The sequence below is a fragment of the Achromobacter sp. MFA1 R4 genome (assembly GCF_900156745.1).
Lineage (GTDB): Bacteria > Pseudomonadota > Gammaproteobacteria > Burkholderiales > Burkholderiaceae_B > Achromobacter.
In genome coordinates this window covers 226,575-451,832 of sequence record NZ_LT707065.1, presented here as the reverse complement: position 1 = coordinate 451,832, position 225,258 = coordinate 226,575, and the positions used below count along the sequence as shown (strand labels likewise).

At 63.7% G+C, this 225,258-nt stretch carries 210 protein-coding genes, 3 rRNA genes, 1 pseudogene and 1 other annotated feature (2 of these 215 running past the window's edge); of the genes and pseudogenes, 135 read left to right on the top strand and 79 right to left on the bottom strand.

The window, feature by feature from the left end; genetic code table 11:
• The 4 genes from BXA00_RS02025 to BXA00_RS02005 all read left to right on the top strand — a co-directional run.
• Positions 1-135 carry the final stretch of a hypothetical protein gene (locus tag BXA00_RS02025; RefSeq protein WP_076515780.1) on the top strand. Its footprint begins 270 nt before the window's first position, so 135 of the gene's 405 nt are visible here — the last part of the coding sequence; the start codon falls outside the window, past its left edge; it ends in the stop codon at positions 133-135.
• A gap of 10 nt (positions 136-145) precedes the next feature.
• Complete coding sequence (locus tag BXA00_RS02020) at positions 146-1,063, top strand: DNA cytosine methyltransferase (protein WP_076521750.1); 918 nt, start codon at positions 146-148, stop codon at positions 1,061-1,063.
• Positions 1,064-1,763: 700 nt separating this feature from the next.
• Positions 1,764-2,672, top strand: coding sequence for a recombination-associated protein RdgC (locus BXA00_RS02010; RefSeq protein ID WP_156902719.1), 909 nt, complete (start codon positions 1,764-1,766; stop codon positions 2,670-2,672).
• 59 nt (positions 2,673-2,731) lie between these two features.
• Entirely contained in the window at positions 2,732-2,980 is a 249-nt protein-coding gene (locus BXA00_RS02005) for a helix-turn-helix transcriptional regulator (protein WP_076515777.1), read from the top strand.
• 316 nt (positions 2,981-3,296) lie between these two features.
• Here the strand turns inward: BXA00_RS02005 and BXA00_RS02000 are convergent, their stop codons facing one another.
• Genes BXA00_RS02000 through BXA00_RS01990 form a run of 3 tightly spaced genes read right to left on the bottom strand, consistent with a single transcriptional unit; the run spans position 3,297 to position 9,246 of the window.
• Positions 3,297-6,461, bottom strand: coding sequence for an efflux RND transporter permease subunit (locus BXA00_RS02000; protein ID WP_076515775.1), 3,165 nt, complete (start codon positions 6,459-6,461; stop codon positions 3,297-3,299).
• A gap of 13 nt (positions 6,462-6,474) precedes the next feature.
• Positions 6,475-7,956 (bottom strand): efflux RND transporter periplasmic adaptor subunit, encoded by a 1,482-nt coding sequence (locus tag BXA00_RS01995; protein ID WP_083714143.1) that lies wholly within the window; start codon positions 7,954-7,956, stop codon positions 6,475-6,477.
• 18 nt (positions 7,957-7,974) lie between these two features.
• Complete coding sequence (locus tag BXA00_RS01990; protein WP_076515773.1) at positions 7,975-9,246, bottom strand: TolC family protein; 1,272 nt, start codon at positions 9,244-9,246, stop codon at positions 7,975-7,977.
• Between the two features lie 286 nt (positions 9,247-9,532).
• Here BXA00_RS01990 and BXA00_RS01985 point away from each other — a divergent pair, with 286 nt between their 5' ends.
• From BXA00_RS01985 to BXA00_RS01970, 4 genes are all read left to right on the top strand, one after another.
• Positions 9,533-9,874, top strand: coding sequence for a DUF4148 domain-containing protein (locus tag BXA00_RS01985; protein WP_076515772.1), 342 nt, complete (start codon positions 9,533-9,535; stop codon positions 9,872-9,874).
• 122 nt (positions 9,875-9,996) lie between these two features.
• Complete coding sequence (locus BXA00_RS01980; RefSeq protein ID WP_076515770.1) at positions 9,997-10,686, top strand: heavy metal response regulator transcription factor; 690 nt, start codon at positions 9,997-9,999, stop codon at positions 10,684-10,686.
• A 2-nt stretch (positions 10,687-10,688) separates the two neighbouring features.
• Positions 10,689-12,086 carry a heavy metal sensor histidine kinase gene (locus BXA00_RS01975; RefSeq protein WP_076515768.1) on the top strand — a complete coding sequence of 466 codons (1,398 nt, stop codon included), beginning with the start codon at positions 10,689-10,691 and terminating at the stop codon, positions 12,084-12,086.
• A gap of 264 nt (positions 12,087-12,350) precedes the next feature.
• On the top strand, positions 12,351-12,983 hold the full coding sequence (locus tag BXA00_RS01970) for a cation transporter (protein ID WP_076515766.1): 633 nt from the start codon (positions 12,351-12,353) through the stop codon (positions 12,981-12,983).
• Positions 12,984-13,232: 249 nt separating this feature from the next.
• Here the strand turns inward: BXA00_RS01970 and BXA00_RS29360 are convergent, their stop codons facing one another.
• The gene (locus BXA00_RS29360) at positions 13,233-13,367 is read right to left on the bottom strand and encodes a hypothetical protein (RefSeq protein ID WP_255376813.1); all 135 of its coding nucleotides are present in this window, start codon (positions 13,365-13,367) and stop codon (positions 13,233-13,235) included.
• Here BXA00_RS29360 and BXA00_RS01965 point away from each other — a divergent pair.
• The 3 genes from BXA00_RS01965 (at position 13,309) to BXA00_RS01955 (ending at position 15,426) form a co-directional block, all read left to right on the top strand.
• On the top strand, positions 13,309-13,653 hold the full coding sequence (locus BXA00_RS01965; protein WP_231952259.1) for a disulfide bond formation protein B: 345 nt from the start codon (positions 13,309-13,311) through the stop codon (positions 13,651-13,653). The genes BXA00_RS29360 and BXA00_RS01965 overlap by 59 nt on opposite strands.
• Positions 13,650-14,309 carry a thioredoxin domain-containing protein gene (locus BXA00_RS01960; protein WP_076515764.1) on the top strand — a complete coding sequence of 220 codons (660 nt, stop codon included), beginning with the start codon at positions 13,650-13,652 and terminating at the stop codon, positions 14,307-14,309. The genes BXA00_RS01965 and BXA00_RS01960 overlap by 4 nt, the downstream gene beginning before the upstream one ends.
• 139 nt (positions 14,310-14,448) lie before the next feature.
• Positions 14,449-15,426, top strand: coding sequence for an arsenic resistance protein (locus tag BXA00_RS01955; protein ID WP_076515762.1), 978 nt, complete (start codon positions 14,449-14,451; stop codon positions 15,424-15,426).
• 123 nt (positions 15,427-15,549) lie between these two features.
• Here the strand turns inward: BXA00_RS01955 and BXA00_RS01950 are convergent, their stop codons facing one another.
• A complete protein-coding gene (locus BXA00_RS01950) occupies positions 15,550-15,906 on the bottom strand; it encodes a hypothetical protein (protein WP_076515760.1) in 357 nt (118 codons plus the stop codon).
• 164 nt (positions 15,907-16,070) lie between these two features.
• On the opposite strand from BXA00_RS01950, the gene BXA00_RS01945 reads away from it, so the two are divergent.
• From BXA00_RS01945 to BXA00_RS29355, 3 genes are all read left to right on the top strand, one after another.
• Complete coding sequence (locus BXA00_RS01945) at positions 16,071-16,508, top strand: antirestriction protein (RefSeq protein ID WP_076515758.1); 438 nt, start codon at positions 16,071-16,073, stop codon at positions 16,506-16,508.
• A 151-nt stretch (positions 16,509-16,659) separates the two neighbouring features.
• Complete coding sequence (locus tag BXA00_RS01940) at positions 16,660-17,004, top strand: hypothetical protein (protein WP_054470961.1); 345 nt, start codon at positions 16,660-16,662, stop codon at positions 17,002-17,004.
• Between the two features lies 1 nt (position 17,005).
• Entirely contained in the window at positions 17,006-17,134 is a 129-nt protein-coding gene (locus tag BXA00_RS29355; protein ID WP_255376753.1) for a hypothetical protein, read from the top strand.
• A 138-nt stretch (positions 17,135-17,272) separates the two neighbouring features.
• Here BXA00_RS29355 and BXA00_RS01935 read toward each other — a convergent pair whose 3' ends face one another.
• Together BXA00_RS01935 and BXA00_RS01930 are read right to left on the bottom strand one after the other, a co-directional pair.
• On the bottom strand, positions 17,273-17,899 hold the full coding sequence (locus BXA00_RS01935) for a hypothetical protein (RefSeq protein ID WP_076515757.1): 627 nt from the start codon (positions 17,897-17,899) through the stop codon (positions 17,273-17,275).
• 72 nt (positions 17,900-17,971) lie between these two features.
• The gene (locus tag BXA00_RS01930) at positions 17,972-18,793 is read right to left on the bottom strand and encodes a SprT-like domain-containing protein (RefSeq protein WP_231952192.1); all 822 of its coding nucleotides are present in this window, start codon (positions 18,791-18,793) and stop codon (positions 17,972-17,974) included.
• Positions 18,794-19,165: 372 nt separating this feature from the next.
• Here BXA00_RS01930 and BXA00_RS01925 point away from each other — a divergent pair, with 372 nt between their 5' ends.
• Positions 19,166-20,188, top strand: a complete 1,023-nt coding sequence (locus tag BXA00_RS01925) for a hypothetical protein (protein ID WP_076515755.1) — start codon at positions 19,166-19,168, stop codon at positions 20,186-20,188.
• Between the two features lie 76 nt (positions 20,189-20,264).
• Here BXA00_RS01925 and BXA00_RS28660 read toward each other — a convergent pair whose 3' ends face one another.
• Positions 20,265-20,906 (bottom strand): hypothetical protein, encoded by a 642-nt coding sequence (locus BXA00_RS28660; protein ID WP_156902718.1) that lies wholly within the window; start codon positions 20,904-20,906, stop codon positions 20,265-20,267.
• Positions 20,907-21,100: 194 nt separating this feature from the next.
• On the opposite strand from BXA00_RS28660, the gene BXA00_RS01915 reads away from it, so the two are divergent.
• The 4 genes from BXA00_RS01915 (at position 21,101) to BXA00_RS01900 (ending at position 26,257) form a co-directional block, all read left to right on the top strand.
• Positions 21,101-21,988: a hypothetical protein gene (locus BXA00_RS01915; protein ID WP_076515751.1), complete on the top strand. Its 888-nt coding sequence runs from the start codon at positions 21,101-21,103 to the stop codon at positions 21,986-21,988.
• A 41-nt stretch (positions 21,989-22,029) separates the two neighbouring features.
• Positions 22,030-23,265 carry a DUF1513 domain-containing protein gene (locus BXA00_RS01910; protein ID WP_172805843.1) on the top strand — a complete coding sequence of 412 codons (1,236 nt, stop codon included), beginning with the start codon at positions 22,030-22,032 and terminating at the stop codon, positions 23,263-23,265.
• Positions 23,266-23,377: 112 nt separating this feature from the next.
• Complete coding sequence (gene ssb, locus BXA00_RS01905; RefSeq protein WP_063589053.1) at positions 23,378-23,848, top strand: single-stranded DNA-binding protein; 471 nt, start codon at positions 23,378-23,380, stop codon at positions 23,846-23,848.
• 237 nt (positions 23,849-24,085) lie between these two features.
• Positions 24,086-26,257 carry a P-loop NTPase fold protein gene (locus BXA00_RS01900; RefSeq protein ID WP_197685556.1) on the top strand — a complete coding sequence of 724 codons (2,172 nt, stop codon included), beginning with the start codon at positions 24,086-24,088 and terminating at the stop codon, positions 26,255-26,257.
• 789 nt (positions 26,258-27,046) lie between these two features.
• Here the strand turns inward: BXA00_RS01900 and BXA00_RS01890 are convergent.
• Positions 27,047-28,150, bottom strand: coding sequence for a hypothetical protein (locus BXA00_RS01890; protein ID WP_156902716.1), 1,104 nt, complete (start codon positions 28,148-28,150; stop codon positions 27,047-27,049).
• Between the two features lie 52 nt (positions 28,151-28,202).
• Here BXA00_RS01890 and BXA00_RS01885 point away from each other — a divergent pair, with 52 nt between their 5' ends.
• Genes BXA00_RS01885 through BXA00_RS01870 form a run of 4 tightly spaced genes read left to right on the top strand, consistent with a single transcriptional unit; the run spans position 28,203 to position 33,466 of the window.
• The gene (locus BXA00_RS01885; protein ID WP_076515741.1) at positions 28,203-29,096 is read left to right on the top strand and encodes a tetratricopeptide repeat protein; all 894 of its coding nucleotides are present in this window, start codon (positions 28,203-28,205) and stop codon (positions 29,094-29,096) included.
• A gap of 4 nt (positions 29,097-29,100) precedes the next feature.
• Positions 29,101-31,014: a hypothetical protein gene (locus tag BXA00_RS01880; RefSeq protein ID WP_076515739.1), complete on the top strand. Its 1,914-nt coding sequence runs from the start codon at positions 29,101-29,103 to the stop codon at positions 31,012-31,014.
• Positions 31,011-32,981, top strand: a complete 1,971-nt coding sequence (locus tag BXA00_RS01875) for a DEAD/DEAH box helicase (protein ID WP_076515737.1) — start codon at positions 31,011-31,013, stop codon at positions 32,979-32,981. Before BXA00_RS01880 ends, BXA00_RS01875 begins: the two co-directional genes overlap by 4 nt.
• Positions 32,978-33,466 (top strand): hypothetical protein, encoded by a 489-nt coding sequence (locus BXA00_RS01870; RefSeq protein ID WP_076515736.1) that lies wholly within the window; start codon positions 32,978-32,980, stop codon positions 33,464-33,466. Before BXA00_RS01875 ends, BXA00_RS01870 begins: the two co-directional genes overlap by 4 nt.
• Positions 33,467-34,064: 598 nt before the next feature.
• Here BXA00_RS01870 and BXA00_RS01865 read toward each other — a convergent pair.
• Entirely contained in the window at positions 34,065-35,198 is a 1,134-nt protein-coding gene (locus tag BXA00_RS01865; protein ID WP_076515734.1) for a toprim domain-containing protein, read from the bottom strand.
• Positions 35,199-35,359: 161 nt separating this feature from the next.
• Here BXA00_RS01865 and BXA00_RS01860 point away from each other — a divergent pair, with 161 nt between their 5' ends.
• From BXA00_RS01860 to BXA00_RS28520, 6 genes are all read left to right on the top strand, one after another.
• Positions 35,360-36,109, top strand: coding sequence for a DsbC family protein (locus BXA00_RS01860; protein WP_076515731.1), 750 nt, complete (start codon positions 35,360-35,362; stop codon positions 36,107-36,109).
• A 75-nt stretch (positions 36,110-36,184) separates the two neighbouring features.
• Complete coding sequence (locus BXA00_RS01855; protein ID WP_076515730.1) at positions 36,185-36,412, top strand: hypothetical protein; 228 nt, start codon at positions 36,185-36,187, stop codon at positions 36,410-36,412.
• A 1,162-nt stretch (positions 36,413-37,574) separates the two neighbouring features.
• Complete coding sequence (locus BXA00_RS28655) at positions 37,575-38,081, top strand: hypothetical protein (RefSeq protein WP_076515726.1); 507 nt, start codon at positions 37,575-37,577, stop codon at positions 38,079-38,081.
• Positions 38,045-38,332, top strand: a complete 288-nt coding sequence (locus BXA00_RS29470) for a DUF3717 domain-containing protein (RefSeq protein WP_083714140.1) — start codon at positions 38,045-38,047, stop codon at positions 38,330-38,332. The genes BXA00_RS28655 and BXA00_RS29470 overlap by 37 nt, the downstream gene beginning before the upstream one ends.
• Positions 38,325-38,858, top strand: a complete 534-nt coding sequence (locus BXA00_RS29465; protein WP_076515722.1) for an NERD domain-containing protein — start codon at positions 38,325-38,327, stop codon at positions 38,856-38,858. Before BXA00_RS29470 ends, BXA00_RS29465 begins: the two co-directional genes overlap by 8 nt.
• Entirely contained in the window at positions 38,840-39,337 is a 498-nt protein-coding gene (locus BXA00_RS28520; protein WP_172805842.1) for a phage antirepressor KilAC domain-containing protein, read from the top strand. The genes BXA00_RS29465 and BXA00_RS28520 overlap by 19 nt, the downstream gene beginning before the upstream one ends.
• 1,252 nt (positions 39,338-40,589) lie before the next feature.
• Here the strand turns inward: BXA00_RS28520 and BXA00_RS01820 are convergent.
• A complete protein-coding gene (locus BXA00_RS01820) occupies positions 40,590-41,111 on the bottom strand; it encodes a hypothetical protein (protein WP_076515716.1) in 522 nt (173 codons plus the stop codon).
• A gap of 212 nt (positions 41,112-41,323) precedes the next feature.
• Here BXA00_RS01820 and traW point away from each other — a divergent pair, with 212 nt between their 5' ends.
• The 6 genes from traW (at position 41,324) to BXA00_RS01785 (ending at position 47,951) form a co-directional block, all read left to right on the top strand.
• The gene (traW, locus tag BXA00_RS01815) at positions 41,324-42,025 is read left to right on the top strand and encodes a type-F conjugative transfer system protein TraW (protein ID WP_076515715.1); all 702 of its coding nucleotides are present in this window, start codon (positions 41,324-41,326) and stop codon (positions 42,023-42,025) included.
• On the top strand, positions 42,022-43,074 hold the full coding sequence (locus BXA00_RS01810; RefSeq protein ID WP_054470987.1) for a TraU family protein: 1,053 nt from the start codon (positions 42,022-42,024) through the stop codon (positions 43,072-43,074). Before traW ends, BXA00_RS01810 begins: the two co-directional genes overlap by 4 nt.
• A gap of 152 nt (positions 43,075-43,226) precedes the next feature.
• The gene (gene trbC / locus BXA00_RS01805) at positions 43,227-43,979 is read left to right on the top strand and encodes a type-F conjugative transfer system pilin assembly protein TrbC (protein WP_083714138.1); all 753 of its coding nucleotides are present in this window, start codon (positions 43,227-43,229) and stop codon (positions 43,977-43,979) included.
• A 418-nt stretch (positions 43,980-44,397) separates the two neighbouring features.
• Positions 44,398-45,531: a hypothetical protein gene (locus tag BXA00_RS01795; RefSeq protein ID WP_076515710.1), complete on the top strand. Its 1,134-nt coding sequence runs from the start codon at positions 44,398-44,400 to the stop codon at positions 45,529-45,531.
• Between the two features lie 7 nt (positions 45,532-45,538).
• Positions 45,539-47,281: a conjugal transfer protein TraN gene (gene traN, locus BXA00_RS01790; protein ID WP_083714137.1), complete on the top strand. Its 1,743-nt coding sequence runs from the start codon at positions 45,539-45,541 to the stop codon at positions 47,279-47,281.
• Positions 47,282-47,366: 85 nt separating this feature from the next.
• Entirely contained in the window at positions 47,367-47,951 is a 585-nt protein-coding gene (locus tag BXA00_RS01785; protein WP_076515706.1) for a hypothetical protein, read from the top strand.
• Between the two features lie 88 nt (positions 47,952-48,039).
• Here BXA00_RS01785 and BXA00_RS01780 read toward each other — a convergent pair whose 3' ends face one another.
• Positions 48,040-48,825: a DUF4942 domain-containing protein gene (locus tag BXA00_RS01780; protein ID WP_076515704.1), complete on the bottom strand. Its 786-nt coding sequence runs from the start codon at positions 48,823-48,825 to the stop codon at positions 48,040-48,042.
• 286 nt (positions 48,826-49,111) lie between these two features.
• On the opposite strand from BXA00_RS01780, the gene BXA00_RS01775 reads away from it, so the two are divergent.
• The 4 genes from BXA00_RS01775 (at position 49,112) to BXA00_RS01760 (ending at position 52,662) form a co-directional block, all read left to right on the top strand.
• A complete protein-coding gene (locus tag BXA00_RS01775; protein ID WP_076515702.1) occupies positions 49,112-50,128 on the top strand; it encodes a ParM/StbA family protein in 1,017 nt (338 codons plus the stop codon).
• Between the two features lie 2 nt (positions 50,129-50,130).
• The gene (locus BXA00_RS01770; RefSeq protein WP_076515701.1) at positions 50,131-50,733 is read left to right on the top strand and encodes a hypothetical protein; all 603 of its coding nucleotides are present in this window, start codon (positions 50,131-50,133) and stop codon (positions 50,731-50,733) included.
• 448 nt (positions 50,734-51,181) lie between these two features.
• Positions 51,182-51,472 carry a hypothetical protein gene (locus BXA00_RS01765; protein ID WP_054470996.1) on the top strand — a complete coding sequence of 97 codons (291 nt, stop codon included), beginning with the start codon at positions 51,182-51,184 and terminating at the stop codon, positions 51,470-51,472.
• Positions 51,469-52,662: a tyrosine-type recombinase/integrase gene (locus BXA00_RS01760; RefSeq protein WP_231952191.1), complete on the top strand. Its 1,194-nt coding sequence runs from the start codon at positions 51,469-51,471 to the stop codon at positions 52,660-52,662. The genes BXA00_RS01765 and BXA00_RS01760 overlap by 4 nt, the downstream gene beginning before the upstream one ends.
• A gap of 36 nt (positions 52,663-52,698) precedes the next feature.
• Here BXA00_RS01760 and BXA00_RS01755 read toward each other — a convergent pair whose 3' ends face one another.
• The 5 genes from BXA00_RS01755 to BXA00_RS28645 all read right to left on the bottom strand — a co-directional run bounded on the left by BXA00_RS01755 (position 52,699) and on the right by BXA00_RS28645 (position 56,735).
• Positions 52,699-53,418 carry a bifunctional 2-polyprenyl-6-hydroxyphenol methylase/3-demethylubiquinol 3-O-methyltransferase UbiG gene (locus tag BXA00_RS01755; RefSeq protein ID WP_231952190.1) on the bottom strand — a complete coding sequence of 240 codons (720 nt, stop codon included), beginning with the start codon at positions 53,416-53,418 and terminating at the stop codon, positions 52,699-52,701.
• Between the two features lie 109 nt (positions 53,419-53,527).
• A complete protein-coding gene (locus BXA00_RS28650) occupies positions 53,528-53,863 on the bottom strand; it encodes a hypothetical protein (RefSeq protein ID WP_156902715.1) in 336 nt (111 codons plus the stop codon).
• Between the two features lie 447 nt (positions 53,864-54,310).
• Positions 54,311-55,551, bottom strand: a protein-coding gene (locus BXA00_RS01745; protein WP_156902714.1) for an IS3 family transposase whose coding sequence is annotated in 2 segments (ribosomal slippage) — positions 54,311-55,266 and positions 55,266-55,551 — 1,242 coding nt in all. Because the reading frame shifts where the segments join, the coding sequence is not laid out codon by codon here.
• Positions 55,151-55,267 (bottom strand) — a sequence feature (AL1L pseudoknot). It overlaps the preceding gene by 117 nt.
• A 240-nt stretch (positions 55,552-55,791) precedes the next feature.
• Positions 55,792-56,181, bottom strand: coding sequence for a DUF4148 domain-containing protein (locus BXA00_RS01735; protein WP_076515694.1), 390 nt, complete (start codon positions 56,179-56,181; stop codon positions 55,792-55,794).
• A gap of 200 nt (positions 56,182-56,381) precedes the next feature.
• A complete protein-coding gene (locus BXA00_RS28645; protein ID WP_076515692.1) occupies positions 56,382-56,735 on the bottom strand; it encodes a DUF4148 domain-containing protein in 354 nt (117 codons plus the stop codon).
• A 120-nt stretch (positions 56,736-56,855) separates the two neighbouring features.
• Here BXA00_RS28645 and BXA00_RS01725 point away from each other — a divergent pair, with 120 nt between their 5' ends.
• From BXA00_RS01725 to dmeF, 12 genes are all read left to right on the top strand, one after another.
• Positions 56,856-57,530, top strand: a complete 675-nt coding sequence (locus tag BXA00_RS01725; RefSeq protein ID WP_076515690.1) for a heavy metal response regulator transcription factor — start codon at positions 56,856-56,858, stop codon at positions 57,528-57,530.
• Entirely contained in the window at positions 57,527-58,909 is a 1,383-nt protein-coding gene (locus BXA00_RS01720) for a heavy metal sensor histidine kinase (protein WP_076515688.1), read from the top strand. Before BXA00_RS01725 ends, BXA00_RS01720 begins: the two co-directional genes overlap by 4 nt.
• A gap of 79 nt (positions 58,910-58,988) precedes the next feature.
• The gene (locus tag BXA00_RS01715) at positions 58,989-59,480 is read left to right on the top strand and encodes a plastocyanin/azurin family copper-binding protein (protein ID WP_076515686.1); all 492 of its coding nucleotides are present in this window, start codon (positions 58,989-58,991) and stop codon (positions 59,478-59,480) included.
• Between the two features lie 42 nt (positions 59,481-59,522).
• Positions 59,523-61,385: a copper resistance system multicopper oxidase gene (locus BXA00_RS01710; RefSeq protein WP_076515684.1), complete on the top strand. Its 1,863-nt coding sequence runs from the start codon at positions 59,523-59,525 to the stop codon at positions 61,383-61,385.
• A gap of 760 nt (positions 61,386-62,145) precedes the next feature.
• Positions 62,146-62,967: a copper resistance protein B gene (locus BXA00_RS01705; RefSeq protein ID WP_231952258.1), complete on the top strand. Its 822-nt coding sequence runs from the start codon at positions 62,146-62,148 to the stop codon at positions 62,965-62,967.
• A 245-nt stretch (positions 62,968-63,212) separates the two neighbouring features.
• Positions 63,213-63,599 (top strand): copper homeostasis periplasmic binding protein CopC, encoded by a 387-nt coding sequence (gene copC, locus BXA00_RS01700; protein ID WP_076515683.1) that lies wholly within the window; start codon positions 63,213-63,215, stop codon positions 63,597-63,599.
• 7 nt (positions 63,600-63,606) lie between these two features.
• On the top strand, positions 63,607-64,527 hold the full coding sequence (gene copD / locus BXA00_RS01695; protein WP_076515681.1) for a copper homeostasis membrane protein CopD: 921 nt from the start codon (positions 63,607-63,609) through the stop codon (positions 64,525-64,527).
• Positions 64,528-64,578: 51 nt separating this feature from the next.
• A complete protein-coding gene (locus BXA00_RS01690) occupies positions 64,579-65,052 on the top strand; it encodes a DUF411 domain-containing protein (RefSeq protein WP_076515680.1) in 474 nt (157 codons plus the stop codon).
• A 196-nt stretch (positions 65,053-65,248) separates the two neighbouring features.
• Entirely contained in the window at positions 65,249-67,525 is a 2,277-nt protein-coding gene (locus tag BXA00_RS01685; protein ID WP_369825608.1) for a copper-translocating P-type ATPase, read from the top strand.
• A 282-nt stretch (positions 67,526-67,807) separates the two neighbouring features.
• Positions 67,808-68,134 carry a four-helix bundle copper-binding protein gene (locus BXA00_RS01680; RefSeq protein WP_076515677.1) on the top strand — a complete coding sequence of 109 codons (327 nt, stop codon included), beginning with the start codon at positions 67,808-67,810 and terminating at the stop codon, positions 68,132-68,134.
• 249 nt (positions 68,135-68,383) lie between these two features.
• Complete coding sequence (locus BXA00_RS01675; RefSeq protein ID WP_076515675.1) at positions 68,384-68,656, top strand: metal/formaldehyde-sensitive transcriptional repressor; 273 nt, start codon at positions 68,384-68,386, stop codon at positions 68,654-68,656.
• Positions 68,657-68,682: 26 nt separating this feature from the next.
• Positions 68,683-69,615 (top strand): CDF family Co(II)/Ni(II) efflux transporter DmeF, encoded by a 933-nt coding sequence (dmeF, locus tag BXA00_RS01670; protein WP_076515674.1) that lies wholly within the window; start codon positions 68,683-68,685, stop codon positions 69,613-69,615.
• Between the two features lie 636 nt (positions 69,616-70,251).
• Here the strand turns inward: dmeF and chrA are convergent.
• Both chrA and BXA00_RS01660 read right to left on the bottom strand, forming a co-directional pair.
• Positions 70,252-71,481, bottom strand: coding sequence for a chromate efflux transporter (chrA, locus tag BXA00_RS01665; RefSeq protein ID WP_076515673.1), 1,230 nt, complete (start codon positions 71,479-71,481; stop codon positions 70,252-70,254).
• A complete protein-coding gene (locus BXA00_RS01660) occupies positions 71,478-71,780 on the bottom strand; it encodes a PadR family transcriptional regulator (RefSeq protein ID WP_006224629.1) in 303 nt (100 codons plus the stop codon). Before BXA00_RS01660 ends, chrA begins: the two co-directional genes overlap by 4 nt.
• A 465-nt stretch (positions 71,781-72,245) precedes the next feature.
• Between BXA00_RS01660 and BXA00_RS28640 the strand changes: the two genes are divergently transcribed.
• Complete coding sequence (locus BXA00_RS28640) at positions 72,246-72,911, top strand: hypothetical protein (protein ID WP_125285056.1); 666 nt, start codon at positions 72,246-72,248, stop codon at positions 72,909-72,911.
• A 250-nt stretch (positions 72,912-73,161) separates the two neighbouring features.
• On the opposite strand, the gene BXA00_RS01650 is transcribed toward BXA00_RS28640, so the two are convergent.
• A complete protein-coding gene (locus tag BXA00_RS01650; RefSeq protein ID WP_076515670.1) occupies positions 73,162-73,986 on the bottom strand; it encodes a hypothetical protein in 825 nt (274 codons plus the stop codon).
• Positions 73,987-74,262: 276 nt separating this feature from the next.
• On the opposite strand from BXA00_RS01650, the gene BXA00_RS01645 reads away from it, so the two are divergent.
• Both BXA00_RS01645 and BXA00_RS01640 read left to right on the top strand, forming a co-directional pair.
• A complete protein-coding gene (locus tag BXA00_RS01645) occupies positions 74,263-75,285 on the top strand; it encodes a MerR family transcriptional regulator (RefSeq protein ID WP_076515668.1) in 1,023 nt (340 codons plus the stop codon).
• 383 nt (positions 75,286-75,668) lie between these two features.
• Positions 75,669-77,114 carry an IS1182 family transposase gene (locus tag BXA00_RS01640; RefSeq protein ID WP_076515666.1) on the top strand — a complete coding sequence of 482 codons (1,446 nt, stop codon included), beginning with the start codon at positions 75,669-75,671 and terminating at the stop codon, positions 77,112-77,114.
• A 282-nt stretch (positions 77,115-77,396) separates the two neighbouring features.
• Here BXA00_RS01640 and BXA00_RS01635 read toward each other — a convergent pair whose 3' ends face one another.
• Positions 77,397-78,371, bottom strand: coding sequence for a GlxA family transcriptional regulator (locus BXA00_RS01635; protein ID WP_076515664.1), 975 nt, complete (start codon positions 78,369-78,371; stop codon positions 77,397-77,399).
• Positions 78,372-78,490: 119 nt separating this feature from the next.
• Here BXA00_RS01635 and BXA00_RS01630 point away from each other — a divergent pair, with 119 nt between their 5' ends.
• Entirely contained in the window at positions 78,491-79,381 is an 891-nt protein-coding gene (locus BXA00_RS01630) for an MBL fold metallo-hydrolase (RefSeq protein ID WP_076515662.1), read from the top strand.
• 46 nt (positions 79,382-79,427) lie between these two features.
• On the opposite strand, the gene BXA00_RS01625 is transcribed toward BXA00_RS01630, so the two are convergent.
• The 3 genes and pseudogenes from BXA00_RS01625 to BXA00_RS01620 form a co-directional block, all read right to left on the bottom strand.
• On the bottom strand, positions 79,428-80,174 hold the full coding sequence (locus tag BXA00_RS01625) for a sulfite exporter TauE/SafE family protein (RefSeq protein ID WP_076515660.1): 747 nt from the start codon (positions 80,172-80,174) through the stop codon (positions 79,428-79,430).
• A 475-nt stretch (positions 80,175-80,649) separates the two neighbouring features.
• A pseudogene (locus BXA00_RS29460) lies at positions 80,650-80,868 on the bottom strand (ATP-dependent DNA ligase); the annotation flags it as partial.
• 33 nt (positions 80,869-80,901) lie between these two features.
• Positions 80,902-81,087 carry a DUF3606 domain-containing protein gene (locus BXA00_RS01620; protein ID WP_076515658.1) on the bottom strand — a complete coding sequence of 62 codons (186 nt, stop codon included), beginning with the start codon at positions 81,085-81,087 and terminating at the stop codon, positions 80,902-80,904.
• Between the two features lie 208 nt (positions 81,088-81,295).
• On the opposite strand from BXA00_RS01620, the gene BXA00_RS29350 reads away from it, so the two are divergent.
• On the top strand, positions 81,296-81,835 hold the full coding sequence (locus BXA00_RS29350; protein WP_054505142.1) for a JAB domain-containing protein: 540 nt from the start codon (positions 81,296-81,298) through the stop codon (positions 81,833-81,835).
• Between the two features lie 52 nt (positions 81,836-81,887).
• Here BXA00_RS29350 and BXA00_RS01610 read toward each other — a convergent pair whose 3' ends face one another.
• Both BXA00_RS01610 and BXA00_RS01605 read right to left on the bottom strand, forming a co-directional pair.
• Entirely contained in the window at positions 81,888-83,411 is a 1,524-nt protein-coding gene (locus tag BXA00_RS01610; RefSeq protein ID WP_083714135.1) for a site-specific integrase, read from the bottom strand.
• Positions 83,412-83,720: 309 nt separating this feature from the next.
• Positions 83,721-84,632, bottom strand: a complete 912-nt coding sequence (locus BXA00_RS01605; RefSeq protein WP_076515654.1) for a LysR substrate-binding domain-containing protein — start codon at positions 84,630-84,632, stop codon at positions 83,721-83,723.
• Positions 84,633-84,740: 108 nt separating this feature from the next.
• Between BXA00_RS01605 and metC the strand changes: the two genes are divergently transcribed.
• The 5 genes from metC (at position 84,741) to BXA00_RS01580 (ending at position 90,057) form a co-directional block, all read left to right on the top strand.
• Positions 84,741-85,892, top strand: coding sequence for a cystathionine beta-lyase (gene metC / locus BXA00_RS01600; RefSeq protein WP_076515652.1), 1,152 nt, complete (start codon positions 84,741-84,743; stop codon positions 85,890-85,892).
• 68 nt (positions 85,893-85,960) lie between these two features.
• Positions 85,961-87,040, top strand: a complete 1,080-nt coding sequence (locus BXA00_RS01595) for an amino acid ABC transporter substrate-binding protein (RefSeq protein WP_083714134.1) — start codon at positions 85,961-85,963, stop codon at positions 87,038-87,040.
• Positions 87,041-87,065: 25 nt separating this feature from the next.
• Positions 87,066-88,208 (top strand): amino acid ABC transporter permease, encoded by a 1,143-nt coding sequence (locus BXA00_RS01590; protein ID WP_076515650.1) that lies wholly within the window; start codon positions 87,066-87,068, stop codon positions 88,206-88,208.
• Positions 88,205-89,299 carry an amino acid ABC transporter permease gene (locus tag BXA00_RS01585; RefSeq protein WP_076515648.1) on the top strand — a complete coding sequence of 365 codons (1,095 nt, stop codon included), beginning with the start codon at positions 88,205-88,207 and terminating at the stop codon, positions 89,297-89,299. Before BXA00_RS01590 ends, BXA00_RS01585 begins: the two co-directional genes overlap by 4 nt.
• 29 nt (positions 89,300-89,328) lie before the next feature.
• A complete protein-coding gene (locus tag BXA00_RS01580) occupies positions 89,329-90,057 on the top strand; it encodes an amino acid ABC transporter ATP-binding protein (RefSeq protein WP_076521742.1) in 729 nt (242 codons plus the stop codon).
• A gap of 28 nt (positions 90,058-90,085) precedes the next feature.
• On the opposite strand, the gene BXA00_RS01575 is transcribed toward BXA00_RS01580, so the two are convergent.
• Both BXA00_RS01575 and BXA00_RS01570 read right to left on the bottom strand, forming a co-directional pair.
• Positions 90,086-90,856: a helix-turn-helix domain-containing protein gene (locus tag BXA00_RS01575; protein ID WP_083714133.1), complete on the bottom strand. Its 771-nt coding sequence runs from the start codon at positions 90,854-90,856 to the stop codon at positions 90,086-90,088.
• Between the two features lie 233 nt (positions 90,857-91,089).
• Positions 91,090-91,554, bottom strand: a complete 465-nt coding sequence (locus tag BXA00_RS01570) for a DUF2946 family protein (protein WP_231952189.1) — start codon at positions 91,552-91,554, stop codon at positions 91,090-91,092.
• Positions 91,555-91,947: 393 nt separating this feature from the next.
• On the opposite strand from BXA00_RS01570, the gene BXA00_RS01565 reads away from it, so the two are divergent.
• From BXA00_RS01565 to BXA00_RS01525, 9 genes are all read left to right on the top strand, one after another.
• On the top strand, positions 91,948-93,306 hold the full coding sequence (locus tag BXA00_RS01565) for an amino acid permease (protein WP_076515646.1): 1,359 nt from the start codon (positions 91,948-91,950) through the stop codon (positions 93,304-93,306).
• A gap of 5 nt (positions 93,307-93,311) precedes the next feature.
• Positions 93,312-93,719, top strand: a complete 408-nt coding sequence (locus BXA00_RS01560; RefSeq protein ID WP_156902713.1) for a hypothetical protein — start codon at positions 93,312-93,314, stop codon at positions 93,717-93,719.
• 53 nt (positions 93,720-93,772) lie between these two features.
• Positions 93,773-94,306: a fimbrial protein gene (locus BXA00_RS01555; RefSeq protein ID WP_076515642.1), complete on the top strand. Its 534-nt coding sequence runs from the start codon at positions 93,773-93,775 to the stop codon at positions 94,304-94,306.
• Positions 94,307-94,509: 203 nt separating this feature from the next.
• Positions 94,510-95,052 carry a fimbrial protein gene (locus tag BXA00_RS01550; RefSeq protein ID WP_076521740.1) on the top strand — a complete coding sequence of 181 codons (543 nt, stop codon included), beginning with the start codon at positions 94,510-94,512 and terminating at the stop codon, positions 95,050-95,052.
• 104 nt (positions 95,053-95,156) lie between these two features.
• Positions 95,157-95,894, top strand: coding sequence for a molecular chaperone (locus BXA00_RS01545; protein ID WP_076515640.1), 738 nt, complete (start codon positions 95,157-95,159; stop codon positions 95,892-95,894).
• Positions 95,777-98,389, top strand: a complete 2,613-nt coding sequence (locus BXA00_RS01540; RefSeq protein WP_231952188.1) for a fimbria/pilus outer membrane usher protein — start codon at positions 95,777-95,779, stop codon at positions 98,387-98,389. The genes BXA00_RS01545 and BXA00_RS01540 overlap by 118 nt, the downstream gene beginning before the upstream one ends.
• Positions 98,380-99,546 (top strand): fimbrial protein, encoded by a 1,167-nt coding sequence (locus BXA00_RS01535; protein WP_083714131.1) that lies wholly within the window; start codon positions 98,380-98,382, stop codon positions 99,544-99,546. Before BXA00_RS01540 ends, BXA00_RS01535 begins: the two co-directional genes overlap by 10 nt.
• Before the next feature lie 174 nt (positions 99,547-99,720).
• The gene (locus tag BXA00_RS01530; protein WP_231952187.1) at positions 99,721-100,065 is read left to right on the top strand and encodes an acyl carrier protein; all 345 of its coding nucleotides are present in this window, start codon (positions 99,721-99,723) and stop codon (positions 100,063-100,065) included.
• A 13-nt stretch (positions 100,066-100,078) separates the two neighbouring features.
• Complete coding sequence (locus tag BXA00_RS01525; protein WP_076515634.1) at positions 100,079-101,311, top strand: beta-ketoacyl synthase; 1,233 nt, start codon at positions 100,079-100,081, stop codon at positions 101,309-101,311.
• Positions 101,312-101,333: 22 nt separating this feature from the next.
• Here BXA00_RS01525 and BXA00_RS01520 read toward each other — a convergent pair whose 3' ends face one another.
• Positions 101,334-102,239 (bottom strand): DNA/RNA non-specific endonuclease, encoded by a 906-nt coding sequence (locus tag BXA00_RS01520; RefSeq protein ID WP_092579043.1) that lies wholly within the window; start codon positions 102,237-102,239, stop codon positions 101,334-101,336.
• A 179-nt stretch (positions 102,240-102,418) separates the two neighbouring features.
• Between BXA00_RS01520 and BXA00_RS01515 the strand changes: the two genes are divergently transcribed.
• Positions 102,419-102,745 carry a hypothetical protein gene (locus BXA00_RS01515; RefSeq protein WP_076515632.1) on the top strand — a complete coding sequence of 109 codons (327 nt, stop codon included), beginning with the start codon at positions 102,419-102,421 and terminating at the stop codon, positions 102,743-102,745.
• Here BXA00_RS01515 and BXA00_RS01510 read toward each other — a convergent pair.
• Entirely contained in the window at positions 102,742-103,689 is a 948-nt protein-coding gene (locus BXA00_RS01510; RefSeq protein WP_076521738.1) for a LysR family transcriptional regulator, read from the bottom strand. The two genes, BXA00_RS01515 and BXA00_RS01510, sit on opposite strands and share 4 nt — an antisense overlap.
• A gap of 114 nt (positions 103,690-103,803) precedes the next feature.
• Between BXA00_RS01510 and BXA00_RS01505 the strand changes: the two genes are divergently transcribed.
• The 3 genes from BXA00_RS01505 to BXA00_RS01495 all read left to right on the top strand — a co-directional run bounded on the left by BXA00_RS01505 (position 103,804) and on the right by BXA00_RS01495 (position 107,173).
• On the top strand, positions 103,804-104,760 hold the full coding sequence (locus BXA00_RS01505; protein ID WP_076515630.1) for a hydroxymethylglutaryl-CoA lyase: 957 nt from the start codon (positions 103,804-103,806) through the stop codon (positions 104,758-104,760).
• A gap of 35 nt (positions 104,761-104,795) precedes the next feature.
• Positions 104,796-106,028, top strand: a complete 1,233-nt coding sequence (locus tag BXA00_RS01500; RefSeq protein ID WP_076515628.1) for a CaiB/BaiF CoA-transferase family protein — start codon at positions 104,796-104,798, stop codon at positions 106,026-106,028.
• Between the two features lie 152 nt (positions 106,029-106,180).
• Positions 106,181-107,173, top strand: a complete 993-nt coding sequence (locus tag BXA00_RS01495) for a tripartite tricarboxylate transporter substrate binding protein (protein ID WP_076515626.1) — start codon at positions 106,181-106,183, stop codon at positions 107,171-107,173.
• A gap of 17 nt (positions 107,174-107,190) precedes the next feature.
• Here the strand turns inward: BXA00_RS01495 and BXA00_RS01490 are convergent, their stop codons facing one another.
• Positions 107,191-107,433, bottom strand: coding sequence for a YdcH family protein (locus BXA00_RS01490; protein WP_076515624.1), 243 nt, complete (start codon positions 107,431-107,433; stop codon positions 107,191-107,193).
• Between the two features lie 252 nt (positions 107,434-107,685).
• Between BXA00_RS01490 and BXA00_RS01485 the strand changes: the two genes are divergently transcribed.
• A complete protein-coding gene (locus BXA00_RS01485; RefSeq protein ID WP_076515622.1) occupies positions 107,686-108,837 on the top strand; it encodes a sterol desaturase family protein in 1,152 nt (383 codons plus the stop codon).
• Positions 108,838-108,913: 76 nt separating this feature from the next.
• Here the strand turns inward: BXA00_RS01485 and ycaC are convergent, their stop codons facing one another.
• The 3 genes from ycaC to BXA00_RS01470 all read right to left on the bottom strand — a co-directional run bounded on the left by ycaC (position 108,914) and on the right by BXA00_RS01470 (position 111,651).
• Positions 108,914-109,546, bottom strand: coding sequence for an isochorismate family cysteine hydrolase YcaC (gene ycaC / locus BXA00_RS01480; protein ID WP_076515620.1), 633 nt, complete (start codon positions 109,544-109,546; stop codon positions 108,914-108,916).
• 131 nt (positions 109,547-109,677) lie between these two features.
• On the bottom strand, positions 109,678-110,646 hold the full coding sequence (locus BXA00_RS01475; RefSeq protein WP_076515618.1) for a LysR substrate-binding domain-containing protein: 969 nt from the start codon (positions 110,644-110,646) through the stop codon (positions 109,678-109,680).
• A gap of 45 nt (positions 110,647-110,691) precedes the next feature.
• Positions 110,692-111,651 (bottom strand): AraC family transcriptional regulator, encoded by a 960-nt coding sequence (locus BXA00_RS01470; RefSeq protein WP_076515616.1) that lies wholly within the window; start codon positions 111,649-111,651, stop codon positions 110,692-110,694.
• A 316-nt stretch (positions 111,652-111,967) separates the two neighbouring features.
• Here BXA00_RS01470 and BXA00_RS01465 point away from each other — a divergent pair, with 316 nt between their 5' ends.
• From BXA00_RS01465 to BXA00_RS01450, 4 genes are all read left to right on the top strand, one after another.
• The gene (locus BXA00_RS01465) at positions 111,968-113,014 is read left to right on the top strand and encodes an aldo/keto reductase (protein ID WP_076515614.1); all 1,047 of its coding nucleotides are present in this window, start codon (positions 111,968-111,970) and stop codon (positions 113,012-113,014) included.
• A 153-nt stretch (positions 113,015-113,167) separates the two neighbouring features.
• Complete coding sequence (locus BXA00_RS01460) at positions 113,168-114,397, top strand: SMI1/KNR4 family protein (RefSeq protein WP_076515612.1); 1,230 nt, start codon at positions 113,168-113,170, stop codon at positions 114,395-114,397.
• Complete coding sequence (locus BXA00_RS01455; protein ID WP_083714129.1) at positions 114,394-115,116, top strand: lysozyme inhibitor LprI family protein; 723 nt, start codon at positions 114,394-114,396, stop codon at positions 115,114-115,116. Before BXA00_RS01460 ends, BXA00_RS01455 begins: the two co-directional genes overlap by 4 nt.
• Positions 115,117-115,200: 84 nt before the next feature.
• On the top strand, positions 115,201-115,959 hold the full coding sequence (locus tag BXA00_RS01450; RefSeq protein ID WP_076521736.1) for a YoaK family protein: 759 nt from the start codon (positions 115,201-115,203) through the stop codon (positions 115,957-115,959).
• A gap of 78 nt (positions 115,960-116,037) precedes the next feature.
• Here BXA00_RS01450 and BXA00_RS01445 read toward each other — a convergent pair whose 3' ends face one another.
• Complete coding sequence (locus BXA00_RS01445) at positions 116,038-116,814, bottom strand: hypothetical protein (protein WP_076515610.1); 777 nt, start codon at positions 116,812-116,814, stop codon at positions 116,038-116,040.
• Between the two features lie 187 nt (positions 116,815-117,001).
• Here BXA00_RS01445 and BXA00_RS01440 point away from each other — a divergent pair, with 187 nt between their 5' ends.
• Positions 117,002-117,661, top strand: a complete 660-nt coding sequence (locus BXA00_RS01440) for a thiopurine S-methyltransferase (RefSeq protein WP_076515608.1) — start codon at positions 117,002-117,004, stop codon at positions 117,659-117,661.
• 64 nt (positions 117,662-117,725) lie between these two features.
• On the opposite strand, the gene BXA00_RS01435 is transcribed toward BXA00_RS01440, so the two are convergent.
• From BXA00_RS01435 to BXA00_RS01410, 6 genes are all read right to left on the bottom strand, one after another.
• Positions 117,726-118,493 (bottom strand): SDR family NAD(P)-dependent oxidoreductase, encoded by a 768-nt coding sequence (locus tag BXA00_RS01435; RefSeq protein WP_076515606.1) that lies wholly within the window; start codon positions 118,491-118,493, stop codon positions 117,726-117,728.
• 8 nt (positions 118,494-118,501) lie between these two features.
• Positions 118,502-119,497 carry an NAD(P)H-quinone oxidoreductase gene (locus tag BXA00_RS01430; protein WP_076515604.1) on the bottom strand — a complete coding sequence of 332 codons (996 nt, stop codon included), beginning with the start codon at positions 119,495-119,497 and terminating at the stop codon, positions 118,502-118,504.
• Between the two features lie 19 nt (positions 119,498-119,516).
• A complete protein-coding gene (locus BXA00_RS01425; RefSeq protein WP_076515602.1) occupies positions 119,517-120,221 on the bottom strand; it encodes an ABC transporter ATP-binding protein in 705 nt (234 codons plus the stop codon).
• A complete protein-coding gene (locus BXA00_RS01420) occupies positions 120,214-121,995 on the bottom strand; it encodes an ATP-binding cassette domain-containing protein (RefSeq protein ID WP_076521735.1) in 1,782 nt (593 codons plus the stop codon). Before BXA00_RS01420 ends, BXA00_RS01425 begins: the two co-directional genes overlap by 8 nt.
• Positions 121,996-122,018: 23 nt before the next feature.
• Positions 122,019-122,885: a branched-chain amino acid ABC transporter permease gene (locus BXA00_RS01415; RefSeq protein ID WP_076515600.1), complete on the bottom strand. Its 867-nt coding sequence runs from the start codon at positions 122,883-122,885 to the stop codon at positions 122,019-122,021.
• 134 nt (positions 122,886-123,019) lie between these two features.
• The gene (locus tag BXA00_RS01410; RefSeq protein ID WP_076515598.1) at positions 123,020-124,219 is read right to left on the bottom strand and encodes an ABC transporter substrate-binding protein; all 1,200 of its coding nucleotides are present in this window, start codon (positions 124,217-124,219) and stop codon (positions 123,020-123,022) included.
• 329 nt (positions 124,220-124,548) lie between these two features.
• Here BXA00_RS01410 and BXA00_RS01405 point away from each other — a divergent pair, with 329 nt between their 5' ends.
• From BXA00_RS01405 to BXA00_RS01395, 3 genes are read left to right on the top strand one after another with little or no spacing between them, the layout of a single operon-like run.
• Positions 124,549-125,331: an SDR family oxidoreductase gene (locus tag BXA00_RS01405; RefSeq protein ID WP_076515596.1), complete on the top strand. Its 783-nt coding sequence runs from the start codon at positions 124,549-124,551 to the stop codon at positions 125,329-125,331.
• On the top strand, positions 125,331-126,287 hold the full coding sequence (locus tag BXA00_RS01400) for a 3-hydroxyacyl-CoA dehydrogenase (RefSeq protein ID WP_076515594.1): 957 nt from the start codon (positions 125,331-125,333) through the stop codon (positions 126,285-126,287). The genes BXA00_RS01405 and BXA00_RS01400 overlap by 1 nt, the downstream gene beginning before the upstream one ends.
• Positions 126,280-127,215, top strand: a complete 936-nt coding sequence (locus BXA00_RS01395) for a 3-keto-5-aminohexanoate cleavage protein (RefSeq protein WP_076515592.1) — start codon at positions 126,280-126,282, stop codon at positions 127,213-127,215. Before BXA00_RS01400 ends, BXA00_RS01395 begins: the two co-directional genes overlap by 8 nt.
• Before the next feature lie 59 nt (positions 127,216-127,274).
• On the opposite strand, the gene BXA00_RS01390 is transcribed toward BXA00_RS01395, so the two are convergent.
• Positions 127,275-128,345, bottom strand: a complete 1,071-nt coding sequence (locus BXA00_RS01390) for a glycerol dehydrogenase (protein WP_076515590.1) — start codon at positions 128,343-128,345, stop codon at positions 127,275-127,277.
• Positions 128,346-128,354: 9 nt separating this feature from the next.
• Complete coding sequence (locus tag BXA00_RS01385) at positions 128,355-129,059, bottom strand: GntR family transcriptional regulator (protein WP_076515588.1); 705 nt, start codon at positions 129,057-129,059, stop codon at positions 128,355-128,357.
• Positions 129,060-129,184: 125 nt separating this feature from the next.
• Between BXA00_RS01385 and BXA00_RS01380 the strand changes: the two genes are divergently transcribed.
• The 8 genes from BXA00_RS01380 to BXA00_RS01345 all read left to right on the top strand — a co-directional run bounded on the left by BXA00_RS01380 (position 129,185) and on the right by BXA00_RS01345 (position 136,729).
• On the top strand, positions 129,185-130,042 hold the full coding sequence (locus BXA00_RS01380; protein WP_076515586.1) for a transketolase: 858 nt from the start codon (positions 129,185-129,187) through the stop codon (positions 130,040-130,042).
• Positions 130,043-131,029, top strand: a complete 987-nt coding sequence (locus BXA00_RS01375; RefSeq protein WP_076515584.1) for a transketolase family protein — start codon at positions 130,043-130,045, stop codon at positions 131,027-131,029.
• A 13-nt stretch (positions 131,030-131,042) separates the two neighbouring features.
• Positions 131,043-131,846: a shikimate dehydrogenase gene (locus BXA00_RS01370; protein ID WP_076515582.1), complete on the top strand. Its 804-nt coding sequence runs from the start codon at positions 131,043-131,045 to the stop codon at positions 131,844-131,846.
• A 35-nt stretch (positions 131,847-131,881) separates the two neighbouring features.
• Positions 131,882-133,480 carry a GMC family oxidoreductase gene (locus tag BXA00_RS01365; RefSeq protein WP_076515580.1) on the top strand — a complete coding sequence of 533 codons (1,599 nt, stop codon included), beginning with the start codon at positions 131,882-131,884 and terminating at the stop codon, positions 133,478-133,480.
• An 84-nt stretch (positions 133,481-133,564) separates the two neighbouring features.
• On the top strand, positions 133,565-134,275 hold the full coding sequence (locus BXA00_RS01360; RefSeq protein ID WP_076515578.1) for a glutathione S-transferase: 711 nt from the start codon (positions 133,565-133,567) through the stop codon (positions 134,273-134,275).
• Positions 134,276-134,422: 147 nt separating this feature from the next.
• Positions 134,423-135,766: a methyl-accepting chemotaxis protein gene (locus BXA00_RS01355; protein ID WP_076515576.1), complete on the top strand. Its 1,344-nt coding sequence runs from the start codon at positions 134,423-134,425 to the stop codon at positions 135,764-135,766.
• A 122-nt stretch (positions 135,767-135,888) separates the two neighbouring features.
• A complete protein-coding gene (locus BXA00_RS01350; RefSeq protein WP_076515574.1) occupies positions 135,889-136,113 on the top strand; it encodes a DUF1653 domain-containing protein in 225 nt (74 codons plus the stop codon).
• Between the two features lie 4 nt (positions 136,114-136,117).
• Complete coding sequence (locus BXA00_RS01345; RefSeq protein ID WP_092579092.1) at positions 136,118-136,729, top strand: PolC-type DNA polymerase III; 612 nt, start codon at positions 136,118-136,120, stop codon at positions 136,727-136,729.
• Positions 136,730-136,805: 76 nt separating this feature from the next.
• Here the strand turns inward: BXA00_RS01345 and BXA00_RS01340 are convergent, their stop codons facing one another.
• The gene (locus BXA00_RS01340) at positions 136,806-137,096 is read right to left on the bottom strand and encodes an antibiotic biosynthesis monooxygenase (RefSeq protein ID WP_076515572.1); all 291 of its coding nucleotides are present in this window, start codon (positions 137,094-137,096) and stop codon (positions 136,806-136,808) included.
• Between the two features lie 98 nt (positions 137,097-137,194).
• Here BXA00_RS01340 and BXA00_RS01335 point away from each other — a divergent pair, with 98 nt between their 5' ends.
• The 3 genes from BXA00_RS01335 to BXA00_RS01325 all read left to right on the top strand — a co-directional run bounded on the left by BXA00_RS01335 (position 137,195) and on the right by BXA00_RS01325 (position 139,192).
• On the top strand, positions 137,195-137,587 hold the full coding sequence (locus BXA00_RS01335) for a hypothetical protein (protein ID WP_231952186.1): 393 nt from the start codon (positions 137,195-137,197) through the stop codon (positions 137,585-137,587).
• A 403-nt stretch (positions 137,588-137,990) separates the two neighbouring features.
• A complete protein-coding gene (locus tag BXA00_RS01330; protein WP_076515568.1) occupies positions 137,991-138,467 on the top strand; it encodes a hypothetical protein in 477 nt (158 codons plus the stop codon).
• 44 nt (positions 138,468-138,511) lie between these two features.
• Positions 138,512-139,192, top strand: a complete 681-nt coding sequence (locus BXA00_RS01325) for a hypothetical protein (protein WP_076515567.1) — start codon at positions 138,512-138,514, stop codon at positions 139,190-139,192.
• A gap of 32 nt (positions 139,193-139,224) precedes the next feature.
• Here the strand turns inward: BXA00_RS01325 and BXA00_RS01320 are convergent, their stop codons facing one another.
• Together BXA00_RS01320 and BXA00_RS01315 are read right to left on the bottom strand one after the other, a co-directional pair.
• Positions 139,225-141,639 (bottom strand): DUF3772 domain-containing protein, encoded by a 2,415-nt coding sequence (locus BXA00_RS01320; protein WP_076515565.1) that lies wholly within the window; start codon positions 141,637-141,639, stop codon positions 139,225-139,227.
• A 226-nt stretch (positions 141,640-141,865) separates the two neighbouring features.
• Positions 141,866-142,792 carry a LysR family transcriptional regulator gene (locus BXA00_RS01315; protein WP_076515564.1) on the bottom strand — a complete coding sequence of 309 codons (927 nt, stop codon included), beginning with the start codon at positions 142,790-142,792 and terminating at the stop codon, positions 141,866-141,868.
• A 246-nt stretch (positions 142,793-143,038) separates the two neighbouring features.
• On the opposite strand from BXA00_RS01315, the gene BXA00_RS01310 reads away from it, so the two are divergent.
• Positions 143,039-144,556: an acetyl-CoA hydrolase/transferase family protein gene (locus BXA00_RS01310; RefSeq protein ID WP_076515562.1), complete on the top strand. Its 1,518-nt coding sequence runs from the start codon at positions 143,039-143,041 to the stop codon at positions 144,554-144,556.
• An 87-nt stretch (positions 144,557-144,643) separates the two neighbouring features.
• Here BXA00_RS01310 and BXA00_RS01305 read toward each other — a convergent pair whose 3' ends face one another.
• A complete protein-coding gene (locus tag BXA00_RS01305) occupies positions 144,644-145,567 on the bottom strand; it encodes a LysR substrate-binding domain-containing protein (protein WP_076515561.1) in 924 nt (307 codons plus the stop codon).
• A 147-nt stretch (positions 145,568-145,714) separates the two neighbouring features.
• Between BXA00_RS01305 and BXA00_RS01300 the strand changes: the two genes are divergently transcribed.
• From BXA00_RS01300 to rrf, 4 genes are all read left to right on the top strand, one after another.
• Positions 145,715-146,011 carry a hypothetical protein gene (locus tag BXA00_RS01300; RefSeq protein ID WP_231952185.1) on the top strand — a complete coding sequence of 99 codons (297 nt, stop codon included), beginning with the start codon at positions 145,715-145,717 and terminating at the stop codon, positions 146,009-146,011.
• An 836-nt stretch (positions 146,012-146,847) separates the two neighbouring features.
• Positions 146,848-148,378 (top strand): 16S ribosomal RNA (locus BXA00_RS01295).
• Positions 148,379-148,720: 342 nt separating this feature from the next.
• Positions 148,721-151,605: ribosomal RNA gene (locus BXA00_RS01290) — 23S ribosomal RNA — on the top strand.
• 199 nt (positions 151,606-151,804) lie between these two features.
• Positions 151,805-151,917: ribosomal RNA gene (rrf, locus tag BXA00_RS01285) — 5S ribosomal RNA — on the top strand.
• The 16S, 23S and 5S rRNA genes sit together here, the layout of an rRNA operon.
• Before the next feature lie 173 nt (positions 151,918-152,090).
• Here rrf and BXA00_RS01280 read toward each other — a convergent pair.
• Both BXA00_RS01280 and BXA00_RS01275 read right to left on the bottom strand, forming a co-directional pair.
• Positions 152,091-152,837: an aldolase gene (locus tag BXA00_RS01280; RefSeq protein ID WP_076515560.1), complete on the bottom strand. Its 747-nt coding sequence runs from the start codon at positions 152,835-152,837 to the stop codon at positions 152,091-152,093.
• Positions 152,838-152,870: 33 nt separating this feature from the next.
• Positions 152,871-153,584, bottom strand: a complete 714-nt coding sequence (locus BXA00_RS01275; RefSeq protein ID WP_076515559.1) for a haloacid dehalogenase type II — start codon at positions 153,582-153,584, stop codon at positions 152,871-152,873.
• Between the two features lie 266 nt (positions 153,585-153,850).
• Here BXA00_RS01275 and BXA00_RS01270 point away from each other — a divergent pair, with 266 nt between their 5' ends.
• Entirely contained in the window at positions 153,851-154,711 is an 861-nt protein-coding gene (locus BXA00_RS01270; RefSeq protein ID WP_076515557.1) for a LysR substrate-binding domain-containing protein, read from the top strand.
• A 69-nt stretch (positions 154,712-154,780) separates the two neighbouring features.
• Here the strand turns inward: BXA00_RS01270 and BXA00_RS01265 are convergent, their stop codons facing one another.
• The 4 genes from BXA00_RS01265 to BXA00_RS01250 all read right to left on the bottom strand — a co-directional run bounded on the left by BXA00_RS01265 (position 154,781) and on the right by BXA00_RS01250 (position 157,983).
• Positions 154,781-155,185 (bottom strand): YchJ family protein, encoded by a 405-nt coding sequence (locus BXA00_RS01265; RefSeq protein WP_076515555.1) that lies wholly within the window; start codon positions 155,183-155,185, stop codon positions 154,781-154,783.
• An 18-nt stretch (positions 155,186-155,203) separates the two neighbouring features.
• Positions 155,204-155,476, bottom strand: coding sequence for a GNAT family N-acetyltransferase (locus BXA00_RS01260; protein WP_076515553.1), 273 nt, complete (start codon positions 155,474-155,476; stop codon positions 155,204-155,206).
• 80 nt (positions 155,477-155,556) lie between these two features.
• Entirely contained in the window at positions 155,557-156,516 is a 960-nt protein-coding gene (locus BXA00_RS01255) for a 3-hydroxyacyl-CoA dehydrogenase NAD-binding domain-containing protein (protein ID WP_076515551.1), read from the bottom strand.
• Positions 156,517-156,588: 72 nt separating this feature from the next.
• A complete protein-coding gene (locus BXA00_RS01250) occupies positions 156,589-157,983 on the bottom strand; it encodes an MFS transporter (protein ID WP_076515549.1) in 1,395 nt (464 codons plus the stop codon).
• A gap of 113 nt (positions 157,984-158,096) precedes the next feature.
• On the opposite strand from BXA00_RS01250, the gene BXA00_RS01245 reads away from it, so the two are divergent.
• The gene (locus BXA00_RS01245; RefSeq protein WP_076515547.1) at positions 158,097-158,966 is read left to right on the top strand and encodes a LysR family transcriptional regulator; all 870 of its coding nucleotides are present in this window, start codon (positions 158,097-158,099) and stop codon (positions 158,964-158,966) included.
• A gap of 84 nt (positions 158,967-159,050) precedes the next feature.
• Positions 159,051-160,466 (top strand): amidase family protein, encoded by a 1,416-nt coding sequence (locus BXA00_RS01240; protein ID WP_076515545.1) that lies wholly within the window; start codon positions 159,051-159,053, stop codon positions 160,464-160,466.
• 54 nt (positions 160,467-160,520) lie between these two features.
• Here the strand turns inward: BXA00_RS01240 and BXA00_RS01235 are convergent, their stop codons facing one another.
• From BXA00_RS01235 to BXA00_RS01195, 9 genes are all read right to left on the bottom strand, one after another.
• Positions 160,521-161,342, bottom strand: coding sequence for a 2-keto-4-pentenoate hydratase (locus BXA00_RS01235; RefSeq protein WP_076515543.1), 822 nt, complete (start codon positions 161,340-161,342; stop codon positions 160,521-160,523).
• Positions 161,343-161,346: 4 nt separating this feature from the next.
• Entirely contained in the window at positions 161,347-161,727 is a 381-nt protein-coding gene (locus BXA00_RS01230) for a hypothetical protein (protein ID WP_172805840.1), read from the bottom strand.
• Between the two features lie 159 nt (positions 161,728-161,886).
• Positions 161,887-163,167 (bottom strand): glutamate-5-semialdehyde dehydrogenase, encoded by a 1,281-nt coding sequence (locus BXA00_RS01225; protein ID WP_076515541.1) that lies wholly within the window; start codon positions 163,165-163,167, stop codon positions 161,887-161,889.
• Positions 163,168-163,289: 122 nt separating this feature from the next.
• Entirely contained in the window at positions 163,290-164,345 is a 1,056-nt protein-coding gene (gene holA / locus BXA00_RS01220; protein ID WP_076515539.1) for a DNA polymerase III subunit delta, read from the bottom strand.
• Positions 164,346-164,348: 3 nt separating this feature from the next.
• Complete coding sequence (gene lptE / locus BXA00_RS01215; RefSeq protein WP_076515537.1) at positions 164,349-165,011, bottom strand: LPS assembly lipoprotein LptE; 663 nt, start codon at positions 165,009-165,011, stop codon at positions 164,349-164,351.
• An 11-nt stretch (positions 165,012-165,022) separates the two neighbouring features.
• Positions 165,023-167,680 (bottom strand): leucine--tRNA ligase, encoded by a 2,658-nt coding sequence (leuS, locus tag BXA00_RS01210; protein WP_076521731.1) that lies wholly within the window; start codon positions 167,678-167,680, stop codon positions 165,023-165,025.
• A gap of 87 nt (positions 167,681-167,767) precedes the next feature.
• Positions 167,768-168,928, bottom strand: a complete 1,161-nt coding sequence (locus tag BXA00_RS01205) for an MFS transporter (RefSeq protein ID WP_076521730.1) — start codon at positions 168,926-168,928, stop codon at positions 167,768-167,770.
• Positions 168,929-169,028: 100 nt separating this feature from the next.
• The gene (locus tag BXA00_RS01200; RefSeq protein ID WP_076515535.1) at positions 169,029-169,541 is read right to left on the bottom strand and encodes a MarR family winged helix-turn-helix transcriptional regulator; all 513 of its coding nucleotides are present in this window, start codon (positions 169,539-169,541) and stop codon (positions 169,029-169,031) included.
• Positions 169,542-169,699: 158 nt separating this feature from the next.
• Positions 169,700-170,158 (bottom strand): HU family DNA-binding protein, encoded by a 459-nt coding sequence (locus tag BXA00_RS01195; protein WP_076515533.1) that lies wholly within the window; start codon positions 170,156-170,158, stop codon positions 169,700-169,702.
• A 364-nt stretch (positions 170,159-170,522) separates the two neighbouring features.
• On the opposite strand from BXA00_RS01195, the gene BXA00_RS01190 reads away from it, so the two are divergent.
• The 3 genes from BXA00_RS01190 to BXA00_RS01180 are packed head-to-tail and all read left to right on the top strand — an operon-like array spanning position 170,523 to position 174,126.
• The gene (locus tag BXA00_RS01190) at positions 170,523-171,683 is read left to right on the top strand and encodes a D-alanyl-D-alanine carboxypeptidase family protein (RefSeq protein ID WP_083714128.1); all 1,161 of its coding nucleotides are present in this window, start codon (positions 170,523-170,525) and stop codon (positions 171,681-171,683) included.
• A gap of 25 nt (positions 171,684-171,708) precedes the next feature.
• Positions 171,709-172,257: a hemerythrin domain-containing protein gene (locus tag BXA00_RS01185; protein WP_076515531.1), complete on the top strand. Its 549-nt coding sequence runs from the start codon at positions 171,709-171,711 to the stop codon at positions 172,255-172,257.
• Positions 172,258-172,317: 60 nt separating this feature from the next.
• Positions 172,318-174,126, top strand: coding sequence for a SulP family inorganic anion transporter (locus BXA00_RS01180; protein ID WP_172805839.1), 1,809 nt, complete (start codon positions 172,318-172,320; stop codon positions 174,124-174,126).
• 75 nt (positions 174,127-174,201) lie between these two features.
• Here the strand turns inward: BXA00_RS01180 and BXA00_RS01175 are convergent, their stop codons facing one another.
• From BXA00_RS01175 to BXA00_RS01150, 6 genes are all read right to left on the bottom strand, one after another.
• Complete coding sequence (locus BXA00_RS01175) at positions 174,202-174,969, bottom strand: ABC transporter ATP-binding protein (RefSeq protein ID WP_076515527.1); 768 nt, start codon at positions 174,967-174,969, stop codon at positions 174,202-174,204.
• Positions 174,966-176,843, bottom strand: coding sequence for an ABC transporter permease (locus BXA00_RS01170; protein ID WP_076515525.1), 1,878 nt, complete (start codon positions 176,841-176,843; stop codon positions 174,966-174,968). The genes BXA00_RS01175 and BXA00_RS01170 overlap by 4 nt, the downstream gene beginning before the upstream one ends.
• Complete coding sequence (locus tag BXA00_RS01165; RefSeq protein WP_076515523.1) at positions 176,843-178,072, bottom strand: ABC transporter substrate-binding protein; 1,230 nt, start codon at positions 178,070-178,072, stop codon at positions 176,843-176,845. The genes BXA00_RS01170 and BXA00_RS01165 overlap by 1 nt, the downstream gene beginning before the upstream one ends.
• A gap of 215 nt (positions 178,073-178,287) precedes the next feature.
• Complete coding sequence (gene rpmG / locus BXA00_RS01160; RefSeq protein ID WP_003810296.1) at positions 178,288-178,455, bottom strand: 50S ribosomal protein L33; 168 nt, start codon at positions 178,453-178,455, stop codon at positions 178,288-178,290.
• Positions 178,456-178,492: 37 nt separating this feature from the next.
• Positions 178,493-178,729 carry a 50S ribosomal protein L28 gene (rpmB, locus tag BXA00_RS01155; protein WP_076515521.1) on the bottom strand — a complete coding sequence of 79 codons (237 nt, stop codon included), beginning with the start codon at positions 178,727-178,729 and terminating at the stop codon, positions 178,493-178,495.
• A gap of 310 nt (positions 178,730-179,039) precedes the next feature.
• Positions 179,040-180,239 (bottom strand): Bcr/CflA family multidrug efflux MFS transporter, encoded by a 1,200-nt coding sequence (locus BXA00_RS01150; protein WP_076515519.1) that lies wholly within the window; start codon positions 180,237-180,239, stop codon positions 179,040-179,042.
• A 170-nt stretch (positions 180,240-180,409) separates the two neighbouring features.
• Here BXA00_RS01150 and BXA00_RS01145 point away from each other — a divergent pair, with 170 nt between their 5' ends.
• The 7 genes from BXA00_RS01145 (at position 180,410) to BXA00_RS01115 (ending at position 187,674) form a co-directional block, all read left to right on the top strand.
• A complete protein-coding gene (locus BXA00_RS01145; protein WP_156902711.1) occupies positions 180,410-181,678 on the top strand; it encodes a class I SAM-dependent methyltransferase in 1,269 nt (422 codons plus the stop codon).
• 498 nt (positions 181,679-182,176) lie between these two features.
• On the top strand, positions 182,177-183,178 hold the full coding sequence (locus tag BXA00_RS01140) for an ABC transporter substrate-binding protein (protein WP_076515515.1): 1,002 nt from the start codon (positions 182,177-182,179) through the stop codon (positions 183,176-183,178).
• 292 nt (positions 183,179-183,470) lie between these two features.
• Positions 183,471-184,328, top strand: a complete 858-nt coding sequence (locus BXA00_RS01135; RefSeq protein WP_076515513.1) for a proline/glycine betaine ABC transporter permease — start codon at positions 183,471-183,473, stop codon at positions 184,326-184,328.
• The gene (locus BXA00_RS01130) at positions 184,325-185,593 is read left to right on the top strand and encodes a glycine betaine/L-proline ABC transporter ATP-binding protein (protein WP_076515511.1); all 1,269 of its coding nucleotides are present in this window, start codon (positions 184,325-184,327) and stop codon (positions 185,591-185,593) included. The genes BXA00_RS01135 and BXA00_RS01130 overlap by 4 nt, the downstream gene beginning before the upstream one ends.
• Positions 185,594-185,770: 177 nt before the next feature.
• The gene (locus tag BXA00_RS01125; RefSeq protein WP_076515509.1) at positions 185,771-186,145 is read left to right on the top strand and encodes a tautomerase family protein; all 375 of its coding nucleotides are present in this window, start codon (positions 185,771-185,773) and stop codon (positions 186,143-186,145) included.
• A gap of 162 nt (positions 186,146-186,307) precedes the next feature.
• Positions 186,308-187,180 (top strand): hypothetical protein, encoded by an 873-nt coding sequence (locus BXA00_RS01120; protein WP_156902710.1) that lies wholly within the window; start codon positions 186,308-186,310, stop codon positions 187,178-187,180.
• 11 nt (positions 187,181-187,191) lie between these two features.
• Positions 187,192-187,674, top strand: a complete 483-nt coding sequence (locus BXA00_RS01115; RefSeq protein ID WP_076515505.1) for a hypothetical protein — start codon at positions 187,192-187,194, stop codon at positions 187,672-187,674.
• Here BXA00_RS01115 and BXA00_RS01110 read toward each other — a convergent pair whose 3' ends face one another.
• From BXA00_RS01110 to BXA00_RS01100, 3 genes are all read right to left on the bottom strand, one after another.
• Positions 187,675-188,640, bottom strand: coding sequence for a tripartite tricarboxylate transporter substrate binding protein (locus BXA00_RS01110; RefSeq protein WP_076515503.1), 966 nt, complete (start codon positions 188,638-188,640; stop codon positions 187,675-187,677).
• A gap of 88 nt (positions 188,641-188,728) precedes the next feature.
• Positions 188,729-189,208, bottom strand: a complete 480-nt coding sequence (locus tag BXA00_RS01105) for a MaoC family dehydratase (protein WP_076515501.1) — start codon at positions 189,206-189,208, stop codon at positions 188,729-188,731.
• Entirely contained in the window at positions 189,205-190,452 is a 1,248-nt protein-coding gene (locus BXA00_RS01100) for a CaiB/BaiF CoA-transferase family protein (RefSeq protein ID WP_076521728.1), read from the bottom strand. Before BXA00_RS01100 ends, BXA00_RS01105 begins: the two co-directional genes overlap by 4 nt.
• 71 nt (positions 190,453-190,523) lie before the next feature.
• On the opposite strand from BXA00_RS01100, the gene BXA00_RS01095 reads away from it, so the two are divergent.
• Entirely contained in the window at positions 190,524-191,423 is a 900-nt protein-coding gene (locus BXA00_RS01095; protein ID WP_231952184.1) for a LysR family transcriptional regulator, read from the top strand.
• A 46-nt stretch (positions 191,424-191,469) separates the two neighbouring features.
• Here BXA00_RS01095 and BXA00_RS01090 read toward each other — a convergent pair whose 3' ends face one another.
• The gene (locus tag BXA00_RS01090; RefSeq protein WP_076515499.1) at positions 191,470-192,465 is read right to left on the bottom strand and encodes a tripartite tricarboxylate transporter substrate binding protein; all 996 of its coding nucleotides are present in this window, start codon (positions 192,463-192,465) and stop codon (positions 191,470-191,472) included.
• A gap of 79 nt (positions 192,466-192,544) precedes the next feature.
• Positions 192,545-193,714, bottom strand: a complete 1,170-nt coding sequence (locus tag BXA00_RS01085; RefSeq protein ID WP_076515497.1) for a CaiB/BaiF CoA-transferase family protein — start codon at positions 193,712-193,714, stop codon at positions 192,545-192,547.
• Between the two features lie 190 nt (positions 193,715-193,904).
• On the opposite strand from BXA00_RS01085, the gene BXA00_RS01080 reads away from it, so the two are divergent.
• From BXA00_RS01080 to BXA00_RS01055, 6 genes are all read left to right on the top strand, one after another.
• Complete coding sequence (locus BXA00_RS01080; protein WP_076515495.1) at positions 193,905-194,936, top strand: AraC family transcriptional regulator; 1,032 nt, start codon at positions 193,905-193,907, stop codon at positions 194,934-194,936.
• 152 nt (positions 194,937-195,088) lie between these two features.
• Complete coding sequence (locus tag BXA00_RS01075; protein WP_076515493.1) at positions 195,089-196,621, top strand: AMP-binding protein; 1,533 nt, start codon at positions 195,089-195,091, stop codon at positions 196,619-196,621.
• The gene (locus BXA00_RS01070; RefSeq protein ID WP_076515491.1) at positions 196,618-197,802 is read left to right on the top strand and encodes a lipid-transfer protein; all 1,185 of its coding nucleotides are present in this window, start codon (positions 196,618-196,620) and stop codon (positions 197,800-197,802) included. Before BXA00_RS01075 ends, BXA00_RS01070 begins: the two co-directional genes overlap by 4 nt.
• Positions 197,803-197,841: 39 nt before the next feature.
• Positions 197,842-198,666, top strand: a complete 825-nt coding sequence (locus BXA00_RS01065) for an SDR family NAD(P)-dependent oxidoreductase (RefSeq protein ID WP_076515489.1) — start codon at positions 197,842-197,844, stop codon at positions 198,664-198,666.
• 41 nt (positions 198,667-198,707) lie between these two features.
• Complete coding sequence (locus BXA00_RS01060) at positions 198,708-199,862, top strand: acyl-CoA dehydrogenase family protein (RefSeq protein WP_076521726.1); 1,155 nt, start codon at positions 198,708-198,710, stop codon at positions 199,860-199,862.
• 37 nt (positions 199,863-199,899) lie between these two features.
• Positions 199,900-201,567 carry a long-chain-fatty-acid--CoA ligase gene (locus tag BXA00_RS01055; protein WP_076515487.1) on the top strand — a complete coding sequence of 556 codons (1,668 nt, stop codon included), beginning with the start codon at positions 199,900-199,902 and terminating at the stop codon, positions 201,565-201,567.
• Positions 201,568-201,620: 53 nt separating this feature from the next.
• Here the strand turns inward: BXA00_RS01055 and BXA00_RS01050 are convergent, their stop codons facing one another.
• A complete protein-coding gene (locus BXA00_RS01050) occupies positions 201,621-202,754 on the bottom strand; it encodes a metallophosphoesterase (RefSeq protein WP_076515485.1) in 1,134 nt (377 codons plus the stop codon).
• A gap of 212 nt (positions 202,755-202,966) precedes the next feature.
• Between BXA00_RS01050 and BXA00_RS01045 the strand changes: the two genes are divergently transcribed.
• On the top strand, positions 202,967-203,485 hold the full coding sequence (locus tag BXA00_RS01045) for a GNAT family N-acetyltransferase (RefSeq protein ID WP_076515483.1): 519 nt from the start codon (positions 202,967-202,969) through the stop codon (positions 203,483-203,485).
• Between the two features lie 19 nt (positions 203,486-203,504).
• Here BXA00_RS01045 and BXA00_RS01040 read toward each other — a convergent pair whose 3' ends face one another.
• Positions 203,505-204,524 carry a histone deacetylase family protein gene (locus tag BXA00_RS01040; RefSeq protein WP_076515481.1) on the bottom strand — a complete coding sequence of 340 codons (1,020 nt, stop codon included), beginning with the start codon at positions 204,522-204,524 and terminating at the stop codon, positions 203,505-203,507.
• A gap of 265 nt (positions 204,525-204,789) precedes the next feature.
• Between BXA00_RS01040 and BXA00_RS01035 the strand changes: the two genes are divergently transcribed.
• The 11 genes from BXA00_RS01035 to BXA00_RS00985 all read left to right on the top strand — a co-directional run bounded on the left by BXA00_RS01035 (position 204,790) and on the right by BXA00_RS00985 (position 214,186).
• A complete protein-coding gene (locus BXA00_RS01035; protein ID WP_076515479.1) occupies positions 204,790-205,335 on the top strand; it encodes an RNA polymerase sigma factor in 546 nt (181 codons plus the stop codon).
• On the top strand, positions 205,332-206,003 hold the full coding sequence (locus BXA00_RS01030; RefSeq protein ID WP_076515477.1) for an anti-sigma factor domain-containing protein: 672 nt from the start codon (positions 205,332-205,334) through the stop codon (positions 206,001-206,003). The genes BXA00_RS01035 and BXA00_RS01030 overlap by 4 nt, the downstream gene beginning before the upstream one ends.
• Positions 206,004-206,061: 58 nt before the next feature.
• A complete protein-coding gene (locus tag BXA00_RS01025) occupies positions 206,062-206,964 on the top strand; it encodes an alpha/beta hydrolase (protein ID WP_076515475.1) in 903 nt (300 codons plus the stop codon).
• A 77-nt stretch (positions 206,965-207,041) separates the two neighbouring features.
• Complete coding sequence (locus tag BXA00_RS01020; protein ID WP_076515473.1) at positions 207,042-207,974, top strand: acyl-CoA desaturase; 933 nt, start codon at positions 207,042-207,044, stop codon at positions 207,972-207,974.
• 2 nt (positions 207,975-207,976) lie between these two features.
• Positions 207,977-209,242 (top strand): NAD(P)/FAD-dependent oxidoreductase, encoded by a 1,266-nt coding sequence (locus BXA00_RS01015; RefSeq protein ID WP_076515472.1) that lies wholly within the window; start codon positions 207,977-207,979, stop codon positions 209,240-209,242.
• Positions 209,239-210,015, top strand: a complete 777-nt coding sequence (locus BXA00_RS01010; RefSeq protein ID WP_076515470.1) for a DUF1365 domain-containing protein — start codon at positions 209,239-209,241, stop codon at positions 210,013-210,015. Before BXA00_RS01015 ends, BXA00_RS01010 begins: the two co-directional genes overlap by 4 nt.
• On the top strand, positions 210,012-211,286 hold the full coding sequence (locus tag BXA00_RS01005; protein WP_076515468.1) for a cyclopropane-fatty-acyl-phospholipid synthase family protein: 1,275 nt from the start codon (positions 210,012-210,014) through the stop codon (positions 211,284-211,286). Before BXA00_RS01010 ends, BXA00_RS01005 begins: the two co-directional genes overlap by 4 nt.
• Positions 211,283-211,798: a DUF2878 domain-containing protein gene (locus tag BXA00_RS01000; RefSeq protein WP_231952182.1), complete on the top strand. Its 516-nt coding sequence runs from the start codon at positions 211,283-211,285 to the stop codon at positions 211,796-211,798. The genes BXA00_RS01005 and BXA00_RS01000 overlap by 4 nt, the downstream gene beginning before the upstream one ends.
• Positions 211,795-212,562 carry a DUF1295 domain-containing protein gene (locus BXA00_RS00995; RefSeq protein WP_076515466.1) on the top strand — a complete coding sequence of 256 codons (768 nt, stop codon included), beginning with the start codon at positions 211,795-211,797 and terminating at the stop codon, positions 212,560-212,562. Before BXA00_RS01000 ends, BXA00_RS00995 begins: the two co-directional genes overlap by 4 nt.
• 11 nt (positions 212,563-212,573) lie before the next feature.
• Positions 212,574-213,656 (top strand): cyclopropane-fatty-acyl-phospholipid synthase family protein, encoded by a 1,083-nt coding sequence (locus BXA00_RS00990; protein WP_076515464.1) that lies wholly within the window; start codon positions 212,574-212,576, stop codon positions 213,654-213,656.
• 11 nt (positions 213,657-213,667) lie between these two features.
• Entirely contained in the window at positions 213,668-214,186 is a 519-nt protein-coding gene (locus tag BXA00_RS00985) for a lipocalin family protein (RefSeq protein ID WP_076515462.1), read from the top strand.
• Between the two features lie 24 nt (positions 214,187-214,210).
• On the opposite strand, the gene BXA00_RS00980 is transcribed toward BXA00_RS00985, so the two are convergent.
• Genes BXA00_RS00980 through BXA00_RS00970 form a run of 3 tightly spaced genes read right to left on the bottom strand, consistent with a single transcriptional unit; the run spans position 214,211 to position 217,457 of the window.
• On the bottom strand, positions 214,211-215,233 hold the full coding sequence (locus BXA00_RS00980) for a tripartite tricarboxylate transporter substrate binding protein (RefSeq protein ID WP_076515460.1): 1,023 nt from the start codon (positions 215,231-215,233) through the stop codon (positions 214,211-214,213).
• A complete protein-coding gene (locus BXA00_RS00975; RefSeq protein WP_076515458.1) occupies positions 215,182-216,246 on the bottom strand; it encodes an NADPH:quinone oxidoreductase family protein in 1,065 nt (354 codons plus the stop codon). Before BXA00_RS00975 ends, BXA00_RS00980 begins: the two co-directional genes overlap by 52 nt.
• Complete coding sequence (locus BXA00_RS00970) at positions 216,246-217,457, bottom strand: CaiB/BaiF CoA-transferase family protein (protein ID WP_076515456.1); 1,212 nt, start codon at positions 217,455-217,457, stop codon at positions 216,246-216,248. The genes BXA00_RS00975 and BXA00_RS00970 overlap by 1 nt, the downstream gene beginning before the upstream one ends.
• A gap of 91 nt (positions 217,458-217,548) precedes the next feature.
• Here BXA00_RS00970 and BXA00_RS00965 point away from each other — a divergent pair, with 91 nt between their 5' ends.
• Positions 217,549-218,493, top strand: coding sequence for a LysR family transcriptional regulator (locus BXA00_RS00965; RefSeq protein ID WP_076515454.1), 945 nt, complete (start codon positions 217,549-217,551; stop codon positions 218,491-218,493).
• 9 nt (positions 218,494-218,502) lie between these two features.
• Here the strand turns inward: BXA00_RS00965 and BXA00_RS00960 are convergent, their stop codons facing one another.
• Positions 218,503-219,900, bottom strand: coding sequence for a 3-deoxy-D-arabino-heptulosonate 7-phosphate synthase (locus BXA00_RS00960; protein ID WP_076515451.1), 1,398 nt, complete (start codon positions 219,898-219,900; stop codon positions 218,503-218,505).
• Positions 219,901-220,211: 311 nt separating this feature from the next.
• Between BXA00_RS00960 and BXA00_RS00955 the strand changes: the two genes are divergently transcribed.
• The 3 genes in view from BXA00_RS00955 to BXA00_RS00945 are tightly spaced (at most 48 nt apart) and all read left to right on the top strand, a layout consistent with a single transcriptional unit that may run on beyond the window.
• The gene (locus BXA00_RS00955) at positions 220,212-221,216 is read left to right on the top strand and encodes a ligase-associated DNA damage response exonuclease (RefSeq protein ID WP_076515448.1); all 1,005 of its coding nucleotides are present in this window, start codon (positions 220,212-220,214) and stop codon (positions 221,214-221,216) included.
• Positions 221,217-221,264: 48 nt separating this feature from the next.
• Positions 221,265-222,869 carry an ATP-dependent DNA ligase gene (locus tag BXA00_RS00950; RefSeq protein WP_076515446.1) on the top strand — a complete coding sequence of 535 codons (1,605 nt, stop codon included), beginning with the start codon at positions 221,265-221,267 and terminating at the stop codon, positions 222,867-222,869.
• Positions 222,866-225,258, top strand: the 5' portion of a protein-coding gene (locus BXA00_RS00945) for a ligase-associated DNA damage response DEXH box helicase (protein WP_076515444.1). The gene runs 70 nt beyond the window's last position; only the first 2,393 of its 2,463 coding nucleotides appear in the window; the start codon lies at positions 222,866-222,868; its stop codon lies beyond the right edge, outside the window. The genes BXA00_RS00950 and BXA00_RS00945 overlap by 4 nt, the downstream gene beginning before the upstream one ends.

Below are 225,258 nucleotides of genomic sequence, written 5' to 3'. Positions count from 1 at the left end.
GTTTCCAAGGGACTCTTTCGGGTGGAGGTCGGTCATCGCATCTGGGTCGACGCGGCCGCTGAGGATGCTGAACGCGCCCGCGAAGTGGTCCAGGCTGCGGGCTATGCCGTGCGTTCCGTGCGTGTCGCTGTTTGAGGTGACGATCATGGAGACCGCGATCGATTGCTTCGCAGGAATGGGCGGAAACACGGAGGGGGCGCGGATGGCTGGCATCAAGGTCACGTGGTGCGCCAACCACTGGCGTTCCGCTGTGGATACTCATGCAGCCAATCACCCGGACGCAGCGCATATCTGCCAGGACGTTCACCAGGCCGACTGGACCAAGGCTCCGGCGCACGACCTTTTCATGGCCTCGCCCGCGTGCACGGGGCACACACCTGCACGGGGTAAGGACAAGCCACATCACGACGCGGCGCGAGCCACAGCATGGGCAGTAGTGTCGGCCGTCGAATGCCATCGGCCGCCTTTCGTTCTGGTGGAGAACGTGCCGGCCTTTGCACAATGGGCTCTGTATCCCGCATGGTGCGCCGCTATGGCCGCACTAGGCTATACGCTGTCACCGATGATTTGGGACGCCGCGGACTGCGGTGTGCCGCAGCATCGAAAGCGCCTTTTGATCGTGGGGACGCGCAGCCGACATCCCATCCAGCTGGACTCCCCGAAACGTGAGCATCGTGCGATCGGTGAAGTGATCGACTTCGCGGCGGGAAACTGGTCACTCGTGCAGCGTCCTGGCCGGTCAGAAAAGACTCTCGACCGAGTTCGTAACGCGAGACGCGCTTTTGGCGAACGATTCGTGATGCCCTACTACGGTTCCGGGTCGGGATTGACCGGGCGCGCGCTCGATCGCCCCTTGGGCACCGTTACCACCCGCGCACGTTGGGCGGTCGTGGACGGGGACAGGATGCGCATGCTCACGATTGCCGAGAACAGAGCGGCTATGGGCTTCAGGAAGGATTACATCCTTCCAGCGAATCAAGCGGTGGCCTTGCACATGCTGGGCAATGCGAACCCGCCGCCGATGGCGTTCGAAGCGATATCCGCGCTCCGGAGGGCTGCCTGAGCAAATACACGGGGGGCGCTGGTCGAAGGCTGGCCTCCCTGGTCTGAGCCGCTTCAGTGGCCGGAACAAACCTTTCTTTGCCGGGTCTCGCCTGTTTGAGGGGCCGCGTGCGCCATCCCCGGCGAAACCTGCTGTTTTGTGTGCGTGGAGGAAAAAGCGTGAAACTCACCAAAGCAAGTTGGACCTCCTTCGATTTCATTCATGCGGTGGAGTTGATTGGCGTAGGCCAATCGCAGGTTCTGACGTCGACAAAGCGCTTGTCCCGCATCGAGGGCTTCGCTCTGATGTGGAGTTTGCGGTTGATATTTGGCGATTGCGATGCGGCGTCGATCGGACGGCTGCGAGGGGCGCTTCACGTGTCGCTAGACCATTGCATGCGCGAGGTTGAAGCACGTCGTTTCCGCTTCGTTGCGCGATCGACATACGTCTATTTGTCGGGGCTGTTGGCGGCGTGGAGGCGCGCGGGAGTGGAGTCGATGTACGTGGCATACCGGGAGCACGACGGACGCGGGCGCATGCTTGAATTGATGGCGAGGTTGGCAGAGCTCCACGGCGTCGGGGTATGTGCGGCTGAATCGAGGCAGCGCACTCTAGCCACCAGGACCGCATGGCGGCGCGGGCATTGGCTCTTCTGGTACGTGCGCGCAGTTTGGAGCGAAGCGCGGTCGACTCAGCGAGTATCGCAACCTGGACGCGTTCGATGAACCATATCTTCTTCAAGAATGCCCATCTTTACAGAGCGCAGGAAGACATCGCCAGTTCCACCGAAGTACTGGAGGAGCAGCTCGGCCGGCAGGCCTTCGCGATGCCTGAAAGCGGGCGTGAAGGGCGAGGTTGGCTTCGCGCTGGCGCGGGCAAAAGTAGGGCCCGTGACGTGGGGGGCAACTGGCTTATACGTATGAGGACGGCTAAACGAATCCTACCTCCCGCTGTGGTGAAGCAGCGTGTTAAGGAGGTCTCAGCATTGATCGAGCATCGCCAAGGGTACAAGCCTGGGCGGAGACAGTTGAAGGACATCAAGGACCGTGTGCTGGAGGAGCTTCTTCCGAAGGCGTTTCTTCAAATGCGCGATACCGATGTATGGATCGATCGCCGTAATGGTTGGCTGGTTGTCGATACTGCTTCTTCGAAGCGCGCGGATGAGGTGTTGTCGCTTCTCAGCAAGACTGTCGACCCGTTTGCTGTCGAGCCGTTGCAAGTCCAGACCGCGCCAGGTCTGGCAATGACAGAGTGGGTTCTCGAAGGGGAGGCACCCCATGGGTTCTCGATTGATCAGGATGCAGAGCTGCGATCGCGGGGGCGCGGCCAGGGCGCAATTCGATGGGTGCGGCATTCAATCGAGACCGTCGACGCCAGAAGGCACATCGAGCAAGGCAAGCAATGCACGCAGCTGGCGATGACGTGGGCCGATAAAATCTCGTTCATGTTGACCGAGGATCTGACTTTGCGCCGCCTGCGGGCCCTGGATGTTCTTAAGAAGGATCTGCCCTCTGATGGGCGGGACGATGAAGAGATGTTCGACGCGAGCTTTGCTTTAATGGCGGGCGAGTTAGCAGGATTGCTCGCCGCATTGACGAATTGTTTGGACGGCTGCGACTTCGAAGACTGAAGCTGGCGCGGCCTACAAAAGTCTGGTCATCTCGGCCCCGGATATCGCGAGGAAAGTACATGAAGCAGGATAATGATGCAGTGCTGGTTTCCAGTCCCAACGTGGAGCGCCACAATCCAGATCCCAACTATCTGCGGCGGTTATTGGACGAGGCAGGTTTGAGCCAGCAAGAGGCCGCGCGACGTCTCGGGGTGTCGGTGCGGATGATGCGCTACTACTTGGCAGAGGACGAAGGGAAGCCGGCGCCTTATCTCGTCCAATTTGGACTTGAAGCGCTCGCGGCGACAGGACGTAAATCACATTCCTAAGCGTCGCCTTGGCTCCGGCAACGGTGCACCGCCGGGTAGGTGCGTATTCCGGTTGAACTGACCACCTGTGCCGATTGCGGCTGACCAAGCTGCTGGTCGTGACCGGCTGAGTTCGGCCACAAGCGGACGTTTCGCCAGACTCCGTTAAAGGACGGTGAGGGGCCTAAGTCGCTTGGCCGTTACGCGCAATGTCTATCCGCCGATACCGTGCCATGGACCTGCCCCCCGGGCAGGTCACGACAACGTCCTATGAGACCACGGAAGGGCCGTGGCTGAACGATCGCCAAAACAAATCTATTCTGCGTGGCGAAGCGCCTCACGCCCTCGAATTGGCGTCCGCCAATTCAAGCTCCTCAATATCGCGCCTGTGAACCAAGCGATAGAGCGCGGGAAGTACCAGCAGTGTCAGGATCGTCGACGATATGATGCCACCTATCACTACAGTAGCCAACGGCCGCTGCACCTCTGCGCCCGTGCCAGTTGCAATCGCCATGGGAACAAAGCCCAGCGATGCTACTAAGGCGGTCATCAATACCGGCCGCAATCGGCTAATAGCACCTTCGCGAACGGCGCGATCCAGCGATTTTCCGGCCTCGCGCATTGAGCTGATAAACGAAAGCAAGACCAAACCATTCAACACAGCCACGCCGCAAAGCGCGATAAAGCCAACGGCTGCGGTGATAGATAGCGGAATGTCCCTAAGCCATAACGCGATAATGCCACCGGTTAAAGCAAACGGGATACCCGTGAAGACGATGAGGCCATCTCGAACGTTTCCGAACATCGCAAACAATAGCCCGAAAACGAGGAGCAACGCCGCCGGCACGACGATTTGAAGCCGTTGCGCTGCGGACTGTAGCTGCTCGAAAGTTCCGCCCCATGAGGTCCAGTAGCCTGTAGGAACTTTCACGCGTTGCTGGATGTCCGTCGTGGCCTGAGCGACGAATGAGCCCAGGTCTCTCCCGCGCACATTCGCACTCACCACAACACGACGCTTACCGTCTTCTCGCGAGATCTGATTCGGCCCGGGCGAAAGATCAAAGCTGGCTACCTCACTTAACGGAATGTAGGAGGCCTGCGCCAGTCCCGCAGAAGTCGGCAACGCAATTGGCAGGTTCCGAAGTTCAGCTATATTTGCCCGCACAGTCTCGGGTAAGCGCACCACGATATCGAAGCGACGATCACCTTGAAAGAACGTACCTGCCTCTCGACCACCCACCGCTATCGCTAGCGTGTCCTGTATTGCGGTCAAGCTCAAACCGTAGCGCGCCGCTCGTTCGCGATCAATGTTGACCGTGAGCATGGGCAATCCCGTGGTCTGCTCGACCTTAACCTCGGATGCACCGGGCACCTGTTCCAACACTTCAGCGATCTCAGCGGCGGTTGCGTTCAGCACGTCGTTGTCATCGCCGAACACCTTTACTGCCACGTCGCTACGAACGCCAGAGATCAGCTCGTTGAATCGCAGCTGGATCGGTTGAGAGAATTCATAGTTGTTCCCTGGGATCTGTGCGGCTTCCTCACGAATAGCTGCCAACAACTCGGCATGCGACTTCCTGGGGGTCGGCCATTCGTCCAGCGGCTTCAACATCACGTAGCCGTCCGAGATATTTGGCGGCATGGCATCGGAAGCAATTTCCGCAGTTCCCGTACGCGCGAACACTCGTTCGATCTCGGGGAACTTCTCCTTCAGGCGAGCCTCGATCTGCTTCTGCATCTCGACAGACTGTGTGAGACTTGTACCTGGGATGCGAAGGGCCTGAATTGCTATGTCCCCCTCGTTCAGGTTCGGGATAAATTCACTGCCCAATCGTGACGCCAGCACTCCGCATAGCACCACCAAGACGGTTGCCGCACCGAGCACCCATGGCGTACGCCGCAGCGAACCTTCAAGAAGCGGCTGGTAACGGCGGGTAGCCCACACCATCAGACGGCTTTCCTTCTCCGACACTTTGTTTCCGATGAACAACGCAACCGCCGCAGGCACAAACGTCACGGACAAGATCATCGCTCCGAGGAGAGCCAGTACCACTGTCAAGGCCATGGGGTGGAACATGCGCCCTTCCACACCACTTAGCGCGAAGATCGGCAGATACACCACCATGATGATCAGTTGCCCAAATAGCAATGGGCGGCGTGCTTCACGCGCAGCTGCAAAAACTTCGTGGAAGCGCTCAGTCCGGGTCAACGGACGTTGATGATGAGCCTGCGCGTGGCTTAACCGCCGAACACAGTTTTCCACAATGACGACGGCGCCGTCGACGATGATTCCGAAATCCAAAGCACCTAGGCTCATGAGGTTCGCACTTACCTTATAGGCGACCATCCCCGTAAAGGTGAACAGCATTGAAAGCGGAATTATCATTGCAGTGACGAGCGCAGCGCGGATGTTTCCGAGGAATACAAACAACACTACGATTACGAGCGCAGCTCCCTCAAGGAGGTTCTTTTTGACCGTGGCGATAGCTTTATCAATCAAATTCGTGCGATCGTACACGGTGATCGCTTTCACCCCCGCAGGCAGAGATTTGTTGATGACTTCGAGCTTCTCCGACACCGCCTGTGACACAGCACGGCTATTCTCGCCAATCAGCATGAAGACCGTGCCCAGCACCACTTCCTGCCCGTTGTCTGTGGCCGCCCCTGTTCTCAGCTCACGGCCGATACCGACATCGGCAACATCCCGAATACGAATCGCCTGTCCGCCGACCGAGGTCAACACTACGTTGCCGATGTCTTCAATGGACTTGACCTGGCCCGGCGCTCGAATCAGATACTGCTCTCCCTTGCGCTCGATGTAGCCTGCACCCACGTTCGAGTTGTTGTTCTCTAGGGCGGCCATAATGTCGGCAAGGGTCAAGCCATATGATGCGAGCCGCTCGGTGCTTGGTGCGACTTGATACTCCTTAGCGAAGCCGCCTATCGAATTTACCTCGGTAACGCCGGGTATATTGCGGAGCTGCGGTTTGATAACCCAATCCTGCAATTCACGCAGATCCATCGGGGTGTAGGGCGTCCCATCCTCCTTTCTCGCATCGTGCTCAGCTTCGACCGTCCACAAAAAGATCTCCCCCAAGCCTGATGAAATTGGCCCAAGAGAAGGGGTTATTCCTGCCGGTAAGCTCTCGCGCGCCTCCTGCAATCGCTGGTTGACCAGTTGCCGCGCAAAGTAGATATCGGTGCCATCTTTAAAAATCACGGTGGTTTGGGACAGCCCGTAGCGTGATAAGGACCGCGTTTGCTCCAGGCCCGGCAGGCCGGCCATTACCGTCTCAATCGGGTAGGTAATACGTTGCTCCGTCTCAAGCGGAGAGTAGCCGGGTGCACCTACGTTGACTTGAACCTGCACGTTCGTGATGTCGGGAACCGCGTCGATTGCGAGGCGCGTGTAGTTATATATGCCAACGGCAGCCATTCCCAGGGTAAGGAATAGGACCAACCAGCGCTGTTCAATCGAAAACCGGATGAGGCGTTCAAACATGGTCTCTCCGCGATCAGTGTGCGTGGTCAGCGCTGGCCTTGCCGAGCTCCGACTTCAGTACAAATGCATTCTCGACCGCGTACCGTACGCCCACCTTCAAACCTCGCGTGACTTCCACCATGGCGTTGGAGCTTTTACCTATCGTAATGGGCTGCGGCAAAAATCCGCCGGGAACCTCAATAAAGACGATATTCTGGCCGTCAATCGTGTGAACGGCATCAGGGTCGACGCCGACTGCTACTTCTGAACTGTCTGTCACCACCTGCACCGTGACAAACAGCCCCGGCCGCCATGCAGCTCCCGGATTGTCAAGCGTTACGCGTGCGGTAGCCGTGCGTGTCTGTTGACCCAGCAATGATCCGATATAAGAGACCTGGCCCTGCGCAGTTTCGGAAAATGCGGTGGACGAGACGATCGCGTCTTCTCCTACGCGCACCGCTTGCAAGTCCTTGGGAGCGATCAAGAATTCCGCCCAAACCGTGCGCAGATCGGATATCGTAAAAATGCTCGCATCCGCTGCTAGGGCTTCCCCAAGCGCGATGTGCTTCTCCACAACCATCCCGTCGAACGGCGCTCGAATTTCGAGCGATGCAAGCTCAGTGGAGCGCGGTGCCGCAGCGACGGCGCGCAGCTTCTGCACAGCATTTTGCACAGCGATCTCCGCCTCTTGAAATGCAGCTCGGGCGACCTGGTAGTCCTGCTCAGCGGAAACTTTCTCGCGCCAAAGCCGTTGTTCCCGGGCATGTGTCTGTGCAGCCAAATCACGCCGCTTGGTCGCTGCAAGCCATTCACTTCGCAATTCGGACAGCGATGCGCTGGAAATGACCGCCAACAGCTCTCCCTTCTTCACCTGTTGCCCAAGGTCCGCAGAGACGCTTTCCACGATTCCAGCCATGCGAGGTACCACGTGCGCGGTACGGTCCGCGTTGAACTTTATTTCGCCCGGAAATTGCGCAGACGTAGCCAATGGTGCCGGACCGGCCGTGGCGAGTTTTATACCGGCCGTCTGCACCTGTACAGCGGACAGTGCGATCTTTCCCTCGTCTTTTTCTAGCGAGGCATGCATTGCCTCGGATTGGCCAGGAAGCTTGACCTCCGCATCGACCTCCAGATAGTGCGGCTCTCCGACGGTTTGCACGCTCACCAATGCGGCGCCTTCCTTGCGAAACGTGAGCGCTTCAATCTCGCCATTCGGCCGTCTCACTTGGACCTTCGCTTCTGAGGCGTCCACGGCGACCGCCTTGCCACCGTCATAGCCCCAGATCTTCAGGCGAGGCTCACCTTTATCTTCACTCAGCAGCAGCTCTACCCCTAACTGGTCCCGTAATGTCAATGCGCCACCGTTAGGGCCGGCCGTACCAGACTCTTGGGCTTCATGACCGTGCTCATCCTCTGCGGCATGTAAGGTGCTAACGCTCAGGAATAGCGCCAAGCTCGTAATAGCCGTAGCGCCAGAGAGGCGCTTGACGGTGGATGAATATGCCTTTTTCAACATGATTTATCTCTTAGAAACTCAATGTCCGAGAAGCCGATCAATTTCGGATCGCGCTTGATACGCGGTCGCCACGACTTTTAGGTAGGCAATATTCCCTTCTGAAAGCGTCCGTTGCGCATCCAGCACTTCAAGAAAGCCAAACTTTCCCGCTTCAAAGCCCTTCCGAGCTGACTCGTAGGCTTGCGTCGCTCCGGGGAGGACAGAGCTTCTGTAATCCTCTGCCGTAGCAAGGGCGAGGTCGAATTGGGTAACCGCTCGCAGCAGATCAGCCATCAAGCGGGCTTCCAGATCGCGGAAGGTGTCCTTCGCTTTGTAAGCTTGCATGGATGCCGCATACACATTGCCCTGGTTGCGGTCGATCAGCGGCAGAGGGATTGAAATACCAATCTGCGGTTTGTCGCGACCTGCTTCATTGTCACGGGCGATACCCGCGCTGAGAGTGATGTCCGGAAAGCGCTTGCTCTTCTCAACCGCGACCTGGGCCTCGCCCAACCGCACAGCGATCCGGCCGGACTGCATAAATGGAGATTCCGCCAGACTGGCGCGTAATGCATCCAACGTCTGGCGCGTTGGCAAGGCGTCAATGTTCGCCGTCACGTAGCCAAAATCCGGGTCGTTCTCACCCCATAGGACGGACAGATTGCGGCGTGCGTCCTCCAGCTTTGCCCTTGCGGCACGCGCCTCAATCCGTGAATTTGCTAGGGCGACCCCGGCCTTACCGCTTTCTAGCGGAGGTGCCTTTCCGGCTGCCACCCTGCGTTCGGCCAAGCGTAGAGCGTCTGAGGCAATGTCGACGTTCTGTTCTGTCACGCGAACCGCCTCTTGCGCGACCGCCATGTCAAAGAACGCAGTGACGACCGCCGCGCGCAGCGTGGCGCGAGCGCTGTGCACGTCCTGCCTGGCTATATCGCGTGAAAGCTCCGCAGCGCTGACGCGTGCAGCGCGCTTGCCCCCCAACTCGACCGGCATGCTCAGTAAGGCCGTGGTCGTACGTGTTGCCTTCTTCGTGTCATCGACGCTGACGTCTATGGAAGGATTGGGCATCAGGCCAGCTTGAGTAACTTGGCCATCGCCTGCCGCTGCTTCATGCTTTGCCGCAGCCAGGCCCGGATTCCGCTCTAGTGCAGCAGCTAACGCCTCGTCAAGCGTCAATCGGCGCTCATGCGGACCGGACTTGCTTGTGGTTATAGGCGTCGCAAGAAACGAACCTTGCGTCTCTGCAGCTTTGATCTGGGGCGAGACAAAGCAAAGCATGGCCGCGACAGCGAGCGGCGGCAGGAATACACGCATGATCTTAACCGGTAGGAGGGCCTGCTATTGGGAGCGCGCCCGCAATCAACTGGCCCACTCGTATTTCGCGAGCGGGAATAGGGAGTGTGACCGGCACTTTATCCAACGCACCTCGTCAAATTCCCGACAGAAACATGACAATTCTGTAATGTTGGCCGCGCTTACGATTTTGTAATCAGGGTGTTTGCGAATTGACAGGATCCATTCCGTAGAGTGTCACAACCGCTTCATCACAAGCGTGTAGGCCCTGTAACCGCGGCGCCTACCATGAAACACGGAGACTCTTATGCTGACCTATCCCACCCGCATCGTACTCACGCTCGCCGCAGCATTTTCGTTGTCAACTGCCGCGCAGGCGTCGGGCTCGTGGCATCAAACAAATACCGAAATCGGCTATGAGACCGCTCAGGGCCATGCAACGGATGGAAAGTCCGCCGAACAGGTCAAGGCGGAACTGGCCGAAGCGAAGGCTGACAAGCGCGCTTGGGCCTTGACGTACAGAAACGTGGCTAGCCCTGGGTGGTCGAAACAGGAGACTGGTCGTACGCGCGCAGATGTGCAGAATGAGGCCGCAGCGATGAGCGCCGAGGACCGTGCTCGTATTGACCAGATCTACACGCCAGGCTAAGGCAGATTGAGGTTTGGACCGGTCGTCGCTCTTTGGCCCTGTCATGGATATCGATGGGGGTCATGCCTGGAATAGAATATTCACTGTACTGCCGCTCCTGGCATTTTCCTCTATTGGCAAACATGAAAGTTCTTGTAATCGAAGACGAGAAAAAGCTTGCCGAGTATTTAAGACGCGCGCTGACAGACCACAACTATGTTGTCGACGTCGCGACCGACGGCCGTGTCGGTCTTCATCTTGCCCAAGAAAGCGAATACGATCTCGTCCTTCTTGACATCATGCTGCCCGGCATGGACGGCCTTAGCATTCTGAACGAACTGCGGAAGACCAGCCAGGTTCCGGTCCTCATGCTCACGGCGAGGGACAAGCTCGAAGACCGCGTGCACGGCTTGCATGAAGGCGCAGACGACTACCTGTCCAAACCCTTTGCGTTGTCGGAATTGCTTGCACGTGTGTTAGCGCTGGTCCGGCGCAGTGGCCGACAGGCACCGCAGGCCGAAAGCCCCAACTTACTTCGAGTCGGAGACCTTGATCTGGACCTGTTGCGCAGACGTGCGAGTCGAAACGGACAACGTTTAGAACTGACAGCAAAGGAGTTCACGCTTCTGACGCTTCTAATGCGAAAGCAAGGAGAAGTACTGTCACGGCTCGAGTTGGCCGAACAAGTTTGGGACATGAACTTCAACAGCAACACCAACGTAGTTGAAGTCGCTATCCGCCGCCTACGAGGCAAGGTCGATGATCCGTTTGACAACAAGTTGCTGCACACAGTGCGCGGTATGGGCTATGTGCTGGAAGTCCGGAAAATTTAATTGTGGGCAAACAGCCTAGATCCCTACGGCGTTGGCTATCGCAAAGACTCGCGATCCAAACCTTCATAGCGCTCAGCTTGGTCTGCATCGCGGTCTATTACGCGACAAATCTAAACCTCGCCCGTCGCCAAGACGCCCTGATGCAACAGAAGGTTGAAGTGGTTCGTCACGTCGTCGAGGAGAATGGCGCCGATGGCGACTCAGCCAGGATGCAGCACAAGCTCGAAGATTTTTTCTACGGGCGCCCGGAGTTTACTCTGGTACTTGAAGTTAACGGAAAGCCAGTCGTCTTTGGCAACCCGTTGAACAATGATGCCGATAGAGAACGCAGCATATCGTTCTCCTTGCCACATCCAGGCACGCGGGGCGGGTCGTTGACCGCCAAATTGGTTCTCGATATTTCGGAGGATGTGCGGCTTCGTAGGGGGCTAGCATGGACGCTATTCGCCTGCGCCCTTTTAGGCTCGCTTGTGGTGGCTGCCATGGGAACCATTACTGTGCGCATGGCGCTCACGCCCGTAGACTCGCTCGCGCAACAGGCCGCCAAACTTTCACCAGACCGCATCGGCGAGCGCCTCAATGAGGCAGGTCAAGCAATTGAGATCTTGCCCCTCGTGCGCCAGTTCAATGCAGTATTGCAGCGATTGGAGCGCGCTTACATTCAAATGGAAGGCTTCAATGCCGATGTGGCCCACGAAATGCGTACGCCGCTCACCACGTTGATCGGTGAAACGGAGCTTGCCCTGCGGACACGTCCCGACCGAGACGCGCTGCTGGATATTTTGGGATCGAATCTCGAAGAATTGGAACGGCTGTCCAGCATCGTGAAAGACATGCTTTTCCTATCGCAGGCCGATCGAGGTGCTAGGGTCAGGGGGGCATGGGAACACAGTATTGCAGCGATTGTGCATGAAGTGAGCCAGTACCATGAGGCCGAAGCCCTGGAGGCTGGCGTATCCATTGTCGTAGAAGGCGATGCGGCTTCGCGGATAGACAGACCGCTATTCCAGCGGGCGGTTTCCAACCTGCTTTCAAATGCTATCCGTTATGCCATTGCGAGAAGCGTTATAAAGATCAGCCTGTCGAACGAGAAAGTCGGTGAGGTGGTGTTAGCCGTGTGTAATGAAGGCGTGCCGATCTCGCCCGAGCACTTACCGCGACTTTTTTACCGCTTTTATCGAACCGACAGTTCCCGTGAATTTGAAGCAAATCATCACGGCCTGGGACTTGCCATTGTCGCCGCCATTGCCCGCATGCATGGCGGCACTACTTTTGCACAGTCGGCCGGCCGGCACACGACAATAGGTTTCAGAATCGACGTGCCGTGCCCGGAATGTGAACTGGAAATCACCAACTCTCTCAGGTCGAATGCTGCTCGGAAGCCTTCTACACCCATCTAATTATAAAACCTCAGAACCGAGACGGACCGATAACGTAGGGCAAATCCGGTTGACGACGGCAGCCAACGATAAGCCAACGACCTAACCGCTTGGACGCGGAAATCGACTCTATCCAAGGATATCCAAGCGATCTACAAAGCCGGCCTGGGCGGTCACCACACAAGGCAGCCCATTCGGCGACTGCACATCTTGACCCTCCACCCCGTTTAGGGCGTGTAATTAGCGTTACCGACGCTTTCCAGTGGCGGCATCAAGGAGAGATCTATGAGTGAGAACTGCGCCCAAGACAGGGCACAAAATCTCGACTCCAACGAGTCAGAGGACCGCCGTACCCTGACGTTGGTGCTGCTAATTAATCTCGCGCAGAGTATCGTCGGCGCAGGCGTTGGTCTGTGGGCGTCCTCGACCGCGCTGATAGGCGCCGCACTGGACAACTTGGCAGACGCATCGGTGTACGGAGTTAGCCTTTATGCAGTAGGGCGGGCGCGGGAAATCAAGGTCCGAGCGGCCCGTCTTTCCGGGTGGTTGCTGATCGGCCTGGCAATAATGTTGCTTGTGGAGGTGCTCCGCCGCTTCTTTGGTGGCGAACCGCCGATTGGCCCTGCCATGATGGTAATGGCGGCAATCAACGCCGCATTAAACCTCATATGCCTACGCCTGTTGAAGCGTCATCGGGGGGAAGACGTGAATTTCAAGGCTTCGGCCATATTCACTAGCAACGACTCGATCGTGAATCTCGCGATCGTCTTGTCCGGAGCACTTGTGATGTGGTCGGGATCGAACGTGCCAGACCTGATTCTTGGGTTGGTGGTGGCGGCAATTGCTGCCAAAGGTGGGCGGGAAATTCTCAGCGACGCAGCCGAAGCCGGAGAAGAGCCCCCCTCGAATGCCTCTTGATCCGAGAAATGCCTCATGATTCGCAAGCGATTGTTCAACGGGGAGCACCTTGCAAATCGAGGACTTTCAATCTTTCACAAGGCCAATTGTCAGGTTTGAAGTTTGCCGCCAACATGCGCGCTCGAAAGCTATTCCGGTTCTCACTTCACAAGCACGACTGCTCACGGACATTGAAGTACTCGGGCTACTGCCCTCCCCTGTGTATTGATAGGAGCTTGCGGTGACGAGCGTTTCAAAGCAAACCACGCGTCATTCTAGGGTCGCCACCATTTGGCTGACCATAGGTTGGATAACAGCCTTGGTTGCGACGCTGTCGGCAGTATTCATCGGCGAGGTAATGGGCAGGACGCCGTGCGTGTTGTGCTGGTACCAGCGGATATTCATGTTCCCCTTAGCACTAGTGCTAGGGGTCGCTAGCTATAGAGGAGACCATGACGGTTGGCGCTACGCCATGCCGCTGGCCGTGATCGGCGCGGGATTCGCCGGCTATCACACCTTGTTGTACTGGGGAGTGATTGAACCGGAGATCGTCTCCTGCTCGGCAGATACTTCTTGCTCCGGGGCAGAGATGGCAATCCTCGGTTCCATACCCCTACCCTTTGTGTCGCTGCTCGCTTTCGCTTTGATTGTCATTTCCCTCTTCCTTGTCCGTCATCACACCAACAAATGAATCGACGCCTTCTTGTCATATCCATCAGTGTTGCCTCGATCGCTATCTTTGCCTTCGCCGCTTTTTACACGCGGCCGGCGGACGTGCCCGCGCGCGGGGCCGACCAGTCCGGAACGGATTCGCCGGGAGCTGCGACGCTGGTGCGGTTTCATTCCCCGGTAATCGGACAATTCGATGCTCCTGTCACTGTCGTGGAGTTCTTCGATCCCTCCTGCGAGGGATGCCGTGCTTTCTACCCTTACGTCAAACAGATCTTGAGCAAGTATCCGAACGAGGTCCGGGTCGTCATGCGTTATGTGCTGTTTCACAAGGGATCTGAGGAAACCGTCCGGATGCTCGAAGCTGCACGTCGGCAGGGCCTATTCGAACCCGTATTGGAAGCGATTCTTAAAGCTCAGCCCGAGTGGCACGATGATCCCGAGGTCGCCGCCGCTTGGCGCGCCGCGGTGCAGGCGGGCCTGGATGAGAAAAAGGCGCGAGGAGACATGCATGATCCTGCGATCAGCGCGCTCATCAGGGCAGACGAGGCAGACGCCAATGCGGCGGGCATCAAAGGTACGCCGACGTTCTTTGTGAATGGAACTCGCTTGGGCAAGCTAACGCCGCAGGACCTTTCAGCCGCGATTGAGCATGCGCGACAAGGAAGCAAGAAATAGTCATTGTGAAGCTGGACGCCCATCCGGGGCATTCAGACCGACTTCAATATCTCAGCCTAGATGGAGATGAACGTACACTGCGTGCAGTGCCGGGAAGTCTTTCACACGGCCGCAAATTTCACTCTCACTGCATTCTGCCATGCCTAAGCTTCGAGATCGCCTGGAGATCCATCAGGTATCTATCTACTCCGCCGCAATCTTTATAGCGGTGCTTTGCGCCTTCGCAATACCGAACAGCGGCGGGCTCGAGCCACTGATCAATCCCACACTTGCTTTCATGCTCTTCGTGACCTTCTTGCAAGTTCCGATTTCGGAATTGCGAAGAGCATTCACAAGGGTGCGCTTCCTTGGGGCGCTACTCTGCGCGAATTTCTTGGCCATCCCTCTCGTCATATCGGGTTTGGTGCCTTTCCTTCCCGAGGATCCGATGGTCCGGCTGGGCGTGCTGCTTGTGCTCCTGACGCCATGCATCGACTATGTCGTGACGTTTTCTCACCTAGGCCGTGCTGACGCAAGGCTCCTACTTGCCGCCACTCCTGCTTTGCTACTGCTGCAGATGGCGTTACTGCCCCTCTATCTGAATATGTTCATGGGCAAGGCATCTGCAGAACTGATTCGCGTGGGTCCGTTCGTCGAGGCCTTCGCATGGCTCATTGTGGTACCTCTCGTCTTGGCGGGTCTTGTACAGGCTTGGGCTGCTCGCAGCACCATGGGCAGCCGCGTAGCCGGCAGCCTTGGACTTGCACCGGTACCCGCAACGGCGCTAGTTTTGTTCGTCGTCGTGGCGGCCGTACTTCCGCAGTTGGGTAACGCCATCGACAGTGCCGTGCGAGTCATCCCTGTCTACATCGCATTTGCCGCAATCGCTCCCGTTGTGGGATGGATAGTCGCAAAGGGCTTTGGATTGGAGGCCCCTGCTGGCCGGTCCATAGCGTTCAGTGCGGCGACGCGCAATTCGCTGGTGGTTTTGCCTCTAGCTCTTGCGGTGCCCGGCGCCGTACCGCTTTTGCCTGCGGTCATCGTGACCCAAACTATTGTCGAATTGGTCAGCGAACTGGTCTATGTTCGATTGATTCCGAAACTAGGCCGATCACAAGCACCCCGACATGCCGGCTAGGATAGAAACTGCCGGGTATCTGAAGGACGGCTGTGGGTCGCATGCTGCCGCTGGTCAGCTCAAGCATGCCGGTCAGCTCCGAGCGGAATGGAGGTCAACGATGGCCAGCACCAGCAGTAGGCGTCAGACACGGTCTGGGCGCTGATCCAGATCTCTGACCGGGTAGTACCTCGTGAACGGCTTGTCCCGGTCCTTCCATTGCTCATCAAGACGGGCCTGCACGCAGGGTTCCCGTAGCAGCGCTGATTTGTGTTCCATCAGTAGCAGGGAGCCGGGCATCACCTTCATCTGTTCGCCGTTGCGCACGGCCTCTTGCCACATTTCCTGGCAGTACTCATAGACCCGAAAGGCCTCAAGGAGATGGGCGTGAAGCCGCGCAATCTCCCAACAGTATGCGCGGGCGGCATCCGTTGGATCAGCGTCGAAAAGTGCCCTGATCTGGGCGAACGTCAAGGGGGGCGGATGTTTGTCGTGGGGCATAACAGAGTCTCCATTACTGTATAAATATACAGTAGACTGCCATTCCGTCCATTCCAGGCGCTTTTTTTCGGGGGTAGGGCGTGCCAAGGCATCCACCGAGGAATGCAGACCACATCCCTTCAATCGGCAACCCGGCATTCCGCCGGACCTTTTGGAGAGAGAGTATGAATGCAGCAGTTGAAGAGGGTACGGACGTCATCCAGGCGACTAAGGTGTCTGGGGATCGACGACTGTCGATCCTTCCCAAGTACTTTGGGCCTGGCCTCCGGTACCTCATGATCGGCGAGGCGCAGGTGTACAACCACATGGAAATGCTGTGCAGCGAATACCGCGGCGGCTATTGGGAGTTTTTCGAGCTGTCGAATGGGGGCTTCTTCATGGTGCCCTCCATGCAGAAGGAGCGCGTTCGCGTCGTGCAGGCGATGAACGGCTATAGCGGCGAGGTATCGGTGGAGGCGGCGGGCATCATTGCGTGCCTTTTTGGCTTCTACGCGCTTGCGTGCCAAAGCCAACAGGAAAACCATCTCGACCTGTACATGGCTCTGCGAGATTTCGCGTGCGGCCATGCTGAGGCGCGCGAGATCCTCCAGGCCATTGACTGACCCCAACCCGGTTCCATTCTGGAACCGGGTTTTTTATTGGCGGGAGCCAGCCACCGGGGCATGAAGACGACCTAGGGCTACTGAGAGAGATTCCGGCACCGCACGGGCCTCGTGCGTGCGCGGATGTTACTATCTGTATCTAGGAGGGGTGATGCTTATTGCGTTCTTGATTCTCAGCCCCCTGGCCCTAATGTGGCTAGTGGCGGAGTTCTACCACCCGCCCACGCGGGAGATGTTCGGCAACCTGAAAAGGAACCTGTTTGGGCCTCTTTGGCGCTCGTTGACCTACCCCGTAGGCAAGCAAAGAGAGGCCTTCGGCCAGTTCTTTGTGGGTGTTGCGATCGCCAGTTGTGTCGGTGCCGCTACTGTGGCGTTTGAAACAAACTGGGGTGCGGCAACGTGGGTGTTGTACGTAAAGTTGGTTGGGCTGTCCCTTGGGATGGTGCTATCATTGGCTCTGGCCAGTTTGTTCTACGGCACGAAGCAAGGAGACTGATATGGATCTCGGAACCGCTGTAATGCTTGGCGTCCTCGCGGCCGTCGTTGGTTTCGGCCTGTTCGTCGCCAACAACGTCGTGAAGACTGACCGTGAGAAACAGCGCGAGTCGGGTCACCATCCAGCGTGACACGTCGCCCGGAAAACCCTCGATTCGTTCGAGGGTTTTTTTTTGCCCTCGACAGGGGGCGGTCAGTTCTCCACGAAGGCACTCCTGCCGGGGCAGGCGTGCATGTGCCAGTGTGGGCGAGCCCGGCGAGGATGCCGCTCAATTGTCGTAGCCGTGTGAAGCGAGCACCTGGGCCATGTTTGAGCCTTCCCAGGAACCGGGCCGGCTCCCGACCATGCCGAGGTCTTCCGCAAGCATTTCCAGCGCACCCGCAACGGTTAGCAGGCCATGTGTGCAGCCTTGCTCTATCTTGACCTGGTGCGAGCCGTTGAGCTGGCGCAACAACTGTCGGATGGTGGTGTGAAGCTCTCGCGAGAGGCGCACGTCCACGATAACGGTGTTGGCGTCGGCGGTCGCTGGCTCCGGCTCCAACGCGGGATCGTCGAGCTCGATGGCACGCTTGCGGTCTCGGTACAGCTTTTCGACGTCGTCCCGGGGAATGGCGATGGACACTGCATTAGGCTTTACGCCCGGACGGGGGGCGCCGTCGTCGCCGAAAAAGTGCTCATAGGGCATGTCTTTCCCGGTCCTGTAGAAGGCCTCGACATGCGGCACGAAGCCGTACGCATCGCTCACTAGATCAGGATCGTCAACAATTTGTTTATCGCTCACGTCGATGAAGCCCGGCAGAGTCAAATCCACGATCGCGTCTGGATCGCAATCGGTGAGGATGGTTTGCAGCTCGCGCACGGTTAGGCGCTTCTGGGTAGCGGGTTCGGTGCTCATGATGGAGTCCTCTGGGAGGTTTCCCGTTGGGTGTCAGTAAGGCGCTTTGAGTGATGGGAATGGCGTTATGTGCTATGGGCATTGCGTAATTGCTCCGCACTCCTCGAAGGGGGCGTTGCGGCACATCGGGATACCGCACCTAAGCTTCAGATTGGGCTTTCCCCAAACCTGAGTGAGGCAAGTCGCGCATCGGTATTTGACGCGGTTGGACCGATTGACCGGATCGCCCGAGGGAAGCGCAAGTACGGATTCGGCCCGACCTAGCCCTAGGTATGCCGTCGATGTGATTCCGGGTGTCGTCGTCAGCGCGTCTGACGTGGCCGGCGGAATGGTCGTGGCAACCGGCGTAGGATCGACAGGAAGCCGCTCGGCAGGAAAACGATCGAGCCAGGAGAGCGTGAATTCGCGGGTGAGCAGCGAGTCGCAAGCCAAGTCGAAGGCGCCGCCGGCCTCGATGTAATGATCCATCTGCTGACCCGTCTTGCGCCCGCCTGGCTTGCCCGTGTGGGACGGGATTAGTCCGATGGATTCCATTTTGTCCGCCCATTCCTTGTTGTGGTACCCGCGGCGGCTGAAGCTCCCGAAATGGCGCTGCCATTGGTGGACTTGTTCGTGAACCAGGGTGGAGAGCGTGTTCTTGATCGTCTGACTTGCGAAGTAGGCCGGGTTCAAAGCAATTTCGTCGACCATGTCGCCGGTGCCTCGTCGTACGAAGCGGCCCTTCGAGAAGTAGCCATAGGTGCCTTTGCGCCGTTGCAGCGTTATCAGGCACGGTGGTAGCTGCGCGTCGAACATGGTCCGGTTGAAATGCTCGAACGCCACGTACAGTTCGCCGTACGCCTCAGCAGTTGGGCCATTCGCGGACGGTTCGATAAATTCGGTTGGCATGGTCATGTCGCAAAATTTGGCGTGCTTGCCCCTTACGGAGCAAATTTAGCTATGCTTTAATTCCACTCGATGCATCGCTCGTTGTGCATCGTCAACGACTCTCTCCAAGTCGCTTCATCCGACGAGACTAGCGCCCCAGCCGTTCCACGGTTTGGGGCGTTTTTCATTGGCAGAACCGAATTCAACGAGGCGTGGATACATCTTTTGGTAAGGCTAATATTAATTGATGCTTTACGTTGAATAAAGCACCAATTTATAATTCTTCAAAAGTAGCTTTGCTCGGCCCTTATGGGCGCCATCGCCAAACCATCCGCAGCGAGCCCATTCAGTTATCGAGGCCGTCTGCGTCAGCGCCCTACAAAGGCCAAGGAGAACGCCATGAATGACCAAGTGCTCGATGATCAACTTCCGCCGACGACCGTCGAGCGAGAGCTCGTGCGAGGCAACGTGAAAGCGAGCATGGACGCCGCGGGCGCGAAGAGCTCGGACCTCTGGAACGTGCCCTATGAGCAGATCCGCCTAATCCCAGGATGGCAGCCGCGCATCAACAACGAAAAATGGCGGATGCGGGTCGCGTACATCGGTGGCCTGATCCTCGCCAACGGCTATGCGCCGGACAAGCCCGTCCAGGGCTATGTTGCGCGCGAAGGCGGCCTGGACGTGCTCTACCTGACCGAGGGGCATACCCGATATCATGCGACTGGATGGGCGCGGGAGCACGGAGCGAAGATCGAGCGTATTCCCATGATCGTGCTGCCCAAGGGCACGACCATGGTTGACCTCACCGTGGCTCAAGCTAATGCCCAAGAGGGCACACCGCTCGCACCCTACGAGCTGGGCATTTTGATGAAGCGGATGATCGGATATCAGGTGTCGGTATCCGAAATTGCCCGTCGTTTTGGCTACAGCGAGCAGTACGTCAACGATTTGCTCTCGCTGATGGGCGCCCCGAGCCGAATCCGACAGATGGTGATCGAGGACAAGGTGTCGGCCGCCGTGGCGGTCCAATTCCTCAAGTCACATGGCGACAAAGCGGAGGAGCGGCTCCTGGAGGGGCTCAAGATCGCGGATTCCATGGGTCAAGCGAGGGTGACCCGCAAGGTTCTTTCGACCGGGCCCAAGGTCCCTCCGCGATACGTGCCGAACCTCTACGACGCAATGACGAAGGTCGCGCCGTATCTTCAAGGGTTCCTGCCGGGCGAGACCGCCGAAATTCCGGGTCTGGAAGATGAAGCCGACCTGGTCACGGTGAAAATCAGCAAATCGGCGCTCGAAGCATTCCGCGAGACGCACTTGCAAGTCACGGAAGCCATGGAGAAGCGTTCGCGCAAACAGCCGACTGCGGGGGCGGAAAACGCCGGCGACGTTGGCGCTCAAGGGGAGCAACAATCGCTAGCATGAGCTTGACGTCAGCGTTCGCCGCAGGAGGAGGGCGGGGCGGTCCCGACGTCTCCTCCTACAGCCTTTCGCGCGGGGCTCACAGTTCCTGGACAACGGGCTCGCGGTCGGACTTGCCTTGCCTTGTCTTTGCCGGGTGGGCGGTCGCTACACCTGCGTCTGCCATCAGGAGTTTGCGCTCCATCGTGCATCCCCACTCGTACAGCTCCACCACCAAGAGACGTTGAGCGAGCGGGAGCGAATCCCAGTACTGTTTAGACGGGGGCGCGTATCCCACCCATTTCGGGTCGGCCTGTAGTTTCTGGGCGGTGAGCCACAGCTGCTCATCCAACCCGATCTGACACCGCAGTTCTGAATGCTCGATGTCGCCGGCGAGCACGCGCAGCCAGAACTGAGGGATGCCAAGCCAAGCTGCCAGCCAGGCGCCCCGTTCCTTATCGCGGACGAGAGAAAGGGTCGCCCGCTGGCCGGTGAGAATCGCAGTCAGAGCGCCTTGTGTGAGGCCCAGTCGACTCGCCAGGGTGGTGAGATTCAGTTCGCAGCGCGGATCTGCAAGCTTTTCGCGGATCCGCTGTACGAGAGGTACCCCTGGCCAATGGTCCGGTCCCGTGGACCGGGGAGGATCGTCGGCGGAAGAGCGCCGGGGGCGGCCACGCTGCGGCCTTTTGGTGCCAGACGAGGCGGGTAGTTCGAATTGGGCATTTTGGTCCTTGCGTGCCATGCGCAGTCTCCGATCGATGAAATAAATATCATCAGGGCTAATTGACACGCATTGTGCATCAGTCAAGCGTCTAAACCAAATTTTTGGCCCCTAAAAGTCGTTTTTGTTCGTTCCTCATTGTATGAAATAAAAACAGCGCGTATCGTGGCACCGCGCAATGTTTAACTTGGAACCGAGCAAAGAAAGGAGCCCACATGCTTTCTGCCGAAGCCGCAGTATCTCCGCGCTCGTTCGCGTACACGAACGGGATGATGAACGCCGTCTGGCTGGTCGGAGAGCTTTTCTCCGTCGACCGTGAGGCGGGCCGGTGCGAGATCCTGATCTCCAACAAGAGCCCGCACTATCGCGTCTCGTTCGAGTTCGACGTGACCAAGGGCGTGGGTCTGCCGAAGTACTTCAAGCCCGGCGACGTGATTGCCGTCACAGCGCTGGTACGCTCCGACCTCATCGATGGCGAATACAGCCTCACCTTGAAGGCGCTGCACTTCCAAGCACCGAGCGTTCGCGACCTGCGTGGGGATGACTTGCGCGACTATGCGAAGCGCATGAACGGCGCCATCCTCAACGCGGCCGGTGCCGAACCCGGACGACAGGACGCCTTCACATACAAAATCGATCGCGCCCAGCGTAAGCGATCGAACGTCATCCGGCTGGCGGGCTTCGTGCACGCGATGGAGTTCGAACGAGGCGAGCCCCATCCGGAAACCCAGGAGCCCACCGGCGACAAGCTCGTGCTGCTGCTGCGGCAATTCGAAAATGCTGATAAGTGCATTCCGATACGCATCTATGGCCGCCAAGCGGGGCCGTTTTATACGGCCATTCGTAAAGCCAAGCGCAACGGGCCCTTGGCCATCCACGCCATGGGTGAGCTGTACGTGAAGGTGAAGACCACGCCGTCGCCGGACGCAGACGCAGAGCCCGACGTGCGTCGCGTGCCCATTATCAAGGCGATCGGGGACATCGAGCGCCTTGACTTCGATTCCGGACTGATCGGTGAGCCCGGGCTATATCCCTGGCTCACGGAATACCTGCCGAGGGAACTCGTGTCGACGATGCCTGAAGCGACCGAGCAACGAGCATGAGCGGCCGCGAGGGGCCCGTTCTCGCCGGCCGTCGACGCGCCATGGGCAAAATGCTCGGCGCTTCACTGGTCGCAGGTCTTCCTGCGTTCGGCAGAGCCAATGCGGCGCAGATTGCGCCCCGCGTCGCGGATGGACTGCCGGATGGTCGTATTTGTGTCCTTTCCTACAGTACCGCGCCGCTTCCGCCCGCCGCTGTCGGCGGCGCAAGCGCTGCGATTGCAGTCCTCAGTGTGAACGGGGAAGCCCCTGCTTATGCTTCGTCCGACTCTCCGAACCTCCACGACCTGGTCGTGCCGGCGAGCAATCCCGAGGGGAGCATTTTCGCGATCGGCCATGAGGCCCGGGAGTTGATCGAGGTCTTCTCGAACGACTTCACGCGCCGGGAGTCGCGACGATACACAGGGGTGACGTTCCGCGGCCATGGGTTGGCCTACGGCGCGGGAGCGCTTATCGCCGCTGAATCCTCGACGTCCCCGATCGAGGGGGGATGGTTGTTGTACCTGGACGCCACTGGGAAGGAAATCACACGCGTTGCTACGGGCGGTATACGCCCGCATGACGTGGTCGACTGCGGCGATTGGATCGCCGTTGCCCACTATGGGAATCGACCGCAGGGGCCGAATGCCGGTTCGGCGGGTAGCGCATGCAATCTCCTGTTCGATGTGGCGGCGCCGAGCGTGGCGTTCCTCGACAAACGCACGTTGGCGGTCGAAAGCAATTGGGCGCTTCCCTCGGACGGCGTAGCCACTCACCTTTGCCCCGATGGAGAGGGAGCGGTGCTGGTTATGCAGATGCAAGCTCAGCGGCTCTCATGCTTTCAGGCTGACCAAGTTACGACCGCGCTGGCGCAGGTCCGTGACAGTGCCTCGCTCCTGCCGGTAGAACTCGAAAGCGGACTCTTCGAGTTGCCGTTGCCCGTGTACCGCGTCGATCGCTTGAAGGGAGTGACGACCAAGTTCGACACCTCGGCAACGATGCAGCGACGTGGCCAAAGCTTTGCGAGGAGCGAGTCGCTCGGCCTTTCGGTCGCGACGTTCGCCGCATCGCAGACCTTGTGGATGAAGTGGGATGGCTGGGACAGGCCCGAGGTTCGGTCATCCCTTCGCTTCGGCGTGCCAGATCCCCGGGGATGCACATTCCTTGGGGGCGGAGCGTTGCTGGCGGTCAGCGGCAACGACAACAACGTTGCCATCATTGAGCCGAAGTCGGCCCGCCTGTTGACCATTATTCCTGCGGTGCTGGGGCGGCATTCGCATATCCGCCACCTTGCCACTTAGTCGGCTGCCAGCCACCGGTGGATGTCGTCAACCTGCCGTTGATCGGATAAGACAAGGCTCTTCCGCCCTGCCGATCTAGCGAAATCTGTCATTTTCCGAAGGAGAAATCAAAATGGCATCGGTCAACAAAGTGATTTTGGTTGGGAACCTGGGACGAGATCCCGAGGTACGCTACTCGCCGGACGGCGCCGCAATCTGCAATCTGTCTATCGCGACGACGTCGCAGTGGAAAGACAAGTCCTCCGGGGAACGCCGCGAGGAGACGGAGTGGCATCGAGTCGTTCTGTACAACCGCCTCGCGGAGGTCGCAGGCGAGTATCTCAAGAAAGGCCGGCAGGTCTACATTGAGGGCCGACTCAAGACGCGGAAATGGCAGGACAAGGACACGGGGGCGGACAGGTACAGCACCGAAGTCGTCGGCGACCAAATGCAAATGTTGGGCGGACGAGGGGGCGGCGAAGGCGGGGGCGACGACCAACCTAGTTCCGCGCCTGCGCAGCAACGCAACCCCCGCCCGGCGGCACAGCAGCCTCAATCTACCGGCGCCTCGCTGGCTGACATGGACGATGATATTCCGTTCTAGTTCCTACTAAGCCCACTTTTTGCCGGTTCACGCCCGCCTTTCTTCGGAAGGGTGGGCGTTTCTCTTTTGGGGATCGGATCTCAAGCCGCCGGGGGGGGGACGCGGTCACACGCCTGACGAACTGGTAACAAGTTGGGTAACATTCGGGGACTGGAGGATCCCATGAGATGGATTAGAAGCCTCTTTGGACGGAAACGCGCGTCGACCACGTGCACGACTGACGCATCGACGCATGAAATGGCCAAAGAACAACCCGAGAGTCCGTATCTTTCAGATGATCCTATAAGGTCGAAGACGCAGGACCGTTTTGGGCGTGCGCCATTCGCGGCCAGGATCGCTGAGACGATAGCGAAGCGAGCGGACCCGTCGAGCATTGTCATTGGCCTCTTCGGGCCCTGGGGCGACGGTAAGACGTCCGTTCTAAAAATGATGGAAGAATCGCTTGGCCCCCACCAGAACGCCATAGCGATACGTTTTAACCCATGGCACTTCCCGTCCGAAGAAGCGCTTCTGCGCGGTTTCTTCGCAACGCTGGCCGAAACTTTGGGCAAAGAACCTGGGTTCAAAGGTCGAGCGGCCGAGCTTTTGGGGAAGTACGGCGGTCTACTGTCGGCTGTTTCCGTAGCGCTGCCAGGCGTAGATATCAACCCGGGTGAGGCTGCCAAGAATCTCGGAGAGGCCTTATCGAAGGTCGGCCTTGATGAACTGAAGGACGAGATCGATGCCCTGCTCCTCGAAAGCGGTAAGAGGCTCGTCATCCTCATTGACGACATCGATCGCCTGGACAGGAACGAGACCCATGCGATTTTCAAGCTGGTCAAGTTGTCGGCCAGCTTCAAGTACACGTGTTACGTGTTGGCGTTTGATGACGATGTGGTTTCTGCCGCGCTCGGTGAACGATATGGGGCGGGAGGGGCGGAAGCTGGCCGGGCATTCCTGGAAAAAATCATTCAGGTGCCGCTCCACTTGCCGCCGGCCGACCGCCTAAGTCTTCGAGAGATTACTTTCGAAGGACTTAACCGCGCTTTACAACAAGCCAACATATCAATCGATCAGTCGCAAGTCGACAAGTTTACGCGCCCGTTCGTCGACGGCCTTGAGCCGAAGCTACACACGCCGCGGCTCGCAAAGCAGTACATCAACGCTCTCCTGTTTTCGTTGCCCTTGGTAAAGGGGGAGGTGAACATTGCCGAGTTCATGTTGATTGAAGGACTACGCCTACTGTATCCCCGGCTATACATTGCAATACGGGACGAGCCAGATATGTTCCTACAAGGTGAGCCCCGCGACATTGCGCGCAACCCACTGCAAGCCCAGCCGTCGCCCTTAGATGAGGTCCTGGCAGCCGCTATGCCACGCTCTACGGCAAAGGAGCGTGACATTGTTAGACGACGGCTGTTGGTACCGCTTTTCCCACGTGTCGACACAATGATGTACGGTCCCGAATGGGATAAGCAGTGGACGGCCGAGCAACGCTTGTGTTCGAGCCGGTATTTCAAGCGCTACTTTGTTTATGGGGTACCGGAAGGCGACATTGCGGATAGCGGAATTGACGATCTAATCGCTTCGTTAGCGACGGGTGATCCGGAGGCGCAGCGCGCGACCTTGAACAAACACGCCGACCGGGCGATGCCGCGATTAATTGAGAGGCTTCGGGACCGTGCCGAGGACGTTGACGAAATCGCGGCGCTGCCTTTGGCGCTCGCAATAGTTCGGAACGGCGATATGCTTCCGCGAGAGCGTGGACCCTATGTCATGGGAGGAACCTTCCTGCAAGCGGCCATCCTCGTATCTCAACTAATGAGGCAGATCGAGATGGCGCACCGGCTCGATGCGGTGAAGACGGTGATTGAGGCCGCGCAGCCGTTGGCTTTGGGCAGCGAGTGCGTTAGATGGCTCACTCACTATCCGGACAAGCCCGAGGCGCATCGTGTCTTGCCAGACGATGCAAACGACGCCGTCTACGAGCTATTCGCCGGCAGGGTTCGAGCCGCAAGCGCGGAAGGTCCGCTCTTCCTAGCGGCGGCAATGGACGCGCCAGGGCTCTATTGGCATTGGCAGAGGGGGCGCGGTAAGGCAGAAGTCGAAGAGCACCTGCGAGGGATATTCGAGCAGGACCCAGCTAGCATGGATGCGTTCCTCGACACCTACGTCGGGGAAGGTTGGGAAGTGGCAAGCGGGATGCCAGTCCGCTCATTCTTGCAGCGAAATAGCTATGATTCCATCGCATCCTGTATCTCCGCTGAGTATGTTATGGAGAACCTCCGGGAGCGTTATGGTGCAGAGCTGGACACGCCCGAGTATCACTCCGACGGAAGTTCGGCGCGAAAGGTTGCGCACCAGTTCGCTGCTATTCATAAGGCCGTACTTGAACAAGCGGCCCAGCCTAACCGGGCCGAAGGCGCGTAGAGCGGCGTAACGATCGCGATCAGATCCCGAGGAGCGAGTTGTGACGACACCCAGAAAGCACCGGAGAGGCGTAGCTCCCATCGAGGCGGTGCCCGCGCAGCCAACTGGCGGTAGCGATATCGCCGATTATCTCGGCGCGGTGATATCTGACGCGTTTTCGCTGCTTTGTGTCCCGGGGGCGTCAGTGCTTGGGGCCGCGGCAAAGGCAGCGCTACAGGCCCGTCAAGCCAGGCGAGCGGAGGAAGCTCGCCACATCCTGCTTGAGGAACTACGAGCGGGGCGAGCGACGCAGCACACCGTTGAACTGGAGGAGTCCGCAGACATCGCACTGCGGTACGCGCGGGCAGTGCGCGAGGGTGTCGGACGAATCAATCTCCGCATGCTGGCGGCCGTGCTCGCCGGCCAGCTTGCCCACGAGGCCGTTTATGCGGATGAGTTCTACCGTTGGGCCGATACCCTAGCCGGATTGACGACAGAGGAGATTGTCGTCCTAGCGGGGTATTTGCGACACATGCCCGCCGATTTGCGCACGGCACGTCTAGTCCAGTTGGGGGCGGCGGTATACCACGACATTTATGGGGCAGACACGGCTCGGTGGGGCGACTTTGAAGCGGTCAGGGGCGCTTTGCTTCGAACCGGTCTCCTCTCGATCTCAGCAACCGGCGGGGCAATCGGGGACGGTAACAGCGTTGTGTTTGCCCCGACATCCAAGCTTCAAGAGTTGGGACGGTTGGCCGAGATAGAGGGGGTGTTGGAGCGCAGCGGCCTGTCTAGGGGCGGGGCGCACCCCTAGGTCTTTGCAGCGTTGCCGCCCGCGGCATCGACCAGCCCGTCGTACTTGCGCATACGGTGCGGCGGAGGAATGTTGAGGTCCTGGCTCCAACGCGTGATGGTGGTTTCGGACACGTCGAGTATCTGGGCGAGCTCACGGTTCGTCCGGACGCCTGCGCGCTCCTTCCATTCGGCGATCATCTTCGCCATGCTGCCGCTCTTGCCGGCGATCTGTTTCCAACGGTCGTTCTGCTGCTTGACCTGGTCGAACTTTGCGCGGAACAACAGTCGTGCACGCTCCAGCACTTCGTCCGGCAGAGGGGCGATGCCCTTCATGTACGCACTGAGGGTATTGGGATTGCTGCTCAGCGCTGCCGCGAGCTCGGGAATCGTCATTTGGAGCTTGGTCTTAATTTCGCGCAGCTCAAGCTGCCCCGCGGACGCGATTTTTGCGGTCCGGGGGGCGCGTGTCGGCTTTGCCGGCAGCGTGGATAGCTCGGCCAGGGGGACGGGCGCCCCGGGCAGTTGTCCGTCCAGCGGTGGAATCGGCACCGGGATCCAATCTTCGCGAGTTGGGGGCGCCGCCAGCGCTGCGGCAAGTTGTGCGTGGGCTTTCTTGGCCATCATGGTCGTATCGAGGCGGAGAGTATCCGATTCTACAGGGACAAGCGCGGCCCCAACCTTGGGGTCGTCCAGGTCCGCAGTGAAGGGTAGCTCGGAATCGTAGGGATTGCGCGTGTAGTCAAGAACGAGATTGCGTGCGCAGCCCTTGAGCGCGCCCCATATGGCATCGGGATCCCGCATTCGAGGTAGAAGCCGGATTACGACGACCGCCGCGAGTTCACTCAACAGCTCTTCCAGTCGGTCGCTTCCCAGGTGCCCGTAGCGCCGCAGTGCGCTCCAGGCGATCGCCCGGATGCCTGGGTTGGTCAGAACGAGCCGCGCGATTTGGTCAGAAAGCTGCTTTTCTTGCTCGGTTCCTCGATGTTGGACGTACTGGCGGCAGAGCAACCGGAGGTCTTCCCCGCGAGCAATCGGGTTGAGATCTGATCGATTTTTTATCATAAGATTTATATAAATCAGATAGTTGACACCTCTAAATGTTAACATCGCCAGGGTCAAAATCGTCTGCGTGAGAGCCTGAATGTCGTGCCGAAAAGAGAAACTCGCTGCAATGGCCCTGGTGACGGTCTGCTTATCGGCACCGGCGTCAGTTCATGCCTCCAGTGGGGTGATGGAGGCGCTGACGGACGGCGTGAAAAGCGCGTTTCGCATAGGCAATGACGGACTTGGGGCGAGGGGAGACGCGGCCAAGCTTTGGTCCGCACACATGTCGGGCGACCGGGAGGCGCTGGACCGCCTTGGCCTTATGGCTCGGCGTGGCAATCCGGAAGCCAAGGCAATCCTCGGATACGCCTTCGACAACGGTATCGGTGTGCCCCGTGACAGCGCACGTGCGGCCTCCTATTTCTTGGAAGCCAAGAAGAAGGTGCCGCTTGCGGCCTACAACCTCGGTGTCCTGCTCAAGGAAGGGCGCGGCGTGCCAGCGGATCCGCGCGAAGCGCTGACGGCCTATCAACAAGCTGACGGGATCGGCCCCGCGGCCGCGATGGCTGCGAGTCTGTTGTTTTCGCAAGGGCGCACGGCCGAGGCACTGGAATGGTCGGAGCGCGCGGCGAAATGGAAGAGCTCGTACGGGACATACCTGCATGCTCGTCTGCTTCTGGACACTGGCCGTGAGAAACAGGGCTTCATTGCGATGCGCAAGGCTGCCTCCATGAACTATCCGGATGCGATTGATGCGCTTGTGTACCTGTACCAGAGAGGCGTTGGCACGAAGCCTGATAACGCTATGGCGGCCGGGTACTGGATCATTGGACAAGTCGGTAAAGGGATCGCCAATGAGGACCAGGCCAGCGAGTTGGCGAAGCAATTTGGGCTGCCAGATCATGAGCATTTCAAGGCGGTCAGATTCGCGCGCAGATGGCTACTGGGAAGGGCGAAGTACACGCCGTTTGACTTCTCCCGCACCTTGGAACCCGGGGACCTAAGCAAAAAGGGGAGTTGAGGCTATGGCCCTTGGCGCAAATAACAAACTGCCTTTCCGCATTGCGCGCGTAACGCTGTTCTGGTGGGTCCTGCTCACCATCGTTGAGTTCGGAGACAACCCCCTGGGAGTGCTTTCCTACCTCGCCACAGAGGAATTTGACTGGCGCACTTCGCTGCTCGTCATCCTCGCGTCGTCGGCGACTGTCGCCGCCGTAATTTTCGTCCAGCGGGAGCTGGCCCGGTCTCGTATCCAGCCCACGGCACTATTGGGAATTGAGTGCTCGATTGGTGAAGTCCCAACCTCTTTCAATGCTCTACCGAGAATCCGAGATCCGCGAAAAGAACGGTTGGCGCTGCCTCCGGCACTGGATGTGTGGATGGCGCAGGCGAAAGCCACCTGGCCGGCACACCATAACCTCCTTTTGGCGGTATGGGACACATACTGCGCGCACAAGCACTACCCAGCATCGCATCGACGTGGCGGACATGCATCCAGGCGGCTGCACGAGCATTGCGCGGCAGTAGCCGTCAAGGCGTTGGAACTCGCGCCAGGCTTCGAGTATTCGGGCGTGTATGTAAAAGCGCGTCGTCGAAAGACGTTCAAAGTCTTGGATAAGAAAGACCCCGCCTACAAGCTCTTGCCGCAAGACCCGCTCATCGCTGTTATAGGAATGGCGCATGACATCGGCAAGCTTCTCGTGTACCGAGTCTCTGCGAAAGGCGATATCGTCGCCAACGCGGAGGAAGCTGGAAACACCAGCCATGATGATGACAAAGGCGTGGTGCATGACGTGCTTGCACCGCGGTTACTGTCCAGGATGCCGGAGTACTGGGAACTGCCAGACCACGATCGCGAGGCGCTGAGCGTTGCGCTGGCTCATTACCATCATCCGAGTGACTTTCCTATCGACAAGTACGGTCTTCCAGTCGATGACCGTGCTGCCGCGCTAATGGGAATTCTGGTAGCTGCCGATCGGGCCGTGGGCACCGAAGAGACCGGCGTGAGCGCAAGCCAAGATCAAGAGGTCGACGATTATGACGCGGACCAAGTATGGGAGGCGCTGGTCTCGATTCTTTGCGAGCCGGGTCGAATCAACGGCACGGGAGACCCGGAGAAAGATGCATCCGTACGGATTGGCCAGAAACACGAGGGAAAGATCTTCATCCGCGAACATGACTTGCGGAATCTGGTTCTCAAAAAGCTTGGTGAGACCATCTCTAGCGGGCCTGATCGGTACAAAATCACTTGCGCGATCCTAGCCGCCCTCTATGACCGTGGGCTTTTGTATGCCGAGCATCGGAGCGTGTCCTTCTCGCCGCACCTCCCAATGTATAGCGTTGGGCTCTACCACGGGAAGACAACAAAGCACATTACAGATTTCGCGCCGGCCATTGTCATGCATTCGCCGCCACCGACGATGGCCGAGCTGGGACGGTTGACCTACTTAGCCGACCACGTCGCCACAGCCGTGATAAAGGCCGCGTCGTTCTACCACCTGCCTGTGCCGCCATCGGAATTCTGGATCCAGGAGAAGAACGCCGCTGCGTTCGGGGCACCGACTGGCCTGAGCGCTGACTGCCCGACAGAGAATGGCGCACCTGACCAATTGACACCGCCGCACGAGTCCGAATCCGGGAACGCGCGGCCAACTGATCGCGATGCGCAGCGAGCGCTCGCCGATGCCATGGCCGACCTCGAAGAGGAGGCGGAGGAAGAGGCGTTGCTCCAGTTTGTCGCCGAAGAAGTGGCGTCAGGAAAGTCCAAGAAAGGTGGCCCATCCAAGCCTGGGCGTCGCCCGCTTGGCCTAGCCGCGCTTGATCCGACAGCGTCGGCGGACATGAGCCGAGTCGTGATGCAGGCCCTGGAAGCCCAGCAGCATCGCAAAAAGGCGGCCGTCGAAGCGGGCCAACGCTCAACCACACAGGAGGCCGAATGAACGCGACTGCGGTTAATCACCTTGACGCTCTCTGGAAGTCTTTGGCCAAAGCGGGGGTCGATTCCCGAGAAGCAGCATTGCTCATCGCGCCGGCGGGATATCACGACTACAGGCAGCCATCCACCATCCTGCCCGTGGCAAACCAAGGCAGCGAGTCATATGTCTTGGTGGCCTGCATTTCCATTGTCTTCATGACCCAGGGCGGGCGGCCGGTCGACCGGGAAAGCATGGAAGCTGCGCGAGTGTTCGTAAGGGCTTCGGACTCGGCCGGTAGCGAGGCAGATTTCCACTGCTACGGTGATATGGCGAATTGGCGGACAGTGATGCCGGGCGATGATATCTTCGTTGCAGGTGTACTGAGGTCGTCGCACGGGCGCGCTTCCATGGTCAATCCGTCTTTTATCGCTGCGGACGCAAGAGGGGGCGTACGGCCGTTCTATCGAGGAAAGCAGGGGGTGTTAGGAGGTGACAAGATCCGGTTAGCGGTGCATAGCGTTGGCCCAGACGGGATCCCGGGTGCGGTCGCCCTTCTGTCGCAGCGAACAGGCATGGATGCCGACGCCATACGGGCGACGATTGACATGCCTGCGGAGAGTCTGATCAGGCTACTACACTGGCCCGATTCCCTCGCCGACGCCACCCAATCGTTGGCCGCAGCCCGTGCCTTATCGCTCGCCGCGATTGCCTGGAAGGTTGGCGCGAACCGTGAACGCACCAATCAGCCGAAATCTCGAATTGTCTTGACTGTGGAAAGACTGGCCGAGTTGATAAAGATGGTGCCCTATCCTATGACGAAGGACCAGCGGCGGGCGGTAAAGCACATCATGGACGATTTGAGTTCGAACCTGGCCATGGCACGGCTGCTGTCGGGTGATGTTGGGACAGGCAAGACTGCGGTGTATCTGGTTATCGCCGCAGCTGCCAGCGAGGTTGGCGCCCGCGTGGCAATAGTGTGTCCGAGTCGCCCCTTGGCCGCCCAGGTCCACTCCGAGTGCGTTGCATTCTTTCCGCACATTAAGGCGGTGTGCATGATCGCTGGCGCCAAGCCCAAGGACGTAGATGACGCGTTGGTGATTGGGACGACCGCGATCATCTCGTGGGCAAAGAAGGGCGGCAGAGCGTTCGACCTCGTGATTGTTGACGAACAGCAGAAGTTCTCGACGGCTCAGCGTGCCGCCTTGGTCGGTCCGTCCACGAATCTACTGGAAGTCACTGCGACGGCGATTCCTCGCACCGTGGCGCTGGTAGGGTTGGCCGGGATGGACGTGTCGGAGTTGCGAGAGGTTCCAGTCACCAAGCTTGTCCGGACGCGATTGGTGGATAGGGAAAAGGCCCAACAGCTATCAGCGTTTGTGAAGGACTTGATTGCGAAGGGCGGCCAGGCTGCGTTGATCTACCCATTGGTGGACGGAGACGACGACCAGGCAAGCGGCACCTCGGCGTTTCGTCGGTTTCCCGCACATTTCAGCGACCGCCTTGGATTCGTGCACGGGAGAATGAAGGACGAGGAGAAAGATGAGGTTCTCAAACGGATGAGAGAGAAAGAGATCGATCTGCTCGTCAGTACAACGCTAATTGAAGTCGGGGTGACGCTGCCGTCGCTGGTTTGTATGGTCGTGGTTCATCCCGAACGATTCGGCGTCACACAGCTGCACCAGTTGCGGGGGCGTCTCGCTCGCACGGGCGGAAAGGGCTACTTTTTCATGCTTCTGGACGGCGAGATTAAACAGGCGAGCCTTGACCGGCTCCGTCTGCTTGAAGAGTGCGCCGACGGGTTTAGTCTAGCGGTTCGCGATGCTGCGATGCGCGGGCCTGGGGATGTGTTTCATGACCTGGGGGCGCAGAGCGGCGCGACTCGATCGCTCTTTATGGGGATAGAGCTCACGTACTCAGACCTGGAGCATGCCGCTCTGCGGGCCCTTGCTTTCGAGGCGGAAAGTCGAATTGCCGGTCAGGGGGCGCAATGACGGACATGGTCAACCTCGACGTCGCGACATGGGAGGCGCGTTGTGAATCACTCCAGGCGATGGCCCATGCCGGATGCGGACTGAGCTATGACCTGTACCAGCAACGATTCAGTGCAGCCGTCGAAGAGCACATTGTTGGGCTTCCTGGCGAGATGAAGTCGCTCGCGATTTCTGTTGCCGTGCCTTTCGGCTACCTCGCGGCGGGGGAGTTGGCACAGGTTCAAATTGAACTGGCTGAGTGTGGCTATTGCACACACGGAATTGATCCGGACTGCTGCCCGTTGGGATGTGGTGATCTCGACCACGACGACCATGAAGAGCCTTGGCAGGAACCGCATCCGGAGGTCGACGAGTTTGACCTGCTACTGGAAGAGGTCCTCTGCGAGCTCCGCCTTGGCGCCGAACGGTTCGATCGGAAGCTGGCGGATGCGTTGGCACCGCTAAAAGGACGAGGTATCGCCTCTTCTGATCTTCCCGCGCGGTGAGTGGGAAGGCCCGGGTAAAAAAAAACCCTATTCCAAAAGGAATAGGGTTTGCTGGCTTATACGCGATACAGCACCGGTCTCGGAACTACGGAGGATCGGGGCTTATCTGCCGGCCAAAGCTTGTGCGCGATGGTCACGTCGTCGATCTTTACCCTCCCGTCAGTACTTACACGCCTCCGTACCGGGGGCGCAGTGTACATGCCAGGAACAGGCACCCAAGGATGTGTGCCTCGTTTGCCTGGGCGTTTGATCAGCGGTCGAAGCCACAAAAGCGACTTTCCCGATATGGACACTACCTGGTAGTAATCCACGTCTGTCGTCGATCTTCCCCAAACAGCCTGGTAGATGTCTCCGACTTGGTTCGAAGTCGCATGCTCCAGCTTTGCGGCGGCAACCTTTGCCTTGCGTTCCATTTCCTCGACATAGGCGTCGACGTCAAGACGCATTGCTTCGGCGCTTTGGTACGCGCGGTGAAAGTCAGGCTTTCTCTTTCGCCCTGAGAAGGCGATTGCGGCCTGATGGTCTTTCCGCACGTAGACCGCATAGCCAACCCTAACGTCAAATCGGAATTTGGCATAGTCGGCTGGCATGTTGCTCACTATCGGGTACTGGGTTCGCCGCATGATGAGTTCCTTTGCTGCTGTTGCAGCTGAGACAACTTCCATTGGAGAAAGCCATTTACATCCCAGTCTTCTTCCGGTGTGACCGACGTGAACGGTTCGGGATAAGTGAGCACGCTCACGTTGGCCCCGACGTCGGTCATGACCTTCAGAAGGCCGTTGGCCTTATGCACAGCACGCTGGCCAGCTTCATCACCGTCGACAGCCAGAAGGACTGACTTCCCCGAAAGGTTCTTGAACCACTCAGGACGCCAACGGCCCGCGCCAGGAACGCCGATTACGTTCTTCTTCGTGCCCAAAACAATCGACGACAGCAAGTCGATTGGACCCTCAACGATGGTGTAGTCGTTCGAGCCTTCGTTCGCCCAAAAGTAGGGAAACATGGGGCCGTAGAAAAGCAGCTTCACCTCCTCTGCGCTCTGGGGCTTCCGAATCAATCGGAACTCAGCGGAACGCGCGTTATGGGTGAAGCAGGCCAGCGGCCGATAGCAGATAGCTGGGACCTTGGAATCAGGTCTCAACATTCCGCTCTTGACCAGAAGTTCGTGCCCGACAACGTCGAACAGCCATTCCTTTGCACGTGCCGGATTACCCGGCAATGTGGCCAGCACACCTCGCTTGATCGCTTCCTTTGCTACATCAGCGGTGATGCCGCGGCCGGCAAGGTACTCCATCACTCGACCGTCCGGAGGCAACTTGCTCCCCCGAATATGCGCGAATACCTCGCGCAAGGCGGCTTCATCGCGTGGAGTCTCCTTGGATTTGGCCTCGGTTGCGCGGATGTGCCACTTGCGAATGGTGCTACCCATCGAAGGTAGTCCACCCGCGAGTCGCCGCGCCGCTTCGGGCACCTCAAGCTGCCAATAGAAGGCCGCGGCGTCGATGACGTCGCCGCCCTCTTCACAGCGAAAGCAATGCCAACGGGTTTTTCCACCGGTTGTTTTGACACTCGTCCTCACCGACTCTGGAGGTCCCAGACCGCAAGCAGGGCACCCGGAGAACCTAATGGAGTCCGAGTGCATCGCTTTCGCCTTCAGTCCCATTACCTGTTCAAAGAACGCGGCAACAGGGAGCTTTTGCTTCAGTCCGTCGAAATCGACTGTTTCACTCATGATTCCCACTCCTATGTGCTCGCCGTGGCGAGTAATGACCTATTGCGGCGAGGTGACGCACATCGTCCGGTGGCATGCAAAAATTGACATCGCGGGGTATGGATAAAATGCGCTCATCGCAATAATATTGCTAAATGTCTATTACTCCATAGGAACAGGACGTGGGAAAACGATTTGGACTTCGCGCGAGCATCACGCTCGTTGCTTCTCTACTCGGGGGCGCCGCAGCTGCGTCGCCCGCCGCTGACCAGGTGCGCGCGACGCTGGAAGCCAAGTACCCGGGTTCCCCGCTCGGCACTGTGACGGAATCGCCCGTGCCCGGAATATTCGAGGTCGTGTGGGGCAAGAATCTCGTGTACGTGGAGCAGACCGGCCGCTACTTCCTTTTCGGGAATCTCTACGACATGGTGGGCCGTGCAGATCTCACGTCGCCCCGTCGGGCTGAGCTGACGAAGGTGGCGATGGATACGCTGCCGATGCAGGATGCGTTCGCTCGCGTGATCGGGAAGGGCGAGAGAAAGGTCGCACTGTTCACCGATCCGGATTGCCCGTACTGCCAGCGCCTGGAACAGGCGTTCGCCCAGGTTGGAAACGTCACCATCTACACCTTCCTGTTTCCCCTGGACTCCCTTCACCCCAATGCGAATCTCGTGGCCCGGAAGATCTGGTGTGCTGGAGAGTCCGAGCGCGGGGCGGCCTATGACGCCTACATGGCTCGTGGCGCTCAGCCTGACAACGCCGGTCAGTGCGACAACCCGGTGGCGCGCAACGTGGAACTGGGGCGCAAGCTGAACATCCAGGGCACCCCGTATCTCATCGGAATGGACGGATCCACGAAGCCAGGCGCCTTGGCTCCGGCCGACCTCGACGCGTGGCTAAACGCGAGCAACCGGGTGAAGGCCGCACAGTAAAGCTGTTTTTTTCGTGCCGTCGCCCGTGGCTGCGGCACCGGAAAAGCAGTTTTTTTGTCAGCACTGGAGAGAGCTATGAACGCTGAATTGCCAATCACATTGCCTTCGGGACGCCGTGCCGTGTTCGTGGGTTACGGAACTCAGGCCACCCAACCGGACAATTGCCATCTCCGCCGGGAGGCCGTCGCAGTGTTCCACGGGGAAACGGGCCGCGAAGGCAAGCATGAGCGCCTGACGTTCACCAAGCGTTTCGCCGACGCGCATATCCTCAGCGCCGCGGTAGTGACCAGCTCGGGCCAATAGCGGTAAAGGACGCTCATATGACCATGGAAAGCCAACGCACAACATGCGGGCGGGCGGGAGGGCAGCAGACCTCCGATTGCGAGGTGTTGGCGGCACTCGCCTTTCTTGCCGGGTTCCAGGGTGGGGTCACTCTGGCGCCTATGGAGAGCGGAGAGTGGGAGGTTCGGCCGGTCAATCTGGCTGGAGACAACAACCAATATCCCGCGTACGGGAAGGGGGGGACGGTTGAAGTGGCCATTTTGCGTGCTCACGCTGCTCAAGCCGAAGCGGCTGGGTTCTGCGTTCCGATTGGGGAGCTCGGAAGTGCTTAGCCCTCGCCGAGTGCTTACCCCGAGGGCTTCGAAAGCAGGGACCAACCTAGTTTGTCACTTGCTTGGAATGTCGGTTGAGCGTGCACTTGAGCTTGCCGAGCAACTTCCTCCCGTCGGTGGCGGGACTGACGCACTCGGCGGCGGAGGTAAAAAGTACCGCGCCCTTTCGATACTAGCCCGGGAGGTTCGGGCGCTCGAAAACTCCCCGGTGGCTGCGAACATCCAGAAAGGTACTTTCGCGTCGAGAGAAGTCGCGATGGCCGAGTTTGCCGCCGATGAACTGGTGGCGACTACTTTCTTGGTTCCCCAGTCGGTGCCAGATAAGTACGCGGCTCTTGCGGTGCTGAGCTCGGAGCTTCGTCGCTTGCGGGCACTGACTGGAGGCTCCGGACAATGAGACTCATGGCTCGAAGCGGCTCGCTGCTCCCAATCATCTCCCGTGACCTTCTTCGCAAGCTCTGGCCTGCATGCAGTGAACAGCTGCTTCCCATCACGAGTGATGATGCAGCGCAGGCCATCGTGCTCGCAAATGCGGAGGGCTTCTGTTGGCACGTGGACGATCAGGATCTTAGTGCCACTGCATCCCGACAGCTTGGCCTTTACCCGTTGCAGACTGCCGCGAGCCGGTTGGACCGGGGGGCGCTCGGTCGGGAGGGGCTAGTCGTGGATTGGTTGGGCGGCGCAGAGAAAAGCCTTGGCTGGTGGAAGTTCAAGGTAACTGGCGGGTCGTGCTGACGGACAGAAGGAGAATAGGATGCCTGATCAAAAAGAGGGAGCTCAGCTTGTCGTGACTCCTGGGCGGCTCATCGAGCCGTCGACGCGGCCTTTGCAACTTACCGCGCAGGTGAGGTATGCGGCAGAGCGAGCGCGTGAAGTGCTTCTTCATCCCTCTCTTGCATGTCGTATTCGGGCTGGGAAAGCCGAAAAATGAGCAAGACTGGCATATGTGCGGAAGCGGTGATGGGACCATCCGAGGCCGACCTCGCACCGCGATTCGACGCGTCAAAGATGCTTTCTATCCAATCGCGCAGGAACCCTTGGGGGAGACCTGCAAAGCTGCGATCTCACTTGCCTTGTCGTGGCTGAACGCCTACGAAGCTCAGGCGGAGCAGGGAAAGGAGGAGAACGTGCATGGGGTGATTTGCTCGACATATCAGTTGGAGGGTTACACCGACGCGCTAGAAAAGGCCGGGCTGCTTTCGCGCGAAGCGTTGTTCCGGCTGCGTGCAAGAGTATTTGCAGGCCACCAAGCTGCGATAGACGCCATTGCGGAAAAGTACCAGCTTCAGGAGGTGGAAGTTAAGACGATCTTTTCCCCTTCATGGGAACGAATTACAAGTGGGTCCAAGCTCCACTAGCAGAGGCGATGATGCGCTCGATTGGAATCAGTGAACTGGAAGCGGTGATCAATGCGTGGCGGGAAGCTGGCGAATCGGACGGCGTTACGCTTTCGGCTGAAGTCCGGGCTTTGGCTGACATCTACGGGGCAGCCATATTCAATAGAGCGACCGTGATCGACCCCACCAGGTTGAGCGCTTCGGTCCGATCAGCAATGCGGGGTCCGATAGCGGCTGGAGGTCTGCGGAATATGGCGGAACACGATGACTGAGCTCCTGCCGGCGGGCCCCTGGGCTGCTGTCGCAGCTTTTGCCGCTCTGGTCTGCTGCTATGTCGTCATCGTACGCGCGGTGCGACGTAGGTACTACAGCTGGCGAGGCCGCAGAATCGAACGGGCAGCCGCGCGCAGGCTCACCATCAGGTTGCCACTTGGCTGGACGCTGACAAAGAACGTCCCCGTACCGGGCCACGGCGATGCAGATATTCTACTTACCGATGCGCATGGCCAACGGTGGGTCGTGGAAGTGAAGTCATACGAGAGCATTCGGCGCACGTCATGGTTGCTACGCATTTTCGGTAGGCCTGAGGTGCGTCGCGCGTCGGGCAGGTTTTTTGAGCGAAATCCTATCGCGCAGGTTGTCGGGGTCGCGGACGCATGTCATGCGCGTCCGGTTCTCTGGTTGCCTTACGCGAAAGGACGCACATTCATCACGCGAAGTGGTGTGATCGTGGTACAGGGCTCCTCGCGTCAACTTATGCGCGCGGTTGGCGGTTGCGCATGGTGGCAGTTCTCCTGAGGGTGATTCAGATGGAGCGTCTACTTTCAAAACAAGAAGTCTGCGAGGCGACAGGTCTCCAAGCCAAAGAGCTTGGAGACGCACTTCGGGACGAAACTTTTCCGGCGCCGACGCATCAAGCAAAGGGAACGCGCTACTGGACCGAATCAGCCGTCGCAGAATGGAAGCGACGGCGAGATCGCACACCAAAAGAGCAGCGGGATTGCTTTACCGTGGCGGAAGTGGCGGCGGAGCTTCAGATGAAGCAACTTGAGTTATTTGCAACGCTAAGAGCGCACGGCCTTCTCATGGAATCCGCCGATCCATACCGTCACAACAGGCCTACCGAGGAGGGCTTTCACCGGGGATGGTTCTGGCGCGTGGAGCGTTACTTGCAGTCCGAACGGAAAATGGTTTTTCAGACCATGATTACGTCTGTCGGAAGACGTGAGATGCTGACCCTGGGACAGAAGTTGCTGCATGGCCTACCCACTGTCTGAAGACCGTGCTGTTTTCCTGTACTCGGCGTGGCTGATCAAGAGCACGCGTCATTCTGAGGACATTATCGCCCGGCTCCGAAGGGTTCACTCGGAGAAAGCAATGCGGCTGATCCTGGCGTACGCAAAGATCATGGGTGAGCTGTGTCGACCAGTGACGCGGAACGAGGCCATGCGGATTGCCGACCTGCGCGTGTGTGTCCAGTTGGCGTGGCCTACGTTAGACACGCTGGGATGGCCTGATGGGTCTCTGCCAGACGAAGTGGTGCCGACAAGACGCGCTAACTGATTCAAAACAGGTCCGAACGGAATCGATCCGAATTCAAGATGACAGAAGAATGTGAACTGCTACTAAGCGGGGACCCGCCGCTCGCAAAATTGACGATCACACAAACGCAGGCAATAGCGGAGTGGCGGCGCACGTGCAGAGTTGCGGTAAATCCGATATCGACTCCAGGGCAAGGATTTGGTTTCTATGCGCATAGGGTAAGGGACAGTGGTAGCCTCGGGCTGGCTATTACCGGCCCGTGCGCGACCGAAAACGGCGCATGGGTCCTGGCCGCTTTTCGACTAGCACGCATAAAGCTAGGAGGTCTGGTCCTCACTTCTCGTGAGTTCGGATCAAGATGGCAGGCGAACACGCTTCGCTTGGACGGTTCGCTTGGCGTCCTAGAATGGCGGTCGAGGCTGGAGATTCGATGGCTAGGCAGTGCCTACATCGTTGTATCTGTGGATCGCCGGTACTTGGAGGGAGAAGTGCCGCGGGATGTGGAGCAACGTGTCGTGGCGACAAAGCTGTCCACGGTTTCCTCCGCTGCCGAGTTCGTGGTCCGATACATTGCGGATTTCGAGGGTGCGGCGGCCGATGATCGAGACGCCGCACTGGAGTCTCAATCGAGTTAATGATTGTCGGGCTCTACAGTCGTACGCCTGCCGGCCCAAAAAAAAGAGGCCTCTTCGTAATGAAGAGGCCTCAACTAGCGGGATCAATGGAGATCCAACTCGTACTGCGTCGCGGAGCACTGGGCGGTGCCCGAAGATGCAGAGTTTCGTGCGATTGAAGCACTCTCGCGAATGAGCCGTGCGAGGCTGTCGATGTAATTCGCGTCGTCCTCGGAGTGCATAACGTGTACCCAATCTGGACGCTCTCGGGCGACAAGACGCCGAGTGCGGCTGATCGGAAGAACAAAGCCGCGATCGTCGATGATCACCTCGCGAGGACGATTGGTGGGGCGATGGAATAGATCTATCGCTCTCATTGCAAGGTCTCTGCTTTGGCCACAAGATGGCTCTTGTACGTGTCCACCACCAGGTCGAGATAGGGCGACAGTGGAGCAAGCAAAAGCTGGAGGCGTCCTTCAGAGTAAGAAAGAAGCAGGTTCTTCGCCCTGTTCAGCCAAACCCCCAGGTGCGGTTCAAGCGGAATTCCTTCAACCGCCTCCCAGTCCCCCTGCGCGTGTACCAGGCGACCCTGAAAAGAAAGAGCATCTCCGAACCGGAGCAGGTTGACGTGGAGATCGAGGACGCGCATAGCGTCTTCGTCCCGGTACTCCGCAGCAATGCGGTGATACACGTCGGACGGTTCGACCTCCGTCATGACGTACGCCGTCGCGTAAGTGAACACAGACACCATGTCCACATAACCGAGCTGCATTAAAGCGAGCTCGATCGCGTCGTCCATCAAATGCGGGTCGCTGCTGGCCTGTTGAACCAAGCCGGGCAGCGCCTGCGTGAACAGACCTTTTACCGCGTTGTGAACCAATTTCGATTGTGACATGCCGACTCTCCCGTACTGGGTGGGCGAGGTACGCCCTATACGACCCAGTAGTGACTGGTGGCATTCATTCAGCGGTGTCACTCTTCAAAACGCAGTGCGACCAAAAATCAACATTGGTAGGTGCAATAAAAACGCACAGAATGGTATAACGCAGAGCTGTGGACCGCCTTCAAGATGAAGCGCGACAAAACCTTTAAAGGCAGCTGACCGTTATGGATCACAAAAGCTCAGCACTAAGCGGAATCGGGGCGCCGGGACGGCGTTCACCAGCGCTAAATGCAATTGCGGCTCTGCTCACGCTATCGATGGCTTGCAGTGCATTTGCCGACGACCTCGGAAACTACGGCAGATCATGGGAAATCGAGGAGCAGGACGGGGTCGAGCAGATGAAAGACAAGCTCCGCGAAATGGAAAGGACTGGCGAGTTGAAGCGGCGCCAAGAGCAGTATCGAGACGAGTACATCGATAGCATCGAGAACCCGGCTCCAATCCCGGGCATCTCCACGGCGGCCGAAGATCGAGTGCGCACATTCGATCCGACGAAGACATTCACCGAAACCGTCTACGACGAGAACGGGGCCATCATGGTGCCGGCAGGCGTCTCGGTGAATCCGCTGGATTTCGCGACGTGGTCCAAGCGGCTTCTTTTCATAGACGCACGGGACGATCGGCAAGTGGAGCTCGCGCGTATTCACCGCGATGCCGCGCCCGCTGACAAGGTGATTCTTGTGGGGGGCTCGTACATGGAGCTGATGCGCAAATGGGGTACGCGCGTCTACTTCGATTTGGGCGGCGCTGTCACGACGCGGTTTGGAATCGACCGCGTTCCCGCATTAGTGTCGCAGCAAGGAAAGGTGCTGGAGATTCGCGAAATCGGGATGCCGCCCGACGAGGCCGATGAGGTGGGCAAATGAGTAGCCAATTCCGAAGGGCGTTCAGGCGAGCCGTTTTCGCGGTAGCCCTCGCTTGTAGCGCCTTGTCCGCCAACGCGGACTCTCTGACCTGCGAAGGGGAGTTTCCAAATCCGATTACCGCCTACTGCTGGTCGTGCGTGTACCCGATTCGGCTCTTTGGGCAGGACCTTCTCAAGCGCGGCGGTGAGGATTTCGACACGGGCTTCAACAACGCGTTCTGCTTCTGCAAGAGCCCGCCTCAGGTGGGAGTTCCCACGTCGTTCTGGGAGATGGTCTACATGACCGACGTCACCACCGTTCCTTGGTGTTTTCCTCTGCTCGGAGGAGTAAGACTGAACGCGGGTATCAACGACAACAAAGTTGGTATGACCAGCCACAAGGAAACCGCGGGAATCGGCCCCTTGTCGCGCTCGACGTTCCGTTGGGTGCATGGCTACACCAACCCGCTAATGTACGTGCTCGATGTCCTACTTGACGCGGGGTGCCTCACCAAAGGAAGCATCAGCCCGGCGTGGCCGGCAGAAGTGGACCCAGCCTATGACGACTGGGAGCTTTCGACCACGATGAATCCGATCTCTTTCGCTGTAGCGAATATGGCGGGTATAGCCGCTGGCACAGTTGATGCGGTCGCCGCCCTGGTGGACTTTCCGAGACCGGAGCTTTTCTGGACTGCTGGCGCATGGGGCAGCATATATCCCTATACCGGCTGGGTCTATCCGCACGTCAGCAACGACGCGACGTCGCGGCTGTTGAGCACCCGAATGCTGGCATGGCAGCACGAGTTCAAATCCATGGCCGCGCACTATGGCGAGGACGCTTCCTGTTCGCAGGCCGGGTACTGGCAGCCAATCATGGATAAGCGCCAATACAAGTTCCAGAGACTATGGCCTGTGCCGCAAACGAAAAAGATCGATGGCACTTGCTGCGGCCCCATCGGGCGATCCACGCTCCTCGCCGAGGAGGGGGTCGAAGTGCCCAGCGGGAAGTACCGAGATTTCGGTTATGGAATTTTTCGGAAACGGGACTGCTGCTCGGGCGCCTGGCCGTGATGCGCAGGGCTGATCCGCCATACCTATTCGATTTTTCTTGAGCGAGTCAAAAAGTGATTGGACACAAATTCGCGCCGCATGCCGGCCTGGCTATAGCCCTATCGCTGCACGTAGGCGCAGGAGCGCAGGTTCTGGGCTCGGTTCCAGAGGATATGCCGGCGATTCAACTTGAAATGCCGGGTGCGGCAGATATGAATGCCACAACAGAGAGCTTCCGTCGCGCTACGCAAGAAGCACTTCGACAGGAAGGGACCAAGCTCGCACCATCTTTGAAGAATTTCGATGCTCCTGCGTCGGCAGCTGAACGTCAGCGTTACCGATCCGATGTGGAGGAGGCGCGGGCGCGAGTGCAGGGCCTTGACAAAGCTATCGCAGATTTCGAACGGGCCCAAGGCAGGGCGATGGGAATGGCACAAGGTGAAGGCGGCCATGGTGCTGTGCCCGAGAATGCCCTCATTGTCTTTGTGTCGTTTTCGATACCCGAAAGCGTTTTGGAGAATCTCGCTGCCCAGGCAAAGGAAGCGGGAGCGACACTCGTGCTGCGGGGCATGAAGGAAAGCCGACTCTCCGCGACGCAGACAGCGGCGGCCAGCGTGAATCCCGCAGGCGCCACATGGGAGATCAATCCCAATCTGTTTTCTATGTTTAATGTGACCGCCGTGCCGACTGTCGTGCTCACTGGGGCAGCCTCCGCACTGGAGGAGGGCTGCCCTGAAGGCGCTTCGTCCTCCTGCTCACCTCGCAGCCTATACGGTAAGGTGGAAGGCGATCTGTCCATCGTCGCAGCGCTCGATGTCATGCAGCGGCGTAGCTCATCGCCGGCAGTGGCGGACGCGGCCAGGACGTGGCGCTCGGCGATCTTGAAGCAGAGGGAAGCCGCGGCACCGCCGGGAGGTCAGCGATGAAGACTTGTGCGCGAGCCTTCGTGTTGTCCGCGTTCGTCGCGGTACACGCGCCCGTGTTGAGTCAGCAGGTATTGCCGGGCCTCGATACCGAACTATTGATTTCCGCTTTGAAGGCGCCAAGCGGTGAGGTTCTTGGCGAACTGGGCGGCCCGCACGCTGCTGCCATCAAGGCGGCGACACGTTCAACGCAGCCGGTCAATGTGCAAGTCCGGGTAGTCCGTCCGTTGGCGCAGGAGGGGTGTGCACGGCTCCAGGTAGACATTCGGCAAGGTGGCGTCCCGACCTTGGCCGGGACTCTCGTCGATGTGCAATTACCGAGCATTCAACTGAACATATGCGCTGACGGCGAGCCTCCCCTCGATGGGCCCAGGGGTATGGAGAGCGGCCCGTTCATGAGCTCGTCGATCGGGGGGAAGTGATGGAAGCAAAGGCCGTTATGCGAAAGGTTGTGCTGGGTGCGTGCTTGGTCGCGGCCAGCTGCGGTGCGCATGCTCAGATCGGACAAGCCGCTCATGACGCAGGCGTTGCGTTCGGAAAAGCGCAACGGCAACAGGAGGGAACGTCGTCGATTAGCGAGGAAACCGCTTCGCAGCTGCCATTCACGAAGAAGGACGTCAAGCAGCAGAGCGACTACCAGGGAGGCTATGGCGACATGATGAACATTGGCGTCGGGCGCATCACCCAGAGCAAGACGTATTCGGGGGGAACATGTGACCGAGAAGGGTTCGATCCAGTGGAGAGTGCCAAGGCATATCTTGCTCCGGGCCAATGGGATCGAATGAGTGCTGAGCAACGACAGAAAGCTGTATCCGATCAAGTGAAGGTGTTTGACCAAGAGTGCGAGGGAATCAACTTTCTCGCCGGCGAGTATCGCGGACGCGTAACTGTCGAGCCTTGCAATGATCCATTAGATCCGGTGTGCAACTTCGGGCCGCCTCCCATCTCGGACGGCTCGACTGGAAAGGGTTGCGAAACGCGCGTGGTGACGGAGCCCGACGAATACGCGACAGAGAATTGCACAGAAGCCAACGTGATCGCGGAGAAGTCATGCACCGAGGAACCCACGGTCCAGATCTACTATGACCAGGTCCTGCCGGATGCGGAGTATGTCCGAGTGGTGGCAAATTCGAAGGCCCCCGATTGGACGATAACCGTCAATCCGAAGCAAGGTTGGGCTGATGTGACGGGCTACCACGTTCCGATCGGGACGCACTGGGAGACGTGCAACAGCGGCGGAGATGCCGGCATGGACTATCCGTGCGAAGTCACCGACTTTGGGACGAAGACCGAGCGCATCTCGATTTACGGCGCTCAGACGGCGATGACGCAGGGGTATCGGTGCGGTGCAAACGGCAATTGCGGCGAGTGGTTTGTCGTTTATTCACAGGTCATTGACCAGTGCACATTCCGCTTCAACAACTATCACATCAGGGGCGGCGCGGGGTATCCCGACATCCATGATTACTCTCAGTACAACTTCTGCGTGCCGGAGCGCCGAGTTTCCGTCCAGTGGAACAACAACTGCTCGGCCCTTGCCGCAGCAGTGAAGTGAGGCTTCTATGCGTCTGATTTCGACCGTATGGATTGCCGCGGCATGCATGGTGCTGTTGCCGGCGGCCGCGACGGCCGCCAAACATCCTTTCGATCACCCGACAGTCCCGTTGAGATGCGAGGTCGGTGAAGTCTGGGAGTCGCGGTGTCAAGCAACGACGACCAACGAGCAGGGCCAGACGGTTTGTACCGCCGATGGAATGGTGGAGGCATGTTATCCGATGGCCATGCGGGCGAAGGCGACTGCCATGGCTGCGTCGGCGGCCGCCAGTCCGCCCATTTCTTCTTGCCCAGGTAACACCATCCCAGAGCGGCAGTGCGTCAGCTACATGACCAAGGACGGCGTATCGGTATGCAGCCCCGACGGTTGGATCGACGCTTGTGTCGATCCAAGCAAAGAAGCGGGCCAGACAGGCGTGAAGAGCTGCGAGCTCAACCGTCGAGTGTGCGTGGACACTTCGCCTTCCAAGGTGATCAACAGCTATGAGGTGACTTTAGCCGAGGTCGGTGGATGCTGGAAATGGCAGCGGGACTACACGTGCATCACCGACAACATTGCCGATACGTGCCAACCATTGCGCGACAGGTCTGAGTGCACAGCATACACGCGTCAGTGCATCACGGACTTGCCAGGCATCGGATGCGTGGAATACGAGATGGAGTATCGGTGCTTGGTCAAGCGGGGTCAGCAGCGCGAGTACGAATACTGCGGCGATAACACGATCTGCATTGGCGGCATCTGCTTCGAGTCGGGGTGGGAACCGGACGGCGATTTCGCACAAGTCGTAGCTGACATGGAAATCGCGCGCCAAATTGGTGTCTATAACCCCGACGGCCTTGATATCTTCGGCGGCGTGGGCGAGTCGTGTCGCTCAGCGCGAGGGTTCGGTCTAAAGAACTGTTGTACGAAGAAGGGCGGCGCAAAGTCGAACAACGCTTTCGCCACTGAACTGTTCTCCGCCGCCGGTGGCGCTGCGCTTCGATCGGGCTCGAAGTATGTTTTCGACATGCTGTATGGCTCATCGGACGCGGTAGGCTGGCTCTCAAGCGGTATGGGCTCGATGGTCACCAATACGAGCCAGGCCGCATCTGAGGGCATTGCCAACTGGCTAGGCAGTGGCCCCAGCTTTGGGATGTACGGGGTCTCCATCGGAGGTACAGGAGCGTTCTTGGGCACTCAGGGCTATCTGCTCGCCGGCGGCGCCGGCACGGGTTTCCCGGCGTTGTATTTCAACCCCTATGCGCTTGCATTCGCCATCGCCATGCAGTTCGTCATGGAAGTCATGAGCTGCGATCAGAAGGAGATGGAACTGGCGTTGAAACGCGACGCGGGGCTTTGTACTGACCGAATTGGTTCTTGGTGCTCCAAAAAGGTGCTGGGCGCCTGCGCGACGCGCAAGCAGTCTTACTGCTGCTACAACTCCAAACTTGCTCGGATCATCAATGAACAGGGGCGGGCGCAGCTAGGGAAAGGCTGGGGCGACGAAAAGGATCCGACCTGCGATGGGTTCACGCCGGCCGAGCTGGAGAAAATCGACTTTTCTCAGATCGACCTGTCCGAGTTCTTGGTAGACGTCATGGCCGCGGTGGAAACGCAATACGCCCAGTTCGACCTGAGCAAGGCGAAGTCCGGGACCTGGACGGAAGATGCGGTCGCCGCCGGTTGCCGTAAAGCGCTGGAGGCGGTCGGCGGAGATTGGACCCGTATGCCAGACGGCGACTGCAAGAAGGCCCTGGGTGTTGCTCCCTAAGCCACCATCAAATGTAAACGACCGTATGTCAATCGGTTGCTGTACTGAAAAGTTTGATACGATTTGACATACTTTCGGAGGAGCTATGAAGCGGTTTATTTTCTCGTTTTTCCTGGGGTTGACACTCGTCGGATGCGCCAACACCAGTGTGCAGGTGAAGGACGGCAAGGAGTATGTCGCCGGGGCGCCTGTGGTTGCTAAGGGAACCATGGTCGACATTCGCGTGACCGAGAAGGATGGCACTGTCGCCAGCCTTGCGAGAGCTGCTGGTGATATGGTCGGTGACGCCGGTATTGGAGCAGCTGCGACCGCCTATGCTGGAATGTCGGTGGGCCAGGGCTCGCTGGCCCTGGGGGCAGTAGGCATCATCGCCGATCTGATCACCGCAAGCACACGTGGAGCGCCGCCCGTGATTGTGGTGGCCGATGCTGGCAAGACGGTTGCTGAGGTACCGGTCCCGGGAGAGTATTTGGAAATGATGCTGCGCATTAACTGCATCGATGTCGGCGACCAGGTTGTAGTGGCAAAAATGCCGGCGGGAGTGTTTGGCCAGGCGCCGTACCAGGTGTATAACGCCGACCCCGACTTGCATCGTGGTAGTGATCTGCGGCCATCGTGCAGCACGCTGAAGGAACGAAAGCGCTCGGCCGCGGCTAACGGCGCGCGATAGCCGGAGGCAAGCCTAAAACGCCCGAACCATTCGGTTCGGGTTTTTTTTGCCGAAAAAAAAACCCACGGCGAGGCCGTGGGTTGGTGTGTCAGCGCGTGTCGGACGCCAAGGCGTTCGGATAGCGCGCCGCAAGAATTGAATTCAGCTTGCCAATCAAGTCTGGTCGCTTGAAAGTGACATGAGCCGATCCTTTCTTGTACCAGCGAAGTGCGAAGTAGTCGGTTTCCGCACTCCATTCCTTTCCGTAGATCTTGCTTCGAACGATAGTGCCGATCGACTGCCGGTGGTCGGGCTCTGGCTTGCCGTCCAAAACATAGAGCGCACGTTCCAGGTCATCGAGCTGATCGCAGTTCCGGGGATATGCGCCACCCCAACGATCAGACTGAAGGATGTAGCTTAAGACGATTCGTCGCCCAAACTTGAATGGCTCGTTGGTCTTGTAGTTCCAGCTCAGCCGCCGGAATATCTCGACCACGCCATTCTCGAACATCTGTTGCCGATTGTCGTACAGCTGCCCGAAGGTGGAGGCGATGACATCCACGGTGAGAGGAGGGATCTCCTCTTTGTTCATCGCCTCGGCCCACCGCTGGCGGGTTGCGGAGTCCATAAAAGTGCGGATTCCGCTTTCCGCCATCAGGTACTCCCACCCTGCCTTATCGATCCATCGTTCAACATTCCCGAAGTCACCCGTTAGGAAATTGCCCGCGAAACCATGGCGGCCTGGCGAGAACATGTCCTCGACGCAGCCTAGATGCGCAGCGCTCGCGATCTTGCGTGCCTCTTCGATCAGATCGCGAGCTGAGCGCAGACGTTGCAGAACTGCCTCTCGCTGGTTCAATAGATTGCCAATGCTGACGCTTTTCACCAAGTCCATAACTCTCTCCAAAGTAGGTTTTGTCGCAATGCGACGGCTTCCAAGTGGAGAAAGGGTGGTAATCATGAGGCGGTGGAGGACGCAATTCGCAATTTCATCGGTGCCGACGCGAGTCGCTGCTTGCCATCGCGAGGCGGCAATCGTTTTGGATTGTGCAATCCATTCCGATGCTCAAATCGCTTTTTTGGCGCGCGCTCTTGTAGCCGCTTGCATCGATGCCTAGGATTCGCTCATTGGTGCAGTGTGTACTGCCCATTGATCAATGCCACCTGAGGGATTTTTGCGCATGAACCGTACTTGCATTGGATTGGACATCGGCCGCAGCGCGGTCAAAGTTGTTTCTCACGCCTCCGGCCTGTTTGATCGGTTCCTCTTCCCGTCTGATGTGTGCGAAGCATTCCACATCGCCGACGAGGCTACGGCTGCCGAAGCCGCGAATGAGACGGTCGCTGTCGAAGGGCGGACCTACTTCACTGGCGAGACTGCTCGTCTTCAAGGCGGCCGCGGAACGAACATCGGAATGGACGACGATTGGATCGAGAAGCCTGGCTACAAGGCACTTGTAGCCTCCGCCCTGGCCCGGCTGAAGGCCAGAGGCGTGAAGGGTCTTGAGGACGCGTACATCGTGATCGGATCCCCCTCCAACGTGTTTGACCATCAGAAGGACAAGCTGGCCGAGATCACTAAATCGGTCGCTGCCACCGACGTCAAAGTAATCCCCCAGCCCGCCGGCGCCTATTTCCAACATGTCCTCAATCAGAGCGGCGTCCCTGTGAAGGAACGCTTCTCGGGTGACGACGGTCAGCCGCTGTCCTGGGCCGTCATCGAGATCGGACATTTCACGACGGACTTTTTGCTCGTTCGAAATGGCCGCCATATCGCGGGAGCTTTCGGCAGCTGCGATGGCATGGGATCGTCGGTCAAGCGGCTGGCGGCAATACTGGCCGACCGGGGAATTCGCGTTGGTGATCGGGAATGCCATGCCGCGTTGATCGCCGGCTCCGTGAAACACTTCGGACAGAAGGTCGACGTCACGAAGGATGTGGCTGAGGCGGTCCGTCCTGTTGCGCAGCTTATCCTTGCAGAAGCGGATACGCTCCTGTCGCGCGAGGTATCCACGCTGGACGGGGTGTTGCTGGCGGGGGGCGGCGCCGTATTCCTGGCGGAAACGCTGAGCGAGAAATGGCCGCACACGATCCTGCTGGAGGAGCCTCGGATGGCTGTTGCCAACGGCTTCTGCCGATTTGCTGTCGGTCAGCTGAAGCAGCAAAGCGCGGCTCGGACGTCTGTCAAGGCGGCTTGACTATGCCGCGTCACCAGAAGATCTACGATCCGGACGAGATTGAGCGGCGCATGCCGCTTATCGTGAGGGAAACGCAATGCCCGGGCATGCTGCGCTTTCTGGCGGCGTTGCCCTACCGGCAGGAGACGCCGCTCATTCGAGGGGTGTTGTATCAATGGTTCCTGCACCATCTCGAACAGGGTACGCTGGATGCCGCCGTGCAGGCTGCCCTAAGCGGGCCTGGCGGTCTGCAAGCCGAGACGCGACGGCCGGCACCCCGACCGCCGCAGGCGCTGGGAACGCCGGCGTTTGACATCGAGGCGCTTAGGTCGGGCACGGAAGTCGGTGCCGCTTTTCCGCCGGCGGAGAAGGGGGCGGCGACAGGTTCTTTCTCCGCTGGCGAGACGCAACCGCGGGCTAGGCCGATGCCAGCGGTGCCGGAGTCTCGCTCCATCGCTGCCCCCCCAGTATCCGTCGCACCGGAGGCGGCGGTGCCTGCGAAGGACTCGGTGGGTTCGGAACAAGGAGGCGCTGGCGAGTCCGAGCGCATAGACCCGAACGAAGGCGACGTGCTGTCCGACGCCGAGCGTGCGGCGCTAGCGCAAATGGGCAACATGTTTGGCTAGAAAAATGTCCGGTCGGAGAGAGTCGCTGCTTTCAGATGAACAGGTTCGCGCCATTACCTCGGGCCTCGGGCTACTGCCCGATGCGCAGGTGCAGGGAAACGAGGCCTACCTGGTCGCATTCATAAGATTGGCCTACAGCGCCACTGGCCGCCTGCATGGCGCTGGCACTTACCGATCGATGCTAAAGGCATTCGGTGCCCCGTTTTCTCCCTCGCAATCGACGGTACACGCAGCCAAGCTGAAGGTGGAAAGCGAGATCGCAAGTGGATACTCAGGCCTTGTTGCCACTGAGGGCCAAGCCGATGCGCGGCCCTATGCCGCTCGTGTTGTACGTCACGATACAGGCGAAGCACGAGATCCGGCTATATCCGCGCTCGCGGTACAACTGTCTCACCAACGAGCGCGTATACAGCACTTGGAGGCGGACTGCGCACGGATGAGGTCAGAGTTGGCGATCGCAGTCCAGGAGCGACGCGCAGCCGAGGTAGCGCTGCTCGCGGTCAGGGAAATTGCCGATCAGCTGCTCATGAGGAACGGCGAGCTTGGGGCGGCATTGGCCCAGAATGCGCGATTTTCAGAAGGGAACAGGTTGTTCGCGCTCTACGCAATTGAGCAGTCCAGAGGAGAGGCTCGCCTGCTGAAGGAAACACTGGAGTCAGTGCAGGCCAAAAGAGTGAAGGAGCGCGAAATGCTTGAAGCCTATCGTCGTGCGGCCACCAGTGGGAGGGCTGCCGAATGAGCGCAGATATTGTTGTTGGGGGCTCGGATGGTCGCTCTGTCCTGGGTCTGGTGACCGACGACTGGGCGGCAGCTGAGGTCTGGCTCGCGACTCTGAAAGCGCGCAACCCGCCAGTGAGTCCCCGTACGTTGAGCTCCTATCGTTCCGAGATGGGTCGGCTGAAATGGTACTGCGAGAAGTTCAGGGTGGTTCAGCCCAGCCACTGGACGCTTCAGGATGTGCTGGCATACCTCGATTTCCTCCGGACTCGTGCATCCCAGCACATCTCCCGTCGCCGTTTGCCTCAGCACGACAGTGCATGGACGCCCTTTCGAAAGCCTTTAGGGCCGACGTCGGTGTCGCATGCGCAGAAGGTGTTGCATGCGCTCTTCGTGTTCTGGTTCCAGACCGGTCATGTGAAGCAGAATCCGATGGCTGGACTGGGCGGCGGTGCACAGCGTGCAGCCCCGACACGCCACGCGGTTCCGCCTGACCTAATAGACACAGTCATCGGGCTCATGGATAAGCGGGATTATGTAACCCTCGTGGCACGACTAACGTATGCCAGAAACCGATTTTTGATCCAGCTTATCGAAGGGGTCGGCTTGCGTGCCTCGGAGGTCGTGCTGGCGAATATGGGGGACTTCGAGCTCATGTCCGATCCTCGATCCATGAAAACGTACTGGTCGCTTCTTGTGCGTCATGGCAAAGGAGGATACGTCGACCGCGTGCCGGTGCCCTATGCTCTCATCGAGCAGCTTGGAGCGTATAGGCAAGCCTTTGGACTGCCGCCCGCACCGCAACCTGGCGAGGCGACAGCGCTCGTGTTGTCTGGGCGAACGCGCCGGTCGGACAATGGCGTTCGACCATCGGTCCGAGGGCGTCGAGGTGCGCTTCAGTGGGGCGAGGTACGGCGTCGAGCGACGCTCTGGGACATCGTGAAGAAGGAGTTCGCCGAGTGTGCAGAGTATCTTGATGGATTAGGAAATACTGCCGACGCCGAGTTGTTGCGGCGTGCGTCCACTCATTGGCTACGCCATACATTCGGGAAGACGCAACTGCTGGCGGGTCGAGACGTGAGATTTGTACAGAAGCTGCTCCGCCAGCGCGATATCAGGTCCACAATGATTTACACGGAGCTCGACTTCTTCGATATGGCTCGCGGCTTGGAGCCGGGAACAGTCGAGGTTCCGGAGCGCTCGGCTTCGTAGAGGCGGGCTGGGCCCGCTGCTGTCCAGCCACGGTTGTTATCGTTGCGCGGTGACAACCAGCCAGCGTCCATAGAGCGATTGCTTGCTGCCAGCCTGAGTCCAGTAATCGCGCTCCTCCGCGGTATCGGCCGCCGCCGCTTTTCGTCGGCAATACACTTCGCCTGGCCATCCTAGCAGCCGTTCGAGCGGTCGTTTCGGCTTTGGCTCGTCCACGTCATGCAGTTGCACATTGCGGAAGCCGCTTTGAGTCAGGATCAAGTGCAGCTGTGGGAACGAGAAGGGGAAATAGGTGATGTATTCGCCGCGCCTTTTTCCGTACATGGGGCTAAAGCCTGAATGGAACCCCCGCAGAAAAAATTGGCCTCGCGATCGGGCGTGCCAAGTGTTGGGCGTGGTGATGACAAGGGTACCGCCAGGCCGCAGCGCTGCCCTAAAGCCGGCCAGAGCCGTTCCGGGGCTCTTCAGCAGGTGTATTGCTTCGCCGCAGACTACGGCGTCATACCCCTGGAGCGCAGCCGGCAGCGGCTCATCCAGGTCGTGCTCTTGGACGCACCTGTAGGCAGGCACAGCGTCCGGATACTCCCAAAGGCCAAGACCGTCGATAAGCGCGGCCGGTTCAACACGAGGTAGTTCGTTGCCCAGCCAGCCGTGGCCGCACGGTGCGTCAAGCACGACCCGCGCCGACCGCTTCTTCAGGATATTGATCACCACGGGGTGATATGGCTTCCTTTTGGTATGGGGAAGGAGCTGGGTCACGGTTGTCGTCCTCGCATGATGTCTATGAAGACGAAACCCTAGCACGAACTCATTTTGAGGTGGGTGCAAATAAACCTCATGTATGCCACCTTATTTTGCAAGGCCGTCGTCATTCCTGCTTATCGTGCCGGCGCTTCTGCGTCCGCAGCGCCGTGGATATGGCGCAAGCAGAAACGGCGCCGCGGAAAGCCGGTGGCGGCATGCCGACCGGGAAGAGGTTTTCTGCCGCCGCCGAGCGCTTTGGATTCACGTGCGGGGCGGTACGGCCGTACCGCTCGAAATCGCGTACCGTACATTCCTTCATGTAGGTACGGTACGGAGGGATCTCAGCTTGCGATAGCAACAGTCCGCGTATGTAGGTGATTTTCTGGGAGAATTTCGGAACTGCAGGGGGGTGAGCGCAAGTAAAACCGGCCTCGATCCGCTGTCTGGTGACTTGCGTCATTCCCCGCTTGGCCTATCGCAGGCGTTCTGCCTGTAGAGGTTTGATTTCGTGTCTCGACTTCAAGCGGGGCCGCTATTTTTTCGGCATGGAGCCCTTGCTCGTGGCAGGCGACCTGAGCTTGTCCGGCATACTGCTGGCGTGGTCTGGTATCGGCCATGCGGCCACGCCCGATACGCCGGGCTGCATGGCCTCCCTGGGCTTGAACTGCGTGGGCGACAGGCCGATTTCGACCCATTGCGGTCCTCTGGCTCCCTTTACTCAGACCGCGCAGTCCAAGCGGTCGGCAGTTGCTCCCCTGTTATTGTTCGCGTTCTGCTAAGGGGAGACGGTTTATGAAGATGGAAGTTCTAACCAAGTCTGGTCGTGCCAAGCTGGCGGTCGAAGTCATGGGAGAGGGAGATCCCATTGTCTTTTTGAATCGCCCCGGGTTTCGCGGAGGCTGTGTGGTTAAAGTAAAACGGCCTCGTCGGCGGTTGTGCCGAGTTGGTTGTAGTAGTTTGCCTCAGCCTCGGCTGGCGGAATATAGCCGATCGATGAGTGCAGGCGTTTATGGTTGAACCAGGCTACCCATTCCAGGGTGGCCAGTTCGACCGATTCCCGGCTTTTCCAGGGCGCCCGACGATGGATCAATTCGGCCTTGTACAAACCGTTGATCGTCTCGGCCAAGGCGTTGTCGTAACTGTCACCACGGCTACCCACGGACGGCTCGATGCCCGCTTCGGCCAGGCGTTCGCTATAGCGGATGCTGACGTACTGCGATCCCCTATCGGAGTGATGGGTCAGAGAACCATCGTTGCCAGGCTGGCGGGCGTATAGGGCCTGCTCCAGCGCATCAAGCACGAAGTCCGTCGTCATGGATTTGCTCACGCGCCAGCCGACAATGCGCCGTGCGTAGACGTCGATGACGAAGGCCACGTACAGCCAGCCCTGCCAGGTCGAGACGTAGGTGAAGTCCGAGACCCAGAGCTGGTTCGGACGGTCGGCGCGGAACTGTCGATTGACTCGATCCAGCGGACGGCTGGCTGCGTCATCGGCAATCGTCGTTCGCAGCCGCTTGCCGCGCCGCACGCCTTGCAGGCCCTGGGCGCGCATCAGGCGTTCGACCGTGCAACGGGCGACCGTCACGCCTTCACGGTTCAGTTGCCGCCAGACCTTGGCGGCACCATAGACGCGATGGTTCTCCTGCCAGACTCGCTGGACATGCGGCTTCAGATGTTCGTCACGCCGGGCGCGGTCGCTGCGCCGAGACGGTTCGCGTAGCCGCGCGGCGTGGCGCCGATAGGCCGACGGGGCAACCTGCAACACCTTGCAGATCGGCTCGACCCCGTAGACCTCCCGGTGCCGGTCGATGTAGGTGTTTACGACTTCAGTTTGCGGTCGAGCTCCGCCTGCGCGAAAAAAGCGCTGGCTGTACGCAGAATGTCGTTGGCCCGCCGCAGTTCGCGGTTCTCCCGCTCCAGCTCCTTGATTCGCTCGCGCTCGCTGGTGTTGACGCCTTCGCGCTGCCCGCTGTCGACTTCATGGCGCTTGACCCAGGTCAGCAGCGTCTGCGCCGAGCAGCCAATCTTGGGCGCGATGGACTCGACTGCCACCCACAGCGACGGATACTCGCTGCGGGACTCCTGCACCAGACGCACGGCGCGCTCGCGCACTTCCGGGGAAAACTTGTTCGCGTTGTTTTTGCTCATGGCTCACATTCTCTCAAGAGTTGGAGCCTCCGCGAAACCCGGGGCGGTTCAAAATGAGCCGAAGTTGATGATGCTGCCACAGAGCGATGGGTGCAAGTCGGGAGTTCGTCCACGCTCCATTCCACTAGCAAGTCGCGGAGGCTTGCCATGAGTTCAGCCCCTGTGTGCACCGAACCAGTTAAACCCAACAAACGCACCCTCGCCGTGCTCCGCACGCTGTGCGAGCCAAGAGCCAAGTAGTTACCCGTTAGTGTCCGGAGGATAGTCCAGTTCACCGAAAGAGATCTGGCCGGCGGCCTTGGCGGCATCCAGTTCCGCGCGAATTTCCCCGCGAGGTTTGGACTGGGACGACGTCTCGAGAAGCGCCGGCGGATAGGCTTGTTCCGCGTTGTTCACAAGCCCAGCAGCTTTCGCCTCGCGCAATTCCTCACCGACCCGGGCGCGCGTCTTCGTACTCAGTTGCGAAAAGGCGGGCGGATAAGCCTGCTCGCCATACGTAATCAGCCCGGCCGCCCGAGCCTGTTGCAATTCTTGCAGGACCTGCTCTCGGGTCTTCGACTGTGCGTATGCAGTGGACGCCATGCCGACCGAAAGCACAGAGACGAGAAGGGAAAGAGTGAAGCGATTCATAAGATTTCTCATAGTGAATAGACGTCCGCTGGCCGGCGAAAACGAGCTTTCCATCGCACAGCGCCGGACCTCCAGTGAACGGTCTACGGTTGATCCAGGCTCTTCCTTTGGCTTCGCTTCGAGGATGCCGCTGGAGAACTCCGCAGAGATGGACCGCGGTGCGATCACAATTCTGAGTGCGATGGAGGAAGCGTCGTGCCTCAAGTTCCGAGGGCATTGACCCAACCGGCTTCACCGTCCACAGCTTGCCAGTGTGGATGGGACGTCCGCGACAGAATGCTGTGTCGGTCACCCGGTGCCTTGCCTCTTCCGAAGGCGGCGGTCCACCCCTCCTCGCCGTCGGTCAATGTCCATCCATCGGCCGCAAAGGGGCGCTTCTTCCAAGCTGCCAGGTCTTGAGCGACCTGCTCTCGTGTGACAGCAGAGGGCGCATAATGTGTCGCAACGCCGATTTCGTCGTTGGTAACTTCGAAGGTAGTGGATGCGCCGGCGATGGCCGGCCCGAGCGCTGCCGCGGTCACAATAAGTGAAGTGATTGATTTACGAGTGCGCATAAATAGTCCTTGGGTTCTGAGTTCAACGGCGTGGTCGTCTTACAAGCTGGACTCTACGCGGGCTGTCCTGACATGACCCGGACTGCCTGATTACATTTATGCAATGAATTGGGGTGGACTATGCGTATTCTGGTCATCGAAGATGAGCGCAAGCTCGCGCACTATCTTCAGAAGGGATTGAGGGAACACAACTACGTCGTCGACGTTTCACTGGACGGGACAGACGGCAGGCATGCTGCACTGGAGAACAGCTACGACCTGATAGTGCTGGATGTCATGCTTCCCGGTATCGACGGGTTCGGTATCTTGAGCGACCTGCGCCGGGTTAAGGACACGCCTGTGCTCATGTTGACGGCGCGCGATAAGGTGGAAGACCGCGTTCGAGGTTTGGAGGGTGGAGCGGACGACTACCTTGTAAAGCCATTCGCGTTTTCGGAGCTCCTTGCTCGGATACAAGCATTGCTGCGCCGCGGCCGAGGGCAAGAATCCACGCTTTTGCGACTGGACGACTTAGAGTTGGATCTAGCCCGTCGCAAGGCTCACCGTGCGGGAGTCAGACTTGATTTGACCGCGAAAGAATTTTCCTTGCTCGCGCTGATGTTGCGCCGTCAGGGTGAGGTGCTGTCCAGGACAATGCTCGCGGAGCAGGTGTGGGATATGAATTTCGATGGCGACACAAACGTCATTGAAGTGGCGGTGCGCCGACTCCGCGCGAAGATTGATGACCCTTTCGAAAGAAAACTCCTTCACACCGTTCGTGGGATGGGCTACGTGCTAGAGGCGAGAGCATCGTGAGAGGCTGGCGCATACCGTCAATTGAAATCCGCCTCACGGTCCTGCTGGGCGTGATCGCTTTCGTCGTATCCTGCATCGCCGGCTATACCCTGTTCTGGGCACTTAAGCGGGAAGTGCAGCGCCAGGAGATGACTGAGGTGGCGGGAAAGTTGGAGCTAATAGACCATCTAATTGACATGCTCGATACGCCTCCGGACATGGAGCAATTTCGAGAGACTCTCGGCAATATCCTCGTCGGCCATGTCAATCTGAGGGTGTGGATCTTGGGCCGTGATGGAAAAGTTCTCTATGGCACCGACGCGCCTCCCGCGCTGCGGCAAGTGGGCGAGGACGAAGTGTGGCTAAAGACTCAGGACGGATGGGACATGCGAGGTTTGAGTCTGAAGATTGACAGTCCGGTTCTCAAAGACGCCAACCTGATCGTCGCGGTGAATATTCGGCCAAGCATGCAGTTCCTGTATGCGTTTGCAACTGCACTGATTCTCATCTGCGCACTGTGGGTCGGCGCTACGGTGGTGTTATCCGCCTGGGCGGTTCGGCGTTCGTTAGCGCCCATACGCCGGCTATCCGTCCAGGCCTCACGTATCCAGCCCGAGAACTTGGCGGTACGGCTTCCAGAGCGCGGGATCGACCGGGAGCTACGCGAATTCACGCACACGTTCAATAACACGCTGGATCGTTTGCAAGCCGCGTATCAGCAGATGGAGGGCTTCAACGCAGATGTAGCGCATGAGCTGCGTACTCCATTGGCGACGTTAATCAACGGTACCGAGGTTACACTTTCCTCGGCTCACTCCGTTGATGAGCTGAAGGATCTGCTCGCCTCAAACTTGGAAGAACTGCAGAGCCTGACGGCCCTTGTCAATGATATGTTGTTCCTTGCTCGTGCAGACGGCGGGGAGCTCGCTCAGGATCCGCAACAAGTCCAGCTGCTTGATGTAGCAACGCACGTCGTCGAGTACTACGAAGCGGCATTGGAGGAGGCCGGACTGTCGGTCACGATTCACGGTGGAGGGATGGTTCGAGCAAATCCGCGTTTGCTGCGCCGGGCCTTGGCGAACCTGTTAAGCAACGCCATAAAGGCGAGCCCAAGAGGTCTCAACATTGATATTTTCTGCCGCGGCAGTGGCAGCGAAGGCGAAATCAAGGTCCGCAACATGGGAACCCCCATCGAACCAGAGGCATTGCCGCGAATTTTTGATCGTTTCTTTCGGGCTGACAGCGCCCGCAGCGGGAGAGCGGAGGGACATGGGCTAGGTCTCGCGATCGTTGATGCAATAGCACGCATGCATGGTGGTACTGCGTTTGCGGCATCTAATCGAGGCGGCACAGAAGTGGGCATATCGATCGGCCATACAGCTAACATTACAAAAAAGTAATCTTTCTGACAGCTTGGGGTTGGGCGCGGCTATCTATAGTGCCAAATACTACCTTCCCATCTAAGCTCAGAGGATTGCGATGGCTAAGAAAAAGATATTGGCTAAAGCGGCCACAGCCGCAGCGGCGTTGATGATTTCCCTGGGTGCGGCGGCCTCTGGCGACCACGCCGGGGGGCATCGCGACGGCCATGACACGGCCGCGGTGATCGGCAAACCTGGTTCGTCCGACAAGGTGTCTCGAACGATCGACGTCAACATGACAGACGCCATGCGGTTCATGCCAAGCGACGTTGAGGTCAAGGCCGGCGAGACGGTTCGGTTCAACGTGACCAATTCGGGGAAGATTCGTCACGAAATGGTGTTGGGCACAGAAGCCAATCTCGATGCCCACTATCAGATGATGGTGAGCGATCCCCGTATGCGCCATGAGGAACCCAACTCAATTTCATTACCGTCCGGAAAGACGGGCGAAATCGTGTGGCAGTTCGACAAGGCAGGGCGAGTCGCGTTCGCATGCCTGGAGCCGGGCCACTATCCCGCAGGCATGAAAGGCGCAGTGTCGATCAAGTAACCAAGACCGGGGGCCTGGTTGGCCGCCCCGGGGAGATAGCGAATGACAAGTGCAGTTTCAAACCCACGCCGCCGCTTCGTTCAGGGCTTGGCTGCCGGAGGCACGTTGGCCAGCCTCGGTCTTTGGCGCACGCCCGTCTGGGCAGCCACCAACGCGTCGCAGAATACAGTTCTGTCTGGCACCGATTTTAAGTTGGAAATCGCGCAGACTCCAGCGAACCTCACGGGTGCGCCACGTATGGCCACAACGGTCAACGGGACACTGCCTGCTCCGACATTGCGCTGGCGTGAGGGCGATACTGTCACGCTACGCGTGACTAATCGCCTGAAAGAGGATACCTCGATTCACTGGCATGGAATCCTTCTTCCCACGGGCATGGATGGCGTGCCGGGGCTCAGCTTTCCTGGTATTCGTCCGGGGGAGACGTTTGACTACCAATTTCAAGTGCGCCAAAGCGGCACATATTGGTATCACAGCCATTCGGGCTTCCAAGAGCAAACCGGGCTGTACGGCGCGATCGTCATCGATCCTGAACGTCCCGACCCGGTAAGCGCAGATCGGGATCACGTCGTACTGCTTTCGGACTGGACCGACGAAGATCCGATGAGTGTCTTCCGCAAGCTGAAGGTGATGCCCGATTATTACAACTACATCCAACCATCGGTCGAGAGTCTCCGAGAGGACGCGAAGAGGGTCGGATGGAAGCAGGCATTGAATGAGCGTCTGATGTGGCAGCAGATGCGCATGAACAATACGGACCTCGCCGATGTGTCCGGCGCCACATATACCTTTCTGACGAATGGGAAATCGCCCGCTGGGAACTGGACTGGACTCTTCAGGCCAGGAGAGAAAGTGCGCCTCCGCTTTATTAACGGTTCGGCAATGACCTATTTTGATGTCCGGATCCCCGGTCTGAAAATGACGGTGGTGGCCGCTGACGGGCAGCCCGTCAGGCCGGTGGAGGTGGATGAGTTCCGGATCGCTGTCGCAGAGACCTTCGACGTTATTGTCGAACCGTCTGAAGACCGTGCCTACACCATCTTTTCGCAAGCTATGGATCGGTCTGGCTATGCGCGCGCGACGCTCGCCCCGCGCGAGGGAATGCAGGCGGAAGTTCCCGCATTAGACCGCGTGCAAGTCTTGACTATGATGGATATGGGCATGGCTCACGATATGCCTGGGATGGAGATGGGCAGCTCGAGTGGAGCCGCGATGGAGGGAATGGATCATTCCTCCATGGGAAGCACACCATCGTCAGGGCCAGGCGCTGTGGATCATGGTTCGATGCAGGGCATGGATCACACCGGCATGAGCGGCATGGGCGCAATGTCGGGAATGGCAGGAATGAACCATGGCGACAAGGGAAATGAAGGAGGTATGGTCGAGATCAAGCACCCCTATCCGGGAGAGCGCAGTCCAGCCAATACGATGCCCCCCGACGTCGTCTCGACGAGATTGGACGACCCGGGCCCTGGCTTGCGCGATAACGGCCGCAGGGTTCTGACATATGCCGATCTCCATTCCGTGATGGAGCCGGCGGACAATCGAAATCCCACGCGGGAGATCGAGCTCCATCTGACGGGCAACATGGAGCGCTACATGTGGTCATTCAACGGTCTTAAGTTCACTGAGACAAAGCCCATTGTGCTGAAGTTTGGAGAGCGGGTCCGCTTTGTTTTGGTCAATGACACCATGATGACTCATCCCATTCATCTGCACGGATTGTGGAGCGACATGGAGTCCCCAGATGGGAAGTTCCAAGTCCGCAAGCACACAATAAGCTTGAATCCTGCGCAGCGGATCACCTACCGAGTGAGTGCCGACGCCCGAGGAAACTGGGCATATCACTGTCATCTTCTCTTTCATATGGAAGCTGGCATGTTCCGTGCAGTGGTCGTGGAGTGAAGGCAAAATGACAAACCATAGACGTACGAAAAATTGGCTCGCGGCGATTGCGGGAGGGGCAGTTCTGGCGGTCACTGGTGGGTTAGCTATTGCTCAAACGAATCCCGGTGCGATGCCTGGTATGGACCACGGTTCGATGGATGGCATGAACCACGGTTCGGCGGAAGGCTCTAGCCAGGATTCGGTGAAAGGCATGGACCATGGCTCGATGAAGGACATGAGCCAGGATTCGATGAAAGGCATGGATCATGGCTCGATGAAGGGCATGAACCAGGATTCGATGAAAGGCATGGATCATGGCTCGATGAAGGGCATGAACCAGGATTCGATGAAAGGCATGGATCATGGCTCGATGAAGGGCATGAGCCAGGATTCGATGAAGGGCATGAGCCAGGATTCGATGAAAGGCATGGATCATGGCTCGATGAAGGGCATGAGCCAGGATTCGATGAAGGACATGAGCCAGGATTCGATGAAAGGCATGGATCATGGCTCGATGAAGGGCATGAACCAGGATTCGATGAAAGGCATGGATCATGGCTCGATGAAGGGCATGAACCAGGATTCGATGAAAGGCATGGATCATGGCTCGATGAAGGGCATGAGCCAGGATTCGATGAAGGGCATGAGCCAGGATTCGATGAAAGGCATGGATCATGGCTCGATGAAGGGCATGAGCCAGGATTCGATGAAGGACATGAGCCAGGATTCGATGAAAGGCATGGATCATGGCTCGATGAAGGGCATGAACCAGGATTCGATGAAAGGCATGGATCATGGCTCGATGAAGGGCATGAGCCAGGATTCGATGAATGGCATGGACCGCGGCTCGATACAGAACATGTCGGGGGGAGCGAATTCAGGCGCAGTGCCGGTTGGAACCTTACCCACAAGCGACGGCACAACGGAACAACGATATTCCGCTTACGACATCTATCCACACATGATGGACAACATGATCACGAGCCATCTGCTTTTTGACAAACTAGGGATGGCATATGACAGAGATGGCAACACGGGTCTTCAATGGGACGGCCAGTTCTGGGTTGGGCGTGATCTGAATAAGCTCTGGATAAAGAGTGAAGGCGATCGGGTCAATGGCAACACTGACGGAAAGATCGAGGCGTTCTGGAGTCACACCGTTTCGCCATTCTGGGATCTACAGTTGGGCGCGCGGCGCGATTTCGGCACTGGTCCTAAGCGCAACTGGGCCGCGATCGGAGTTCAGGGCGTGGCTCCCTATAACATCGAGACGGAAATAACGGGTTATGTGGGAGGTTCTGGACGAACCGCGCTCGCGCTGAAGGCTGAATACGATCTGCTGCTTACACAACGCCTAATCCTGACTCCAGAGATCGAAGCCAGTGTGTACGGAAAGGACGACAAGGCGCGAGGTATCGGTGCGGGCTTGTCGGATGCCTCGTTCTCTTTGCGCTTGCGCTATGAGGTGACCCGCGAAGTTGCACCGTACATCGGTGTTTCGTTCGGACGAAAGTTCGGAAAGACGGCGAGCTATGCGAGCGAAGAGGGAGAAAGCCGGTCTGAGCGCGCGATCTTGGCTGGGGTTCGCATCTGGTTTTAGCGTCTAGCGCCGCCCAACGCATCTTGTCGGTACCCATGTCGAGCTAGCTCTCTTAGCAACGACACGCCGGCCTTGGGAATGAGTCTAATCAACTCGTGGTGCGAGTTGGATGGGATCCGAGCCGAGCAACCGACGACAGTTTGACACTTCCTACATCCCCCATGGCCAGGGCGGAACGCCGCTCCAACCTATCGGGTGGTGTTCGTGCCGTGATATTAATCCGCAGTGCATTTTAGGACCTCACAATGCCAACCTTTTTCGCAACAATTCGCGCCACAGTGGCTATGGCCGCCATGCTCGCCAGCGCCGCGGCCATCGCTCATCCGAAGTTGCTTTCTTCCTCGCCCAGCGACAAGGCCGAGGTGACGGCACCGCCGAAGATCGAGCTGAAATTCTCGGAAAATCTGACAACGCAATTCTCCGGAGCGACGCTAGTCATGACCGGTATGCCCGGTATGGCGAACCACGGGCCGATGAAGGTGAACGCCAAAATCTCAGGTAGCGATGACCCGAAGGCTATGATCATCACGCCGGTGCAAGCGCTTGCGCCTGGCAACTACCGAGTGGATTGGCGTGCGGTGTCCTCCGATACGCATCCCGTCACCGGCAGTATCGCGTTTACCGTCAAGTGATTCCTGAATGGACTGGCCGACTGTCCTCGTGCGTTTCGCACTCTATCTTGACCTTGCCATGTTGTTTGGGCTGCCGCTGTTCAGTATGTACGCGCTACGCCAAGGAGAAATCGCCTCGTCAACGGGTGCGCGCTTCTTAGCGGTTAGCACGGCGCTCGCTGCTCTGGGCATCATCCTGTCGCTGGCCAATATTGCCATAATGGCCAAAAGCATGACCGGCGCCACATCCTATGCAGAGCTTCAAAGCCACGTCTTCGAAATGATCGTGACAGGCACTGACTTTGGCGCGGCATGGGTGGCTCGATTGGGTGCGTTGATGCTTTGCGTGCTAGTGGGAGTACTTGCTCGCACGCAACAAAGGGTCCGACTGGGCGTTTTCTCGATAGCCGGTGGCATCGCGCTGTCCACACTCGCTTGGGGCGGGCATGGTGCCATGGACGAAGGCTTTAGGCGCTACGTTCACCTCACATCGGACATCGTGCATTTGATCGCTGCCGGCGCTTGGGCGGGCGCGCTTCTCGCGTTCCTCCTGTTATCTCAGCCGACAGCCACGTCCGGCAACGTTGCCTTATTGAACCGCACTTCAAACGGCTTTGCCCAAGTGGGCACAGCCATCGTGCTGACGCTTGCCATTACGGGCGGGGTCAACTATTTGTTGATCGTCGGTGCTTCGCTACCCGATATGTCGTTGACATCCTACGGTGGTCTGCTTGTTGCAAAGCTTGGCTTATTTGGCACGATGCTTGCACTGGCTGCCGCTAATCGCTTCTATCTAAGTCCGCGTCTGGAGCACGCCGTCCGAACGGGCGATCATGCGATAGCAGTTCTTACGTTACGTCGTAGCCTCATGTTCGAGAGTAGTGCTGCCACTCTCATCCTGCTTCTTGTTGCAGCATTGGGGATCCTGTCACCATCGCCCATGTCGTGATGACTTCTTGGACTCTAGTGCATTTTCTATACCGCCAACCCGAAAAATTTGATGCGAACAGAAAGCCACACCGCCAATCTTCTGCGTAGAGCCCTATTGGTGACGATCGTCTTGTCTCCCATCCCCTTGATGGCCCAACCGAAGACGCTCATCGAAGTCTGGAAGACGCCCACTTGCGGCTGCTGCAAAGACTGGGTGAGCCATCTCGAAGCCAATGGCTTTGAAGTGACCACTCATGACGTTAGCGATACCTCGTCTGTACGGCAACGTAACCGCATTCCGGACGCGTTCGGCTCCTGCCATTCCGCAGTCGTTGGAGAATATGCTCTGGAGGGGCACGTCCCGGCCAGGGAGATCGCTCGACTACTGAAGGAGAAGTCAAGCGCAGTCGGACTGGCGGTTCCGGGCATGCCTCTGGGCTCGCCAGGAATGGATGGCCCGGACTACGGAGGAAGGCGCATGGCCTATGACGTGCTTCTCGTCCTGCCCTCAGGGAAGGCAGAAGTCTATCAGTCCTACACGTAGCGCAAGGCTGCCGGCATCTCAAGACTGAACCGATTGCTCAGATCGTGGCCTTTCGAAGCAACCCCCTAAATAAGGGATTGACCTTCCGGCAATGGGAAGGCCTATGCTGTAAATCTACGCCATCCTAGCGAGGACTGTCATGGCAAAGCCTACCAAGCCGCCAGGTGGTGTTGGTGATCATTCCGGGCATTCGTCCATGGGCGAGCCTAGCCGCCACGCATGTCACCGAGACCGCGCCGACCAGCCTATTGATGGGGCAAGTCGAGGGGATCATGCAACGGGAGGGCGACATGTGCCCCATGCCCAGCCCACAGAGCATGACGCGACGCATGGTGCCCCGCCGGCACCTGGGAAAATTGCCGCGGAGTACACATGCCCCATGCATCCACAAATCCGACGAGCCGGCCCGGGCAGCTGCCCCATCTGCGGCATGGCACTCGAACCCGTAACGGTCTCTTTGGATGATGAGCAGGACGGCCATGAGCTGTGTGACTTCAATCGTCGGTTTTGGATAGGCCTTCTGCTCACCTTGCCGGTATTTGTTCTGGAAATGGGTGGACACCTCTTCAACCTGCACCGATTCATCGGCCCGCAAACGTCCAACTGGATACAACTTATCTTCGCGACCCCCGTCGTGTTGTGGGCAGGCTGGCCATTCTTTTCGAAGGCATGGCAATCGATCACGAATCGCAGTCTGAACATGTTCACACTGATCGCACTGGGAACAGGCGTAGCTTGGGTGTACAGCATCGTTGCCACTTTCATACCGCAACGGTTCCCGGAGGCCTTCCGTCCACAAGGTGCGGTGGCCGTCTACTTTGAGGCCGCGGCGGTGATTACGGTTTTGGTTTTGCTCGGCCAAGTCCTCGAGCTTCGTGCTCGCGAAAGAACTTCTGGTGCGATTAAGGCGTTGCTGAGTCTTGCGCCGAAAACGGCAGTAAGAGTCAGTCCGAATGGTCAAGATGAGACTGTAGATCTCCAATCCGTGCAGGTGGGGGATAACCTGCGCGTACGCCCGGGAGAGAAGGTGCCTGTGGATGGCGAGGTCGTCGAAGGGCGATGCACGGTTGACGAGTCGATGGTGACAGGTGAGCCTATTCCGGTGGCGAAAACACCGGGCTCCCGTGTGACAGGGGGGACAATGAATCAGACCGGCAGTTTTGTCATGCGTGCCGACCGTGTGGGTGCGGACACTTTGCTAGCTCGGATTGTTCAAATGGTAGGCGCGGCGCAGCGAAGTCGCGCTCCGGTCCAGCGATTGGTCGATCAAGTGGCCGGCTGGTTTGTGCCTGCCGTCATCCTCGCGGCTGTACTTGCATTCGGAGCATGGATGCTGTGGGGGCCGACGCCCGCCTTCACCTATGCGCTGATAGCAATGGTCTCCGTTCTGATCATCGCGTGTCCGTGCGCGCTCGGGTTGGCAACTCCTATGTCCATCATGGTCGGTGTCGGCCGCGCCGCCCAAAGCGGGGTACTCATCAGGGACGCGGAGGTACTGGAGCATATGCAGAAAGTGGACCTCGTTATCGTCGACAAGACAGGTACTCTAACGGAAGGCAAGCCATCAGTTACAGAGGTAGTGCCGGTCGAGGCGATAGACCGGGCCGACCTACTTCAGGCACTCGCCAGTGTGGAGCGCGCAAGCGAGCACCCCCTTGCTGCAGCCATCGTCGGCGCTGCGGAGAACGAGGGAATCCAGCTGTTGCCGGTGACCGATTTCGACTCCCCTGTGGGGAAAGGAGTGATTGGGCTGGTGGCTGGGCGCCGAGTAGTGTGCGGTAGTGCCCGCTTCTTAGAGGAGCAAGGGGTGGACGTGCCCGCCGAGCGCCACGGAGAGGCTATTCGAGAAAAAGGAGCCACCGTTATCTACGTAGGCTTGGATGGCCAATACGCAGGATTAGTCGGCATCGCAGACCCCATCAAGTCGACCACGCCGCAGGCAATCAAGGCCCTTCATCAGGCAGGAATCAAGGTGGTAATGCTGACGGGAGACAACAAGACGACGGCCCAAGCCGTTGCGAGGCATTTGGGAATTGACGAAGCAGTCGGGGAGGTGCTGCCAGAGGACAAAGGGGCGGCTGTGCGGCGGTATCAGGAAAAAGGCCACACCGTCGCGATGGCAGGTGACGGCGTGAATGATGCGCCTGCACTTGCCGCGGCGAACGTCGGCATTGCCATGGGAACCGGCACGGATGTCGCCATGGAAAGTTCCGGCGTCACGCTACTTCACGGCGATCTCATGGGCATCGTCCGAGCACGCCATGCTTCCAAAGCGACGATGCGGAATATCAAACAAAACCTCTTTTTCGCATTCGTCTATAACGCTGCAGGAATTCCCGTTGCAGCTGGCGTTCTTTATCCGGTCTTCGGAATATTGCTCTCGCCCATTATTGCTGCAGCGGCCATGGCCTTGTCTTCGGTGAGTGTAATTGGAAACTCGCTGCGACTAAGGTCTGTAGACCTGGATGCATAGCAGTCCCGGGCTCAAGGTCTAGCCAGGTGCGGAATCGCTTGCGGGCGGTGACCGCGAGGCGCGTGCGGTAACTGGTCCTCAGTGAGCCTAGGAAGCTAGCCTCGCTGCGCGGGGCGACATTACGCAAATGTAATGAAACAGAATACAGCGTTGGGCTCTGCGGGCTGGGTTGAGTTCGCCCGTTCCGTCCTCTGCGCTTAAGCAGCGACGTTACGGGGGATGCGGCATGAAACGTGCTGCCCGGTATGTGGGCGCTAACGCCCCATTCCATAGGAGATCTCCATGAACTCGACTCAATATGAAACCTGTATCCGCGAATGCTATAGCTGCGCCCAGGCGTGCGACCAATGCTTCGCCGCTTGCCTAACAGAAGAAGACGCAACGAAGATGGCAAGATGCGTAAAGCTTGACGCTGATTGCTCGGAAGTATGCAGGCTAGCTGCGGCATATATGGCCCGAAGTAGCGAATTCGCTCGCCCACTATGTGACCTTTGCGCGAAAGTATGTGAGGAGTGTGGCCAGGAATGCGCAAAATTCCAGAGTAGCCACTGTCAACATTGCGCGAGCATGTGCAAAGATTGTGCCCAGGCCTGCCGTGCCATGGCGTAGTCGGCGTGCTGCAATCCGCTGAGGCGAGGGCGAGGGCCAGCCCCAGGCCCTCGCTCGATCTGTGTAAAACCGCGAAAAATGCAGGCATCTCGCCGTTCCACCGATCCAATAGACACCGGGCATCTGTGCCCTAAGCCCACCACTCGATGGCGCTGCCTGGAGGGCTGCGTAATCCCCTCGGTCGGCATCCGACAAGGAGTGTGGCTTTTTAGGGTAATATAGCCACCTATACTATGTGAATTGAGCGACATGGCACATACCGTCCGACAGAAAAAGAGGCTTATTGCGCGGGTTCGCCGCATCCGTGGGCAAATGGAAGGCTTGGAGCGTGCTCTGGAGGCGGACGCTGCTTGCGCTGAAGTTCTACGCCAACTCGCCTCAGCGCGCGGAGCGTTGAACGGGTTGACGGCAGAGGTGATGGAGGGGCATCTTGAGGAGCATGTGGTGCATGCCGCCTCTGAGGCGGATCGCAGCCAAGGCGCCCAGGAAATGATGGAAGTCATTCGCGCCTATATGAAGTAGTCGGCCGCCACATCCACGGGTTACAGATGAACAACTCAAGCCTTGCCCACGACCACATTTTTCTGGGTCAAAATCACGAACGCAATGAACGCCGGGTTTGGCTTGTCATTGCGATAACCGCGAGCATGATGCTCATTGAGATCGTCGCAGGGAATTTGTATGGCTCGATGGCACTTGTCGCCGACGGTTGGCACATGTCGACACACGCTGGCGCCATGCTTATCACCGTGTTGGCATATGGCTACGCGCGACGCCACGCAACAGACCGCCGGTTCACCTTCGGCACCGGCAAGCTAGGTGACCTGGCCGGCTTTGCCAGCGCCGTAGCGCTTGCGCTGATCGCCGTGCTCATTGGCTGGGAAGGCGTTGTGCGTCTAGCCAATCCCGTTCCCATTAGCTTCAACCAGGCCCTCGCGGTGGCTATCGTGGGTTTGGTGGTGAATCTAGTGTCGGCATGGCTCCTCAACGACGCCCCTTCCCATCATCATGACCACGGTCACCACCATGATCACCATTCCGATCACAGCTCAAGTGCCAAGGACAACAATCTTCGCGCTGCCTATTTTCATGTCCTGGCGGACGCTCTGACTTCGGTACTTGCCATTGTTGCGTTGGCCCTAGGCCGCAGCTACGGATGGCTGTGGGCTGATCCAGTCATGGGTGTAATCGGTGCGTTGGTTATCTTGCGCTGGTCGTGGCGACTAATCCGTGAGTCCGGCAACGTGCTTCTGGATGCCACTACCGAGGGGGCCAAGGTGCACGAGGAGATCGGCGAGGCGCTAGCAGGGAGCGAAGATACGATTGCGGATCTGCATGTTTGGCAGATTGGTCCTGGTCACTTTTCCGCTATCGTCTCGCTTGCGACTCAGAGTCCCAAGGACAGTTCGTTCTATAAGGCCAAACTGTCGCACATTCACGAACTTTCACATCTGACTGTCGAAACACAAGCTATCAAGTAGCTAAGGGCAGAGAGGCGGCGCGACCCGTGCACTCCGTCTAGCCCCTTGGGCGACGCGCAACGAGTCTCTATCGTACGACGACGGGTCCAATCTTTAGTTTGTGTGTTGGTCAGTGCTCCGAAATGGATTACGAGACCGGGGCGAGGAGTCTGGTCGCCGGCGCGCTGGCATCCCCCGATTACTTGCTTGGCCTCGAGATCGCTCTTCAATCGCCGCCTTGGAGCGCGGTTCGCTTCCCCGGCCAAAAAAACATTCCCGCCGCCGCAATTCTGATGACGAAAGTGCCTACAGGCATCCACGGCCGCGGAGCATGCCCGAGCGGACCTACGCATCCGCGGCGAGCTGTCCGCATGAGTGCAGCTTTGTTGCTGCAAATGATTGCTTCTTGCCGAAGTTCGCCATTTTCAGCTGTCCGCTTCTGGCCGGCAAGCGACCGTTCGCCGGCCCGGGATGCATCAACCTCAGTTTGCTCTGCCATCTCAACGGCATCGTTAGCTCGATCCCGAGGTAACGAACCCTGCGTTCAAGCTTCGTTCGCCCAAGCAGCAGCTATACCGCTGGAAGATTCTTCGTCCTGAGGTACATCAGCGAAGGAATTATGCGAAGTTTGATTGAAAGCTCTGAGTGAAACGAATTTCAGATGCCCATCGCCATGACCCAGCCTGCCAAGCCAGCCAGCAGCACCACGAGCGCTGGCGGCACGCGCCCCACTGTGAGCAGCCCGAACGAGAGCAACGCCAACCCGAAGTCCGCCTTGCCGTGGATGGCGCTTGTCCACACCGGGTCATATAAGGCCGATACCAGGATACCAACCACGCCGGCGTTGATGCCCGCCATGGTCGTCTGAATACCCGCCCGGTGGCGAAGCGCCGCCCAGAACGGCAATGCGCCGACCAGCATGAGGAAGGCTGGGAGGAATATGGTGCCCAGCAGAGCCAGGCCGCCAATCCAGCCATGCAGCGGGCCGTGGGCTATTGCGCCAAGATACGCCGAAAAAGTGAACAGCGGTCCCGGCACGGCCTGGGCTGCGCCATAGCCAGCTAGGAAGTCTGCGTTGCTGACGATGCCGCTGGGCACCACGGTGGCTTGCAGCAGCGGCAGCACAACGTGCCCACCGCCGAAGACTAGCGCACCGGAACGGTACACCCCATCCAGCAGCGCTATCGTGGACGATCCCGTGGCTGCTGCCCATAGGGGCAGCAAGACAAGCGGTGTTGCAAACAGAAGCAGCGCAATGACGCCCAGTCTGCGCGCGACCGGGTAGCTGTGAGCTTGGCCACCGCCAGGTTGTGAAATCTTCAGCGTCCACCAGCCCAGCAGTCCTGCCAACAAGATCGCGACAATCTGTCCCGCTGCTGAGGGTAGGATCATGGTCAGCAGTGCCGCCAGAATGGCCAGGGCAGCGCGTGGCCGGTCAGGGCACAACGACTTGGCCATGCCCCACACCGCCTGAGCTACGATGGCCACGGCGACTACCTTGAGACCATGCACCCACCCGGACTGGGCTAGTCCCTGGTACTCAGCGATGCCGAAGGCAAACAGGATTAGCGCGATGGCCGATGGCAAAGTGAACCCTGCCCACGCCGCCAGCAAGCCCAACCAGCCAGCGCGACCCAGCCCAAGCGCCATGCCCACCTGGCTGCTGGCCGGACCCGGAAGAAACTGGCACAAGGCGACCAGATCGGAATAGCTGCGGTCATCCAGCCAGCGGCGGCGCTCGACAAACTCCGAGCGGAAATAACCCAGATGCGCGATCGGCCCACCGAAGGAGGTCAATCCCAGTTTAAGGAAGGCGCCGAAGACTTCAACGGGTGAACCGCGCGTAGCTACAGCTTCGTGCTGTACGGTGTTGGTGGAGCCTGTCATTTGTGCATTGCCTCCCCGGTGAACTCCCGGATGCGTTCCTTGGCCAGCGCCAAGCCTTCCTTGCCCTTGGGCGTGATCGTGTAGAGCTTTCGCACGGTGCGTCCGTCGCGCTCCTGGCGCGAAACTAGGTATCCGTCGCGCTCCATCTTGTGAAGCATCGGGTACAGCGTTCCGGGAGAAAGTCGGTAGCCGTGGTGGGCCAGTTCGTCAATCATCCACTGCCCATAGATCTCCTGCGCGGCTGCGTGGTGCAGCACGTGCAGGCGGATCAGCCCCGATAGCAGATCGTGGTGCTCCATGGCGCGAGGTGTTGAGTTCTCTTTCATATCGAGTTTCGATAACGAAATTCGATCATAGCACTTGCACCAAGATTCTAGGTTGGTCCAGCTGTTCCGTCTTGAAGGGCAGTTATTGGCTGTGGATGAAACCGGTCGTTGCAACAGCTTGGTTAAATCGCTCGGCCGATGACGACCCTGAGCCGACGTTGGGCCCCATTCCCCCAATCGGTCATTGATTCAAAAACTGCTTGATTGCAGCCCGAAACGTGCCATTGGAGAGCCCCGTCGCCGCCTGCTGACAAGCTATAATTTTCTTAGCTAACTCTTGCCGGGTTTCGCGAGATTTTTATACCTTGGTTTTAAACATCCTTCCGCTTGCAATCCTAGGCTGCATGTCACTTCCAGTGAGGAATCAGTGTCCAGCATCTCCAGCAGGCTTTGCGGGATATACTTGCTCCAAATCACTAGACCAAACCGAGGAGAACAATGGCACCGCCTGCAAGAGTAACTAAAGCTGCAGTGGCAACAGAAACCAGCGCCTTCTTAACCAACGTAATCCGTGCCAGAGATCTGTACACCAAAATTGTCTGGCATGGATATACCGGAACCACCCATGTCAACGCGACAAAACTTGGCAATCCGGATACACGGGACGTTGCGCAATTCATCTTCTTCGAGATAGCAGCCAAGTTCGAAGATTATGCAAAGTTCGTGTTTCAAGTCGAGGTTCGGGCAAAGTTGCAGATCACTGCAACTCGAAGCACTTTTGTTATGGGTGACCTTGACAATGGACTCAACAACAAGCTTGGCTGGGGCAGTCCTCAACGTTTAAAAGAGCGAGGATACAACCTCTTCGGAGAAAAATCTTTCTTCGGTAACCTCGTCAACGAATTGGGAAATCCTACCTATAAAGCCCTTGTATCTGCGCATACGGTCAGAAATCGAATCGCGCACGATGGCGGTGCCGCGCAGACTAAATTTGTAAAACTCTTGGAGGGCGACGGTATCCCCGCAGCACAACGCCAAGGAATGAGTGTCGGCCGATTCCTGAGAGACTACCCTACAGCCGCACAAAGAGGCAATCGAAACTTTTTTTTGTATTTGGGCGCATATGAAGATTTTGCCAACAAAGCATTGGCGGCATTACCGTAAAGGCTTAACCCTTTCATTGACGCCATCCCAACTGTTTGCTCAACAGGACGTCTACCAGCCTCTCTGGCAGTCGACTGTTAACGCAGTGTTGAGCGTTTGCTTTCGTTCGCCGCCAACAGCCACTCTTGGCCGATTGCAGCTAAGGACGGAGGCCAGACCCGACCCAGAACAGGCAGTCGCTAACGTTTGACATGAGAGGCGCTGACCAGCTTATTGGGCAACGTCCTCTCGATGGAAGTTGTTAGGCAGATCAATCGGCATACCCTGTTGAAACTGCCATCTCATGCAACTCTTCTTTTGCAGTTTCGAGGCGTGCAATTGCCTCGGCTTCGTTTGAATGCGTTTTCACGTACTCCTCTAGGAACCTGACCTCCGCCTGTTTGAGAACAACAACTAAGTCAGTAAGTGTGTTGTTCGCTGCCAGGGCGTGCATCTCCCAGTTCCGTTTAAAGAACGGGTTCCTGTAGTAAGGCACGTTGTCGTATGCGGTGAGATCATAGCCGAGAGCGAAGAAGTGTGATTTTATTTCTTCGTTTAGCAGTGAATCTGCCTCAGCAAAACTACTCAGTATTTCAGAGAGCCGACTCACGGCCTTCTTTGCTTCCGCGAATTGATCTACAGCGCTCGTTCCTATACTCAGCTTTACAGCGAATTCCGGGGCGACGTGAAGTCTTTCGTTGGCATCTTGTAGGCCACTCCAGTAGGTCTGCATCTCGGATTCCAGTCTATGAAGAAAGGCTTCGTTGACCTTGAAGGGCTTTTGCCCATACTCGCTCTCGTGCTGATGCTTCATCGAGCGAAGTGCGTTTGCTTCGAATGCCGCGACATCGTCTGTTTCCTTGTGGTGCCGATAGCATAACAACATCAGGTTTTTGGCAGATCTGCGTTCTTCGTCTGTTGAGTTGATGTTGTATCTTTGGCCGCCTGGATTCGCTGCTTCAATGTGGCAAATCTGACCAACAAAAAGATTCCTTGCTGTCACTAGCTCATGAGTGCATCCTGGGAATGCGCATACGTTTCCAGATTTGGCAAAGAGTGGTATCAGTGCTGTTCGTGTGATGGCGAGTCGAGGCATTTTTTTGCGCCGCCTAACATAGTATGAGGGAAACAAAATGCCAGTGAACGATTGACGGCTCCTGGCCGCGGACCGCCCTTGATGATCGGCCGATGGCGGCCCGAAACGGTCGGGCGGCCGTGACATCGCCCGGTTCCGTTCCGTGGTCGACCTACGTGTGCCACCTCCGGCCTGCTGCGGCGGCCGACATCCAATGCCCACAGGACTTGCAGCACCGCTTGACCCTCACGTAACGTGATGGCCCAAAGTTTGGCCTGCGTATTCGAAGGAGGAAACATGCAACTGACCGTAGGAGAACTGGCAAAGCGTACCGGGCTGACCGTCCGCACGCTTCACCACTACCACGCGATTGGTTTGTTGACGCCTTCAGCGCGCGCCGAAAACGGCTATCGCCTGTACGGTCGCGACGAGATTGCCCGTCTGCATCAGATCCAGGCATTGAGTCGTTTCGGATTGGCGTTGGCGGAAATTGGCGCTTACCTGGACCAGCCCGGCGCGCGCTTGGCGGACGTGATCTCCCGGCAGCTTGCCATGCTGGACCGCCAGATGCAGCAGGCCGCGCACCTGCGCGAACGCTTGGCGCAACTGCACGAGCAACTGGCGGACGGCACGGAGCCTGAGCTGGCCGATTGGCTGAAAGCTTTGGAGATGATGACTATGTACGATAAATATTTTTCGCGAGAAGAACTGGCGCGTTTGCCCCTGTACACCCGTGGACCGGACGGCGACCCGGACTGGCTTGAGTTGGTCCACGAAGTGGAGCAGCTAATGGAGCAGGGCGTGGCGCCCGAGGAGGCTAAACCGCGCCAACTTGCCCATCGCTGGATGGAACTGCTGCTGCGCGATACCAACGGCGATCCGCGCTTGTTGGTGAAGCTGAACCAAATGCACGAGCAGGAGCCCGACATGCAGACGCACGTCGGCATTTCCAAAGCCATGCGCGATTATGTGCTGCGCGCCTTCTCGGAAAGCAAGCTGCTTATCTACGAAAAATATCTGACGCCGGACGAAGCACGGTTCATGCGCGAGCATTACTGCGACAGGATCTCGGAGTGGCCACCGTTAATCGCAGAGGTCCGGAACGCTATTGATGCGGGCGCGGCGCCCGACTCGGAAACCGGTCGGGCGCTGGCGCGGCAGTGGTTGGAACTGTTCAGTTCGTATGCGGGCAAGAACCCGGCCACCCACGCCAAGTTCCGGCAGGCACTGATGACAGAGCCTGACTTGACCGCTGGCACATGGGCGGACGACGCGACGCTGGCGTTTGTCCGGCAGGCGATGGGGACGCTGGCGAAGTAGCCAGCCCCCTGACTTCCCGGCACCAGCCGGCGGGCCAGGTGAATGGACAAGTGGCGAAACTCATTGCCGCCGCAATACGACAGCTTTGATGCCAGGGCACCCTTGTGGCATCGGTCATGTAAGATTTCGTTCGTTGCTGGGGAGCGGTCTTTCGTGGTTGGCGATGAGGGGCTGCCGACGTTCACTGACCCTGCAACATCCGCCAAAGCAAAAGGCCGCCCTAGGCGGCCATTGCTTTGGACGCACGGCGGGGCCGCGCGTTCGAATCCGCAAGGGCGGCCATCGGTGCGATCCGGCAGCTTTCGACCGAGGCTGTGTGAAAACTCTTTGACGCCGCTACGGTGATCTAGATAGAGTTTGGTATCTCGATCCCGGGAGTCGACATGCCCCGATTCATCGAAGGTCAGGACCGGCAGCAGGTAGCGTTGATCCCGGAATGCCTGGATGACTTCATCGCCGACGATAACCCGGTGCGCATAATCGACGCATTCGTCGACGAGCTCAACCTGGCATTGCTCGGATTTGAGAAGGCGGCGCCAGCAGCTACCGGCCGCCCGTCGTATCACCCGGCTGTGCTGCTGAAGATCTACATCTACGGCTACTTAAACCGGGTCCAGTCCAGTCGTCGACTCGAGCGAGAGTGCCAACGCAACGTCGAACTGATGTGGCTGGTCGGCCGTCTGGCGCCAGACTTCAAGACCATCGCGGATTTTCGTCGTGACAATGGGTCGGGCATTCGCAACGTTTGCCGGCGGTTTGTTGCCGTATGCCGAGATCTCAAGCTATTCAGCCAAGCCCTGGTTGCCGTTGATGGAAGCAAGTTCAAGGCAGTCAACACGCGCGACAAGAACTTCACGGCTGCCAAGATAGACAAACGTCAGCAGCAGATTGAGGAGAGCATCCACCGCTATCTGGCGGCGCTCGACACAGCAGACCGAACGCAACCTGTCGAGATCGAGGCCAGGACCAATCGGCTCAATGACAAGATCGAACGTCTGCGCAAACAAATGCGCACGCTGGATGACGTCAAGGAGAGGCTCAAAGACAGCCCAGACGCTCAACTGTCGGTGACGGACCCGGATGCCCGCTCAATGGCCACCAGCGGCCGGGGCTCGGGGATGGTCGGCTACAACGTGCAGATGGTTGTCGAAGCCAAGCACCATCTGATCGTCGCGCACGAAGTGACGAACCGAGGACACGACAGGGACTCATTGGCATCGATGACACAAGCCGCGCGGGAGGCGATGGGCAAGAAGCGGCTGCGTGCGATTGCCGATCGCGGCTACTACAGCGCGCCTCAGATCATGGCATGTGCAGAGACAGGTATTGATGCGATCTTGCCCAAACCCACGACTTCCAATGCCAAGGCCGAAGGCCGCTTCGATCGTTCGGACTTCATTTACATCGCGAAGGACGATGAGTACCAGTGCCCTGCGGGCCAGCGCGCCATCCACCGGTTTACGCGGGAGGAGAATGGTCTTCAATTGCGGCGCTACTGGAGTAGTGCCTGCCCACAATGCGCGATGAAGGAGCGATGCACACCTAGCGCGTATCGGCGCATCAGTCGATGGGAGCATGAGGCCGTGCTTGAGGCGGCGCAGCGCCGTCTAGACCGAATGCCAGATGCGATGAAGGTGCGGCGGCGCACGGTGGAACATGTGTTCGGCACGTTCAAGCACTGGATGGGCTATACGCACTTCCTGACTCGTCGCCTGGGCAATGTGAGCACGGAAATGAGCTTGAATGTACTGGCCTATAACCTCAAGCGGGTCATGCAAATCCTGGGCTACCAGCAGACCATGAAAGCGGTGCTGGCGATGGGCGGCTGAGCCCTTCATGTGACCCATAACGCACCTCAGGCCCTATCCGGGTCGCCCAAACGGCCTTAAGTGAGCCCCGCTTCAAAAAATCGAAGTGAAGACCGCCCAAGGTGATGCGGACCAGGCTATTGCGCTGTAGCTGGCAGGACGAAAAGCGTTTCCACACAGCCTCGACCCGAAGCAGTCATTTGCCTCTCTCCAAGGCAAAGATTCCAGCGACGGTCAACAATCAAACGGGGTCATTGCTGTCGCCGCAATCAGCGAGGCGATCGTGCGAGCGGAGCGGCTCAGTCATTTCGATTCGGTTAACGCATTCTGTCCGAAGGACTTACGCCACTCCTTCGGGCTCACTTGGAAGCGCCTTTTGAAGTGCTGCCGCATAGACAATGGTGTTTGAAAACCCGCCAGTTCCGAAATTTTCTCGATCGGCATAGACGTTGTTTCCAAAAGCTCGCGCGTTCGTTGCAAGCGCTCATTGATGAGCCAGTCAACGACCGTCATGCCCGTTGCTTTATGAAAACGACGGGTGAACGTCCGGCGACTCGTCGCTGCTCTTGCCGCCAGGTCATCGATGCTGTGCTGCTCTCTCAGATTTTCCCGCAGGTAATCAAGCAGCCGATTGACTTGAGAATCCTGCGTGGATTCCGCCATTGGGTGTTCGATGAACTGGGCCTGCCCGCCCTCGCGATGTGGCGGTATGACCATGGTTCGCGCAACCTTGTTGGCGATCTTCGGCCCGTAGTAGGCGCGCACGATATACAGACAACAGTCCAGCCCCGCGCCCGTGCCGGCCGAGGTAATCAATCGGTCCTCGTCGACATACAGTGCGTTCATGTCGAGCCTTACGCGCGGGAAACGCACACAGAAGTCTTTTTCGGCCATCCAGTGTGTCGAGGCGCCCTTGCCGTCGAGCAGGCCCGCATAGGCAAGCACGTAAGCCCCGTAGCAAAGCCCAACCACACGAGCCCCTCGCGTATGCGCTCGAACAAGCGCCTGCATCAAGTGCTCGTCGGGGCGCACGTCCAGATCGTGCCAGCCGGGCACGACCACGATGTCCGCCGTTTCCACCAAGTCCAGGCCACCGTCGGGCTGCACGCTCAGCGCACGTTCGGCTGCCAGCGGCTGCGCGTCGGATGACACGATCTTCAGGTCGAACAAGCGGCCCTCAGGCAGTTCCGAGCCAAAAACCATGTACGGCACGGAGAAGTGGAACGGGCTGAAGCTTGGATAGGCGACCAGGGCGACGATTGGCAGTTTTGTGTTCATGGCTGAATAAATCCCGGGGTTGGCCCAAAATTATCGCTAATTGGCATTCGGGTCAATATTGCAAAAGGGTCTCGCCAGCCACACTGTTGCTACCGACTCATATTGCTATGGAGCAACACATGCAACGACTCAAGGCCTTCGGCCTGGCCCTTTCTTTCGCCCTGGGCGCGGCAAACGTCACGGTCCATGCGGCCGCAAATGCCGATACAACAATCAACAAGCCGACTGTGCAGATACAACAAATCCGCAACGCCACCGCAAAGATCAACTATGCGGGAAAGACCTTCCTGGTGGACCCTTTTCTGGCAAAGAAGGGCGAGTATCCCGGGTTTGAAGGAACCTTCCACAGCGAATTGCGCAACCCGCTCGTTGAATTACCCCTGCCGGCGGAAGACGTCTTGAAGGGGGTGGATGCGGTGATCGTGAGCCATACCCACCTTGACCATTGGGACGGCGGCGCCCATTCGTTCATTCCGAAATACATTCCCTTGTTCGTGCAGGATGAGGCCGACGCCAAACTGATACGCGGCCAGGGCTATACCAATGTCCGGATTCTGGAGGCTGGAACCGCGTTCAAGGGCGTGCAACTGACCAAGGTCGGCGGCCAGCATGGCACGGATGAAATGTACGCGGTCAAGCCATTGGCTACGATGCTGGGCGAAGCAATGGGCATCGTCTTCCAGGCACCCGGCGAGAAAACGGTTTATGTCGTGGGGGATACGGTGTGGCGTAATGATGTCGACCAGGCCCTGGCGACGTTCAAGCCCGATGTAATTGTGATGAACACGGGCGATGCTCGCGTGGTTGGCTACACGGGTTCCATCATCATGGGTAAGGACGATGTGCTGCACGCCTATCAAGCTATGCCGAACGCGATCATCGTGGCAACGCATATGGACGCGATCAATCATATGACGCTAAGCCGCAAAGAACTGAAGGACCATGTGCAGCAGCACGGCATCCAGGATCGCGTGCGGATTCCGGAAGATGGTGAAATCCTGAAGTTCTAAACGATTACGTCACGCCGGCTTGACGAGGCTTCGGGTCATGTGGGGGTCATGCATTTGCGAACGCCCACAGGCCCGACGTCAGCATCATCAAGCCCGACGCTGTCAGCAAGCCAAGGACGATCTGCCTGAACCGCAGGTCGGATATTCCTTTGTACATCCGTGTGCCGAGGAACGTGGGAATCAGCATGGCGGGGGCAACGATCGCGAATAATGGCAGCGTGGCCTTGGTGACCAGGCCGGCCGCGCTGTAGGTCCCCATGATGACGATGAGCATCGCCAGGTTGAAGTTCTGGATGATTGCACGCTGCTCTTCTCTCGGGAAGCCGCGCAGGACGCACCACAACGTGGGAATTACGCCGGTGAAACCGCCGAACCCGCCTAATACCCCTCCAGCCAGTCCCACTACGCCATCAGCCAGTCTGCCGCCGAAACTGATCTTTGGAATGCGCTGTGCAAAAAGCATAGCCGGGCACCAGAACAGAAGTATGACGCCGAGGCCAATTTTGAACGTGTTGGCGTCCACCAGCGGCAAGAGCCAGACGCCGACTGGGATTCCGGCGATGCCCCCCAGGACAAACGGAAGCAATTGGTTCAATTTGAATCCACGCCTAACCGAGAAAGCAGCGATCAGTTGGCCCAGGAGCCCGCCAAATACTGTCAATGCGGCTGCCACTTTTGGATCAACAGCCCACACCCAGAACGACATGGCGACAAGACCGAATGCAAAGCCAGACAGCCCCTGAACAAAACCAGCTACAACCGCACCAGCGGCCACCACGAAATAGAGCGTCATTGTTAGACAAAGGGAGAATGAGAATTACGGGGCCTACATGGCTACCTGCAAGAGCCCTTTGCTCCGGGGCTCATTATCAGGTGTTCCATGGTAATCGATGCTTCGGTGCCATTTTGAATTCCGTGTAGTAGTCACGGACAAACCCCCGGGAGTGTCGCCGCGGTCCTTGTTCGGAGCAGGGAAATCCGCCGCAGGCGATCATCCGCGTGCGGCATATTTGCAAACCTCGCGTGCGTTCAGAGGCGATTGATAGGATGGATGCTAACGATCTGGCCCAGCGTGCGTTATGTGCCCACCACAGAGACAGCTTTGGTGATCAGGTAGCTGACGAGAAAAGGGGATTGTGCACAGTCCACTGACCGCTTCTGGCCGGGATCCGTCCTTGGTGACAGACCACACCTGACCCATGTCAGTCGGTTGATCAAGCAAGCCACGCTCGTCAAATTTTCAGGCACAACGGACGTTTGTCAGCGACTACGTTGGTGATGGTCCATTGGGCCCCGCTGGACAGCTGTGGGAGTTCTTCCCAAGAGATCGGCACGGAGACACCGAGTCCCGGCCGCGCACTTGCTGGCCACGCCGAAGCGGTCGTGGCGCTAAATCCGATGCGAAGGTAATCGACAAAGATTATGCCTATTCGGATCTTGGGCCCGCTCTTAGCAATGAACAGTTGTAGCAGCGTCTGCGACAAATGGCGGTTGCCAGCCAAGGGTGGGGATGCGTCGCCTCAGCGTGGGGGCGACGAGAAGTGCTTCCGGAGCGCGTCGACGGAAACGCCAACTTCCTTTACGGCCTGCCGAAGCTTGTCTTCGGTGACGCCGAATTCACGCGTCCAATATTTGAGCTCGTGAGCCTCATTGACGTTCACCCGGGCGCGGTCTTCCGGGCCGCGGTTACTTAGATCGTCAGACATTGCCGCTCCTTTGAGAAAGTGGAACCGAGTCAAGTCAGCAAACGGCGTGCCCGGGAAAGCTGGCTTCTTAGGTGTGAGCTCTAGGTATAGCCCAATGTCCATTGGTAAGAGCTGACTGCGCATGGCGAGTCCCCAATTCTGACACCCTCCATTGTTGACGACCGAACATTAATGGGTTGGTAGGCAACCCTTGCTATTGGAGAGAGCAATGCAACTAAGTTTCAGTCGCGCCTGGGCAGGGGAAAGGCAGGTGCCGCAGGATGTCCAGGGCGCCCCGGTTGTATGCGAGGCGGGCGGCCTCTATCGAGCCGCAACCCCGGAAGAGCTGCTACGTGCGGCTGCACAGCAATTGGAGGGGGCGCTGGGTAGTCGCTTGCCAGTGGACAAGCCGTCCGCCGCCATCGACTATATCGTGACGCGCCTGGCGCTGTCGGACGTGGAGGTGTTCGGCGTAATGTTCCTTGATGCGCAATTGAGAATGATCGCTTTCGAGGAAATGTTCAGAGGCACGCTGTCTGAGACGAGCGTGTATCCACGCGAGGTCGTCAAGGCGGCTATTCGGCACAACGCGCATTCCATCTTGATTGCCCACAACCATCCCTCGGGTTCGTCGCAGCCAAGCAGGGCGGACGTTGAGGTTACGCGGCGCTTGAAGGACGCCGTGGCTCTGGTCAATGTGACATTGGTCGACCACGTGATCGTGGCGGCAGGTAGCGGCCATTCTATGGCCAAGATGGGCTTGATCTAGGCTTGCCCGCCTGCGTCCAACAGCCGGAGACCGAACGGTCTTCGGCTTTTTTTTACGCCGCGAGTAGTTGCTTGGCGGTCAGCCGCTTTTGAAGCTCGGCTGGCGCCACGGCTCCCGACAGCAGTCTTTCCAAATAGTCGCCGAGCTTCGCCCATGCTGCTTGCTTCTCGTCGGCGTAGTCGTAGAGCTGGTAGTGCCGCCTGACACGGTTCTTGCCCGTGTGAATGACGTGATTTTGGCAGCGGTCGATGATGTTGGGATCGATTCCCAGTGATTCCATGATGGTCGACCCCGTTCGCCGTAAATCATGAGGCGTCCAATTGCCGTTTTGGCCTTTGCCGAGCACCAGGGAGTTGTCCGAAGCGCGGCGTGCTTTGGGCTTTCCGTTGAACATGGCTTGCCGATCTTTGATTTGCTTAGTAAAGGCCTGCTTGTACATCGGTTGGTCTACCCCCGCGTCATCATTGTCGCGCGAAGGTAGGAGCCAGCGGGATGATCCTGCCAAGCTGACAAGGGTCTCGAAATGCTCGACTGCGAAGGGTGACAGAAAGACCAGGTGGTCGCGCTTCTGTGATTTTCTGCCCTTGACGTTCGCCTTGGGAATGAACCACGTACCTTCTCGGAGATCGAGATGCGTAATTTCGGTTAGGTGCAGTTCCCCTATCCGGCATAGCGTGCTCAAACAGATCCAGGAAACTGCCTGCAACGCCTTGGATGGAGGCTTCCTCTTTCGCTTGTCATCCGAAGCGAGATACTGCTCCTCCAACTCGCGGTATCGAGTCTGAAGCTCGACAATCTCAATAGGCGGGAGAACGCGTTCGCGCGCGTTATCCGGGTCGTAATCGTCCGCCAGGAGCACCCCGAGCTCAACCAGCTCAACCGGATTTCCTTCCGAAAGCAGCTTTCGCCATGGTTGGCGCTTTTCTGCCCAATGGAACATCTGGCCCAGTATTTGGTAGGTCACCTCGGCAAGCCGATTGCAACCGCGGCCGACAATCGATCGGATCACTCGCTCAATATCCTTCTCGCGAATTGATCGCACGGGAGTATCACCGATCAAGGGAAGCACGTCCTTTTCAACGATGCGCTTCACCTCGGTGTTGCCATCTGCTCGCTTCACTCCCGATTCCAGCCAGCTTTTATACATCTCTTGGAACGACAGGGCGTCGGTCGTGGCCTCTTCTTCAGCGGCGGTTACAGCGGCAGATTCAGCTGCCATAGCTTCCCGCACCTGGGCTTTTTCCAAGTCGCGGACGGCTGACGGATTGCGGCCCGCCTTAATGTCCGCCCGCGCTTTGTTCCTGGCGGAGCGGATCTCGTCGAGTGTGCGCTCCGGCCATGAGCCGCAGTAGAATCTCTTTACCTTGTCGCCCATGCGATAGGCGTATCGCCACACCACGGCCATCGTGCCGCGCTGAATGCGGATTTCCCCAGTCAGGCCGTCCCCATCGGCCAGGTGATCACCGACCCATTCCGCCGGTACCGCTTCCAGTTCTTTGACGGTCCACCGCGCACCTTTTCCGCGTTTTGGGTATCTCGTCATATTTCCTCGAATCTCTCCATTCTTCTGCCTCATGCGCCATATGGGACAACATATGGGACAACATTTTTGCGGCTGTCAGCGTACATTAGCGAACGTCGACGAACAAGGAAATTTGTATAAAGCCTTATGAATCAGTTGGTTATTCGTTCGCTGACGTTCGCCGACGTTCGCGCGTTTCTAATTTGGGAGCAGAGGGTCGTGAGTTCGAATCCCACCGCCCCGACCAAAAAAATGAAAGGGTTAGCTTACTTCTGGTGAGCTAACCCTTTTTCATTGCGCAGCGGATGGAGCAACACTGCGAAGGCAACCCGTGGGACTGCCCATGCCACTCCTCCTGTTGCGCTACGCCAGCGCCGCCTGCATCTTCTTCAAATCGCTCTCCAGCTGGATGCGCATGACTTTCAGAAGTTCGCGGGCGTTGCCCGACAGCGGCATGCCCGAGCGGAACACCAGCAGGCTGGTGAAGCTGACGTCCAACGACAGGCGCTTTATCGTGAGCCCGCGCGACAGATAGTCCAGCGCCATGATCGGGTGCACCATGCCGATCCCCGCGCCATTGAGCGCAAACTCGCAGACCGAGTTGGAATAGGGGGTTTCAAGCATCGGCCGCAGATTCAACCCGACCGTCTGCATCGCGGCTTCCAGGCGGCGCCGGCTGGCGTCTTCCGGATTGAGCGCAATGAAGGGATGGTCGACCAGGTCGCTGGCGTCGATCACCTTCTTGCGGGCGAGCGGATGGTGATGGTGCATCGCGATCACACCCGGCGTGCGCAGGAATTCCGAGTGTTCGAGGCCCCGCACCGACAGCTCGTCGGCCATCAATCCGAAGTCGAGCTGGCCCGCCGCGACCTGGCGCAGCACCTCGCGCGAACTCATGATCTGAAATGACATCTGCAGGCGGCGGTCGGCCAGGCCGAAGGCGGCAATCGCGCGCGGCATGAAGCCGGTGCCCAAGGCGGGCAGGGAGCCGATCGCCAGCCGGCCCACCCCAAATGACTTGAGGCTGCGGATGCGGTGCTCGATCAGTTCGAAACCTGCGAAGCAGCGATCCACTTCTTCCATCAACGCGCCGGCCTCGGGCGTGGGGACCAGCCGGCCGCGCACCCGTTCAAACAGGCGTAGCCCGGAGGTGTCTTCGAGTTTACGGATCGACTGGCTGATGGCGGGTTGTGAAACCCCCAGCAGGTTGGCGGCCTTGCTGGTCGTGCCGGCCTGCATGACAGCGCGGAAAACCTGGATCTCACGCATATCCATATATAAGTCCTGCTTATTAACTAAGTCAGTTCAATTGTTGAGGGAATTGGTCTGAACGTCCAGACTGCACGGCATCGAGACCTTTCTCACGCGCCGAAATTAGTCTAAATGAACAACACCAGCCCTCCGAATACCGATTTCGCCAGCCTGTCGCCGGCCGTCCAACGTGCCTCCACGGTGGTGTTCGGCTCACTTGCCGACTTCGTCAACCGAAAGCAACGCCAGCCCGACGGCTACAGCTACGGCATTACCGGCACGCCCACGGCGCGCCTTTTGGAGCAACGCATCGCGGCGCTCGAAGGCGCCCGCCACTGTGTGATCACCCCCTCCGGCGCGTCGGCGCTGATGACCGTCGTGATGGGCTTCGTGCGCGGCGGCGATCACCTGCTGGTGTCGGCGGCCTGCTATGGCGCGCTCAAGACCTTTGCCGAGAAGTGGCTGGCCCACATGGGCGTGGAGGTCGAGATCTACCGGCCCGCCATCGGCGCGGAGATCGAGGCGCTGATCCGGCCCGCCACGCGCATGATCTGCATGGAAGCGCCCGGCACCGTCACGATGGAAATGGCCGACATTCCGGCGATTGCCGAGGTGGCGCGCCGCCATGGCGTGCTGACGATGATGGACAACACCTGGGCCAGCCCGCTGGGGTTCCAGCCCTTGGCGCATGGCGTGGATTTCAGTGTCGAGGCCGCCACCAAGTTCTTCAGCGGCCATTCCGATGTGCTGATGGGCAGCGTCAGCCTGAATGATGCCGGCCACTACGCAGTCCTGCGGGAAACGCAGAGCATCCTGGGCCAGCAGGTCAGCCCGGAAGATTGCTTTCTGGTGCTGCGCGGCCTGGAAACCCTGGACCTTCGCGTCCGCGCGCAAAGCGCCGCCACGCTGGAGATCGCGCAGTGGCTGCAGGCGCAACCGCAGGTGGAGCGGCTGCTGTATCCGCCGCTTGAAGGCGATGACGGCCATGCTCTGTGGCGGCGCGATTTCCGCACCAACGGCTGCCTGTTCTCCTTGATCCTGAAGCCGGCGCCGGAGCAGGCATTCAACGGTTTCTTTGACACGCTGGAACACTTCTCCATCGGCGCGAGCTGGGGCGGGGTGCACAGCCTGGCCGCCTACTATCCCGCGCCTTTGCAGGCCGGTCGCGTGCATCCGGCCACGGACCAGCCGGTGGTGCGCCTGTCGATCGGACTTGAGGGCGTCGAGATCCTGAAAGAAGACCTGCGCAGGGCGCTGGACGCCTACGCCCGCCAGGCACGCTGATATCCATCCTGGGGCCAGCCGCCGACAAGAGCGTCATGGCCCGCCAACACATTGCAAGGGGAATTGCCATGTACCGTATCCATACCGTTACGCGCGCGCTCATCCTGGGCGCCGCCGCCATTCTGCCCGCCTTTGCCGGCGCGCAGACTCCCTCACCGGCCAGCCCGGCAGCACCGGCGGTTTCCGCGTCCAGCAACAGCCCGACCGTGGACCAGATCCGTGCCCGCGGCTATGTGATCTGCGGATCCGGCCACGGCACCACGGGCTTTTCCGCGCCCGACAAAGACGGCAACTGGAAGGGGCTGGACGTTGAAACCTGCCGCGCCATCGCGATTGCCGTGCTGGGTGACGGCGCCAAGGTGCGCTTCGTTCCGTTGACCGGTCAGCAGCGTCTGACCGCCCTGCAGACCGGGCAGATCGACGTGCTGCCGCGCACCACGTCCTGGACCCTGCGGCGCGATGCCAACGGCATCAACTTCACCTATCCCAATTACTACGAGTACGACGCCTTCATGGTGCGCAAGGATCTGGGTATTACCCAGACCAAGGACATGCAGGGCGCCACCATCTGCGTGCAGACCGGGTCGACCAACGAAGTGACGGTGGCCGACCTGTCGCGCAAGTTCAAACTGGGCTTGAAGACGGTCTTGTTCGACAACGTGGCCGCCTCGCGCCAAGCCTTCTTCACGGGGCGCTGCGACGGCCTGATCACGGACTCGTCGGCGCTGGCGGCGGTGCGCGCCACGCAGGCGCAAAACCCGGACGACTACATCATCTTTCCGGCCAGCGGCAACAGCGAAGCCCTGACTCCCGCGGTGCGCCATGGCGATGACCGCTGGTTCGACATCGTCAAATTCGTGGTCCAGGTGCCGATCGCGGCCGAAGACATGGGCATCACGCAGGCCAATGTGGACGCCATGCTCAAGTCGGACGATCCACGCATCGCGCGCTTTTTGGGCGTCGAACCGGGCAACGGCAAGGCGTTGGGCCTGGACGAGCGCTGGGCCTACAACATCGTCAAGGCGCAGGGCAATTACGGCGAGATGTTCGAACGCAATGTCGGCAAGAACAGCCCTTTGAAGCTTGAGCGCGGCTTGAACCGGCTGTATCGCGACGGCGGCCTGATGTACCCCTACGTCTTCAACTGACCCGCAAGCCGGGCGGGGCTGATTCATGTTCAAGCGACTTTGGTACGACGCGCGGGCGCGATCCGTGCTGGCGCAGGGGCTCATTGCCTGCGCTTTCTTCGGCACGCTGTCCTGGCTGGTGTGGAACGCGCACGACAACCTGACCCAGCGCGGCATCACCACCGGCTTCGGCTATCTGGGGGACGCCGCGCGCTTCCCGGTGTCGGAAAGCTTGCTGGCCTACCGGCCTACTGACAGCTATGCGCGCGCGTTCGCCGTCGGACTGGTCAACACGCTGCATATCTCGGCGCTGGTGATCGTGGCCTCGACGGTGCTGGGGTTCCTGCTGGCGCTGGCGCGCCGCAGCCGGCATCCGCTGGTGCATGGCATCGCCACGCTCTATCTGGAAATCACGCGCAATACCCCGTTGGTGGTGCAACTGCTGTTCTGGTATAGCCTGGTCACCATCAATCTGCCTTCGCCCAGGCAGGCGCTCAACCCCTTGCCGGGCGTATTCCTGTCGATTCGCGGCCTGTTTTTTCCCAGCGTGCAGTCGCAGGGCGACTGGCTGCCGTTGGCGGGCGTGCTGGTGGCTGCGCTGTTGGCGTGGTGGGGCCTGCGTCCGCTGCGCAGGCATCGTCCCTCCCTGCCGCTGGGCCGCATCCTGATCGCCGTGACGGCGTTGGCGGGCGTCGCGGCCTGGCAGTGGGGCGGCCTGACATTAAGCACCACCGCGCCGCAACTGCGCGGACTCAATTTCGTCGGCGGTACCGCGCTCACGCCTGAATTCACCGCGCTGCTGGTGGGCCTGACGCTGTACTCGGCGGCGTTCTCGGGCGAGATCATCCGCGGCGGAATCGAGGCCGTTGCGCAAGGGCAATGGGAGGCGGCGCAGTCGCTTGGCCTGCGGCCCTGGACCACGCTGCGCCACGTGATCGTGCCGCAGTCGCTGCGCGTGATCGTGCCGCCCATGACCAGCCAGTACCTGTCGATCGTGAAGAACACCACGCTGGCGCTCGCGGTGGGGTATCCGGACCTGTCGTTCGTGATCACCACCACCATCAACCAGACCGGGCAGGCCATCGAAGGCTTGGCGATCCTGATGGGCGTGTATCTGTGCATCAGCCTGAGCGTGTCGCTGTTCATGAACCTCTACAACCGGCGCATCCTGCGGACCGAACGCAAATGAATACGACCGTGATCTCTACAGACATGCCTTCCCGGCCGGCGCCGGTGGATCGCCGGGCGGGCGTGGCCCAGCGCCTGTTCGGCAGCGTTTACAGCAGTATCGCCACCGTGCTGGCACTTGGGCTGGCGCTCTATGCCCTGGGGCGGTTCATTGACTGGTCGCTGTTGAATGCCGTCTGGCCGGGTGAACCCGGCGCCATGTGCCGGCAGGCCAGCGGAGCCTGCTGGGCGTTCCTGGCCGAAAAGCTGAATCAGATTTTGTTCGGCATTTATCCGCGCGGCGAGCAATGGCGGCCCGCCGTGGTGTGCGTGGTCATCCTGGCGATGGTGGTCGTGTCGCTCGACCCCCGCCAATGGCGGCTGCGCACGGTCTGGCTGTGGCTGGCGGGCATGGCCGGGTCGCTGGCGCTGATGCAGGGCGGCTGGGCGGGCCTGACCCCAGTGCCCACCGCATCGTGGGGCGGCCTGCCCGTGACGCTGCTGCTGGCGGTATGCGCGCTGGGGGTGGGCATGCCGCTGGGCATCCTGCTGGCACTGGCCCGGCGCGGGTCGCTGCCGATGGCGCGCTTCATCGCCACGTGCGTCATCGAGCTGATCCGCGGCCTGCCGCTGATCAGTCTGTTGTTCATGGCATCCATCGTTCTGCCCATCATGCTGCCGGCTGGCATGACCATCGACAGCCTGCTGCGCGCCGGCATCGCGCTTACGGTTTTTTCGGCCGCCTACCTGGCCGAGGTGATCCGTGGCGGCCTGCAGTCGCTGCCGGCGGGGCAGATGGAAGCCTCGCGCGCGCTGGGCCTGTCGTGGTGGCAGATGACGCGGCTGGTGGTGCTGCCGCAGGCAGTGCGCAAGGTGATCGCACCGCTCACCAACACCGCCATCGTGATGATCAAGAACACCAGCCTGGTGCTGATCGTCGGGCTGTTCGACCTGCTCAGTTCGGGGCGCGCCGCCTTGACGGATCCGGCCTGGCCCACGCCCTATGTCGAGACCTATCTCTTCATTGCCAGCATCTATTTCTGCATCTGCTTCGGCCTGTCGCGCTATTCGATGTGGCTGGAGCGGCGCTTCAAAAAAGGGGAACTCCGTTGAACCAGCAACAAGGCGGCGAGGCCGCGCCCATGGCCGTCAGCATATCCGGCATGAGCAAATGGTATGGCGATTTTCAGGTGCTGCATGACATAGACCTGCAGGTGGCCGTCGGTGAACGTCTGGTGATCTGCGGGCCTTCGGGGTCGGGCAAGTCCACGATGATCCGCTGCATCAATCGGCTGGAACGCCATCAGGAAGGCCGCATCGTGGTCAACGGGGTGGAGCTTGCCGACGACCTGCGCGCCATCGACGAAGTGCGCGCGGATGCGGGGATGGTGTTCCAGCACTTCAATCTGTTTCCGCACCTGACCGTGCTGGAAAATTGCATCCTGGCGCCCATGCACGTCAAGCGCATGGCGCGCCCGCAGGCCGCCGAACTGGCGCTGCAATACCTGGCGCGGGTGCGCATCCTGGACCAGGCGGACAAGTATCCGGGCCAGTTGTCCGGCGGGCAACAACAGCGCGCGGCCATCGCGCGCTCGTTGTGCATGCAGCCGCGCATCATGCTGTTCGACGAACCCACGTCCGCCCTGGACCCGGAAATGGTCAAGGAGGTGCTCGACACCATGACCTCGTTGGCCGACGATGGCATGACCATGCTGTGCGTGACGCACGAGATGGGCTTTGCACGCAGCGTGGCAGACCGGGTCGTCTTCATGGACGGCGGCCGTATCCTGGAATCGGCCGCGCCGGACGCATTCTTCGACCGCCCTCGGCACGAACGCACACGCGCGTTTCTTGAGCGCATCCTGCATTGAGCGAAAGGGCAGGCCAGGCGCGATGCGTCTACGTCGGCAGGCGGCACACATCATCCCGGCCTTTCGCGATGGCTGTTAGCGCCACCCGATCGACGATTCTCAATTGCCTGCCCTGTACATCGATGATGTCTTCGCGCTTGAGGATGTTCATCAGCCGGCTGACGGTGGCCAGCGTCATTCCCAGCATGCTGGCGATGTCGCTGTACGTCATGCGTAGTGAGAAGCTGTCGGGCGCATATCCGAGCGCGGCGTGCCGCCCCGCAAGGTCCAGCACAAACGACGCGATCCGTGGCCCGGAGCGCTGCCTTGTCTGGGCCAGGAGCTTCTGAAGGCGTATCAGTTCGCCGCTCATGAACCCCCGGATCTGAGACTGGATTTGCGGGAATTGCGGCGTCAGGGCGTCCAGCGTGTCCAGGCGTATCACGCAGACTTCGCTGGATTCCAGCGCTGTCGCTGTCATGCCGTGGCGGCGGTCAAACAGGCCGGAGAAACCCAAAAGATCTCCGGGAAGGTGGACTCCCGCCACCTGGCCAGGCTTGCAGGGGTCTGACCAGTGCGTCTTGAGCGAACCGGCGCGAACGGCAAAGACCGCCCGGTGCGAGTCGTGCTGGCTGAAAAGCACTTCGCCTTTCTTGAGCCGTACGCGAGTATCGATGCAGTCGCTCAGGCTGGCGACCTCGGGATCGTTCAGGCGGCGCGGCAGGCAGCAGCCGCGCAAGCGGCAGTCGGTGCAGCTGACGCTGGGTTTATGGGGCAGGGATGCCGCAGGCTGCACGGAAGCAAAGAAAGTCATCGTCATGTTCGTTTGCTCGCTATGAATGGGAGGACGGCGATGCGGAATGAGTCGCGCGCCGTCGAGCCTCGCGGCCGGTTGCCCAGGCAGGCAACGCGGCGCGAAGATCGTCTACGTCAGTGAAAGAGGGGAAAGGCGGGTCCGATCAGGCCCGGATCAGCGAGGCTGGATCCGGGCAGGAGCGGGTAGGCGTGGCCGCCAGAATCTCGGCATCGACGGGCACCATGGCATGCGCTGAATCAGCGCGTCGCACGGGCGGCGATCAGCCGAGCAAGGAGGGAGGGGCGCGGGATCCAAGCGGCGGACCCTGCGCGGGCAAAAGGTGGAAGCGCGCGCGAGACGTCGAAGGGAATCGACGGCGCGGCATGCACGGGCAGTGCAACCGGGGGCGCTGTCGCCGGCGGGGCCGCCGTCACATGCGTCAGCAGGCCGAACGGGCATTCCATCCCGAGGGCTGTCTGGTCGCCATGGTGCGAGGCATCCGAGCCGTCGTCCGTGAGCGAGAGGGAAATCTTCGAGACCGTGCCCGCTGCCGTACAGAACGTCAGCTCGACACGGCCCTTTCCCAGCGCGCGGGCGTCCGGCATATAGCCCGCCGGCACCAGGCCGCGCACCGTGATTGCCAGCAACAGCATCCACAGCAGCGCACGGGCGTGCCTGAAAGTCAGCGCGAAGGTGGGGCCCCACGGGGCGTGTGCAGCCATGGCGGCATTCTAAGGCATGTCTGATGCCCAGTCGTTGTGTCCGCGATATGCCGTCACCAGGCTTGCAGCACTGACAACGCGGGCGATCGGAGCACCGTGCTCCGGCCATTCAAATACCGCAGCGGCCACTCAAACTCGACTTCAAACTTGAACGCGAAGCGTCCCTGCGGACGTCGCTCCCGCGGCGGGCGCCTGGGTCGAACTTGACGCAGCCGCCTTTCGTAATCCTTCTACATACGTGCATTGGAGCCAGGCCTAAAGTCTCGTCCCAATGAGGCTTCGCCCTGCCTGAGGTGTACCCCTCGATTTCCGGGAGAGGTACCCGCCATGAATCACTTGAACCACATATTGAACAGAGAGTCGGCCCTGCCAGCTGTGCTAAGCGGTCGGCAAATGTCCATGGTCGCCTTCGGTACGGTCATCAGTTACGGGTTGGTATCGGGCAGCGCGCTGCCGCTGCTGCTGGCCGGCCCGGCCGCGTTTCCCGCCTACGTGGCGGCAGCGCTGGTGGTGCTGGCCTTGATGGCCGGGCTCAGCCGCCTCGCCGCCCAATACCCCACGCCCGGCGCATTCGGTTCCTACGCGGAATGCACCCTGGGGCCTGCCACGGGATTTCTGGTGCGCGCGGCTTACCTGGCCTCTCTCATCCTGATCATCGGAACCGAAGTGTCCCTGCTCGTTCCCGTCCTGGCGGCCTGGCTGCCTCAGGCTTCTCCCGTTTGGCTGCTGGCTGGCGTGCTTGCAATGCTCACGCTGGTCAACATGGCGGGTGCGCATGCGTTCGCGCGCTGCGAAGTCGCATTGTCGATGCTCAAGGTCGGGGCCCTTATCGCCCTCATTGGCCTGGCATTTCATTACGCCACGCAGGGTACTTCCACACCTGCGCCATCTTCCTCCGCACTGACGTCCGTCTTCGGCGCAGTCCCTTTCACCAATGTCTGGCAGGCCTTCATGCTTGCGACGCTTGGCTTCGTCGGGATCGAATCCCTGGCCATCGTGGCCGCAGAAACCCGGTCTTCGGGCCAGGGATTGCGTCGCACGCTGCGTATCACTACCTTTGCCGTCGTGGGCCTGACGCTGGCTGCGGTCGCAGCGGCGTCGGCGCTGCTCGACAGCGGCGTGAACTCACTGTCCCGGCCCCTCTTCGCCACGTTGCTCGACCTGGCCCGCTTGCCTTGGTCGAACACGCTGTTTCGCGTGCTGGTGCTGGTGACGATCCTGTCGGTGCTCAACAGCCAGATCTATTGCGCCTCGCGCATGCTCTTCAGCCTGGCGCGCGCCGGGCAGGCGCCGGCAAGGCTGGGCCGTTCATCCCGCCGGGGGCCCGTCCGCGCAGTTGCCGTGACCGGCGGGCTGTCCATCGCGGTGCTGGGGGTTAATGCCGGGCTGCCCGGCGACGCCTACGTTGTTGCGACGTCTATCGCCATCAGCGGCTTGTTGTTCGTGTGGCTGGCCATCTTCCTGACGCATGCCCGCCGCGATCTTGGCCGCGATGCCATATTCCTGCGCTCGTCCATGCAAAGCCGCTTGCGTGCCGTACCCGCCATCGTTGGCGCCGTGGTGGTGGTGGCGATCGCCGGCTCCACCCTGGTGATCGACGAATTCGCCGCCACGCTGCACATCGGCCTTCCTTTCCTGCTCCTGCTTTGGCTCGGCTACGCGGGCTTCACATTCCTTTCCCGTTCAACGCGCTCGACGGGCCGAGCGTCTGCCATGGCAGACCGCCTGTCAGCGCCATTCCAGGCGGAGTGATGTCCATGAGCAATCACGCCTATTGGGTCGACTACGACAGAAAGATCGTGTGCAACGAATTGCGCCGTCAGGAACTCATTTCGTTCCAGGACTGGGTCTACGACGCAACGAGTTGCGCACGGCGCTTCTCGCCGACCAGCTACCTCGGCTATCGGCTCTGGGCAAAGCCATGTCTGCGGCTGATGCACAGGCATCCGCCGCTGGCGAAAAAACTTGCGGTGGTGGTTCGCTGGATGGTCGCCGACCTGAAGCACGAACTGGGCGTCAGCAAGCAGCGGCACCTCTTGGGCAGGATCGTGCGGCGCGGCATTTTCTGGCCCGCCAATCTGCTCTTGGGTTGTCTTGCGCGACTGGTTTGGATCGATACCGGCGTCTGCGCCGGCCGGACCCGAATGCAAGCACTTGGGCGGTAGTTCAATCCGCCATTTCGTTGTTTTTTTCTTCCCCTTAGATAGGTCTTTACGTCATGAAAAAGCTCGTCATCAACGCCCTGATCGCTTCCACCTTCGCCGCCTTTGCGGGCGCCGCGTCGGCCGAAACCGGCAACATCTCGTTCCAGGGCGAAATCACCACGTCGCCTTGCTCGATCGGTGGCGGCCAGCAGGGCGCAGACATGGTGGTGTCCATGGGCTCCATCTCCACCAACTACTTCGCCAACGTGGGCGACCGCGGCCCCGCCTCCGCGTTCAGCATTTCGCTGCTGAACTGCGACATCACGACGCTGGGGACGGCCGCCATCGCCTTCCGCCCGGGCGCTGGCAGCGTCGTCCTTGGCCGTCTGCTGGGTCTGGAAAACGGCGCGGGTGCGCAAGGCGTGGCCATCGCGCTGGAAGATGTCGCGAGCAATACCGACGTGGTCGTTGGCGGCGCCGCCAAGACCTACACGCTTGCCGAAGGCACCAACGTTTTCAACTTCAAGGCTTACTACGAAGCGACCGAGCCGTCGGTGACCGCGGGTCCCGCCAACGCGCGCGCGGTGTTTGAAGTCACGTACTCGTAATTCGCGCAGACGCGCGTACGGCGGGCTGGGAGTCGCTCCCGCCCGCCCGGGTTCTACGCAAGGCCGCCCGCGCGGACGGCCTAGCGACCCTCTGAACCTCGTCCGCCTTGTGCGCCCTGGGCGCACCGCCGTATCGCTGCTTGCCTGGATGGCGGCGACGCTCCATTACTGCACGCCAGATCGTACTGGGCGTGCTTGACGACATGAAACTCAACAAAGCAAAACTCGCTGTTGCGGTGGTTCTCGTGGCGGCGTCCTGGGTGGCGCATGGACAGTCCGTGACACTCAGCATTTCCGGGCGTATCACGAGCACCCCTTGCACCGTATCGGTGGACACGGTGGTGATGGGCGACGTGCCGATGTCCGAGTTCAGCGCAAGCAGAACGCCGGGTCAGCAGTATTGGAAGGATTTCTCCGTGACGTTGGGCGGGTGCGAAGTCTCCACCCTGCAGGCCGCCAGCTTGCGATTCAACGGCACCACGGCGTTTGGCGACGCGGGCATTCTGGCCTTGACGGCGGGCCAGGGCGCCGCCACGGGCTTCGGTGTGCAGGTGCAGACCAAGGATGCCACGCACGGGTCAGGGCAGATCGTGCGCATGGATGGCAGCGCGTCCTACGCATTCAACGTGAACTCAAGCAAAAACACTTTTCAGTTCACCAGTTCCTACATTTCTTCTCCCAGCGCGACCGGCATCCGATCAGGAACGGCCGACGCCACCGCGACGATCACGCTGACCTACTCCTGAATCATCCCGGGGATCCACCCCGCCATGCGTCCGATGCGGCGGCGGCGGTCCAACTCAACCTGAACATCAGCCGGCTTGTCCACAAAGAGCCGCGCGCCAGCATCATGAACATTCTCTCCAAGCGCATTCTTTCTGTCGTGGCCACGCTCGGTGCACTGGCCTTCAGTTCCGTCCATGCGGCCGTGCAGTTGTCCAGCACGCGCGTCATTTTCAATGAAAGGGAAAAGAGCGTCTCGATCAACGCCAAGAATCATGGCTCGGATCCCTTCGTCGTGCAGGCATGGATCGACGGCGAGTCCGAGGAAATGGAAACGCCGTTTTTCGTGACGCCCCCTTTGAGCCGTTTTGACGGCGGTACCGAACGCAGTCTCACGATCACCCGCGTGGGCGGCGGCATGCCCGTCGATCGCGAGAGCTATTACTGGCTGAACGTGCTCGAGATTCCGCAAAAGAAAAAGGGCGCTTCGGAAAACAGCCTGACGCTGGCCACGCGCACCCGCATCAAGCTGTTCTATCGCCCGGAAGCCATCCAGAAGATGCCCCGCGATGCGTCGCTGGTGCAGTGGTCCTGGCAGAAGGACGGCAAGGGCTGCCAGCTTGCGATCAAGAACACGTCGGTGTTTACCGTCAATTTCTCGGGCATTGACGTCCCGGGCGAAGCGGATGGCTTTGGGCGCACTGTCGTGGCCAAGCCGTTGACCACGACGCTGCTGCCGTTGGCGAAGTGTCCCAGCGGCGCGACGAAGGCTACGGCGAAAGTCGTCAACGACTATGGCGTGGTGGAATCCTGGGCAGAGGTTGCGGTGCCCGCTGGCGCCGAAGCGCAAGCGCGCGGGCAGTGAAAATGAACGCGAATCAGGCCCGCGCCGTTGTCTCGGCGGTCGTGATTCTCGCCGCTTGTCTCGTCGGCCGTGCGGCAGAGGCCGACCAGGACGCGGCAACGTTCGATAGCAGTTTTCTGTATCAAAAGGCGGGCGCGACCGGCGTCGACCTGTCGGTGTTCGCGTTTTCCAACCGCGTCCTGCCGGGCACGAAGTCGGTCATGATCCAGCTTAACCGCCAGGCTTTCGGCATGCGCGAGATCGATTTCGCCGCCGTGGAGGGCATGGAGGACGCTCAACCGTGTCTGCCCGTGCCGTTGCTCAAGGAAATGGGGGTAAAGATCGAGGCCTTTCCCGCGTTGCAGACCGCGACCGGCTGCACCGGGGCGCTCAAGACGCTGCCTTCCGCCGAGGCGCGCTACGACCAGGACAAGAACATCCTTGACGTTTCCATCGCCCAGGCGGCGTTGGACCGCAAGGCGCGGGGCTCCGTTGCCCCCGAACTCTGGGACAACGGCGCAACCGTGTTCTGGTCGTCCTATCGTTTGTCGCACAATGCCTCCAGCTTTTCCGGCGGCCAGGGCAGCAGCACCAACAGCACCTTCGCCAGTTTCCGCAATGGTTTCAACCTGGGGGCATGGCGCCTTCGGGCCAACGGAAACTATTTCCAAAGCGCGGGAAGTTCCAGCTTTGACTGGAGCGACCTCTACGCCGAGCGCGACGTGGCGCCTTGGCGCGGCTGGTTGCGCATGGGCGACAGCGCCACCCCGGGCAACATTTTCAATGCGACGCGGTTTCGCGGCGTGATGCTTCAGTCCGACGATGGCATGCTGCCGGAAAGCCAACGCGGGTTCGCACCCGTGGTGCGCGGCATCGCGCCCTCCAACGCCAAGGTGACCGTGCGGCAGAATGGCTACGCGATCTACACGACGTTCGTGCCGGCCGGGCCTTTCGTCATCGACGATCTTTACTCGACGCCGGGCGGCGGCGACCTCGAAGTGACCATCGAGGAACTGGGCGGACGCACCACGCGCTTTTCTCAGCCGTTTTCGGCCCTGCCGACCATGTTGCGCGAAGGAACCTGGAACTACAGTTTTGCCTTGGGCCAGCATCGGCAGAGCTACGTGAACGAACGCCCGATGATGGCGCAAATGACGCTCGCGCATGGACTGCCTTTTGGGGTGACGGCGTACGGCGGTCTCACCGGCGCGCAGGGTTCGTACTACGCGGGAGCCGCCGGGCTGGCGCTGAACCTGCGCGAACTCGGCGCGCTATCCACGGATGTGACAACCTCTCACTCGCGGGGCGCCGACGGAAAGAAGCTGGTCGGCACGGCGGCGCGTATCCAGTACGCCAAGGCCTTTCCTTCGCTGGGTACCGATCTGACGCTGGCGGGCTACCGGTACAACTCGGATGGTTACCGCAGCCTGGACGATGCGGTGCGGGATCGCAGCTCGAACAACGCGTTTCGCGGATACGAGCGAATGCACGAATACCAGTTGTGGCTGTCCCAACGGGTCGGAAGCGCGAGCTCCATCTCGTTCAACTACTACGGCATCGCCTATCGGAACGCTCCCCGCGCCGCGTCGTTCGCGCAAGTTTCCTATTCCAGCGGTTTTGGCCGGTTGGGATATTCGCTCAATTACGGCATCAACAGCAGCCCCTGGCAGAAGCGCCAGTCGACATTCATGCTGACGCTCAGCATACCGCTGGGTGGCACGCATAGCGCGAGCTACTCACTGTCGCGCAACCAGGGCCAGGGAGTGAGCCAGGACGTCAATCTCAGCGGGGCGCTGACCGACGACTACGCGATGACCTATGCGGTGCAGGGCGGCGTGACGCAGGGGGCGCCGGGCGGCGGCAATGGCGGCCGGGGTTATGCCGCGGTGGGCTACGCGTCTCCCGTGGGCGTGGCCAACGTCAGCCATGGCTACAACGCTGGCGCCTCCAATACGAACATCGACTTCAGTGGCGCGTTCGTCGTGGACAAGAAGGGCTTCCTGCTCGGACAGAACATCGGCGAGACCGCCGTCATCGTGGACGCGCCAGGTGCTGCCGGCGTGGAGGTCGAGTCCTATCCAGGCGTGCGGACCAACAGCGCGGGGCGGGCATTGGTGCCGTCCGCGACGCCGTACCGCGAGAATCGCATCTCGTTGAAGCCCGACTATGACGATACCCATGCGACGCTGGGGCAGAACGTCGCCACGGTCGTCCCCAGCCGCGGCGCGATCGTGGTCGCGAAGTTCGACACCGAATTGGGTCGCACGATACTGGTGGTGCTCAAGGATGCGGCCGGCGCAGCCTTGCCTTTTGGGGCGGCGATCCACGAACCGGACGGCAAGCAGCGCGGCATCGTGGGGCCGGTGGGACGCGCCTGGCTGACCGGGTTGGAAGGCGTCAGCAGGTTCACGGTGCAGTGGGGCGAAGCGCAGGCGCAGCATTGCGTATTTGAAATCGACGCATCTTCGGTGGCATCCGGCGCCGAGGAATCGACCAAGGAGCTGACATGCAGCTAATCCATGAAAAGGCTCAGAGCCTGCCTGGCCCGCTGAAGGGGGCGGGACGCGTCTTGGCGGGGTGTTGCCTCGCATTGTTCGGCGCCGCCGGCGGCGCGCCCGATGCGCAGGCGGGTCCGCTCGACGCGAGAGCAATCCGATGCTATGTCAACCAAGGGGGCATGGGGCCCAGCAGGACAATGTACTCCGCGTATGCCGGCAACCAGTATTCGATTTACGCGGGAAGAACTTCCGTGGCTGTGCCGGCCAACCCAACGCGTGGCCAGCCGTTCTTCGCGGTGGAGCTGGCGCTGCCGCGTCTGGAGGGTGGGGAGCGGGGCAAGGCGGCCCCGTTGTACGCCTGCCCGCCAGGGGCCTCGGAAACTTTTGCCAGCTCAAGGCCCTTGATCGGGGGCACCGACATCTACAAGACCAGCCGCCAGGGCATCGGCTTTCGCATCTTTTACTATGTGACCGACGGCTCGTCCCAGACCGCGCCGATCACCTACATCAATAATTTCTCGAGCGGTGCGCTCGTATTTCCGTTCAACAGTTCCGAATACCTGCCCAACGCCCGGACGCGCATCGAGGTCGTCGCGACCGGCGACCCGATCGTACCGGGATTACTGAACACGACCGAAATATCCGCTGTCACGACGCTGGCGAACCTGGGAATGGCGTCGCCGCCCGTTAACCTCTACGCCGTTTCCATGTACGGCAACGTCTCGTTCTCCGTTCCGACCTGCAGCGTGTCCAATCCGAGCGCCCTGAGCATCACACTGCCCGACGCCAACGTAACGGCATTGAAGGCAGGCACCGCCGGAAGCGTCTCATCGACCACGCTGCAGGTCATGTGCACCAGCAGCAGCGCGCAGGCGCCGACGCTGTCCATCGCCGGATCCACGGTTCAGGGCTATGACACGACGCTGAAAAATCAGGAAGCTGCCGCTACGGCCGCGAAGGGGGTCGGCGTGACATTGTGGGTATACGACGCGCAGACCGGCACCTTCCGCCCGCCCAAGATGGGCGTGGCCGACAAGAACCTGGGCACGCCCGTCGGGGCGGTTCCCACGGCGAGCTGGTCCTATCAGATCGGGGCCAGCTACCAACAGGTGGAGCCGACGCCCACGGCGGGGGCGGTGAGCGCCAAGGCGACGCTGACCTTCAGCTATAGCTGACACCGCCCTGGCGGATCGCGGCCGCGGCGCCGCCCTGCCGGCGGTCGTCCGTATTTCTCCCGCCCGTCCCTCGCCTATGTTGTCGCCCGTGTCATATAGTGGAACCGTCTGGTTTCTGGAAGACGGCGCCTTCTTCGCGACGGTGGCGGTTCATTTTTTTATGGGGCCATGACCATGCAAACCCAAGCGGCATCTCCCGTCCTGCCGGACGACGCCATCCTGCGCGAAAAGCTCGCCGACATTATTTCCGACGTGTGCCGTTGCGACCGCGGCCCGCTGCTGAAGGACGAGCCATTTTCCGCCGTCATCACGCAATTCGACTCGCTGGCCATCCTGGAGATCCTCCTCGAGATCGAGACCCTGTTTAGCATCCCGACGGACGAGATGCTGCCCGCCGATCATGCGGTGGGCGCGCAGGAGATCACGAGCGTCTTTCCGTCGGACCTGTCCGCATTGATCGTCTACATGCGCAAGGTGGTCGAACGCATGGCTGCCGCCTCCGTCGCGACAGCCAACTAGCCGGAGCTGCGCCATGACGCAACGTCGATCTGTCGTGGTGACCGCCATCGGCATGGTGACGCCCGTGGGCGACAACGCCGAGCAGACCTTTGATGCGCTGATCGAAGGCCGGTGCGGCGTGGCGCGCTCGCCGGACGGCGGCATCGACCGGCGCGTGGGCCATGTCCGGGCCGACGTGGCCGCGGGGCTGCATCCCGCGCAGGTCCGCATGATGGACCGGGTGACGTTGATGGCGCAGCATGCCGCCGCCGAGGCGATGGCGCGCGCCGCCCTGGAGGACCGCCACAAGACGCAATGCGGCGTTTTCATCGGGACCGGTATCGGCGGCGTGTCCACGCTGTGCGAGGCTGTCGAGGCCTATCACGGCGTCGTGCCCCGGCGGACGGTGCTGGTGGTCCCCGCGACCATGCCGAATGCGCCGGCGGCCCACATCGCGCAGCAACTCACCTCTACCGCCGAGGCCCAGACCTACACCACCGCCTGCTCGGCGGGCGCCGTCGCCATCGGCGAAGCGTTCCGACGCATCCGCGACGGCTACCTGGACGTGGCGATCGCGGGCGGCGCGGAGGCCATGCTCACGCCTGTCATCATGGCGGCCTGGAAGCAGCTGCACGTATTGTGCGCGGACCCCGAAAGCGGCGATGAAGGCAGTTGCCGCCCGTTCAGCCGCCGGCGCACCGGCTTTGCGCTGGCCGAGGGCGCCGCGATGCTGGTGCTGGAATCGGCGGATCACGCCGCGGCGCGCGGCGCGACGCCCATCGCGGAACTCTGCGGATACGGCGTCAGCAACGATGGCACGCACCCCTTGCGTCCCGACCCGGAGGGCCAGTCGCTGGCCATGTCCCGATGCCTGGCGGATGCCGGCCTGTCGCCCGGCGAAGTCGGCTATGTGAACGCCCACGCGACGGGCACGTTGGTGGGCGACCGGATCGAGACCGCAGCCATCAGGCGCGTTTTTGGGGCTCAGGCGGACGCGTTGCCCGTCAGCAGCATCAAGGGCGCCATCGGCCACACGATAGGCGCGGCGGGCGCGATCGAAGCGGCGGTGACCGCGATGGCCGTTGCGCGGGGCGTCGTGCCGCCCACCTTGTTTTTTGAACCCGGCGATGCGCAATGCGATCTGGACTACGTGCCCGGACGCGCGCGCCAATTGCCCGGGCTGCGGGTGGCGATCAGCAATTCCTTCGGCATGGGCGGCAACAATGCCGTGCTGGCGTTTCGACAGGCGGGCGGGACGCGAGGGTGAGCGATGCGGCTCGCGCGGGCGTTCAGCGGGCAGGCAGCAACTGCATGCCCGTGCGCCGCTGGAACTCGTCGTAGCTGATGGGCGCGCCCGCTGTCGTGTTCGGGCTGTTGGCCTGCCAATGCACCCACGAACGCCCCGTGGCCGCGTCATAGACGACCTTGAAGAGATGGCTGGGCACCGCCACGCCCGAGCCGATCTCCTTGGGCTTGTCGCCATAGTACGGACCGGTGAAGACGTAGACGTCGCCCGAGGCGCGCATGACGTACTTGCGGGTGTCCTGTTCGATCTGGCTCCACGGGCCGCCATTGTGCCGCTGGTCCTGCGGCACCATGTTGGCGAGCGAAAAGCTCTGCGCCATGGCCTCGTGCGTGGACATGTCGCCCGCCGGCGCCATGTGGCCGCGCGAGTAGCCCGAACCGCGGTAGTCGGCCAGCTCGGCGCGTTCGGCGCGCGGCACGCGGGCCTCGGCATAGAACTTGTCGGATCGCTCCATGCCTTGCGCCTGCGTCAACACGCTGCGGTTCAGGCGCTCGGCAACGAACACCGGCGTCTTCGTCTGGCCGTTGTGCAGGATGGCGAAGTTTGAAAAGCAGAGTTCGCGCAGCGCTAGGCTGGCAGGCACGACAGGGGGGCGTTGCTGCGGAAAGAACTGCGGGCAGTCGGCAAAGCGCGTGTGGGCCAGGCCGCCCGCCGGCACCGCCGCGGGCGCGAACTGTTCCTGGGTCGGCCAACCGACGCGCGCGAGGAGCTCGTCAAGCGAGAGGTTGGGGCGCCACTGGGGGTTCAGCGCATAGGTGGCGGCGCCAAACGTGGCCAGCGACGTGAGCGCAAACGTACGCAGGAATCGGTAGATGCGGCCGGGGCTGGCGCTCTTGCTTCTGCCTGCCGGGGCTTTCCTTCTGGGTGCTGATTTCTTCGCGCGGGTCATACTGCCTGTGTGTTGCGGGCCGGCGCCTCTTCGCGCTCGGCAACTGGCGGCATTGTAGATGACCGCGACATGACGGCGCCGTCGGCCCCGGGGAAGGGGGAGCAAGGTATTCTTAGGGTCGTCCGACATTCACAGACACGGCAGCCGCGCAGGCAGGCTGACAGGATCGGGGAAACCGAATGAGACCGTCATTGCTTTTCGTGGCCGCCCTCGTGGCGGGGTGCGCCGCCCCATCGTCGGGCGATCTGGTCACGCAGGCCAAGGTGCAGGCCATCAAGATCAACGTCACGACGTTTGACGACATGGTCCGGGATTTCGGCCCGCCCCGGTCGCAGCGCGTCGATGCGCGGGGGCTGCGGACCGCGTCATGGTTCTACTTCAACAACAGCGAGTACGGCGCGATGCAGGACCAGCGCACGCTGACGGTGATCTACAACCCGGACGGCACGGTCAAGGAGTACATGAACGCGTCCGTCGGCGAAAAGGACACGGCGCGGCCACGCTAGCGCGGGCCGCGCGGCCGATCCTTCGGCGCAGGGGCAGGCTGCGCAGCCGCGCCCGCGGCCACCAGGTGTTCCAGCAGCAAGGCCGCGGCGGCCGTCAGGCCTGTCTCGCTGCGCATGCAGATCGCGAAGCGCCGGCGGCTCCAGGCATCCTTCAACGGCAGCACGCGCAGGCCGTGCGCCAGGGCGTAGGGCGTCGCAACCTCGATGGGGGCGACGCTGATCGCCAGGCCGGCCAGCACGACGCGAAAGGCTGAATCGAAATTGCTGACCGTCACGCGGTGGCGCAGCGTCCGGCCGCTGTTGCTGGCCGCCGTCTGCAGCATCCGCAGCACCGCGCCTGCGGCGGGCATGCTCACATGCTCGTACGCCAGCGCTTCCTCGAAAAAGACGGCCTCCTGCTCGGCCAGCGGATGCCCCGGCGCCGTGACCACCGCCAGTCGGTCGCCCCGGTAGGGGCGGTGCGCCAGCCCATGGAATTCGGCGGCGTCCCAGCAGATGCCCAGGCTGGCGATGCCTTCCTTCACGCCGCGCACCACCTCGTTGCTCACCCGTTCTTCCATGTCCACGCGGATGTTGCGGTGCGCCTCCGCCTGAAGAAACGACGCGATGTCTTCCGCCAGGGACTCGGCCAGCACCGAGGCGGTGGCCAGTATCCGCACCTGCCCCTTCACGCCGCTGGCGTAGGCGGACATGTCGCGTTCGATGCGGTCGGAGCTGGCCAGGATGGCGCGCGCGTGCTCCAGCAACGTTTCTCCGGCCTCCGTGGGTTCGACGCCCCGGCGCTTGCGCGTGAGCAGCTTCGCGCCGACGGTGTCTTCCAGCTGGGCGAGCCGTTTGCTGATGGCCGAGCCCACGATGTTGGCGCGCTGGCCGGCGCGGGCGATGTTGCCGGTCTCGCAGACGGAGATAAAGAGGCGCAGGGTGGTGATGTCGAGGTCGCGCATGGCGGTCATCCTGACGTGATATTCCAAATGGGAATTTTAAGCGTTCCAAAATACCGCTTGTGCGCAAATGGGGAATACCTAAACTGGGGCTTCCCTTACCCACGCAATCGCGCCATGTCCCAGCTTGAATCCCCCTGTCGCCCGTCCGCCGTCACGGTTCGTGAAGTGGGGCTGCGCGATGGCCTGCAAAGCCTGTCGGTGGTGATGCCCACGCACACCAAGCTCGGCTGGATCGATGCCGCCTATGCGGCGGGTCAGCGCGAGATTGAGGTGGGCTCCTTCGTGCCCGCCCGGCTGCTGCCGCAATTGGCGGACACGGCCGAACTGATTGCCCATGCCAGGCGGCTCCCCGGCCTGGCCGTGTCGGTGCTGGTTCCCAACCTGAAGGGCGCCGAGCTGGCCCTGGACAGCGGCGCCCACCTGATGCTGGTGCCGCTGTCGGCCAGCCACGCCCACAGCCTGGCGAACCTGCGCAAGACGCCGGACGAGGTGGTGGCGATGGTCGGCCAGATGCGGGCCGCGCGCGACGCGGCCGGGTCGTCCGTGCTGATCGAGGGCGGCGTCGGAACGGCCTTTGGCTGCACCTTGCAGGGCGAGGTGCGGCCGCAGGAAGTGCTGCGCCTGATGCAGGCGCTGCTGGATGCCGGCGCGGACCGTGTGAGCCTGGCCGACACCGTGGGCTATGCCGATCCCGAGGCGGTGCGGCGCCTCTTCGAGGCGGCGCGGCGCATCGCGGGCGACCGGCTGTGCTGCGCGCATTTCCACGACACGCGCGGACTGGGGCTGGCCAATGTCCTGGCCGCGCTGGATACCGGCGTGGCGCGCTTTGACGCCTGCCTGGCCGGCATCGGGGGCTGCCCGCACGCGCCCGGGGCCAGCGGCAATGTCAGCAGCGAGGACCTGGTGTTCATGCTGGAAAGCATGGGCATCGAGACGGGCGTCGACCTGGACCGGCTGCTTGCATTGCGCGAGGCCGTCGCCGGCTGGCTGCCGGATCAGCCTCTGCACGGCGCGTTGTGGCGCGCCGGCCTGCCCAAGACTTTTCGCGCGCGCCCTGGCCTGGCGGCCTGAGCCCGCGCTTCAACGCTACTGCTGCGAGCCTTTTCATGCCCGACACCCCCGACTCCCCCGACGCCGCCGGCGCTCCCGCCTCCCGTCCCTTGCCGCTGGCTGGCCTGCGCGTGGTGGAATTCACGCACATGGTCATGGGGCCCACCTGCGGGATGGTGCTGGCCGACCTGGGCGCCGAAGTCATCAAGGTCGAGCCCGTCAAGGGCGACCGCACCCGCCACCTGCTGGGCGTGGGGGCGGGCTTTTTTCCCATGTTCAACCGCAACAAGAAGAGCATTGCGCTCGACATCCAAAGCCCGGCGGGCGCCGAGGTGGCGCGCAGGCTGGCCGCCAGCGCCGATGTCGTCGCGGAAAACTTCCGGCCCGGCACGATGGCGAAGTACGGTCTGGACCATGCCTCGCTGTCCAAGGAGAATCCGCGCCTCATCTACGTCAGCCACAAGGGATTCCTGCCCGGTCCGTATGCGATGCGCACGGCGCTGGACGAGGTCGTGCAGATGATGGGCGGGCTGGCGTACATGACCGGGCGGCCGGGCGATCCGGTGCGCGCCGGGACCAGCGTGAACGACATCATGGGCGGCATGTTCGGCGCCATCGGCGCGATGGCCGCGCTGATCCAGCGCGGCATCACCGGGCGCGGCCAGGAGGTGCAGTCGGCGCTGTTCGAGAACAACGTGTTCCTCGTCGGCCAGCATATGTTGCAGTATGCGATCACGGGGCAGCCCTCGGCGCCGATGCCCGAGCGCGTGTCGGCCTGGGCGCTGTACGACGTGTTCACAGTCAAGGACGGCGAGCAGATATTCCTGGCGGCGGTGAGCGATGCGCAGTGGGTGACTTTCTGCGATGCCTTCGGGTTTGACGACCTGAAGAACGACCCGGCGATGGCCACCAACAATGACCGCGTCCGTTTGCGGCCCACGCTGCTGGCGGACTTGCGCCGGCGGCTGGCCAATTACCGCGCGGCCGAATTGGGCGCCATCTTCGAGCGCACCGGCCTGCCGTTTGCCCCCATCGTCAAGCCGGAGGAGCTGTACGACGATCCGCATCTGCGCGCGACGGGCGGGCTGGCCGACATCCGGCTGCCCGACGGCGAGCGGGCGGGGCAGACGGCGGGCGCCGCGCTCTTTCCCCTGATGATGGACGGCCAGCGGCTCGGGGTGCGGCGCGACCCGCCGGTGCTGGGAGCGGACACCGAGGCGTTGCTGCAGGGGCTGGGCTACGACGCCGGACAGATCGCCGCGCTGCGCGAGCAGGGCGCGGCGGCCTGAGCCAAAGGCGCCAGGAACGCCGGAACGGGCAGCGGGTAGCGTCGCAGTAGCAGTAGCAGTAGCAGTAGCAGTAGCGGTAGCAGTGGCAGTAGCGGTAGCAATAGGAAACGGCCGCACAAGTCGGCCGGTCCAACAATCATCAGGAGACAGACATGGGCAATCAACGCGCAGGCGGGGGCTGGAGCCGCCGCCAGGTGATCGGGGCGCTGGGCGCCGCTGTGCTGGGCGCGCCCGGCTTGACGTGGGCGCAGTCGGACCGGCCGGTGAAATTCATCCTGCCGGTGGGGGTGGGTTCCGGCGTGGACACGATCACACGGGCAGCGGGGCCGGCGCTGTCGGCGGCGCTGGGACATACGGTGGTGGTCGAGAACCAGCCGGGCGCCGGCGGCATCGTGGGCACGTCCGCGTTGGTGCGCTCGGCGCCGGATGGGTACACGCTCAGCATGCTGTCCAACAACCACGTCATCTTTCCCAGCGTCTACAAGACCCTGCCTTTCGATCCGCTGGCGGACATCACGCCGATCAGCATGGTGGGCATGACGCCGTTCCTGCTGGTCGCCAATCCCCGGAACATTCCCGCCAATGACATCAAGGCGTTGACGGCGCTCTTGAAGAGCCAGCCCGGCCGCTACAACTACGCGTCGTCGGGCAACGGCACGATCCTGCACCTTGCCGCCGAGATGTATGTGCAGCAGGCGGGTGTGAAGGCGCGGCACATCCCGTACAAGGGCGTGGGGCCGATGATGGCCGATCTGATTGGCGGGCAGGTGGATTTCGGGGTGCTGTCGCTGCCGTCGGTGCTGCCGCAGATCAAGAGCGGCGCGCTCAAGGCGTTGGGCGCCTGCGGCGGCGAGCGCATGGCGGCGCTGCCCGACCTGCCGACGCTGCGCGAACAGGGGCTGGCGGACTATGAGATCGGCGGCTGGTTCGCAGCGGCCGGGCCTGCGAAGCTGCCGAAGGCGGACGTTGCGCGCATCTATGACGCGCTGGGACGCGCGTTCAACTCGCCTGCCGTGAAGGAGGCGATGGCGACGCAGAACAACCGTATCGTCCTGATGGCGCCCGAGCAGACGGTGGCGTACTTCCGTTCCGAGATGGCGAAATACGCCGCCGTCGTCAAGAGCGCGGGCCTGGAGCCGGTGTAGCCCGCGCCGAGGGCGCGCTAGCTGTGCTTGCCGCTGGCGTCGCCGTTCTTGTCGGCGGCGCGGAGCAGGCCGTATAGCTTGTCCTTGAGGTGGAGTTTTTCTTTTTTCAGCACCTCGATGGCGGTGCTCGAGGACGGCTTGATGCCGTCCTCCATGTTCTGGATTTCCTGGTCCAGATCGTTGTGCCGCTGGAACAGCGCCGAAAAGTGGGCGTTTTCGGACTTCAGTTGGGTAATGAGCTCGCGGTATTCAGGGAACATAAAGGCCTCTTGAGGAACCGGTTGACGGGACCGACGATGCGCCTGGCTCGACGCCTCATCAGCGTCAAGCCCATGACACGCCAACGCCATCGCCTTGTCAACCTTGCCACCCGCCGCCCGGGGCCGCCCCGTTGACCGGGCGCAAGGGGCGCCGCGAAATGCGTCATTCTGTCGCGCACTTTCACGTTTGATTACAAGGTGACCTGTCCCCGGCGATACACTCGCTTCCCCTTGGACTGTCCTGTAATCGCAATGAAACAGCGTGGCGCGCCCATTTATCGGCGAGTATTGGATCTATTCAAACAAGATGGCCGGATCGATCCGGGAACTGGAATGATGAGCGGCGTGATCGCGATTTTTCTGGCCATCCTGTCGGTGCTGGGCGTGTTGGCATTCCATTTCCCTGCCTATCTCACCACGCCGGAACTGCGCAATTTCTATTCGGTGGAAGCAATGCGCACGCTGCTCTTTGGCGCGCTGCTCGTGTCGGGCTCGATCGCGCTGGCCAACACCGTGCTTGGGCGGCAGCGTTGGCTGAACATCTCGGCGTTCGTGCTGGTCTGCTGCGCGGTCGCGGCGGGCGGCAGCCAGGTCGCAATCAGCGCGTCCAGCGCCGGGGGGCATCCGTATCTGGGCCTCGATTGGTTCATCCTGGACCTGCTGGCCTCCAGCACCGTGTTCATCATTTTTGAAAAGCTGACGCCGCTGTATCCCGGCCAGCCCGTGTTCCGCGGCGAGTGGCAGGTGGACATGAAGCACTTCCTGTTCAATCACCTGTCGGTGGGCGCGGTGCTGCTGTGCATCAACTTCTTCATCCACCGGCTGTTCTCGTGGGCGGCCTACGAACCGCTGCAACACGCCATCCAGTCCATGCCTTACCTGCTGGAGCTTTTCGTGGCGGTGCTGGTGGCGGACCTGGCGCAGTACGCCGCGCACCGCATTTACCACGAGGTGCCGTTCATGTGGCGCTTCCACGCCGTGCACCACAGCACGCGCACGCTGGATTGGCTGGCGGGTTCGCGCCTGCACATCGTGGAACTGCTGATCACGCGCGTGGCCGTGCTGGGCGTGTTGTTCGTGCTGGGGTTTTCCAAGCCGGTGCTGGACGCCTACATCATCATCGTGGGGTTCCAGGCGGTGCTGATCCATTCCAACGTGAAGCTGCCGTGGGGCTGGCTGCGCTACATCATCGTGACGCCGGATTTCCATCATTGGCATCATTCGTCCGACACCGAGGCGATCGACAAGAATTACGCGGCGCATTTCGCCTTCATCGACTACCTGTTCGGCACGGCGGTGCGCGGGGCCGGCAACCGGTTGCCGCAGAACTACGGCATCCTGGACAACGACATGCCGGGGACATTCCTGGCGCAGCAGGCGTATCCCTTCGCCCGCCGCAAATGAATGGCAAAGGCCCAGGTGAATTTCACCTGGGCCTTTTGGTTTTGGTCTCGGCGGTGTTCCGCCGGCCACGCGGCGGTCAGCCTTGCTTGGCCGCCTGGAGGGCCGAGTACGACGCCATCAGGTTGCGGTAGTCCGGGATGTGGTTGGCGAACAGCGTGCCCAGGCCCTGCACGTCGTTGCGCCAGTCGCGGTGCAGTTCGCACGCCACGCCGAACCACGACATCAATTGCGCGCCGGCCTGCTCCATGCGCCGCCAGGCCGCGTCGCGCGTCACTTCGTTGAAGGTACCCGACGCGTCGGTGACGACGAACACGTCAAACCCTTCTTCGATGGCCGACAGCACGGGGAACGCGACGCAGACCTCGGTGACCACGCCGGCGATGATCAATTGCTTCTTGCCGGTGGCCTTGACCGCCTTGACGAAATCTTCGTTGTCCCAGGCATTGATGTTGCCGGGGCGGGCAATGTAGGGGGCGTCGGGAAACTTGTCCTTCAATTCCTGGACCAGCGGGCCGTTGGGGCCGTCTTCGAAACTGGTGGTCAGGATGGTCGGCAGCTTGAAGTATTCGGCCAGGTCGGCCAGGGCCAGCACGTTGTTCTTGAACTGGTCGGGCTGGAAATCGCGCACCAGGGACAGCAGGCCTGCCTGGTGATCCACCAGCAGAACGGCGGCTTGGGACTTGTCGAGCTTCACGTAGGGTTTGGTCATGGCGGATTCCTTGGTCGATTCAGGTTTGCGCGGTGGTGCGCGGTGTTGGGAACAACGCTGAGTGCGTAGAAAGAATCTTAAATTCAGGACGACCGCTCCGGTAGACCGCCAAATCGCGTCTCAGAGTTCTATTAATCGGACAATGAGGTGGGCGGTTGGAGGACGGGAAGGCCGTGGCGCGCCTGGCTCTGCGCTTCACGCCGGGCGTTTTCACGATACGCCTCTCCCATGAAATCCAACAGTTCCCGTACCGCGGGCAGGAGGCCGCGGCGGGACGGGAACACCGCGTGCACGCTGCCTGGCTCGGGCTGCCAGGGCGCGCCCACCGTGACGAGCGTCCCCGCGTCGAGCTCTTCGCGGATCATCAGCAGGGGCAGGGCGACGATGCCCACGCCCCGCAGCGCCGCCTGCTTCAGCGCCAGCATGTCGTCCGTGACCAGCCTGGGCATGAACGGCACGGTCAGGCGCGCGTTGTCCGGTCCCAGCAGACGCCATTGGCATTCGCGCTGTTCGGTGCCCAGCGCGAGCGCCGGCTGCCGGCTGATGTGCTGCAAGTCCGCGGGTTGGGGCAGGCCGCGAGCCAGCGCGGGGCTGGCCACCAGGCTCTGGCAGCTCATGCCCAGGTGCTTCATGACGAGGTCGCTGCTTTCGAGCGCGCCGAAGCGCACCCGCACGGCGAGGTCGAAGCCCTCGCGCAGCACGTCCACCGGGCGGCTGAAGCTTTTCAGGTAGACGTTCACCTTGGGGCACTTTTCCATGTAGCGCGCCACCACGTCGCCCAGGAAATAGTAGATAAGGGCGGGCGGCGCGGCGATACGGATCGTGCCCTGCGGTTCGGCGTGGGTGCGGTCGATGACATCCTGCGCCGCTTCGGCGCCCGCCAGCATCGCCAGGCACTGGTCGTAGTATTCCTGCCCCAGCTCCGTCACCGCGAACGTGCGGGTGGACCGCTGGATCAGGCGCACGCCCAGGCGCTCTTCCAGCAGCGCGATGCGCCGGCTCAGGCGCGACTTCGGGATGCCCAGGGCCCTGCCGGCGGGGGCGAATCCGCCATGTTTGACGACCTCGACGAAGTAATAGAGGTCATTCAGGTCATGCATGCATAGTCCTCGTCAATCCGGGTGGGGGGGGGCGGGCGACCCGCTTCAGGCGGCCAGCGCGGTTTCGTCCTTCCAGCGCTGCTTGTCGCGCAAGGGCGGCGCGCCGAAGAGGCGGCTGTACTCGCGGCTGAACTGCGACGAACTCTCGTAACCCACCGCATGCGCGGCCAGCGCCACGCCGGCGTCGTCCGTCAGCATCAGGCGCCGCGCTTCCTGCAGGCGCAGGTGCTTCTGGTACTGCAGCGGGCTCATGGCGGTGGCCTGCTTGAAATGGTGGTGCAGCGATGACACGCTCATGTGCACGTCGCGCGCGATCTCCTCCACCCGCAGCGGCTGGGCGAAATTATCACGCAGGATGCGGATCGCCTTGGCCACGCGGTTGAGCTGGCTGTCCTGCAAGACCGTCTGGCGCAGCACGACTCCCTGGCCGTTCATCAGCAGGCGATACAGCAGTTCGCGCTTGATCATCGGGGCGAGGATGGGGATGTCGCGTGGGGTGTCCAGCAGCCGCAGCAGGCGCACCACCACGTCCAGCAGCGTGCCGTCCAGCGGATTGACGCAAAGGGCGCGTGAGGTTTCCGCGGGGACCAGCGGCGGCAGGTTCTCGTCGCTGATCAGCGCGGTGATCTCCTCGGGGTTCAGGTCCAGCCGCAAGCCCAGGTAGGGCAGGGTCGGGCTGGCGACGGACACCTTGGCCACCACCGGCAGGTCCACCGACGAAATCAGGAAATGGAAGGGATCGTATTCATAGGTCTCGTCGCCGATGAAAAGACGCTTCGACCCCTGCGCGATGACCGCCAGCGCGGCCTTTTGCAGGGCTGGCTTGGCGCCGGTGGGTTGTGACAGCCGGTGCAGGTACAGGCCCTCGATCGGCGTATCCAGCGCCCCTTCCAGGGCGCCGGTCATGCGCTCCAGCGTGCATAGCAGCTCGGCGCGGGCAAGTTCGCAGGCGGCGTCCTGGACCGCGTGGGCCGGCTCGCCCGATCGGGCAGGATTCAGGGACATTGGGGGACTCCCGTGGCGTGCCTGCCGCAGGCGGGAATCGCCGCGGCGGCAGAGAATTGGGTGCCTGTCAGTGTATTGCCATCGGCCAGCGCGCGTGGCGGGCCGCCCAGGGGAATGGAGAATCAGGCAGGAATTTCGGAGAAAACGGCGGGTTCTGGTGCCCAGGCCGCGGCGCCGGAGAATCGGGCAAAAAAAGGGCAGGATCGAGCAGCGCGTGCGCGCTGCCCCGGACGCATACTGTCCACACCCCGGCAGGTTGCCGCAGCGGTCCCCGTTCCGGGGGCCGGCGTGCCCGCCAGCCCCTGAAGGAGCAAACATGCGATACAAGAAATTCGCCAGCACGGGCCTGTTCGTCTCGGAGCTGTGCCTGGGCACCATGACTTTCGGTGGCGAAGGCGAACTCTGGAGCAAGATCGGCAACCTGCAGCAGGAAGACGCCAACCGGCTGGTCGGGCGCGCGCTGGAGGCCGGCGTCAATTTCATCGACACGGCGGACGTCTATTCCGAGGGCCGCTCGGAAATCATCACCGGCCAGGCCCTGCGCGACCTAAAGGTCGCGCGCGACGACGTGGTGGTCGCCACCAAGGTTTTCGGGCAGACGGGCGCGGGCGTCAATGCCCGCGGCAATTCGCGCGTCCATATCCTGGATGGCGTCAAAAAGAGCCTGTCGCGCCTGCAACTGGACCACATCGACCTCTATCAGATCCACGGCTTCGACCCCGCCACGCCCATCGAGGAAACCCTGCGGGCGCTCGACACCCTGGTGCAGCACGGCCACGTGCGCTATGTCGGCGTCTCCAACTGGGCGGCCTGGCAGATCATGAAGGCGCTGGGCATTGCCGAACGCCTGGGCCTTGCGCGCTTCGAGTCGCTGCAGGCGTATTACACGATCGCGGGCCGGGACCTGGAGCGGGAACTGGCGCCCATGCTGAAGAGCGAGGGCGTCGGGCTGATGGTCTGGAGTCCGCTGGCCGGCGGGCTGCTGAGCGGCAAATACCGCCGCGACGGCGAAGCCGAAGCCGGCAGCCGTCGCGCGGCGTTCGATTTCCCGCCCGTGGACCGGGACCGCGCGTACGACACCGTCGACGCCATGCGGCAGATCGCGGACACGCGGGGCGTCTCGGTGGCGCAGATCGCGCTTGCCTGGCTGTTGCACCAGCCGGTCGTCACCAGTGTCATCATCGGCGCCAAACGCGTCGACCAGCTCGAGGACAACCTGGCGGCCACGGACATCCGGCTGACGCAGGAAGAGCTGGCGGCGCTGGATGAAGTCAGTGCGCTTGCGCCGGAATATCCGGGCTGGATGCACGTGCGCCAGGGCGAATTCCGGCGCCAGCAGCTGCGCGAGTCGGGCGCGGCCTGATCCGGCTTGCGCTCGGGAATGGACGGGCGGCCGATGCTCATGTGGAAGGCCAAGGACAAACTCTGTACGCCAACCGCGGTCGGCCATCTTAGGGCGGTGATGCTTCACCACCCGCTAGTAAAATCGCACCAGTTCCATTCTTGAAGCGCCAACATGAGTGAGTTTTTTACCGCCGGTGAACTGCTGGCCCTGCGCGAGCACGGCATCGCGGTTTTTGCCGACCGCGTGCTGATCGACGTCCAACCGCCCCTGGCCGATGCCCGCATCGCCGAGATCCAGGCCATGTGCGAGGGGCCGCTCCCGCAAGCGCTGCTCGACCTGTGGCGGCTTACCGCGGGGGGCGAGCTGGCGTATGACCTGCGGACGCAGATGGACGGAAACGAAGAGGCCTTGAGCTGGTCCGAGCTGTTCTACGACGGCAGCCAGCACTACCGCGATCTGCGCGGCTGGATCGAGCACGAGCAGGAATGCGCGCAAGACGCCGCCGAACAGGACGGCGCGGCCTGGAACGGCAAGCTGCGCTATCTGCCGATCGGCGGCTTCGAATACTGCGACCGCATCTACGTCGTCGTCGAGCCGGGGCCGCGCGCGGGCAGCGTGGTCGCCTGGAAGCAGGGCCTGCCGGGCTGGACGCATGCCCTGCAGCAGGACAGCATCGCGACCATCGCCACGGACCTGTACGGCGCCTTTGCCGCGTTGTGCCTGGAAGCGGACCCCGAGCAAGACGAGGACAGCACCGGCGTGCGCGTGCTGGAATACCTGGACGAACGCGTGTCGGCGCATGGCATGCCCCAGCCGCTGGCCGACCGCGTGGCCGCCTTCTACCGGCGGGCGCGGGTGGACTGGCGCACCCCGCTCGAAGCCGGCACGCTGGCCGACAAGCCTGGCCTTGCCGCGCTGGCCTTGCGGCATGCCCTGGCGCATGACGACGCCGGCCTCGTGCGGCGCCTGGCGGAGCAGGGTGTCAGTTTCCATGCGCCGTTGCACGGCAGCGCCCAGCCGGTGGACGTCGCCCTGTCGCAGCATGCCTTCGGCGCGGCGCAGGCGCTGCTGGACGCGGGAGCGCCGGTCAGCGCCACCGCCATCCACCGCTTCGATCGTGAGCCGCCCACGGAACTGGTGGCCGGGCTGCTGGCGCGCGGCGCCGTGGCCGATGCCCTGGGCGTGGCGCGTTGCGTGGCCTGCGGCTCGCCCGACGCCGCGCGCCTCGTGGCGCGGGCCTGCGGCGCAGGCATCGCCGACGCTTACGCCCAGGCGCGCGACGCCATGGCCACCCGCTACCAGGAAGACCTCAAGCGCGTGCGCGCCGGCAACCTGGGCCACTATCTGGGTGCGGACGGCCTGGCTGCGCGGGTTGCGAACCTGCGGGAGTTTTCGCTATGAATCGCCTGGTGCGCGCGCCGGCCCTGTGCTTTGCGCTGTGCGTTGGGCTGTGCTTGGGGCTGGGCATTGGGCTGGGCAGTCCCGCGGCCTGGGCGGCCGGCCGGCCCTCGTTCGATTGCGCGAAGGCCCGGAGCCCGGTCGAAAAGGCGATCTGCGCGGACGGCGCGTTGGCCGACCAGGACGCCAGCATCGGGAACCGCTTCGGCAAGGCGCGTAAATCCTTCGATGCGGCGACCGCCAAGGCGCTCACCGAAGACCAGCGCTGGTTCGTGCAGGTCCGGGACGAGGCCTATGCGTCTCCCCCCGGCAACGGCACGCCGCAAAAGGAACTGGCCGACCGGCTGAAGTACCGCGACGACTTCCTCGCCTCCCTGGTGTTCAAGCGGCGCCAGGGCTTCGAAGGGGATTGGGAGAATCTCGCGGGCGGCATCTCGATCCGCAAGCAGCCCGACGGCCGCTTGTCATTCGACGGCTCCGCGGCGCACCCGGAAAACGGGCGCTGGGTGTGCGATGTCCGGGGCGTGGGCGCCGTCAAGGGCGGCGCGCTGGTGGTCGAAACAATCGACGCCGAAGGCTGGACCTTGACCCTGGTCCGCAAGGGGGCGGGCCTGGCGCTGGCCGAACGCGCGCCGGCCGGCGCCGAGGACGCGGCGGGACGGCCGTATTGCGGGCTAAACGGCGCCCTGGGCGGCGTGTACTTTCCCGTCTCCAGGCCTTGATCGACCCGGGTCCACCCCGTCTAGAATGTGTTTCGCACCGCACCGCCGTGCATGTGTTATGTGTTCTTGATTGAAAGGACCGGCGTGACCATCCCGTATCTGCGCCGGCTGACGGCCGTCAGCCGCAGCCCGCAAGCCAACCGTCATCTCGCTTACCTGCTGACCTTCACCGCCGGCGCCGTCAACGCCGGCGGCTTCCTGGCCGTCCAGCAGTACACCTCGCACATGTCCGGCATCGTGTCGATGATGGCCGACCACATGGCGCTCGGCGGAATCGTCGTCGTGCTGCAGGGCCTGGGGGCGCTGCTGTCCTTCATGGCGGGGGCGGCCAGTTCGGCTTTTCTCATCAACTTCGGGCGCAGGTCCCGGCTTGCCAGCGAATACGCGCTTCCCCTGTTGCTGGAGGCCGTGCTGCTGCTCGTCTTCGGCCTGCTGGGCGCCAACCTGGAGACGCTGCGCTGGTTCTACGTGCCGGGGACGGTGATGCTGCTGTGCTACATCATGGGCCTGCAGAACGCGATGATCACCAAGGTCTCCCGGTCCGAGATCCGCACCACGCACGTGACGGGCATGGTGACCGACATCGGCATCGAACTGGGCAAGCTGTTTTACTGGAACGTCGCCAAAGGCGGCGCAGAGGCGATGCCGCGCGTGCTGGCCGACCGGGGCAAGCTCATCGTGCTGAGCCTCATGGTCACGCTGTTCTTCGTGGGCGGGGTGACGGGCGCGTATTCGTTCTTCAACTTCGGCTTCGGATCGACCTGGCCGCTGGCGCTCCTGCTGATGCTGCTGGCCGCGGTGCCGATCACGGACGACATCCGGCACTTCATGCATCGCGCATAGGCGGGCGCCTGGCCGGCCGCACCTCGCCGGCCGCACCTCGCCGGCCGCGCCTCGCCGGCCGCACCTGGCCGGCCGCACCTAGCCGGCTCTCGCCGTGCTTTGCCGGCTGGGCTTGGCGGCGGTGGAATGCCGCAGGAATACCTGGAGCGCCGCCAGGGTTTCGTGATGCAGGCGTGCCAGGCGGGCGTCTTTCTCCGGCTCGGTGATGGCGTAGCCGTCGGCGTCCAGGGAATAGGGCTCGCCCAGCAGCCGAGCAATGTCGACCTGGTAAAAGCTGGCGTTGCCGTAAGGCCGTTTGCCGTCGATATAAGGCATCGGCCAGAAGCGGTCGCCTTCGCGCAGGACGGCCTGCAGCGCCGGGCCGTCGGCCTCGCGCCACACGGCGGCCCGCAGCAGAATCAGGTGTTCCTTACGCAGCGCGAACATGCCCTGGCTGTCCACGCCGCTTTCCGGAAAGTCGAAGGCCGCGCGCATTGGCTCGGGCACGTCATAGCGGCCGGGCGCGAGCCTGCCGATCGACCCCACATAGCGCGGCACCAGCCTGCACACTTGCGCCATCCTGCGCACCGCCAGCGCGTCGTCCGTCGTTCCCAGGGCGCCGCGCACGACCGCAAGCGTATCCCCGCCTCCCAGCAGCGGCTGTTCAAAATCGATGGCGGGCGCGCCGGATTCGACCGGCATCCACTGCACGCGCAGCAGCCGCATCAGCGCGGCGTGCTGCGCGGTGTACGGCAGGCTGTCTCGCGGCGCCGCGAACACCTCGCGGATGATGGCGTCGCGGCCGGGCGAGGCCAGGGCGCGCAGCGGTGCGGCGGACAGGCTGGCCAGGGTCAGAAGGAGGGTGCGGCGTAGCATGGCGGGTCGCGGGCGTGAAAGGCGGGGTCATAAGATACCGGAAGCCCGCCGCCACGCACAAAAGCACCGGGGCGGGCCCGGGCATACAATCCCGCAGTGGCATCGGCGCGCGGTCATGCGACCCGGCCCAGGCCCAGGCCTCGGCCACGCTCGAGCGCCGGGCATTCATAGGAGGAGCAGACAAGACATGGACGCAGAATTCTGGCTGGAACGGTGGCGCGAAGGGCGCACGCATTTTCATCAGTCGCGGGTAACGCCCCTCTTGCAGAAATACTGGCCGACGCTGGGCGTGCCCAAGGGCGGCAAGGTGCTGGTCCCGCTTTGCGGCAAATCGCTGGACATGGTGTGGCTGGCGGCGCAGGGCCATCAGGTGCTGGGGGCCGAGCTGTCGCAGCTCGCGGTCGAACAGTTCTTCGCCGAAAACGAGCTTCGTCCCGTCACGCACGACTCCGCATACGGCACCCATTACGTGGCCGGCAATATCGAGATCGTCTGCGGCGACATCTTCAAGATGGACGCCCAGGTGCTGTCGCATTGCGTGGGCGTGTACGACCGCGCGGCGCTGGTCGCGCTGCCGCTGGCCATGCGCGCGGATTACGTGCGCCACGTCTACGGCCAGTTGGCGCCGTCCTATCGCGGCCTGCTGATCACCCTGGACTACCCGCAGGACGAAATGGCCGGCCCGCCGTTTTCGGTGGTGGACAGCGAAGTGCAGGCGATCTTCGCGGATGTGTCGCCCGCCGTCATCATCGACCGCCGCGACATCCTGGACAAGGAGCCCAAGTTCCAGTCAGCCGGCGTGAGCCGCCTGGATACGGTGGTCTACCGCCTCGGCGTGCAGGACTGACGCGTCCTCGGCGCAAGCCGGCAGATCGGCCCGTCCGCGGGGGCTTCGCGGACAGGCCTTTTTGCTAGGTCATGAGCCAGCCGCCGGCCACGTCCAGGACCTGGCCGGTCACGAAGCGGGCCTGATCCGATGCGAAGAACAGGCAGGCGTCGGCCACTTCCTCGGGCGTGCCCAGCCGCCGCAGCGCGGTCACGGCGGCCACGGCGTCATTGATCTCCTGCGGCACGCTTTTCAGCAAGGGCGTGCTGATCCGCCCGGGCGCCAGGGCGTTCACCGTGACCTGATGTTCGCCGAGTTCGGCGGCCCAATGGCGCGTCAGCCCGATCAGCCCCGCCTTGGTGGCGGCGTAATGCGCGGCCACGATGTCGCAATACGCCTTGCCCGCCACCGACGACATGTTGATCACCCGCCCTTGCCGCGCCCGCACCATGTGCGGCGTGGCCAGGTGGGTCATGTAGAACACGCTGTTCAGGTTGACCGAGACGACGTTGTTCCATTCGGCGGGCGGCATTTCCCAGACCTTCAGCGCGCGGCCGTTCGTCTTGGGCGAGATGCCGACGTTGTTCACCAGGACGGTCGCGGCGCCCAGTTGCTGCGTGATGCGCTCGTAGGCGGCCTGGCATTGGTCGAAATGCGCGACGTCGGCGGGCACGAAGCACACGTCGTGGCCGCGTTTGCGCAGCGCGCTTTCAACGGCCTGGCCGCCTTGCGCGTTGAAATCGATGAGGCCGACGCGGGCGCCCTCGGCCAGGAAGGCCTGGACGATGGCCCCGCCGATACCGCCCACCGCGCCCGTGACGATGACGGTCTGGTCCGTAAAGCGCGCACCCATGGCCGCACTCATGGCCGCACCTGCAGCATGATCTTGCCGATGTGCCTGCTGCTTTCCATGAGCGCGTGCGCGCGCGCAGCCTCGGCCAGCGGGAAGACTTCGTGGATCAGGGGCAGGCACTTTCCCTGCGCCATGAGCGGCAGCACCTTTTCCACGAGCGATTGCGCGATGGCGCCCTTGTCCTCGTCGGAGCGCGGGCGCAGCGTCGATCCGGTGAACTGCAGGCGCTTGGTCATGATGGGCAATGCGTCGATCTCGGCCTTGCTGCCCTCCAGGAAGGCGATCTGCACCAGCCGGCCGTTCAGGGCCAGCAGCCGCAGGTTCCTGTTGATGTAGGCCCCGCCCACCATGTCCAGGATCACGTTGACGCCCGCGCCGCCGGTGCCCTCGCGCACGGCGGATTCGAAGTCCGTGTCGCGGTACAGCACCGCGTGGTGCGCGCCGGCCTTGCGGCAGGCATCCGCCTTTTGCGCGTTGCCGACGGTGGTCCAGACCTCTGCGCCAAAGGCGCGCGCCAGCTGAATGGCCGTCAGGCCGATGCCGCTGGAGCCGCCGTGGACCAGGAATTTCTCGCCCGCGGCCAGGCGCGCGCGGTCGAACACGTTGGTCCACACCGTGAAATAGTTCTCGGGAATCGCCGCGGCCGTCAGCAGGTCCATCCCGTGCGGAACCGGCAGGCAGTGGCGTTCGTCGGCAAGGCAGTACTGGGCGTAGCCGCCGCCCGGCGTCAGCGCGCAGACCTGGTCGCCCACCTTCCAGGCCTGCACGTCGGGGCCGGCAGCCACGATGGTGCCCGACACCTCCAGGCCCAGATAGGGCGAGGCGCCCGGCGGCGGGGGGTAGGAGCCCGACCGTTGCAGCACGTCCGGGCGGTTGACGCCGGCGTAGGCGACCTCGATGAGCACCTGGCGGCCCGTGGGCGCTTCCATGTCGCGCTCGGCAATGCGCATGCAGTCGGGCGCGCCGCCCTTGCCATGGTCGATGAATGTGCAGCGTAAAGACATGAGACGTTGGTCCTTGGATTCAGTGGCCCAGGTAGGCCTTCTTGACATGGGGATCGCTGAGCAGCTCCTCGCCCGTGCCCGTGCGCACGATGGCGCCGTTTTCAAGCACATAGCCGCGATCCGCCAGCCGCAGCGTGCGAAAGACGTTCTGCTCGACCAGCAGCACCGTGACGCCATGCGCGGTGACGTCGCGGATGATGTCGAACATCTGCTGCACCAGCAGCGGCGACAGGCCAAGCGAGGGCTCGTCGAACACGAGCAGCTTGGGGTCGGACATCATGCCGCGCGCGATCGCCACCATCTGCTGTTCGCCGCCCGACAGCGATCCGGCGTACTGGCTCATGCGCTCCTTGACGCGCGGAAAGATGCGCAGCACCTCTTCAAGCTTGCGCTCGACGATGGGCCGCGCCGCGCGCTTGTACGAGCCCATCAGCAGGTTGTCGCGCACGGTGAAGTGGGGAAACAGCTGGCGGCCCTCGGGGATCATGGTGATCCCGGCGTCCACGATGTCGTAGGGCTCGCGGTTGGTCAGGTCCTGGCCTTCGAATTCCACCTTGCCCTGCGTGGCGGGGATCACGCCGCACAGCGTCTTGAGCGTGGTCGTCTTGCCCGCGCCATTGGCGCCGATCAGCGTAACGATCTCGCCCGCGTTCACCTCGAAATCCAGGCCGTTGAGCACCTGGCTCTTGCCATAGCCCGAGGTCAGGTTCGACACCTTAAGCATCTTGAAACTCCTTGCCCAGATAGGCTTCGATGACGGCGGGGTTCTCGACCACGTCCTTCGGGGCGCCGCTGACCAGCACGCCGCCTTCGTTCAGGACGATGATGCGATCCGACAGCGCCATCGTCGCCTGCATCATGTGTTCGATCAGCAGCACCGATACGCCCGAATCGCGGATGCGCCGGATCATCTGGATGGATTTTTCGATGTCGGTGGGGTTCAGGCCCGCCATCACCTCGTCCAGCAGCAGGATGCGCGGCTTGATGGCCAGCGCGCGCGCCACCTCCAGGCGCTTCATGCCGCCCACGGTGAGGCTGCGCGCCTCGGTGTTCAGGTACTTCACCAGGTCGGTCTGTTCGGCGACCTTGAGCGCGATCTGTTCGGCCTCGTCCCGGTCGGACGTGTGGATGAAAGCGCCCAGCATGATGTTCTCAAGCACCGTCAGGCCTGTGAACGGCTTGGCGATCTGGAAAGTGCGCCCCAGCCCCTGGTGCGCAAAGGCGTCGGGCGTCCGGCAAACGACCCAGTTGTCCTTGGCATCCAGCATCGAGATATCGCCCTTGTCCGGCGACAGGAAGCCCGACAGCAGGTTGAACACCGTGGTCTTGCCCGCGCCGTTCGGCCCGATCATGCCCAGGATCTCGTGCTGGTTGAGCGTCAGCGACACATCGTTGGTGGCGCGCAGGCCGCCAAAGCTCTTGAACAGGCCTTCGGCCTTCAGCACGGGCCGGTCGGTGCGGGTCGCGTTGCGGATGCGGATCTCGTCGGCGAGCTTGAGCTTGGGGCGGGGTGTGCCCAGGTAAGGCAGCCTGGCCAACAGGCGCTCGACGAAGGGACCGAACGCGCCGGCCAGCCCGCGCGGAATGGTCAGCACCACGGCCACCAGGATCAGGCCGTAGATCAGGCCATGCATGCCGTTGCCCACGCTGCTGAGCCAGCCGCGCGCGAGTTCCGCGATGGGCAGCACCAGGAAGGTCCCGGCGATGGGGCCGGACACGGTGCCAAGTCCGCCGATCAGCGCGAACATCGCCACCTGGATGGACAATTCGAGCGAGAACGCGGAGCTGGGGTCGACGAAGGTCAGGTAGGTGATGTGGAAGGTGCCGATGATGCTGGTCAGCACGGCCGAGACGACGGCCGCGATGATCTTGACCCGCACGGTGTGGATGCCGACCGCAAGCGCCGCGTCCTCGCGTTCGCGGATTGCGATCAGGTAGTGCCCGATGCGCGACTTGCGGATGTACCACGAGACCCAGGTCACCACCACGAAGAGGCCAAACGCAATGATCACGTAGTTGATCTTTTCGCGGAACACGATCCACGCCCAACCGATGTTCAAGGGCAGGCTGATGCCGCTCGATCCGCCGGTCCAGCTTTCCTCGTGGATGACCAGCAGGCGTACCACCTCGAGGATGGCGATGGTCGCCAGCGCGAAGAAGGGGCCGCGCAGCCGCAGCGTGGGATAGCTGATCAGGATGGCGACCGCCGCGGAAATGGCGGCGCCGGCGAACATGCCGATCCATGGCGAGATGCCGAAGTTCTGCGTCAGCAGGGTGGCCGTGTAGCCGCCGATCCCGTAGAACACGGCGTGTCCCAGGGAAAGCTGGCCCGCATAGCCCCCCACGATGTTCCACGCGACCGACAGCGCGGAAAACACGAACAGCAGGACGAAGAGGTTGGTCCAGAAAGGGGTGCCCATGACGACGGGCACAAGGAACATCACGATCAGCAGGATGAGGCTGACGTAGGATTTGGGGTGTCGAAAGTCGGGAAACACGTCTTGCTCCTTGTTGTTCCGGGTCACTCGGTACCGACGCCGAACAGGCCGTTCGGCTTCAGGACAAGGATCAAGAGGAAGATCCCGAAATAGACAACCTCCTTCAGGTCGGGCGCGATGTAGAAGCCCGCCAGCGTATCGACGATGCCGATGATCATGGAGCCGGCGACGGCGCCGTACAGGCTGCCCAGGCCGCCCAGCACGACAATCACGAAGGCCGTCAGCACGAAGTAGGTGCCCACCGTGGGAAACACGGGGTACTGCGGGGCCAGCAGGCCCGCGGCGATGCCGACGAACGCCGTGCCCAGGCCGAAGGCGATGGCGTAGACGTTGTTGACGTTCACGCCCATCAGGGTGGCCGCATAGCGGTGCTGGGCCACGGCGCGCAGCGCGCGGCCCAGGTAGGTGCGGTGCATGAATAGGTGCAGCAGCACGGCCAGCGTCAGGCCGATCACGAAGGTGACGAGCTGGCCCGTGACCATCGAGTAAGGGCCCACGTCGATGGCGTTGGTGCCCAGTTCGACCGGCGCGCGATAGACGTTGGCGCCGAAGATCACCAGCGCGAGGTTCAGGAGAATGGTGGACACACCCACCGTGGCGAAAATCTGGATGTGCTGGTCCGCATGCAGCAGCGGCTGGATGATGCCCTTCTGGGTCAGCGCGCCCAGCGCGAACAGGATGACCGCCACTGGGATCAGCCCCGCGTAGGGATGGACGCCGAACTGCGCCGCGATCAGATAGACCATGTACATGCCTATCATCAGGAATTCGCCATGCGCGAAGTTCACGACGCGCACGACGCCGAAAATCAGCGTCAACCCCAGGCTGATGATGGTGTATGCGCCGCCCAGCAACAGGCCATTGATGACCAGTTGAATGAATAATTCCATGGTGCAACCTTTAAGTGCGGGAGGCGCTCCGTCCCTGTCCCGCAGCGTCCAGGGACGGGGCGCCCAAGCCCCGGGAAAGGCCGGACGCGCCCCGGGGCCGCGAGGCCCGGGCGTCCGGCCGCTGGCATTGCGCTCTATTTCTTGAAGATGGGCTTGCCGAGAGCGAGGTTTTCCGGGCCGATGGTGACGAGCTTGCCGTCCTGCCACTGCATCACGTAGAACGTGGACGCATTGTTCTGCCCGTCTTCGCCGAAGTCGAAGCCCCAGCCGTTGGCCGTCTGGCCGGCGGGCTTCTTGTAGGCCAGCACCGCGGCGCGGATCTTGTCCTTGTCGGTGGACTTGGCGTTGCCGATGGCTTCAAAGAACGCCTTGGCGCCAACGTAGTTGGTCAGGCTGTGGCCGGACTGGGGATCGCTCTTGTAGGTGCTGCGGTAGGCCTGCAGGAACTTGTCCAGGCCGGGGGCGCCGGCCGGATTGATGGACGCCTGCGGGAAGTCCAGGTCGAACACCCCGTTCATGTCGGCGCCCACGGCCTTGGCGGTATCGGCCAGCGAGTAGCCGCCGCCCGCCCCGATCACGACCTTGGGCTTGAAGCCCGCCGCGCGCGCCTGGCTGAAGAAGAGGATGGCGTCGTTCTGATAGGCCGTCTGCAGCACCACGTCGGCCTTCGCGCCCTTGAGCCGCAGGATCAGCGATGACAGGTCGACCGTCTTGGCCGAATACGGCAGGACTTCGACCACGTTGTAGCCCAGTTCCTGCGCACGCTTCTTTTCGGTGGCCGCGACGTCGGTGCCGTAGGGGCCGTCCTCGTGGATGATGCCGATCCGGATGTCCTTGGGATTCAGGCCCATGCCGGGAGCGATGGTTTCGTGGAGCGCATTCACGACGGAAACGCCGTACAGCGCGGTGTTGGGGTTGCTGCGGAACAGGTACTGGTAGCCGCGCGTGGTGATCTTGTGGGCGGTGGCGCCCAGTTCGAAGTAGGGCACCCCGGCCAGCTCGGTGACGGGCGAGGCCGCATACGAGATGCCCGAAGCGTAGCTGCCGAACACGCCGACCACGTTGGCGGAAATGAGGCGCTTGGTCTCCGACACGGCCTGCGTGGGATCCACGGCGTCGGCCTTGACGATTTCGATCTTCTCGCCGTTGACGCCGCCTGCGGCGTTGATTTCGTTCACGGCCAGTTCCAGGCCGCGGTAGCTTTCCTGGCCAAGCAGCGCAAGCGCGCCGCTGAACGGGAAGAGGGCGCCCACCTTCATGTCGGCCGCTGCGGTGCCGCTTGCCAGGGCGCCGCACACGCCCAGCGCCAAAACAATTTTGTTGAACTTGAACACTGTCTACGCTCCTTTGTTGGTATGGAATGCGGACTGAATCTACGTGCCGTCCGTCTTTTTGTATATATGATATATGCGCCGGCGAGGCGAAAACCCTCGCCTTTGATTCTAGTGTCGGTCGCTGTATGACGAATCAGGGAATTCCCTGAAACCGCATGAATAAAGCCTTAGCGGCCGATCTACGAAAAATATTCAGACAAAATTCCGTCACGCGGATGTAGTGCCAAGGTGGTTCAAAACGCCGCATGACGGAGTCAAGAATAGCTGTTTTTATCATATATCGTATATGATGAATCGCGCTTTTCAGAACAGTCCTAGGAGTCAAAAGCATGTTCGAGGAAGTTGATTTCACCGGCAAGAAGGTGCTGATCACCGCAGGCGCGGACGGGTTGGGGCTGGAAATGGCCAAGGTCTTTCACCGCGCCGGCGCCGCCGTTTTCGTGTGCGACGTCAATGAAGCGCGTCTTGCCGCCTTGCCCGCCGAACTGCCCGGCGTGAAGGTGGCGCGGGCGGACGTGTCCGACGAGGCCAGCGTTGAACAGCTCTTTGCCGGGGTGAAGGAAGCGCTGGGCGGGCTGGACATCCTGGTCAACAACGCGGGCGTCGCGGGCCCGACCGGCTACGTCGAAACCCTGTCCAAGGCCGATTGGGACCGCACGCTCGCCGTCAACATCACGGGCCAGTTCCTGTGCGCCCGCCAGGCCATCCCGCTGCTCAAGGAATCGAAGGCCGGCGTGATGATCAACCTGTCCTCGGCCGCGGGCCATCTCGGGTTCGCCGGACGGTCGGTGTATTCGGCTTCCAAGTGGGCGGTGATCGGCTTCACGAAGTCCCTGGCCATCGAGCTGGGCGGCTACGGCATCCGCGTCAACGCCATCCTGCCGGGCGCCGTCGAAGGGCCACGCATCCGCGCCGTCATCGCGGCCAAGGCCGAAACGTTGGGACGCCCGGTCCAAGAGATCGCGGCCCAGTACGAGAACCAGGCCGTGCTGGGGCGCATGGTCACCGCGCGCGACATCGCCAACATGGTGTTGTTCAACGCCAGCGAGGCCGCCCGCAGCGTGACGGGCCAGGCCATCGTGGTCGATGGCTTCACGCAGAAGCTCTACTGATGGAGGCCGCCACCGCGGCGCGGCGCGCCGCCATCATCGGAACCGGCCTGATCGGCCAGGGCTGGGCCATCGTCTTTGCGCGCATGGGCTGGGAAGTGCGGCTGTACGACGTCAACGCCGCCATGCTGGCCGAGGCGCGCGCCCTGATCCTGCAACAGTTGCGGGAACTGGAAACGCAGGGCCTGCTGGCAGGCGCGGACGCCATCGTCGACCGCGTGCAGACGGCAGCCAGCCTGCAGGAAGCCCTGGCGGGCGCCGACTACATCCAGGAAAACTCCCCGGAACAGGTGCAGACCAAGCGCCAGCTCTTTTCCGAACTGGATGCCCTGGCCGAGCCCCACGCCATCATCGGCAGTTCCACGTCCAGCATTCCGGCCAGCCAGTTCACCGAACATCTGGCGGGCAGGCACCGCTGCCTCGTGGCCCATCCGGTCAATCCGCCTTACCTGATCCCGGTCGTCGAGCTGTGCCCGGCGCCCTGGACCAGCCCCGAAGCGCTGGCGCGCGCGCGCGAGGTCATGACCAGCATCGGTCAGAAGCCCGTGCTGGTCCGCCAAGAGATCGAAGGCTTCATCCTGAATCGCCTGCAGGGCGCCTTGCTGCACGAGGCCTTCCGGCTTGCCAGCCAGGGCATCGCCAGCGCCGAGGACATCGACACTACCGTCAAGGACGGACTGGGCTTGCGCTGGGCCTTCATGGGCCCGTTTGAAACCATAGACCTCAATGCGCCGGGCGGCATTGCCGACTACTGCCAGCGCTACGGCGACCTCTACCAGTCCATCGGCGCCACGCAAGGCGAATGCGTGGCCTGGGAGGGGGCGCTGGTCGACACCCTGTCCGACGAGCGGCGCAGCCTGCTGCCCGCCGAGGATCTGCCCGCGCGCCGCTTCTGGCGCGACGACATGCTGATGCGCCTGATGCGTCACAAACAAAGCAACGGAGACAACCATGGCTAAACCCAAACCGAAAGTCGTCATCACCTGCGCCGTGACGGGCGCCATCCATACGCCCAGCATGTCGCCGCACCTGCCGGTCACGGCCGACGAGATCGCCGAGGCGGCCATCGGCGCGGCCCAGGCCGGGGCCGCGGTGCTGCACCTGCATGCGCGCGATCCCCAGACGGGCAAGCCTTCGCAGGATCCGGTGCTGTTCCAGCCTTTCCTCGAACGCATCAAGCGCGAGACCGACGCCATCATCAACATCACCACGGGCGGCAGCCCCCACATGACGGTCGAAGAACGCATGCGGCCGGCCACCACGTTCAAGCCGGAGCTGGCGTCGTTGAACATGGGATCCATGAACTTCGGCCTGTTCCCCATGCTGGGCCGCTTCCAGGACTTCAAGCATGACTGGGAACGCGAGCACCTGGAAAACAGCCGCTCGCTGATCTTTCGCAACACCTACCAGGACATCGAATCCATCCTGACGCTGGGCAACGCCAATGGCACGCGCTTCGAGTTCGAGTGCTACGACATCAGCCATCTCTACAACCTGGCCCACTTCGTGGACCGGGGTCTGGTCAAGTCGCCGCCCTTCATCCAGTCCGTGTTCGGCATCCTGGGCGGCATCGGTCCGCATCCGGAAGACCTGATGCACATGAAGCGCACCGCCGATCGCCTCTTTGGCGACGACTACGAATGGTCGATCCTGGGCGCGGGCCGCAACCAGATGCCGCTGGCGACCATCGGCGCGGCCATGGGCTCGAACGTGCGGGTGGGGCTGGAGGACTCGCTCTGGATCGGTCCGGGACAACTGGCCGAATCCAATCGGATGCAGGTGGAACGCATCCGCGGCATCCTTGAAGCGCTCAACCTGGAGATCGCCACGCCGGACGAGGCGCGGGCCAAGCTGGGCCTGAAGGGCAGGGACAACGTGGCGTTCTGACAGCGCGCGCCGGGTGGGGGCGCGCCGGGCAGCCGGCCGGCCCCGCCGGCTGCCGCAGGTCAGGCGTAGCGACGCAGCGCGTCGGCCAGCGTGTTCACATCCAGCGTGCGATCGAAGTTCGCGGCATGGCGGGCCTTCAGGCTGAGGTCTGCCGCCAGCGACAGTTCCGCGTCCGGCGGCGCGGCGGGCGCACCGAGTTCGCGCAGCGTAACGGGCAAGCACACCTGGGCGTACCACTGCTTCAGGTCGGCCAGCATGCCGTCGCCGCGGTTCTCCAGGTCCAATTGCACCAGCAGGCCCACGGCGACCTGCAGGCCGTGCAGGGCCGTCGCCACGCCGGTGATCTTTGGCAGCCCGCGCGTCAACGCGTGGGCAATGGACAGGCCCCCGCTTTCAAATCCGAGACCGCTCATGAGGATCATCGCTTCCACCACGCGCTCGAACGCCGGCGTGGGCTGCCCGGTGCCCGCGACGGCGACCGCGTCGGCGCCGTCGGCAAGCAGCGTCCGCAAGCAGCCGTCGGCAATGAGCTGGGCCGTGACCAGCGGCGCCGCGTCATACATGTTTTTGCCGCCATTGCGCGCGCATTGCTCGGCTTCGAACTTCTTGGAAATGGCGTCGCCCAGCCCGGCCCGGAAGAAATGCACGGGCGCGGTGGCAATGATGGCGGTGTCGACCAGCACGATCGTGGGGTTGAACAGCATGTGCTCGACCGCCAGGAGGTTGTGATGCGCGTCGTACAGCACGTAGTTCTTGCTGGTGGGGGCATCGTTGGACGCCACGGTGGGCACGGTGATCAGGTGGCAATGCGACGATTTGGCCACCGCCTTGCCGGCATCGAGCGACTTGCCGCCGCCGACCGCGATGACCATGTCGATGCCCGCCGGCGCGGCCTGCGCGCGCAGGCCCTCGATGACATCAGGCGTCAGGTCGCCTTCCACGATCAGCGGCGAAAGCGCCACGCCGTGCGCCGCGCACAATGCTTCGATTCTTGGACCCAGCACGCCATGGACGTAGCCGTCGATGACGAGGGCGGCGCGCCGCCCGAACAACGCCGCATATTGTCCCAGCGTGTCCAGGGCGCCCGAGCCCTGGATATAGCGGCTGGGCGCTCCAAAAATCTTCAGCATGGCATCTCCCTATTTGCGGGCCCCGGGGGGGCGGTAGTCGAGTTCTTTTTCGCGTTCGACCAGCCAGTCGATCATGATCTTTCCGCCCCACACCAGGTCGGCCTGGATGGCCTGGCGGGCGGCTTCCGAATCGCGCGCTTCCAGGGCCTCGATCACGGCCTCGTGCCGATGTTCGTCCAGCGAATAGTCCAGCCCCGCCGTCTTGATGTGGAACACCTTGAGAATCGGGCCCGTGATGACCCAGAACGACTCCACGGTGTTGCGCAGGATGGGCTTGTTGCTGGCTTCCAGGATGGCAAAGTGAAACTTGCGGTTCAGGTAGCTGGCGCGTTTGGGATCGGTGGACGTGCACGAGATGAAATCCCGCTGCAAGGCGATCAGGTTGTCGAGCTGCTTGCGCGTGATGTGCTGCGCGGCCTCGGCCGCGCCCATGCCTTCGAGGTGAAAGCGGATCTGCTGGATTTCCCGCAGTTTTTCGGAGTTGACGTAGGGCACGTACACCGCGGTGGCGGCCTGCATCTCCAGCCCCTGCTCGCTGATGAGCCGGAAAATGGCTTCGCGCACGGGCGTGATCGACACGCCCATTTCCTGCGCCAGTTCCCCGATGATCAGGCGCTCGCCAGGTTCGTACTGCCCATTGATCAGGGCATTGCGGATTTCGTTATAGACCCTGACGGAAAGGTTCTCTTTTTTGACCGGTTTGAGGCTGGGCATGGCGTTTCTAGCTTGCTGTATGGAGGATGCGGGGTGAATCCAGGTTGGATTCTAGCCCGGCGTAGCCAATTCGCGCACAGTGAGTATATTATATATCATATATCCATACGACAGGAGGAGACGCCATGCGCTTGGGTCAGGATGCCCCCACTTCAGGGGAAATCGCGATGCTGCGGGACAAGGCCCGCCATATCAGGCTGGAGACCATCCGCCTCATCGAAATCGCAAAGGTCGGCCACTACAGTTCCGTGTTTTCCTGCGCGGAGATCTTCGCCGCGCTGTACTACGACGTGATGCGCCTGCGCCGGGGCGAGCCCCATTGGCCCGACCGCGACCGCTTCCTCATGGGCAAGGGCCACGCCGCCGTCGGCTTGTTCCCGGTACTGGCGGACCTGGACTTCATCGGCCGCGACATGCTGGACGGCTACACCCGGCTGGGCAGCCCGCTGGGCGACCACCCCGACATGACCAAGGTGCCCGGCGTGGACTTCAGCTCCGGCTCCATCGGCCACGCCTTGTCCAATGGCGTGGGCATGGCGCTGGGCGGGCGCATGAGCGGGCGCGACTTCAACGTGTTCGTGATGCTGGGCGACGGCGAAATGCAGGAAGGGCAGGTCTGGGAGGCTGCGCTGTTCGCCGCGCATAACCGCCTGTCGCGCCTTGTCGCCATCGTCGATCGCAACGGCTATCAGCTCGATGGCAAGGTGGACGACGTGATGGGCGTGGAATCCCTGCCGGACAAGTGGCGGGCGTTCGGCTGGGAGGTCCACGAGGTCGACGGCCACAACCTGTCGGCGCTGACCGCCTTGCTGCGCCGGCTGCGGGCCGACGACGCGCGCGACCGGCCGGCGTGCGTGATCGCCAGGACGATCAAGGGCAAGGGCGTGTCCTACATGGAAACCGAACCGGGTTGGCACCTGGGCTACCTGGCGCCGCAAGATGCGCAGAGCGCCGTCGACGAAATCCTTTCCCGCGAGATCTGAATGGCACAGGCACAAGTCCTCTCTCCCGATTCCTGGCAGTACCGCGCGCTCAACGCGGTGAACCCCGGGCTGTCGTATCTTTCCGACGCGTTGATCGAACTGGTGAAAGCCGGCCATCCTGTCGTCGCGGGTTCGGCCGACCTGCAATACTCCAACGGCCTGAACCGCTTCGCGCAGGCCTATCCCGACCGCTACGTCCAGTTCGGCATTTCCGAGCAGAACATGGTGTCGGCCGCGGCCGGCCTGGCCACCACGGGCATGATGCCCTTTGTCGCCACGTTCGCGTCCTTCCTGGGTCTGCTGTGCTGCGAACAGATCCGCATGGACGTCGCCTATACCCGCTTGCCGGTCCGCCTGATCGGCCACCATACCGGCATCAGCCTGGGGTTTTACGGCACCTCGCACCATGCCACCGAAGACATCTCCACCATGCGCGCGCTGGCCGGACTGACCGTGGTGTCGCCCGCAGACGGGCCGCAACTCGCGTCCGCCATCAAGGCGTCGGCGAACTGGCCCGAGCCCATCTATTTCCGCATCGGACGCGGCCGCGATCCGCAGGTCTATGCGGACGGCGCGCCCTTCGAATTCGGACGCGCCATCGTGCATGCGGAAGGCAGCGACCTCACCCTGATCGCCTGCGGCATCACGCTGCATGGCGCACTGGCCGCCGCCGACGCGCTGCGCGCCGAGGGACTGTCCGTGGGCGTCATCGACATGCCCACCATCAAGCCGCTGGACCGCGACGCCGTACTGAAGGCCGCCCGCCAGTCGCGCCTGCTGATGACCGTCGAAGAGCACAATGTGCTGGGCGGCCTCGGCTCGGCGGTGGCCGAGGTATTGGCCGACGCGGGCACGGGCACGCGGCTGCGCCGTCATGGCATCTATGACGAATACAGCCTCATCGCCCCGCCCACGACCCTGTACGCCCACTACAAGCTCGACGCCGCGGGCATCGCCGACGTCGCGCGCGAATTCATCAAGCATTGAAACGGAGACGCTCATGAAGGAAATCAGCGGCAACACGCGCCTGTTCGGCATCCTGGCCGACCCCATCCACCACGTGAAGACGCCGCAGCGCATGAACGAGCACTTCGCCAAGATCGGCTTCGACGGCGTGTGCGTGCCCTTTCACGCCCGGCCCGAAAACCTCGCCGCCGTGGTCGAGGGCCTGCGCCGCCTGGAAAACCTGGGCGGCGTGATCGTCACGGTGCCGCACAAGACCGCCATCCTGGACCTTGCCGACGAAGCCACGCCCGTCGCGCGCAAGATCGGCGCGGCCAACGTGCTGCGGCGCGAGGCGGACGGACGCTTGGTGGCGCACATGCTGGATGGCGAAGGCTTCGTGCGCGGCCTGCGCAGTTGCGGCGTCGCGCCCGAAGGCAAGAGCGTGTACCTCGCCGGCGCGGGCGGCGCGGCCAATGCGATCGGCTTCGCGCTCGTGCAGGCCGGCGTTTCGCGCCTGACCATCGCCAACCGCACCCCCGCCAAGGCAGAAGACCTCAAGGCGCGCATCCTGTCGTTGCATCCGGACGCGCAGATCTCGGTGGGCAACGCCGACCCCTCTGGCCATGACCTGGTCGTGAACGGCACGTCGCTGGGCATGAAGGAGGGCGATCCGCTGCCGTTGGACACCAGCCGCCTGACGCCCGACCAACTCGTGTGCGAAGTCATCATGCAGCCCCGGGACACGGCGCTGCTCGTGGCCGCGCAGGCGCGCGGCTGCAAGGTTCACTATGGCGCACCGATGCTGGCGTGCCAGATCGAACTGATGGTGGAAATGCTGGGCGTGACGTCCGCCCCTTGAGTCCGCGCAGCCACATTCGAGACCGGTAGACAAAGATGGGCGATTACGATTTCATCATCGCGGGCGGCGGTACGGCCGGCTGCATCCTCGCCAACCGCCTGAGCGCGGACGGCAAGTACCGCGTGCTGATGCTCGAGGCCGGACAAGAGGCCCGCAGCATGTGGATCCCGATTCCCGCGGGCTTTTCCAAGCTGCTGGTCGATCCGACCTACAACTGGCGCTTCGCGACCCAGCCGGAAGACAACGTCTACGGCCGCACCATTGCCGTGCCGCGCGGCAAGGGGCTTGGCGGATCCACGCTGATCAACGGCATGATCTACGTCCGGGGCCAGCCGCAGGATTACGACGGCTGGGAAGCCGCGGGCGCGTCTGGCTGGGGCAGCCAGGTGGCCGAACGCGTCTTTCGCAAGATCGAAAACTACGCGCCGGGCGGCGAAAACCGCGGCAAGGACGGACCGATGTACCTGGAGGAGGTCGCCGAACGCTTTCCCGTGTCGGATGCCTTCCTGCAGGCCGCGCGCGAAGACGGCCAGCCGCTCAATCCGGATTACAACGGCGGCGACCAGGAAGGCGTGGGCTACTACCAGGTGCTGCAGCACCGCGGCCGGCGCTGGAGCGTGGTCGACGGCTACCTGAAGCCCGCCGCCGGACGCAGCAATCTCAGCGTCGAATGCGGCGCCCATGTCACGCGCTTGGTCTTCGAGGGCAAACGCTGCGTCGGCGTGGCCTACCGCAAGGACGGCCAGGAACACACCGTGCGCGCCCGCCGCGAAACGCTCGTGTGCATGGGGGCGGTGCAGTCGCCGCAATTGTTGGAACTGTCCGGCGTCGGCAATCCGGCCTTGCTGAAGTCGCTCGGCATCGCCCTGGTGCACGCGCAGCCGCAGGTCGGCGAAAACTATATCGATCATTTCGCCACGCGCATGAACTGGCGCGTGAAGAACACGGTGACCCTGAACGAGATGTCGCGCGGATGGCGGCTGGCGCAGCAGGTGGCCCGCTACTACCTGAACCACAAGGGCATTCTCACGCTCGGCACGGGGCTCGTGCATGGTTTCGTCAAGAGCGCGCCGGACCTGCCAACGCCCGACGTGCAGTTCTTCTTCGTGCACGCCAGCTACGCCAATGCCGCCGAACGCATCCTGGACCGCCATCCCGGCATGACCATCGGCGTGGCGCAATTGCGTCCGGAATCGGTCGGGTCCATCCACATCAAATCAGCCGACCCGCTGGCCGGCCCTGCCATCCGCCCCAACTTCCTCTGCGCGCAAGTGGACCGCGACAGCCTGGTGGGCGGCATGCAGGTGGCGCGGCGCATTGTGGGGCAGCCCGCCCTGCAGCGGTTCGTGCAGGCCGAGGTCAGCCCCGGCGCGGACGTGGACAGCTACGACGAATGGCTGGATTTCGCGCGGCGCAACGGGCAGACCATCTATCACCCCATCGGCACCTGCCGCATGGGAACTGACGCCGCCGCCGTCACCGACGTGCGCCTGAGGGTCAACGGGTTGGCCGGACTGCGCGTAGTCGATGCGTCGGTGATGCCGAAGATGGTCTCCGGCAACACGCAGGCCGCAGTCATGATGGTGGCCGAACGCGGCGCCGAAATGATCCTGGAGGACGCCGCGCAGGGGTAGGTCGCATGCCGGGCACGCGTCTTGCTAACCCGGGACGCTGGCTGCAGACTGGTGGTTCGGCTGAGCCAACTGAAAGGAGACCGTATGACTTACGACCTTTGGTACTGGAATGGCATCCCCGGGCGCGGCGAGTTCGTGCGCCTTGCGCTCGAGGCGGGCGGTATCCCGTACCGCGAGCGCGCGCGCGACCCCGGCGCCGATGAAGGCGCGCTGATCGACGACATGCAGTCCGCGCGCAAGCATCCCCCTTTCGCGCCGCCGTACCTCGTGGTCGGAAAGATGACACTGGGGCAAACAGCCAACATCCTGCTTTTCCTGGGCGAAAAGCACGGTCTTGCCCCCGATTCGCTGGAAGGGCGCCTCTGGGTCAACCAGCTGCAGCTCACCATTGCCGACATGGTGGCCGAAGCGCACGACACGCATCACCCCATCTCCGCCAGCGAGTACTACGAAGACCAAAAGGAAGAAGCCGCCCGCCGGGCGCGCGTCTTTCGCGAAGAGCGCATACCCAAGTTCCTGGGCTATTTCGAACGCCTGCTTGACGGGCCGCAGGCGTGGCTGGCGGGCGGCAATAAGTGGACCTACGTCGATCTATCCCTGTATCACTTGGTCGATGGGCTGCTTTTTGCATTTCCCAAGCGCATGGCCACCGTGGCAGCGCATTACCCCAATGTGTTTGCGCTGCACGAGCGCGTGACCGCGCTGCCGGCGTTGCAGGCCTATTTTTCCAGCGGCCGGCGCCTGCCATTCGGAGAGGGCATCTTCCGGCAATATCGGGAGCTTGACGCGGCGTAGCTGCGGGTTATCCCGGGTGTGCGTGACGACAACGCCGTGAAAAATTTCGGCCCGACGAGGTTGAAGCTCAAAAATTTTTAGGATTAAATAGTTTCCATTAGATACACGTGTACCAGGCGCGCGGCAAACTGAATCCTGGAGGTCACCATGCTTTGGCATACGCTTGACCGATTCATTCGTGGACACCGACCCTCGCGGCAGAGGGATCTGCTGGGACAGATCGACGCCATCGACAGATCCCAGGCGGTCATCGAGTTCGATTTGAATGGCCACATCCTGATGGCCAACCAGAATTTCCTGGACACCATGGGCTATGCGCTCCAAGAGATCCAGGGCCGGCATCACCGGATGTTCGTCGATCCCGGCGAATCCGGTTCGGCGCAATACGCGGCTTTCTGGCAGAGACTGGCCCGGGGCGCGCATGATGCCGGCCGCTATCGGCGGATTCGCAAGAATGGAACGGACGTCTGGCTGCAGGCGACCTACAACCCGATCTTCGACCCGCACGGCCAGCCCGTGAAAGTGGTCAAGTACGCCACGGACATCACCGAGCAGCAGCAGCGCCAGGCCGATTCCGAAGGCCAGCTTGCCGCGATCTCCAAGGTGCAGGCGATCATCGAGTTCGAGCTCGACGGCACCATCATCCGCGCCAACGAGCTCTTCCTGAACGCGGTGGGCTACCGCGCCGACGAAGTGCTGGGGCGCCACCACAGCATGTTCGTGCCGCCCGAGGAAGCCCGAAGCGCGGCCTACAAGGAGTTCTGGCGCAGGCTGCGCAACGGCGAACACGACACCGGCCAGTACCTGCGGCTGGGCAAGGGCGGACGCCAGGTCTGGATCGAAGCCAGCTACAACCCGATCCTCGATGCGCAGGGGCGGCCGTTCAAGGTCGTGAAGTTCGCCACCGACATCACCAAGCGCTTTACCGCCGCCCAGACGCTGCGCGTCGCGGTCCAGGGCCTGACCGAAAACGCGGAGCGTGCGCGGCAGGCCAACAGCCTAGCCCAGGACGCCAGCCACATCGCGGAAACGGGCGGCGAGACCATGCGGGACGTCGTGAGCACCATGGCTGGCATCACCGAAAGCTCGCGCCGCATTTCCGACATCATCGGCGTGATGGACGGCGTCGCGTTCCAGACCAACATCCTTGCCCTGAATGCCGCCGTCGAGGCCGCGCGCGCCGGCGAGCACGGCAAGGGTTTCGCGGTCGTGGCCGCCGAAGTCCGCAGCCTCGCGCAGAACAGCGCCGCGGCCGCCAAAGAGATCAAGGCCCTCATCACCACGTCGGTGGAGCAGATCGAAGGCGGTGCGTTGCAGGTCCGGTCCGCGGGCGACACGATGGAAAGCATCGTGTCGTCGTCGCGGCGCGTGACCGAAATCATGGGTCAGGTCGTCGAGGTGTCGCTCGCGCAATCGGCCAGGCTGGGCGGCGTCACCGAAGACCTCACGCAGATGAGCGCCGACGCGGTCGAACGGTTGCGCGCCGCCTAGCCCAAGCCGTCCGGCTTGCGTAGCGCGGTGGCGCGAGTGCGCTATAAAGACGGCATTGTCCGTAACGACCCCGTCCGCGCCAGCGAAATGCGCCGCGGGCCATGCCCTCTGCCGTAAACGTCATGACCGAATCCGAAGCCCTCGCCCTTGCCTCGCACCGCCACTACAAGGGCGGGCTGTACCGATACATCGGCACCGCCCGCCATTCCGAAACCGAGGAATCCATGGTGGTGTACGAGCATCTGTGGCCTCACGCGCGCGGTATGTGGGTGCGCCCGGCCGAGCTGTTTTTCGGCCAGCTTGCCGATGGCTCGCCGCGCTTTGCCGCCCTGCATCCCGCGGAGTAGGCCCATGACCTATTTCTTCAGGCGGCCGCGCGCCAACGACGCCGCGCCCGCCCGGCCGGCCCCGCGCGCCCAGGCCGCATTGACGCAGGCGCTGCAGGCGCTCGGCGGCCCCTTCGTCGTCGCCGACCTGGAAACCACCGGCCTGTCGACCGCAAGCTGCGAAATCCTGGAATTCGCCGCAGTAAGGGTCGGCGCGGGTGGCACGCTGGAACGCGAATACACGCAAGTGGTGCGCACCTGCGGCCGCGTCCCGTCTTTCATATCCCGGCTCACCGGCATCACGCAGGCCGAGGTCGATCGGGACGGCGTGCCCGTGGCGCAGGCCTTTTCGTCCTTTCTGGCGTTCGTGGAAGACCTGCCGGTGTTCTTCCATAACGCGTCGTTCGACCGGCGCTTTCTCGGCGCGGCGGCCCTTCAGACGGGCCTGCCGTTCGCCAACGCCACCCATTGCACGCTCGCGCTGGCGCGCCGCGCGTGGCCGGAATTGCCGTCGCACAAGCTGGATATCCTGGCGCGGCACGTGGGCGCGTCGCAGCCGACGCACCGGGCCTTGGCCGACGTGCGCACCACGGTCGCGGTGGCGCTGGCGGCCAGCGCGCGCCTGGCCGCGGCGTGATGGGAAAAATAGCCGCGCCTGACGAACCGTCGCGATGGCGCCACCCCAGGCGTGCGCCCGGGGCTGGCGCGCTGCGTCAGATCACTTGCTGTTCGTGATGCACTTGGGGCGGTTCGACGAAAAAGCCGCCCACCAGCTTGCGCCATTCCTGGAAGTCGGCCGATTCGCGGAAATCCACCATGTGGTTCTCCACGGTTTCCCACTGCACCACCAGCGTGTAGCGCTGGGGCTGCTCGATGCTGCGGTACAGTTCCATGCCGTGGCATCCCTTGGCGCGCAGAAAGAGCGGCTTGGCCTGGGCAACACCGGCTTCGAACAGCGCTTCCTGTCCTTCGCGGACGTGGATGCTGGCAATCTCCTGAATCATGGCTTTGTCTCCAATTGAAGGTGGGGCGGGCAGGGCCGGGAGTAGTATGGCCGAAATTTCCGTTTCCATCCCCACCGATGAATCACAGAGCCGTCACCTTGACTCGTCTCATTGCCGTTCGCCTGTTCTGGTACATCGGCGTGGGCGGCATCGCCTTGATGTCGTTGTTCCTGCACACGCAATTCGGGGTTGACGTGCTGTTGTCGGCCATCGCCATCTACATTCCGCTGTCGATGCTCAGCCTGCCGCTCGTCGCCTGGCTATGTCTGCGGCGCGGCGCTCCCTGGGACGAACGGGGCCTGCCGCCGGCCTGGCCCGCGCATCTGGCCGGCGTCTGCGGCATGGCGCTCTTGGCCAGCTACCAGGTGCTGGCCAATCTGGAACTTGCCGAGTGCGGATTCCTCCTGGTCCTGGTGGCCGTCGACCTGATGCTCGCCCGCCGCGAGACCGGCTGGCTGCTGCGCATTGCACGGGAACGCGCGGGCGGCTGACCGCCGCGGCGCGGCCTTTCCGTGCAGCCGCTGCGCGTCCTCTGCCTCCGCCTTGCGCGTTAGGCATCACGCGCGAGCGTAGGACGCATCGTCCCATCCGTTGAGTTGAAGCCCTGGCTGCAAGTCGGGGTTGTCATGCCGCCCGCCTCGGCCATACGCCGGGCCAGGCCGGGCCGCTTTCTACGCTTTCAGGTTCGTGTCATGCGCGAGTCCATCCTCCAGAAAGACCCGGTCGTTCGTTTAACCGATACCGATCTGCCTACCGCGGCGCAATCATTCCGTACCACTACGAAAGTCCCATGCGCCTCGCCCTGAAAGCGCGCAGCCCACGGGGAAGTAACGGTCCGCGCCGGTCGGTCTCCGGCACCTGTGCATCCGTGCAGACGGATCAGGAGGAGCTCAAATGAAAAAGCTCGCAGCAGTCGCCGCGTTGTCATTGTTTGCCGCATCGGCCTACGCCACCGGCCCGGGTCAGGTAGGAGGCTCGATCACCGGGCATGCCGGCGCCATCAACGGCACCGCCACATCCATCTCGTCAGGCAGCTCCGTGGTGGCCACCCAGGTCAACGGCTACGGCTCATCGAGCCAGACGTCGTTCGGCAGCACGGGCGGCATCGCGGAGGTCGGCGGAAGCTTCAGTCGCGACGGCACGCAAGTGGTGACCAGCACGCGCCAATACGCCAACAGCGAGTCCTACGGCCATGTTTCGGGCAACGCGCCCATCATGGTCGGCGACAGCATCGCCAATGGCGGGGCAACATTCGGCAGCACGGAAACGAGTGCGTCGGCGACAGGAACGTTCCACGCGGCGAATATCGGCGCTTTCGGGTCGATACACGGCATCGGCTCGGTGGGCCATGTCGGCGGGTTCAATCGCTGACCCAATTATCCGGACGGCTTCGGCCGTCCGGGCGAGGGGACATCATGAAGACCATTGTTTTAGCCATCTCCCTGTCGCTCGTCGCCGCGTCGGCCGGGGCGCAGACCAGTACCTCCAGCTCCACGACATCGGCGTCGTCAGGCGCGACCAACGCGGGCAATAACCAGGGCATCACACTGAACTCCAGCAACAGCGGCACCAGCACTTTGCGCAGCGCGCCGCCCGTGGGCGGCCAAAGCTTCTACGGCTCGTTCTCTTCCGACAGCTGCATGGTGTCCGCCGGCGGCGGCGGCTCCGTGGTGGGCTTCGGCATGAACGTCGCGATTCCGATCGAAGACCAGAAATGCAGCCTGCGCCGCAACTTCGAGCGAACCATGCAGGCGGCGGCGTCCACCAAGGACGCGGACCGCTCGCGGCGGCTGGAGACGGCGGCCATCGACATCCTGTGCCAGACCGACGACCGCACCAAGGCGGCGCTGGTGGCGCAGGGGCTGTGCACCAACCCCGCTTTGACGACGGCGGACCACCGGTTCGACAGCGGGGCGGTGGCCCAGGTCGCGCCGCCGCCGATACAAACGGCGCGCTCCGCGCCCGCGCAACCCCAGGTGCCCATCACCCAGGGCGCTCCCGTCGTGTCCGCGCGCAGCGCGGCGCTGACCGCGCCGCCCCTGCGTAATCCGCGCCTGGAACGGCAGCAGTTCGCAGACCTGTATACGCCAGGCTAAGGAAGCGAGGCGCCGGCGGTCCCGCGGGGGGCCTAGGTCGTGGCGGGCGGCGGAACCGCCGCGGGGGCAGGCGCCTGCGCGGGTTCCGGCGCCGTCGCGAGCAGCATCGTGGGCGGAGACGATACCTCCAGCCCGGCTTCGTCCAGGCGCTTTAGCACCGTGAACAGCAACGCGCTGCGCACGCCATACGCCGCGCGGGGGGACGACACGTAGCCCCTTGCGTTGAAGATCAGATGGCCAGCGTCGATGCCGTCCAGAAATACGTCGGGCGCCGGCGACTCCAGCACGTCCTCGTGATCCGCAAAGGCCTGCCGCATCAGTTCGCGCACCCGTTCGGCGTCCGTGGACAGGGGCATGGGCAGTTTGATCTGCACCAAACCCAGCGGATTGGACCGCGTGACGTTGCGCACCGTCTTCGTCACGAATTCAGAATTGGGCACGATCACCGTGGACCGGTCGCCCATCTGGATCTCGGTGGCGCGCACATTGATGCGCAGGATGTCGCCTTCGACGCCGCCCAGCGACACCCAGTCGCCGACCTTCACCGGACGCTCCGCCAGAAGAATCAGGCCCGACACGAAGTTCTGCACGACGGCCTGCAAGCCAAAGCCGATACCCACCGACAGCGCGCTGGCGATCCAGGCCACGCGCTCCAGGCCGATACCCGCGGCCGAAAGCGACAGCGCCACCGCAACCACGAACCCGCCATAGCCGAACAGGGTCGCCGCCGACAACTGCATTCCCGGGTCCAGCTCCGTCGTCGGAAGATAGCGGTGGGACAGCCAGCGCTTGAGCATCTTCACGCCCAGCAGCGAGAGCGCCAGCACGATCAGCGCCTGCAGCACCGCGCCGGGCCGGATCTGCGCCTCGCCGATGGCCAGGCCCTTGCGGAGCTGGTCGAAGCGCTGCACCAGGTCCATCGGCGCCTCGCCGAACGGCGCCAGCACCAGGATGATGGCAAGCAGCGCGATCGCCACGCGTCCCAGGCCCGACAGCAGCACCGCCGCCTGGTCGCGCATGCTGGGCCCTTCGCCGTCGCCGCCCTCGCGATGCGAGGTGCCCAGCAGCGTGCTGAAACCATCCTCGATCAGCGTCGAGGCCAGATACGCCGATGCCAGCACGATCAGCACCCACAGCACCTGCTTGACCAGGAAACTGCCAAACGCCACGTAGCCCGCCAGCAGGCTCGCAAGGCTGACGATCAGCACGGTCCAGACGGCGGCCAGCATCAGGGAAACCCACAACGGCACCGGCGTCTCGCTGTCCTGCATGACCTGGCGGCGCAGGCGGCGGCTGATCGCCAGCACGGCGGCAAGCATCGCCATGCTCAGCACGGCGACCATGCCCGTCAACGTGATCGTCGTCGTCAGGCTTGCGTCCAACAGGACCGGCAGCCCCTCGGCAAGCCAGATCAGCACCACCAGCACGCCCAGCGCGCCGGGCAGCCAGCGCAGCCGGTTCGCCACGATGTCGCTGACGGGGGGCAAACGCCAGGTAGGTCGATGCGTGGACAGCAGCGCATAGCCCATCCCGGAGACGAAGCCGCCGAAACAGACCGTGGCCACCAGGTTGGTCACCAGCGAATCGGTGCGATCCGACAACTGCGATCTCCAGTCCAGGCCGGCCTGGATCAGCAGGGCGATCACACCCGGCGTGGCGACCGACAGCGCCACGAGCGCCACCGCCAGGAAGGAGCGGCGCAGGCGCCCCGGCGGCACGCGCGTCGCGGTCAATTGCAGCAGGTATCGGCCTACCCACACGCGCAGCGCAATCGCCAGGCCGGCGGCAGCGGCCAGCAGCAGCCAGCCCCACTTGGGCGTCTGTCCCACTGCGGTCGACAGGTCACTGCGCAGCGCCTCCAGCCGCTGCAGGTCGCGCGGAAACTCCTGGCGGAATTCGGCCCAGAACTGGCCGGACAGAAAGGAATCGCGCCGTTCGCCAAGGCGGGCCTGGAACTGCTTGCGTCGCTGCGCCGAGATCTGCTCGGCCGTCTGGCCGGCGTCCACCGACAGCAGCCTGGCCAGCTTGAGCTGCGCGTCCAGCGCGCGGCTGTTCTTTTCAAGCTGCGCCCGCTGCGCCGCCACGTCGGGCGCTTCCTTGGCGCCCTCCGGCGGCGTGCCCAATTCGCTCAGCCGCGCCGTCACGCTGGCCAGTTGCGGCGTCAGCGCCTCCGTGGCGGCGTCCGCCTTGGACTGGATATCCAAGGCCTCCCCGCGCTGTTTGAGGAGGACGGCATCGTCGGTGACGTCGGGAATCTGCTTGCGGATATCGTCGATCTGCTTGCGCGCGGCGGCAAGCACGGCCTCGGTATCGACCGGCGTGGCGGGCGGCGCCGCGAAGGCGGGCAGAAAGCAGAACGCCAGCAGCAGCGCTGCAAGCAGCGCCGCCAGGTTGGGGGCGCGGACCTGGCGGGCGCGCGTAAGCAAAGAAGGCGTTGTCGGGATCATGGTCCTGGACGAGTGGCTCGCGTCGAGGCGGCAGCATAGCAAGGCCCCGGCCTGCGCGTTGCAACAAAAACTGGTGTTGTGTCCCTGTATTTTCAGGCCGGTGGGCGCGCTCCAATGGCCGAGCCCGCAGGCCGATAAAACGGGGGCGGATTGCCACGGCACCGCCCGCCGCGCGGCAGGCCATGCCCGGCTGCGCAACCCCTGTTTACGCGGCCAACGTTTGGATTCAACTTGACGGGCGTTGGGAACCGCGCGCGGCCCGATGCCGGGGCTTGCCCAGCACGGCGTCGCACACCTCCAGCCACGCCCGGGCCGCAAAGGACAGGTAGCCCGACTGCAGCCAGATATGTCCCACTTCCCATTGCATGCCGGACTTGGCCAGCTTGGCGGTGCTGAGGCCACGGGTCTTCATCCGCTGCATCAGCGGCTCGGGCAGCAGGGCCACGCCCAGTCCGGCCGACGCCATCGCCACCAGGAAATCCCAATGCGCGCTCTGCGCGGCAATGCCCGGCTGAAAGCCCGCGTCTGCAAATGCCTGGCGCAAGCGGCGCGTGATGGCGAAGTCGTCGGTGGGTATCAGCAGCCGCGCCTCGCGCAGCGCGCTCAGGGGCAGCGACGTCTTTCCGGCCCATGGCGCGTCGGGCGGCCCGATCACCCAGATCGGGTAGCTGCCGAACGCCTGCGCGGCCAGCCCGCCATCGGGTGCGACGGGCAGGATGGTGGCGCCAATCTCCAGTTCCCCGCTGGCCACCAGGCTCTCCACCGCCTGGCCGGTCCCTTCGCGCAGCGTCAGATGAATCCCCGGATGCAACTCGCGGAATCGCTTGACCACCGGCGTGAACAGCAGATTGATCATCGGCGGGATGCCGACCTCCAGCGACCCGCGGCCGAGTTCAGCGGTCTGGCGCAGTTCTTCCGAAAGCTGCCGCATCGTCTCCAGCACTTGCAGGCCGCGCAGGTACATGACACGGCCCGTGTCGGTGGGGCGCGCGGTATGCCCATCTCGGATCAGCAGCGGGGTGCCGGCTTCTTCCTCCAGTTGCCGGATCATTTTGCTCACGGTGGATTGCGTGACGAACAGGGCTTTGGCGGCCTGCGTGAAGCTGGCATGCCTGACGGTTTCCACGAAATACCGCAACGCGCGCACATCCATGTCGGGGCGGGTCCTTCGCGCATTGCGCGAGAAAAATTCAAATGATGAAAAAAACGACTTGTTTAGATGATTTTAAGTCATTACGAGATTTGAGCCCGCCTTCCTATACTGCCGAAAAATCGTCCCACCGACCGTATCCGCGGCCCGTGGGACCTCGGGAAACGCCGCGTCAGACGGTGCCCGGGCGCTCAAGGCGGCAACGCCGCGCCCGGCCGCAAGCCGCAGGCCTTTGAATTTGGAGACACCATGCATCTGGACCGTATTCGCAACCCTGAGCTGCATGCCAGGATCACGTCCGCCGAACAGGCGGCGCTACTGGTTCAGGACGGAATGACCGTTGGAATGAGCGGATTCACCCGGGCCGGCGACTGTAAGTCCGTCCCGGCCGCGCTGGCGGCCTGCGCCGAGCGCGAACCCTTGTCCATCACGCTGATCACCGGCGCTTCGCTCGGCCACGACACCGACAAGCTGCTCGCGCAGGCCAACGCGCTGGCTCGCCGCCTGCCGTTCCAGGTCGACACGACTCTGCGCCGCAAGATCAACCAGGGCGAAATCGCCTTCATCGACCAGCACCTCTCGGAGACGGTGGAACAGTTGCGCGCGGGCCACCTCGGCCCGATCAACGTGGCCATCATCGAGGCCGCCGCCATCACCGAGTCCGGCGCCATCGTGCCGACGATGTCGGTGGGCAATTCCGCGTCCTTCGTGCAACAGGCGGACAAGATCATCGTGGAGCTGAACATGAGCGTGCCCGCGGAGATCGAAGGGCTGCATGACATCTACATCCCGGGCGATCGCCCCACGCGCCAGCCGATCGGCCTGGTGTCGGTGGACCAGCGCATCGGCCAGCCCTGCATTCAGGTCGACCCCGCCAGGATCGCCGCCATCGTCATCACGCAGGAACCCGACAGCCCGTCCAACGCGCTGCCGCCCGACGCCGAGACCAACGCGATCGCGGGGCACATCAACGACTTCCTGCGCCGCGAGGTGACTGCCGGGCGTCTGACCAATGCGCTGCTGCCCTTGCAGGCAGGCATCGGCACCATCGCCAACGCGGTGCTGCACGGCTTCGAATCGTCCGGTTTCGAGAACCTGACGATGTACTCCGAAGTCCTGCAGGACAGCGCCATCGAGTTGCTCGACCAGGGCAAGCTGGCCTTCGCTTCGGCGTCGTCCATCACGGTGTCCAAGCCCGTCTACGAAAAGATCCTCGCGAACATGGAGCACTACCGCCAACGCATCGTGCTGCGCCCGCAGGAAATCAGCAACGCGCCCGAGATCGTGCGCCGGCTGGGCATCATCGCCATCAACACGGCGCTGGAATTCGATATCTACGGCAATGTGAATTCGACGCACGTCGGCGGCACGCACATGATGAACGGCATCGGCGGTTCCGGCGATTTCGCCCGCAACGCCCATCTTGCGATCTTCGTCTCGAAGTCCATGGCCAAGAACGGCGACATCTCCAGCGTGGTGCCGATGGTGTCCCATGTGGATCACACCGAGCACGACGTCGACGTCCTGGTGACCGAATGCGGCCTGGCCGACCTGCGGGGCCTCGCGCCTCGCGAGCGGGCGCGGGCCATCATCCAGCACTGCGTGCATCCGTCGTACCGGGACGCGCTGCAAGACTATTTCGACCGCGCCTGCGAACGCGGCGGCCAGACGCCGCACCTGCTGGAAGAAGCCTTCTCCTGGCACCAGCGCTTCAACGAAACGGATTCGATGCAGCCGGTCGCCGCATCCGCGCGCAAAGCGGCCTGACGCACGCTTGAAGGTTTACTGCCGCCGCGTTTCGATTTGGGTAAGGCCGCCGCAAGCTGCCTTACTTTTTTTTGCCCAATCCCAGGCCTAAGCCTCGCCTTCGGGTTTCCCTGTCACCAGTGTCTGCCGCGACATCTCCAGCTCGTCCCGCAGCCACTGCTTGAACGCGGCAAGCGGGGCCCAGTCCCGCAGACTGGGCAGATAAACCAGGTGATAGGTCTGCGCCAGCTCATACTGCACGGTGACGGGCGACACCTGCACGAGCCTCCCCGCGCACAGCGCGTCCGCCGCCAGCAGTTGCCGACCCAAGGTGATGCCCAATCCCTGTTCGGCGGCCTGCAGCATCATTCCCGCATCATTGAAAGACGCGACAGGCGTGACCGGTGTGGGAAACCCCGCCGCGGTGAACCAGTGCTGCCATAACTCCCGCTCGCCCAGCAAAGGCTGGCGCGCCAGCGTCGCGGGCGTATCGTCGGGCAGGGCGGCCATGGTCTCCGGCGACGCCAGAACGATCAACGGCAACGGCACGTCAAAGAGCGGCTCCGACGCCACCCCGGCCCACGGTCCGCGGCCAAACCGCAGCGCCGCATGAAAGCCGTCCCGCAACAGATCCACCACGTTCTGGGACGTCTCGATCTCCAACGCCACGCCCGGATGCCGGGCGCGCCAGCGCGCCATGCGGGGCAACAGCCAGCGTTGTGCGAACGACGGCAGCACCGACACCCGCAGCCGCTGCTCGCTGCCCGTCGCCGCCGCGTTCGCCGCCATCAGTCCCTCATCGAGCAGCGCCATCGCGCCTTGCACGCTGCACAACAGCGCAGCGCCCGCGGAATTCAGCACGATGCCGCGCCCGCTGCGCTCGAACAAGGGAAAGCCAAGCTGTTCCTCAAGCACTTTGATTTGCTGGCTGACCGCACTGTGCGTCAGATGCAACCGTTCCGCCGCGGCGCGCAGGTTTTGCAACTCGGCCACGACGCGAAAGGCGGGGAGGGTATTAAGGGGTAATCGCACGGCGAACCTTCATTCGTATCTATCTGGCAATCCGGACCGGGATCGGTTTGGTCATCGTAGCTTACCGATCATGCCAAAACAATTGGATTTTCAGCGCGGCATTGGGCGAATACTCTTACCAAAACGGAATTGCAAAAGGAGCCCGTTATGACCGCGCAACCATTTATGGCGTCAGCCCCCTTGGGTTCGACGGCCTCGATGCCCAAGCCCACGTCGCCGGATCCGGCCATACTCGCGTCAACGTACGAGCCCGACCAAAGCCTCCTCTCCCGACTTTGGCAAGCGTACCGCCAACACCGCAACGCAGCCCGGATCCGCAATCTCGCCGTGGACATCGAACCACGCCTGCTCGAAGATGTAGGCGCGCCGCCATGGCTGATCAATGAATCGATCGTGCGCCGGCAACTGGAACGCCTGCGCAACGCCGACTACATACGCTGGTGACTCCTCTGCGCGTTGCGGCCCCCCGAACCCAACTACGCGCAGCGGTCGCTGCCAGTTGCCCCGTTATCCCTCTTATATAGAGAGCGATAGAGAACGGGCAGCGCACGCCGCCCAACGCTGCCAACCTCTCAGGCGATTTGCGACACGCACATGACAGCCAGAAAAACTGTGCTATAGTCTCGCTCCTTCGCAGTTCACGTAGTTCCGAACCGCGAAGCCAAGTAGGTGCAACAGGCGGACGGGGCAACCCACCACCGCCTGCCGCGAAGGCAATCAGTCATGATCGTCAAGTGGTTATTGCAAGGATCGACGCAAATCAGGCAGAAGCCAGTTGCAAGATCTGCAAAAATTGTGCTATAGTTTCGGGCTTGGCAGTTGCTGAAAATTCAGGGTTTACCCTGATGTTTCGATAGCTGCTAAGGCAGGGCGAAAGCCCTGGCGAGACCTGAAGGGGTCGCAACAAGAAAGCGAAGTTAAAAACGACGCCGACTTGACAAGCGATAAAAACTTCTTCATAATCTCGTTTCTCTGCTGCAACGGCAGCGACGGCGCGAAAGCGAAGTTGGCCGAAGTTGAAAGCAGAAGCAGTACAGAATTTAGCAGTACCCGCTCTTTAACAATTAAACAACCGATAAGTGTGGGCGCTTGATGCGAGTGCAGCGGTTTGGGTTTCGGCCTTAATCGCAAGCACAAGAAATCAAGTGCTCACTAGAAGTGAAGTACCTTAGACGTCAAGTTTAAGAACATACCTCACTTCCTTTGAGTAGCGACGTATGACCTGGTTTGGATTGGCGTAAGTCAAAACGGACCAAGAATACGAAACAAATACAGAGATTAAACTGAAGAGTTTGATCCTGGCTCAGATTGAACGCTAGCGGGATGCCTTACACATGCAAGTCGAACGGCAGCACGGACTTCGGTCTGGTGGCGAGTGGCGAACGGGTGAGTAATGTATCGGAACGTGCCTAGTAGCGGGGGATAACTACGCGAAAGCGTAGCTAATACCGCATACGCCCTTCGGGGGAAAGCAGGGGATCGTAAGACCTTGCACTATTAGAGCGGCCGATATCGGATTAGCTAGTTGGTGGGGTAACGGCTCACCAAGGCGACGATCCGTAGCTGGTTTGAGAGGACGACCAGCCACACTGGGACTGAGACACGGCCCAGACTCCTACGGGAGGCAGCAGTGGGGAATTTTGGACAATGGGGGAAACCCTGATCCAGCCATCCCGCGTGTGCGATGAAGGCCTTCGGGTTGTAAAGCACTTTTGGCAGGAAAGAAACGTCCCGGGCTAATACCCTGGGAAACTGACGGTACCTGCAGAATAAGCACCGGCTAACTACGTGCCAGCAGCCGCGGTAATACGTAGGGTGCAAGCGTTAATCGGAATTACTGGGCGTAAAGCGTGCGCAGGCGGTTCGGAAAGAAAGATGTGAAATCCCAGAGCTTAACTTTGGAACTGCATTTTTAACTACCGAGCTAGAGTGTGTCAGAGGGAGGTGGAATTCCGCGTGTAGCAGTGAAATGCGTAGATATGCGGAGGAACACCGATGGCGAAGGCAGCCTCCTGGGATAACACTGACGCTCATGCACGAAAGCGTGGGGAGCAAACAGGATTAGATACCCTGGTAGTCCACGCCCTAAACGATGTCAACTAGCTGTTGGGGCCTTCGGGCCTTGGTAGCGCAGCTAACGCGTGAAGTTGACCGCCTGGGGAGTACGGTCGCAAGATTAAAACTCAAAGGAATTGACGGGGACCCGCACAAGCGGTGGATGATGTGGATTAATTCGATGCAACGCGAAAAACCTTACCTACCCTTGACATGTCTGGAATGCCGAAGAGATTTGGTAGTGCTCGCAAGAGAACCGGAACACAGGTGCTGCATGGCTGTCGTCAGCTCGTGTCGTGAGATGTTGGGTTAAGTCCCGCAACGAGCGCAACCCTTGTCATTAGTTGCTACGAAAGGGCACTCTAATGAGACTGCCGGTGACAAACCGGAGGAAGGTGGGGATGACGTCAAGTCCTCATGGCCCTTATGGGTAGGGCTTCACACGTCATACAATGGTCGGGACAGAGGGTCGCCAACCCGCGAGGGGGAGCCAATCCCAGAAACCCGATCGTAGTCCGGATCGCAGTCTGCAACTCGACTGCGTGAAGTCGGAATCGCTAGTAATCGCGGATCAGCATGTCGCGGTGAATACGTTCCCGGGTCTTGTACACACCGCCCGTCACACCATGGGAGTGGGTTTTACCAGAAGTAGTTAGCCTAACCGCAAGGAGGGCGATTACCACGGTAGGATTCATGACTGGGGTGAAGTCGTAACAAGGTAGCCGTATCGGAAGGTGCGGCTGGATCACCTCCTTTCAGAGCTTATGTGCTCGTGTTAAGCGTCCACTCTTATCGGTTGTTTGTTGTGGCTGGCGTCATGTATTTGGCGCAGCGTAGAAACTAACTGATAGCGCTGCTTGCAGCGCTATCAGTTGGGTTTTACCCAACAGCTACATTTGTTCTTTAACAATCTGGAAGAAGCACAACGAAAATGTGTTCATCAAGTAATCAGCGCTGCTGATGAAGATGGGCACGGGTTGTGATTGCATTAATTTTGTTCCAAGTTCTCAAGACTGGGGTGATAAGCCTCAGACTGCTTTGAAACTTATGAACGGCACAAACGCTAATACTCAGGTCCTATAGCCTACAGCGTTATAGGATCAAGCGACTAAGTGCATATGGTGGATGCCTTGGCGATCACAGGCGATGAAGGACGTAGTAGCCTGCGAAAAGCTGCGGGGAGCTGGCAAACAAGCTTTGATCCGCAGATATCCGAATGGGGAAACCCACTGCAGCAATGCAGTATCCCTAGCTGAATACATAGGCTAGTGGAAGCGAACCGGGTGAACTGAAACATCTCAGTAGCTCGAGGAAAAGAAATCAACCGAGATTCCGAAAGTAGTGGCGAGCGAAATCGGAAGAGCCTTTACGTTTTAGCACGCAAGATAATCGAACGGAATGGAAAGTCCGGCCGTAGCAGGTGATAGCCCTGTAGATGAAATTTTGTGTGTGGAACTAAGCGTAAGACAAGTAGGGCGGGACACGTGAAATCCTGTTTGAAGATGGGGGGACCATCCTCCAAGGCTAAATACTCGTGATCGACCGATAGTGAACCAGTACCGTGAGGGAAAGGCGAAAAGAACCCCGGAAGGGGAGTGAAATAGATCCTGAAACCGTATGCATACAAACAGTAGGAGCCTCCTTGTGGGGTGACTGCGTACCTTTTGTATAATGGGTCAGCGACTTACATTCAGTGGCAAGGTTAACCGAATAGGGAAGCCGTAGCGAAAGCGAGTCCGAATAGGGCGATTCAGTCGCTGGGTGTAGACCCGAAACCAGATGATCTATCCATGGCCAGGTTGAAGGCACGGTAACACGTGCTGGAGGACCGAACCCACTAATGTTGAAAAATTAGGGGATGAGCTGTGGATAGGGGTGAAAGGCTAAACAAATCTGGAAATAGCTGGTTCTCTCCGAAAACTATTTAGGTAGTGCCTCAAGTATTACTGCGGGGGGTAGAGCACTGTTATAGCTAGGGGGTCATGGCGACTTACCAAACTATGGCAAACTCCGAATACCCGCAAGTACAGCTTGGGAGACAGAGCACCGGGTGCTAACGTCCGGACTCAAGAGGGAAACAACCCAGACCGCCAGCTAAGGTCCCGAATTATCGCTAAGTGGGAAACGAAGTGGGAAGGCATAGACAGTCAGGAGGTTGGCTTAGAAGCAGCCATCCTTTAAAGAAAGCGTAATAGCTCACTGATCGAGTCGTCCTGCGCGGAAGATGTAACGGGGCTAAGCGATAAACCGAAGCTGCGGGTGTGCACTTTTAGTGCACGCGGTAGGAGAGCGTTCTGTAAGCCTGCGAAGGTGGCTTGTAAAGGCTGCTGGAGGTATCAGAAGTGCGAATGCTGACATGAGTAGCGATAAAGGGGGTGAAAAGCCCCCTCGCCGTAAGTCCAAGGTTTCCTGCGCAACGTTCATCGGCGCAGGGTGAGTCGGCCCCTAAGGCGAGGCAGAGATGCGTAGCTGATGGGAAGCTGGTTAATATTCCAGCACCGTCGTACAGTGCGATGGGGGGACGGATCGCGGAAGATCATCAGGGTGTTGGATGTCCCTGTTGCTGCATCGAAGATGGCGCTTAGGCAAATCCGGGCGCGTAAATCAAGGGTGTGGCACGAGCGAGCATTGCTTGCGAAGTGATTGGAAGTGGTTCCAAGAAAAGCCTCTAAGCTTCAGCTGTACGAGACCGTACCGCAAACCGACACAGGTGGACGGGATGAATATTCCAAGGCGCTTGAGAGAACTCAGGAGAAGGAACTCGGCAAATTGATACCGTAACTTCGGGAGAAGGTATACCCCGGTAGTGTGAAGCGCCTGCGCGCTTAGCATGATGGGGTCGCAGAGAATCGGTGGCTGCGACTGTTTATTAAAAACACAGCACTCTGCAAAGACGAAAGTCGACGTATAGGGTGTGACGCCTGCCCGGTGCCGGAAGGTTAAGTGATGGGGTGCAAGCTCTTGATCGAAGCCCCGGTAAACGGCGGCCGTAACTATAACGGTCCTAAGGTAGCGAAATTCCTTGTCGGGTAAGTTCCGACCTGCACGAATGGCGTAACGATGGCCACACTGTCTCCTCCTGAGACTCAGCGAAGTTGAAGTGTTTGTGATGATGCAATCTACCCGCGGCTAGACGGAAAGACCCCATGAACCTTTACTGTAGCTTTGCATTGGACTGTGAACCGGCCTGTGTAGGATAGGTGGGAGGCTTTGAAGCGTGGTCGCCAGATCACGTGGAGCCATCCTTGAAATACCACCCTGGTTTGTTTGCGGTTCTAACCTTGGTCCGTTATCCGGATCGGGGACAGTGCATGGTGGGCAGTTTGACTGGGGCGGTCTCCTCCCAAAGTGTAACGGAGGAGTTCGAAGGTACGCTAGGTACGGTCGGAAATCGTGCTGATAGTGCAATGGCATAAGCGTGCTTGACTGTGAGACTGACAAGTCGAACAGGTGCGAAAGCAGGACATAGTGATCCGGTGGTTCTGAATGGAAGGGCCATCGCTCAACGGATAAAAGGTACTCTGGGGATAACAGGCTGATACCGCCCAAGAGTTCATATCGACGGCGGTGTTTGGCACCTCGATGTCGGCTCATCTCATCCTGGGGCTGTAGCCGGTCCCAAGGGTATGGCTGTTCGCCATTTAAAGAGGTACGTGAGCTGGGTTTAAAACGTCGTGAGACAGTTTGGTCCCTATCTGCCGTGGGCGTTGGATACTTGACGGAGCCTGCTCCTAGTACGAGAGGACCGGAGTGGACGTACCTCTGGTGTACCGGTTGTCATGCCAATGGCATTGCCGGGTAGCTAAGTACGGAAGAGATAACCGCTGAAGGCATCTAAGCGGGAAACTCGTCTGAAGATTAGGTATCCCGGGGACTTGATCCCCCTGAAGGGTCGTTCGAGACCAGGACGTTGATAGGTCGGGTGTGGAAGCGCAGTAATGCGTTAAGCTAACCGATACTAATTGCCCGTGAGGCTTGATCCTATAACACTGATGGTTATGACCTGGTGTATAGCGTTCCAAGTGTCGTTCAATACAAATTACTGGCTGCCCCGTCAGCAGCCAGCCAACATCAATTACACCCACTGTGCGTGATCATCGAGCCCAAGCTCTGACCACCACACGTTGCGCTTCTTCCAAGATTGGAGCCGTTGCCTAACCCGCAACCGCTCAACCCGTTACGCCTGACGACCATAGCAAGGTGGTACCACTCCTTCCCATCCCGAACAGGACAGTGAAACGCCTTTGCGCCGATGATAGTGGACGGACGTCTGTGAAAGTAGGTCATCGTCAGGCTTTTATTGTGCAAACCCCCGCAGGGATACCCTGCGGGGGTTTGTTTTTTGTGCAGAGTGAATTGATTGATTGAACCCCTCGCGGCTTGCGCCGCGAGGGGTTTTGTTTTTTGGGTGATCGGTAGCCGTCAACTGATCAAGGGCAATACTTTGGCTCTGTTGGGGCGCGGGTGTTTACTGTTCAGATAGTTGGCGGCGCAGGGCCTGGAAAAACAGTTCGGATTGCAGGCGTTCGCTCTGGATTTGGGCGGCGACCTTGGAAGCGAGCTCGGGATTGACGGGCACCAGCGGGCGACCCGTGGATTGCGCGAGGACCTGGGCGGTACAGGCGCGCTCCAGGAAGAAGAGATCGTCGTAGGCATGATCGATGCGTTCGCCGCAGACGACGACGCCATGGTTGCCCAGGAATACGATGTCGGCGCCCTGCATGGCGCGTGCAATGCGCTCGCCTTCGGAGACGTCGAGCGCCAGGCCGTTGTAGTGCTCGTCGATGGCGAGGCGGCCATGAAAGCGCATCGCGTTCTGGGACAGGGTGGTGTCCAATCCCCGGTCGCTGGTGAGCGTGAGGGCGGTGGCGTACGGCATGTGTGTGTGCAGGACGCAGGCCTTGCCGGCGATGCGGTGGATGGCGGCGTGGATGAACATGGCGGTCGGTTCGATCTCGTGCCGGCCGGCGAGTTTGTTGCCGTGGGCGTCGACCAGCACGATGTCGTCTGCGTGGACCTCGTTCCACATCAGGCCGCGCGGATTCAGCAGGAAATGGTCGGGGTCGCCGGGCAAGGCGACGCTGAAATGGTTGCAGACGCCTTCGCCGAGTCCGTGGGCCGCGGCGGCGCGCAGGGCCAGAGCCAGATCGGCCCGCAATGCGGCGACGGTGTCGGCATGGAAGAGCGCTTCGGCAAAGCGGGGTTCCTGGTTCATGGCAGCCTTTGAGGTCAGAGTGGAATAGGGGGATCAAAGCCACCCGGCTTCTTGAAAAAGGCCGGGGACGCGATCCAGAGTCGCTACGGTAGCGTCCGGCTGGTAGTCAGGCAAGGGTTTGCGGCCGGTGCCGCGGTCGATCCAGATGCAGCGAAACCCGAGGTCGCGGGCGGCGGCCAGATCCAGGTGCGGGCTGGCGCAGATGTGCACGACCTCATCGCGGGTGACGCCCAGTTCGGCGTGGGCGTGGTCGAAGATGGCGCGCGCCGGTTTATAGGCTTGGGCTTGTTGGGCAGTGATGACCCGGTCGATATGTCCGCCCAACTGCGCGACATTGCCGGCAATGATGTCGTCGTCCGTATTGGAGATGATGCAAAGGCGAAAGCCGGCCTGCTTGAGCGTGGCGAGCGTGGCCACGACTTCGGGAAACGGAGGCATGCGCGAAATGCTGCCCGTGAGCGTTTCGGCGTCTTCGGGCCGATAGGCCAGGCCAAAATGCTCCATGGTCAGGCGTAGCGATTGGCGCGTGACATCCGCGAAGCGGCGGTAGGGCGGGGTGCGTTCCAGCCGGTGTTCGTGCGCATCGTATACGTGCAGGAACTGCGCAGCGGTGGGTGGCGGTGTCGAGCCCGGATGGGCGGCCAGGATCCGCACCACGGCAGATTGCAGTCCTTCGTCCCACTGAATGAGGGTGCCGTAGCAGTCGAAGGTAAGCCATTGCGGGCGGGGGAGTTGATCCAGCGGCATGTCAGTTCCTCGAGGGGGATGGGTTGATCCTTCAGCGTAAGATTCCAGGCTGTAGTTGTAAAATTAATAATTGAATTCTTCTTAGTGGTTTTTTAGATATCGATTCGGCAGGGAGGAATGCCGTTCTGCTTGTGGTGGCATGGTCGACCACGAGTTCCGAGTTCCGAGTTCCGAGTTCCGACGCCGACGGCGAGCCCGACTGCAAATCCAATTCCCGAATCCCGAATCCCGAATCCCGATCCACGAACCCCAATCCACGAAACCCGATGTTGGACCTTGAACTCCTGAAAACGCTGGTGTGCGTCGTCGAAGAGGGTAGTTTCACGCGGGCTGCCCGGCGTGTGCATCGCACGCAGTCGACGGTCAGCCAGCAGGTGCGCAAGCTGGAGCAAAGCGTCGGCAAGACGCTGTTGCTGCGCGACCGCGCCGGTGGAAATGTGTCTGTCACCGAAGACGGCGAGCTCATGTTGGCTTATGCCCGGCGGCTGCTCGCCATTGCGGGCGAAGCGGAGCATGTGTTTTCTGCGCCGCGGTCCGCGCGCGTGCTGCGGTTGGGGGTGCCGGAGGATTTTGACGTGTCGCGCCTGACCGTGCTGCTGGCCGAGTTTGCCGCCAGCCATGAGGAGGTGCGGCTTGAGACCGTGAGCGGCATGAGCGCGGAGCTGCGCGCCGGGTTGGCGTCCGGGGACCTGCATCTGGCGCTGGTCAAGCGCGAACCGGGCGACGGCGCTTGCCTGGCGGCGTGGCCGGAACGGCTGGTCTGGGTGGACGGCCGGCGGCGGAACGGGGAATCGGGGCCGGTGCCGCTGGTCTTGTTTCCGCAGGGCTGTATCTATCGAAAACGGATGATCTACGCACTGGAAAGCGCGGGTCGGCCTTGGCACATTGCGTATCTCAGCCATAGTCTTGCCGGTGTGCAAGCGGCGGTGGCGGCGGGACTGGGGGTGAGCCTGTTGCCGGCATTCGCTCGCCTGGCGTCGCACCGCGAACTGGGCGAGGCGGACGGATTCGCCGCGGTGCCGCCTACGGAATTGGCGATTGTGGGCGATACGCGCGCTTTCGGCGCGGTAGAGCAGGATTTGATTGTCGCGCTCGAGCAAGCCATCGGCCCCGACGTCGGGGGATGACGGGGACTCAAGCTATTGGCCCCGATATCGGGGCATGAGGGCGTTGCGGCGATGCCCGGCGGGCGGGGATCAGCGCAGGTCGCCGTCCACGTAGAACCACTGCCCGCCTTCGCGCACGAAACGGCTGGTCTCGTGCATGCGGCTGGCGCGTCCGTCCAGGCGGCTTCTGGCGACGAATTCGACGGTGGCGTGGTCCGCGTCCTGGCCGGCGGCTGCCTTGACGTCGAGGCCCAGCCATTTCAGGCCGGGGGGATTGGGTTCGAGCGAAGCGGGACGTGTGCTGGGATGCCAGGTGGCAAGCAGGTAGGGGAGCTTGTCCATGACGAACGCGCTGTAGCGCGAGCGCATCAGGGCTTCGGCGGTGGGCGCTTGCAACGCCTGCGGGCCGTCATGCCAGCGGCCGCAGCAGTCGGGATAGGCCGCGGGCCGGCCGCAAGGGCAGGGTGTCTTGGAAGGGCTGGGTTGCTTGGACACGGGGGATGGGCGGTGTGATCAGGCCAGCAGGTCGGCGTATTCGGGATGGCGACGGATGTAGGCGTCGGCGTAAGAGCAATAGGGACGCACCTTCCAGCCGTTCGTGCGCGCGGTGAGCAGCGCGTGGCGCGTCAACTCGGCGGCGATGCCGCGTCCGCCCACCGCACTGGGCACGCCGGTGTGCGTGATGGCCATGGCGCCGTCCTGCAGTTGATAGTCCAGCACGCACAGCACGCCGTCGACGGTGGCGGTGAAGCGGGAGCGTTCGGTGTCGTGAGTCACGGAGATCATTCGAGAACATTCCTTGGTTGGAAATGAGGCAAGGTCCGGGAAAGTGGCCTCAGGTCTGGATCAATGCCGCAAGGTGTCGGTCAGCGCCGCAAAGTCTTGATCAGCGCCGTGAGCTGCGCGTCGCGTGTCTCGACGAGATCGGCGATGCTGCGATGGCCGGCCTCGGCGTTGACGCCCTCGATGAGGCGTTGCTGCAGGTCGGGTGTGACGTCGGGCGCGCCGAGGTCATCCCACCAGGTCTGCACCGGACCGAGCAGGTGGTGCATGAAATGCGCCATCCCGCCTTCGCCGCCGCCCAGGTTGAATGTCATGTGCGGTCCGAAGAGCGCCCAGCGCAGGCCCGGGCCTTGCGATACGGCGGCGTCGATGTCCGCGACGCTGGCGACGTTTTCGGCGGCGAGGTGGATGGCTTCGCGCCACAACGCGGCTTGCAGGCGGTTGGCAATATGGCCGGGCACTTCTTTGTTCAGCCGGATGGGATGCTTGCCCATGCTGCGGTAGAAGTCGATGGCGCGGTCCATCGTCTGCGCGGAGGTCTGGTCGCCGCCCACCACCTCCACGAGCGGAATCAGATGGGGCGGGTTGAAGGGATGGCCGATCACGAATCGCTCGGGATGGCGGCAGCGCGATTGGAGCCGGCTCATGATGAGGCCGGACGAACTGGATGCGACGATCACGTGCGGGGGCAGCACGGCGTCCATGCGCGCGAAGAGGTCGGTTTTGAAGTCTTCGCGCTCCGGCGCGTTTTCCTGCACGAAGTCCACCCCGGCCAATGCCGCTTCCAGATCGGGTTCGAAGCGTAGCGCGCCGGGCGTGGCGCCCGCCCGGACATGGCCCAGCTCGGTCAGGACCGGCCATGCCGCCTGCACGCGCGCGATGGTCTGCCCCTGCGCGTGCGGGCCGGGATCGCTGACCACGACTTCCAGGCCCTGCGCGAGAAACAGCGCCGCCCAACTGGCGCCGATGGTGCCGGCGCCGACGATGGCGACGCGGCGGATGGAGCGGGACGAGTCAGGGCTGGTCGCGGCAGGGCTGGACATGCAGGTCTCCTTGTTCGGGTTTGCGTCATTGTGAAGCAAACCCGTGGCCCTTGCCATGCAGGCTGGCGCGCGTCAGGCGTTGCGGGCCCGGCGAAGATGGCGCCATGCCAGCGCGACCGTGAGCCCGTAGCTGGCCGCGATCACGGCATAGGCCGCGGGCAGGCTGGCGCGCCAGTCCGGCAGCAGGTGCAGGAGGGTGCCCATCACCGCGACGCCGACCAGCGCGCCGGATTGGCGGTTGGCATTCAGGGCCGCCGCGGCGCTGTTGGCGTGGTGCTTGCCGGACACCTGCATGACGATGCTGGTCATGGCGGGCACGGCGATGCCCACGCCCAGGTTGGCCAGGGCGACGACGAGCGTGAAGGGCCAGTAGGCAACGTCGGGAGAGAAGGCGAGCATGCCGATTGCGCTCATCGCCGCCGCGAGCGATACGCCGCCCAGCAGCGACGCCGGCAGGTTCCAGCGCGCCGATACGCGGCCAGAGATGAGGTTGCCAATGGAAAACACGGCCAGCATCGGCACCAGCTCGATGCCCGTCTGCAGCGCGTCGGCGCCGCGCGCATGCTGCAGGAAAAGACTCAGCAGGAACAACTGGCCGTACGCCGCCAGGTTGATGAGAAAGCCGACGCCGTTGGCGGCGGCAAATTGGGAGGTGGCGAACAGCGCGCGCGGGATGATCGGATCGGCGTGCCGGCGTTCGCGCCGCACGAGGAGTGCCGTGGCGATCACGCACAGGAGCGCCGTGGCGGCGATGGGCGGGGAGGTCCAGCCGTAGGCATTGCCCTGGATCAGCGCAAAGCACAGCGCAGCCAACGCCACGACGCCAAGCGCGTGGCTCAGGGGATTGAGCGCGCGAGGACGGCGAGGCGCGGCCGCGATGCGTCGACGGGCAAGCCATATGCCGGCCAGGCCCAGCGGAATGTTGATGAGGAAGATGCCGCGCCACCCGAATTGATGGATCAGCACGCCGCCCAGCAGCGGGCCGGACGCGCCCGCGACCGCCACGATGGCGGACCACGCCGCCAGCATGCGATTGCGCACGTGTTCGTCGTCATAGGCGTGCGTGAGCAGGCTGAGCGAGCTGGGCATGAAGAGCGCGGCGCCGACGCCTTGCAGCATGCGGGCGGCGATCAGGGTGTCGGCGTCGGGCGCCAATCCGCAGAGCAGCGAGGCGCCAGTGAACACACCCAGGCCGGTCAGGTAGAGCGTCTTGGCGCCGTAGCGGTCGGCCAGCGCGCCGGCGAGCAGCAGCAGCGCGGCGAACGTCAGGGTGTAGCCGTCCACGATCCAGACCAGGTCGGTCAGCGGCACCGTGAACTGGAGCGCAATGCTGGGGAGCGCCACGTTGACGACCGTCACGTCCAGCATGGCCATGACGAATCCGATGGCCAGGGTGACCAGGGGCAGCCAGCCGGCGGCGGCGGGCGGGGCGTTCAGGGCAGGGGCGGGGCGGCAGGCGGAGGACATGATGGGATGCGTTTGCGGGCGGCTTGCGAGGGGTGAAGATTAGGCGTTTTCGATGATGCAAAAAAGCCGAATAATTGCTTTATAGTCATGCAAAATTGCATCAAGGACGGCGCATGGATTGGGACAACGCCAGGATCTTCCTGGCGATTTACCGGGTGGGGACGCTGCGCGGCGCGGCGGCGGTGCTGCAGATCGACCAGGCCACCGCGGGCAGGCGCCTGGCGGCGCTGGAGGCCTCGCTGGACGCGCGCCTGTTCCTGCGCACGCCCGGCGGCTACGTGCCCACTGCGGCGGGGGAGCTGGCCTTCGCCGCGGCCGAGCGCATGGAGCTGGCGGCCGATCAGCTCCAGCGCCAGATGCAGGGGCTGGACCACCGCCTGTCGGGCGCCGTGCGCGTCGCGTCCTCCGAAACGGTGGCCCGGTACTTCCTCATGGAGGCCATCCGTCGGGTCCATGCCGAGCATCCCGACATCCGGATGGTGCTGTCCACCGGCATCCAGATCAGCAACCTGACGCGCCGCGAAGCGGACCTGGCGATCCGCAACGTCAAGCCCGACAATCCGGACCTCATCCATCGCCACCTGGCGCGCAAGGAGGTCGGGCTGTATGCATCGCGCGCCTACCTGGATGCGCACGGCGAGCCCAAGCCCGGCACGGCGTTCGCCGGGCATACCCTGGTCGCCTATCAGCAGGCGGTGCTGCCGGGCTGGTCTGACTCGCTGTGCGGCGAGCCGACCCGCAATGGCCGCATCGGCATCGAGGTCAATTCCGGGTTGATGATCATCGACGCCGTGGTGGCGGGGCTGGGCATCGGCGAACTGCCTACCCACATGGCGCCGGACTATCCCGACCTGGTGCGCATCTGGCCGAGCCGCAGCGAAAGCTACGACCTGTGGCTGGTGATGCACGGCGACCTGAATCGCACAGCGCGGGTGCGAGCGGTAGCCGACGCGATCGTCCAGGTGTTCGAGGAAAGCGAATAGCGTCGCGCGGCGGCTTGTGGGCTTGGGCGACTGGCGCTAAGGTTTGCCTGCTTGCAGCAAAACCCACGACCCCAGGAGTTGCGCGTGACCGATCTTTGGCGTTTGTCCGCAGTTGAGCTTGCCGCCCTTGTGCGCAAGCGTGAAGTCTCCGCCGTCCAGGCCGCGCAAAGCGCGCTGCGGCGGCTCGATGCCGTCAATCCCGCCATCAATGCGGTGGTGGATCATCGTCCGGAAGACGTGCTGGCCCAGGCGGCCGGGGTGGATGCCGCCCTGGCGCGTGGGGAAGATCCCGGCATGTTGGCGGGCGTGCCCGTCACGGTGAAGGTCAACGTGGATCAGGCCGGCTTTGCCACGACCAACGGCGTGGGCCTGCAGAAAGACCTGATCGCCAAAAGCAACAGTCCGGTGGTCGACAATTTGCGGCGCGCAGGCGCGGTGATTCTGGGACGCACGAACACGCCCGCGTTTTCGCTGCGTTGGTTCACCAGCAATGCCTTGCATGGCGACACCCGCAATCCCCGCAATCCGGCGCTGACCCCGGGCGGCTCCTCCGGCGGCGCCGCGTCGGCGGTGGCCGCGGGCATCGGGCATCTGGCGCACGGCACCGATATTGCCGGCTCGATCCGCTACCCCGCCTACGCGTGCGGCGTGCATGGGCTGCGTCCTACGCTGGGACGGGTGGCGGCGTACAACGCCTCGCTGCCCGAGCGTTCGATCGGCGGACAGATCACGGCGGTGTCGGGGCCTCTGGGGCGCACCATTGCCGACGTGCGGCTGGGGCTGGCTGCCCTGGCGGCTGCCGACCCGCGCGATCCCTGGTGGGTGCCGGCTCCGCTGGCGGGCGCGGATGTGCCCCGGCGGGCGGCGCTGTGCCTGAATCCGGACGGCCTGGAGACCGAGCCCGCCATCGTGAAGGCGCTGCAGGAAGCGGCGCGGCGGCTGAGCGATGCGGGCTGGACGGTCGATACGCTGGACGCGACCCCACCGATGCAGGAGGCGGCCGATCTGCAGATTCGGATGTGGATGGCCGACGGCTACGACGCGATGGTCGCCGCCGCCGAAAAAGAAGGCGATCCCGGTGCGCGGGTGGCGCTGGCCGGCCAGCGTGACAGGGCGGCGAACGCTGACCTGGCGAGCTTTTCGGCGGTGCTGACGCGCCGGGCGACGCTGACGCGCATGTGGGAGGTGTTCTTCGCCGAATACCCGGTGCTGCTGCTGCCGGTGTCGGCCGAATTGCCTTTCCCGGACCAGCTCGACCTGCAGGGGGATGCGGCCTATGCGCGCGTCTGGCGCGCGCAGATGACCCAGATCGGCTTGCCGTTCATGGGACTGCCCGGCCTGTCCGTGGCCATGGGCAGCGCTATGAGCAGCGCGGGTCCCAGCCCGGTGGGCGTGCAGGTGGTGGCGGGTCGGTTCCGCGAGGATCTGTGCCTGGCGGTGGGAGAAATCATCGAGGCGGGCGGCGAGCCGGTCAGCATCGCCGAGCCCGCGTCCCGCTAACCGGTTGGCCGCGGACGGCGAGCCGTTAGCCTGCCGGCCGCGGGCTGCGCGCCGTCAACTGGCCGGAGACACCGGGCCGCTGGCGCCGTCCTGGCTGCTGAAGCGCACCCGCAGCACGCCCAGATCGCCATAGGCCAGTTCGATGTCCCGGTGGGCGGGCACGTCCAGGAAACCGGCATAAGAGCCGGTGATGACGTGCTGCCCGGCCGCCAGGCCCAGGCCCTGCTCGCGCAGGAAGTTGGCCAGCCAGTACAGCCCGGCCTTGGGGTGGTCGTTCGGATGGATGCCCGCGTGTTGTTCGACTTCGGCGCCATCGACCGTCAGCGTGATGGTCATGCTGCCCGGCGCCGCGTCCGGCGATGCGATCCGGGGACCCAGCACCAGTCCCTGGTTGAACATGTGATCCGCCAGCAGTTCGGGCAGGCTGGCATGTTCTGGAGACGCATAGCGGCAACCCAGGATTTCCAGCGCGAGTCGGGCGCTGCCGACGGCGGCGTCGATCTCGGCTTCGGTGTAGGGCGTGTCGCGCGGCGGGAGGTCGCGGGCGATCTGGAAGGCGATTTCGGGCTCGATGCGCACGACGTCGGTGCGGGCGGGGACCGGTCCGGCGGCGGCATCCGCGGTGCCCGACGCGTAGATGGGCGCCACGACGGTCTTTTCCGGGGAAGGCAGGGCGCTCTTCCAGGCGGCGATGCCGTCCTGCCGGGTTTCGCGCAGCAGTTCGGCGGTGCACCGCTGTACGGCAATGGCCTGGCTCAGCGATTGCGGCCGGCAGTGCGCGGGCAAGCGCGGACCGGCAATGCCGGCCAGGCGCGCCGCGATCAGGATACGGGCGGCTTCGATGCTGCCGGGATAGTCTTCGAATCCGATCTGCATGCGCTCACATCCCCAGGAACAGCATGATCCAGAGCACGATCATGGCGATCAGGCCCAGCCAGCACGAGCCCCAGAAACCGACGATCGGCCATTTCAAGGAAAGCGGGAGCTTCTTGGGATCGACATGGCCGAGCAGGTCGTTGGCGTTGCCGATCAGCCAGAAGCGGGTGCCCGGAAACATCAGCCGGAAAAAATAATCGAGCATGATTGCGGCCTGGATCGCCAGCGGGAACTGGTTGAAGGGCCGATGCTGCAGGTAAGGATGCTTCATGGCGGCGTTGATCTGCCGGGTCTTGATGAAGAACAGCACGATGCCGCTGATCGTGCAGGTGATGAAGCACAGCACGAATAGGCTGAAGGCCATGGCCATGACGGGAGAATGCATGGGGAATCTCAACGATGCGCGGGCGGGCCGCGTGGGATGGACAAATTCGGGCAAAAAAAGCTGGCCCTATTGTAGAGAACTTGGCGCGGCCCCGTGTTCAGGGCCGCGTCATTCAGGGCCGCGTCAGTGCGCGCCTGGGCACGAGGCGCCGCAGGGGCGTCAGCCGCGGGTCTGGCCTTCGCCGGTCAAGACCCACTTGAGCGTGGTCAGGCCTTCCAGGCCGACCGGGCCGCGCGCATGCAGGCGGTTCGTGGAGATGCCGATCTCGGCGCCCAGGCCGTATTCGAAGCCGTCCGCAAAGCAGGTGGGCAGGTTGACGTAGACCGAGCTGGAGTCGACTTCGCGCTGGAAGCGCTGGGCCGCCGTCAGGTCCTGCGTCACGATGGCGTCGGTATGGCCGGAGCCGTAGCGCGCGATGTGTTCGATGGCGTCATCCAGCGTGTCGACGATCCGCACGGCCAGGATAGGCGCCAGGTATTCGGTGGCCCAGTCTTCTTCGGTGGCGGCCTTGGCGTGCGGCAGCAGCGCCAGCGTGCGCGGGCAGCCGCGCAGTTCCACGCCGTGCTCGGCGAAGGCGGCGGCCAGGCTGGGCAGGATGGACACCGCCGCCACCGCGTCGATCAGCAGGGTTTCCATGGCGCCGCAGATGCCGTAGCGGTAGGTCTTGGCGTTCAGCGCGATGGCATGGGCCTTGTCCGGGTCCGCGGCCGCGTCGATGTAGATGTGGCAGTTGCCGTCCAGGTGCTTGATGAGCGGCACGCGCGCCTCTTGCGACAGGCGGGCGATGAGGCCCTTGCCGCCGCGCGGCACGATCACGTCGATGTGCTCGGTCATGGTGATGAGCTTGCCGACCGCGGCGCGGTCGGTGGTGGCGACGACCTGCACCGCGTCCTGCGGCAGGCCGGCAGCGGCCAGGCCAGTCTGCACGATGCGGCCCAGCGCCACGTTGGAATGCAGCGCTTCGCTGCCGCCGCGCAGGATGGCGGCGTTGCCGGACTTCAGGCACAGGGCCGCGGCGTCGATCGTGACGTTGGGGCGGGATTCATAAATGATGCCGATCACGCCCAGCGGGACGCGCATCTGGGCGACGCGCATGCCATTGGGCCGCACCGTGGTGGCGGTGATGCTGCCGATGGGATCGGGCAGGGCGGCGATCTGGCGCAGGCCTTCGGCCATGTGCGCCAGCGTCTTGTCCGACAGCGTCAGCCGGTCGAGCAGGGCCGGCTCCAGGCCGTTGGCGCGCGCGGCGGCGACGTCGCGTTCATTGGCGGCCTTCAATTCGTCGTGGCTGGCGGCCAGGGCGTCGGCCATGGCGAGCAGCGCCTGGTTCTTGGCCGCGCTGTCGGCGCGCATCATGGCGCGCGAGGCGCGGCGGGCGTTTTCGCCCAGGGTGAGCATGGCTTGTTCGATGGAGGACGAGGACATGGCGGCGTCGATCATGGAGGTGGGGCGGCGCGGGGCGCCGCCTGGAGAGTCAGTGTATATCCGGCCACGGGGCCGGGCGAGATCCGGTCTGCCGACCGGATGAGGGGGACGAGTCGAAGGCGGCGGCCAGGCCGCCTTCACGGTCGTCCGCCGGCGGCGGCCACGCGCAGCGCCAGGCGGGTCATTTCTTCCCAGGGGTCGGAGAGGCGCCCGGGAACCGACAGGCCCTTGATCAGCCGGTCGACTTCGTGGGCATGCTGCACGGCGGCGGGCCAGACGCCGGGCTGGACCCGGTTCAGGGCCTGCAGCGCCAGGCGCTCGTGGGCGCCGAAGATGCGCAGGCGCCGCATCAGTCCGTTGGCGTCCTGGCCCAGCGCCCGAGCCTCGGCGACGCGCGCGAGCAGGCGGATTTCTTCGCCGACCGCCCACAGCACCAGCGGCAGCGCCTCGCCTTCGGCGCGCAGGCCGTCGATCATGCGGATGGTGCGGCCGATGTCGCCGGCCAGCATGGCGTCGCGCAGGCCGAAGACGTCGTAGCGCGCGACGTTCAGCACGGCGCGCTCCACGTCCTCGGGCGCAAGCTGGCCTTCGGGGTAGAGCAGGCCCAGCTTCTGGATTTCCTGGTGGGCGGCGAGCAGGTTGCCTTCGACCTTGTCGGCCATCCATTGCAGGGTGGCGCTGTCGGCGCGCTGGTTCTGGCGCGCCAGCCGCATGCCGACCCAGGCGGGCAGGCGCGCGCGTTCGATGCTGGCGATGTCGACCGTCATGCCGGCGCGGGTCAGCGCCTGCATCCAGCGGCTTTCCCGCGTGGCCTTGTCCAGCCGGGGCAGGGAGATCAGCACCAGGGTGTCGGCGTCCGGCTGCTTTTCGGCCTGTTCGGCCAGCTTGGCCAGGGTGTCGGCGCCGGACTTGCCAGGCTTGCCGGTGGGGATCTTGATTTCGAGGATGCGGCGGTCGCCGAAGAGCGACACGCTCTGCGTGGCGGCGATGACGGCGCTCCAGTCGCTGCGCGCGTCCATCACCATGGACAGGCGCTCGGTGTAGCCCGCGTTGCGCGCGGCGGCGCGCAGCGCGTCCACCGCCTCGGTCACCAGCAGCGGCTCGTCGCCGGAGACCGTATACAGCGGCGCCAGCCGGTTGCCGGGCCGCTGCAGGTGTTCGGCCAGCCGATCCGCGTCCAGGGGCTGTGCCATGGGCTAGCGCACGTTGGTCGGATCGGTGACGGACGGCGTCTGCCACGGCGTGGGCACACGCTGCGGCTGCGGCTCGTTCGGGTTGAAGAGCGGGGTTTCGCCGGTGTCTTCGCCGGCCTGCGCGGCTTCGAACGCCTTGTGCACGTCCGGCGCCGTGATACGGCGCAGCACGCGCGACACCAGATCGCGCTGCATGGCCTTGAACAGGGTGTCGATCTGGCCCTGCTTGGCCTGCACCACCTGGTCGTCGTACGGCATTTCGCGGAAGATCGACAGCGTGGTGTCGGGCACCAGCACGCGGCCCTGGGCGTCGATCAGGCGGAACGTGTAGTTGATGCCGAGTTCGTAGGATTCGACGCGGCCCTGGGCGTTGAGCGAAACCTCGCGCAGGGTGCGCGAGTCGTTCACCTGCTGGAAGATCGCCTGCGCTTCCTTGGGCGAGTCCACCAGCTTGGTGTTGGGCGAGGCCGCGCGCAGGGCGCGGCGCACGTCCGCGCCGAACTGGGTCGTGTCGGGAATGCCCACGTACATCCGGTCGAACGGCATCGGGGTCACGCCCCGCAGCGCGAAGCCGCAGGCCGAGAGCAGCATGAACAGCGCCAGGCAGGCGCCGCGCAGCAGCCAGGTTTGGCGGGAAAGTTGCGTTTGTTGCCCGGCGAAGTACATGCTTGACCTCATCAGCCTACGACGTTGACCAGTTTGCCCGGCACCACGATGACGCGCTTGGGCGGACGGCCTTCCAGGAATCGGGCGACCTCTTCCTGGCTGGCGGCCAGCTTTTCGATGTCTTCCTTGGGGGCCTTGGCCGCCACGCGGATCGAGCCGCGCAGCTTGCCGTTGACCTGGAGCATGAGTTCGATCTCGTCGGCGACCAGGGCGGCTTCGTCCACGTGGGGCCAGGGCGCGTCGAGCAGGTCGCCCAGCTCGTGGGCGTAGCCCAGGTCGCGCCACAGGTGCCAGGTGATGTGCGGCACGACCGGATACAGCACGCGCAGCAGGACGCCGAGGGTCTCGGCGTAGGCCGCGTCGGTGGCGGCGCCCTCGGGCAGTTTGGCGTCGTCGATGGCGTTCAGCATCTTCATGCAGGCCGACACGACGGTGTTGTACTGGATGCGCTGGTAGTCGTAGTCGGCCTGCTTGAGCAGCCCGTAGACCTCGCGGCGCAGATCCTTGACGGGGGCGGGGGCCTGCGCCCAGTCGGTTCCCTGGGCCAGGCCGCGCGCCACGGCGTCGCGGTGGCCGTAGCTGATGGACCAGAGACGGCGCAGGAAGCGGTTGGAGCCTTCGACGCCGGAGTCGGACCATTCGAGGGTCTGTTCGGGCGGGCTGGCGAACATGACGAACAGGCGCGCCGTGTCGGCGCCCAGCGTGTCGATCAGCGATTGCGGGTCGACGCCGTTGTTCTTGGACTTGGACATCGTGCCCACGCCGCCATAGGTGATGGCCGAGCCGTCGGACTTGAGCTTGGCCCCGACGATGGCGCCGCGGTCGTCGTAGACGTTGTCGACGTCTTCGGGCCAGAAGTATTCGATGCCGCCCTGGGGCGTCTTGCGCGAGTAGATGTGGTTGAGCACCATGCCCTGGCACAGCAGCTTGGTGAAGGGCTCGTCGAAGTTGAGCAGGCCCATGTCGCGCATGACCTTGGTCCAGAAGCGCGCATACAGCAGGTGCAGCACGGCGTGCTCGATGCCGCCGATGTACTGGTCCATCGGCATCCAGTAGTCATTGCGCGTGTCCACCATGGCGTTGTCGTTGCCGGGCGAGGTGTAGCGCATGAAGTACCAGGACGAGTCCACGAACGTGTCCATCGTGTCCGTTTCGCGGCGCGCGGGCTTGCCGCACTTGGGGCAGGCGCAGGACAGGAAGGCTTCGTTCTTGGCCAGCGGGTTGCCGCTGCCGTCGGGAATGAGGTCGTCGGGCAGGACCACGGGCAGGTCCTTCTCCGGCACCGGCACGGGACCGCAGTCCGCGCAGTGGATGATGGGGATCGGGGTGCCCCAGTAGCGCTGGCGCGAGATGCCCCAGTCGCGCAGGCGCCAGGTGGTCTGCTTTTCGCCCAGGCCCTTTTCGGCCAGGTCGGCCGCGATGGCGTCCACGGCTTCCTTGTAGGTCAGGCCGTCGTACTTGCCGGAGTTGATGGTGCGGCCCGACTGCTTGTCGCCGTACCATTCCTGCCAGGCGTCGGTGGAGTATTCCTTGCCGGCCACGTCCACGACCTGCACGATGGGCAGGCCGTATTTCTTGGCGAAGGCGAAGTCGCGCTCGTCGTGCGACGGCACGCCCATGACGGCGCCGTCGCCATAGGTCATGAGCACGTAGTTGCCGACCCAGACCTCGACCTGCGCGCCCGTGATGGGGTGCGTGACGAACAGGCCCGTGGGCATGCCTTCTTTTTCGCGCGTGGCCATTTCGGCCTCGGTGGTGCCACCCAGCTTGCATTGTTCGATGAACGCGGCGAGCTGGGGATTGCTGGCGGCGGCGTGCGTGGCCAGGGGGTGTTCCGGCGCCACGGCGCAGAAGGTCACGCCCATGATCGTGTCGGCGCGGGTCGTGAAGACGTACAGCTTGCCGTCCTGGATGAGCTGGCCGTCCTGGCCGGCGATCTGGTGCGGGAAGGCAAAGCGCAAGCCCTCGGATTTGCCGATCCAGTTCTCCTGCATCAGGCGCACGCGTTCAGGCCAGCCGGGCAGGTCGTTCTGGACGGCGCCCAGCAGTTCGTCGGCGTAATCGGTGATGCGCAGGTAGTAGCCGGGGATCTCGCGCTTTTCAACGAGCGCGCCCGAGCGCCAGCCGCGGCCGTCGATGACCTGTTCGTTGGCCAGCACGGTCTGGTCGACCGGGTCCCAGTTCACGACCTGGGTCTTGCGGTAGGCGACGCCCTTTTCGAGCATCTTCAGGAACAGCCACTGGTTCCACTTGTAGTACTGCGGATCGCAGGCGCACATCTCGCGCGTCCAGTCGATCGCCAGACCCATCGCCTTCATCTGCTTCTTCATGTAGGCGATGTTGTCGTAGGTCCACTTGGCGGGCGGCACCTTGGACTTGATGGCGGCGTTTTCCGCCGGCATGCCGAAGGCGTCCCAGCCCATGGGCATCAGGACGTTGTAGCCGCGCATGCGCAGCTGGCGGGCCATCATGTCGTTGATGGTGTAGTTGCGCACGTGGCCCATGTGCAGCTTGCCGCTGGGATAGGGCAGCATGGAGCAGGCGTAGAACTTGGGCTTTTCGGAGCCGTCGGCGTTCTTGGCGTGTTCTTGGACCAGATAGACGTCGCGGGCCTGCCAGTCTTGTTGGGCGGCCGCTTCGACGGTAGTGGGGAGGTAGCGTTCCTGCATGGGCTCGTGCGCGGTGGCAAAAAAGGGGTGAGCCGCCCCATCGCGCCGGGGCGCGGTGGCGGTCAAAACCCCTGATTATAGGAGGTGCTAGGCGCGGGCAGGCGCCGGGGGCGTTTCCGGGATGCGCGCACTGGGCGCGAGGGCGCCATACGCCAGCGTCACGGCCGCCAGCACGGCGCCCGCGGTCACCACGGCGGGCCACCCGAAATGGGCGTAGAGCCAGGACGATACCAGCGAACCGGACGCCCCGCCGATGAAGTAGCAGGTGACGTAGCCGGCCGTCAGGCGGCTGCGCGCCTCGGGCCGCAGGCGGTAGATGGAACTGGTATTGGTGACATGGACGCCCTGGATCGCCAGATCCTGCACCAGGATGCCGGCCAGCAGGGCGATCACCGAAACCTGGCCGAACGCCATCAGTCCCCAGGAACCCAAAAGCAGCAACAGGCCCACGCGGGTGGCAAGATTGCCCAGGCCCCGGTCGGCCAGGCGTCCGAAGCGGTTGGCGGCATAGGCGCCGGCCGCGCCCGCCAGGCCGAACAGGCCGATGGTGGTGTTGCTGTATTCATAGGGCGGGCCGGACAACAGGAAGGTGAGCGGCGTCCATAGCATGCTGAAGGCGGCGAACAGCAGCCCGCCGATAAGGGACCGGGCGCGGAACAGCGGTTCCTCGACGAACATGCGCAGAATCGAGCCCAGCAGTTGCGGATAGCTCATCGCCGTGGGGCTCTGGTAGCGGGGCAGCACCCGCCACAGGACCCCGGACATGCACAGCATCAGGATGGCGGCCACCCAGTACACCGTGCGCCAACTGCCCACGTCGGCCAGCGCGCCGGCGGCGGTGCGGGCCAGCAGGATGCCCAGCAGCAGCCCGCTCATGACGGTGCCGACGGCCTTGCCGCGCTCATGCGGGGCCGCGAGGGTGGCGGCGAAGGGCACGAGGATCTGGGCCACGACGGACAGCATGCCGGTCAGCGCCGTGCCCAGGATGAGTACCGCGATGTTCGTGGCGAAGGCGGAAATCAGCAGCCCGCCCGCGGCCAGGACGTTCATCAGCACGATCAGCGCGCGGCGCTCGAACATGTCGCCCAGCGGCACCAGCAGCATCAGCCCCACCGCGTAGCTCAGTTGCGCGGTGGTGACGATGGCGCCGGCCGTGGCGTTCGAGATCGCGAACTGCTGGCCGATGGTGTGCAGCAGCGGCTGCGCGTAGTAATTGCTGGCGACGGCCAGGCCGGTGGCCACGGACATCAGCAGGATGATGGGCGCGGTCAGCGTGGGCGAGGATGGCGTGGAGGTAGTCACTGATCGGATGCGGAAATGGAGTGGGGCGGGATGTATGGTGCGCCGCTCAGGCGCCGACGCTGCCGGGGGTGTCCTGGTCCTGCTTGAGCAGCAGCTTTTTCAAGAGCCCGGCCAACTGCCGGCGCTCGGCGGCGGACAGCGGGTCCAGCAGTTCATTCAGGTCCGTCAGGTATTCCTTGAGCACGACCTTGATCAGGCGCAGGCCTTCGGCGGTGAGCGACACGATGATGCCGCGCCGGTCCTGCGGATTGGGATTGCGCACCAAGAGACCCGCCTGTTCCAGCCGGTCCAGGCGGTTGGTCATGGCGCCGGACGTGAGCAGCAGGGCCTCGACGAGTTTCTGCGGATTCATCGCGTGGGGCGCGCCGCTGCGGTAGAGCGTGGCAAGCACATCGAACTCGCCCTGGTGCAGGTTGTGCTGGCGGAACGAGCGGTTGACGTTGCGGGTGGCGAACGCGTTCAGGCGGAACAGGCGCGCAACGACCGACATGGCGGCGAAGTCCTGCGTGGGGCACTGCGTAGTCCACTGCGAAATCACCTGGTCGACGAGATCATTCATGGTTGATGGCCACTGTTTTAATGTGAAGTATCTTAACGTGAAGATAAATTCTACCCGTGATGCGGGGCCGTCGCAAAGTCCTCGGCGAAAAAAAAGAAGGGCCCGCCTCTTTCGAGGCGGGCCCTTCCCGGCTTGACCGGATACAGCGCGTAAGGAAATTACTGCGCGGCGTCCTTCAGCTTCTTGAGCGGGCGAACCTTCACCTTGACCGAAGCCGGCTTGGCGGGGAACCAGCGCTCTTCACCCGTGAACGGATCCTTGCCGAAGCGCTTGGCCTTGGCGGGAACCTTCTGCACGGCGACCTTGAACAGGCCGGGCAGCGTGAATTCGCCAGCGCCCTTCTTGTCCACGGAGCCCAGCACCGAGGTTTCCAGGCTGGCCAGAACGGCCTTGACCGACTTGGCTTCGACGCCGGATTGCTCAACGATGTAGGCGATGAGCTGGGTCTTGTTCATCGCAGCCTTGATGGCCTTGGGGGCGGCAGCGACCTTCTTGGCGGCGACGACCTTCTTGGCAGCCGGCTTCACGGCGGGCTTGGCGGCGGTTGCCTTCTTTGCGGGCGCCTTGACGGCGGTCTTGGTGACTTTCTTGGCAGGAGCTTTAGCTTTCGTGGCCATGGTCAAAATCCGTATGTTGAGGACATGGAGCAGCGCGTGCCGGATATCGGCATTTGACGCTACGCGCCCGATGATAGCGGAAGAGCGGCGCCAGATGCGGCTTTCCAACGGGTTTTAAGCCACTGTTTGTTGTTTTCACCGCAGAAAAGTGCCTTCTGCAAGGGGTTTCGCAAGATGTCGTGACAAAAGGCGCGCGAAATCATGGCGGGAATCGCGGTGCAAATAGCGGCAGGAATCGCGCCAGCAATTCCGGCCGGTGAACCTATCTTGCGGCGCGTGTTCAAATTGCGGGCGGCGCGCGGGGCCAGGCATGGCAGGCCCGTCGCGCGCCGAAAGAAACCACGCATGGAAGTGAAGCAGCTATATGTTGATGAAGAAGTTGGCGGCGAGCCTGCTCGTTGCGACCGCTTGTATATCCGGCGCCATGGCGCAATCGATGCCCGCGCCGGCGCTGTCGGCCAAGGCCTGGCTGCTGCTGGACGAAACCAGCGGGCAGGTCATTGCGTCGCACGCGGCCACGTCGCGCATCGAGCCGGCGTCCTTGACCAAGATCATGACGGCCTACGTCGTGTTCGACGCGCTGACGAAGAAAGAGCTGACGGCCAGCCAATTGGTCACGATTTCGACGCGGGCGTGGAAGGTGCCGGCGGGCAGTTCGAAGATGTTCCTGGAGCCCAATTCGAAGGTGAGCGTGGACGACCTGCTGCGCGGGCTGATGATCCAGTCGGGCAATGATGCGGCCATCGCGCTGGCCGAGGCCGTGTCGGGCAGCGTCGAGGCCTTTGTCGCGCGGATGAACGACACCGCGGCCCGGCTGGGCCTGCACGCCACGCATTTCGCCAGTCCGCATGGATTGCCGGACCCCGGCACGTATTCCACCGCGAGCGACCTGTCGATCCTGGCCACGCGCTTCATCCGCGATTTTCCGCAGCTCTACAAGACTTACGATTCGGCCAGGCAATTCACGTTCAACAAGATCACGCAGTCCAACCGCAACCGCCTGCTGTGGCTGGATCCCAGCGTGGACGGCCTGAAGACCGGGCATACGGATTCGGCCGGATATTGCATCATCGCCACGGCGCGGCGGGCCAATGGCGACGATCAGCGCCGGCTCATCACCGTGGTGGTCGGCACCGCATCCGACAAGCTGCGCACGCAGGAAAGCCGCGAGTTGCTGGAGTGGGGCTTCCAGGGGTTCAATACCATCAAGCTCTATGCGCGCGGACAGGCCGTGGCCTCGCCGGAGGTCTGGAAGGGCGAGAGCGACAGCCTGAAGGCCGGTTTCTCGCGCGACGCCTACGTGACGGTGCCCGCGGGCGCCAAGGTCGAGTCCGTGTGGGCGCCGCAGGCGCCGCTGATCGCGCCGATCGCGGCGCAGTCCACGGTGGGCGAGTTGCGCGTCATGGTGGACGGCAAGCCGGCGATGCATTTCCCGGTGGTGGCGCTGGAGCCGGTGGCCGAGGCGGGCATCGCGGGGCGTGCATGGGATTCCATCCGGCTGTGGTGGCGCGGTTCGCAGGGATAACGCAGGACCATTTCGGAGGCATGCGATGGCAGTGAGCTTTCCTGGCGGGCCCGCCCCGGCGCCGGGTCCTGACGAGCCGCTGGCGCTGCTGTCGGCCTGCCATGGGCGCATTGCGCGCCAATGCGCCACGCTGGCGCGGCTGGCCGCGCACGTGGCGGCGCACGGCAGCGACGGCGCGGCGCAGACGGCCGCCGCGAGCGTGTGCCGTTACTTTGACACCGCAGCCGTGCATCATCACGAAGACGAGGAAGACGATCTGTTCCCGGCCCTGATCGAATCCATGGCCGGGTCGGATGCGGTGTGCCTGCATGCGCTCGTGGACGGCCTGATGGCCGATCACCGGCGACTGGCCGGCTTGTGGGGGCCGCTGCGCGAGACCTTGTCGGAGATCGCGGCGGGACGGCCCGCGCCATTGCCGCCGCAGCAGGTGCAGGCGTTCACCGAGGCGTACCAGGCGCACATCCGGCGCGAAGAGGACGAACTGCTGCCGATGGCGGCGCGGCTGATTTCGGATGAGGCGCTGGCCGCGATCGGCCAGGCCATGAAGGCGCGCCGCGGCGGCGAGGCGGGCTGACGCGCGCGGCGCGCGTTGCGGCGTTGGGCGCGAGCGTTTACCCTAGGCGGACAGGCGCGAATGCCGAGGCCCGGAGAACAAGACAGGATGATGCAGGGGGGAAAAAACATAGCGCGCCGGCTTTTCGGCCCGTGGGTGGATGACGTCAACAGGCTGACGCTGCGCGCCGACCTGGCCGCCGGTCTCTTGGGCGCGTTGCTGGTGCTGCCGCAGGGCGTGGCTTTCGCCACGCTGGCGGGCCTGCCGCCGGAATACGGCCTCTATTCGGCCATCGTGCCCTGTATCGTGGCGGCGCTGTTCGGTTCCAGCCGCCATGTGATGTCCGGGCCGACCAATGCGAATTCCCTGGCGCTGTTTGCCGTGCTGGCGCCGTTGGCGGCCGCGGGCAGTCCGGCCTACATCCAGCTTGCGCTCGCCGTGACCGTGCTGGTCGGCCTGATGCAATGGCTGGTTGGCGCATTGCGGCTGGGTTCGCTGGCGCACTTCATCTCGCCGTCGGCGTTGTTCGGCTTTACCAGCGGCGCCGCCCTGTTGATCGCGGTGCATGCGCTGAAGGATGCCTTGGGATTGCCGGCGTCGGAGGCGCATGGCGCGGGCGCGGTGCTGGAAAGCCTGGCCACCCATATCGGACAGGCGCATCCCGGCGCCGTGCTGGTGACGCTGGTGACCCTGGGCGTGGCCTTGCTGGCGCGCAGGCTGGACAAGCGCAAGCCCTACATGCTGCTCGGGCTGGCCGCGGGGACGTTCGCGGCCTGGGTCTTCAATACGCTGATCGGATCGCAAGGCGGGACGCCGGTTCCCGTGCTGGGGGCGATTGCCCAGCCCTGGCCGCCGTTCCACGTGCCCAGCGTCGACTGGCGCGCGCTGCCCGATCTGCTTAGCCTGGCGTTCGCGCTGACCATCGTGGCGCTGGCGCAGTCTATTTCCATTGCCAAGGCGGTGGCCTCGCGTTCAGGGCAGCGCATCGATGCGAACCGCGAGTTCGTGGGGCAGGGCCTGTCGAATATCGTGGGCGGGCTGTTCTCCTCTTATCTGTCCTGCGGTTCGCTCAATCGCTCCATTCCCAACTTCGAGGCCGGCGCCAAGACGCCGCTCGCGTCGGTGTTTTCGGCGCTGTTGCTGATGCTGCTGGTCGCGGTGTCCGCGCCGTTGCTGGCGCTGATTCCGCACGCCGCGATCTCGGGCCTGCTGCTGCTGGTGGCCTGGACGCTGCTGGACCTGCCGCGGTGGCGCCAACTGCTGCGCACGCAGCGCGGCGAGTGCGCCATCGCCGGCGCGACGCTGGCCGCCACCATCGCCATCCGGATGGAGGTCGCGATCCTGCTGGGCACCGTGCTGTCGCTCATGGTGTATCTGCACCGCACGTCGCGGCCGGCGATGCGCACGATGGGCTTCGATTCGCGCGGCCTGGAGCGGCGCTTCGTGGTCCTGGAGCATCAGCCGGACGCCTTGCCGGAGTGCCCCCAACTGAAGCTGCTGCGCATGGAGGGCTCGGTGTATTTCGGCGCGGCCGCGCACGTGGCGCAGCGCCTGCACGATCTGCGCGCGGCCCCTGGCGCGCCGCGCCATCTGCTGGTGATGGCCAAGAGCATGAATTTCATCGACCTGGCCGGCGCGCAGGTGTGGGACGACGAACTGGCCGCCAGGCGCGCCATGGGCGGCGACCTGTACTTTCACCGGCCGCGGCCCGAGGTGATGGACATGTGGCGGCGCACCGGATTCCTGGAGCGGCTGGGCGCTGATCACATCTTTCCGGACAAGGCGACGGCGCTGAACACCATCTACGGCAAGCTGGACCGCAACATCTGCGCGGGGTGCACGGCCAGGATTTTCTGGGAATGCCAGCCCGAGCGTGCGCAGGACGGCTGATGCCCGTTGCGCGGCAGGCGGTCGGCGCCGCGCCGCCCGATGTTCCGCGCCGCCATCGCTGCGGCGGCCGCCCGTTCAGGCGTCCAGCGGCGCCTCGGTGCCCAGGTAGGCGGCCTTGACCCGTTCGTTTCCGGCGATCGCCGCCGGCGCGCCTTCGGCCAAGAGGCCCCCGCGCACCAGCACGGCAATGCGGTCGGCGTGCTTGAACACGACGTCCAGGCTGTGCTCGGTGAACAGGACGGCGATACGTTGCTGGTCGGCCAATTCGCGGGTCAGGCGCATCAGCGCATGGCGCTCGTTGGTGGCCATGCCTGCCGTCGGTTCGTCCATGAGCAGCAGGCGCGGCTGGTGGGCCAACGCCATCGCCAGTTCGACACGCTTGACGTCGCCGTAGGCCAGGGTGCCGCAAGCCTCGTACGCCTTGTCGGCCATGTGCACCTGCGACAGCAGCGCCATCGCTTCGGCGGCGGCGTGGCGGGTGGCGCGGCGCCATGGATTGAAGAGCAGGCGGTCGCGCGACAACAGGGCGGTCTGGATGTTTTCGAGCACGGTCATCGACCGGAACGTGGCCGCGGTCTGGAAGCTGCGGCCGACGCCCAGCCGGCAGATGCGCGCGGCCGACAGGCCGACGAGCTCCTGGCCGTCCAGCAGCACCGATCCCGAATCCGGCCGCAACTGGCCGCCCAGCACGTTGAAGCAGGTCGACTTGCCCGCGCCGTTCGGCCCGATCAAGGCCAGCATCTGGCCGGCTTCGAGCGTGAAGGAGACGTCCGCCAGCGCCTCGATGCCGCCGAAGGACTTGCGCAGGTTGCGCACCTGCAGCAGGGGGGCGGCGGGGCTCATGCGGGCCTCCGGCGCAGGCGGGCGGCCGCGCCGGCCAGTCCTTCGGGGAAGGCCATGACGAGCGCCAGGATGGCCAGGCCCAGCACGGCGTGCCAGTACTCGGTGCTGCGCGCCGCTGCATCCTGCAGCCAGGTGTAGGACGCCGCGCCGACGAGCGGGCCCGCCAGCGTCTGGATGCCGCCCAGCAGCACCATGACCAATCCGTCCACGGATCGGCTCACCGCCAGCACGTCGGGCGCAATGCTTCCTTTGGAAAAGGCGTAGAGCGAGCCGGCCAGTCCCGCGGCGAACGCTGCCGCCACGAAGCCCGCCCACTGGATGCGGCGCGTGTCCATGCCCAGCGCCTGCGCGCGCAAGTCGGAATCGCGCACGCCGCGCAGCGCATAGCCCAGCGGCGAGAACGCCAGCCGGCGCAGCCACCAGACCCCCGCCGTGCACAGCGCGAGCGTGAGGTAATAGAACCAGGGCCCCTGCGCCAGCCAGGCGGAGGGCCACAGGCCGGTCAGCCCGTTGCTGCCGCCCGTGACGTCATCCCATTGATAGGTGAGGGCCCACAGGATCTGCGCGACGGCCAGGGTCAGCATGGCCAGGTAGACGCCGGACAGTCGCACGCAGAACCAGCCGAACACCAGCGCCCCGAACGCCGCGGCGAAGGGGCCAAGCACCAGGGCCGCTTCCATCGGGACGGCGGCCAGCTTCAGGAGCAGCGCGGCGCCGTAGGCGCCCAGCCCGAACCAGGCGGCGTGGCCGAACGAGGTCATGCCTGCCAGGCCGGTCAGAAAGTGCAGGCTGGCGGCAAACAGCGCGGCGATCAGGATTTCCGTCATCAGGATGCTGAGATACGGCCAGTGCAGCGTGGCGACGGGCACCAGGGCCAACAGCGCGAGCAGCACGCCATAGGCCAGCCGCAGGCGCGGGCCGGCCGGCGCAATCGGACGCTCGGGCAGGCCTGCGTGCGAGGCCGGCGCGGGCGGTTTGCCCAGCAGCCCCCACGGCCGCACCACCAGCACCACCGCCATCACCGCGAATTCGGCCAGCAGCGTGAGCTTGGACAGGTTGAAGACCCACGGGCCGATGGGCACCTGGCCAAGAAACACGAACAGCGCCTTGACGGAGCAGATCAGCAGCGCCGCCAGAAAGGCGCCCGGCACCGACCCGAGGCCGCCCACGACCACCACCACGAAGGCGCTGGCGATGATTTCCAGATCCAGCCCCAGCGTGGCGGGCACGCGCGGCGCGGCCAGCGCCCCGCCCAGGCCGGCGAGGAAGGCGCCCAGCGTGAAGGCGGAGGTGAACAGCCAGGCCTGGTTGACCCCCAGCGCCGCCAGCATCGTGCGGTTCTCGGCCGCGGCGCGCAGCAGCCGGCCCCAGCGGGTGCGCATGAGCAGCAGCCACAGCAGGCCCAGCACCACGGGGCCGGCGGCGATCAGCAGGAGATCGTATTCGGGGTAACGGCGGCCCAGGATCTGCACCGCGCCGGACAGGCCCGGCGCGCGGGCGGAGAAGAGGTCTTCGGGCCCCCAGACCGCCAGGGCCAGATCGCCGATGATGAGCACCAGCGCAAAGGTGGCCAGGAGCTGGAAGAGTTCAGGCGCCCGGTAAAGGCGCTTGAGCACCAGCAGTTCGGCGGCGGCGCCGATCAGGCCGGTGGCCAGCGCCGCCAGCAGCAGGCCGAACCAATAGCCCGCGCCGCCGCCAAAGTAGCTGGTGAAGGTCCAGGCCAGGTAGATCCCCAGCATGTAGAACGAGCCGTGCGCGAAGTTGACCACGCGCGTCACGCCGAAGATCAACGACAGGCCAGCGGCGACCAGGAACAGCGCGCTGGCGTCGGCCAGGCCGTTGAGCAGCTGCAGCAGCAGCCCGGAAACATTCATCAGTGAGCCGGCCGCATCTTGCGCACCTGCTCGTCAGGCGGTTGCAGCCGGGCGCCGTCGATGTAGGAAAAGTCCTTCATGATGCCCTTGCCGTCTTCCACCGCGGTCACGCCCACGTAGACGCCCATCGTGGACTGGTGGTCGATCTTGCGGTACTGGATGGGGCCATAGGGCGTGTCCACCTTCAAACCCGCAAAGGCGTCGACGAGCTTTTCGGTGTCGACGGAGCCGGCGGCCTTCAGGCCTTGCGCGATGGACATCAGCGACGCATAGCCGACCACCGATCCCACCTTGGGCGTTTCATTGAAGCGCTTCTTGTAGGCCTCGACGAAAGCCTTGTTCTCAGGCGTGTCGATGGCGTACCAGGGGTAGCCGGTGACGATCCAGCCGGTGGGCGTATCGGCGCCCAGCGGCTCCAGGTATTCGGGCTCGCCCGACAGCAGCGACACCACGGGCATGTTTTCGAACAGGCCGCGCGTGTTGCCCTCGCGCACGAAACGCGTCAGGTCAGCGGCGAACAGCACGTTGAAGATCGCGTCGGGCTTGGCGTCGGCCAGCGCCTGCACCACGGCGCCCGCATCCACCTTGCCCAGCGGCACCGCCTGTTCGGCGACGAATTCCACGTCGGACTGGAAGGACTGCATCATGGCCTTGAACGTGGCCACGGCGGACTGGCCGTATTCGTAATTGGGGTAGACGATGGCCCAGCGCTTCTTGCGCAGCGCCAGCGCCTTGGGCGCCACCGCGGCCACGTGCATCCAGGTGGACGGACGCAGGCGGTAGGTGTAGCGGTTGCCTTCCTGCCAGGTGATCTTGTCGGTCAGGGGCTCGGCCGCCAGGAAGAAAACCTCCTGCTGCTTGGCGAAGTCGGTCAGCGCCAGGCCGGTGTTGGACAGGAAGCCGCCGAACAGCAGCTCGACTTTTTCGCGCGCCAGCAGTTCCTGCGCGGCGCGCACCGAATCGCCGGGATTGCCGTTGTCGTCGCGAGAAATGACTTCGAGCTTTCTGCCCAGCACGCCGCCCGCGGCGTTGACCTCTTCGAGCGCCAGCTGCCAGCCCTTTTTGTAGGGGCCCAGGAAGGCGGGAATGGCCTTGTAGCTGTTGATCTCGCCGATGCGGATCGGCGGCTCCTTGTCTTTCGCGGCGGCGGGCGCGGCCGGAGCCAGCGCCAGGGCCAGGAGCGCGGGCGCGAGCGCGCGGCGCAGCAGGGTGAGGCAGGGACGGATCATGGCGGGTATCGCAGAATGAAGATGAATCGGGCCTCTGCGCGCGCCGGGGCGCCGCGGGTGCGGCCTAATTGAAACATGCGCTCCAGCAATGCGGCAAACGGAATCGGTCTGGCTCGGCGCTTGCCGGCCCGCCGTCCGCAACCGGTCGTTCCGAGCCCGCGGGCAACAAAAAGGCCCTGCATGGGCAGGGCCTTTTTCTCGGGATACCGGCTGAATTACTTCAGCTTGGTTTCCTTGTAGTCGACGTGCTTGCGAGCGACCGGATCAAACTTCTTGATCAGCATCTTCTCGGGCATGTTGCGCTTGTTCTTGGTGGTCGTGTAGAAATGACCCGTGCCGGCGGTCGACTCGAGCTTGATCTTTTCGCGGATACCTTTGGCCATGTCGTGCTCCTAGTATGTAGATTGGCGGGGAGGCCGATTAGGCCAGTTCGCCGCGGGCACGCATGTCGGCCAGCACGGCTTCGATGCCGTTCTTGTCGATCGTGCGGATGGCCTTGGCCGAAACACGCAGGCGAACCCAGCGGTTTTCGCTTTCAACCCAGAACCGGCGCGATTGCAGGTTGGGCAGGAAGCGACGCTTGGTCTTGTTGTTCGCGTGCGAAACATTGTTGCCCACCATCGGGCCTTTGCCGGTCACTTGGCATACGCGTGCCATGGATGCACCTCTTTAGTGTCGTTCTTGCCGCGCATCGCTTCGGGGGGGAGACGGGGGTTTAGCCGCCGGGCTGTGAAGATCGCGCTGCGCGCTGTCTTGGCCGGCCACCCAGTCTTAGTGGATGAGGGGGAAAGTGATTTCGCCCCAGTGCTTATACCCGCTGCCTGCCACCCGCTTGCATTCAACAATGCAACAACACGCGGTTGGGGGTCAGAGTGCTGAACTACAAAGCATAGTAGTCCCGCACGGGAAACTTCATGTGAAGACCGCGATTCTAATACGAAAAGGCGGCCCAAATCAAGCCGCTGGGTCAGGCTGTGTGCGAACGCGCCACACGGCCCGCCGTCCAGGACAGGCAGGCGCAGGCCGCCAGGGTGGTCGTCAGGGGCAGGGCGCTGTCCGATTGCCAGGCGCTGACGGCGAACCCCGCGAGGGCGCCGCAGGATAGTTGAAGCGTCCCCAATAGCGCGGACGCCGCACCCAGGCGCTTGCCCTGGTCCGACAGCGCCAAGGCCGCGGAGTTGGGATTCACGAACCCCTGGCTTCCCATGTAGCAGATGAGGCACAGCATCAGAAGGGGCAGGGTCAGCAGGCCGGCCAGCGTGAGCGCCACGGCCACCAGGCTGGCGCAGGCCAGCGCCACCAGCGCGCGCTGCTGCAACTGGCGAGGCGTGCGGGTGCGCAGCAGGCGGGCGCTGATCTGCGAACAGATGATGAGCGCCAGCGCGTTGGTGCCGAACAGCAGGCCGTAGTACTGGGGCGGCACGCCGTAGAGTTCGATGAAGACGCGGGGCGAACCGATGATGTAGGCGAACATGCCGGCTTGGCCGAAGCCGCCCGCCAGGCTGTGAGACATGAAGCCGCGGTGGGCGAAGAGGCCGCGGTAATTCTGCAGGATGGTGCTCCAGCGCAGCGGCACCGCGCGTTCGGGCGCCAGCGATTCCTTCATGATCAGGATGACCGCGGCCATCAGCATGGCGCCGCCCGCCAGCATCACCCAGAACAGGCTGCGCCAGGAAGTAATGGTCAGCAACTGGCCGCCGATCAGCGGCGCGAGGATCGGCGCGAGGCCCATGATGAGCATCAGCAGCGACATCGCACGCGCGGCTTCGTGGGTTTCGTAGTGGTCGCGGATGACCGCCCGCGGGATCACGATACCGGCCGCGCCGCCCATGGCCTGCACGACGCGCCAGCCGGTCAGGGCTTCGACCGAGCCCGACAGCGCGCACCCCAGCGAGGCGATCATGAAGAGCGTCAGGCCCACCAGCAGCGGCGGCTTGCGGCCGTAGCGGTCGGCCATCGGGCCGTAGAACACCTGCGCCATCGCCAGGCCGATCAGGTACGCCGCCAGCGTGCGTTCGACGTCGCCGCGCGAGACGCCCAGGTTGGCGGCGATGGTCGGAAACGCCGGCAGGTACATATCGATGGCGAACGGGCCGATGGCCGTCAGCGCGCCCATGAGAATAAGCCAGCCGGGCAGGCTGCTGCGGGATGTTTGTGTTGGGGGCATGTAGATCGCGATAAGCGCAGGGACAGGGCGCGGATTGTGTTGCCGCGGCCGTAAAGGCCGCCGCACTGTTCGCGCCAAGCCGGTGACTTTATCATGGGCTGGCTTACACCAAGATTGCAGGTGTTTTCCGATGGCGTTTCTGGCGTCCTTACGTATCCGGAGGAAAGGCCGTGAGTCCTTTGCTATCTATCGTGGAACGCAAACTCCAGGCGGTGCCTGTCCCGGTCCAACTGGTGCTGCCTGACGGCGCGGTGCTGGGCGCTGCCGATCCCCGCGTCCGGTTCGTGACGCACGACAAGGCCGCGCTGGCCCATCTGGCCGAAGGCGCGGTGGGCGTGCTGGGGCAGGATTACGTGGAAGGCCGCATCGACATCGAGGGCAGCATGCGCGATGTGATGGCGGTTGCCGCGGCGCTGCTGCCGGGATCGCCGATGGAGGCCGCGCGCGGCGGCTGGCTGACCGATCTGGTGCGCAAGGTGATGTCGGTCTGGCGGCACTCGGTCGCGCGCGACGCCAGGCAGATCGAATTCCACTACGACCTGTCCGACGACTTCTACGCGCTGTGGCTGGATCCGCGCCGGGTCTATTCCTGCGCCTACTACCGCGAACCCGGCATGACGCTGGCGCAGGCGCAGCAGGCCAAGCTGGACCACATCTGCCGCAAGCTGCGCCTGCGGGCGGGCGAACGCTTCCTGGACGTGGGGGCGGGGTGGGGCGGGCTGCTGTTGTGGGCTGCCGAACGCTATGGCGTGGACGCCACCGGCATTACGCTGTCGCGCAACCAGCATGCGCACGTGGTCCGGCTGATCCAGGAAAAGGGGCTTGCCGGGCGTGTGCGCATGGAACTGCTGGACTACCGCAAGCTCGATGAGGCCCAGCCTTACGACAAGATCGCGTCGGTGGGCATGTTCGAGCACGTGGGGCGCGCGCAACTCGACGGCTATTTCGCCAAGCTGCGGCGCCTGCTCAAGCCGGGCGGTCTGATCATGAACCATGGCATCACCGCGGCGGGCGTCTACAACGCGGAACTGGGCAACGGCATGGGCGAGTTCATCGAGAAATACATCTTCCCCGGGGGCGAGCTGACGCACATCAGTGTCGTGATGCAGGCGCTGGCCAATGGCGGCCTGGAAGACCTGGACGTGGAAAACCGGCGCCCGCACTACGCGCGCACCCTGTGGGCGTGGAGCGACGGGCTGGAGGCGCGGCTGCCGGAGGCGGCGCAGATCCTGGGCGCCGGCCAGGGTGAGCGCGCGCTGCGCGCGTACCGGCTGTATCTGGCCGGCTGCGCGATGGCCTTCGAACATGGATGGATCGCGCTGCACCAGGTCCTTGCCCAGCACCCGGCGGCGGGAAGGGGGGACGAACTGGACGAGCCGGCGGGGCCTTCGTATCCGTGGCGGCGGGACTACATGTATGGGGAACCGGCGGCGCGGTGATGCCGTGGTTTGCTTGCCTTGGTTCCATGATTTACGCGGAAAGACTGCATTAATTTGGGGCCAATGGCCGACTTTTCGATCGCTTTGGAACCGCCTGAACGTATTAATAGGCACGTATTGTTAACTAAATGTTTCTGCACCAAGAGGGCGAATTTCCCCAGGAGAAACCGCGTGCCTTCCCTGTGATGATCCGGGTTATCCCTGACAGAATTTAGGCCGAATGTATCTGTTTCATTCACCGCCGGGGTTGGTCTGCACATCAATTTCGTTTAAGATGCCGCCTTCTTCGTTCAGTTTGTTCTCTTTCTGTGGGTATTCAGAAATCCTTTCTGATGCTCCCTGTCTTGCAAGACGCCGCGATCCTCGCGGGCCGTCTTGTTGCTAGTGTCGGTTTGTATTGGCGGTTCAGCCCGTCTTCCGCACAACCCCCTTAGCTCCATGGCGCCGCCCAGGGCCTGTTCCTGGCGTGTGTGCCTGAACCTATGGAGGCAAAAGCCAATGCGTTTTACCCCTGTCAAGACCCTGGCCGCCGCGGCCGTTCTGTTTGCATTTGCCGGATCGGCCCAAGCCGCCGATGCCCCGCAATGTGAGCTCAAGCGGCCCGTCATGTTTGGCGCCATGAACTGGGAATCCAATCTGGTCCTGGTCGACGTCGAACGTTTCATCATGGAAAAGGGCTACGGTTGCAAGACCGAAACCCTGCCCACCGAGACCCTGCCCGCCCTGGCCGCGCTGGAGCGCGGCGATCTGGACATCAACACCGAGATCTGGCTGAACAGCGTGGCCGATCCCTGGGATCGCGCCGAGAAGACCGGCAAGGTCAAGCGCATCGGCGACCTGTACATGGGCGCCGAAGGCTGGTACATCCCTCGCTACACGGCCGAGCGCCTGCCCGAGCTGAAGTCCGCGGCCGATCTGCCCAAGTTCAAGGACGAATTCAAGGATCCGGAAGAGCCCAGCAAGGGCCGCTTCTACGGTTGCCCGGCAGGCTGGGGTTGCGAAGTCACCAGCAACAACCTGTTCCATGCCCTGAAGCTGGACGACACCTACACGCTGTACTCGCCCGGCACGGGCGCGGCGCAGAAGGCGGCCCTGATGTCGGCCTACAAGCGCAAGCAGAACGTCGTGTTCTATTACTGGTCGCCCACGCCGCTGGTCGGCGCCATGGACCTGGTCAAGCTGGACATGCCGCCCTACGACGCTGAAAAGCACAAGTGCCTGACCTCGCCCAAGTGCGCCAAGCCCGAGCCCAGCGCCTATCCCGACAATCCCGTCTTCACGGCGGTGAACACGAAGTTTTCCCAGGATGCGCCCAAGCTGACCGAGTTCCTGTCCAAGGTTTCGGTGCCGCTGCCGGTCATCAATGAAACCCTGGCCCACATGGAAGAGTCCGGCGATGAATCCAACGCCGTGGCCAAGTGGTTCCTGAAAAACAAACCCGACGTCTGGACCAAGTGGGTCCCCGCCGACGTCGCCGGGCGCGTCCAAAGCGCGCTGTAAAGCACTGTGATCCTGGCTGCGCGCCGCGGTGGCGCGTACCGGCCCCTGGAGGGACCGGACCTCTTTGCCGGGATGGCCGCCGGCCGGGCGCGAGCGCCCGGCCTGGCAAGCGTGCTTGTGCCGCCACCTGCGGTGGCAGTGATCCCGGTGCCGGGCACCGATGTGGGATGGACCCCCGCCCCTGGCGGTCCGTTCCGGTGCCAGGCACCCGTCTCAGTCTCGTTGTTTTCCGCTGCGCCGGCGTGCCCGGTGGCGACACGGGCGGCGAGCGCGCCACAATGGAGTCAAATGCATGTTTCCTGAAATTATTCCCGCCCGTCAGGTACGAGGGGCGATCGACGGTTTCGTCGATCATCTGGTCACCAACTATGCGGACACGCTGGAGAAACTGTCCCAGCCGGTCCTGCACGCGTTGGTGTGGTTGGAGCAACTGCTGCGCAGTTCGCCCTGGTGGGCGGTCGTCGCGGTTACGGTGGCGATCGCGTATGGCGTGAGCCGCCGCATTGGCCTGAGCCTGGCGATGGGCGCGCTGCTGTGCCTGATCGGCGTGCTGGGCCTGTGGGACGCCGGCATGCAGACGCTGGCGCTGATGATCATGGCGGCCGGCCTGTCGGTGCTGATCGGCATCCCGCTCGGTGTGCTGATGGCGCGCGTGAACTGGCTGCGCTCGGTCATGCTGCCGGTGCTGGACGTGATGCAGACCATGCCCAGCTTCGTCTACCTGATTCCTGTCGTCATGCTGTTCGGCCTGGGCAAGATCCCCGCCATCATCGCGACGGTCATCTATGCCGTGCCGCCGCTGATCCGCTTGACCGACCTGGGCATCCGCCTGGTCGACCGTGAAGTGCTGGAGGCGTCCCGCGCCTTTGGCGCCAATCCGCGCCAGCAGCTTTTCGGCGTGCAGCTTCCCCTGGCGCTGCCCAACATCATGGCTGGCATCAACCAGACCACGATGATGGCGCTGTCGATGGTGGTCATCGCGTCGATGATCGGCGCGCGCGGCCTGGGTTATGAAGTCCTGCTGGGCATCAACCGCCTGGAAGTGGGCCGGGGCCTGTTGGCCGGCCTGGGTATCGTGGTGTTGGCCGTGCTGTTCGACCGGATCACGCAATCGTATGGACAGCGCATGCGCATGGGAGGCCAGCGATGAGCAAGATCGAAGTCAAGAACATCTACAAGATCTTCGGAGCGCATCCGAAGAAGTGGCTGCAGGCCGCGCAGGGCGGCATGAGCAAGGAACAGCTGCTGGCCGAAAGCGGCCACACGCTGGGCCTGCGTGACATCAGCCTGTCCATCGAAGAGGGCAGCATCTACGTCATCATGGGCCTGTCCGGGTCGGGCAAGTCCACGCTGATCCGCCATTTCAATCGCCTGATCGAGCCCAGCGCGGGCCACATCCTGGTCGACGGCGTGGACGTGGTCAGCCTGAACAAGCGCGACCTCGAAGTCTTCCGCCAAAAGAAGATGAGCATGGTGTTCCAGCGCTTCGGGCTGTTCCCGCACCGCACCGTGCTGGACAACGCCGCCTACGGCCTGACCGTGCAAGGCGTGGGCAAGGCCGAGCGCGAGCAGCGCGCCCGCGAATGGCTGGAGCAGGTGGGCCTGTCGGGATTCGAGAACCAGTATCCGCATCAGCTTTCGGGCGGCATGCAGCAGCGCGTCGGCCTGGCGCGAGCGCTGGCCACCGATGCCGAAATCCTGCTGATGGACGAGGCATTCTCCGCCCTGGATCCGCTGATCCGCCGCGAAATGCAGGACCAGCTCCTGCAGCTTCAGGCCAAGCTCAACAAGACCATCGTCTTCATTACGCACGATCTGGACGAAGCGCTGCGCCTGGGCAACCGCATCGCCATCCTGAAGGACGGCGAACTGGTGCAGGAAGGCACGCCGGAAGACATCCTGCTGAACCCCGCCAATGATTACGTGCAGTCGTTCCTGCAGGACGTGAACCGCACCAAGGTGCTCAACGCCACGCACGCCGTGAACCCGGCGCGCCTGACGCTGACGATGCGCTCGCGCCCGGCGCACGCCGTGGACCGCATGAACGCGCTGAACTATGAGTACGCGCCGGTGCTGGACGGCAAGCGGCTGGCCGGCGTGCTGACCGCCGAGGCGGCCGCGAAGGCGATGCAGGAGGGGGCGCGCGACGTGTCCCGCTTCGTCGAAGACCTGGCCTCGGTGCCCGCCACCGCGGGGCTGGGCGAAGTGCTGGCCCAACTGGTCCACAGCGACCAACCGGTCGCCGTGACGGGCGAGGACGACGAGTTCCTGGGCATGCTGTCGCGCAAGAAGGTCGTGGAGCTGGTGACGCCGGCCCTGACCGAAACGCCGGCCCAGATGGAAACGCCGGCCGTGGCCGACGCGACCCCGCAGCAGGCGGACGCCGAGACCGAGCGCCACGACAAGGCGGCCTGATCGCGGCCTTTCCCGGCAGACTGACTGCGGCCCGTACTGCGGCCCCGTACTGCGGCCCGATACTGCGCCCCAATACTGCGCCCGCGTGCATGCCCTTGCACGCGGGCGCAGTCACGATATGATGGCTGGCCGGCCGGCTCGGCCGGTTTTCCTTTTATCGAAACATCGGAAACCGCCATGCCCATTTTGAACATCCAGATCATGCAAGGCCACACGGCCGCCCAGAAAGCCACGCTGCTGAAGGCGGCGTCCAACGCGGTGGTCGAAAGCATCGCGGCGCCCTTGCCCAGCGTGCGCATCGTGCTGCACGAAGTGCCGGCGGAACATGTGATCGTCGCGGGCGAGATCGGCAAGCGCATGGCGCGCGTGGACGTGGACCTCATCGAAGGCCGCGACGAGGCCAAGAAGGCCGCCCTGATCGCCGCGCTGAACCAGGCCGTGTGCGCCAGCATCGACATCTCGGGCGAAGACGTGCGCGTGCTGCTGCGCGACGTGCCCAAGACCGACATGGGCGTGGCCAATGGGCTGAGCGCGAAGGCGGCGGGACGGTAATCGCGTTCCCGTTCCCGTTCCCGTCCGGGGGCGGGGGATACCGGCGAAAGCGGCGATAGCGGCGATTTCAGACGCCGCTGATATCCCGCAGGGGACCCGCGCGTGACCATACGTCCGTGGCTGCTTCGAGCCGCCAACTGGACACGCGAGGTGGGTCCCTGCATGGCAACGCTGATTCGTAACGACCGTTCGACGCTTCCCCCTGAAATCGCTTTGGTTCAGGGCAACGCGCTGCTTCTCAAAGTCATCGGGTTGGGACCGAACAAGAAGCACCTGGTGTTCAGGGGAAGCCAACCCTCCTTGCTTCGCGTCGAGGCAATCAACCCGGATGACAGGAATCGAGAGCAGTCGATCAGGCTGGTCTCGCTTGCCACGCATTCGCAGTGGGAGAGCGTGGTGGAAGTGGTCGCGTACGTCAACGAACAGCCCTTGAGCAGGATTGATGCCGGCACGCGGCGGCTCAGGGTCAGGATTCTGCCTCGACTGTCGCTTCCCGACGAGGGCACCGATGCGGGATTGCTCGCAAGGGTTCTGCTCGCAGAGACTGCGGGGCCCGATGATTCACGCTATGCCGGACCGGCAGAAGCGGTGGAAAGCATGAGGTGGATCAAACGGGTCCTGCATAACCGGTTGAACGCGGGAGCCAGGCACTTTGCGCCGCGCCCGGGATCGGCCGACGCACACGCCATCAATACGCTGCGAGGCGTAGTAAAAGCGCCAGGCCAAATTGCGGACTTCGAGCGGTATCCGGACTTGCCCCAGGCGATGCAAGAACGTATCAATGGCGTGGTGGGTATTGCCAATGACGCCTCCGATAAGCGACACGAGCGCTATCGGAAATTCGTTGATGATGTGATCTCGGTGGCGCGTAGCGCCGACATCATCGCAGATCCATGTCCGACTGGCCTATACGCATGGCGAACCCGCACATCTGGAAGTCCGGGGCCCAATTTCGTCTTCTTTCAAACGAAAGGCGGGCAAGACTTTTATAGTTTGACGCCGGCCTATCAGGCCGAGGTGCTCAAGATCCGGTAAAGGACGGTCCAATGATTGCACTGCGTACGATGTTATTGCTTGTGTTTCCCATGCTGGCAACCGCCGGCGACCTGCCCGATGCGCCCTTTCGCCTGCCGCCCGACGAACGCCTCGTTGTTTCCGCCAGCCCCTATTACCAGCAGCCCGAACGTGCCATCTCGAACCGGTTGGCCTACGTGCACAAAAATGGCCAGACGAATCATTTCTGCCTGGTTGGGTATCGTTGGAATGACGGCACCGAGGTGGCCTGGCTGCATTGGAAAGAAGACGACAGCCTGATTCAGTGGCATGGCAGCCGGGATAAAGACATCCGCGAATCAAGCCTCATGAACGAACGCGACGGCGTGAAGTGGGGCAGGGACACGTACGAAGAAGGCGATCGGGCTGCCATGTTCCCACGCACCTTGAGCACGCGGGCGTGGAAACAGCTGGCAGCCGACTGCGAGGAGCATGGCGAACAGTTCGTCTTCAAACCCTTCGTCCCCCCGCGCTAGTCAATCCAGCTTCACATTCGCCGCCTTCACCACCTCTCCCCACCGCGCGATCTCGCTCTTGATGTAGGCGCCATATTCCTGCGGCGTCGATCCCAGCGCCTGCGCGCCCTGCACCTTGAGCTGCTTCTGCATTTCCGGCGACTTCAGCGCGCGCAGGATCTCGGCGTTCAGCTTGTCGATGACGGGCGCGGGCGTGCCGCTCGGGACGACGACGCCTTGCCAGGCGCCCATGCCAAAGCCCGGCGCCACCGTTTCCGCCACCGTCGGCACATCCGGCAACTGTTCGCTGCGCGCGGCGCTGGTGACCGCCAGCGCGCGCAGCTTGCCTTCGCGGATGAAGCCCAGCGAATCGTTGAGCGTGTTGGTCATCACCTGGACCTGGCCGCCGACCAAGTCCGTCATGGCGGGGGCGCTGCCGCGGTAGGGGACGTGGACGGCGTCGATGTCCAGCGAACGCAGGAGCAGCAGCGCGCCCAGGTGCGTGACGTTGCCCGCGCCGGCCGAGCCGTACGACAGCTTGCCGGGGTGCTTGCGCGCATAGTCGACGAAGGCCGACGCGGTGTCGGCGGGCACGGACGGGTGCACCAGCAGGACCAGCGGAATGACGGCCGTGGTCGAGACCGGCGCGAAGTCCTTGACCGGGTCGAAGGGCAGCGAGCGGTAGAGGTTGGGGCTGAGGGCGATGGACGAGGTGTTGTACAGCACCGTGTAGCCGTCGGGCTTGGCGGCGGCCGCGTACTGCATGCCGATGTTGCCGTTGGCGCCGCCCTTGTTTTCCACGACGACGGTCTGGCCGAGCTGTTCGGTCAACTGCTTGGCCAGCACGCGCGCCACCAGGTCGGTCGGCCCGCCGGGCGGGAAGGGCACCACCATCGTGACGGGGCGGTCGGGCCAGGCGGCCTGTGCGCTCGCGGCGCCTCCCAGCGCCAGGATGGCCAGCGTGGCGGCCAGCATGGTTTTTTTCATGGTTTGTCTCCTTGTGCTGTTATGGGTACTGCGGATGACGCCCGGGCGGCCGCGTCCTCTGCGGAACGCTGCGCCGTCCGGGGCGGACTCAGTCGGGCCTGCCGGCCAGCATGCGCACGGCCGTGTAGGCCATCACCGGCTTGCCGTGCTGGTTGCGCACCTCGATGGCGGAGGTGACGACCGCGCGGTTGTGCTGCGAGGTGGGACGCACGCCCGTGACTTCGATCTCGGCCCAGACGGTGTCGCCGGCCACCACGGGCGCGAGCATCTTCTTGTGGACTTCCAGCAGCGCCAGCCCCGTGCCCTGCACCATGCCCTGCATGATGAGGCCCTCGATCAGCCCATACGTCAGCGCGCCCGGCGCGGGGCGGCCCTGGATCGCGCCGTGTGCGTAGGTGGCGTCGATGAAGATGGTTTCCAGCATGCCGGTGACGCTGATGAAATTTACGATGTCGGTTTCGGTGACCGTGCGGCGAAACGTCTGGAAGCGCTGGCCGACGGCGAGGTCCTGCCAGTAATAGCCCTCGCCGAGTTGGGCGGCGGGGGCGGGGGTGCGGTCTTGGGTCATGCGGGGTCCTTGGCGTTTTCAGGAAGGGGATCGCCGGCGTCGCGGGCCGCGCCGGTATCGAGCAGCGCCGCGATGTCGGCGGGCGGCAGGCCCGCCTGGCCCAGCACCTCGCGCGTGTGCTCGCCCAGCCGCGGGGGCATGGCAGGCGGCACCTCGGATTGCGCCAGGCGCACGGGGTTGCGCGCGAAGCGATAGCGGCTGCCGGCGGCGCTTTGCAGCGGCACGAAGAAGCCGACGCTCTGCAGATGCGGGTCGGTTTCCAGGTCCTCCAGCCGGTTCACGGGGGCGGCGGGAATTTCCAGGCGTTCGCACAGGGCCAGCCAGTAGGCCGTGTCGTGCGCGGCGACGATGCCGGCCTGCAGTTCGTAAAGCGTCTCGATGTGCCGGGTGCGGGCCGAGATGTCGGCAAAGCGCGGATCGTCGGCCAGGTCGGGCCGCCCGGCGGCGATGAAGAAGTCGCGCCAGTGCGCGTCGGTGTAGGGCATCAGGCAGACGTGGCCGTCGGCGGTCTGGCACGGCCGGCGCCAGGGCGTCAGCACGCGGGGATAGCCGGGTGCGCCGGGCTCGTCCGCCAGGTGCCGGCCGTAGTAATGCTCCACCAGGGCAAATGACGCCATGCTTTCGAACATGGGCACTTCCACCTCCTGGCCGAGGCCCGTGCGCTCCCGCTGGAATAGCGCGGCCAGGATGGCGTGCGCGGCGACGAGGCCGCAGGTCTTGTCGGCGGCGACCGTGGGCAGATAGCGCGGGGCGCCCGTCTGGCGGCCCACCAGGTCCGCCAGGCCGGACAGGCCCTGGATGATGTCGTCGTAGGCGGGGCGCCCGTCGTAGGCGCCGCCCGCGCCGAAGCCGTACAGGCCCGCGTAGACCAGGCGGGGGTTGCGGGCGCACAGCGTGGCGGGGTCCAGGCCCAGCGCGGCCATCTTGGCGGGGCGCATGCTGTGCATCAGCACGTCGGCCTGGTCCACCATCGTCAGCAGCGCCTGGCGCGCGGCCGGCTGTTTCAGGTCCAGCACGATGCTGCGCTTGTTGCGGTTCAGGCCCAGGAAGATCGCGGACAGGCCGGCCTCCTGCGACGGGCCGGTGCGCCGGGTGGAGTCGCCGCCGGGCGCTTCCACCTTGATCACGTCCGCGCCATAGTCGGCCAGGATCTGCGACGCGTAGGGGCCGAACACGACGGAGGTCAGGTCCAGGATGCGCACGCCGTCCAGCGCGGCGGCGCGGGGAGAGGGAGAGGTTGTCATGGGGGCCATGCTATCGGCGCCGCTCATACGCGTCTAATATGGCTTCGGTATTGCTTGATACGGAATCTGTTATGGCTATAGATTTGCGCCAGCTTCGGCAATTCGTGACGATTGCCGAACTGGGAAGTTACCGGCGCGCGGCCGACGCGCTGCACATCGCGCAGCCCGCGCTATCGGTGTCCATCCAGAAACTGGAACATGCGGTGGGTGTGCCGCTGCTGGTGCGAGGCGCCAAGGGCGTCACCACCACGCCTGCCGGAGACGCGTTGATGGCCGACGCGCGGCGCGCGCTGTTCCACACCGAGCAGGCCCGCCAGGCCGCCCGCCGCGTGGCGCTGGGCGAATGGGGCACGCTGCGCCTGGGCTTCGTCGGCTCGGCCACCTACATGCTGCTGCCGCGCTGCCTGCCCGTGTTTCGCGCGCAATACCCGGACGTGCAACTGGATCTGCGCGAGGACAGCACGGTGGGGCTGGTGGCGATGCTGCGCGCCAACGATATCGACGCGGGCCTGGTGCGCGGGCCGCTGGCCGAAGACAGCGAGCTGGATTCCTGGGTGGTGGAGCGCGACGATCTCATCCTTGCCGTGCCCGCCGGGCATCCGCTCGCCGCCGCCGGCCCTGTTGCGCTGGCGCGCATGCGGTCCGAGAACTTCGTACTGTATTCGCCGGCCAAGGTGCCGGGCCTGAACGGGGTGACGCTGGCGCTGTGCCACAAGGCGGGCTTTTCGCCGCGCATCAGTCAGGAGGCGATCCAGGTGCAGACGCTGGTCAGCCTGGTGGCCAGCGGCATGGGCGTCGCGCTGGTGCCGGGGGTGACGCGCGCGTACTCCACGCCGCATGTGGCCTTCGTGTCCCTGACCGATGCGGATGCGCACGGCGCGCTGTCCCTGTCGCTGGTGACGCATCGCGACACGTCGTGTGCGTCGGTGCTGCGGCTGCGCGACAGCATGCTGGCGCCGGAGGCGGGCTGAACGGCCGCCTGGCCGGGGGCATGAGGCGCGCGGCCGGGCGCGGCCGTTATTGCGTCTTCAAGCCCAGTTCGGCCACGAACTGCTTTTCCTGCGCCACCTGCCGGATGGCGTAGTCCGTGTAGGCGGCCGAGTCCATCAGCATGTGCGGCTGGTCGGCGCTTTCCAGCGCGCGGTTGTATTCCGCGTCGCGCGAGGCGCGATGGAATGCCTGCTGCAGCACGGCGACGATGGCCGGGTCCATGCCCTTGGGTCCGGCGATGCCGACGGGGTTGGAGGCGACGATGGGATAGCCCAGCTCGGTGAGCGTGGGCACGTCGGGCAAGCGCCGGGCGCGCGCCTCGCCCATCACGGCCAGCAGCCGCGCCTTGCCGGTGTCGATCATCGGACCCCAGCCCGCATCCGACACCATCTGGATGTGTCCGCCCAGCAGCGCGGTGGTTTCTTCAGCCGCGCCCTTGTAGGGGATGAAGTTGAACCTGACGCCGGTGAGCCGGGACAGGCGTTCGATGGCGATGCGCCCGGAGCCGCCCGTGCCGGTCGCGCCATAGCTGATCCTGTCGGGGTGGGCGCGCGCATCGGCGATGAGGTCGTCCAGCGTCTTCCACGGCGCGTCCTGCCGCACGACGATGCCGTAGGAGTAGGCCGTCATGCAGGCGACGTAGGTGAAGTCCTTGAGCGGATCGTAGTTGACCGCTTGCAGGAAGGGATAGCGAAACAAGGTGCCCACCACCACCGACACCGTATAGCCGTCGGGCGCCGCCGTCTGCGCCATGGCGGCGGGTCCCAGCGTGCCGCCCGCCCCGGGCCGGTTGGCGATGACGACCGGCTGGCCCAGTTCGCGCGAGGCCGCCACCGCCAGGGCGCGCATCTGCGTGTCGGTGGCGCCGCCCGCGGGAAAGGGCACGATCAGCGTGATGGGCCGCGCGGGGAACGCGGCGGCGCGCGCGGGCGCGCAAAGGCCAAGCGCCGCGGGCAAGGCCAGCCCCAGCTTGAGCAGGCTGCGGCGTCTGGGCGAAGCGGTGCTGCAAATGGGATGCGTCATGGTGGTCTCCGTCCTGGTTGTTATGGGCACAGCAGACAGCAGGTTTCCGGCGGCGTCACGCGCGCCGGAAAGGCAACGCCTATCGCGCGATGCCGCGCGCGCGCAGGCTGGCGATGGCGGCGTCGTCGTAGCCGGCTTCGCGCAGGATCTGGTCGGTATGTTCGCCGGGCAGGGGCGCCTGCCGATGGATGGCGAACTGAAAACCGGACATCTTTACGGGGCTGGCGATCTGCGCGCCGCTGCCGTAGGTGTCGTGCCGGACCTGCCGCACCATGCCGCGCGCGACGAATTGCGGGTGCGCCAGGCTTTCGGCCAGCGTCAGCACCGGGGACACGCAGCAGTCCGCGCCGTCCAGCAAGGCAAGCCAATGCGCCCGCGGCTTCGAGCCGAACAGGCGTTCAAGTTCTGCGCGCACATGGGCCTGTTGCGCCGCATCGGCATCGCGGTGCAGGGGAATCAGGTCCGCGCGGCCCAGGCGCTGGCACAGCGCCGTCCAGAATTTGGGTTCCAGCGCCGCCACCGCCAGATGGCGGCCGTCCTGCGCGCGGTATTGGCCATAGCAGGCCAGTGCGCCAGAGAGCGTGTCGCCGCCGGCGGGCCGGGTGGCGCCGTGGGCGTTGAGGGTGGCCAGCGGCACCGCGGCGCTGGCCAGCAGGCCGTCCGCGATGGCGATGTCCAGACAGCGGCCGCGGCCGGTGCGCCGCGCGTCGAGCAGGGCAGCCAGAATACCCATCGCCGCCGTGAGCGAGCCGCCCAGGATATCGGCCACGGGAACGTTGGACAGCGCGGGTTCATCCGGGCCGCAGCCCATCTGGTCCGCCACGCCGGCATAGGCTGAATAATTCAGGTCGTGGCCGGCGGCGTCGCGCAGGGGACCCGTCTGACCGTAGCCGGTGATGCTGCAGTACACCAGCCGGGGATTGTGGCCGGCCAGGGTGGGATAGTCGGCCTTCAGGCGGGCCGCCACGCCGGGCCGGAAGCTCTCGATCACGACGTCCGCCTCGCGCGCCAGCGCCGCCAGCGCGGCCTGGCCGTCGGGGTGCTTCAGGTCCAGCCGCAGGCCGCGCTTGTTGCGGTTGCACACCGCGCGCAGCGACGGCGGCGCATAGTCGCCGGCCTGCGTGTCTTCGATCTTGATCACGTCCGCGCCCAGGTCCGCCAGGTACTGCGCGCCCAGCGGGCCGGGCAGCAATCGCGACAAGTCCAGGATCCTGATGTCCGCGAGCGGGGCGGTGTTCGGCGTATCCAAAGAGGGACTCCGGTAAATACGAAGAGGCGGCCGGGAATCGGCTCAAGCCAGTCTAGGCGCGGCTTTGCGGCGGTCCAATGGCGAAATCGCTGATTTCGCTTGGCGGGAATGCTCACGCCGGGCATTTCTTGCCGGCGGACCTTTCGCTACCATCGACGCCATCGGTGTCCACCCCGCCTCGGGAATCGCCATGACGCATCACACCATCGCCGTGGGGCATGTCGCCCAGATCCTGCAAGGCGCACGCCGCCGCGGCGTGGACGTCGACCGGGTGCTGTTGCGCGCCGACGTGCCGCCCGCGCTGCTGCAGGCGCCGATGGCGCGCGTGTCGCAGGCGCAGTTCGCGCAGATCCTGCGGATGCTGCGGCGCGCCACGCGCGACGACTTCCTGGGCATGGGCCGCCAGCCGGTTCCGCTGGGCGCCTTCGCCCATGCCTGCCGGCTCGCGCTGCAGGAGGCCACGGTGGGGCAGGCGCTGCGCGTCGCGTTCCGCTATTACCACGGCGTCCTGCGCGACTTCACCGCGCGTCTGTGCGTGGACCGCGATGCCGCGCGCGTCGTGCTGGATGCGCGGGGCGAACGCCGCTGCACGCAGTGGTACGCCGAACGCACCTTCCTGTTCTTCACGCTGGGCGTGGCGAACTGGCTGGCCGGGCGCCGCATTCCGATATTGGGCGTGGACTACAACGGCGGCACACGCAGCGCCGACGCGCACAGGGTGTTCCATGCCCCGGTCCATTATGGGCAGCAGGTGACGGGCCTGCGGCTGGAGTCGCGCTGGTTGGCGCTGCCGGTGGTGCAGGACGCGCAGGCGCTCAAGGCGTTCCTGGCGAATGCGCCATTCGATCTGCTGGTGAAGTACCAGGATCGCGCAACGCTCACCGACCGCATCCGGCGCCTGCTGCGCAACGACCTGTCGGCCGACCTGCCGTCGCTGGCGCAGGTCAGCGCGCAGCTGTCGATGACGCCGCAGACGCTGCGGCGCCATCTGCGCGAAGAAGGCCAGGGATTCCAGGTGCTCAAGGACGACCTGCGGCGCGATGCGGCGGTCGAATATCTGGGACGGCACGATCTGTCGCTGATGGACATTGCCGAGCGGCTGGGGTTCTCGGAGCCCAGCACCTTCCACCGCGCGTTCAAGAAGTGGACGGGCGTGTCGCCCGGCGAATACCGCCGCAACCGGCTCGTGTGCGGTCCGGCCTGCCGGCCGCCCATGGACTGACACTTTCCGCCAATCGGATTGACGCCTGCGGCCATTGCCGCGCCGCCCGGCCGGCGGGAACCTACGGACTGGACACCGGCCGGCCGCCAGACGCCGCGCCGCACGAGACACCGAGCCGGCACGCCGGCGCGCCGCAGGAGGAACACGGGCTTATGTATCTGACTCAGGGCCTGCACCGGGCAAGCCGGCTGTATCCCAGCACGATCGCCTTGCGTGAAGGCGCGCGCGCCTGGACCTATCCCGAACTGCTGGACTGGGCGGCCCGCAAGGCCGCCGTGCTGCGGGACACCGGCGTGCGTCGCGGCGACCGGGTCGCGCTGCTGGGCGCGAACAGCGCTTCGTACGTGTCGGCCATGCTCGCGTGCTGGTGGCTGGGGGCGGTCATCCAGCCCCTGAACACGCGCTGGAACGACGCCGAGCTGGCGCAGGGCCTGGCGGGTGGCGGCGCGCGCCTGGCGCTGGCGGACCCTGCGATGTCGCCGCGCCTTGCCGGCAGCCTGTCGGCTTGCGCGGCGCAGGCGCTGCCGCTGCCCGAACTGGATGCGCTGGCCGAGGCCGCGCCCGCCCTGGAAGACTGCCGCGCGGGCGGCGACGCGCTGGCCGCCATTCTGTACACCGGCGGCACGACCGGCCTGCCCAAAGGGGCGATGCTGACGCACGCCAATCTGTGGAGCGCCGCCGTCGCCCGGCTGGCCACCGTCCCCACGCCGCAGGACAGCCGCGTGCTGCTGGTGGCGCCGCTTTTCCACGTGGCCGGACTGGGGCGCCTGATGGGGCAGCTCCTGGCGGGCGCGTCGGTCGTAATGCAGCGCGGGTTCGATCCCGGGGCGGTGCTGCAATCCCTGCAGGACGATGGCATCTCTGAAGTGTTGCTGGTGCCCAGCATGATCCAGATGCTGCTGGACGCGCCGGATTTCGCGACCTATCGGCTGGGCGGCGTGCAGCGCGTCATCTGGGGGGCTTCTCCTATCGCGCCCGCGCTGCTGGCCCGGGCGCTGGACGCCTTTCCCAATGCGCAGTTCGTGCATGCCTACGGCATGACCGAGACCTCGGCGCTGGTGGCCCTCAATGCCGACGTGCGGCAGGGCGGGCCGCGCGCCTTGTCGGCGGGCCGTCCCGCGGTCGGGGTCGAGGTGCGCATCCTGGCGGCCGACGGCCAGGACGTCCCGCCCGGCGCGGTGGGCGAGCTGGCGGTGCGCGGTCCCATGGTCGTCGCCGGTTACTGGAACCGGCCCGACGAGACGGCGCGGATGTTTTCCGACGGATGGTTGTTGACGGGCGATGCGGCGCGCCAGGACGACGACGGTTATCTGTACGTGGTGGACCGCCTGAAGGACATGATCGTCACCGGCGGCGAAAACGTCTACGCGGCCGAAGTCGAAGCCGCCCTGGCGCGGCATGCGGGCGTGGCGCGCTGCGCGGTGATCGGGGTGGCGCACGAACGGTGGGGCGAAGCCGTGCACGCGGTGATCGTGGCGCGGTCGGGCGCCGCGCCCGATGCCGCCGCGTTGAACGCGCATTGCCGCCAGGTCCTTGCGCCCTACAAGTGCCCCAAAAGCTATGAATTCCGCGACGACCTGCCCCTGTCGGCGGCGGGCAAGGTATTGAAGTCCGTGCTGCGGCAGGGCCATGGATTCCCCAGCGCGGCGTCCGCCGCGCCGACTCTTCAGGAGAAGCAGGCATGAATCGAAAAGTGTGGGTGGCCGGCGTCGGCATGATTCCGTTCAGCAAGCCCGGCGCGAGCGAACCCTATTCCGTCATGGGCATGCGCGCGGTGCGCGACGCCATGCAGGACGCCGGACTGCCCTACGAGTCCGTGGAGCAGGCGTACGCGGGCTATGTCTATGGCGATTCGACCTCTGGCCAGGCGGTGGTCTACGGCGTGGGCCTGACGGGCATCCCCGTGTTCAACGTCAACAACAATTGCGCCAGCGGCTCGTCGGCCCTGTTCCTGGCGCGGCAGGCGGTCGAAAGCGGCGCCGCGGAATGCGCGCTGGCGGTGGGCTTTGAACAGATGGTGCCGGGCGCGCTGAAGGGCGTGTATGAAGACCGCCCGTCGCCATTGCAGGCCTTTGCGGCGGCCATGACCGAGCTCCAGGGTTATGACGCCGACAAGCCGCGCGCGGCGCAGTTCTTCGGCGGCGCCGGCCGCGACTACATGAAAGCGCACGGCATCCGTGCGGACACGTTCGCGCGCATTTCGGTCAAGGCGCGCCAGCACGCGGCGCGCAACCCGTATGCCGTGTTCCGCCAGACCGTGACGCTGGACGACGTGCTGGCCGCGCCCATGATCTTCGACCCGCTGACCCGGCTGCAGTGCTGCCCGCCCACCTGCGGCGCGGCGGCGGCCATTCTGTGCTCGGACGATTTCGCCCGCCGCCACGGACTGAGTCCCGCGGTGGGCATCGCCGCGCAGGCGATGACGACCGACCTGCCATCGACCTTTGACGCCGGCGACATGCGCAAGCTGGTCGGCTACGACATGACGCGCGCCGCGGCGGACCGCGTCTACGAGGCCGCGGGCGTGGATCCGGCCGACGTGGATGTCGTCGAACTGCACGACTGCTTCACGGCCAACGAACTGATCACCTACGAAGGCCTGCGCCTGACGCCCGAGGGCACGGCGGAAAAATTCATCGTGGATGGCGACAACACCTATGGCGGGCGCGTCGTCACCAATCCGTCCGGCGGCTTGCTGTCCAAGGGCCATCCGCTGGGCGCGACGGGCCTGGCGCAATGCGCCGAGCTGGTCTGGCAACTGCGCGGCCAGGCGGACCTGCGCCAGGTCGAGGGCGCGCGCCTGGCGCTGCAGCACAACCTGGGACTGGGCGGCGCGTGCGTCGTCACGCTGTATCAGGCCGCATAAGGAGAACAAGCATGGAGAACAAGCATGGAGAGACAAGGCATGGGTACGCTTGAAGGCAAGGTGGCGCTGGTGTCCGGTTCGGGGCGCGGCATCGGCCAGGAAATCGCGTTGAAACTGGCGCGCGAAGGCGCCAGGGTGGTGGTCAACGACCTGGACGCGGGGCCCGCCGACGACACGGTGGCGCTGATCCGCCACGCGGGCGGGCAGGCCGTGGCCTGCGCGGGCAGCGTCACCGAATCCGGCTTTGCCGACCGCTTCGTGGGGGCCGCCCTGGACGCCTACGGCGGGCTGGACATCATCGTGAACAACGCCGGGTATACCTGGGACAACGTGATCCAGAAGATGACCGACGAACAATGGGACGAGATCCTGGCGGTGCACCTGTCCGCGCCGTTCCGCATCCTGCGGGCCGCGTCCGGCTTCATCCGCGAGGCGGCCAAGGCCGAGGCCGCCGAGGGCCGCGAGGTCTTTCGCAAGGTCGTGAACATCTCGTCCACCTCGGGCGTGATGGGCAATGCGGGCCAGGCCAACTACGCGGCGGCCAAGGCGGGTGTGAACGGCCTGACGCGGGCGCTGGCCAAGGAATGGGGGCGCTACAAGGTCAACGTGAACAGCGTGGCCTTCGGGCTGATCAAGACCCGGCTCACCGAAGCCGCCGCCGACGGCGACGCCACGCTGGACATCCAGGGCCGGCAGATCAAGGTGGGCGTGAATCCGCAGGTGCTCAAGAACGCCGAAAGCCTGATTCCCATCGGCCGCGCCGGCACGCCGGCCGAGGCGGCGGGCGCGGTGTACCTGTTCTGCCTGCCCGAATCCAACTACATCAGCGGCCAGGTGCTGGTCGTGGGCGGCGGGCGTCCTTGATGCCGCGGGAGACTCCGATGGATAGCCCGATGGACACCCCGATGGATACCCCGAAAAAAGGCTGGATGGACGCCGACCTGACGCTGTTCCAGGATTCGACCCGGCGCCTGTTCGAAAAGGAGTTCGCGCCCGACGAAGCCAGGTGGCGCAAGCAACAGCACGCGGATCGCGAGATCTGGCGCAAGGCGGGGCGCATGGGGCTGCTGTGCGTCAGCATGCCCGAGGCCTATGGCGGCGGCGGCGGCACCTTCGCGCACGAGGCCATCGTGGCGGCCGAGCAGGCGCGCGCGATGGTCCATGGCTTCAGCAACAACGTGCACAGCGCGATCCTGGCGCACTACATCCTGAACTACGGCACCGAGGCCCAGAAGCAGCGCTGGCTGCCGAAGATGGCCACCGGCGAGCTCGTCGGGGCCATCGCCATGAGCGAACCGGGCGCGGGGTCCGACCTGAAGAGCATCCGCGCCACGGCGACGCGCGATGGCGACGCCTATGTCGTCAATGGCGCCAAGACCTTCATCACCAATGGCCTGCACGCCGATCTGATCTGTGTGGTGGTCAAGACCGATCCCGCGGCCGGCTCGCGCGGCATCTCGCTGATCATGCTGGAAACCCGCGACCTGCCGGGCTTTCGCCGCGGCCGGCTGCTCGAGAAGCTGGGCCAGAAAAGCCTGGACACGGCCGAGCTGTTCTTCGACGCGGTGCGCGCGCCGGCCTGCAACCTGCTGGGCGAAGAGGAGGGCCGCGGCTTTGCGCAACTGATGCAGCAACTGCCGCGCGAACGCCTGCTGATCGCGGTGGGTGCGGTGGCCACGATGCGGCGGGCCATCGACGAGACCGTCGCCTACACCCGGACGCGCCAGGTGTTCGGGCAGCCGCTGATCGACCTGCAGAACACGCGTTTCAAGCTGGCCGAGAGCGAGACGGTGGCGACGATCGCGGCGCGCTTCGTCGACGACTGCATCGCGCGGCAACTGGACGGCACGCTGGACCTGCCGACCGCCGCGATGGCCAAGTGGTGGACCACGCAGATGAACTGCCAGGTCATTGACGAATGCCTGCAGCTGCATGGCGGCTACGGGTACATGCTGGAGTATCCGATCGCCCGCATGTACGCCGATGCCCGCGTGGGCAAGATCTATGGCGGCTCGAACGAGATCATGAAAGAAATCATCGCGCGCGGCCTGGTCGCCTGAGGCGGCGCCGACGACGCGGGAACCGGAGACCCAGGGCATGCAGCAAGCGCATCATCGGTATTGGCCCAAGGGATTGCCGCTGGCCATCAGCCAGCCGCAGTCCAGCCTGTATTTCAACCTGGAAGCGTCCGCCACGCGCTATCCCGCCAAGCCCGCCATCGTGTTCTACGACACGACGCTGGACTATGCGCGCTTAAAGCGCGAGGTCGACGCCATGGCCGGCTATCTGCAGCACGGGGCTGGTGTCAAGGCGGGCGACCGGGTGCTGTTGTTCAGCCAGAATTGTCCGCAGTTCATCATTGCCTACTACGCCATCCTGCGCGCGGACGCCGTGGTGGTGCCGGTCAATGCGATGAGCACCCCGGACGAACTGGCGCACTATCTTCAAGACAGCGGCGCGCGGGTCGCGTTTGCGGCGCAGGAATTGGCCGGCCGGCTGGCGGACTTCACGCGGGACGGCCGGCTGGACCGCGTGATCGTGCATGCCTATTCGGACTATCTGGGGCCGGGCGACGGCGCGGTCGCGCCGCCGTCGGAGATCGCCGCTCCTCGCCGTATGCCTGACATCCGGGGCGGCGTGCCCTGGTATGGCGCCATGGCGGTCAATGCGCCGCCGCTGCCTCACCGGGCCAGGGCGCAGGACCTGTGCCTGCTGCCGTATACGTCGGGCACCACGGGCCGGCCCAAGGGCTGCCGGCACACGCACGGCACGCTGGCGGCCGCGGCCACGGGGTCGCAACTGTGGCGGGGCCTGACTTCCGAGGCCATCATCATGGGCGTTGCGCCGATGTTCCACCTGCTGGGCATGCAGAACTGCATGAACCTGCCGATCCTGCTGGGCGCCACGGTGGTGCTGCTGCCGCGCTGGGACCGCAAGGTGGCCGCGCAACTGATGGCGCGGCACCGCGTCAGCGTGTGGGCGGCCGCGCCGGCGATGATCGTGGATTTCTTCGCGCAGCCGGGCATCGACGACTACGACCTGTCCGCCCTGGCGCTGCTGTGCGGCGGCGGGGCGCCCATGCCCGAGGCCGTGGCGGCCATGCTGGCCAACCGCTACGGCATCGTCTTCAACGAAGCCTACGGCCTGACCGAAAGCGCCTCGTTCCTGCACTGCAATCCCATGCACCGCAACAAGCGCCAGTGCATCGGCGTGCCGACCTTCGGCGTGGACACGCGGGTGGTGGACCCGGCCACGCTGAAGGAACTGCCGCCCGGCGAGACCGGCGAACTGGTGACGCGCGGCGCGCAGATCATGCAGGGGTACTGGAACAATCCGGCGGCGGACGACGAGGCGTTTTTCATGCTGGACGGTGCGCGCTATTTCCGGACGGGCGACCTGGGGCGCGTGGACGAGGAAGGCTATTTCTTCATCACCGACCGCCTGAAACGCATGATCAACGCCTCCGGCTACAAGGTCTGGCCGGCCGAGGTCGAAAATGCGCTGTACGAGCATCCGGCCGTGCACGAGGCCTGTGTCATCGGCGTGCCGGATGCCTGCCGCGGCGAAACCGTGAAGGCGCTGCTGGTGCTGCGGCCCGAGGCGCGCGACGCGGCGCGCGAGGACGAGGTGATCGCGTGGGCCCGCGAGCGCATGGCGGCCTACAAGGCGCCGCGCATCGTCGAGTTCGTGGATGCGCTGCCCAAGTCCAACACGGGCAAGATCCTGTGGCGCGCGCTGCAGGAGGCGCAGCGCGCCACGGCCTGATCCCCTGCCAGGAATGGGCGCGCCGCGCCGCCGCCGCCACCCTGGCGTTGGCGTCAGGCGGGCGGGCCGGCGCGCAGCACGATCTGCGTGATCTCGGACGGGCGGCCCAGCCGGATGGGAAAGCCGGGCCACAGGCCCGCCCCATTGCTCACGTAGAGCTGCATGCCGCCAACCTGGTACATGCCCGACACGTAGCCCTCGTTGGCCAACTGCGTGAGCAGGTGCGGACCCAGGATCTGTCCGCCGTGCGTATGGCCGGACAGCTGCAGGCCGGCGCCGGCCTGGGCATGGCGCTCGGCGCCGACTGGGCGATGGCTCAAGAGGATCACCGCCGACGCGGGCGGCACGCCCTTCATGGCCGCATCGATATCGGGCAGCGGCTGGCCCACGCGCGCCGCCGTGCTGTCGGTGATGCCTGCCAGCACGAGCGGCTGGCCGTCGCGTTCTAGGGTCATGTGCGCATTGAGCAGCATGCGCAGGCCAAGCTTCTCGAAGGCCTGCAGCCAGCCGAGGTATTCGGCGTAGTACTCGTGATTGCCCGGGATCGCCACCACGCCGTGCGGCGCGCGCAGGTCGGCCAGCGGCTGCACGTCGGCGGCGCGCGCCGCGGGCGTGCCATCGACCAGGTCGCCGGTGATGAGCGTCAGGTCCGGCTCGAGCGCATTGGCGCGGGCGACCACCGCTCGCATCCAGTCGGCCTGAAGCAGCCGGCTGGCGTGCAGGTCCGTCAGGTGCACGATGCGAAAGCCGTCATACGCGCGCGGCAGGTGGGGCAGGGCGACTTCGATCGTCTTGACCTCCGGCACGCGCACCGCCTGCCAGACGCCCAGCACGGACAGCGCCATCGCGGCGCACGCCAGCCCCGTGCGCAGGCGCGGGCAGGCGAGCAGGGCGCGTCCCCGGCTGCGCGAAAACGCCGACAGGGCCAGGCCTGCCCCGTCCCGGATGAACAGGAACAGGGCCAGCAGGATGACCGCGCCGAACGCCGCGCCCAGCGCCATCAGCACGGCGGCGGGCACTTCGGGCGAGGCCATGGTCCCGAAGAAGTTGCGGGTGATGAGATGGTGCTCGGCGGACAGCAGCACCAATACGGCCAGCAGCATCCTGCCCGCGGCGGGCCAGTGCAGTGGCCAGACGAAGCGCCAGATGACGTAGAGCGCGATGAGGCCGGTGATGACATGAAACACGTGCGAAATCCTGGTGATCTTGTTGTGAAGGCCGCCGGGCGCGGCAGGCGCCGTGGCCCGGTCGGCGTGTCCCGCGAGGGAGCGCCGATTAAACACCGGATTGCCGGCGAATACTGCAACATGGCGCGCCGTGGCGGCATGGCCCCGCGCCTGCCGCGCGGCGTGAGGCGGCGTAGAATCACGGCCGCCAGAACTCGACCGCCCGCCCTCCCATGCCGATACGCCCCGCCCGCCCTGAAGACGCCGCCCTGCTGCCCGCCATCGAGCGGTCGGCCGGCGCGCTGTTTCGCGGCGTTGCGGGCCTGGAATGGATCGCCGACGATGACGCGATGTCCGACGCCGCGCACCAGCGGCTGATCGCGCAGGGAACGTCCTGGGTGGCGCACACGGACGCGGGGCAGTTGTGCGGATTTCTGGCCGCCGAAGCCTTCGGCGACGACCTGCACGTGTGGGAGCTGGCCGTCGACGCCGGCCATCAGCGCAAGGGCGTGGGCAGGCAGCTCATGCGCGCGGCGCTGCAGCATGCCCTGCGCGCGGGCATGCACGCCGTCACCCTGACGACCTTCCGCGATGTCGCGTGGAATGAGGCCTGGTATGCGCGGCTGGGATTCCAGCCGGACCCGGCGTTGCCGGGCTCGCGATTGCACGCGGTGCTGCAGGCCGAGGCGCGCCACGGCCTGCCCGCGCAGCGGCGCGTGGCGATGCGCCTGCCGGTCGGCCGCGGCGCGTAGCGGGACGGCCCGCGCCGGATCAGGCGGCGCCCAGGCCCGTGAAGAATCGCCGGGCGTTGGATTCCAGGCCTTCGATGTAGTAGCCGCCTTCCTGCACGATCAGCGTCGGCAGGACCAGGCCGCCGACTTCCCGGCCCAGGCGCTCGAAGCCGTCTTCGCTCACGCTGACCATGGCCTGCGGATCCTTCTCGAAGATGTCGAAGCCCAGCGACAGCACCAGGGCATCGGGCTGGAACAGTTCGATCGCGCGGCGGGCCTGCGCCAGCCGGTCGAAAAACACCGATTCGGGCGAGCCGTGCGGCATCGGCAGGTTGATGTTGTAGCCCAGGCCTTCGCCGGCGCCGCGCTCGTCCTCGAAGCCCGCCACCACCGGGTAGAAGTTTTCGGGATCGCCGTGGATGGACACGTAGAGCACGTCGCTGCGCGCGTAAAAGATCTCCTGTATGCCCTGGCCATGGTGCATGTCGGTGTCCAGGATGGCCACGCGCGGAAAGCGGGCCGTCAGGCGCTGCGCGGCGATGGCCGCGTTGTTCAGGTAGCAGAAGCCGCCCGCGGCGTCGCGCCGGGCGTGGTGGCCGGGCGGCCGGCAGATGGCGTAGGCGTGGCGGTCGCCGGCCAGCAGCGTCTCGGCGCCCGCGATGGCGCATTGCGCCGACCAGTATGCCGAATGCCAGGTCTTCGGGCCGACCGGGCAACTGCCGTCGGCCAGATAGCGCCCCGCCTTGGCCAGCACGCCGCGCAGGGCGTTGGGTTCGCGCACGAAGACGTTGGACACCACTTCGCCGCCCCAGTCTCCGGGGAGCTTCATCCAGTCTTCATGGGCGTCCTGCAGGAAGCGCAGGTAGTCCAGGCTGTGCACCGCCGCCAGCGCCCCGGCGCCGTGGTCGGCCGGGGCCTGCACGTCGAATCCCAGCTTGCGGGCCGCCTGCACCAGGCCGTCCAGGCGCGAGGGCACCTCCTGCGGCGTGCGCATCTTGCCGCGCGAGAAGTAGGTCTGCGGATGGTGCAGCTTTTGATCGTCGTGGAAAAACGCCTTCATGCCAGGGACCCCTGATGCCTAATGTGGACTGCTCGCCAGATGCGAGGCGGCCGTGGGAATAAACCAGAGAGAAAACCATGAATTCTTATCCAGCGGCCACCCCCTGCTTATGGGGGATTACCCCAGGCCGCGCGCGCGGCCGGCCTTAAAGATGGCCGCCGCCCGCGCGGGGGACTTGCCTGTATCATGCGCACGAAGACTTCCGTCCCTCCCGCGCGCCGGTTTCCCGCGCGCGGCCGCATCATCAGTGACCCGGATAGCCGCCATGCCCGACCCGCTTCGTCTGCAGGCATTGATACAGGACTGCGCCCGCGGCCAGGAATCCGCGCTGGCCGAACTCTATCAACAGACGTCCCCGCATCTATTTGCGCTTGCCGTACGTATATTGCGGCGAAGCGACTGGGCGGAGGAAGTCCTCCAGGACAGCTTCATCAATATCTGGCGCAACGCCGCCCGCTATTCTTCGGAGCAGAGCCAAGTCATGACCTGGATGACGCGCATCGTGCGCAATCGCTGCATCGACCTGCTGCGCAGGCCGGACCTGGAGCGTCCCGACGCCGACGGCGAGCTGACGCAGGCCTGGGCCGACGACGCGCCCGGCCCCTTCGAGCGCCTGCAACGCGACCAGGACGGCCAGCGCCTGGCCGACTGCCTGAAACAACTGGAGGGGCAGCAACGCACCGCCATCGCGCTGTCCTTCTTCGATGACCTCAGCCACAGCGAGATTGCCCGGCGCCTGCAGGCGCCGCTGGGCACGATCAAGAGCTGGGTGCGGCGCGGCATGGACCGGCTCAAGAGGTGCCTGTCATGAACTACAGCGATCCCGAACTGCGCGCGCGGCTGGCCGCCGACTACGTGGCCGGCGCCATGCGGGGCGGCGCGCGCCGCCGCTTCGAGGGCCTGATGGCCGCCGACGCCAACCTGCGCCGCCAGGTGCGCGACTGGGAAAACGACATCTATCCGCTGCTGTGGTCGCTGCCTACGCGCGTGCCGCCGCGCCGCGTCTGGCGCGCCATCGAAGCGCGCCTGAAGCCGGGCGGCGCCCGCGGCTGGCAGGGCCTGGCTTTCTGGCGCGTGCTCAGCGGCGCGCTGGCGGCGGTGCTGGTGGCCGGGGTGGTGGTCTACCCGATGCAGGTCGACCGCGCCGCGCGCACGCAATTGATGGCGGTGCTGCAAAGCCCGGAGGCGCAGGCCATGCTGGTGGTGCGCGCCGACGAGCGCGGCGGCCTGCATGTCCACGCCCTGCAGGACCTGGCCTCGCGCGCCGGCGGCAAGGCGCTGGAGCTGTGGGTGATCCCGCCCGGGCAGGCGCCGCAATCGGTCGGCGTGGTGGCGCCCGATGGCCAGACGGCGCTGCGGCGCAGCCAGGGCCTGGAAGGCATACAGAAGCTGGCCATCACGCTTGAACCGCCGGGCGGATCGCCGTCGGGCAAACCGACCGGGCCGGTCATCATGAGCGGCGACGTGCTCAAGATCTGAGCCGCATCCAAAGCGGGCCGGACCACGTATAGAGGGGTATTCCATTGCGGAGCCCCTCATGTCTTCCTGGATTACCGCAGGCCCGCGCGGCCTGCTTGCCATCGTGGTCCTGGCCGCGCTGGCCCTTGGCCTGCTGGCCGCCTGTTCGCCCCTGACGGTGCTCAATGGCGCCGTGCCCGACGACGCCCACCGGGTCTCGGCGGGACTGGCCTACGGTCCGCTGGCGCGCCAGCGGCTGGACGTGTACCGGCCGCCCGGCGCGGTGAATGCGCCCGTGGTGGTGTTCTTCTATGGCGGCAGCTGGCGCAGCGGGGAACGGGCCGACTACCGTTTCGTCGGCGACGCGCTGGCGGCGCGCGGCATGGTCGCGGTCGTTGTCGATTACCGGCTCTATCCCGAAGCCGGCTACCCGGAATTCCTGCGCGACGCCGCCCTGGCGGTCGCCTGGACCCAGCGCCATATCGCCGACCATGGCGGCGATCCGCGGCGCGTCTTCGTCGCCGGCCACAGCGCCGGCGGCTACATCGCCGCCATGCTGGCGCTGGACGGGCGCTGGCTGGGCGGCGCCGGCTCCAGCCCCGCGGCGCTGGCGGGCTGGATCGGCCTGGCCGGGCCCTATGACTTCCTGCCCATCGTCTCGCGCACGCTGCGGCCGGTGTTCGGCTACCCGGACACGCCGCCCGACTCGCAACCCATCCACCACGTCAGCGCGGCTGCGCCGCCCGGCCTGCTCTTGACCGGCGCGGCCGATACCACGGTCGACCCGCGCCGCAACAGCGCCAGCCTGGCCGCCGCCCTGCAAACCGCCGGCGCGTGCGCGAGGTTGGTGACCTACCCCGACCTCGGCCACAAGCTGCTGGTGGGCACGCTGTCGCGCCCGCTGCGCTGGCGCGCGCCGGTGCTTGACGACCTGGACGCGTTCGTGGCCCATCCCTGCCCGAACGCGGCGCGCCAGAAATAAGGGTTTTCACTGATGCATCCGACGCATCCGTTGCGGCCGCCCGCCCGTATATCCCGACACGTTTCACACAGGACATCATGATGCGCTCCGTTTTCGCAGGCTGGACCGCTTCGATCAGGCGCTGGGTCGATACGCAGGCGCAGGACGCGCCGGGCGGCGATCCCGATCGCATCGACTGGACCCGCGCCTTGCCCTTTGCGTTGTTGCACATCGGCTGCCTGGGGGCGCTGTGGACCGGCGTGTCGCCCGCGGCGCTGGCGCTGGCGGCGGCGCTGTACGCCCTGCGCATGTTCGCCCTCACCGGGTTCTATCACCGCTATTTCTCGCATCGCACCTTCCGCACCTCGCGCGGCATGCAACTCGCGTTCGCCGTGCTGGGCGCATCTTGCGCGCAGCGCGGGCCGCTGTGGTGGGCGGCCCACCATCGCCACCATCATCGCCATGCCGACGGCGAACAGGATCTGCATTCGCCGCGCCGCCATGGCTTCTGGTGGAGCCACATGGGCTGGTTCCTGACGCGCCGCGCCTTCGCCACCGACCTGGCGCGCGTGCCGGACCTGCGCGGCTACGCCGAACTGCGCTGGCTCGACCGCTACGACGCGGCGGTGCCGCTCGCCCTGGCCCTGGGCTGCTATGGCCTGGGCGCGCTGCTGGAGCGCGTTGCGCCCGGCCTGGGCACCGACGGGCCGCAGATGCTGGTCTGGGGCTTTTTCGTTTCGACCGTCGCGCTCTTTCATGCCACCGTCACCATCAACTCGCTCGCGCACCGCTACGGCAAGCGCCGCTACGACACCGACGACGACAGCCGCAACAACGCCTGGCTGGCGCTGCTGACCTTCGGCGAGGGCTGGCACAACAACCATCACTTTTATCCGGGCTCGGCGCGGCAGGGGTTCCGCGCCCGCGAGATCGACATCACCTGGTACGGCCTGCGCCTTCTGGCGGCCGCCGGCCTGATCTGGGACCTCAAACCCGTGCCGGCCTGGGCGCTGGCCGCCGCCAAGGAGTGAACATGCGCATCGCGATCATCGGCTCGGGCATCGCGGGACTGGTCTGCGCCTGGAAGCTGGGCCGCGACCACGAGGTCACGCTGTACGAGGCCAATGACTACCTGGGCGGGCATACGCACACGCATACGGTGGAGCTGGACGGCCGGCCGTATCAGGTCGACAGCGGTTTCATCGTCCACAACCCGCTCAACTATCCGCACTTCACGGCCCTGCTGGATGAACTGGGCGTGGCGTCGCAGCCCACGACCATGAGTTTTTCGGTCCACAAGGAGGCCGATGGCCTGGCCTACAACGCGACCTCGCTGGACACGCTGTTCTGCCAGCGGCGCAACCTGGTGTCGCCCCGCTTCCTGGGCATGGTGCGCGACCTGCTGCGGTTTTACCGCCAGGCCCCGACGCTGCTGGACTCGCCCGATCCGGGCCCGACGCTGGGCGATTATCTGGCGCAACACCGGTATGGCGACGCCTTTCGCACCGATCACCTGATCCCGATGGCGTCGGCGCTGTGGTCGTCGCCGGCGGCCCGCATCCTGGAATTCCCGGCGCGCTACCTGGTGCAGTTCATGGCCAACCACCAGATGCTGCGGATCAGCGGCCGGCCGCAGTGGCGCGTGGTGCGGGGCGGATCGCGCCGCTACATCGATGCGATGCGCCAGCGCTGGACGGTGCGCGAGCGGCTCGGTTGTCCCGTGCGCAGCGTCAGGCGCCACGCCGCCGGCGTGCGGGTGGTCACGCGCGACGGCCAGGAACCCCATGACGAAGTGATCTTCGCCTGCCACAGCGACCAGGCGCTGGCGCTGCTGGCGGACCCGACGCGAGAGGAGCGCGAGGTGCTGGGCGCCATCGCCTACCAGGACAACGACGTGGTGCTGCATACCGACGCGCGCCTGCTGCCGCGTCAACGCAAGGCCTGGGCCGCCTGGAATGCCTATGTGCCGGCCGACCCGGCCGCGCCATGCTCGGTCAGCTATTGCATGAACCTGCTGCAGGGCATCGAGTCGCCGCGGCCGTTCGTCGTGACGCTGAACCGCAGCGACGCCATCGACCCGGCGCACGTGCTGGCGCGCATGCATTATCACCATCCCGTCTACACCCATGCGTCGGTGGCCGCGCAGGCGCGCCGCGCGGACATCTCGGGCCGGGGACGCACCTGGTACGCCGGCGCCTATTGGGGCTGGGGGTTTCACGAGGATGGCGTGGCCAGCGCGCTGGACGTCGTGCACGCCATCCAGTCCAGGCCGCAGGCGTGGGACCGGGAGGCGGCATGACGCTGCAAAGCGCCGTCTACGAGGGCAGGGTGACGCACCGGCGCCACCACCCGCATGCGCATGGCTTCGGCTACCGCATGGCCCAGCTCTATCTGGACCTGGACGAGATCGATCAGGTGTTCCAGGGGCGTTGGCTGTGGTCGGTCGAACGGCCCAACCTGGCGCAATGGCGCCGCGCCGATTACCTGGACGCGGACGGCGGGCTGCCGCTGGCGCAGGCCGTGCGCGAACGCCTGCGGGCGAGCCTGGGGGACGTGCCGGGCGGGCCGATCAGGTTGCTGGCGCATCCGCGCTACGCGGGCTATGTCTTCAACCCGGTCAGCTTTTACTACTGCTTTGAAGCCGACGGCCGCACGCTGGCCGCGATCGTGGCGGAAATCACCAATACCCCCTGGAAGCAGCGCCATTGCGTGGTGCTGCCGGCCGCCGCCGCCGAGCGCGAGGGCGCGGCGCTGGCCTGGCGCTTCGACAAGCGCTTCCACGTGTCGCCCTTCATGCCCATGGACTGCGCCTACGACTGGCGCTTCACCGCACCGGCGGACGACCTGCGCGTGCACATGCGCGTCAGCCGCCAGGGCGTGGCGCAGTTCGACGCGCGCCTGGATCTGCAACGCCGGGCGCTCGACGGCGCGGCGCTGGCCCGGCTGCTGTGGCGCTATCCGCTGATGACGCTGCAGGTCATCGGCGCCATCCACTGGCAGGCGCTGTGCCTGTGGCTCAAGCGCAACCCCGTCTACGACCATCCCCGCACGCCCAACGGAGAACCGAAATGAAGCCCATGACGCCCTCTGAACACGCTTCGATCGCGGCCAGCCGCCGCGCCGGCCCGCTCGACCGCCTGTTGCGCCAGCGCCTGTTCGCCAGCCTGGCGGCGCTGGACCATGGCCAGCTGCTGATCGAGGACAGCCTGGGCAGCGTCACGCTGGGCCGGGGCGATCCCTGCGTGCGCCTGACCGTGAGCGACCTGGGGTTCTACCGGCTGGTGGCGGCGCAAGGCAGCGTCGGCGCGGGCGAAGCCTATGGCGACGGCCTGTGGCGCTGCGATGACCTGGTCGGCCTGGTGCGCCTGCTGGTGCGCAACCGCGACACGCTGGACGCCATGGAATCCGGCCTGGCGCGGCTGGCCGGCTGGGCGCTCCGGCGCTGGCATGCCGGCAATGCCAACACCCGCGCGGGCAGCCGGCGCAACATCGCCGCGCACTACGACCTGGGCAACACGTTCTTCGGGCTGTTCCTGTCGGATGACCTGATGTATTCGTCGGCAATGTGGGCCGACGGCGACGACACGCTGGAAGCGGCCTCCCATCGCAAGCTGGAGACGATCTGCCGCAAGCTGGAACTGCGGCCCACGGACCGCGTCGTGGAGATCGGCAGCGGGTGGGGCGGCTTCGCGATCCACGCGGCGCGCCACTACGGCTGCCATGTCACGACCGCCACGCTGTCGCGCGAGCAACACGACCTGGCGGTCGAGCGCGTGCGCGCCGCCGGCTTGCAGGACCGTGTCGACGTCGTGCTGCGGGACTACCGCGACCTGCAGGGGCAATACGACAAACTGGTGTCGGTGGAGATGATCGAGGCGGTCGGCGCGAACTTCCTGGAGACCTATTTCCGCCAGGTCGCCAACCTGCTCGACCCGCGCGGCCGGGCGCTGATCCAGGCCATCACCATCGAAGACCACCGCTACCAGCAGGCGCTGGCGTCGGTCGACTTCATCAAGCGCCACATCTTTCCGGGCAGCTTCATCCCGTCGATCGACGCCATGCTGCGCGCCAAGACGCGCGCCTGCGACCTGGCCCTGGTGCACCTGGAAGATTTCGGCCTGTCGTATGCGCGCACCCTGCAAGCCTGGCGCGAGCGCTTCCTGGCGCGGCTGCCGCAGGTGCGGGCGCAAGGCTTTGACGCGCGCTTCTGCCGGCTGTGGGAGTTCTATCTGGCGTATTGCGAAGGCGGCTTTCGCGAGCGCTCGATCGGCGTCGCGCACCTGCTGCTGACGCATCCGCAGGCGCGCGTCACGGGCGCGCGCTGGGTGAGGGAGGACGCATGATGCGGTTCTGGGCCAACCTGATCGGCTACCAGCTCGTGTGGTTCTGCGCCGTGATCGGCGCGGGCCGCGGCCTGGCCTGGCCGGGCGTGGCCGCCGCCCTGGTCTTCATCGTGGCCCAGCTGGCGGCGTCGGCCACGGCGCGCGCCGATCTGCGCCTGGCCGGAGCCGCCGTGATCTGCGGCATGGCGCTGGACGGCACGCTGTCCGCGCTGGGTTGGGCGCGCTATGCCGCCGACGGCTGGTTCGCGCCGGCCTGGATCCTGGCGTTGTGGGCGGCGTTCGCGCTGACCCTGAACCATTCGCTGGCCTATCTGCGCCCGCGGCCCTGGCTGGCCTGCGCGGTCGGCGCGATTGGCGGACCGCTGGCCTATTGGGGCGCCGCGCGTGGCTGGCAGTCGGTGCAATTCGAACCGCCAGCGTGGCGCGCCACCGCCGCGCTGGCGGCGGGCTGGGCGCTGGCATTGCCGGCGTTGACCGCGGGCGCGCGGCGCTGGACTCGGGAGGCATCATGACGATCTGGCAGCAATGGTTATGCATCGCGGCCGGCATGATCGTCGCGATGGCGCTGGCCTGGGGCTGGCAGCGCCGCCGCGCCAATGCCGGCATCGTCGACGTGGTGTGGGCGCTGGGCATGGGCGCGGCCGCCTGCCTGATCGCCGCCACCGGCACGGGCAGCATCGCGGCCCGGCTGGCGCTGGCGCTGATGGCGGGCGTCTGGTCGTTGCGGCTGGCCTGGCATCTGTGGCGCCGCGTGCGCCAGGGCGAGGACGGACGTTATCGCGCGCTGCGCGAGCATTGGCAGGGCCACCAGGGCAAGTTCTTCGGCCTGTTCATGTTCCAGGCCGGTTTGGTGATGTTGTTCTGCCTGCCGTTCCTGGCGGTCGGCGCCAGTCCGGCGCAAGGCTGGCCGGTGGTCCTGGGCCTGCTGATCTGGCTGGCGGCGCTGTCGGGCGAGGTGACCGCCGACCGCCAGCTCGACCGCTTCCGCGACGACCCCGCCCATCGCGGCCGCACCTGCCGCGAGGGCCTGTGGCGCTATTCGCGCCATCCCAACTATTTCTTCGAATGGTGCCACTGGTTCGGCTATGTCGCCCTGGCCTGGGGGTCGCCGCTGCAGTGGATGGCCTGGCTGGGACCGGTGCTGATGTACGTGTTCCTGCGCTGGATCAGCGGCATTCCGTTCACCGAGCAGCAGGCGCTGCGCACGCGCGGCGACGACTACCGCGACTATCAGCACCGCACGTCGGCCTTCTTTCCCTGGTTTCCCAAACACTGACGAGGCATGCCATGACGACCGCCACCTTGCACGACACTCCCCTGGCCGCCGATCGCCCCGCGCCCGGCCTGCTCGGGCTGGCCGAACGCGGCTTGCTGCCCGACGCGCTGCTGCGGCTGGGCATGCGGCGCCTGTGCGCCCAGCGCCTGGCGCAGGAATATGCCGGCGGCATCGACGCCTGGACCGAGCGCGACCGCCAACTCATCGCCGGGCTGCGCGCCAGCGCCGTGGCCATTCATACCGACGCCGCCAACGCCCAGCACTATGAATTGCCCACCGCCTTCTTCCAGCTGTGCCTGGGCGCGCGGATGAAGTATTCAAGCTGCTACTACCCGACCGGCGGCGAAACGCTGGACCAGGCCGAGCTCGCCATGCTGCGCCTGTACGGCGAGCGCGCCGGGCTGGCCGACGGCCAGGACATCCTGGAGCTGGGGTGCGGCTGGGGCTCGTTGACCTTGTGGATGGCCGAGCAGTTTCCCAACGCGCGCATCACGGCGGTGTCCAATTCCGCCACCCAGCGCCAGCACATCGAGGCGCGCTGCCGCGAGCGGGGCTGGTCGCACGTGCGGGTCGTGACGTGCGACGTCAACGTGCTGACGCTGCCCGGCGCCGCCTTCGACCGCTGCGTCTCCGTGGAAATGTTCGAACACATGCGCAACTACCAGGACCTGCTGGCGCGCATCGCCCAGTGGCTGCGGCCCGGCGGCAAGCTGTTCGTGCACATCTTCGCGCACCGCGAACGCGCTTATCCGTTCGAGACCGAGGGGGCCGACAACTGGATGGGACGGCATTTCTTCACCGGCGGCATCATGCCGTCGGCGCATACCTTGCTGCACTTCCAGCGCGACCTGCAGTTGGAAGAGCGCTGGTTCCTGGATGGCACGCACTATGCGCGCACCGCCAACCACTGGCTCGCCAACCAGGATGCGCGGCGCGGCCAGGCGATGGCGGTGCTGGGGCAGGCCTACGGCGCGCCGCTGGCCGCACTGTGGAACCAGCGCTGGCGCATGTTCTGGATGGCGTGCGCCGAGCTCTTCGGCTATGACGCCGGCCAGCAATGGGGCGTGGGGCATTACCGCTACACGCGGCCCTGAGGAGAACCATCATGCTGCGAACCCTGTACATCGCCGCGGCCGCCCTGCTGGCCGGCTGCGCGTCGCCGCCGCCCATGCCGCCGGTGGCCCAGGTGGATCTGGACCGCTTCATGGGCGACTGGTATGTGATCGCGCACATTCCCAGTTGGCCCGAGCGCAACGCCTACGACGCGGTCGAAAGCTACCGGCGGCTGCCGGACGGCCGGGTGCAGACCGACTTCCGCTACCGCGACGGCAGCTTCGACGCCCCGGTCGACACCATGCACCCGGTGGCCACCGTGCGGCCGGACACCGGCAACGCGGTCTGGGGCATGCAGTTCATCTGGCCCATCAAGGCCGAGTACGTCATCGCCTACCTGGACGAGGACTACCAGACCACCATCATCGGCCGTTCCAAGCGCGATTACGTCTGGGTCATGGCGCGCGTGCCCTGCCTGGACGACGCGGTCTACGCCGACCTGCTGCGCAGGGTGGCAGCGCTGGGCTACACGGAAACCCCGCGCAAGGTGCCGCAGCGCTGCGACCGGTGAACCCCAGCCGGTCCGCGATTTCCACTACTGCGGCACGATCTGCGCCGCCTTGACGATGTCGCGCCACTTTTCTCCCTCGGACACGTTAAACCGCGCGAAGGTCGCGGGGTCCGATCCCACCGGCTTGGCGCCCAGGCCGGCGTATTGCGTCACGACGTTGGGTTGCTTGAGCGCGCGGGCCGCGTGTTCGGAGAGCTTGGCCACGATGGCCGGCGGCGTGCCCTTGGGCGCCCACAGGCCGTACCAGGTGCTGATGTCAAAGCCGGGGAAGCCGGATTCGGCCATGGTGGGCACGTCGGGCAGTTCGTCCACGCGGCGGGCGGTGGTGACGGCCACCGCGCGCAGCTTGCCGGACTTGATGAACGGCATCGCCGAAGGCATGGAGTCGAACATCAGCTGGATCTGTCCGCCCACCAGGTCCGTCAGCGCGGGGGCGCTGCCCTTGTAGGGGACGTGCTGCATCCGCAGCCCGGAACGCACCTTGAACGACTCGCCCGCGAGCTGCTGCGCGGACGCCGATCCGGCCGATCCGAAGTTCAAGGGCTGGGCCTTGCCCTGCGCCACGAGGTCCTGCACCGTGCGGACCGGGGACGCCTGCGGCACCACCAGCACCAGCGGCACGTCCGCCAGCTGCGTGATGGGCACGAAGTCCTTGAACGCGTCGTAGCGCATGGACGCATAGATGTACGGGTTGATGACGTGCAGCGAGGCGTTGGCCAGGAAGGTGTAGCCATCCGGCGCGGCGCGCGCCACGAGATCCGCGCCGATCATGCCGCTGGCGCCGGGCTTGTTGTCGACGATGATGTTCTGGCCGATGGTCTTGGACATTTCCGCCGCCACCAGCCGCGCCACGATGTCGGTCGGACCGCCTGGCGGATAGGGCACGACCATGGTGATGGGCTTGCTCGGAAAGGCGTCGGCGGCCGGCGCGGCCAGGGGCAGGCAGGCGCAGCCCAGGGCGAGCGCCGTGGCGGCGAGATGGCGCAGGCGGGGCGCTACGCGGGAGCGGCGGGGCCGGGCGGCGCGCCGGAAGTCGTTGGCATGCATGGGGTTGTCTCCGTCGTTATCGTGATCGCCACCTTGCCGACGACTTGTCGGCTTTCCAGGGCGGCGAGTGCTGCGGCAAGACCGGTGATCGGATAGATCGCCGTTACGGCCGGCCGGATCCGCTGGCTGCGGGCCCAGTCGAACAGGGTGGCCATGGTCCGCTGCACGGCGGGCGCGTGGACGATGCGTTCGTCAGCGGGCGTCCAGCCGATGTAGCGGCCAAAGAAAAACCCATGCAGGGTTATGTTTTTTACGAGCAGCAGGTTCAGCGGCACCTCGGGGATGCGGCCGCTGGCGAAACCCACCGACACCATGCGCGCATTGGCCGCCGCGGCGCGCACGCTGCGTTTGAAGGCGTCGCCGCCCACCGCGTCCAGCACCACGTCGGCGCCGCGCCCGGCGCTTGCCGCCTTGACGGCCTGCGCCATGTTCTCGTCGGCCGCGAAGGCGTGCGCCGCGCCGGCGTCCAGCGCGGCCTGGCGCTTGGCCGGCGTGCTGGCGCAGGCAAGCACGGTTGCCCCCAGCGCCGAGGCGATCTCCACGGCCGCCAGGCCCACGCCGGAGCCGGCGCCCAGCACCAGCACCGTCTCGCCCGGCTGCATGGCGGCACGCCAAAGCAGCGCCGCCCAGGCGGTGCCGTACGAAATGGGGATGGGCAGGGCGGCCAGGAGCGGCAGGTCGTCGGGCACCGGATAGACCGTGTATTCGGGCACGGTCAGGCGCTCGGCATAGCAGCCCCAGCGCGAGAGCGCCACCACCCGGTCCCCGGGCTTGATGCGCGTGACGTTCGCGCCGCATGCGATGACGCGGCCGGCGGCTTCCGTGCCGGGCGCGAAGGGCAGGGGCGGGCGGCTCTGGTAGCGTCCTTCTATCAACAGCTTGGTCGCGTGGCTGACGCTGGCGTAGTCGACGGCGAGGGTGACGTCATCGGGCCCCGGCGCGGGGGCATCGGCGATCTCGTCGACAAGCACGTCCTCGACCGGACCGTGGCGGTGGCAGACCAGGGCGCGCATCACAGGGACTCCTTGCCGGCGTCGGCCTGGCGCAGCACGCCGGCCTGCAGCATGGCCTGGATCTCCGCTGGCGCCACGCCCCATTCGGTCAGCACCTCCACGGTGTGCTGGCCGATCGCGGGCGCGGCCTGCAGCGGCCTGCGCGCGGCGGCGCCCGGCGCGCGCGCATAGGGCAGGGGCGTGCCGCCCGGCTGTGCCAGCGGCTCCAGCAGCCCCAGGTGCGCCGCCTGCGGATGGGCGGCCAGGCCGTCGTAGTCCCGCACCCGCGCATGCAGCACGTCCTCGCGCGACAGGCGTTCCTCCCAATGCGAGGCGGGGTGCAGCGCCAGTTGCTCCGCCATCTCCCGATGCAGCCGCTCGCGCTGCGCCATGCGCGCGGCATTGCTGGACAGCGCCGGATCGGCCAGCCATTCGGGACGGTCCAGCGCGCGGCACAGGCGCGCGAACTGGTCATTGTTCAACGCCAGTACCGACAGGCGCGCGTCGGCGGTGGGGAACACGCCGTTGGGGGCGCTGACCGCCACGGCCTCGCGCTCGCCCGCGATGCCGTAGGCGAGGATGTCATTGACCTGCAGGGCGGCGCAGGCCTGGAACAGATTGAGCTGCACGTGCTGACCGCGGCCGCTGCGCGCCCGCTGGTAGAGCGCGGCGCTGGCGGCCTGCGCCGCGTACAGCGCAGTCGCGATGTCCGCCATCAGCAGGCCGATGCGGCGGGGCTCTCCGGCAGGCGTCTGGTTGGCGTACATGAGGCCGCTGTCGGCCTGCATCACGGAGTCCGAGGCCGGGGCATGGGCGTAGGGGCCGTCGGGTCCATACCCGCTGATGGACACATAGACCAGGTCCGGGCGGCGCTCGGCCAGGCCGTCGTAACCCACGCCCATGCGCTCGGCAACGCCGGGCCGGAAGTTCTGGATCACGATGTCGGCGCGCCCGGCCATGTCCGCAAGCAGCGTTTTGCCCCGCGCCTGGCGCGCATCCACGCACACGCCGCGTTTGCCTACGTTGTAGGCGATGGACAGGGCGCTCTGGTCGTCGCGCACCACGCCGACGTGGCGGCCCCAGTCGCCGTCAGGCGGTTCCACCTTGACCACGTCCGCGCCTTGCTGCCACAGGATTTGCGCGCAGTACGGCCCGGCGATGCCTTGGCTGAGGTCCAGCACGCGCAGTCCCGAATAGGGGGCGCAGGAGAGGTCGGTGGGCGAGGTCGGCATGGGCTGCTATCGGTTCAAGGGCAATGAGGACGATGCTAGACTCGGCCGACGCATTGGACAATCCACCGGTTTGTGCCGGGAATGGTGAATCATGATTGACAATATGCCGGACCTGAATCTCGTCAGGCTGTTCGTGGCGATGGTGGAGTCGCGCAACCTCAGCGCGGCCGCGCAGCGTTGCGGCATGACGCGGTCCAACATGTCGCATCGCCTGAAACGGCTGGAGTTGGACCTGGGCGCGCAACTGTTCCGGCGCACCACACGCCACGTCGAACTGACGCAGGCAGGGCAGCTGCTGTACCAGCATGGCATCCGGCTGCTGGATGAAATGCGCGCGGTGCAGGCCGCCATCGACAGCCTGGATGGAACCGTGCGCGGCGACGTTCGCATCCGGCTGCCCACGGGGCTGGGCCATCTTTACCTGGCGCCCGTGCTGCTCGATTTTGCGCGCGCCTATCCCGACATCGCGCTGCGCGTGCACATCAACGACGGCATCGGCGACCTGATTTCCGCCGAGGTCGACATCGCGCTGAAGATCACGTCCTCGCCGCCCGAGGATCACGTCGCGCGGCGGCTGTGCGGCATCCAGTGGTGCCTGTGCGCGTCGCCGGACTTCCTGGATCGCAATGGCCCGGTAGATCGGATGGAGCAGCTGGGACGCTGCGATCTGATCGCGCCGCAATCGCTGGGCCGGCGTTTCGACCTGCGGCTCAGGCAGGCCCATGGCGACCCGCTGATCCTGCGCGTCGCCCCGCGGCTGCAGTCGGGGGATTATCCGTTCTTGCGTGACGCGGTGCTGGCTGGCCTGGGGGTGGCCCTGCTGCCGCGCTATGCGGTATGGAGCCAGCTTCGCGACGGGACGCTGCAGGAAGTGCTGCCTGCGTTCGAACCCGAGGGCGTGGGCGACGCCATCTATCTGCTCACCGCGCCCAATCGGTTTCCTTCCATGGCCACGCGCGTGCTGGCCGACTTCCTCCGCGCGCACATCGAGCGCCATGCGCAGGATTGGGGCAGGGCCGCGACGGCCGCGGCGTGAGGCGCCGCGCTATGCCGCCGGCGCACCGATGCGTTCGATGGCGGCCTGCAGATCGTCCGCGTGCACCATCAGCGCTCGCACCTGGCGCAGCAGCGGATACTGCTCGCGTACCGCGCCCCATCGCGGCGACGCCAGCAACTGATGCCAGACGGATTCCAGCCGTTGCGGATCCGGCGCCTCGCCGTCGAGCAGCAGGCTGGCGTAGTCCAGGCTGGGCTGGGCGGACAGCAGTTGCATGCGGCTGGCGGCGCCGAGAAGCCGGGGCGCGGACTCCGCGGGTGCGTCGGAGAAATAGAGCACGGTCCGCATCAGGCTGGGTTCGTCCGTCGCCAGCGCGGCGAGCGACGCGCCGCGCAGGTGCACCGGACCCTGGTGGCTATCGAATGGGTAGACCGTCTGCGCGTCGGCGTGCGCCAGCAGGCGCAAGCCGCGCAGCAGGCGAGGCAGGTCCGTGGACGCAGCGTCCGTCGACGCCTTGGCCTCCACCAGCAGGCAAACGTCCCAGGCAGGCGTTGCGTCCTCCCCCTGCGACTGGCGGAGCAACACGACGTCCCATTCTGTCTTGGCGCGCTCGGCGTTGCCGGGCATCGAGGCCGGAACGCGCATCGAGGTGACCACACGGAAGCCATCGCCGGTCGTGGCGGCAAGGCGATCGGCCAGCGCCGCGATCGTTCGTTCGGCCAGGGTTTCGACCGCGATGCCGCGGCGGCGCGAAGCCAAGCCCTGCGCGGCGGCCTCGGCGGTGCCGGGGCGGGGACCTTGCCGCGCCCAAAGCATCTGGTAGCGCTGCACAAGCGGATCGGATGCAAGCCCGTCAAGCTGGCGCAGGCGCGCCAGCGCGGGGTCGTCGAGCAGCCGTTGAAGACCGTTGGTCAGGGGGGAACCATTGGGGCCCGCGTCATCGCGCGGCGCCAGCGTGGCGAGGAGGCGGGCGGCCTCGTGCGCCAGGGCGGACCAGTCGCCGGCCGCGGCGGCCGCATGCAGTTGCGCCAGCGCGTCGCGCAGCGGCCCGGCGGGCATGCCGCGCCGCTTGCCGGGATGGGCCAGCGCATCGACCGCGGTGCGTACGCTGCGGTGGTCCGGCGAGGCATGCGCGGACAGCGACGCATATTCCCGGACCTGCGGCGAGCGGTGCCGCAGCACCATGGCCTGGAAGGCGGGATCGCCGCGCAGCGCCCCGTGGATCAAGCGCGATAGCGCATCGATGAACCCGCGGCGCGTGTCCTCGGCGGGCGCGCTGCCCGCGCCCAGCGAGGCGCGGGCATGTTCGATGGCGACGGCTAGCGCAGTCGCCGGATCGGAAGCTTCAGGCCCGCTCGCCGCCTCGGGCGCTTCCTGCAAGCGATAGCGGCGCGCGACGCCGCGCAAGGTCTGGTCGAGCAGGGAAAGCGCACAGGGCAGGGGCATGAAGGTTCCGAGGCATGGCTGGACTCGCTGCCCCCGGAACGCGCTACCAGGGAACGATCGACACGGCGACCGAAACGACGACGACCAGGACAATCAACGCGAGGATGTGATTCGTACGCATATTTTCTCCTTGAATGGACACTCGTCGACAGTACTTTGACAACGAATGCGCCGTCTGCAACTGAAGATGTAATTCCTCATCGGATGTTATCGAGGGCTGGGCATTGCACTTGCGGACCGGACGGACCTTCAAGGTATAAGAGTAGGCATGCGGCCGCGAAGCCCTCGCGCCGCGCCTATCGGGAGATGCCATGCGCGACATCGTGCAATTGCGTCCGGAAGGCCTGTATTGCCCGGCCGGCGGCTTTCATATCGATCCCTGGCGGCCCGTCGACGTCGCCGTGCTGACCCATGGCCACGGCGATCATGCACGCTCGGGCATGGGCCGCTATCACACCAGCGCCGAGGGGTTGCCCATCCTGCAATGGCGGCTGGGAGACCAGGACTATCGCGTCCATGACTACGGCGAGACCTTCACGCTGGGCGAGGCGCGCGTGTCGCTGCATCCGGCGGGCCACGTGCTGGGATCCGCGCAGGTGCGCATCGAAGTGGGCGGCCAGGTCTGGGTCGTGTCGGGCGACTACAAGCGCCAGCCCGATCCCACCTGCACGCCGTTCGAGGTCGTGCCCTGCGACACCTTCATCACCGAGGCCACCTTCGGCCTGCCGATCTATCGCTGGCCGAGCGCGGCGGATGTCGCGCGCGACATCGTGCAATGGCGCGACCACTGCGCCTCGCGCGGCGAGGCCGCCATCCTGTACTGCTATGCGCTGGGCAAGGCGCAGCGCGTGCTGGCCGAGCTGATGCCTTTCGTGGACCGGCCCGTCTATCTGCATGGCGCAATTGCAGCGGGGGTGGACGTGTACCGCAAGGCGGGCGTGCCGATGGCGGACACCCGCCTGGTCATCGACGCCGGCGCCGCCCCTGCCGCCTCGGGCACGGGATTTGCTGGAGAGCTGATCCTGGCGCCGCCTTCGGCAGCCGGCAGCGCGTGGTTGCGGCGGTTTCGCAAGGCCCAGCACGGCTTCGCGTCCGGCTGGATGCGGCTGCGCGGCAACCGGCGCCGGCGCAACATGGATCGCGGCTTTGTCGTGTCGGACCATGCGGACTGGCCCGATCTGCTGCGCACCGTCCATGAGTGCGGCGCGCGCCGCGTCATCGCCACGCATGGCGATACCGAGGCGCTGGTGCGCACGCTGAACGAATCGGGGATCGCCGCCGAGACGCTCGTCACGCAGTACGGCGAAGACGATTGAGCCCGCGCGGCGGGGATGACAGGCCAAGACAGGGGAACGGACTCAGGCATGAAGCGATTCGCGGCGTTGTATCAGGAGCTGGACCGCAGCACCGCCACATTGGACAAGCGCGCGGCGCTGGTGGCGTACTTCCGCGAAGCGCCGCCGCGCGACGCGGTGTGGGCGCTGTACCTGCTTGCGGGGGGCAAGATCACCAGCGCGCGGCGCAAGATCGCGGGCGTCGGAGAGCTGCGGGCCTGGGTTGCAACGGCCAGCGATACCGCGCCGTGGCTGGTGGACGCCTGCTATGACCAGGTCGGCGACCTGGCCGAGACGCTGGCCCTGCTGATTCCCGACCCCGGCCAGGCCGCGCCCGATCGCGGCCTGGCCGACTGGATCGAAGAGATCCTCGTGCCCGTCGCCAATCGCGACGAGGCCGAGCGCCGCGACGTCATCGTGTCGGCGTGGCGGGGCCTGCCGTATGCCGAACGGCTGGTCTTCAACAAACTGCTGACTGGCGCGCTGCGCGTCGGCGTGTCGCAGCGCATGGTGCAGCAGGCGCTGGCCGAGATGTCGGGCGTGCCCATCGCGCGCATTGCGCAGCGTATGCTCGGCGCGTGGTCGCCCAGCCCCGCGTTCCTGCGCGACCTGCTCAGCGCCGAAGAACTGCCCGGCGACCGCCAGCAGCCTTATCCCTTCTTTCTCGCGTCGCCGCTGGAAGGCGAACCCGTCCTGCTGGGCGCGATCGACGACTGGCTGATCGAATGGAAGTGGGACGGCATCCGCGCGCAACTGATACGGCGGCGCGGCGAGGTGGCCTTGTGGTCGCGCGGCGAAGAGCGGCTGGATGGCCGGTTTCCGGAAGTCGAGGCGGCGGCGGCCGCGCTGGACGTCGATTGCGTCGTGGACGGCGAACTGCTGGCCTGGCACGACGACCACGCCGGGCCGATGCCGTTCTCCGCCCTGCAGACCCGCATCCAGCGGCTCAAGCCCGGTCCCAAGTGGCTGGCCGAAGCGCCGGTGCGGCTGCTGGCCTACGACCTGCTGGAACTGGAGGGCGCCGACCTGCGTGAACTGCCGCAATCCGAGCGCCGCGAGCGGCTGGAGTCGCTGTTGCGCAGGCATCCGGATCCGCGCCTGCGCTTGTCGCCCGTCATCGCGCCGCAAGGCTGGGACGAAGCCCAGGCGCTGCGCGCGGAGTCGCGCGAACGCGGCGTGGAAGGCTTCATGCTCAAGCGGCGCAGCGCGCCCTACCAGAGCGGCCGGCGCCGCGGCGACTGGTGGAAATGGAAGATCGATCCGCTCACCATCGACGCCGTGCTGCTGTATGCGCAGTCCGGTCACGGACGCCGCAGCACGCTTTACACCGACTACACGTTCGGCCTGTGGGATGGTGATGCGCTGGTGCCCATCGCCAAGGCCTACTCCGGGCTGGACGACCGGGAAATCCTGGAACTCGACCGCTGGCTGCGCGCGCACACGCGCGAGCGTTTCGGGCCGGTGCGCTCGGTGGAGCCCGTGCTGGTGTTCGAACTGGGATTCGAAGGCGTCAACCTGTCCAAGCGGCACAAGTCGGGCGTGGCGGTGCGCTTTCCGCGGATCCTGCGCTGGCGGCATGACAAGCCGGCCGACCAGGCCGACCAGCTCGAGACCCTGAAGGCGCTGGCGCGATGAGCGGCGCGGCCCGGGGCTGGGATGCGCCGCTTGCCGCGTGGTTCGCGGCGCGCGGCTGGAAGCCCGCGGCATTCCAGCGCGAGACGTGGCGCCGCTATCTGCAGGGCGAGTCGGGCCTCTTGCACACGCCGACCGGCAGCGGCAAGACCCTGGCGGCGTTTGGCGGGCCGCTGCTGGAGGCGCTGGCCGACGCGGCGCCGGCCGCCGCGGCCACGGGCGAAGGGCCGCGCGTGCTGTGGGTGACGCCGCTGCGGGCGCTGGCCGCGGATACCGCGCGGGCGCTGACGCAGACCGTGCAAGAGGCGGGTCTGGCGTGGACGGTTGCGCTGCGCACGGGCGACGCCAGCGCGCGCGACAAGCGGCTGGCGCGGCAAGGCAAGGCGCAGGTGCTGGTGATCACGCCGGAATCGCTGGCGCTGCTGTTGTCCTATGCCGACGCGTCGCTGCGTTTTCGCGCCTTGCGCTGCATCGTGGTGGACGAATGGCACGAGCTGTTGGGCAACAAGCGCGGCGTGCTGCTGCAACTGTGCCTGGCGCGCGTGCGGCGGCTGTCGCCCCGCGCGCGCACGTGGGGCCTGTCCGCCACGCTGGGCAACCTGGACGAGGCGCGCGCGGTGCTGCTGCCGCATGCGCCCGGCAGCGCGCTGGTGGCGGGCGCGCGGCCGCGCAAAATACAGATATCGACCCTGCTGCCCGAACGCAGCCGCGCGCTGCCGTGGGCCGGGCACCTGGGGCTGTCGCAATTGGAACGGGTGTTCAAGCGCCTCTTCGACGTGCCCACGACGCTGCTGTTCACGAACACGCGTGCGCAGGCCGAGCTGTGGCACCGCGCGCTGGAGTCGATCTGGCCCGAGGACCCGCGCACGCTGGCGCTGCATCACGGATCGCTGGATCCCAAGCTGCGCGCCGCGGTGGAACAGGGCTTGCGCGACGGGACCGTGCGCTGCGCGGTGGCCACGTCGAGCCTGGACCTGGGGGTGGACTTCCCGTCGGTGGATCAGGTGCTGCAGATCGGCAGCCCCAAGGGCGTGGCGCGCCTGCTGCAGCGCGCCGGGCGGTCCAAGCACCGGCCGGGCGAGTCCGGCAACGTGGTTTGCGTGCCCGCCCAGGCGCTGGAACTGATCGAGTATGCCGCCGCCCGGCAGGCCATCGCGCGCGGCGAGATCGAATCGCGGCCGCCGCCGGTCGGCAGCCTGGACGTGCTGGCCCAGCATGCCGTGACGCTGGCGCTGGGCGGCGGATTCGAGGGCGATGCACTCTACCAGGAAGTGCGCGGCACCCATGCCTATGCGGCGCTGGATGCCGCGACGTGGCAGGCCGTGCTGGACTTCATCGTCCAGGGCGGCCGTGCGCTGGAGAAATACCCGGACTATCGGCGTGTGGTGCGCGACGACGACGGCTGTTACCGCGTGCATGACCGGCGCATCGCGTTCCGGCACCGGCTGTCCATCGGCACCATCACCGCCGACGGCGCGGTGGCGGTGAAGTACCTGCGCGGCGGCGGCCTCGGTTCGGTCGAGGAAGGGTTCCTGGCGCGCCTGCGGCGCGGCGACCGCTTCCAGTTCGCCGGCCGCACGCTTGAGCTCGTGCGGCTGGAAGGCATGACCGCCTACGTGCGGCGGGCCAAGGGCGGCGACGGCCCGGTCGCCACCTGGCAGGGCGGGCGCATGCCCTTGTCCACGCAGCTCGCCAGCGAAGTCGAAAGCCTGTACTCCCATCCCGGCACGCATCCGGAAATGCGCGCCGTCGAGCCCCTGCTGCGGATCCAGGCGCAGGCCAGCGCGCTGCCGGACCGGGGACGGCTGGTGGCCGAGCGTATCGGCACGCGGCGCGGCATGCACCTGTTCCTGTTTCCGTTCGCGGGCCGCGCGGTCCACGAGGGCATCGCCGCCATGGTCGCGCTGCGCTGGGGCAGGCGGCAGGCCAACACGTTTTCCTACACCGTCAATGACTACGGACTGATGCTGACGCTGGCCGAGCCCGCCGCGCTGGACGACGCCCTGCTGCGCACGTTGCTCAGCCCCGACGGCATGGCCGACGACCTGCGCGACGGCGTCAACCTGGGCGAGATGGCGCGTCGCCAGTTCCGGGAGATCGCGCGTGTGGCGGGCCTGCTGACGCCGTCGCTGCCCGGACAGGCGGCGCGTTCGTTGCGGCAGGTCCAGGCCTCGAGCGGCCTGCTCTACGACGTATTGCGCCGCTACGACCCCGACCATCTGCTGCTGGCGCAGGCGGAGCGGGAGGTCTTCGAACTGCAGCTCGAAGCGCCGCGCCTGATGGCGGCGTTGCGGGACTGCCAGCGCCGCGAACTGGCGCTGCGCGAACCTGGAGCGCTGACGCCGCTGTCGTTTCCGCTCTGGACGGAAAGCCTGCGCGGGCAGCTCAGCAC

Coding starts and splice junctions, on each gene's coding strand:
- BXA00_RS29360 (WP_255376813.1), bottom strand. CDS start 13,367: ATGAATATCCGCTGGTACCAGCACAACACGCACGGCGTCCTGCCCATT.
- BXA00_RS01400 (WP_076515594.1), top strand. CDS start 125,331: ATGGAGGCCGCCACCGCGGCGCGGCGCGCCGCCATCATCGGAACCGGC.
- BXA00_RS01080 (WP_076515495.1), top strand. CDS start 193,905: ATGACGCATCACACCATCGCCGTGGGGCATGTCGCCCAGATCCTGCAA.
- BXA00_RS01910 (WP_172805843.1), top strand. CDS start 22,030: ATGGGCAAAATGCTCGGCGCTTCACTGGTCGCAGGTCTTCCTGCGTTC.
- BXA00_RS01575 (WP_083714133.1), bottom strand. CDS start 90,856: ATGACGATGACTTTCTTTGCTTCCGTGCAGCCTGCGGCATCCCTGCCC.
- BXA00_RS28645 (WP_076515692.1), bottom strand. CDS start 56,735: ATGCGCACTCGTAAATCAATCACTTCACTTATTGTGACCGCGGCAGCG.
- BXA00_RS01255 (WP_076515551.1), bottom strand. CDS start 156,516: ATGTCCAGCCCTGCCGCGACCAGCCCTGACTCGTCCCGCTCCATCCGC.
- traN (WP_083714137.1), top strand. CDS start 45,539: ATGCGTCTGATTTCGACCGTATGGATTGCCGCGGCATGCATGGTGCTG.
- BXA00_RS01515 (WP_076515632.1), top strand. CDS start 102,419: ATGAGACCGTCATTGCTTTTCGTGGCCGCCCTCGTGGCGGGGTGCGCC.
- BXA00_RS00970 (WP_076515456.1), bottom strand. CDS start 217,457: ATGCCGACCTCGCCCACCGACCTCTCCTGCGCCCCCTATTCGGGACTG.
- BXA00_RS01935 (WP_076515757.1), bottom strand. CDS start 17,899: ATGAGCACCGAACCCGCTACCCAGAAGCGCCTAACCGTGCGCGAGCTG.
- BXA00_RS01580 (WP_076521742.1), top strand. CDS start 89,329: ATGGCCGTCAGCATATCCGGCATGAGCAAATGGTATGGCGATTTTCAG.
- BXA00_RS01150 (WP_076515519.1), bottom strand. CDS start 180,239: ATGCCCCCAACACAAACATCCCGCAGCAGCCTGCCCGGCTGGCTTATT.
- rpmG (WP_003810296.1), bottom strand. CDS start 178,455: ATGGCCAAAGGTATCCGCGAAAAGATCAAGCTCGAGTCGACCGCCGGC.
- BXA00_RS00950 (WP_076515446.1), top strand. CDS start 221,265: ATGAAGCGATTCGCGGCGTTGTATCAGGAGCTGGACCGCAGCACCGCC.
- BXA00_RS01375 (WP_076515584.1), top strand. CDS start 130,043: ATGGCACAGGCACAAGTCCTCTCTCCCGATTCCTGGCAGTACCGCGCG.
- BXA00_RS01140 (WP_076515515.1), top strand. CDS start 182,177: ATGCGTTTTACCCCTGTCAAGACCCTGGCCGCCGCGGCCGTTCTGTTT.
- BXA00_RS01555 (WP_076515642.1), top strand. CDS start 93,773: ATGAAAAAGCTCGTCATCAACGCCCTGATCGCTTCCACCTTCGCCGCC.
- BXA00_RS00955 (WP_076515448.1), top strand. CDS start 220,212: ATGCGCGACATCGTGCAATTGCGTCCGGAAGGCCTGTATTGCCCGGCC.
- BXA00_RS01405 (WP_076515596.1), top strand. CDS start 124,549: ATGTTCGAGGAAGTTGATTTCACCGGCAAGAAGGTGCTGATCACCGCA.
- BXA00_RS01590 (WP_076515650.1), top strand. CDS start 87,066: ATGTTCAAGCGACTTTGGTACGACGCGCGGGCGCGATCCGTGCTGGCG.
- BXA00_RS01520 (WP_092579043.1), bottom strand. CDS start 102,239: ATGACCCGCGCGAAGAAATCAGCACCCAGAAGGAAAGCCCCGGCAGGC.
- BXA00_RS01640 (WP_076515666.1), top strand. CDS start 75,669: ATGCCCCGATTCATCGAAGGTCAGGACCGGCAGCAGGTAGCGTTGATC.
- BXA00_RS01780 (WP_076515704.1), bottom strand. CDS start 48,825: ATGGACTTGGTGAAAAGCGTCAGCATTGGCAATCTATTGAACCAGCGA.
- BXA00_RS01565 (WP_076515646.1), top strand. CDS start 91,948: ATGTCCATGGTCGCCTTCGGTACGGTCATCAGTTACGGGTTGGTATCG.
- BXA00_RS01095 (WP_231952184.1), top strand. CDS start 190,524: ATGGCTATAGATTTGCGCCAGCTTCGGCAATTCGTGACGATTGCCGAA.
- BXA00_RS01485 (WP_076515622.1), top strand. CDS start 107,686: ATGAAACAGCGTGGCGCGCCCATTTATCGGCGAGTATTGGATCTATTC.
- BXA00_RS01020 (WP_076515473.1), top strand. CDS start 207,042: ATGATGCGCTCCGTTTTCGCAGGCTGGACCGCTTCGATCAGGCGCTGG.
- BXA00_RS01870 (WP_076515736.1), top strand. CDS start 32,978: ATGACGGACATGGTCAACCTCGACGTCGCGACATGGGAGGCGCGTTGT.
- BXA00_RS28655 (WP_076515726.1), top strand. CDS start 37,575: ATGCGGCAGAGCGAGCGCGTGAAGTGCTTCTTCATCCCTCTCTTGCAT.
- ycaC (WP_076515620.1), bottom strand. CDS start 109,546: ATGACCAAACCCTACGTGAAGCTCGACAAGTCCCAAGCCGCCGTTCTG.
- BXA00_RS01855 (WP_076515730.1), top strand. CDS start 36,185: ATGAACGCTGAATTGCCAATCACATTGCCTTCGGGACGCCGTGCCGTG.
- BXA00_RS01875 (WP_076515737.1), top strand. CDS start 31,011: ATGAACGCGACTGCGGTTAATCACCTTGACGCTCTCTGGAAGTCTTTG.
- BXA00_RS28640 (WP_125285056.1), top strand. CDS start 72,246: ATGGCACCGCCTGCAAGAGTAACTAAAGCTGCAGTGGCAACAGAAACC.
- BXA00_RS01710 (WP_076515684.1), top strand. CDS start 59,523: ATGACAAGTGCAGTTTCAAACCCACGCCGCCGCTTCGTTCAGGGCTTG.
- BXA00_RS01075 (WP_076515493.1), top strand. CDS start 195,089: ATGTATCTGACTCAGGGCCTGCACCGGGCAAGCCGGCTGTATCCCAGC.
- BXA00_RS01200 (WP_076515535.1), bottom strand. CDS start 169,541: ATGAATGATCTCGTCGACCAGGTGATTTCGCAGTGGACTACGCAGTGC.
- BXA00_RS01395 (WP_076515592.1), top strand. CDS start 126,280: ATGGCTAAACCCAAACCGAAAGTCGTCATCACCTGCGCCGTGACGGGC.
- BXA00_RS01440 (WP_076515608.1), top strand. CDS start 117,002: ATGGACGCAGAATTCTGGCTGGAACGGTGGCGCGAAGGGCGCACGCAT.
- ssb (WP_063589053.1), top strand. CDS start 23,378: ATGGCATCGGTCAACAAAGTGATTTTGGTTGGGAACCTGGGACGAGAT.
- BXA00_RS01175 (WP_076515527.1), bottom strand. CDS start 174,969: ATGAGCCCCGCCGCCCCCCTGCTGCAGGTGCGCAACCTGCGCAAGTCC.
- BXA00_RS01960 (WP_076515764.1), top strand. CDS start 13,650: ATGAATCGACGCCTTCTTGTCATATCCATCAGTGTTGCCTCGATCGCT.
- BXA00_RS01380 (WP_076515586.1), top strand. CDS start 129,185: ATGCGCTTGGGTCAGGATGCCCCCACTTCAGGGGAAATCGCGATGCTG.
- BXA00_RS01105 (WP_076515501.1), bottom strand. CDS start 189,208: ATGACCCAAGACCGCACCCCCGCCCCCGCCGCCCAACTCGGCGAGGGC.
- holA (WP_076515539.1), bottom strand. CDS start 164,345: ATGGCACAGCCCCTGGACGCGGATCGGCTGGCCGAACACCTGCAGCGG.
- BXA00_RS02000 (WP_076515775.1), bottom strand. CDS start 6,461: ATGTTTGAACGCCTCATCCGGTTTTCGATTGAACAGCGCTGGTTGGTC.
- BXA00_RS01475 (WP_076515618.1), bottom strand. CDS start 110,646: ATGCATGACCTGAATGACCTCTATTACTTCGTCGAGGTCGTCAAACAT.
- BXA00_RS01415 (WP_076515600.1), bottom strand. CDS start 122,885: ATGGAATTATTCATTCAACTGGTCATCAATGGCCTGTTGCTGGGCGGC.
- BXA00_RS01705 (WP_231952258.1), top strand. CDS start 62,146: ATGAAAGGCATGGATCATGGCTCGATGAAGGGCATGAGCCAGGATTCG.
- BXA00_RS01165 (WP_076515523.1), bottom strand. CDS start 178,072: ATGATCCGTCCCTGCCTCACCCTGCTGCGCCGCGCGCTCGCGCCCGCG.
- BXA00_RS01230 (WP_172805840.1), bottom strand. CDS start 161,727: ATGCATTCTCCCGTCATGGCCATGGCCTTCAGCCTATTCGTGCTGTGC.
- BXA00_RS01500 (WP_076515628.1), top strand. CDS start 104,796: ATGCCCGACACCCCCGACTCCCCCGACGCCGCCGGCGCTCCCGCCTCC.
- BXA00_RS01510 (WP_076521738.1), bottom strand. CDS start 103,689: ATGCGCGACCTCGACATCACCACCCTGCGCCTCTTTATCTCCGTCTGC.
- dmeF (WP_076515674.1), top strand. CDS start 68,683: ATGAACAACTCAAGCCTTGCCCACGACCACATTTTTCTGGGTCAAAAT.
- BXA00_RS01445 (WP_076515610.1), bottom strand. CDS start 116,814: ATGCTACGCCGCACCCTCCTTCTGACCCTGGCCAGCCTGTCCGCCGCA.
- BXA00_RS00990 (WP_076515464.1), top strand. CDS start 212,574: ATGACGACCGCCACCTTGCACGACACTCCCCTGGCCGCCGATCGCCCC.
- BXA00_RS01810 (WP_054470987.1), top strand. CDS start 42,022: ATGAGTAGCCAATTCCGAAGGGCGTTCAGGCGAGCCGTTTTCGCGGTA.
- BXA00_RS01365 (WP_076515580.1), top strand. CDS start 131,882: ATGGGCGATTACGATTTCATCATCGCGGGCGGCGGTACGGCCGGCTGC.
- BXA00_RS28650 (WP_156902715.1), bottom strand. CDS start 53,863: ATGACGCAAGTCACCAGACAGCGGATCGAGGCCGGTTTTACTTGCGCT.
- BXA00_RS01435 (WP_076515606.1), bottom strand. CDS start 118,493: ATGGGTGCGCGCTTTACGGACCAGACCGTCATCGTCACGGGCGCGGTG.
- BXA00_RS01430 (WP_076515604.1), bottom strand. CDS start 119,497: ATGTCTTTACGCTGCACATTCATCGACCATGGCAAGGGCGGCGCGCCC.
- BXA00_RS01620 (WP_076515658.1), bottom strand. CDS start 81,087: ATGTCTGACGATCTAAGTAACCGCGGCCCGGAAGACCGCGCCCGGGTG.
- BXA00_RS01275 (WP_076515559.1), bottom strand. CDS start 153,584: ATGCCGCTGGATCAACTCCCCCGCCCGCAATGGCTTACCTTCGACTGC.
- copC (WP_076515683.1), top strand. CDS start 63,213: ATGCCAACCTTTTTCGCAACAATTCGCGCCACAGTGGCTATGGCCGCC.
- BXA00_RS01625 (WP_076515660.1), bottom strand. CDS start 80,174: ATGACGCTCTATTTCGTGGTGGCCGCTGGTGCGGTTGTAGCTGGTTTT.
- BXA00_RS01040 (WP_076515481.1), bottom strand. CDS start 204,524: ATGAAGGCGTTTTTCCACGACGATCAAAAGCTGCACCATCCGCAGACC.
- BXA00_RS01315 (WP_076515564.1), bottom strand. CDS start 142,792: ATGGATGTGCGCGCGTTGCGGTATTTCGTGGAAACCGTCAGGCATGCC.
- BXA00_RS01595 (WP_083714134.1), top strand. CDS start 85,961: ATGTACCGTATCCATACCGTTACGCGCGCGCTCATCCTGGGCGCCGCC.
- BXA00_RS01645 (WP_076515668.1), top strand. CDS start 74,263: ATGCAACTGACCGTAGGAGAACTGGCAAAGCGTACCGGGCTGACCGTC.
- BXA00_RS01310 (WP_076515562.1), top strand. CDS start 143,039: ATGCATCTGGACCGTATTCGCAACCCTGAGCTGCATGCCAGGATCACG.
- BXA00_RS00965 (WP_076515454.1), top strand. CDS start 217,549: ATGATTGACAATATGCCGGACCTGAATCTCGTCAGGCTGTTCGTGGCG.
- BXA00_RS00960 (WP_076515451.1), bottom strand. CDS start 219,900: ATGCCCCTGCCCTGTGCGCTTTCCCTGCTCGACCAGACCTTGCGCGGC.
- copD (WP_076515681.1), top strand. CDS start 63,607: ATGGACTGGCCGACTGTCCTCGTGCGTTTCGCACTCTATCTTGACCTT.
- BXA00_RS01045 (WP_076515483.1), top strand. CDS start 202,967: ATGCCGATACGCCCCGCCCGCCCTGAAGACGCCGCCCTGCTGCCCGCC.
- BXA00_RS01505 (WP_076515630.1), top strand. CDS start 103,804: ATGTCCCAGCTTGAATCCCCCTGTCGCCCGTCCGCCGTCACGGTTCGT.
- lptE (WP_076515537.1), bottom strand. CDS start 165,011: ATGTACTTCGCCGGGCAACAAACGCAACTTTCCCGCCAAACCTGGCTG.
- BXA00_RS01490 (WP_076515624.1), bottom strand. CDS start 107,433: ATGTTCCCTGAATACCGCGAGCTCATTACCCAACTGAAGTCCGAAAAC.
- BXA00_RS01690 (WP_076515680.1), top strand. CDS start 64,579: ATGCGAACAGAAAGCCACACCGCCAATCTTCTGCGTAGAGCCCTATTG.
- BXA00_RS01900 (WP_197685556.1), top strand. CDS start 24,086: ATGGCCAAAGAACAACCCGAGAGTCCGTATCTTTCAGATGATCCTATA.
- BXA00_RS01225 (WP_076515541.1), bottom strand. CDS start 163,167: ATGATCGACGCCGCCATGTCCTCGTCCTCCATCGAACAAGCCATGCTC.
- BXA00_RS01245 (WP_076515547.1), top strand. CDS start 158,097: ATGGATTGGGACAACGCCAGGATCTTCCTGGCGATTTACCGGGTGGGG.
- BXA00_RS01990 (WP_076515773.1), bottom strand. CDS start 9,246: ATGCGTGTATTCCTGCCGCCGCTCGCTGTCGCGGCCATGCTTTGCTTT.
- BXA00_RS01035 (WP_076515479.1), top strand. CDS start 204,790: ATGCCCGACCCGCTTCGTCTGCAGGCATTGATACAGGACTGCGCCCGC.
- BXA00_RS01090 (WP_076515499.1), bottom strand. CDS start 192,465: ATGACGCATCCCATTTGCAGCACCGCTTCGCCCAGACGCCGCAGCCTG.
- BXA00_RS01570 (WP_231952189.1), bottom strand. CDS start 91,554: ATGGCTGCACACGCCCCGTGGGGCCCCACCTTCGCGCTGACTTTCAGG.
- BXA00_RS01785 (WP_076515706.1), top strand. CDS start 47,367: ATGAAGCGGTTTATTTTCTCGTTTTTCCTGGGGTTGACACTCGTCGGA.
- BXA00_RS01650 (WP_076515670.1), bottom strand. CDS start 73,986: ATGCCTCGACTCGCCATCACACGAACAGCACTGATACCACTCTTTGCC.
- BXA00_RS28660 (WP_156902718.1), bottom strand. CDS start 20,906: ATGGCACGCAAGGACCAAAATGCCCAATTCGAACTACCCGCCTCGTCT.
- BXA00_RS01385 (WP_076515588.1), bottom strand. CDS start 129,059: ATGCCCAGCCTCAAACCGGTCAAAAAAGAGAACCTTTCCGTCAGGGTC.
- BXA00_RS00985 (WP_076515462.1), top strand. CDS start 213,668: ATGCTGCGAACCCTGTACATCGCCGCGGCCGCCCTGCTGGCCGGCTGC.
- BXA00_RS01125 (WP_076515509.1), top strand. CDS start 185,771: ATGCCCATTTTGAACATCCAGATCATGCAAGGCCACACGGCCGCCCAG.
- BXA00_RS01955 (WP_076515762.1), top strand. CDS start 14,449: ATGCCTAAGCTTCGAGATCGCCTGGAGATCCATCAGGTATCTATCTAC.
- BXA00_RS01460 (WP_076515612.1), top strand. CDS start 113,168: ATGAGTGAGTTTTTTACCGCCGGTGAACTGCTGGCCCTGCGCGAGCAC.
- BXA00_RS01300 (WP_231952185.1), top strand. CDS start 145,715: ATGACCGCGCAACCATTTATGGCGTCAGCCCCCTTGGGTTCGACGGCC.
- BXA00_RS01010 (WP_076515470.1), top strand. CDS start 209,239: ATGACGCTGCAAAGCGCCGTCTACGAGGGCAGGGTGACGCACCGGCGC.
- BXA00_RS01185 (WP_076515531.1), top strand. CDS start 171,709: ATGGCAGTGAGCTTTCCTGGCGGGCCCGCCCCGGCGCCGGGTCCTGAC.
- BXA00_RS01725 (WP_076515690.1), top strand. CDS start 56,856: ATGCGTATTCTGGTCATCGAAGATGAGCGCAAGCTCGCGCACTATCTT.
- BXA00_RS00995 (WP_076515466.1), top strand. CDS start 211,795: ATGACGATCTGGCAGCAATGGTTATGCATCGCGGCCGGCATGATCGTC.
- BXA00_RS01340 (WP_076515572.1), bottom strand. CDS start 137,096: ATGATTCAGGAGATTGCCAGCATCCACGTCCGCGAAGGACAGGAAGCG.
- BXA00_RS01005 (WP_076515468.1), top strand. CDS start 210,012: ATGAAGCCCATGACGCCCTCTGAACACGCTTCGATCGCGGCCAGCCGC.
- BXA00_RS01630 (WP_076515662.1), top strand. CDS start 78,491: ATGCAACGACTCAAGGCCTTCGGCCTGGCCCTTTCTTTCGCCCTGGGC.
- BXA00_RS01525 (WP_076515634.1), top strand. CDS start 100,079: ATGACGCAACGTCGATCTGTCGTGGTGACCGCCATCGGCATGGTGACG.
- BXA00_RS01135 (WP_076515513.1), top strand. CDS start 183,471: ATGTTTCCTGAAATTATTCCCGCCCGTCAGGTACGAGGGGCGATCGAC.
- BXA00_RS01940 (WP_054470961.1), top strand. CDS start 16,660: ATGCTTATTGCGTTCTTGATTCTCAGCCCCCTGGCCCTAATGTGGCTA.
- BXA00_RS01465 (WP_076515614.1), top strand. CDS start 111,968: ATGCGATACAAGAAATTCGCCAGCACGGGCCTGTTCGTCTCGGAGCTG.
- BXA00_RS01635 (WP_076515664.1), bottom strand. CDS start 78,371: ATGAACACAAAACTGCCAATCGTCGCCCTGGTCGCCTATCCAAGCTTC.
- BXA00_RS01495 (WP_076515626.1), top strand. CDS start 106,181: ATGGGCAATCAACGCGCAGGCGGGGGCTGGAGCCGCCGCCAGGTGATC.
- BXA00_RS01000 (WP_231952182.1), top strand. CDS start 211,283: ATGATGCGGTTCTGGGCCAACCTGATCGGCTACCAGCTCGTGTGGTTC.
- BXA00_RS01995 (WP_083714143.1), bottom strand. CDS start 7,956: ATGTTGAAAAAGGCATATTCATCCACCGTCAAGCGCCTCTCTGGCGCT.
- BXA00_RS01660 (WP_006224629.1), bottom strand. CDS start 71,780: ATGGAGCACCACGATCTGCTATCGGGGCTGATCCGCCTGCACGTGCTG.
- BXA00_RS01015 (WP_076515472.1), top strand. CDS start 207,977: ATGCGCATCGCGATCATCGGCTCGGGCATCGCGGGACTGGTCTGCGCC.
- BXA00_RS01270 (WP_076515557.1), top strand. CDS start 153,851: ATGTTGGACCTTGAACTCCTGAAAACGCTGGTGTGCGTCGTCGAAGAG.
- BXA00_RS01100 (WP_076521728.1), bottom strand. CDS start 190,452: ATGACAACCTCTCCCTCTCCCCGCGCCGCCGCGCTGGACGGCGTGCGC.
- BXA00_RS01735 (WP_076515694.1), bottom strand. CDS start 56,181: ATGAATCGCTTCACTCTTTCCCTTCTCGTCTCTGTGCTTTCGGTCGGC.
- BXA00_RS01985 (WP_076515772.1), top strand. CDS start 9,533: ATGCTGACCTATCCCACCCGCATCGTACTCACGCTCGCCGCAGCATTT.
- BXA00_RS01070 (WP_076515491.1), top strand. CDS start 196,618: ATGAATCGAAAAGTGTGGGTGGCCGGCGTCGGCATGATTCCGTTCAGC.
- BXA00_RS01560 (WP_156902713.1), top strand. CDS start 93,312: ATGAGCAATCACGCCTATTGGGTCGACTACGACAGAAAGATCGTGTGC.
- BXA00_RS01675 (WP_076515675.1), top strand. CDS start 68,384: ATGGCACATACCGTCCGACAGAAAAAGAGGCTTATTGCGCGGGTTCGC.
- BXA00_RS01345 (WP_092579092.1), top strand. CDS start 136,118: ATGACCTATTTCTTCAGGCGGCCGCGCGCCAACGACGCCGCGCCCGCC.
- BXA00_RS01530 (WP_231952187.1), top strand. CDS start 99,721: ATGCAAACCCAAGCGGCATCTCCCGTCCTGCCGGACGACGCCATCCTG.
- BXA00_RS01770 (WP_076515701.1), top strand. CDS start 50,131: ATGCCGCGTCACCAGAAGATCTACGATCCGGACGAGATTGAGCGGCGC.
- BXA00_RS01945 (WP_076515758.1), top strand. CDS start 16,071: ATGAATGCAGCAGTTGAAGAGGGTACGGACGTCATCCAGGCGACTAAG.
- BXA00_RS01195 (WP_076515533.1), bottom strand. CDS start 170,158: ATGGCCACGAAAGCTAAAGCTCCTGCCAAGAAAGTCACCAAGACCGCC.
- BXA00_RS01350 (WP_076515574.1), top strand. CDS start 135,889: ATGACCGAATCCGAAGCCCTCGCCCTTGCCTCGCACCGCCACTACAAG.
- BXA00_RS29355 (WP_255376753.1), top strand. CDS start 17,006: ATGGATCTCGGAACCGCTGTAATGCTTGGCGTCCTCGCGGCCGTCGTT.
- BXA00_RS01180 (WP_172805839.1), top strand. CDS start 172,318: ATGCCGAGGCCCGGAGAACAAGACAGGATGATGCAGGGGGGAAAAAAC.
- BXA00_RS01915 (WP_076515751.1), top strand. CDS start 21,101: ATGCTTTCTGCCGAAGCCGCAGTATCTCCGCGCTCGTTCGCGTACACG.
- BXA00_RS01585 (WP_076515648.1), top strand. CDS start 88,205: ATGAATACGACCGTGATCTCTACAGACATGCCTTCCCGGCCGGCGCCG.
- BXA00_RS01535 (WP_083714131.1), top strand. CDS start 98,380: ATGCAGCTAATCCATGAAAAGGCTCAGAGCCTGCCTGGCCCGCTGAAG.
- BXA00_RS01950 (WP_076515760.1), bottom strand. CDS start 15,906: ATGCCCCACGACAAACATCCGCCCCCCTTGACGTTCGCCCAGATCAGG.
- BXA00_RS00980 (WP_076515460.1), bottom strand. CDS start 215,233: ATGCATGCCAACGACTTCCGGCGCGCCGCCCGGCCCCGCCGCTCCCGC.
- BXA00_RS01885 (WP_076515741.1), top strand. CDS start 28,203: ATGGCCCTGGTGACGGTCTGCTTATCGGCACCGGCGTCAGTTCATGCC.
- BXA00_RS01550 (WP_076521740.1), top strand. CDS start 94,510: ATGAAACTCAACAAAGCAAAACTCGCTGTTGCGGTGGTTCTCGTGGCG.
- BXA00_RS01455 (WP_083714129.1), top strand. CDS start 114,394: ATGAATCGCCTGGTGCGCGCGCCGGCCCTGTGCTTTGCGCTGTGCGTT.
- BXA00_RS01425 (WP_076515602.1), bottom strand. CDS start 120,221: ATGCTTAAGGTGTCGAACCTGACCTCGGGCTATGGCAAGAGCCAGGTG.
- BXA00_RS02010 (WP_156902719.1), top strand. CDS start 1,764: ATGAACCATATCTTCTTCAAGAATGCCCATCTTTACAGAGCGCAGGAA.
- BXA00_RS01130 (WP_076515511.1), top strand. CDS start 184,325: ATGAGCAAGATCGAAGTCAAGAACATCTACAAGATCTTCGGAGCGCAT.
- BXA00_RS01205 (WP_076521730.1), bottom strand. CDS start 168,928: ATGTCCGTGGCCACCGGCCTGGCCGTCGCCAGCAATTACTACGCGCAG.
- BXA00_RS01360 (WP_076515578.1), top strand. CDS start 133,565: ATGACTTACGACCTTTGGTACTGGAATGGCATCCCCGGGCGCGGCGAG.
- rpmB (WP_076515521.1), bottom strand. CDS start 178,729: ATGGCACGCGTATGCCAAGTGACCGGCAAAGGCCCGATGGTGGGCAAC.
- BXA00_RS01610 (WP_083714135.1), bottom strand. CDS start 83,411: ATGAGGCAGAAGAATGGAGAGATTCGAGGAAATATGACGAGATACCCA.
- BXA00_RS01065 (WP_076515489.1), top strand. CDS start 197,842: ATGGGTACGCTTGAAGGCAAGGTGGCGCTGGTGTCCGGTTCGGGGCGC.
- BXA00_RS01235 (WP_076515543.1), bottom strand. CDS start 161,342: ATGCAGATCGGATTCGAAGACTATCCCGGCAGCATCGAAGCCGCCCGT.
- BXA00_RS01025 (WP_076515475.1), top strand. CDS start 206,062: ATGTCTTCCTGGATTACCGCAGGCCCGCGCGGCCTGCTTGCCATCGTG.
- BXA00_RS01880 (WP_076515739.1), top strand. CDS start 29,101: ATGGCCCTTGGCGCAAATAACAAACTGCCTTTCCGCATTGCGCGCGTA.
- BXA00_RS01605 (WP_076515654.1), bottom strand. CDS start 84,632: ATGGATATGCGTGAGATCCAGGTTTTCCGCGCTGTCATGCAGGCCGGC.
- BXA00_RS01280 (WP_076515560.1), bottom strand. CDS start 152,837: ATGAACCAGGAACCCCGCTTTGCCGAAGCGCTCTTCCATGCCGACACC.
- BXA00_RS01970 (WP_076515766.1), top strand. CDS start 12,351: ATGAGTGAGAACTGCGCCCAAGACAGGGCACAAAATCTCGACTCCAAC.
- BXA00_RS01795 (WP_076515710.1), top strand. CDS start 44,398: ATGGAAGCAAAGGCCGTTATGCGAAAGGTTGTGCTGGGTGCGTGCTTG.
- BXA00_RS01370 (WP_076515582.1), top strand. CDS start 131,043: ATGAAGGAAATCAGCGGCAACACGCGCCTGTTCGGCATCCTGGCCGAC.
- BXA00_RS01775 (WP_076515702.1), top strand. CDS start 49,112: ATGAACCGTACTTGCATTGGATTGGACATCGGCCGCAGCGCGGTCAAA.
- BXA00_RS29350 (WP_054505142.1), top strand. CDS start 81,296: ATGCAACTAAGTTTCAGTCGCGCCTGGGCAGGGGAAAGGCAGGTGCCG.
- leuS (WP_076521731.1), bottom strand. CDS start 167,680: ATGCAGGAACGCTACCTCCCCACTACCGTCGAAGCGGCCGCCCAACAA.
- trbC (WP_083714138.1), top strand. CDS start 43,227: ATGCCGGCGATTCAACTTGAAATGCCGGGTGCGGCAGATATGAATGCC.
- BXA00_RS01120 (WP_156902710.1), top strand. CDS start 186,308: ATGGCAACGCTGATTCGTAACGACCGTTCGACGCTTCCCCCTGAAATC.
- BXA00_RS01930 (WP_231952192.1), bottom strand. CDS start 18,793: ATGACCATGCCAACCGAATTTATCGAACCGTCCGCGAATGGCCCAACT.
- BXA00_RS01925 (WP_076515755.1), top strand. CDS start 19,166: ATGAATGACCAAGTGCTCGATGATCAACTTCCGCCGACGACCGTCGAG.
- BXA00_RS01680 (WP_076515677.1), top strand. CDS start 67,808: ATGAACTCGACTCAATATGAAACCTGTATCCGCGAATGCTATAGCTGC.
- BXA00_RS01760 (WP_231952191.1), top strand. CDS start 51,469: ATGAGCGCAGATATTGTTGTTGGGGGCTCGGATGGTCGCTCTGTCCTG.
- BXA00_RS28520 (WP_172805842.1), top strand. CDS start 38,840: ATGGTGGCAGTTCTCCTGAGGGTGATTCAGATGGAGCGTCTACTTTCA.
- BXA00_RS01355 (WP_076515576.1), top strand. CDS start 134,423: ATGCTTTGGCATACGCTTGACCGATTCATTCGTGGACACCGACCCTCG.
- BXA00_RS01820 (WP_076515716.1), bottom strand. CDS start 41,111: ATGTCACAATCGAAATTGGTTCACAACGCGGTAAAAGGTCTGTTCACG.
- BXA00_RS01110 (WP_076515503.1), bottom strand. CDS start 188,640: ATGAAAAAAACCATGCTGGCCGCCACGCTGGCCATCCTGGCGCTGGGA.
- BXA00_RS01170 (WP_076515525.1), bottom strand. CDS start 176,843: ATGAATGTTTCCGGGCTGCTGCTGCAGCTGCTCAACGGCCTGGCCGAC.
- BXA00_RS01980 (WP_076515770.1), top strand. CDS start 9,997: ATGAAAGTTCTTGTAATCGAAGACGAGAAAAAGCTTGCCGAGTATTTA.
- BXA00_RS01545 (WP_076515640.1), top strand. CDS start 95,157: ATGAACATTCTCTCCAAGCGCATTCTTTCTGTCGTGGCCACGCTCGGT.
- BXA00_RS29470 (WP_083714140.1), top strand. CDS start 38,045: ATGGGAACGAATTACAAGTGGGTCCAAGCTCCACTAGCAGAGGCGATG.
- BXA00_RS29465 (WP_076515722.1), top strand. CDS start 38,325: ATGACTGAGCTCCTGCCGGCGGGCCCCTGGGCTGCTGTCGCAGCTTTT.
- BXA00_RS01250 (WP_076515549.1), bottom strand. CDS start 157,983: ATGTCCTCCGCCTGCCGCCCCGCCCCTGCCCTGAACGCCCCGCCCGCC.
- BXA00_RS01030 (WP_076515477.1), top strand. CDS start 205,332: ATGAACTACAGCGATCCCGAACTGCGCGCGCGGCTGGCCGCCGACTAC.
- BXA00_RS01260 (WP_076515553.1), bottom strand. CDS start 155,476: ATGATCTCCGTGACTCACGACACCGAACGCTCCCGCTTCACCGCCACC.
- BXA00_RS01330 (WP_076515568.1), top strand. CDS start 137,991: ATGAAAAAGCTCGCAGCAGTCGCCGCGTTGTCATTGTTTGCCGCATCG.
- BXA00_RS02005 (WP_076515777.1), top strand. CDS start 2,732: ATGAAGCAGGATAATGATGCAGTGCTGGTTTCCAGTCCCAACGTGGAG.
- BXA00_RS01055 (WP_076515487.1), top strand. CDS start 199,900: ATGCAGCAAGCGCATCATCGGTATTGGCCCAAGGGATTGCCGCTGGCC.
- BXA00_RS01390 (WP_076515590.1), bottom strand. CDS start 128,345: ATGCTGAAGATTTTTGGAGCGCCCAGCCGCTATATCCAGGGCTCGGGC.
- BXA00_RS01115 (WP_076515505.1), top strand. CDS start 187,192: ATGATTGCACTGCGTACGATGTTATTGCTTGTGTTTCCCATGCTGGCA.
- BXA00_RS01190 (WP_083714128.1), top strand. CDS start 170,523: ATGTTGATGAAGAAGTTGGCGGCGAGCCTGCTCGTTGCGACCGCTTGT.
- BXA00_RS02020 (WP_076521750.1), top strand. CDS start 146: ATGGAGACCGCGATCGATTGCTTCGCAGGAATGGGCGGAAACACGGAG.
- BXA00_RS01325 (WP_076515567.1), top strand. CDS start 138,512: ATGAAGACCATTGTTTTAGCCATCTCCCTGTCGCTCGTCGCCGCGTCG.
- BXA00_RS01060 (WP_076521726.1), top strand. CDS start 198,708: ATGGATACCCCGAAAAAAGGCTGGATGGACGCCGACCTGACGCTGTTC.
- BXA00_RS00975 (WP_076515458.1), bottom strand. CDS start 216,246: ATGCGCGCCCTGGTCTGCCACCGCCACGGTCCGGTCGAGGACGTGCTT.
- traW (WP_076515715.1), top strand. CDS start 41,324: ATGGATCACAAAAGCTCAGCACTAAGCGGAATCGGGGCGCCGGGACGG.
- BXA00_RS01470 (WP_076515616.1), bottom strand. CDS start 111,651: ATGTCCCTGAATCCTGCCCGATCGGGCGAGCCGGCCCACGCGGTCCAG.
- BXA00_RS01685 (WP_369825608.1), top strand. CDS start 65,249: ATGGGCGAGCCTAGCCGCCACGCATGTCACCGAGACCGCGCCGACCAG.
- metC (WP_076515652.1), top strand. CDS start 84,741: ATGAACAACACCAGCCCTCCGAATACCGATTTCGCCAGCCTGTCGCCG.
- chrA (WP_076515673.1), bottom strand. CDS start 71,481: ATGACAGGCTCCACCAACACCGTACAGCACGAAGCTGTAGCTACGCGC.
- BXA00_RS01865 (WP_076515734.1), bottom strand. CDS start 35,198: ATGAGTGAAACAGTCGATTTCGACGGACTGAAGCAAAAGCTCCCTGTT.
- BXA00_RS01320 (WP_076515565.1), bottom strand. CDS start 141,639: ATGATCCCGACAACGCCTTCTTTGCTTACGCGCGCCCGCCAGGTCCGC.
- BXA00_RS01715 (WP_076515686.1), top strand. CDS start 58,989: ATGGCTAAGAAAAAGATATTGGCTAAAGCGGCCACAGCCGCAGCGGCG.